Origin of the sequence: Streptomyces sp. NPDC057697 (genome assembly GCF_042799335.1) — a bacterium.
Taxonomy (GTDB): domain Bacteria; phylum Actinomycetota; class Actinomycetes; order Streptomycetales; family Streptomycetaceae; genus Streptomyces.
Genome location: NZ_JBHVJA010000009.1, coordinates 1 through 226,472, shown reverse-complemented (window position 1 = coordinate 226,472; position 226,472 = coordinate 1). Strand labels below are relative to the sequence as shown.

The following is a 226,472-nucleotide window of genomic DNA, read 5'->3' as shown; positions in this document are numbered from 1 at the left end:
CAGGGTGCTCGGGACGATCCCGTTGCCGTCCACCTCGAAGCTGACGCCCTTGGCGTAGTACCGGATCGCCTTGGTGACGACCGGGGCGATGTCGACGTTCTTGACCAGGGCGGCGTCGGCCGCGGCCCACAGGGCGCATCCCTCGGCGCCGGGCTTCGCCGAGGCCCGAGCGGCGAGCCGGTGGTACTCGGGGTTGGCGACGGAGCCGAAGTTGTTGCCCTTCGGCGGGGGCGGGCCGTCGTAGAACTGGGTCAGCTGGTCGGGGAGCGTGACGCCGATGGGCGCCCACGCGATGTCCCAGTCGCCCCCGGCGAGGGTGCTGACGATGGAGCCGGAGCCGCGGGGCTTCGCCGTCGCCTTCACTCCGAAGGAGGTCCACTGCTGGACGGCCAGTTCGACCGCCGAGCCGACCTGCGGGCCCTGGTTGGTGGCGTAGTCGAGCTGTACGGCGAGCGGCTTGCCGTCCTTGGTCCAGGTGCCCTTGCTCTTCGTCCAGCCGGCCCCGGTGAGTGCGGCGGCCGCCTTCGCCGTGTCGTGGGCGGGGAGGTTGCCCGTCACCGTGTCCTCGGAGCAGGGGGTGGGGGCGTTCTCGCCGATGCCGGTCGGGGCCCTGCCCTTCCCGCCGGTGGCGACGCTCCCGAGCTGCTTCAGATCCAGTACGTGGACCAGGGCCTTGCGCACCGCGAGTTCGGCGGTCGGACGGCCGGCGGCCTGGTTGAACAGGAGCTGGCCGAACAGCGCCTCCGTGCTCCGGTTCTTGACCCGGGCGGCGTCCAGCCGGTCCTGGTCGGCGCCGTTGACCAGGGCGACGTCGACCTGACCGGCCATCAGGAGGTTGGCCGCGGTCGACTCGTTGGAGACCACCTTGACGACCACCTTGGCGGGGAGGCCCGCGCCGGTGGACCCGCGCGGCCCCCAGGTGTACCCGTCCCTTCGGGCGTAGGTGTAGTGGTCGCCCGGGACCGCCTCGGTCAGCCGGTACGGTCCGCTGGCGTTGGTGGTCCTGGCCAGGGCGGCCGGCTTCGCCAGGCTCTTCTCGCACAGCAGCGGCAGCAGCCGGGCCATCTGCACGATGAAGGGGGCGGGCTTCGTCGTGGTGACGGTGACCGTACGGGCCGCCCGGTCGGCCTTCGCCACCGCGGTGACGGGGACGGAGAGGCCGAGCATCGGCGACTGGTTCTTCGGATCCGCGAGGTGGTTGTACTCGGCGGCCACGTCCTCGGCGGTGAGCGCCGAGCCGTCCTCGCAGGTGACTCCGGGGCGGATGGTGAACGTCGCCGAGGTGGTCGTGGCGGACCACTTCTCGGCCACTCCGGGAACCAGCGAGCCGTCGGCGGCGATGTGCACGAGGGTGTCGTACGCGAAGGAGTTCATCGCCAGTGCGGTGCTGACCAGCGAGGTGGTGGGGCTGAGGCTGCCGGGGTCGCCGGAGACGGCGACCACCACCGTCGAACCGCCGGGACCGCCCGCGGACGTGTCGCCGCCGCACGCGGTGGCGGTGCCGACCAGGCCGAGCGCCGTGACCACCGCGGCCGCCGCCCGCGTCCTGCGGGCCGTTCTGTTGCTGCTCTCCGTGCCTGCGGTGCTGGCCATGGTCACCTCCGAGGGAGCGGCACGCCGCCGCCGAGTGAGGGAACATTAGGCAGCGTCGGATCGGCTCCGAGTGGTGCCGCCGCACGAAAAACCGGCCTCGCGATGGTGCGCCGCACCGAAGACGGGAGGACGGACGAGGTGGTTCCGGTACCGCGGGTGACGTCCGGGGAAAATGCGGTCGCTCCACGGCCCGGCGGATGGAAGCCTCCGGTCCATGACCGCGCAGCACCACGTACGGGCCGACTACGACGACCGGACGATCGTCGTCTATCAGGCGCAGGCGTACGCACCGGCGGTCGCCGGTCCGGCCTTGCGCGCGAACCGGTTCGTACCGCCCTTCTCGTTCCGCTGGCTCACGCACCGCAGCAACCGGGCACGGAAGCCGGGTCGGGAGCGGATTCTCGCGGTGCGGATCACCCGGGCCGGCTGGGAGGCGGCGCTTGCCTCGGCCGTGCCGACGACGGCCGGGCCGGCCGCTGTCGCAAAGGCTCCGGTACAGGTCCAGTGGGATCCCGAACGCTCGCTACGGGGCGCCGCGCTCAACCACTACAGCATCCAGGTCGGAGTGGGGCGCACGTTCGCCGAGGAGTGGGTCGTCGGCCTCAGCGACCTGACGCCCAGGGTCCAGCGGATCGCGGCGCTCCGGCAGGACGGCCGCTCCGCGCAGGCCCAGCGGCTGCTTCCGCCGGAGCGGATCCATCCGGTGCCCCCGGCCTCAGACGTCGATGCCGAGCGCCTCGGCATCGACGTCTGAGGCCGCTCCTACAGCGGCGGCTCGGCCGCGAGTTCCAGCAGCCCGAGCGCACCGGCGGCGCCCTGCGAGCCGATGGACGCCCCCGGGAAGAGCCGCCCCCAGGAGCGGGCCCGGCCGATCGCGCCGAGCCGCCAGGCCACGCTCAGCGCCCGTCGCAGCTCGGCCGTGGTGCGCCCGTGGCCGGTCCACTGCTCCAGGTAGGCGTCCCGCAGCCGGGGCAGCACCTCGGGGCCGAACCGCTCACGCGCCGCGTGGGCGGGGACGAGGAAGCTGCAGAACGGATGGGTGACGGACGCGTCCCCCCAGTCGAAGAACGTGAAGCGGCCCCGCTCCGGAGCGAAGAGCTGCCCGTCGTGCAGGTCGGCGTGGTCGAGCGTGTCGGCGATGCCCAGGGCCGCGAGCTCCTCGCACCATCCGACGAGCCGGGGCCGCAAGGCGTGCAGTGCCGCGCGGTCGGCGGGCGCCGACACGGTGTTCCCGGCGACGGCCCGGTCGAAGACCTCCGGAAGCGTGACCGTGCGCGCACCGGGGACGCCCAGCCGCTCCATCGCGTCGGCGTACGGCACGAGGGCCCGTTGCACCCCGGCGTACTGCCGCAGCGGCTCCTCCCAGGCCCGCGGGTCGACGGCGGTACGGGCCGCCGTGTCGAGCGCGTCGCGGAAGAGCGTGCCCCCGTCCGGGAGCAGCGACCAGCCCCGGTCCGCGTCGACGGCGAGCGGTGTCAGTACGTATCCGGGCACCCAGCGGGCCAGTGCCGCGGTCAGTCCCGGCTCGAAGGCGGAGGCGGGCGGGTTGGCCTTGAACCACACGGTGTCGCCGCCCTCGACGGAGAACCGCACCAGCACGGACCACGGCCGCAGCCGGACCTGCCGCACCCCGGCCGCGCGCAGCCCGTGGGCGGCGAGACCACGCGCCGCCCATCCGAGGGCGTCCTCCCGCCAGTCCGCCCGTTCCCAGGGCGTCACCACGTCCGGGTACCGCCCCCGGTCCACTGTTGTCCGTATGTCGTCCCGCATCGCGCCATCCCATCACCGTCCCGCTCGGGCCGTCATCCGCTTTTCGGGCGCGGGGCGGACCTTCCGGGCCGTGCCGGGGGCGGCCCGCCGGTGGAAGAGCGGGAGCCCGGCCGGGCTCCGGGCTACCGGCGTTCCAGCAGGCCCCGGACGAAGGCGGCCTGTCCGGCGTGCTGCAAGTCGTCCGAGATGACGCTGATCAGACGCACCCCGAGGCTGACCGGCGGCGACCACGCCTCGTCGACGATGCGGTCCAGGGCGTCGTCGTCGAGTCCGCGCACGAACCGGAGGGTCTGCTCGTGGACCGCGTCGTGGTAGCCGAGCAGCAGGTCCGAGCCCACCCGCACGGAGGCGACGTCCGCGCTGCTCTGTCCGTATCCGGTGGCCTCCTTCGAGAAGGGCAGATCGAAACGGGTGGCCCAGTCCCCGGCGAACCAGACCTGCTCGGCACCGGCCGCGTCCGAGACGTGGTCGTCCTGGACCCGGGTGAGGTGCCAGACGAGCCAGCCGATCGTGTTGGCGTCCTCGTCGGGACGGGCGTGGAGGTCGGCGCGGGAGAGTCCCTCGACCGCCGAGTGCACCGTCTCCCGGACGCGGGTGAACGCGTCGGTCAAAAGGTCAGCACTGTTCATGCCTTCACCATCGCCGCTGCCGGGCTCGTCCCGGGCCATCGACACGCGCCGCGTGCCGCGCACCCCGCCGCGTCCGCCCGCCACGGCCCACGACGGTGCCCCGGCGTCCGCGTAGGGTGGCGGCATGGCTGTCGACGTCCCCGCCGCGTTCGCCGCGGCCTACGGCACGAACGGGGGTGCGTCGGGCCGGGCCTGGCTCGCCGCGCTGCCGGAACTGGCCGCGGACCTCCTGGACCGCTGGTCCCTCCGGCCGGACGGCCCCGCGGCGCACGGCATGGCCTCGCTCGTGCTGCCGGTGGTCCGCGCGGACGGGATGCCGGCGGTGCTGAAGCTCCAGCAGGTCACCGAGGACAACATCGGGGCCGCGCCCGGTCTGCGGCTGTGGGACGGCGACGGGGTGGTGCGGCTGCTCGACCACGATCCGGACACCGGCACCATGCTGCTCGAACGGCTGGACGCGGCGCGGCCGCTGTCGACGGTGTCCGACGACACCGCCGCCGTGCAGATCCTCGCCGAGCTGCTGGCCCGTCTGGTCGCGGTGGCCGCGCCGCCGGGCTTCCGGCGGCTGGCCGACATCGCCGCGGCCATGCTCGACGAGGCGCCGCGCGCCGTACCGCTGTTGCGCGAGCCCGCCGAACGGCGGCTGGTGGACATCTGCGCCGCCGCGGTGGCCGAGCTGCTCGACGAGCCGGGCGACCGCCTGCTGCACTGGGACCTGCACTACGACAACGTCCTCGCCGGGCAGCGTGAACCGTGGCTGGCCATCGACCCCGAACCCCTGGCGGGCGACCCCGGGTTCGAGCTGCTGCCCGCGCTGGACAACCGCTGGGCCGAGGTGGTGGCGAGCGGCGACGTGACACGGACGGTGCTCCGCCGTTTCGACCAGCTGACCGAGGTGCTGGGCCTGGACCGGCGACGGGCGGTGGGCTGGACCCTGGGGCGGGTCCTTCAGAACGCGCTGTGGGACGTCGAGGACGGCAAGTCCGCTCTGGAACCGGCCCAGGTCGCCATCGCCACCGCGCTGCTGAGCCGGCGGGGACGTCACTCCTGACCGCGGCCGGGCCCTCGCGGGAGCGCGCCGGAGGTGTCGCGCCGCGGGGTCAGCCGCGCGACGCGGGCCAGTCGGCGCATCGAGTCGACCAGGGCCGTGCGGTCGTACGTGCTGGTCGTGACGAGCACCTCGTCGGCGCCGGTCAGCGCGATGACCGTTTCGAGTTCCGTGGCGACGTCGTCCTCCGTGCCGTGGAGGTGGCCGTGCAGCCCGTTCTCGTAGAGGCGGCGCTCCTTCTCGGTCATGGTCCGCGCCTCGATCCGTTCGGCGGGGGCGAGCGGCGGGAAGACGCCGTGGGTCCGGGAGTGGGCCAGGGACCACGCTTCCGGCATCAGGATCCTGCGGGCCTCCTCCGCGCTCCCGGCGAGCGCGACGGTGCCCGCCACGACCACGTAGGGCTCCGCCGCCCAGGAGGAGGGGCGGAATGCGCGGCGGTAGCGCTCGACGGCGCTCAGCAGCTTCTCCCGGCCCCGGAGGTCGCCGACCACGAGCGGCAGGCCCGCCGCGGCCGCGATGTCCGCGCCCTCGCCGGTGGCCAGCAGGAACGGGGGTGTCCGCAGCCCCTCGGCGGGCAGGGCGTGGACCCCCGGGTGGGCCCGTTGTGTGCCGTCCAGCCAGCCGAGCAGTTCGCCGAGCTGCCCGGCGAAGTCCTCGACGGCCGACTTGTCCCGGCCGAGCGCACCGCGGATGCCGTCGGTGAAGCCCACCGAGCGGCCGAGACCCATGTCGATGCGGCCGGGGAACAGCGACTCCAGCACACCGAACTGCTCGGCGACCACCAGAGGGCGGTGATTGGGCAGCATCACACCGCCGGTGCCGACCCTGATGGTGGACGTGGCGGCCGCGACGGCCGCGGCCAGCACGGTCGGGGCCGAACCCGCGACGCCCGGCACACCGTGGTGCTCGGACACCCAGAACCGGTGGTAGCCGAGCGCCTCGGCCTCCTCGGCGAGGCGTACGGAGTCGCGCAGCGCCTCGGGGCCGTCGTGACCCTCACGGATGCGGGAACGGTCGAGGACGGAGAACCGGGTGGACGCGATCACTGAACTCACACCGTTGTTCAACGTCCGGGCCCCGACCGCATTCCCCGGCTCCCGGACCGGTACGTGCCGGTCCGGGAGCCGGGGGCGGGAACGGGTCCCGGCGGTCTCACCTCATGGGGTAGATGTCACCGCTCGCCATACCGCTGACCTGCTCGCTCTCCGACTCGATCCGGCGGGCCTTCTCCTTCAGGCGCCGGCGTTCGTCGGGGTCGGCGGCGCGCTCGGCCTCGTCGTTCAGGTCTTTCGCCTTGGCCCGCATCTGCTGTACGCGGCTGCGGAGTTCGTCGGACTCGCTCATGATCCCTCCTCGGGTGTGCGGGAACCGCCCGCCACGGGAACGGGTGGCGTTCCGCCCGGTCCCCGGCCGATGTGTTCAGCGCCGGCACCGGTGCCACGGGCACCTGGAGGCGCCCGCGCGGGCCCGGCGGGCCCCGGAAGCCAGGAAGCCGAGACCGATGCCCAGCATCCAGAAGTCCTTGGCCAGCGGGATGCCGCTCTGGGTGGGCCGGAGGCTTCCGGGTTCCCGCATCCCGGGAACCCGGAGATACAGACCGACCAGACCCGCGGAGAAGCCGGTCAGCGCCAGCCCGGCCGGCCGGGTCGGCACGAAGGGCGCGAGCAGAATTCCGCCGACCGCGATCTCGGACCAGGCGAGCAGCCGGGTGAACCGCTCGGGCTCGATCTTCCTCAGGAACGGGTAGGCGACACAGGCCATGCCGTGCAGGCCCTCGGCCGTCTCCGCGTCGGCTCTCAGCTTGCCCAAGCCGGAGTTCAGGATGAACGCGCCGGTGGCGAGGCGAGGGGGCACATCACGCGGTTCGATCGTCGTCATGGGAGCCTCCGTCCTGTACTGGGCCCCTCGTCGAGCTTAGCCAGTGGGCGCCGATGGCGCTTCACAGGAAGATCCTCCCGGCAGCGGGCCCGGGGCTCGGGCCACCGGGACCACCCCGGACCGGCCCGCTCGGGGCCGGTCCGGGGACCGGACGCGTACGGGTTCCGGCGGGGTCCGCTCAGTCCGTCGTGGGTGAGGCCGCCGGGGCCGCGTCGCCCACCACCGTGACCTGCTGCCCCCGTCCCGTGGTCTGCGAGGTGGTGCTCAGACAGCTCCCGGAGGAGGGATCGGTGACCGTGGGAAGGCTGCCGGTATGGGCCGTGCCGGCCTCGGTGCCGACCGGTTCGCCGTAGGTGACGGTTATCCGCTGGCCGCAGCCCGCCGAGAGGTAGGGCTCGATGAATCCCTGGTCGGCGTTCTTGAACCGGCCGGATGTGGCCGGGAGCCCGAAACTGCCGATGTGCGCCACGGGAGCCCCGGTCGCCGTCTCGACGACGTCGCCGGTCATCAGCTGGGTCGACCCGCTCACCGAGGCCCGTTCGAGCACCAGGGAGTACATGGTCCCCGGTGTGTAGGGGAAACGGACCGCACAGCTCACTCCGGCTCCGCCGTCGGCCCCGTAGGCGCAGTGGTCGTCGGTCGTCGTGGCGTCGGCGTTGAAGGAGCTGAAGACGGCCTGGAGCACGCGGGTCCCGTCGGCGTCGACGGGCTTCGGCTGGAAGCCCGCGTAGGGGCGCGTGCCGCTCTCCAGGGTGGTGTAGTAGGCGAAGTAGATGCCGGAGGCGTCCGGGGCGGAGTCCACGGCCATGGGCAGCGTCAGCGTGGTCACGGGCGTGGGCGCGCCCGTCGTCCAGCGGAGGATCGGCGTCGAGGCCCATGACTGCCCCGCCGCGCCGAGTGCCAGCAGTGCGGTGGCGGCGAGGACCGTGCCCGACCGCGTCAGGCGGCGCAGCCGCCCTCGGCCGGGGGTTCCGGAAGGGGTGCTTGCTGTGCGCATGTCATCTCCTGGTGGGTGGCCCGCCGCGACGGGGGTCACGGACGGTGGTGCGATCAGGAGCTCCCTCCGAACGCACGTGCGGTGCGTTCCGGAAGGGTGCGGACGGGCCCGGATGTTCGGACAGGACCCGTCCGGCAACTCCCGGGGGATCAGCGGAACCGGAGTGCTGCGGGACTGCGCGCCAGCATGTAAGCGATTGCCATGAGCCGCAAGGGGACTTCACATGTTTCTGTCTTTTACTATGGCCAGAACGGTCGATCGCGACAGTAACCGCTAACATCCGTTGGCATTTCGGACGGAGTGGGCGATGCCGGTCGCAACGGCACCGGCTGACCGGGCGTCAGCCCCCGGACCGCAACGGGTCCGTACCGGCGATGTCGACTTCTGTCGACCACGGAGCAACCTGGGACGCGTGAGCGTCGTCTTGATCCACAACAAGGCGGCCCGCCCCAAGCGACAGGCCGCGCCCGACCCCCACGAGCACCCGGGTCCGTCCAGCAGGCAACTATGCACCTCGTGTAGACATGGAGTGCATAGTGGTGGCTTCCCACTCGATCCGGCCGCGCACGAAAGGCCCCCATGCACAGCAAGGCACTGGCGCCCGAGTACCAGGGCGCCCTCACCAAGATGTCGGTGAACTCCTCCCTGACCGACGTACTGGCGGAAGGCGTACGCCACTTGAGGGAGGCCGAACGCTCCGGCACACCGCAGGAAGTGGCCCGGTGCGGGCTCGCCGTCGCCGAGGCACACCGCAGGCTCGGCAACGTGGCGGAGGCCGACCGGGCCTGGAAGGCCAGTTACCGGTCCGCCCGCTCGGCCGATGACCTCGGAGCGATGGCCTGGGCGCTCTGGAGCGGTGGGACGCTGGCCCGGCAGCGCGGCGAACTCAGGCTCGCCTTCCGGCTGCTGGGGCTCGCGGCCGACATGGGCAAGCGCGGCGGGGACGTCGTCGCCCGCGGCTACTCCCTCGCCGGCCTCGCCGAGACCGGGCGAATACAGGGCGACTACCGGACCGTCGCCGCGCTGCACGAGCAGCTGCTCGCCGAGGCACGGGCGCGCGGCGAGGCGCGTCACACCGTGTGGGCCCTGGAGGGAATCGCGCAGATCCACCGCAACACGGGGTCGCTCGACACGGCCCTGGCCATGTTCGAGGAGGCGGCCGAGCTGGCCGGCAACGCTGACGACCGGCGGGGCCGCGCGTGGGCGCTGCGCGGCATGGCCGACATCATCTCCCTGCGGGACGACCCGGAGCGGGCCCTCGCCCTCCTCTCCGAGGCCGAACTCACGTGCCGTGAGATGAAGTTGTCCAGTGCGCTCGCCTACAACCACAAGATGCGCGCCAACGTCCTCTTCCGCGCCCGCCGTTACGAGGAGGCACGCGACGGGTACGAGGGCGCGCTCGCGGAGTTCCGCGCCATGGCCGAACCCCGGGGCGAGGCCCTGGCCCGGCTCGGACTCGTGAAGTCGCTCGCCCGGCTCGGCCGCGACCGGGCGGAGACCGCGGCGGATCTCGACGAGTTGCGCCGCACCCTCGACCGGATCGGTCTGCTCAACGCCCGGGAGATGGTGGAGAAGGCCTACGCCGAACTCGATGTGGCGCCGGTCGACGGCGACACGGCCGAGGAGAGCGGACGCCGATGACACCACCGCCCACGACCCGGCGGGCCGAGGCGCCCGAGGTGCTCGCCCGCTGCCGCGAGCTGGTGCGCCCGGCACTGGCACAGGCCGTGCACCGCCTGCATCCGTGGCACGCGGAGATGGCCGCCTACTCCTTCGGGTGGGGTGCGGCGGACGGCAGCCCCGCCCCGGGCTCCCAGGGCAAGGGCGTCCGCCAGGCCCTCACCCTGCTCGGCGCCGAGGCCGCCGGGGCACCGGCCGAGGACGCGGTGGTCGGCGCGGTCGCCGTGGAGCTGGTCCATGTCTTCTCCCTCCTGCACGACGACATCATGGACGGCGACGAGACCCGCAGACAGCGCGCCACCGTGTGGAAGGCGTACGGGACGGGCCCGGCGATCCTCGCGGGTGACGCGCTCTACGCGCTGGCCGTGCAGACCCTGGCCGAGGCGCCCGCGGGGCACGCCGCCACGGCGGTCCGGCAACTCGCCGGGACGCTCGCCGACCTGGTCCGCGGTCAGGCCGACGACCTGCTCTTCGAGTCCCGGCCGTGGGCGGGGCCCGAGGCGGTCCAGCCGCGCGAGTACCGGTGGATGGCCGAGCACAAGACGGGTGCACTGCTCGGCTGTGCGGCGGGGCTGGGGGCGGTGCTCGCGGGCGCCCCCGCCCCGACCGTCGACGCGCTGGGCCGGGCGGGCCGGCATCTCGGGGTGGCGTTCCAGGCGGTGGACGATCTCCTCGGGATCTGGGGCGATCCCGAGGCCACGGGCAAGCCCGTGCACAGCGATCTGCGCCGCCTGAAGAAGACGTATCCCGTGCTCTCGGCCCTGGCCACGGACCACCCGGCCGCCCGTCGCCTCGCCGCGCTGCTCTGCTCGGGGGATCCGCTGGACGACCGCGGGGCCCGGCTGGCGGCCGACCTCGTCGAGGAGGCGGGTGGGCGCGCCGCCACCCTGGCCGAGGCCCACCGGCAACTGGACAGCGCCCGGCGGAGCCTGGAGAGCGTTCCGCTCGCACCGGCCGCGCTCGGCGAGATCCTCGCCCTGCTGCCCTTCCTCATCGACCGCACCGGCTGACCCGGTTCCGGGCGCCCGCCCGTCCGGGCGCCCGCCCGCCCGTCGGGCCGCCGCGTCGGGGTCCGTCCGTGAACCGCCGGTCGGTGAGCCCGGCGACGGACTCCCGCGCGGCGGCTGGATGGGTTCCGGGGGCAACACTCCGGTGCGGAGGGCCGGACGGGGAGGGCGGAGGGCCGGACGCCTTCCGTGGCCGTCGGAGCGGCGGCCGAGGGAGACGGCGCCTGCTCGCCGGGCGGCCGGGGCTGCCGCCCGGCATACGAAGGGTCCGCTCCGACGAGGGCCCCGAACGGCACCGTCCGGGGCCGGGGAAACCCGTCCGACGGCCCTGACCGCCCACCTGCCCGCGTGCGTGCGCGCTCCCCGACACGTACGCCTCGGGCCCCCTCGCGCCGCCCCCCTCGTACAGCTCGGCCCTCTCCCGTACCGGCGCGCAGAACCCGCCGTGGTACCTCCCGCGCCAGGTCCTGCCGGACGTGCGACGGTGGAGGGACGACCGTGCGCTCCGACAGGCGAGGTGGCGATGCCCGCACAGCCGCTCGACGAGACGACCCTGAAGGCGCTGGTCGCCGACGCGATCGCCGCGCCGTCGATGCACAACGCCCAGCCCTGGCGGTTCCGGTACCGGAGCGCCGACCGCAGCCTCGCGCTCCGGGCGGAGTTCGACCGTGAGATGCCCGAGGCCGATCCCTCCACCCGGGGCCTGCACGTGGGGTGCGGCGCGGCGCTGCTGAATCTGCGGGTGTCCGCGTGTCACCGGGGCCTCGACGCGGTGACCACACTGCTTCCGGTCCCCGCCGATCCCTCCCTCGTGGCGACGGTGCGCCTGGACGAGTGCCGCGGCCGGTCCGCGCCGTCGGCGGATGCGTCCCTGGCCGCGCTCTACCCCGCGATCCGGCGCCGTCACACCAGTCGCTATCCGTTCGACGACCGGGTGATCCCCGACGACGTCCGCGCACTCCTCCACGAGGCGGCCGGCCGCGAGGGCGTCGCATTCGGCTTTCTGCCGCCGGACCGTCTGGAGCGCGTGCTCGCGCTGATCCGGGACGCGGAAGGGCTCGATCTGCGCGACCCGGCGAGGGAGGCGGAGCAGCGCTACTGGACCCGGGACACCAGGGCGGAGGCGCCGGTCGACGGCGTCCCCGACTACGCCTTCGGCCCCACCGACGCGTCGGGCAGGGCGATGAACCGGGATTTCGCGAGCGGGGACGACGTCCCGGGCCGGGGGCACGCCCTGTTCGAGGACCGGCCGCAGCTCGCCCTGCTCCGTACCGTGCGCGACCGCCCGGCGGACTGGCTGTGTGCCGGTCAGGCCCTGGAACGCGTCCTGCTCACCGCCGTGCTGCACGGGCTCGTCTCCTCGTTCGCGACCCAGCCCCTCGAATGGCCGGAGCTCCGGCACCTCATGCGTGGCCCCGCCCTCGGCAAGGGCCACCCGCAGATGATCGTGCGCCTCGGCTACGGGCCCGAGGGGCCGCTGACGCCGCGCCGCCCGGTGACCGAGGTGCTGACGATCGAGCCCTGACGGGCGGACGCGGTGTGGCGACGGCACGACGGCGCGCCGCGTGAAGCCGTGGTCCGGTGACCCTGTCGGAGGGCCGGTCCCCCGGCCCGCCGCCAGGGTCACTTCACCGTGACCGCGTCACCCGTCGAGACCGCCTTCATGGTCGTGTTGGTGCCGAGGAACGCCCGGCGCCAACGGCCCGAAGCGGTGGCCCTTGCCGTCCGTGGTCGCCGTCTTCACCGTGGTGTACCTGCGCCCGGCTTCTGTACCGAAGCTCCACCGCCTGCCAGGTGAACGCGTGGTACTTCAGGTCCGTCCAGTGGGCCCGCGACAGCTTTCCGGTGACGGTGAGCGTGCCGCCCCTGCGTACCGGCTCGGGCGAGGCGTCGGCGGTCAGGGTCACGGCTCGCGCTTCACCCTGGACGAGGCGATGCCGTCCGAGATCCGGTGGTCCCCGTCATGGGCCGCGACAGCGGCGTCGACCGTCCGGTTGAACGCGAACACATCATCGGCCCTCTTCACCCCCGAGTCGTCCCTGATCGTGATGTCGATCCCGAATCGCTCGGCGGCGGGACGGAACAGGGTGACGACCGCAGCGCGGCACGAGGTCGGACGCGGGTGAGCAGATCGGCGATCCGGGCGATCATCCGGCTCTCCTCGCCGTCGCGGGCGGCGGTCGGGTGGTACGCGAGCACGAAGCGGCGCCGCTGGTCACGGGTGGAGAACGCGGCGTTCTTGTAGCCGTACGTCTCGCCGGTCTTGCCCCAGAGGGTCACCCCGTTGACGGTGGCCTGCTGCAGCCCGGAGCTGTACCGGGCCGGGGATCCGTCCAGCATCCGCACGTCGTCCGGGGGCAGGGTGAACAGCAGCCCCGACAGCTCCGGCGGGAGCAGTTCGCCGGAGAACAGCGCGGCAAGCATGCTGTCGAGGTCTTCCGGGGTGGAGATGATGTCGCCCTCGCCACGGGCGGCGGACTGGTCACGGACGGTGATGTCCCGCAGGCCGCCGTCGGCCGTCGCCAGGTATCCGTGCACATGAGGGCCGTGGATGCGCGGGTCGTCGCCGGGCACCACCGTGTGCGCCAGACCCAGCGGGCGCAGTATGCGCGCCTCGACGGCCTCGCCGTACGGGCGACCGGTGACCCCTTCGATGATCAGGGCGGCCAGTACGTAGTTGATGCCCCGGTACTCCTGGCGGGTGCCGGGGGCGAACTTGAGGGGTCCGGAGGTCGCGGTCGCCACCCATTCCCGCGGGGTCCAGTGGTCGAAGCGGTGGCGGAACACCTCCTCCGCGGTGGCCGGTTCGGGGATGCCTACGTGGTCCGGGAAGCCGCTGGTGTGATTCAGCAGGTGCGCCACGGTGACGGGGGTGAAGCGGTCCGGCAGCAGCCCCGGGAGGGCGCGCCGCACCGGTGTGTCCAGCCCGACCCGGCCCTCGGCCACCAGTTGCAGCACCACCGTGGCGACGAAGACCTTGGTGATGCTGCCGAGCCGGACCCTGTCCCGCGCGGTCACCGGCCGCCTCGTCCTGAGGTCGGCCACGCCGGAGGCGCCGTACCAGCGGCCGGCCGTGCCGCCGACCCGTAACCGTGCCGCGGTCGACGGCGGGTGTTCCAGGTCCTCGACCGCCGCCCGCAGGGCCGTGGGATCGAGCGGTGGGAGGTCCGAGGAGGAGGCGGCGGCACGGGATGCGGGCAGCACCGCGGCGGCCGCCGCCGCGGCCGTCCCCGTCAGGGCGAGGCCCGTGAAGGCCCTTCGTGTCATACGCGTCGAGGTCATGCCCCGCACACTGCCGGGCAACAGTCGGCCACGTATCCGGGGCGGACCCGGAGAGATCCCCCGTCGCACCCCGGCCCGTCCCGCACACCGGCACTCCTCCGGCGCCGCCCCGGTGGGCAGCCGCGTTACGGCCGGGGCACCCCTCCGAAGGCGTCCGGACGCGCCCGCCGCCGCGCACTCCGTCCGGCCTCCGCCCGGGGTGCGCGGCGCACCCCGGCTCCACTCCCCGCCTCTACTAATTCGCATTAGTACCTTGACTTCCGCCATCGGCGGGTCCGAAGCTGAGCGCCACCCACCGTGAGCCCGCATGAGTGAGGACGCCATGAGTGAGATCACCCGCAGAGGGTTCGGCCGCATGGCCGGACTGGCAGTGCTGACCGCAGGATTCACCGCCGGTACGGGAGCCGTGGGCGAAGCCGCCGCCGTCGCCGCCACGGCCCAGGAACCGTTCGAACCGCGTCACCTCAGCTCGTTCGACCAGCGGCGCTACTTCACCTATCCCACTCACAACGGTTTCGTCGACGCCGACCACATCGTCCTCGGCCAGCGGGAGACCGGAGCCACGAGCCTGTGGGAGGTGGATCTGCGTTCCGGCGCGGAGCGGTTCCTGGCCCGGTTCGCCACCCCGGCGGACGACCGGAATCCGTTCGTCTGGTGGAACATCCACTCCGGACGCCTCGTCACCTGCGCGGAGAACGCGATATGGCTGATCGACCTGGCCGCGCCCGCGCACGCGCCCGTCAAGCTCTACTCACCGCCGCCGGGCCGCGCGCTCAGTGTCGTGGTCAATCTGCATCCGGCGGGCGACCGGGTTCTGTGCAGCCACTATCCGGCACCGATCACCGCCGGCCCGACCACGGCGGTGGAGATCGAGCTGACGGGCGGCCGGGTCCGGGAGGTCTTCTCCGGGAGCGTGTTCGCCACCCATTTCCAGTACAGCGCCCACGATCCCGACTGGATCGGCTACGCGCTCGGCGGCAACGTCCGCACCTGGGCACTGCACCCGGTCCACGCACCGCACGGCAGGATGATCTGGGACCAGGCCGCTTCGGGCGTGCCGGTCGGGACCCACGACGTGTGGAAGTCCGGCGCCGACACCGGCTGTCTCGTCGTGGCCATCGGCGGCAGCGCGTCGGGGCTGTGGATGGTCCACCCGGACGACCGGCCGGACCGGCTGCTGGCACCGGGCCCCTCGGGCACGAACGGCGCGTACAACCACTGCGACATCTCCGCCGACGGCCGCTGGGCCGTGACCGACACCAACGGCCGCAACGGCTCGGGGCGCGGCCAGGTGGGTTCGGTGGCCCTGGTGGACCTGACGGGTGTCCACCCGCCGCGCACACTCGGTCCGGCGGGCTGGGGATCCGCCCACCCCGGCCACCCGCACCCCGCCTTCTCGCCCGATGGCCGCATGGTCGCCTACACCGACACGGAGGCCGCCACCGACCGCACCCGCGTGGTGCTCTGCGAATCGGGCGGCAGTTGGACGCCACGGCCCCTGGACTGGTTCGCGGAGGCGGAACAGCTCACGTCCACCGCGTCGGGCGGCCGCGCCGAGATCTTCGACGACGCCCAATGCGGCGCCGGACGCGGCCTGTTGTTCACTCCGGGCGCCACGGGCGATGCGCTGACCGTCGAGTTCCCGCAGCCGGGGCCCGGTCTGCGCACCCTGCGGTTGAGGGTGAAGCGGCACTACTCCCGGGGCATCTACCGGCTGTCGGTCAACGGCACCACGGTCGGCGAACCGCTCGACCTCTACAGCCCGTTGGCGACCTACACCGAGCCGGAGTTCTCCCAGGTGCCGCTGCGAGCGGGGACCAACACGCTCCGCCTGACCCACCTCGGTCAACGCGCCGAAAGCACCGCCGTCCCGGGGACGTGTGCCGTCGACCGCATCGGCGTGCGGCGCCCCGACTAGCCACCGCCCGGCGGCGGCGGAGCGCCTGCCGTTTCTCGTGGGCATTCCGGGCTCCTCTGCCTCCAGCCGCCGCCCGGAGATCCGGACGAACCTGCTGCCGAAAGTGAGGAATGCCACACCCGTACATGGCCCTTTGCATCCGCTAGGGTCGGCTCAGACCCGCCCTGAGCTGGGATTTTGCGTCGGCCACAGCAATGTGGTCGGCGCGGGTCTGGCCTTTCCTGGAGATTGCATGACCGATCCAGCATTTCGCTCCGCAGGTCAGCTCGCTGCCGCAGTCGCGGCGAAGGAAGTGTCGAGCGTCGAGTTGCTCGACCACTACCTCGCCCGGGTGGAACGGCTCGATCCGAAGGTGAACGCCATCGTCGCCCGGGACGAGGAGGGCGCGAGAGCCGCGGCAGTGGCGGCCGACCGCGCGGTCTCCCGTGGCGAGCCGCTCGGCCGCCTGCACGGCGTCCCGATGACGATCAAGGACAGCCTTGAGGTCGCGGGCATGCGGACCACCGGGGGCTCGGCCCGCTGGGGGGAACATGTCTCGACGAGCGACGCCGAGTCGGTCGCGCGGCTCAAGAACGCGGGGGCGGTCGTCTTCGGCAAGTCCAACATGCCGCCCGACGCCCGGGACTGGCAGACCCACAACGAGGTCTACGGGACCACGAACAATCCGTGGGACCCGACCCGCGGACCCGGCGGTTCGTCCGGCGGGTCCGCCGCGGCGGTCGCCGCGGGGCTGACCGGTCTGGAACTCGGCGGCGACACGGCCGGATCGATCCGGGTGCCCGCCCACTTCTGCGGGGTCTACGGGCTGCGCCCGTCGTTCGGGATCGTGCCGAGGTACGGGAGCGTCTCGGGACATGCTCCCGGGACGCTGGCGGATTTCGACATGGCGGTCCTCGGCCCGCTCGGCAGGCACGCCGACGACCTCGACCTGGGTCTCGACGTCCTCGCGGGGGCGGACCACGACCGCGCCGCCGGGTGGCGGTTGGAGCTGCCCGCCGCCAGGCCGAGCGCCCTGCGGGACTTTCGCGTCGCGGCCTGGGTCGACGACCCGTTCTGCCCGGTCGACGGCGAACTGGCCGCGATCATGCGGGCGACGCTGGAGGCGGTGCGGGCCGAGGGCGCCGTCGTGGTCGAGGGCCGGGGTCCTGTCGGTCTCGAAGAGACGATGGCCCTCTATCAGCCGTTGCTGATGGCACAGAGCGGGCTGGTCGAGCCGGACGAGTCGTATGCCGCGCTCGTGGAGCTCGCCACGGCGGAAGGGGCCGCCGGCGGGTTCGCGTCGGATCTGACGCTCCGGTTCCGTGACTGGCACGACCTGGACGAACGTCGGCAACACTCCCGCCGGCGCTGGGCCGCGTTCTTCCGCGAAGTCGACGTGCTCATCTGCCCGGTGAGCCCCACGGCCGCCTTCCCCCACGACCACCGGCCCGACCCCGGCTGGTCGGTCCGGACCCTGCGGGTCGACGGCGCCGACCGGCCGTACCACGAGATGCTCACGTGGATGGCGCCGTCGTCGGTCAACCATCTGCCCGCGGCGGTGGCACCTGTCGGGGCGACCCGGGACGGGCTTCCGGTCGGCATCCAGGTGATCGCGCCCTACCTGCACGACCGCACCGCGGTCCGGTTCGTGCGGTGCCTCGCGGAGGTGATCGGTGGGTTCCGCCGTCCGCCGGGATTCTGAGAGCCGCCCCCGCGCTGCCGGTCCGTGGCGTGGCGGCGGGCGCCTCGGCCGCCGCCTTCTCGCCGTGCGCGGAGCGCTTCCCTGGCCGAGGGTGCCTGTGGGCAGGCCGAGTTGGCCATGGCCGACCCCGTCACGGGGTGGCGGGGTCGCGGGGTCGCGGGATGCCCCGCCAGTCCCGTCGACGGGGGAAACGCGGTCCGCGGTCCGTGAGGGGACGGCCCGAGCTGCTGCCCCTCGCACCGGGGCCCGCGCCACCCCCGGGACGCTGTTGGCCTGTTCGGTCCCGCGCGTGACGTCGGCCTTCAAGACCTGGTCGTGGTCTTGAAGGCCGACAACGGGGAGAGCGACGGCACCTCCGATGTCGGCGCGAGGTCCGCATCACCGACAAGCAGGGTCCGCGTCACCGACAAGCACAGGTGTACCCGCGACGATGCGGGAGGCGCGGGGGCTCGGGCATCAGGGGGAACGCCGCGTCCCTCCTCCCGTCACAGGCCCATGTCGCGGTGGGTGGTGCGGCCGTCGACCACGGTGAGCAGGACGGGCAGGCCCGCCAGGTCGGTCGCGGGCGTGGTGAGCGGGTTCTCCGCGAACACGGTGAGGTCCGCGCGGTGGCCGATGGCCAGGCGTCCCGCCTGCTGCTCCTCGCCCGCCGCGAACGCGGGGTTGAGGGTCATGGCCTGGAGCGCCTCACGTGCGGTGAGCGCCTGGCCGGGGCCGTGCGGGGGCTGGGTGAGGTCGCGGGTGGGGCGGCGGTGACGGGCTCCGGCCATCACCGTGAGCGGAGGGTAGGGGGCGACCGGCCAGTCGGAACCGAGGACGACGGTGGCGCCCGAGTCCCACAGGTCGCGACAGCGCCAGGCGCGCGCGGCGCGCTCCTCGCCGAGCCGCCGGGACCAGTTGTCGGTGTGGTCGGCGCGGGTGAAGTCGCAGCAGTGCGTGGGCTGCATGGACGCGATGACACCGAGTTCGCCGAAGCGGCGCAGGGTGTCGTCGGGGACGGTTTCGATGTGCTCGACCCGGTGGCGGACTCCTCGGTGCCCCGCACGCGTCGCCTTCTCCACGGCGTCGAGTACATGGCGTACGGCGGCGTCGCCGATGGCGTGGGTGGCCGTGGGGACTCCGGCACGGTGGAGCTCGGCGACGACCCCGGTGAAGGACGCGGGGTCGGGCCAGAAGGCGTGGGTGGATTCGCCGTGGCAGTCCGGCCGTTCCAGCCAGGCGGTGCCGTTGTCGATGGTGCCGTCCATGAAGAGCTTGACGCCTGCCACCTGCCAGAGCCGGCCGCCGGTGCCCTGCTGTTGGATGAGCTCGGCCACGGCCGCGCCGTCCGCGCCGGGCCGGCACCAGGGAGCGACCCTCAGGCGCAGCGGCAGGTCGCCCGCCTCGTCGAGCTCGGCGTACAGCGACAGGCTCTCGCCGTTGGCGTCCATGGCATGACCGCCGGTCAGCCCGGCGGCGGCCAGCTCGCGCAGCGCCGAGACGAGACCGGCGCGGCGCTCGGCGGGGTCGATCCGCGGGGCCGCCCGAGCGACCAGTTCGCAGGCGGCGTCCTCCAGCAGGAGGCCGGTGGGGCGGCCCGCGGCGTCGCAGACGATCTCGGCGTGCTCCTCGAACCGGCGGGGCCCGTCGACACCGGCGAGCTCCAGCGCACGGGGACTGGCGAGCATGGAGTGGGCGTCGAAGAGCAGCAGGAGGGCGGGGACGTCGTCCAGGACCGGTCCGAGGGCGGCGGACGTGACGGGTCCGTCGCCGAAGACGTTCGGGTCCAGGCCCCAGCCGTGCAGCCAGGCGCCGGGGGCGAGGGACCGGGCCTCCCGCGCCAGGGCGTGGCGCACCTCGTCGAGGGTGGTGCACCCGGACAGGTCCAGCCCCCGGGCGAGCTCGGCGCCCATGACGGGGTGGATGTGGCCGTCGACGAGCCCCGGGGTCACCACGGCGCCCTTCAGGTCGATCACCGTGGTCGCGGGACCGGCGAGGGCGCGGATGCGCCGGTCGTCGTCGAGTGCGGAGATCCGTCCCCCGGACACGGCCAGGGCGGTCTGCGGGAGCAGCTCCCCGGTGACGACGTCGAGGAGACGGGCGGAGAGCAGGACGAGGCCGGGGTGCACGGGCGTACTCCTTGGGACGGGTCGGTGGGTGATACGGAGCGCGGCGGTCCGGCCAGGTACGGCCGAGGTGCGGAGGCCGCCGCCCGCGGGGTCACGGTTCGACCGGCGCGGCCGCTCCTGCCATCGGCCGGTCCGGTGGCGGTCCGGCCACGCGGGACGGGCTCCCGCCGGCTCAGCTGCCGGGCGTCGGCCGATGCCCGGCAGCGGGCGTCTTGAGGCGTGACCGTTGAACCTTTGACGTCATGAAAGGGATATTATTGAGTGTGCGACCAATAGGCAAGGGGGGAAAGCCCCGACACGGGACCGTACCCGGCTTCCACCGCCCCGGTCCCCCGGACGGCCCGGCCCCCCGGACGGCCCGGCCCGTCGGCCGTACGGAAGCGATACGCTCGACGTGTAGGCGCATCCCGACCACGGAGGCGGCCATGAGGGAGAACATCGAGTACTCGACTCCGTCGCAGGCCGAGGGCGAGAGGCTGGACGAGGACAGGGATCCGGCCGAGGAGCGGCACCCCGCCACCCGGCGCAGCCAGCCGTCCCAGGCCGAGGGCGAACGCCGCGCGGAGGACGAGGAAGGCTGACCACGGGGGCAACCGCACCAAGACCCCGGAGCACCCCCGGCCGGTGACCGCGCCGCTCGCGTCACGGCCGGCCGCCCATACCGCGCTTCCCGTCGCGCACCCCTCCCCCGCTCAGGCGTCCCCGGCGCGCGGGTCCCGGCTCTCGTCGGGCAGGCGCGGCACCTGCCCCGCGAGGGCCAGGTCGACGAGCTGGCGGACGGTGTCCTGGTGCACGGGCGCGGGGCGGAAGGAACGCCGGTAGACGAAGTACCCGTTCCACAGGTCGAGCAGTGCGTCGGCGTCGATGTCGGCGGGCAGGTCCCTCCGGGCGATGCCGCGCTGCACGACGGCTCGGGCCTGGTCCCGGCGTCGTTGCACGACGTCGAGGAAGGACTGCATGACACCCGCCTCCTCGGCTGCGGCCTCGACGAGGCACAGCCGGGTGAAGGTGTCGCGGGCGCGGGTGAGTTCGTCGATGTACCCGAAGAGCACGAGCAGTTCGGCGCGGGTGTCGCCGAGGTCGGGGATGGTGCGCACCTCGGCACGGGCGACGAGCACTTCCGCGGTCACCGCGGCCTTGTGCGGCCACCACCGGTAGAGCGTCTTCTTGGAGACCTTCGCGCGCACCGCGATCTCGTCCATGGTCATGCCGAGGTAGCCGCTCTCGGCGAGCAGTTCCTCGGCCGCGCCGACGACCCGGTCCCGGACGTCCTCGCTGCGGGGCCGGCCGACCGGCCGTTGGGTGCTCTTCGCCATGACCTCCTATTTCGGGGCACGCGGCGCCCCGCGTCAATGGGAAACGGGAAGTTTCTGACTGAAGCGGGCCGCCCGCGATGCCACCGGGCGCCGAGGGGTGCGCCGTAGCCCTGGACACCTCCGCCCATGAGCGAGTAGACAGGGGGGCGACTTAGGAAACGAATAGTTTCCATTTTGGTCTGCCCGCTTCGAGTGGAGGATCCCCATGCCCGCAGCCGACCCGTCGCTGCGCGACCGCGTCGCCGCCCGTCTCGACACGTACAAGGACAGGCTTCTGGAGCTCAGCCACCAGCTGCACGACGATCCTGAGCTGTCGTTCGACGAGACCCGGGCCGCCGAGCGGCTCGCGGTGCTGCTGGAGGACGCCGGGTTCGCCGTGCGTCGCGCGGCGTGCGACCTGCCGACCGCGCTGACCGCCGAGTACGGCAGCGGTGACCTGACGGTGGGGGTGTGCGCGGAGTACGACGCGCTGCCGGAGATCGGCCACGCCTGCGGGCACAACATCATCTGCGCCGCCGGCGCGGGCGCGGCGATAGCCCTGGCCTCGGTCGCGGACGAGCTCGGCTTCCGGGTGAAACTGCTGGGCACACCGGCCGAGGAGGAGGGCGGCGGGAAGGTGCTGATGCTGGAACGCGGCGCCTTCGACGATGTGACGGTGGCGATGATGGTGCACCCCGCCCCCGTCGACATCACGGATCCGCGCGGCTCCAGCAACGCGGTCGCCCGCTTGGGGATCACCTTCACCGGCCGGGCCTCCCATGCCGCCGCGGCCCCCGAGCACGGGCTCAACGCCGCCGACGCCGCGGTGGTCGCCCAGGTCGCGGTGGGGCAGCTCCGCCAGCAGCTGCCGGACGGGTACCGGGTGGCCGGGATCGTCCGGCTGGGCGGGGAGCGCACCAACATCATCCCCGAGCGTTCGGCGCTCGAATACGAGGTGCGCACCCCCACCGGCGAGGAACTCGGCGAGCTGCGGGAACGGGTGCTCAACTGCTTCCGGGGCGCCGCGCTGGCCACCGGTACGACGATGGAGGTGCGGCCGCTCCAGCCCGACTACCTCGATCTGCGGCAGGACGCGGCGCTGATGGCCGCGTACGCCCGTAATCTGCGCGCGACCGGCCGGGAGGTGTCCGAGCCGGGCCCGGTGCCCCAGGGCACGGGGGGTTCCACCGACATGGGCAACGTCACCCGCGCCATGCCCGCCATCCACCCCGGTCTCGGGGTGCTGGGCGCCCTGGGGATGCCGCACACACGGCGGTTCGCCGAGGAAGCCGCGAGCCCGGCGGGGGACGACGCGGTGCTCGACGGCGCGCTCGCGATGGCCTGGACCGGCCTCGACCTCGCGTCCGACGCGTCATGGCGGGCCCGCTGCGTGACCGCGCGACACGGCTGACGTACACGGCGCGCAGGCGGCGCGTACGGTGCGGGTCCGGCGCGGGCGGCGCCCCGGCAGCTCCGGACCGGGGCTGTGGCGTCCGCGGTGCGAAGGACCGCAGTCCGTACGACGCGGTGCTCCTGACGGACCGGCCGGCCCTCTCGGCGTTCCGACGTCGCGGCCCCCGGCGGCGACGGAACTCTGTCGACGACGGGCCCGCACACCTCGTGGAAAACGAACCGGTCACGGAATGAGGGAGACCTCGGAGCCGGTCCGGAGGCGGCTGCGCGCGCGTCGCCCGCCCGTGTGCCGGACGACCCGTCTATGGAAGCCGGCCCGTACGGTCGACGGCGGCCCGGACGAGGACCGCCGAGGTGCCGACGACGGTGCCCGCCGGTCCGGCGTCACCCGCCTCGGCGAGGACCGTGCGTTCACCGAGGAAGGCGTACGTGGTCCGGTCGAAGATCCACTGCGTCTGCCGCCCGTGCGCGGTGCGGGCGACGGCGACTCCTTCGCGGCCCGCGGCGTCCTCGGCCGCGCGTACCACCGTGACGCCGGGGATCTTCGCGGCGGCGCGGTAGAGCGCGGCGCCGACCCGTGGCGGGGCCCAGGTCTCGGCCAGCAGGTCACCGATGGCGGTGAACGCCCGCTGGTCCGGGTCCTGGCCCTGCCCCCGGGTCTCGTCCCGGATCAGCCCCAGCAGGGCGTCGGGGTCGGTGGGCAGCGCCGCGACATAGGCATGGGTGGGGCTGCCGACCGACGGCCCCGAGGTGTTCGGGCGACCGGGCCGAGGGGTCGCCCCGGGCCCGTCGAGGGTGTCGGCCGGAGCATCCGCGGCGAGCCGTGAGTCGGGCGAGCCCGCCTCGCGCAGCAGGCCGGGGCGGCTGCCGTCGGCGGACAGCCACACCTGCCGCACGTGGGCGGGCGGCATCGTCACGGGGCCTCCCCCGGCGCTCTGCGCCGCGTAGGCGACCCGGCTCTCGACGTACACGAACTGGTCGGCCCGGACCGTCTGCCGCCGTTCCCCGGCGGCGGCGAGGGCGATGCGGTCGAGCAGCCGTGCGGCTTCGGGCGCGCGGGGGGCGCCGCCCCCGGCGACGGCGGGGGCCCCGGGACCCGGCGCGTCCATGGGGTGCACCAGGACGACACCGCCGACGGCCAGGGCGCAGGCGACCGCCGGTGCCAGGAACCGGACCACGGGCCGACGGACGCGCGCGCCGGACGGTCCGGTGGCGGCGGCCTCGGCCAGCAGCGCCCGCTTCAGCAGCAGCGCGCGGTCGGGAGCCAGGCCGGGGACAGGCGGCGGGGGCAGCGGCCCGCCGGGGCCTTCGCCCGTCTCGGCCGACTGGTCCGTGGGGTGCCGCGGGCTGGTGTTCATCCGTGCTTCTCCTGGCGGGACGGGCGGACCGCGGGAACGCGGACCGGTGCGGGCTCGACGGGGGTGACGCAGAGGTCCCGGCCCTCCGGCGCGGCCGGGCGGACGCCCCGGGGCCACCCGGGGCGCGGACGGGCGGCGCGGCGGGCCTCGGCGTCGGCGAGTGCGCGCAGGCGGGTGCGGGCGCGGGAGAGCCGCGAACGGATGGTGCCGACCGGTACGCCGAGCGCCTCGGCCGCGGCCGCGTAGTCCAGGCCCTCCCAGACCACGAGGGTGAAGACCTCCCGGTCCCGGCGGCGCAGCCGGGCGAGTGCGGCGTGCGCCGCCCGCAACTGCTCGGCGTCCGCGAGGTGGGTGACGAGGTCGTCGACGAAGTCCGGGACGGAACCGCGTTCCGGGACGCGGGCGAGCGCGATGTCACGGCGGCGGCGGGCGCGGGCGTCACGGCGCATGACGTTGGTGGCGATGCCCAGCAGCCACGGGCGCAGCCCGTCGCCTTCGGGGTGCACCTTCTCCCGGCTGCGCCACGCCTCCAGGAAGGTCGCCGAGACGACGTCCTCCGCCTCCGCCCAGTCACCGGTGACGCGGAGGGCGTACCGGTACAGCACCTGGGAGTGCTCGTCGTACAGCTCCCCCAGAGCTCCGCGGTCCCCGCGGCGGAAGCGATTCCTCATGAGTGATTCCACACTCTGCTCTGCCACGTCCGTTGCGCCGGTTCCCGTGACGTGTGCCACACGCGCGGTCCGGGCCGCGTTTCCACGGGCGGTGTGACGTGGCTCACCGGAACTCCGGCGCCCGTCGGCGCAGTGCAGGTCATGACTCCTTCCTCCGTACCCCGCCGCAACGTCCTGCGGACCATGGCCGTGGCCGCCGCGGTGGCCGGTGGCGCGACAACCGCCTGGAACACCCCGGCCCTCGCCGCGACCGCGCCGACGTACACCCTCACGATCAAGCACCTCGACCGCACCGGCGGGCCCACCGGCTCGTACGAGACGACCGTCACCGGGATCTCCGGTGCGGGCGCCGACGAGGTGGTCCGGCCGCACGACCCCTCCGGTACCGTCACCGTGCGGCTGCCCGCGGGCCGTTATCTGCTGGACAGTTCCCTGGTCTCCGCTGACGGGGCGGGCGGCACGGACTGGATCGTGCAGCCGCGCCTCGACCTGGACCGCGACACCACCGTCGTCGTCGACGCGCGGACCGCGGCCCCCGTCGACGTGCGGCCGCCCGACCGCTCGGCGCGCTTCCTGCACAGCGCCACGGTCGTCGAGGTGCGGCACCGGGACGCCGTACGGCTCGTCAACCTGATCTCCTCCTCGGCGCGGCTGCGCGTCGCCCATCTGGGCCCGGACGCCGAGGCCGGATCCGTGAAGCAGTGGTTCGACGGGTACTGGACCACTCCGGACGCCGACTACGCGCTCGGCTACGTCCTCACCGGAGCGCGCGCCCTGACCGGGCTCACCCGGCACCCCGCCGCGAAGGACCTGGCCACCCTGGAAATCCGTGGCGCCGCCCTGCCGGGCACCGCGGGCACCGGCTCCGTCGACCTGCAACCGAGCTCCGGACTGACCGTCGGGCTCTCCCGGGCCCTGCCGACGCCCGGCACCGCCATCTGTCTCGTGACACCCGAACGCGGCACCTGGGACATCACCTACCTGGCTCCCCGCACGCCCGGCGGCCCCTCGAACCGCTATGCCGCCGACGGTGTCGCCGTGCGCGCCGGGCGCACCACCACGCACACCTTCGACAACGCCGTCTTCGGTCCCGGTCTCACCGGCGGCTCCGGCGTCGTGCGCGACGGCGACGCCCTCACCGTCGACGTCCCGCTGCTCATGGACGGCGGTGGCCATGTGCCGTCGTCGCCGTCGTACGCCAGTGCCTCGACCGCGCTGCACCGTGACGGTGTGCTCGTCGGGACGCGGACCGGCGCGCCCGGACAGGCCCGGTTCACCGTGCCGCCGGGGCGTGCGACGTACCGGATCACCAGCACGGTGCGGCGCTCCGGCGCGCCCGGCACCGCCACCCGGGTGACCGCGGTGTGGACCTTCACCTCGGACACGACGGCCGCTCCGGCCCAAGTGCCCGTGAGCGCCGTGCGGTTCTCCCCCGTGCTCGGCTCCACCGGCACCGCCGTGGCGGACACGACGCTGCGGGTCCCCGTCACGGTGCAGGGCGCCGCGGCCAACGGGAAGCTGCGCTCGCTGGCCGTGTCCGTTTCGGTGGACGGCGGCGCCTCCTGGAAGCGGGTGCCGGTCGAGCGCGGCGCCGTCACGGTCCACAACCCGGGCCCGGACACCGGCGTCTCGCTGCGCGCCGAACTGACCGACGCCGGCGGCCGGACGCTCACCCAGACCCTCCTCGACGCCTACCGCACCCGGTGATCCGGCCGAACGGGCGGCGGTGACCGGGGCGTTGCCCCGGACGCGGGGCGTCGGCGTGGTCCCACGGCATTCCCGGCCGTGCACGCCCGCCGGCGCTCTGCGGGGAACCCGGCCGACTCCGGGCCCGGTTGACGAACACCATCGGAAACACGCCATCGATAGACGAACAGTTCAAGCCATGGTCATCTGCGGTATCCCGACGGGCCATCCTGGGCGGCGACACTCGCCGCGTCCCACACACACGGGGGCGCACCGACGAAGGAAGTACCGATGGATCGCAGATCGTTCATGGCCACCACAGGCAGCGCGTCGCTGGTGGGCGGCGCACTCGCCGTCGGCGCGGGGCTCGCGGCGCCCGCGGCCGAGGCCGCTCCGCACCGGCCCGACAGGGGCCGCACGGTCCGGTTCAACATCATCAGTGACATCCAGGGCGACCTCACCGACTTCGGCAAGGCCCTCGACGATCTGCACCGCATCAACCCCGACAGCGCCGGCCTCGGCATAGCCGGTGACATCACCCCGCGCGGCTACGACTTCGAGTACGCGGCGGTCCGCCAGACGCTCAAGCGGCACCCGCGTCCCAAGAACATCGCGTGGGCCATCGGCAACCACGAGTTCTACGTGCCGAAGTACAGCGACCCCAACACGCTGGCCCAGGACACCTGGCCCAACGGCACCACCGAGGACTCGCTCTTCCGCAGCTTCTACAACTTCGCGGGGCGCAACAAGGTCTACTCGGAGACCTCCTTCGGCGGCGTCCCGGTGCTCAGCCTGGGCACCGAGCGCTACTCCCACTACCACGACGCGAAGCTGTGGGACGAGGTGTGGATCAGCGACGCGCAGTTCGCCTGGCTGGAGGACCGGCTCGCGTACTGGGCGCGCCGCCGCAAGCCCGTCATGGTGCTGACCCACCACCCGCTCCCCAACACGGTGTCGGGCACACACAACAAGCTCTACCTCAACGACTACCTCCAGCCCGACCGGCTGCTGTCGATCCTGGGCCGCCACAAGGACGTGTTCCTCTTCTCCGGGCACACCCACTGGGATCTCAACCTGTCGGACTGGGTGGTGCGCCGCGTCGTTCCCGGCACCGGCAACCTCGAAGGGTTCACCGTGGTGAACACCTCGGCCGTCCAGGTCGGCTGGATGGACGACGGCAAGGGCGGTGAGGTCTCCCTCGGAAACGCCTTCAACCAGGGGCTCCAGGTCGAGGTCGGTCCGCGTTCCGTCGTCATCAAGGCCCGCGACTTCACCACCGGCACCTGGCTCAAGCAGCTGACCGTCCCGCTGCACACCACGTCCTGACCCCCGAGGGGCGGATGCCGCGTGCCGGCGCGGCATCCGTCCCGGGGTCCGTTCTCCACGGGCACGGCGACAGCACCGGCGAGCCGGTGCCCGGTCCGGTGCGTGCCCCGCGCTTCAGCGGTGCGGTGCGGTCCTCGGCCGCGTCGGATCAGCCGAGGTCCGGCCGGGCCTCCCCCTGCTGTCCGAGCGGGCGGGGGTCCGCCTCGGCGAGCCAGGCGTCGGCGATGATCCGGTGGCCGAGGGGGCTCGGGTGGACTCCGTCCCGGGCCAGCTCCGCGGCCTCCTTCGTCCGCGCGGCGCGGGCCAGCGCGAGGTCCGCGCGGACCACCTGGGCCCCGTTGGCCGCCGCGGCGCGCAGGACGGCCTCGGTACGGGGCGTCAGGTCCTCGAACCACTCCTTCTGCTCCGGGGCGACCGGGAGCAGGAACGGGGTGATGACGACGAGTCGCGCGGAGAGCGTGCGCGTGGTCTCCGCGAGGAGGCCGTCGAGGCACGCCTCGAACTCGTCGACCGGGCTGGGCAGCCCGCTGTCGTAGCGGCGCCAGGTGTCGTTGATGCCGATCTTGACCGTGACCACGGTGGGCCGGTGGTCGATGACGTCGGTGGTCCAGCGGGCGGCGAGGTCATACACCCGGTTGCCGTTGACGCCCTTGTTGATGACCGTGGGGACGGCGGCGCCGTCGGTGCCCTCGTGCAGGGTGCGCGCGATCTCGTGGACGTACCCGCTGCCGAGGGACGTGGCGTCGGCCCGGTCGCGGCCCGCGTCGGTGATGGAGTCACCGATGAACAGGAGGGTGTCCGTTCCCGTGATGTGCATGTGTGCCGTCCTGGGGTGGGGAGGGTGGGGTGTGGGTGCCGCGCTCATCGGCGAGCCGCGACGCGCCGCAGCGTATCGGCCTCGCGCGGCAGTACGGCGGGGTCGTCGCCGGGCACGAACTCCAGGAGCGCGTCCAGCGGGACGCGTCGCGCGTTCAGCAGTGCGAAGACCTCGGCCCAGAGGCCCGCTCGGTCGGCCAGCGGCAGTCGGTGGTTGCCCGGCCACCACGAGAAGACATGCACGGCGTCGACCCGGTCGACGAGGGCGCGGAGCCCCGCCAGCGCCTCCTCGTCGGGGGTGTTCTGCGGGGGCTGCCAGTAGGTCCGGAGGTTGTCCGCGCCCACCTCGTCCAACAGGCGGACGGTGGAGCCGACGGTGTCGGTGAGGGTTCCGCCGTGGAACTCCAGCGCCAGATCCAGCCCGTGGTCCGCGGCGATCCGGGCCGCCTCCCGCAGCTCCGCGGCGGTCCCGCTCCGCTCCCGGGGTGTGGCATCACCCGATCCGGCTCCGCCCGCCCACACCCGTACCCGGGGCGCTCCGAGGAGTGCGGCGGCGCGGGCGATCCCGGGGAATCCGGCCGCTTCGCCCGGCGCGGCGCGGAAGTACGAGCCGTACGAGCAGCAGGTGAGTCCGTACCGGAGGGAGGCGTCGCGGGCCGCGCGGACGGTGTCGGGGTCCTCCGGAGGCGCGTGCACGTCCGCTCCCCACTCGACCGCCGCCAGGCCCGCGTCCGCGGCGAGGCGGGCGACCTCTGCGGCGGGCAGCCGCCGGAAGGTGACCGAGCAGATGCCCGGCCTGGCCACGGGAGCCGGTGCGGCCTGCGGGCTGTCCGGGGTGCGGTCCGCCGCGCCGCGCCCCGCGCGGTCGGGGCTCTCCCTGCCTGTCACAGCGTTCCTCTCCTGCGGCCGCCGTCCGGCGGCGCGTTCCTCGTTCTTCTCCGGGTCTTCGCCGGCCGGTACGGGGCTTCTCCGGCCGGTACGGGGCTTCTCCGGCCGGTACGGGGCTTCTCCGGCCGGTACGGGAGGGCCCGCCCCTTGCGGGGAAGGGCCCTCCCGGCGGTGGTGTCTCACGCCGCGTTGGGGCCCACGTCCGCTGTCGTGAGGGGGTGCCGGAGCGCGGCAGCGGTCGCGTACTCGTCGGCGCCGATGTCGCGGGCGCTGCCCCGCGGGTCGCCGTCGATGTCGTCGCTCACGCCCGGGTCGGCCAGTGTGGCCGCGCCGATCGCCGGGCTGCCGGCGGAGAGCCGGGCCACGCCGTCCGTCCCGGTCACCAGCTTCGGGTCGGCCCGGGTGTAGCCACCGGACGGGATGTTCCCGTCGGAGGCCGCGCCCCACAGCAGGTTGCTCTGCCAGGTGAAGTCGGTGGTCGTCCCCATCGCGACCAGGCTCCCGGAGTCGCCGACGAGCAGGTTGTCGGCGATGACCACGTCCCGGGGCTCGTACGCCCGGCTCTCGCCCGAGAGCGCGCCGGCGTTGCCGAACAGGGTGTTGTGCACGATCACCGCGCGGTCGCAGGCGTCGTTGCCCCGCCGCTCGTCCTGTGTCTCGCCGGAGTTGTGGTCGCGGGTGGTGCCGCTGCCGACGACCAGGGCCCGCTTCGAGAGTCCGGCGAGGTAGTTGTTGACGATCAGGTGGTCGTTGCCGTAGAGCCGCACCCCCTCCTCGCCGCCGATCAGGTAATTGCTCTCCACCCGGGAGCGGTTGCCGTGGCGCAGCACGATGCCGCCCCGGCTGTTGCGGATGGTGTTGTACCGGATGATGTTGTCGGAGGACTTCACCGAGATGGCCTCGGGGTCGCCGTTGGCGCGCTCGAACAGGTTGTACTCCACGACCGCGTTCGCGGCGGACAGCGCCCGCCCGCTGACGCCGAGGCGGATGCACTCGCCGCCGTTGTCCCCGGCGAAGCTGTGGTCGGAGAAGTAGTTCCGCAGGATGTGGGTGTTCTGGGCCATGTCGGTGGAGCCCGGACCGTCGACGATCAGGAAGATGCCCGTGGTCGTCTTGTTGTGGAAGTGGTTCCGGTCGATCTTCGTGCTGTTCGCCCGTACGACGACCCAGTACGGGTCGCCGTCGTCCGCGTGCTGGAAGTCGTTGCGGGTCAGGCGGATCGACGAGCAGTTCACCGGGATCTCCAGCGTGGTGCTCTGCCGGAAGGCGAAGCCGCTGACGGTGATGTTGCTCGAATCGGCGAAGACGAAGCCGCGTTCGCCCTTGAGCACCACGCCACCGCGGGACTTGGCCACGATGGTGATCGGCGCGGCGCTGGTGCCGTTCTTGCCGGAGACGTTGATCGCACCCCCCGACGGGACGGTGTACGTGCCGTCGGCCACGACGATCCGGTCGCCGGGTGCGGCGCCGTTGATCGCGCTCTGGAGTGCGGCCAGGCTGCTGACGGGGATGTCGGCCGCCGAAGCGTCGACCGACATCGAGGTGCTGAGGGGCACGGCGGCGAGCGCTGCCACCGCGGTGCCCCTGAGGAACGTGCGTCGTTGCATGATGCCTCCTGTGGCGACAAGTACATGACGGGCCGGTCCGTACAGCCCCCGCGCTGGACGGACCGGCGTGCGACGGCGGGACGGCCGGGGCGGGCCCGGCCGTCCCTCCCGGGTGGGGTGCTCAGCGGGCGTGCGGACCGACGTCGGCCGGGGTCAGCGGCCGGATCCTCGGGGCCCGCTTCGCGTACTCGTCCGCGCCCACGTCCTGGGTCCGGCCGCGCGGGTCCCCGTCGATGTCATGGGTGACCGGTGACGGCCTGAGGGTGCCGGCGCCGATCGCCGGGCTGCCGGCGGAAAGCCGGGCCACGCCGTCCGGGCCGGTGACCAGCTTCGGGTCGACCCGGGTGTAGCCGCCGGACGGGATGTTGCCGTCGCCCGCGGCGCCCCACAGGATGTTGCCGGACCAGGTGAACCGTACGGTGTCGGCCATCGCGACCAGTTCGCCGGAGTCGGCGACGAACAGGTTGTCCGCGACGGTCACATCGCGCGGCTCGTGGGGGCGCCGGCTCTCGCCGGAGAGCGTGCCGTTGTTGTTCACCAGGGTGTTGTACGCGATGAGGACCCGGTCCGGAGCGTCGTTGCCGCGGCGCGTGTCGGGCGACTCGCCGGGCGTGTGGTCGCGCTCCGAGCCGCTGCCGATCACCATGGCCCGCCCGGCCAGACCGGCGAGGTGGTTGTTGACGATCACATGGTCGTTGCCGTAGATCCGCACGCCCTCCGTACCGGCGAGGAGGTGGTTGCCCTCGACCCGGTTGCGGTTGCCGTGCCGCAGGACGATGCCGCCGAAGCTGTCGCGGATGGTGTTGTGCCGGATGACGTTGTCCGAGCTCTTCACGGAGATGGCCTCCGGGTCGCCGTCGGCGCGCTCGAACAGGTTGTACTCCACGACCGCGTGGGCGCTGGACAGGGCGCGGGGGCTGACACCGAGCCGGATCGGCTCTCCGCCGTTGTCCCCGGGGAAGGTGTGGTCGGAGAAGTAGTTCCGGTGGATGTGGACGCGCTGCGCCATCTCTTCCGTGCCCGCGCCCTCGATGCCGAGGTAGATGCCGAGTGTGGACTTGCCGTGGAAGTGGTTGTGGTCGATCTCGCTGTCGTCCGCGCGCACCATCAGCCAGTGCACGCCCTCGATGTCGGCGAGCTGGAAGTCGTTGCGGGTCAGCCTGATGTGCGAGCAGCTCGGCGGAATGTCCAGGGTGGTGTTCTGGCGGAAGGAGAAGCCGCTGAGGGTGATGTGGCTGGAGTTGTCGAGGACGAAGCTCTGTTCGCCGTCGAGGACGACGCCGCCGAGGGTCCGGGCGACGACGGTGATGGGCGCGCGGCGGGTGCCCCGCTTGTTCCGGATGGTGAGGGGCCGGTCCGACGGGACGGTGTACGTGCCGTCGGCCACGACGATGCGGTCGCCCGGCCGGGCCCGGTCGATGGCGGCCTGGAGTTCGTCCAGCGAACCGACGGCGGCCGGTGCCGCCGTGGCGCTCGCGGTCAGGAGGCCGCCGGTGGGGGCGACGGCCAGCGCCGCGCCTGCTGCGGTGCCCATGAGGAACGTGCGGCGTTGCATGATGCCTCCGTGAGTGTGGTGGTGGGTCGAGGGGGCCGGACCCGTATCAGGCGTCGGCCGGGGCGTCCAGGAAGAGCTCGATGACGGGCACGGGGGTGTCGGGGCGCTGGACGGGGATTTCGAGCGTGAGCGTCCCGGCGGGCTGCCCGCCCATCTCGGTGTTCTGCGCGGGCCGGTCCGGGTCGATGTGGACCTGGAGGATCTCCGAGGCGTCGTTCAGCAACTGGGCGTAGCGCACCCGGCCGGCGAGTCCGGGCAGGTGCAGATGGCGCAGCGGCCAGGCCAACAGGTGGACGTAGAGCCGGTCGCCGCGCTGGGTGTACCGGCATTCGGCGGGGGCGGTGTACGGGGCCGGGCCGCAGCCGCGGACCGACCGCTCGTTCAGGTCCATCCACCGGCCGATCTCGCCGAGGACGGCGACGGCGCGTGGTTCGAGGTCGCCGCGGCCGGTCGGGCCGACGTTGAGCAGCAGGTTGCCGCCCTTGGACACCCCGTCGACGAGCATGCGGATCAGCAGGTCGGCGCTCTTGTGGTCCAGGTTGTCGCGGTCGTAGCCCCAGCTCCCGTTGAGCGTCTGGCACGCCTCCCACAGCACGGGCCGCCCGTCCTTGGTCATGGGACCGGAGGGCTGGTACTGCTCGGGTGTGATGAAGTCGCCGGGAAGGCCGGTCCGGTCGTTGACGAGCACATGCGGCTGGAGTTCGCGGACCGTCTCCAGCAGCTTCGGGGAATCCCAGTCGTCCGGGCCCTTGCCGCCCCACCAGGTGCGGCCCGCGTACGAGAAGTCGAAGAAGAGGTAGTCGATCCGCCCGAAGGAGGTGAGCAGTTCGCGGACCTGGCCGTGCAGATAGCGCTGGTAGTCGCGGATGTCGCGGTCGGCGGCCGCGGCCTTGAACTCCTCGTCGTCGCGCTGGGGGTGGGTGCCGTCCACGGGGAAGGACGGGTGGTGCCAGTCGATGAGGGAGTAGTAGAGACCGACCTTGAGCCCTTCGGCGCGGCACGCCTCGACGAACGGCCCGACGAGGTCGCGGCCGTGCGGGGTGTTGGTGACCTTGTACTCGGTGAGGGCGCTGTCCCACAGGCAGAAGCCGTCGTGGTGCTTGGTGGTCAGGACGACGTACCGCATGCCCGCCGCCCTGGCCGCCCTGGCCCACTGGACCGGGTCGTAACGGTCGGGGTCGAAGTGGTCGAAGTAGACCTGGTACTGCTCGTCGGTCAGCTTCTCCCGGTTCTTGACCCACTCGTGCCGTGCGGCGAGCGAGTACAGGCCCCAGTGGACGAACATGCCGAACCGGTCGTCGGTGAACCAGGTGGTGTCCGGGGCGGGCGCGGCGGGCGCTGACGGGGTCTCGGCGCTCGGGGTCATGGGGCATCGTTCCTTGTCGTCGGCGTCCGGTGGCGTGCCCGGTGCGCTGTCAAAGGGCTGGTCGTACGGGGGTCGGGGGGCGGGGGCGGCCTGCCGGGTCAGCCCTTCAGGGCGCCGGACGCCAGGCCGTGCACGAAGGAACGCTGGAAGAACAGGAAGACGATCACGGAGGGGAGCAGGGCCAGCAGCGAGGCGGCCATCACCACTCCGGGCGTCACGGCGGGGTCGATCCGCAGGGTTCGCAGCGCCAGCGGGAGCGTGTACGAGGAGGAGTCGGTGGAGACCAGGAGGGGCAGCAGGTACTGGTCCCAGATCATGGTGAAGCCGAAGACTCCGATGACGCCGAGCGCGGGCTTGCACATCGGCAGGATGATCTGGGCGAAGATGCGCAGGTCGCCGGCGCCGTCGATCCGGGCGGCCTCTTCGAGTTCCCGGGGCACGTCCTTCATGAACTCGGTCATCACGAGGATGGAGAATCCCCAGGCGCCCAGCGGGACGATCATTCCGGCCAGGGTGCCGATGAGGTTGAAGTGGACGACCGGCAGGTCGGAGAGGATCACGGAGAGCGGGAGGGCCAGGATCTCCTCGGGCAGCATCAGCGTCGCCAGGATGGCGACGAGCACCACCGTCATCCCCGGGAAGACCTTCCTGGCCAGGGCGTACCCGGCGAGGACGGAGACGGCCACCTGGAGCAGCAGCCCGAAGCCGACCACGAAGAACGAGTTCAGCAGGTACGCGAGGACGCCCTGATCGAAGGCGATCTTGAAGTTGTCCAGCGTGGCGCCCGAGGGGACGATGCTCAGCTGGGTCGGGTCCTTGACGTGTCCGAAGGCGCTGACCAGCAGGGCCAGCAGCGGCCCGGCGAAGACGATCAGGACCAGCAGGTAGGTGACGGCCTTCAGGATCCGCCCGCCCGGACTCCTGCTCTCCGTCAGGCCCAGCGCGGTCTCGGTCGGCGCGTTCATTTGCTCTCTCTCCGTCGCAGCAGGTGGACGACGACTGTCAGGACCAGCGTCGCGAGGAACAGCAGGACGGCTCCCGCCGCTCCGACACCGAGTCGGTTCTGTTCGAGACCGAGCTTGTAGATCAGGGTCATCACGACCTCGGTGGAGCCGTCGGGTCCGCCGTTGGTGAGCAGGAACACCTCGGTGAACACCCGCAGTCCGCGGATCGCGGCGAGGATGAACAGGATCGAGAACACCGACCGCAGTCCGGGCACGGTCACGTGCCAGACCCGCTGGATCCTGGAGGCGCCGTCGACCTTCGCCGCCTCGTACAGGCCGCGGTCCACGCTGGTGAGGCCGGCGAGGAAGATCATCATGTCGTAGGGGGCGCCCCGCCAGATGCCGGTGAGCATGATGGAGGCCATCGACGAGTCGGGGTCGTTGATGAATCCCGAGGGTCCGAATCCCACCAGGCCGAGCACGGAGTTGAGCATGCCGTCGGCGGTCGGGTGGTACATGATCCGCCAGAGTTCGGCGACGACGGCGATCGGCACCACCACCGGCAGGAACGCCGCGGAGCGCACGAAGCCCAGCCGGCGGCCCTGGCCCTCCATCAGCAGGGCGAGCACCAGGCCGAGGAGCATCGAGCCGGCCGTCTGCCCGGCGGCGAGGACGACGGTGTGCCAGGCGGCTTCGCGGAAGCCGTCGGACTGGAGCACCGTGGCGTAGTTCTCGGTGCCGACCCACTTGTTGCCGAGGTAGGGCTGGACGTCCTGGAAGGACATGGTCAGCGCGCTGACCATCGGGATGAACTTGAAGTACAGGAAGAGGAGCAGTGCCGGGGCCAGGAAGAGCCACGGCGTCCACCAGCGGCCCGCGCGGCGGTCGTGCCCGCGGCGGCCGGCGCCGCCGCCGGCCGTGCGGCCCGTTTTCCGGGTGGCGGGCCCGGCCGCCGGGAGGGCGGCCGGATCCGCCTGGTCAAGACTCATGACGCGGCGATTCCCTGTTCCTTGAGGATGTCGGCGAGCTGCTTGTCGAGCTCCTTCAGCTTGGTCCCGGTGTCCAGGCCGCAGTCGGCCATCAGCGCGTTGACGGCGTCGGCGGTCGTCTGCCGCACCGGGGTCCAGTTCGGGATGGACGGCGCGTACCGGCCGGAGCTCTGGTAGATCTCCGCGTAGGTCTTCCAGCGGGGGTCGGGACGGACCTGGGAGATGTCGACCGTCTTGTTGACGGGCAGCTGCACGGTGAAGCCGGTCTCCCCCTCCATGCCGGTCTTCTGGCCCTCGGCGGAGAGCGCGAAGTCGGCGAAGGCGTCCTGGCCCGCCATGTTCTCGGAGCCGGCCATCAGATAGACGGACCCGCCCTCGGCGAGCACGGTGGCGTCCTTGGGCCCCTTGGGCATCGGCACGACCTCGTACTTGTCCTTGCCGAGGGTCTCGTCGAAGCGGGGCAGCAGATACGGTCCGACGACGAACATGCCGGTCCGGCCGGCCTCGAAGGTCTCGTTCGTGGGCGGGGTCTCCATGGTCACGGCGCCCGGCTGGATGGCCTTGGCCTTGCAGCCGAGGTCGCGGAACCACTGCACGGCCTGGACCGATTCCTTCGTGGTCATCGCGGGCTTGTACTTTCCGTCACCGGTTTCGGTGATGAAGTCCCCGCCCGCCGCCCAGAGGAAGTTGGAGAAGTACCAGGAGGCGTATCCGCGCTTGGTGGACAGCGGGGCGGCGAGACCGTACGTGTTGTTCTTGCCGTCGCCGTCGGGGTCCTTGGTGGTGAAGGCCTCGGCCATCGCGGCGAAGTCGTCCCAGCTCCGCGGGGCCTGGAGCTTCAGCTTCTCGCGCCAGTCCTTGCGGATGAGCAGCGCGGACGCCTGGGCCGAGTACGGCAGGCCGTACTGCTTGCCGTCCACGCTCTTGCCGGAGTCCAGCCCCTGGCCGACGACCTGCTTGCTGTTCTTGATCTTGTCCAGGTCGATCTCCCGGAGGAGGCCCTGGCTGTGCATGGCGCCGAGCTGTGTGACGTCGTTCAGGACGATGTCGGGCAGATTCTTCTGCGCGGCCCGCTGCTGGAGCTTGGTCTCGAAGTCGTCGAAGATCGCCGTGACCTCGACCTTGAAGCCCGTGGCCTTCTCGAAGGCGGCGGCGAGCTTGAGGGTCCCCTTCTCCCCCGGTCCGCCCGGTGTCGTCCGGGTCCACAGTTCGAGCGGTGCCTTCGAGTTCTGCTTGGCATCCACTCCCGCAGGCCCTGATGTACAGCTGGTGAGGACCAGTGCGGAAGCGAGAACACCCGCACCGATCCACCGCGATCTCTGCATGACAACTCCTGTTTTCGCCGCATCACAGCTGGCCTGGAAAGCGCTTGCTGGGACGCTAACGGGGTCCGAATCCGTGGTCAATAGTCCGATGAATGCAAAAGTTCTCCGAGGCTCCACCGCGAGTCCGCCGGACACACCCCGTACGCACCCCTCACCCCCCGCAGCCCCCTCAGGCGGATCACCCCACGCGCGAAAGCGCCTGTCGAGCCCATAAATTGACTGCCCCAGGCAACGATCGACCGAACACACACCCACCGCCCCCGCACAACACGACCGCTGGGGCGGCAGGCATCGGATGACCGATCCTCGCCCGGGGGCCATTTCAATCATCCGATGTATCGTGCTGCAAGCACGTCGGCCAAGGCAACGAACAAGCCACGCCAATCTTCAACATCCGGTCAGACATTTCCCCACGCACCCGATCAGGCTCCGCGGTTCCCGCCGCTGACGGCCTGTCGGCGGGGAGCTGAGGAGCGCAACGCCATGAACGAGCCGGACCGCAGACCGACCGCCCTGTTGGTCATGGAGGAAGAACGCAGGGCGGACGTCTACCCCCGCGAGGTCCTAGCCGAAATCGAAGGTCTTGTACGCATGCAGGGCCCGCCCCTCACACGGCAGCGGCTCGCCGAGGATCCCGAGGTGCTGCGCGACGTCGACGTGCTGCTCACGGGCTGGGGCGCGCCCGTTCTCGATGCCGCCTTCCTGTCCCACGCCCCCCGGTTGCGGGCGGTCTTCGTCGCCGCGGGCTCCGTACGGCATCTGACCACACCCGAGTTCTGGGCGCGCGGCGTGCCGATCGTCTCCGCGGCCGCGGCCAACGCCGTACCGGTGGCGGAGTTCACCCTCGCCCAGGTCCTCCTCGGGCTGAAGCAGGTGCACCGGATCACCCGGGAGGTGGCGAGCAGCCGCCGCTTCCCCCACAACCCCCAGGTGCCGGGCGCCTACCGGTCACGCGTGGGCCTGTTGGGGCTCGGGCACATCGGCCGTCTCGTCGCCTCCCACCTCGGTCGTTTCGACATCGAGATCCTCGCCACCGACCCCCTCGCCTCCACGGAATCCGCCCGGCGGGCGGGCGTCCGGCTCGTGGGCATCGAGGAGCTCTTCGCCACCAGCCATGTCGTCAGCCTGCACGCCCCCCTCCTGCCCGAGACCCGGGGCACGATCGGGTCCCGGCTGCTGAACTCCCTGGGGCCGGGCGCCACACTGATCAACACCGCCCGGGGCGCGCTCGTCGACGAGACCGCCGCGGCGGAGGTGCTGCGCGCCAGACCCGACCTCACCGCCGTACTCGATGTCACACACCCGGAGCCTCCCGCCCATGACTCGCCACTCTTCACCCTTCCCAACGTGGTCCTGACACCCCATCTCGGCGGTGCTCTCGGGGCCGAACGGCACCGTCTCGGAGCGCTGGTGCTCGACGAACTCCGACGCTTTATACATGACTTGCCTCTTCAGCACGCCATCGACCCCGACCGTGCCACCACCCTGGCCTGAGGCCGCGGAAGCCGGCGTCACGCATGCGCCCCGGCACGACGGGGCCGCATGCGTGACGTCAGCGAAACGTCAGGGAAACGTGCGCGGAACGTCAGTGCGGGGCGGGAGAGTTCGGGGCCAGTCGGGCCGTCGGCTCCGACTCGTGACGGTGTACCCGGGTCCGTACGCCGGTGGGTCCGAACGCCGGTGACCGCGTGACGGGTGTGCGCGTGCCGCTACGAGTCGCCGCCGTCGCAACGCCGAAGGAGCCGGTCATCAACCCGCGGAGCACCAGGACCACCGACATCCCGGCCTCGTCCGGGACGTCCGCTCCGCCGCCGTCCCGGGGCGGGCGCGCCCGCGCCGGGGCCACCGCACCGGGAACCGGCCGGCGATCGCGCCACGAGCGCGCCCGGGACACTCGGCCGCACCGCGTGGACGCGACGCACCGGCTCACCCGCCCGGCGCGGTGCCCCGCCCGCCCCGCGCCCGTGCGCCGCGGGGCGGTTCTCAGTGCAGCCTCCAGGTGAGTTTCCCGCCGCCCACCCACCGCACCACATCGGGGTCGTCGAGGTCATGGATCTTGATTCCCGCGGCCGAGGCGGCGGCGATCACGTCCAGCATCGACGTCGCCTCCAGGACGACCTCCCCGTCGATCTCCACGAGGCGGAAGGGCGGATCGCCGGGCTGCACGCCCAGCACGGTGATGCGAGGCATCGCGATATGAGGACTGTTGCTTTCGGTCATGCGTAGATCGCTTCCACGCCGCGGGCGACACTATGCCCGGGGACAAAACGGGTGACGCCCCTCCGCCCGGCGGTACGTCCGTCCGGGGCGGCGCCGCCGGGCCCGCCGCACACCCCCCGTACGGCCGAACCACCGCACCGGTCCCCCGCCGCGGCCTCCACCGGACACGCCGACGGGCCCCGGCCGCGGGTGCGGCCGGGGCCCGTGTCGACGACCGTCAGTCCTCGCCCTCCAGGTTGCCCTCCGTCTCCAGGTACGCCTGGCGCAGCGCTTCGAGGACGGCCGGGTCGGGCTTGGCCCACATGCCGCGGGACTCCGCCTCCAGGAGGCGTTCCGCGATGCCGTGCAGGGCCCAGGGATTGGCCTGCTGGAGGAACTCGCGGTTGGTCGGGTCCAGGACGTACGTCTCGGTGAGCTTGTCGTACATCCAGTCGGCGACCACGCCCGTGGTGGCGTCGTAGCCGAAGAGGTAGTCGACGGTGGCGGCGAGCTCGAAGGCCCCCTTGTAGCCGTGCCGCCGCATCGCCTCGATCCACTTGGGGTTCACCACCCGGGCGCGGAAGACCCGCGAGGTCTCCTCCACCAGGGTGCGGGTGCGGACCGTCTCGGGACGGGTGGAGTCTCCGATGTACGCCTCCGGCGCGGTGCCGCGCAGGGCGCGGACGGTGGCCACCATCCCGCCGTGGTACTGGAAGTAGTCGTCCGAGTCGGCGATGTCGTGCTCGCGGGTGTCGGTGTTCTTCGCCGCGACCGCGATCCGCTTGTACGCCGTCTCCATCTCCTCGCGGGCCGGCCGCCCGTCGAGCTCGCGCCCGTAGGCGTAGCCGCCCCACACCGTGTAGACCTCGGCGAGGTCCGCGTCGGTGCGCCAGTCGCGGGAGTCGATGAGCTGGAGCAGACCGGCGCCGTACGTACCCGGGCGGGAGCCGAAGATACGGGTGGTGGCGCGGCGTTCGTCACCGTGGGCGGCCAGGTCGGCCTGGGTGTGGGCGCGCACGTGGTTCTGCTCGGCGGGTTCGTCCAGGGAGGCGGCGAGGCGGACCGCGTCGTCGAGGAGGCCGATGGTGTGCGGGAAGGCGTCGCGGAAGAAGCCGCTGATGCGCAGGGTGACGTCGATGCGGGGGCGGCCGAGCTCGGCGGGCGGGATCGCCTCCAGCCCGGTGACACGGCGTGAGGCGTCGTCCCAGACGGGGCGGACGCCGAGCAGGGCGAAGGCCTCGGCGACGTCGTCACCGGCGGTGCGCATCGCGCTGGTGCCCCACAGGGAGAGGCCGACCGAGGTGGGCCAGTCGCCGTTGTCGGTGCGGTAGCGCTCCAGCAGTGAGTCGGCCAGGGCCTGGCCGGTCTCCCAGGCCAGGCGCGAGGGCACGGCCTTGGGGTCGACCGAGTAGAAGTTGCGGCCGGTCGGCAGGACGTTGACCAGACCGCGGAGCGGGGAGCCGGAAGGACCGGCGGGGACGAAGCCGCCGTCCAGCGCGTGCAGGGTGTGGTCGAGTTCGTCGGTGGTGGCGGCCAGCCGCGGAACCACCTCGCGGGCCGCGAAGGCGAGGATGTCGGCGACCGCACTCGGGTGCCCCGCGGCCACGCCGTCGACGGCCTCCGGCGACCAGTCCGCGTCCTCCATCGCCTGCACCAGGGCGCGGGCCCGCTCCTCGGCCTCGTCGGCGGTGACCCGGGTCGCGGCGGACTCGTCGAGCCCCAGGGCCTCGCGCAGCCCCGGCAGCGAGGCCGTGCCACCCCAGATCTGACGGGCGCGCAGGATCGCGAGGACGAGGTTGACCCGGTCGGCACCGGCCGGGGCACCGCCCAGGACATGCAGGCCGTCACGGATCTGGGCGTCCTTGATCTCGCAGAGCCAGCCGTCGAGATGCATGATGAACTCGTCGAAGCCCTCGTCCTCGGGGCGGTCCTCCAGCCCCAGGTCGTGGTCGAGCTTGGCGGCCTGGATCAGGGTCCAGATCTGTGCGCGGATCGCCGGGAGCTTCGCCGGGTCCATCGCCGCGATCTGGGCGTGCTCGTCCAGGAGTTGTTCGAGCCGGGCGATGTCCCCGTAGCTGTCGGCACGTGCCATCGGCGGGACCAGGTGGTCCACCAGGGTGGCGTGGACGCGCCGCTTGGCCTGGGTCCCCTCGCCCGGGTCGTTGACCAGGAACGGGTAGATCAGCGGGAGGTCGCCGAGGGCGGCGTCGGGTCCGCAGGCGGCGGAGAGGCCGGCGTTCTTTCCGGGCAGCCACTCCAGGTTGCCGTGCTTGCCGAGGTGGATCATCGCGTCGGCGCCGAAGCCGTTGTCGTCGGCCGGGGCGGCGATCCAGCGGTAGGCGGCCAAGTAGTGGTGCGAGGGCGGCAGATCGGGGTCGTGGTAGATCGCGATCGGGTTCTCGCCGAAGCCGCGCGGCGGCTGGATGAGGACGAGCAGGTTGCCGTGGCGCAGGGCGGCGAGCACGATGTCGCCCTCCGGGTTGCGGGACCGGTCCACGAACATCTCGCCCGGGGCGGGACCCCAGTGCTCCTCGACGGCCTCGCGGAGCTCGGCCGGGAGGGTCGCGTACCAGCGGCGGTAGTCGGCGGCCGGGATGCGGACCGGGTTGCGGGCCAGCTGTTCCTCGGTCAGCCACTCCTGGTCGTGGCCGCCCGCCTCGATCAGCGCGCGGATCAGCTCGTCGCCGTCTCCGGACACCAGGCCGGGGACCTCCTCGGTGCCGAAGTCGTACCCCTCGGCGCGGAGTCGGCGCAGCAGGGCGACGGCGCTGGCGGGGGTGTCGAGGCCGACGGCGTTCCCGATCCGGGAGTGCTTGGTCGGGTACGCGGACAGCACGAGCGCGATCCGCTTCTCGGCGGCCGGGATGTGGCGCAGCCGGGCGTGGCGCACGGCGATCCCGGCGACGCGGGCGGCGCGCTCGGTGTCGGCGACGTACGCGGGCAGGCCGTCCTCGTCGATCTCCTTGAACGAGAAGGGGACGGTGATCAGGCGGCCGTCGAACTCGGGGACCGCGATCTGGCTGGCGGCGTCGAGCGGGGAGACGCCCTCGTCGTTGCCCTCCCAGTCGGTGCGTGAACCGGTGAGGCAGAGGGCCTGGAGGATGGGGACGTCGAGGCCGCTGAGGACGCCCGCGTCCCAGGACTCGTCGTCACCGCCGGCGGATGCCTCGGCGGGCCGGGTGCCGCCCGCGGCGAGGACGGTGGTCACGATCACGTCGGCGGCGCGCAGCGCCTCGATGAGTTCGGGCTCCGGGGTGCGCAGCGAGGCGACGTACAGCGGCAGCGCGCGGGCGCCCGCGTCCTCGACGGCACGGCAGAGGGCCTCGATGAACGCGGTGTTGCCGCTCATGTGGTGGGCGCGGTAGTAGAGCACGGCGACGACCGGGCCGTCGGTGCGGCCGGGGGTGCGCTCCAGCGGGCCCCAGGAGGGTGCGGGGGCGGGCGGTGCGAAACCGTGGCCGGTGAGCAGGACGGTGTCGGAGAGGAAGCGGGCCAGCTGGTCGAGGTTGGCGGGGCCGCCGTGGGCCAGATAGGCGTGGGCCTCGGCGGCGATGCCGATGGGCACCGTCGAGGCGGCCATCAGCTGGGCGTCGGGGGCCTGTTCGCCGGTGAGGACCACGACGGGACGTCCGGTGGCGAGCACCTGGTCGAGGCCGTCCTGCCAGGCACGTACGCCACCGAGGAGGCGCACGACGACCAGATCGGCGCCGTCCAGGAGCTCGGGCAGGTCCTGGAGCGGGAGCCGGGAGGGGTTGGCGAAGCGGTAGGAGACCGGGCCGTCCGAGGCGCGGGCGCTGAGCAGGTCGGTGTCGGACGTCGACAGGAGCAGGATCATGCGGCGTCGGGCCTTCCTCGGGGTGTCCACGCCCCGGGCGGTGTCGGAATGGAGTTCCCCTGCTCGAACGGGGTCGAGGGCCGGGGAAGGGAGTTCCTGACTCGCCCGGCCGTGGCCGGACTCACAGTGGCGGGACCGTGCCGGGCTCGCACCGGACTTCCTCCCCTGTCGCCGTCTGTGGCGACGACGGGCCGGCTGGCCCGTCACTAGGCATAGTAAGGGCCGGTCAGACGGTGGGGACATAGGGATCTGGTGAGATGGTCGGTATGCTCGCCGCCATGCCCCGACCAGCCACTTCGCCCTCACCGCCGGGAGACTCCTCTCCCCGGGACCGCGGTGACGCCTGTCCCGGCACGCTGCGGCTGCACCGGGCGGACGACGGCTCGCTGGCCCGTGTCCGGGTGCCGGGCGGTCTGCTGACGGCGGCGCGGGCGAAGGCTCTGGGAGCGGCGGCGGAGAGCCTGGGTGACGGTGAGTTGCATCTCACTTCGCGTGGCAACGTCCAACTGCGCGGACTGCGTCCGGACTGCGGCGGCGAACTGGCCGGGCGGCTGGGCGAGGCGGGGCTGCTGCCCTCCGCGCGCCATGAGCGGATACGCAACATCGTGGCGTCGCCGCTCTCCGGTCTCGACGGCCGGGGCGCGCGGGACGTCGGGCCCTGGCTGCGGGAGCTGGACGCGCTGCTGTGCGCGAGCGGGAGGACGGCGGGCCTGTCGGGCAGGTTCCTGTTCGTGCTCGACGACGGCCGGGGCGATGTGGACGCGCTGGGCGGCGATGTGACGCTGCTGGCGCGGGACGACGCGACGGCGCTGCTGCGGATCGGCACCGCCGCGGCCACGGTGCGGATTCCCGGCGCGCGGGCGCCGCGGGCCGCCCTGGTGGCGGCCGAGGCCTTCCTCGACCGGGCGGCGGGCACCGGCGCCTGGCGGGTGCCGGATCTGCCCGGCGGCGCGGACGCCCTGCGCGAGGAAGTCGTCCGACGGCTGCGGGAGACGGTCCCGGGCGGCCTCGCCGTCGAGGACCACGCCTGCCCGAGCGGCTCCGGGGGCCCCGCCCCCGGCGTCGTGACCGGCCCGGACGGCACGGCCGCGCTCTGCGTCGGGATCCCGCTGGGCCGCGTCGGCCCGGAGCAGTGGCGGGTGCTGACGGACACGGCCCGGCGCCGGGGCCGCGGCGAGCTGCGGCTGACACCGTGGCGCGGCGTGGTCGTGCCCGGGGTCCGGGCTTCGGAGTCGGCGGGGCTGCTGGACGAACTGGCCGCCACCGGCCTCGTCGTCGGACCCGACTCCCCCTGGTCCGGAGTGGGTGCCTGCATCGGCCGGCCCGGCTGCGCCAGGTCGCTGGCCGATGTGCGGGGCCAGGCGGCGGCCGTGGTGGGTCCCGTGGGCCCGCTGCCGGTGTACTGGTCGGGGTGCGAACGCCGGTGCGGTCATCCGCGCGGTGAGTGGGTCGATGTCGTCGCCACCCCCGACGGGCACCGGATCACCCTCGTGCGGGGCGAGGTGCGGGACGCCCCCGTGAGCGTTCCCGACGGCTCCGGCGGGCTCGCCGCCGCGGTGGCCGCGGCCCGCCGCGCGCACGGCTGACCCCGTACGCACCCACCCCTTGTACCCGACCCCCGCACGCCCGAGGAAGAGAGCGAAAGCACTGTGCACCAGTACGAGAAGGACGGACCGGCGATCTATCGCCAGTCCTTCGCCACGATCCGCGCGGAGGCGGATCTGGCCGGTCTGCCCGCCGATGTGAGCCAGGTCGCGGTCCGCATGATCCACGCCTGCGGGATGGTCGACCTCGTCCGCGATCTCGCTTTCACGCCGGACGCGGTCGCCCGTGCCCGTGCCGCTCTGCGGGCCGGTGCGCCCATCCTGTGCGATGTGGCCATGGTCGCCAGCGGTGTCACCCGCAAGCGGCTGCCCGCGGACAACGAGGTGGTGTGCACCCTGTCCGACCCGTCGGTGCCGGAACTCGCGAAGCGGATGGGCACCACCCGCAGCGCCGCCGCGCTGGAGCTGTGGCGGGACCGGCTGGAGGGCGCGGTGGTCGCCGTCGGCAACGCGCCGACCGCGCTGTTCCGGCTGCTGGAGATGGTCGAGGAGGGCGCGCCGCGCCCCGCCGCCGTCATCGGTGTGCCGGTCGGTTTCATCGGTGCCGCCGAGTCGAAGGACGCCCTGGCCGCGCACCCGTCCGGTCTTGAGCACCTGATAGTCCGGGGCCGTCGCGGCGGCAGCGCCATCGCGGCCGCCGCCCTCAACGCGATCGCCAGCGAGGAAGAGTAGACGTGAGCGAGCAGCAGACGGGCCGCCTGTACGGGGTCGGGCTCGGTCCCGGCGATCCGGCCCTGATGACCGTACGCGCGGTGGAGGTCATCGCCGAGGCCGATGTCATCGCCTATCACAGCGCCCGGCACGGGCGGTCCATCGCCCGGTCCATCGCGGCGAAGCACATCCGCGCCGACCATGTGGAGGAGCCGCTGGTCTACCCCGTCACGACGGAGACCACGGACCACCCGGGCGGCTACCGGGGGGCGATGGAGGAGTTCTACGCCGAGGCGGCGGCCCGCCTGGCGGTGCACCTGGACGCCGGGCGCACGGTCGCCGTGCTCGCCGAGGGCGACCCGCTGTTCTACGGCTCGTACATGCACATGCACAAGCGTCTCGCGGACCGCTACCCGACCGAGGTGATCCCGGGGGTCACCTCGGTCAGCGCGGCGGCCGCGCGGCTCGGTACCCCGCTCGTCGAGGGCGAGGAGGTGCTGACCATCCTGCCCGGCACGCTGCCGGAGGAGGAGCTGACCGCCCGGCTCGCGGCGACCGACGCGGCCGTGGTCATGAAGCTGGGCCGGACGTTTCCCGCGGTGCGCCGCGCGTTCGAGGCGTCCGGGCGGCTGCCCGAGGCGCGGTACGCCGAGCGCGCCACGATGTCCGGGGAGCGCGTGGGCGACCTGGCCGAGGTCGACGCGGGTTCGGTGCCGTACTTCGCGGTCGCGGTGCTGCCCAGCCGGATCGGGGCGCGGAGTCCCGAACGCGGCCCGGAGGGCGGCGGGGTGACCGTGGTGGGTACCGGCCCGGCCGGGCCGCTGTGGCTGACGCCCGAGACGCGCGGCGCGCTGGCCGCCGCCGACGACCTGGTCGGCTACACCACGTATCTGGACCGGGTGCCGGTGCGTCCGGGGCAGGTGCGCCACGGCTCGGACAACAAGGTCGAGTCGGAACGTGCCGAGTTCGCCCTCGATCTGGCCCGGCGGGGGCGGCGGGTGGCCGTGGTGTCCGGCGGTGACCCCGGGGTCTTCGCCATGGCGACGGCCGTCCTGGAGGTGGCCTCCCAGGACGCGTACGCGCAGGTGCCGGTGCGGGTGCTGCCGGGGGTGACGGCGGCCAACGCCGCGGCCGCCCGCGCGGGTGCGCCGCTGGGCCACGACTATGCCGCGCTGTCGCTCTCCGACCGGCTCAAGCCGTGGGAGGTGATCGCGGAGCGGCTGCGGGCGGCCGCCTCGGCGGATCTGGTGCTCGCGCTGTACAACCCCGGTTCGCGGAGCCGGACGTGGCAGGTGGGCAAGGCACGCGATCTGCTGCTCGAACACCGCTCGCCGGACACTCCGGTGGTCCTCGGCCGGGACGTGGGCGGCCCGGCCGAGAGCGTGCGGACGGTCCGTCTGGGCGATCTCGATCCCGCCGAGGTCGACATGCGCACGATCCTGCTGGTCGGCTCCTCGCAGACCCGCTGGGTCCGGCGTGCCGGCGGGGAGCAGATCGTCTGGACGCCCCGCCGCTATCCGGAGGGCTGAGTACGGGCGGCCGTCGGCCGCGGGCCGTGGGGGAGGTGTGCGCGCAGCCACTCCACGGCGGTTTCCGGGCCGTCGACGACCGGGACGCCCGGGGGTGCGGGGGGCCGCCGCACCACCACCACCGGGATTCCCGCCTCGCGGGCCGCGGTGAGTTTGGGGGCGGTGGCGGCTCCCCCGCTGTCCTTCGTGACGACGACGTCGATGCGGTGGCGGCGGATCAGCTCGCGTTCCCCGTCCAGGGTGAACGGGCCCCGGTCGAGCAGGACCTCCATGCGGGCGGGGTGCGGCTGCTCCGGGGCGTCCACCGAGCGCATCAGGAACCACAGCTCGTCCAGATCCGCGAAGGCGGCGAGCCCCGTGCGCCCGGTCGTGAGGAACACCCGCCGCCCCAGCGCGGGCAGGGCCGCCGCGGCCTCGGCGAGGGAACCGGCCGGGTGCCAGTCGTCGCCGTCGCCCGGCACCCAGCCGGGCCTGCGCAGTGCCAGCAGGGGAACATGGGCGGCAGCGGCGGCCGCTGCCGCGTTGAAACTGATCGTCCCGGCGAAAGGATGGGTGGCGTCGATGAGCACGTCCACCTGGTGCGTACGCAGCCATGCGGCGAGTCCGTCGGCTCCGCCGAAGCCGCCGATGCGGACCTCGCCCGGCGGGAGCCTCGGGCCCAGGACGCGTCCGGCGAGCGAACTCGTCAGCCGGGCACCGGCCGGGAGCAGTTCCACCAGCGACTCGGCGAGCCGGCGGGCCTCCGTCGTGCCGCCGAGTACGAGTACGTGCATCGGATCCATCCATGGGTGAGAGCGGGGGCGGACGCGACGCCCAGCTGAAACACACCGGTCTGCGGCCCGGCTGGACCACGGGCGCCTGTGCGACCGCGGCGGCCACCGCCGCGTACACGGCCCTGTTGTCGGGTGACTTCCCCGACCCGGTGACGATCACCCTACCCAAGGGGCAGACGCCCGCTTTCGCGCTCGCGGTGGAGGAGCTGGCCGGGGGCCGGGCCACGGCCGGGGTGGTCAAGGACGCGGGCGACGATCCCGACGTGACGCACGGCGCCCTCGTCCGGGTGACCGTGCGCAAGCTGCCGCCGGGCTCGGGGGTGGTGTTCCGGGCCGGGCCCGGTGTGGGCACGGTCACCCTTCCCGGGCTGCCGCTCGACGTCGGGGAGCCGGCGATCAATCCCGTGCCGCGGCGGATGATCCAGGACCACATCGCGCGGGTGGCGGCGGAGCACCGGGGCTCGGGGGACGTCGAGGTCACCGTGTCGGTGGACGACGGCGAGGAGATCGCCCGTTCCACCTGGAATCCGCGCCTGGGCATCCTGGGCGGTCTCTCCATCCTCGGTACGACCGGTGTCGTGGTGCCGTACTCCTGCTCGGCGTGGATCGACTCGATCCGGCGCGGTGTGGACGTGGCCCGTGCGGCGGGTCACACCCATGTGGCGGGGTGCACGGGTTCCACCTCGGAGAAAACGGTGGTGTCCGAGTACGGGCTGCCGGAGATCGCGCTGCTCGACATGGGGGACTTCGCGGGCGCGGTGCTGAAGTACGTACGGCGTCATCCGGTGGACCGGCTGACGGTCTGCGGCGGGTTCGCGAAGCTGTCGAAGCTGGCCGCCGGCCATCTGGACCTGCACTCGGGCCGGTCCCAGGTCGACAAGCCCTTCCTGGCCCGACTGGCCCGGCGGGGAGGTGCCGACGAGGCGCTGGCGGCCGAGGTGGCGGTCGCGAACACGGGTCTCGCGGCGCTCCAGCTGTGTCTCGCGCGGGGTGTGCCGCTCGGGGACCTGGTGGCCGTGGCGGCGCGGGACGAGGCGCTGTCGGTGCTGCGGGGCTCGCCGGTCGCCGTGGACGTCATCTGCATCGACCGGGCGGGCACGGTCGTCGGGCGCAGCAGCGTGCGCTGACCGGCCGCCCGGCCGATGCGGCGGCTCAGCAGCTGTGGCGGTCGCGGGCGGGCGAGTAGAGGTGGCTGTCGCGGAACTGCTCGGCGCCCAGGGTGCGGCCGACCATGATGACGGCGGTGCGGAGCACGCCCGCCGCCTTCACCTGCCCGGCGATGTCGTCGAGGGTTCCGCGCAGGACGAGTTCGTCCGGGCGTGAGGCCAGTGCCACGACGGCGGCCGGGCAGTCGGCCCCGTAGTGCGGCAGCAGCTCCTCGACGACGCGGTCCACGTACCGGGCGGCGAGGTGCAGCACGATCAGGGCGCCGCTGCGGCCCAGCGTGGCCAGGTCCTCGCCCGGTGGCATCGCGGTCGCGCGGTGGGCGACGCGGGTGAGGATGACGGTCTGGCCGACGGTCGGCACGGTCAGTTCGCGCTTGAGCGCGGCGGCGGCCGCCGCGAACGCGGGCACGCCGGGCACCACCTCGTACGGGACACCGGCCTCGTCGAGCCGCCGCATCTGCTCGTTGACCGCGCTGAACACCGAGGGGTCGCCCGAGTGCAGCCGGGCCACGTCGTGGCCGGCCCGGTGCGCGGCCGTCAGCTCGGCGGTGATCTGGTCGATGTCGAGCTGCGCGGTGTCCACCAGACGGGCGTTGGGTGGGCATTCGGCGAGCAGTTCCGCGGGCACCAGGCTGCCCGCGTACAGGCAGACCCCGCAGGCGGCGAGCGTGCGGGCGCCGCGCACGGTGATCAGGTCGGCCGCCCCCGGGCCCGCGCCGATGAAATAGACGGTCATGCGTTGTCTCCTGGGTCTTGCGCGGGCTCCTGTGCTGAGCTGTCCGCTTCGGTACGGGTCGAGGGTTTGTGCACGGACCACTGGGTGACCGGCATGGCCTGCCGCCAGCCGGTGAAGCCGCCGACCGGCACGGCGTGGGCGACCGCGAGCCGGACCAGGTCGCCGCCGTGGCGGCGGTGCGCCTGGGCGAGCAGCGCCTCGGACTCCAGGGTGACGGTGTTGGCGACCAGTCGGCCGCCGGGTGCCAGCGCGTCCCAGCAGGCGTCGAGCAGGCCGGGCGCGGTCAGCCCGCCGCCGATGAACACGGCGTCGGGAGCGGGGAGGCCGGACAGCTCGTCCGGGGCCCTTCCGGGGACCACCCGCAGGGCCGGCACGCCGAGGCGGTCGGCGTTGCGCACGATGCGCGCGGCCCGTGCGGGGTCGCGTTCCACGGTGATCGCCCGGCAGGTCGGGTGGCTCCGCATCCATTCGACCGCGATGGATCCCGAGCCTCCGCCGATGTCCCAGAGGAGTTCGCCGGGGGCGGGCGCGAGCACACCGAGGGTCGCGGCCCGGATGTGCCGCTTGGTGAGCTGCCCGTCGTGCTCGTACGCCTCGTCGGGCAGGCCGGGGACGGCGCCGAGGCGCGGTGCGCCGGGGGCACGGAGGCATTCGACGGCGATGACGTTCAGCGGGTCGCCCGGGGGGTGCGGCCAGTGGTCCGCGGTGCCCTCCAGGCATGCCTCGTCCGCCCCGCCGAGCTGTTCGAGCACGCGCATCCGGCTCGGGCCGAAGCCCTGTTCCCGCAGCAGTCCGGCGACCGCGGCCGGGGTGTCGGCGTCCGCGCTGAGGACGAGCACCCGCCGTCCGTCGTGCAGTGCGGCGGCGAGCCGTGCGGCGGGGCGGCCGACCAGGGTGACGGTCTCGGTGTCCTCGACCGGCCAGCCGATCCGGGCGCAGGCGTAGGACACGGACGACGGGTGGGGCAGGATCCTCGGCACACCGGGGCCGAGCACCTCGGTGAGGGCCCGGCCGATGCCGTAGAACATCGGGTCGCCGCTGGCCAGGACGGCGATCCGCGCCCCGGCGTGCGCGGCGAGCAGGCCGGGCACGGCGGGCCGCAGCGGCGAGGGCCACGGCACCCGCCGCCCCCGGCAGGACGGCGGGAGCAGCCCGAGTTGACGGGCGCCGCCGATGAGCACCTGGGCTTCGGCCAGCGCCGCGCGCGCCGCGTCGGTCAGTCCCGCCCATCCGTCGGCGCCGATTCCCACGACGGTCACCGCAGGTGGGGCGGGTGGGGCGGGTGGAGCGAGAGTCACGGCCGGTACCTCGGTGTTCAGGGGATGACGCAGCCGAACTCTACTGTCCGGCCGTGCGCGGGCCGTGGCCAGGTGGCCGCCCCCGTACCCTTATTGCACAGGGTTCGCAACTAATCATGAAGTGCAGGAGTGTGCTGTGGGGTCTCCGGTGGTGCTCGGAATCGAGTCGTCGTGCGACGAGACCGGCGCGGGTCTCGTCCGCGACGGGCAACTGCTCGGGCAGGCGGTGGCGTCGAGCATGGACGAGCACGCGCGGTTCGGCGGGGTCGTTCCGGAGATCGCGGCCCGTGCGCATGTCTCGTCGCTGACCCCGGTGGTGTCCCGGGCCCTGGCCGAAGCGGGGCTGCGCATGAAGGACATCGACGCGGTCGCCGTCACCACGGGCCCCGGCCTGTCGGGGGCGCTCCAGGTCGGCCTGGCCGGTGCGAAGGGGCTCGCGTACGCGCTGGGCGTACCGCTCCACGGGGTGCACCACCTGGCCGGGCATGTGGCCGCCGACACCCTGGAGCACGGCCCGCTGCCCGATCCGTGCGTGGTCCTGATCGTGTCCGGCGGCCACACGTCCCTGCTGCTCGTGCGCGATCTGGCCCGCGATCCGATCCTGCACCTCGGGGACACCCTCGACGACGCGGCCGGCGAGTGCTTCGACAAGGTCGCCCGCGCGTTCGGCCTGCCCTATCCGGGCGGTCCGGCCATCGACCGGGCGGCGCGGACGGGCGACCCGGGCGCGGTGGCGTTCCCGCGTCCGCTCACCGGGCCGGGCGACGCGCCCTACGCGTTCTCCTTCTCCGGGCTGAAGACCGCCGCGGCCCGCTGGGCGGAGCAGCACCGGATCCGCGGGGCCCGGCTCCCGCTGGCCGACGGGGCCGCCGCGCTCCAGGAGTCCGTCGCGGATGTGCTGACCCGCAAGGCCGTGGCCGCCTGCGGCGCGTACGGCGTGGGCACGCTGGTCGTGGTGGGCGGCGTGGCCGCCAACTCCCGCGTGCGCGCCCTGGCCGGGGAGCGGTGCCGGGCCGCCGGGATCACCCTGCGCGTGCCGCCGCTGCGGCTGTGCACCGACAACGGCGCGATGATCGCCGCGGTCGGGGACCTGCTGGTCCGCGCGGGCGCACGACCGGCGCCGCTGGACGTGTCCGTCGACCCGTCGGCGCCCCTGGAGTACGCCGCACTGCATCCGGTCGCCCGCGACACCACGGGGACCGCCGGTCACCCGGACCCGGTGGCCGGGAGCGCGCGGCGGTGAGCCGCGACGGAGACCCGCACCTCATCGGCATCCATGACCGGGACACTACGGAGACGGCCCGGCATCGGAACATCGGCCGGTGACCGCTCCGGGGCCCGGCCCCGGAGCGGTACGCGAACGGGAGGACCGGCCCGGTCAGGCGTTCTGGGCGCCGTTCCAGACGTCGTGCGCGGCGTTTCCGTACGCGGACGTGGCCGCAGCCGCTCCGTAACTGCCGGAGTAGGCGCCGGTCTGTATGGCGTTGCCGTCGGACTGGTAGTTCTCGATCCAGGCGCCGCCGCTCGCCCCGCCGGACAGGCCGTTGCAGTTGTCCATCAGGCGCTGTCCGCCGGGGCCCGAGTACCCCTGCCCCTCGCACCACACCGCGTAGTCCTTGTCGGCCGGCAGACCGATGATGTGCGCGTAGTTGCTGGACCAGTTGAAGCCGAGCCCGGTGGAGCCGACGACGTCCTGCACATGGCGGCCGTCCGGGGTGTCCAGGACGAGGAAGGCGTTGTCGTTCTCCTGGCCGCCTCCGGTGACCCAGCCCGCGCTGCGCCAGCCCCACCAGCCGTAGGGGGCGTTGCCCTTGTTGTAGTTGGGTGCGAAGCGGTAGTTGGTGCCGCCTTCACCGAAGCCGCAGTGCCGCGCGGTCGCCACCACCGAACGGTTGTTGCTCGTGACAACGTTGCCAGAGCAGATGTAGTCGCCCTTGCCGGGGATCGTGAAGTAGAGGCGCCCCACCGTCCCCCACACACTGGCCCGGGTCCGGACCCCCGAGTCCGTCCGGGGTCTCGTCGCGGGTACGTGCACCGGGTCGCCGCCCCGTGCAACGGTCGCGCCGCTCGGAGGCCGTGCCTCGGAGCCGGCCTCGGGCACGGGCATCGGCCGGGCCGCGCGGATCCGCGCCGGGGTCCAGTAGGCGTCGAGCCGGGCGCGCGAGTCGGTGTTGACGACCCGGGCGGTCCCGGAACCGGCCGGGGAACCGGTCGGCCGCTCCTGTGCGGCGGCCGTGACCGGCATCAGCGCCGCGCACAGACTCGCTGCCGCGGCGCACGCGGTGAGGGTGGTGCGGGTGAATCGACGTAAGCGCATGGGTACCTCTCTGGTTCGGGAGATGGAACCGGCACCCCACACTGTGTCAGCCCGGACCGGAGAAGGACCGGAAATCGGTCAACTCCGTCGGCATCAGCGGATGTTGGCATGACGGCGCGGCGTCGGAGGCGCGACCGGCGCACCTGTCGCCCGCCCGGGAGCCAATGGCTCGGCCGGCGCCCGCACGGGAACCTGTCGCCCGGACACCAGCGGCTTCGGGCGCCGGGCCGGGGCCGTCGCTGCCCGCCGCCTCCCGGGGGGGACGGCGCACTGCCGCGCGGGGAGGGACCGGCCGGAGTCCGCAGGGCCCGCGGGCCGGAAGGACAGCGGGCCGGCACTCCGGGTCCGTCGTGCCGCTCAGCCCTGCTGCCGGCGCCGGGCGGCCGCCGCGTTGCGGCCCGTCACCAGGTGCTTGCCGGCCAGCTGCTCGACGCCCACCGCGTCGCGCTCCGCGATCGCCCGGTACAGGCCCTCGTGTTCCCGCGCGACGCCTTCGAGGTCGTCGTGCTGTCCGAGCAGCCAGCGCATCCTGCTGCGCAGGGTGCTCTGGAGCTCGTTCAGGAGCTCGTTGTCGGCCAGGGCCGTCACCGTCTCGTGGAAGTCGGCGGCGGCCCGGCGGGCCCGTACGGCGTCTCCCTTGCCGGCCGCCTTCAGCTCGGCGTCGAGATCCGCGCGGAGCTTCTCCAGCCCCGCCCGGGTGCGCCGTTGGGCGGCGAGCCGGAAGGTGAGGGCCTCCAGGGCCGCGCGCACCTCGTCGAGGTCTTCGACGTCCGCCTCGGTGAACTCCCTCACGACGGCCCAGGTCCGCGGCCTGGGCGTCACCAGCCCCTCGGTGACCAGGGCCTTGAGAGCCTCCCGTACGGGCAGCCTGCTCACCCCCAGCTCCGCGGCGAGTTCGCGCTCGACGAGTTTGCTGCCCGGCTCCCGCACACCGTCGATGATCTCGTCACGCAGCTGGCGCGTGACCCGTTCCGACTCGGGCTCGAAGTCCCCAGACCCTGTCATGTGCTCGATTCTCTCATCACTCGGTGTGCGCATCCGGTACGCCGTCCGCGGCACGGGCTTGCCGGGCCGGTGCGTAACCGCGGGCACGGACCAGGTCGCGCGCGAGCCGGGTGAAGGCGCGGGCGGCGGCGCTCTCGTAGGCGCTCTCCCGGTGCAGCAGGGTGGCGACGCGGGTGGGCAGCGGGGGGTCGATGGGGATGGGGGCGAGATGGGGGTGGTCGTCCGTGATCGCGTCGGGCAGCACGGTGGCCAGCGTGCCGGCGCGCCGGACGATTTCCGTGAGGGCCTGGATGGTGTTGGCCTCCACGGCGATCGGCGGGCTGACGCGGTGCCCGGCGAAGTAGCCCTCGATATGGCTCCGGGTGGCGAAGTCGCTGCTGAGCAGCGCGAGTCGCTGGTCGGCCAGGTCCCGTACCGGCAGTGGCCGGTCGCCCCGGGCCTCGGCTCGGGACGTGGCGACGACGAGGCTGAGGGTCTCGGTGAACAGCGCGGTCGGGGTGACGCCCGGCGGATGGGGCCCCTCGAAGGCGATCCCCAGGTCGAGGTCGTCGGCCAGCAGACCCGCCTCGATACGGTCCTGCGTCATCTCCCGCAGCTCCAGCGTGATGCCGGGGTGGCGGGTATGCAGCGCCTCCACGAGCGGGCCGACGAGGTAGGCGGTGAAGGTCGGCGTCACCGCCAGGCGCAGATGTCCCCGGGAGAGGTCCGCGACGTCGAGGACGGCGCGGTCGGCGGCCGCCAGTTCCCGCAGCGCGCGTCGGGCGTAGTGCACATAGGCCTCGCCCGCGTCGGTGGGGCGGACACCGCGGCCGCCGCGGTCGAGCAGCTGGACGCCGACGACCCGCTCCAGCTGCTTGATCTGCTGCGACAGCGTCGGCTGCGAGATGCGCAGCTCTTCGGCGGCACGCGTGAAGTTGCCGTGCTCGGCCACCGCGATCAGATAGCGGAGATGACGCAGTTCCGGACCCATGCACGAAGTATAGAGAGGATCAATCGATACGCCGGAGCGGGCACCCTGCCACCTATGACCCCCTTCCCTCCATGACATGACTCGTGGGACGTCCGGAGCGGAGCCACCAAGCCCCGAGGTATTGATGCAATCTATAAAGATGATGGATAACAAGACTTGGACACTATAGGCACAGGTCATGCATGGTGGATCTCGTCAGCCCCTCGGGCCGACACCCCACCGAAAGGAGTGACCGATGCAGGACTTCACGGACGGCCTCGCGCGTTTCCACCGCGACGTCTTTCCGGCCAAGGCGGGGCTCTTCGCCCACCTGGCCACGACGCACCGGCCGAAAACCCTGTTCATCGGCTGCTCGGACGCCCGCGTGGTCCCCGAGCTGATCACCCAGAGCGATCCCGGTGAGCTGTTCGTGATCCGCACCGCGGGCAATCTCGTTCCCGCCCACGCGGCCGGTTCGGACGGCATCGCGGCGAGCATCGAGTACGCCGTCGCCGTACTGCACGTGACCGACATCGTCATCTGCGGCCACTCCTCCTGCGGTGCGATGACCGCCCTGGCCGAGGAGCACGATCTCAGTGCCGCGCCGGTCGTCGCCGGCTGGCTGCGGCACGCGGACGCCGCTCGGGCCCGGACCGCCGCCGCTCCAACCGCGTCGGGACCGGCCAGGGTGGCCGCCCTGGTCCGGGCGAACGTGGCCGCGCAACTGCGGAACCTCACCACCCACCCCTCCGTCACCCGCGCCCTGGCGGAACGGACGCTCACGCTGCACGGCTGGGTGTTCGACATCGCCACCGGAACCGTCGAGCCGGTAGACGCCGACCCGGTCGCGGCCTGACCACCCCCTCACCCCCAAGACCGCCCGGCCGCACATCGAGGCCGGCGCCCCGAAAGGAATCCCCGCCATGGCACACGCCCAGTTCGACCCCACCGCCCGCCAGGCCCTCTCCGTCGCCGCCGTCGAGGCGAAGACCCGCAAGGACCTGACCTGGCAGCAGATCGCCGACGCCGCAGGTCTGTCGGTCGCCTTCGTCACCGCCGCCGTGCTCGGTCAGCACGCTCTTCCGGAGCACTCCGCCGAGGCCGTCGCCGAACTCCTCGGCCTCGACGAGGACGCGGCGATGCTCCTGCAGACCATCCCGACCCGCGGATCGATCCCCGGCGGCATTCCCACCGACCCGACCATCTACCGCTTCTACGAGATGCTCCAGGTCTACGGCACCACCCTCAAGGCCCTGGTCCACGAGGAGTTCGGCGACGGCATCATCTCCGCGATCAACTTCAGGCTCGACGTGAAGAAGGTCGCCGACCCCGAGGGCGGCGAGCGCGCCGTCATCACCCTCGACGGCAAGTACCTCCCCACCAAGCCGTTCTGACCCCGGCCGGCACACCGTCCCGGGCGGGCCGGACCCACCGCACCGTGTGAGTCCGGCCCGCCCCGGCTCCCCGCCCCGCACCACCAACCGCTCCCCCAAGGACCTCCTGTGGACTTCGCCCAGCGCACCATCGACATCGCCCGCAAGAACGTGGAGGAGGGCGGACGCCCCTTCGCCACCGTCATCGTCAAGGACGGCGAGATCCTCGCCGAAAGCCCCAACAGGGTCGCCCAGACCAACGACCCCACCGCCCACGCCGAGATCCTCGCCATCCGGGACGCCTGCCGGAAGCTCGGCACCGAGCACCTGGTCGGCGCGACCATCTACGTGCTCGCCCACCCCTGCCCGATGTGCCTGGGGTCGCTGTACTACTGCTCCCCCGACGAGGTCGTCTTCCTCACCACCCGTGACACCTACAAGCAGCACTACGTGGACGACCGCAAGTACTTCGAACTCGAAACCTTCTACGGCGAGTTCGCCAAGGACTACACCGAACGGCGGCTCCCCATGCGCCACGAGCCGCATGACGGTGCCGTCGACGTGTACCGGCTCTGGCAGCAGCACAACGGCGGCGACCGCCACGTCCCGGGGGCGCCGACGGCCGCCTAGGCAGTGTCCGGCGGATCACGCAACTGTCGGATCGCTGGGTCGTTGTGTCTGGCATGGGGCGGGGTGATCTGACGAATGCCGAGTGGGTGCGGCTGGAGCCGCACTCACCGGCGGCGGGACCGCGTAGGGGACGGTGGAACGACCACCGCAGGGTGATCGACGGAATCTTGTTCCGGGTCCGGACGGGCATACCGTGGCGGGACCTGCCCGAGCGTTTCGGCAGCTGGAAGACCGTTTATGAACGGCACCGGCACTGATCGGCGGACGGCACGTGGGACCGGATCCTGTGTACCGTCCGGGCCGACGCCGGCCTCGCGGGCCGGATCGAGGAGCGTGGTCGGCGTCGACTCGACGTCCTGCCGTACCCAATCGATGTCTCCCGTGTCGTCCTCGACTCCGCCCACGTGAGGGCTGAAAAAGGGGCGCACAAACAGGTCCGAGCCCCGTGGACCGAGGCAAGCCGGGTTCCGGGATGCACGTCCTGTCGGACGCGAACGGACTGCCCTGGTTGTCGGCGTCTCAGCGGCCGACGTCCACGACAGCGAAGGACTGAAGCCGATGGTGACCGGTCACCGAACGAGACACGATCCCCATCGCAGCCGCTGCTTCAAGCCCCACGACTCCACGGCGACAAGGCCCACGACATCCCTCACCAGCGTAAATGGTTACGCGACAAGCGCATTGGCGTGCGCATCGCCCGCAAAGGCATCGAGTCCAGCAGGCGGTTGGGCCGTCGCAGGTGGGTGATCGAGCGCACGATGTCGTGGCTGTCCGGCTACCGTCGACTCGGCCCACGCTACGAACGAAATCCTCGCAACTACCCGGCCTTCCTTGGCCTCGCTGCTCTCTGCTGCTACAAACGGCTCGCCCGCCCCACCACGCAAGACACTTCTCAGGAACCCCCGCTGCCGCCCCCACCTGCTGGAAGAGGCTCGCTCAAATCATTCGGGACACGGTCCTGTTGACTCATCGCGGTGACGAGGGTGGAGGAGATGTGGGCCAGGGCGGGGTCGGCGGCGATGAAGAACGTTTCGACTCCCGCCAGCTCGTGGTTCATGCGGGCCATCGGCATTTCGTAGTCCAGGTCGGAAACACCGCGGACTCCGCGGATGACGACGTCGATTCCGGCTCGGCGGCAGTAGTCGACCAGCAGGCCGCCGGTGTGGGAGTCGACCGTGACGTTGCTCAAGTCGGTTGCTGCCGCGCGGAGCCGGTCCAGCCGTTCCGTGATGGGCAAGCGGCCGGTCTTGTTCGAATTGAACATCACGCACACGACGACCTCGTCGAACAGGAGGGCAGCACGCCGGAGTACGTCCTGGTGCCCTTGAGTGACCGGGTCGAAGGATCCTGGGAAGAGGGCTCGCATGAGCGGAAAGAGTAACAAGCGACCGCCCCTGGTAGTGAAGTGCCGGGGCAGCCACATCACCAAGATCGAGCGTGACAGGGAGAACATCCAGCGGGACGGGACAACCGCAACGTCACACGTAGATCACGCGCCACGTGGGACTACGCCTTACTGATCGTTTCAGAATGAGTTGAGCTACGGGTCTTGTGCTCGACGATCTTGATCGGCACCGTGTTCCGGACCGAGCGGCCTTCGCGGGTGTCATGTACGTCTTGCGCACCGGTGTCGCCTGGCGTGATGTCCCGGCCGAGACCGTGGGCTGCTCCGGCGTAACGGCCTGGCGCCGGCTGCGGGACTGGACCGAAGCTGGCGTCCGGCCACGTCCGCACGCCGCCCTGCTGACCGAACTGCGCCGCGCCGACCTGCTGGACCTGGATGACTGTGCCGTGGACGGTTCGCACGTCCGGGCCCTCAAAGGGGGATCACGTCGGCCCCTCTCCCGTCGACCGTGCCCGTCCCGGCTCCACGCACCATCTGGTCGTCGACCGCCATGGCACCCCGCTCGTCGTCACGCTCACCGGTGGCAACCGCCATGACGTCACCCAGCTCCGGCCACTGCCGGACGCAATCCCAGCGATTAGGGGTCTGCGAGGCCGTCCCCGCCGCAGCCCCCGGCGTCGGTATGCCGATCGGGGCTACGACTTCGACAAGTTTCGACAAGTACCGTCGTCTGCTGTGGAAGCGCGGCATCAAGCCGATGATCGCCCGGCGCGGCGTGGCGCACGGCTCCGGGCTGGGCAAGGTGCGTGGGTGGTCGAGCGTGCCTTCGCCTGGCTGCACCAGTTCAAGCGGCTCCGCATCCGCTACGAACGACGTGCGGATCTTCACCAGGGCCTGCTCGAACTGGCTTGCAGCTTCATATGCCTTCGCCGCCTCCGAACTTCATTCTCCAACGATCAGTGAGGGGTGCTCGCCAGCTGGGTAGCGGTGTCGTCGCCTCGCTCAGGGCCTCAGCGAGGCCGAACGTCAATGCCGGGCCGGTCCGTGGGACTTCGCTCTGCTTGTGGCCGGCGTGATCCTGCTCGCTACCTTCGTGTGGGGGCATAACCACGCGGCTGGCCGCCCCTGGGCGGCACCGACGAACAGATGCTCCAGCTCCTGGAGCCATATGCCGTGGGCAGCCCGGCTCATCCTGTCGTCGCCTGCCCCACCGCGGGGCACTCCGGGCGCCGCACAGTCGCCTCGCTCATCTCCGACACGGCCGGGAGGAGGGTTAGGCGTTGGCGGTGTCGATCGGCTGTCTCCAGACGAGCACGGCGACGGTGCCCGCGAGGATGACCGCGGTGAGTGCGAAGGGGACGGGGGTCAGGGGGTCGATCAGGATCAGGAGGCCGGCCAGGGGCAGGATGGTGTTGACGACGCGGTCGGCGTGCGGCCTGATCGCCAGGGCCCAGATGCCGAGGACGAACACTGCCAGAGGGATCGTGTAGGAGAGCGATGCCCAGGGCTGGTGGAGGTCGCTGTGCCCGGTGAGCACGTCGATCTCGACCTCGATGCCCGCGGAGAACGCACCGGCGGCGGCGAAGATGAAGAAGTGGCCGTACCCGTAGGCCAGGGAGCTGGAAAAGCTTGAGATGGCGTGATGGTGCGGCGGCCAGAAGTAGATCCACCACAGGGCGGCGGTGGCAACCAGCGTCAGTGCGGCGACGCCGATCAGAGGCGTGAGGTGGTCGGCCTCGTGGAGAGCCTCGATGATCGCGTTGGCCGACGCGAGCAGGCTCTCACCGAGCAGGATGAGAGTGAACAGGCCGTAGCGCTCGGTGATGTGGTGCGGGTGCCACGGGGTGGAGCCGGTGCGCTCGGCGACGATCGGCACGGCAAGTTCGGCGCCCACCAGGACGACGAGGGCGACGAAGAACGTCGATTCCGGCAGCAGCAGGGAGGCCAGCCACAGTAGTTGGACGCCGGTGATGCCGCCGGCGTAGATGAGCGTGGCGCGCCGCGCCTGTCCGGCGGAGCGGGAGGCGCGCAGCCACTGGGCGACCAGGGCCAGGCGCATGACGACGTAGGCGAGGATCAGCACCGAGTAGTCGTGGTCCTCGAAGGCCGGTTTGATCCCGGACGCGAGGACGAGCACGCCGCCCATCTGCACGATGGTGAGCACTCGGTAGAGCCAGTCGTCGGTGTCGAAGGAGGTGGCGAACCAGGTGAAGTTCATCCAGGCCCACCAGATCCCGAAGAACACGATCCCGTAGTTGAGGATCCCTTCGAGGACGTGCCCGTCCGTAAGGGCGTGGTGGAGCGACACTGCGGCGATGCTGACGGCGACGACGAAGACGAGGTCGAAGAACAGTTCGAGGGTGGAGGCGGTGCGGCCCTCCTCGTCGGGGTCGCGCGGCCGCATCGGGACGAGCCGGAATCGGGATTCGACGGTCATGACGGGGATGCCTCCGTGTCCTGGTCATGGGAGGTCCGCGACCAGGGATGGGGTGCCCGGTCCCGGACGCTTGCCGTAGAGGGTGGGACGACGGGGATGACTTGACCGTTCGCACCGGCAGACCGGGCTGGTGATGGCGGGCGGAACAGGTCGTGCGGTCCGGGGCGTCACCCGCCCCGGACCGCTGCACGCATCCGGGGCTTCACTCCTCGGGGACCACCTCTAGGGTGTTGCGGCGTACGGGCTCGGTCGACATCGTCACCGAGTACTCGCTGTCGGCGTACTTCTCCAGGTAGGAGGCGTCGACGGCCTGGTTGGTCTTCTCGTCGTCGGGGTCGACGGGCACGAAGCGCACCGGCTTGTCGACCCCGCCGGCCGAGATCCGGCCCCGGCCGGTCTTCAGGGCCGGCCCGTACCACTTCCCCTGCGTGCCGTTGTAGGAGCGGATGAAGATCCGGTCCCCGACGGGCACGGACCAGATGTCCACGGTCTTCGGGGTGGTGCCATCCGGCAGGGTCGCCCCGACGGTGAAGTAGGTCTCGGCGTTGATGCGCTCGATCTCATCCGGGGTCCAAACGGCCATGGCCGGTCTTCCTTTCGCGTCTGCGGTCATGCTGCCCGGCATGATCGGTGCGGGGCAGCGACGACTGCCCGGGTCAGAGCTTGTCGGCGAAGAAGGGGCCGAGCTTGCTGACGGCCTCGGCGACCTCCTTCTCGCCGTCGTAGAGCTCCATGTGGTTCGATCCCTCGACGACGTGGAAGGACTTGTCCTTGCTCGCGGCGCGCGCGAACAGGTCATCGCTCATCCACTTCGATCCGGCCTCGCTGCCCGCGACGACCAGCAGCGGCTGCGTGAGGAACGCCTCGGCCTTGTGGAAGGCGTCGTAGGTGATGATCTGGCTCAGGCTGCGCGCGGTCATGAAGCCCGGCGCGTTGGGGTGCTCGCAACGCGGCGTGTGGTAGTACTCCCACGCCTGACGCAGCTCCTCGTTCGGCGCGTCTTCCTCGCGCATCGGGGCCAGCGGGAAGGGGTTGTCCTTGCCCTGGACATCGGTTGTGCGGGCTTCCGCGCCCATCGCGAGCAGGGGGGCCGCGTCGGCGTCGGCGACGTCGCCCGTCCAGCCGTTGCGGAACATCTGGCCGATGTTGACGAGGCTCACGGTGCCCACGGCCTTGATGCGGGGGTCGTTGATCGCGGCGTTCGCGGTGTAGCCGGCCCCGGCACAGATGCCCATCGCGCCGATGCGGCTGCTGTCCACGTAATCGAGCGTGGTCAGGTAGTCGACCACGGCGCTGACGTCCTCGGTGCGGATGTGCGGGTTCTCCAGCTGTCGCGGCTCCCCGGTGCTCGCGCCCTGGAACGAGGCGTCGTAGGCGACGGTCACGAAGCCCTGCTCGGCGAGCTTGCCCGCGTACAGGCCCGCGGCCTGCTCCTTCACCCCGCCGCCCGGGTGGGAAACGACGATCGCCGGGTAGGTCTTCGACGCGTCGAAGCCTTCCGGGAAGTTGATCACCGCGGCGAGGGTGGTGCCGTAGCCGTTGAGGGTCTCGATGCTGATGTTCTCGCTCATGACTTTCCTCGGGTTGATGTCCGAATGGGTGTTTCCGGGTGGGCCGGGCTCACAGGTGGGTGCCGAAGAACTCCGTCGCGGCCTCGATGGCCTGGCGCGTCGGCTCCGGCCGGTCGTAGAGGTCGTAGTGCGAGGTGTCCTCCACGACGAGGAGCCGCTTGTCCTTCGAGGCGGCGCGGCCGTAGATCTCCTGGCCGTCGCGGTAGGCGCCGAACCCGCCGGGCTTGTCGCCGATCACGACCAGCAGCGGCTGGGTGAGCAGCCGCTCGGCGCCGAAGAACGCGTCCCAGCCGATCGCCGCCGCGCGACGCGACAGCACCGCGCTCGTGGCACCGCCCGCGCTCTGTCCCCGGCCGGTCTTGTAGTAGTCCGTGGCCTCCAGCACGTCGATGTCCCTCAGCCCCGCCTCCCGTCCGGCCTCGACCGAGGCGGGCAGGAGATCGTCGACCCGCGGATCCGCGCCGCGGGCCTCGGCGGTGCGCTGCGCCGCCATCTGCTCCAGAGCGCCGATCGGGTCGTAGCCGCCGAATGACTCGCGGCTGAGGCGCCCGAAGTTCACGCCGGTGATGCTGGTGACGGCCTTGATCCGGCGGTCGGTCATGGTCGCGTTGATGACGTAGCCGCCACCCCCGCAGACCCCGATCCCGCCGATGCGGTCCGCATCGACGTACGGCAGGGTCACGAGGTGGTCGACCGCGACGCGGACGTCCTCCACGCGCTGCGCGGGATCCTCGATCAGGCGCGGTTGCCCGCCGCTCTCACCCTGGTAACTGGCGTCGAAGACCAGCACCACGTAGCCGGCCTCCGCCAGCGCCTTCGCGTACACGTTGCCGGCGGTCTGTTCCTTGCAGCTGCCGATCGGGTGAACGCTCACGATCGCCGGATAGGAGCCGTTCTCGTCGAAATCAGCAGGGAGGTGCAGGATTCCCGCCAAATCCCAGGCCATCCCCGGAGAACGGAAGCTCACACGCTCGGTCCGTTCAGTCATGATTCCTCCTGGATATCCCGCTCATCGTCGCCCCGGCCGCGGGCCGGCGCCCGTCGGCTCTTACGACATCAACTGTGGTTGCCCCCGATCGAGGGTGGAAGGCTGCGATAGAACCCCCCTCAGAGGGGGGTCTGGCGGAACCTGGCCCCTGGCCTCGATCGCCCATAGCGTGAGGTCATGGCACCGAAGGACGAGCGCGTACGGGACTTCCTGGCCACCCGCCGCGCGAAGATCACCCCCGACATGGCCGGCATCCCGAAGGGCGGCGGAGCGCGCCGCGTCCCCGGCCTGCGCCGGGAGGAGGTCGCGATGCTCTCCGGCGTCTCGGTCGACTACTACACCCGGATCGAGAAAGGCGACCTGACAGGGGTCTCCGACGAGGTCCTCGACGCCCTTGCCCGTGCCTTGCAGCTGACCGAGGACGAGAGCGCCTACCTCTACGACCTCGCGCGCACTGCGCGCCGCCCCTCGCGGGCGAGGAGACAGCCGAAGGCCGCGGCGGGCGTGCCCCAGCAGGTACAGCTGCTCATCGACGCGATGAGCGCCACTCCCGTCATCGCCCTGAGCAGGAGGCTCGATGTCCTCGCGTCGAACGCTCTCGGCCGGGCCCTGTTCGACATGGCCTTCACCAGCCCGACCCGGCGCTCATCGGCCTCCCCGCCTAACCTGGCCTCCGTCGTCTTCCTCGACCCCGCCGCGGCCAGGTTCTACGACGACCTCGACGACGCGGCAGCCGCGTGCGTGCGCATCCTCCGTGCCCAGGCCGGCGCGACACCGCACGACAAGCAGCTGATACAGCTCGTCGGCGAGCTGTCCACGCGAAGCACCGACTTCAGAACCCGCTGGGCCGCTCACGATGTCGGCGTCCACCGCGCGGGCAGGAAGACCCTCCACCACCACCAGGTCGGAGAGCTCATCCTGGGCTTCGAGGAACTGACCCTCGACTCCTCTCCCTCCATCACCCTGTCCGCGTACATCGCCGAGCCCTCCTCCCCCACTGCCGAGCGCCTGCAACTGCTGGCCACCTGGGCAGCGACGACCGCGGCGGCGCACCCGTGAATCAGGCTGAGCCGCCCGCCGACGCGGGTCGTCTCGATGCCGCCGGTCTTACGCAGCACGGTCTCGGGCATGCCCGAGACCGTGAACCGTTCTTCGGCGCGGAACAGCTCGGTCAGCAGGGCGGCGTCCAGGCGTGGCCAGACGCCGGCCCCCGTCCAACCCCGCAGCCGGCTCCAGGCCGTCACATCGAACCGCCGATGCCGACCGATCCGGTCCCCGCGGCCGGTGACGGGCCGACCACCGCCGAACCGTGGAAGCCGTCGCGTGGAAGTACCGCACGTACGCGCCTCGGCGAGACCTGCCGGACGAGCTCGGCTCGTTCCGGACTGCTCACATACGCCTGATCAGCTGGGCCGTGGACGGCAGTTGGGAACACATCCTTGCCTCACGTTCTGGCGGCAGCCGGCGCTGATGGAGACATCGGCTGCACCGTCCCGGTGGTCCCCACCGTCTGCCGAGCCCGCCGGCACACTGCCGGTATCAGGAAAAAAAGGGGGTGGCGGGCCGGGGCGAACCCGATGGCCATGAACCCCTCGGACTCGCGATCTCCCGGCGCCCGTGGACTTTCAGGGAGAAGGACCCCGGTTCTTTCGTCTCGATCGGGCCGGATCGGCAAGTGGCCCGCCCCGGCGCCCATGAGGTGGCACCGCCTGGGCAGTCTCGGAGCAGCGGGTCCGCGTCGAGACAGCAGGAGGAACGGATGCCCGAGCAGGAATTCCCGCCCACGCGGGTGGCGGGCAGGGGTCGCGGCTGGTACCGGGGCGACTGCCATGTGCATTCGGTGCACTCGGACGGCACGCTGACGCCGGACCGGCTCGCGTCCGCCGCCCGCGCGGCGGGGCTGGACTTCCTGGCCACCACCGAACACAACACGGCCGGGGCGCACAGCGCCTGGACCCCCTGCGCGGGCGACGACCTGCTGGTGATCCTCGGCGAGGAGGTCACCACCCGCACCGGCCACTGGCTCGCGCTGGGCATCCGCCCCGGACAGCTGGTCGACTGGCGGTACGGGCTGCGCGACGAGCGGATCGACCGCCATCTGGACGAGGTGCACCGGGCCGGTGGGCTGTGCGTGGCCGCCCATCCGCACGCACCGTACGCCTCGGGCACGTTCATGTACCCGTACGAGGGCTTCGACGCGGTGGAGGTGTGGAACGGGCGGTGGAGTTCGGACCTGCCGTGGAACGCCGACAACGAGGCGGCCCTGGCCGAGTGGGGACGCGGACTGGCCGCGGACGTCCACCGGGGGCGATGGCGTCCGGCGATGGGCAACAGCGACGCCCATCTGGAGGGCCAGATCGGCGTCCCGCACACCGTTGTGCTCGCCGACGGACTGAGCACCGGAGCGGTCCTCGCCGCGATCCGGGCCGGCCGGAGCTGGATCGCCGGATCGGCCGCCGTCGAACTGTCCTTCACCGCCTCGGCCGGTGGGGCGAGCGCCGGAGTCGGCGAGCGGCTGGAGGCTCGGGGCGCTCCGGTCGAGGTACGGGTCGGTGTACGCGGGGTTCCCTCGGGCACGGTCGGCTTCCACACCGAGCGGGGAAGGGCGCACCACGCGTCGCTGCCCGGATCGGGAGCGGGCACCGTCGTCTGGCGCACCGACCCGGCCGAGTCCTCGTTCGTCCGGGTCGAGGTGCGCCACCCCGACGGGCGGATGGCGGCGCTCGCCAACCCGGTCGTCCTGGGCTGAGCGCGCGACGCCGTCCGGTCAGTCCCGCTCTCGGGCGAGGTGGCGCCACAGGAAGGTGTGCGCCAGGGCCTCGATGTGGGCGGTCTGTTCGTTGTCACCGGCGCCCGCGTGGCCGCCGCCGGTGTTCTCGTGGAGGAGGACCGGCTGCCCCAGCTCGCGCAGCCGGGCGGCGGCCTTGCGGGCGTGGCCGGGGTGGACGCGGTCGTCACGGGTCGAGGTGGTCAGCAGGACCGGCGGGTAGGCCCGGTCCGCGGTGAGCCGGTGGTACGGGGAGAGCTCCTGGAGGTGGGGCCGGTCGGCCTCGGAGTCCGGGTCGCCGAACTCGGCGGTCCAGGAGGCGCCCGCGAGGAGCTTGTGGAAGCGGAGCATGTCCAGCAGCGGCACCTGTACGACGAGGGCGCCGAACAGGTGGGGGAAGCGGGTGAGCATCGCGCCCATGAGGAGGCCGCCGTTGCTCGCTCCCATGGCGCCCAGCATGGCCGGGGTGGTGATGCCCCGTGCGACGAGGTCCCCGGCGACGGCGGCGAAGTCCTCGTAGGCTCGGGGCCGTTGCGCGCCGAGCGCGGCCCGGTGCCAGTCCGGCCCGTACTCGCCGCCGCCCCGGATGTTCGCGACCACGTAGGTGCCGCCGCGCTCCAGCCACGCCCGGCCCGTCACCGCGTCGTAGGAGGGGGTGAGCGAGACCTCGAACCCGCCGTAGCCGTACAGCAGCGCGGGGCCGGGGCCGTCGGGGGCGCCGGCGGGGCCGATCACGAAGTACGGCACCCGGGTGCCGTCCGGGGAGGTCGCGAAGAACTGCTCGGCCGCAAGCCCCTCCGTGCCGAAGCGGGCCGGGGCCTGCTTGAGGATCTCCGAGTCCGCGTCGACCCGGCCGTGGTGGAGGGTGGACGGCTGCAGGAAGCCCGACACGTCGAGGAAGTACTCGTCGGAGACGTCCGGATCCGTGTCCGCGACCGCGACGCAGGACAGCGCGGGGACGTCGGCGAGCGCACGGCGCGTCCAGCCGCCCCCGGAGGCGGGGGTGAGCACCTCGATGCGGGTGCTGACGTCCCGCATCGTCTCCAGGAGCAGATGGTGGCGGGTCCAGGAGTGCCCCGCGAGGGCCGTCCGCTCGTCCGGGGTGAAAAGCACCTGCGCGGTGCGGTCCCCCGCCAGGAAGGCGTCGAAGTCGAACGCCAGCAGGGAACCGGCCGGCTGTCCGAGCCAGGCGGACTTCGGGGCGACGATCAGGTATCCGCGATGGGCGTAGGCGGTGGCGTCGTCCGGAACGTCGATCCTGGTGAGCGTGGCGTCCGGGGTCAGCAGGAACATCTCGCTGCGGAAGAAGTCCAGCCACCGGGCGACGAAGTCCCGTTCGAATCCGGGCGTGGTGTCGTGCCAGGCCCAGGCGGCCACGTCTCCCGTGTCGGCCTCGAAGACCTGGGCGGCGTCCTCCAGCGGCGTGCCGCGCCGCCATCTGCGGACCGTGCGCGGATACCCGGCGTCGGTCAGGGAGCCCGGACCGAAGTCCGTGCCGACGAAGACGGTGTCGGCGTCGATCCACCCGATCCGTGTCTTCGCCTCCGCCACCCGGAAGCCGTCCTCGACGAAGGCGCGGGCGGCGAGGTCGTACTCCCGGACCACGACGGCGTCACCGCCGTCCCGCGACAGGCACACCAGGGCCCGGCCGTGGTCGGGGTGGCGCAGCTGCGCCCCCGCCCAGATCCACTTCTCGTCCTCCGCCTCGGCGAGCGCGTCGACGTCGAGCAGGATCTCCCACTCGGGGTCGTCCTTGCGGTACTGCTCCAGGGTCGTGCGCCGCCACACTCCACGCGCGTTCCGGGCGTCCCGCCAGAAGTTGTAGAGGTACGAGCCGTGCCGGACCGTGCGGGGAATGCGGTCCGAGGCGTCCAGCACCTCCCGCAGGCGCTCCTTGAGGCCGGTGAACCCGGCGTCGGCGGCCAGTGCCGCGTCCGTCTCGGCGTTCCGCTCGGCCACCCATCGGAGCGCGGCCTCGCCGTCGATGTCTTCCAGCCACAGGTACGGATCTTCATCACTCACACACCGCATTGTGCAGGCACCGGCCGCCGGCCGTGACCACATCCACGCTCCGCCGTCCGGGGACGGGGGGTCACAGCCAGCCGCGGCGGGCCGCGATCACCCCGGCCTGGAAGCGGTTGGCGGCGCCGAGGAGGTCGTGCAGACGGCTGATGCGGCGGCGCATGGTGCGGACGGACCAGCCGAGCTGACGGGCTATCGCCTCGTCCTTGAGACCGCTGACCAGGAGGGTCAGTACGAGCCGGTCCTCCTCGCCGAGGGGGTCCTCGGCGGGCGCGTTGAGGGGTACGGCCTGCTTCCAGCACATCTCCCAGTAGCCGGTGAGGGCGTCGAGCAGGGTGGACGGGCGGATCACCGCGGCCCGCACGTCGTCGAGATCGAGGGAGAGCGGCATCAGGGCGAGCTTCCGGTCGGCGATGGCGAGCTTGATGCCCAGGCCGGGCAGGACGCGGGCCTGTTCGCCGTGCCGGACCAGCTCGCGGATGTCGTCGAGGACGCCCGGCCATTCCAGCGCCTCGGGGGCGTAGACCGCGCGGTAGCGCACGCCGCGGCCGAGCGCCGTCGCCTCCACGGGGTTGGAGGTGGTGAGGGCGTACGGGGGCCGGTCCAGGGTCATCACGTCCTCATGGGCCTCCTGCTGGAGGCGGACGAACCAGCGGCCGAGGGCCTCGCTTCCGGTGGTGATCTCCACCTCGTCCTCGTCGGTCGCGCCGGTGCGCGCGGCGGCGAACAGCCGGGACAGTTCACCGGCCGCCGTACGGACCCGGTCCAGCTCATTGGTCCTGGCCCGCACCAGGGCCTCGACGGCGGCTCCCGGCTCGATCGCGGCGTACCGGCGGCGGGCGCCGGCGAGTCTGCCGACCAGTCCGTGGTCGCGGAGCCGGTCCAGCGCCCTGGCGACACGCTCGGCCGAACATCCGAGGTCTGCGGTGAGTTCGGCGGGGGCCGCCGTACGCCGGGTCAGGACGGCGCGGTAGACGCTCTCGTCGAACGGATCGATGCCTGCCGCGGTGAGCTGAGAAGTCTCGGGGGTCATGGACGGATCGTGGCCCAGTGGTGCCAGCGGCAGCAATGGGCCACGAAGATCAGTTGTGCGGCAAGTGCGCTCACCAGTAGGACCTTTACGCATGGCAATGAAGTCACGAAGATCGAGTCAGGCCGCTCTCGCCGCCGTTGTCCTCGCCGGTCTGCTGGCGGCGTCCCCGGTCGCCGCCGGCGCGTCCGCGCCCGGACCCGCGCAACGCGTCCTCGTCGAACTGTCCGGGAGCCCCGCGGTCACCGCCGCACCCGGTGGATCGCTGCTGTCCGCCGAGGCGGTCCGCGGTGTCGGGGAAGCCCGCCGGGCGCTCGACGCGCGGCAGGAGACGTTCCTCGGTTCGGCGAGGCGCGCCGGGCTGCACCCCTCCGCCACCCGAAAGCTGGGCCTGCTCATCGACGCCGTGGCGATGACGGTGCCCGCGTCCGAGGTGGCGCGGCTCTCCTCGCTGCCGGGCGTCACCGCCGTCCGCCCCGACACCCGGGTGCTGACGAAGACGGACGCGAGTGTGCCGCTGATCGGCGCGCCCGCCGTACACGAGCGCAAGGACCCCGCCGGACACCGCGTCACCGGCAGGGGCACCACCGTCGCGATCCTGGACAGCGGGGTGGACTACACCCACCCGGACCTCGGTGGCGGGCTCGGCAAGGGCCACAAGGTCGTCGGCGGGCACGACTTCGTGAACGACGACGAGGACCCGATGGACGACAACGGCCACGGCACCCACGTCGCGGGCATCGTCGCGGGAAAGGCCGCCGCCAAGGGCGGCATCACCGGAGTGGCGCCCGGCGCGGAGCTGCTGGCGTACAAGGTCATGGACGCCGACGGCTCCGGCTACACCTCGGACATCATCGCGGGGATCGAGGCGGCCTCCGACCCCGCCAATCCGCACCGCGCCGATGTCATCAACATGAGCCTCGGCGGCCCCGGTGACGGCACCGATCCGCTGGGCCGCGCCGCGACCGCGGCCGTACGGGCGGGTGTGGTCGTGGTGGCCGCGGCCGGCAACGACGGACCCGGCGCGGGCACGGTCAGCACGCCCGGCACGGCCGACGGCGTGCTCTCGGTCGGCGCGTCGACCAGCAACCTGCGGCTGCCGAGCGCCTATCTGGCGGGCAGGAAGCCCGAGTTGATCCAGAGCTACCGCGGCATCCTGTCCGCGAACCCGCCGGAGCACCCCGTCACCGCGCCCCTCGTCGACGTCGGCGAGGGCACCGCCGAGGACTGGAAGCGGGCCGGTGACGTACGCGGAAAGATCGTGCGGGCCCGCATGCTCGTCGCCTCCGACGTCCAGTACCTGACGGCGAGCGCCGTGGAGTGGGCGCGGGAGGCGGAGAAGCGCGGCGCGATCGCGGTGCTCGCAGGTCTGCCGTCCGCCGACGGCCCGGTGTTCGCCGCCGGAGCGGGAGAGGTACGGCCACCGGAGGTGAACCCCGAGCCGGGGGTGGTGCAGGTGCCGTCCTCGCCCGCGCGGACCGATGCCTCCGGCGACTCGCTGCGCATGGACCGGCTGGTCGTCATGGGCATCGACTCGACCCAGTACACGGAACTGAGCTCCCGGCTCGCCGCCGGGAAGGTGTCGGTGACCCTGCGCTCCACCGACACCACCGACAGGATCGCCTCGTTCTCCTCGCGCGGTCCCGCGCCGGACTTCGGCCTGAAGCCCGATCTGGTCGCGCCGGGCGTGGAGATCCGCTCGACCGTGCCCAAGTCGCTGTACGGGCCCGGCCAGTACCGCATGTCGGGTACGTCGATGGCGGCCCCGCACGTCGCCGGAGCCGCGGCGCTGCTGCGCCAGCTGCACCCGGGGCGGACGCCCGCCGAGATCAAGGCGGAGCTGATCGGCACCGCGAAGCCGCTCGCCTCCCCCGGGCCCACGGCACGGGGCTCGGGCCGGCTCGATGTGGCCGCGGCCGCCTCGGCCACCCTGAGCGCCGCACCGCCGTCGGTGTCGTTCGGGCTCGCCGATCTGTCCCGGAGCCGGGTCGGTGGCACCGCGAAGGTGACCCTGCGCAACCCCGGCAGGCGTCCGGTCAGGGCCTCGCTGCGGACCGACGGCGCGGCCACGGTCTGGCCGAGGATCGTCACCGTACCGGCCGGGCGGACCGCCACCGTCACCGTCTCCCTGCGCGTCGCCCGTCCGGCCGCCGACACCGAGATCGGCGGCCGTCTCACGGCGACGCCCGACCGGGGACCGGTGATCGCGGTGCCCTACCTGCTCGCCGTCCGGCACCTCGCCGTCCAGGCCGCACCCGACCCGAGCGACGGTCGTTCGACCGTGCACATCGCGCCGCCGACCCGGCTGGCCGCACCGCCCGTCGTCACCGTCACCCCGCCGCACGGCAGGGCCGTCCGGTACGCCTCCACCCTCGACCCCGCCACCGGCTACTACCGCGCCCCGGTGACGGGCGGCACGGCCGGTACCTACCGGGTCTCGGTGCGCGGCACCGCCGGTACCGGGCAACTGCTCACCGGCACCAGCGCGTTCGAGGTCACCCCGGCCGACAGCCGCGACGACCGCTGGAAGCCGGTCGGACCCAACAGCGAGGCCGGTGCCGTCGCGCTCGCGCCGGGGCGGCCGAAGCAGGCCGTACTCACCCAGTTCCAGAAGGCCGCCCCCTGGCTGACCACCGACAGCGGCGCCTCCTGGCGCCAGTTGGGCCGGCTCCCGGTCGCGGACGGCACGGGGCCGCTCGTTATCGACGCGGGCAACCCCGACCGCTGGTGGTACGCGGTGAACAGCGTCCACGACGGCAGTCGCCGGGGCGCCGTGCTGCGCACCGACGACAACGGGCGCACCTGGCGCACGCTCGACTTCCCGGACACCCGCGTCGCGGCGCTCGCCGCCGACGAGCGGACCCGCACCCTGGTCGCGGTCACCTCGGACGCGCTGCTGGTCAGCACGGACGCGGGCGACCACTGGACGACGTATCCGACCGGTGTCACCGGTGCCGTCACCGACGCCGCCATCACGGGCGACACCCTGTACCTGACGACGTATCACGGTGTCTGGGCCCGCTCCGCCATCGGTTCGGGCAACCCCGGCGACGCGCGGCCGCTCTTCGAATCGTCCGACGGGGGCGTCGGCGGGCTGGCCGTCGACGCCTCCGTCGTGGCGGTGTACGTCCCGGGCCGCGGAGTGGTCGGTTCCCACGACGGCGGGGACACCTGGAGCACCCTGCTGCCCCTGACGGAGGGCGGCCTGCGTCTGACCGCCTCCGGCGGCGACCTGTATCTGAGCACCACGTCCGGCGCCGGCCGGCTCAGCCGCGACCACGGACGGACGTGGGCCGAGGCGCCGGCGCCCTCGCGCGCGGCGCTGCCGGTGGACTACGACCGGTGGGCCGACGGCTCCGTCACCGTCTCCAGCGAGCAGGACGGCCTCTACCGCGGCGCCGCGGACGGTTCCGGGTACCGGAGGATCGGCGTCCAGGGGCTGACCGTCAACGACCTCGTGGTCAGTGACGGGCGGCTGCTCGCGGCCACCGACAGCGCGGTCTACCGCACCGCCCTGCCCGTCACGAACCCGGAATGGGGCAAGTCGGGCGGCGAAGGCGGACGGGGCGTGGGCGTCCCGCAGCTCGCCGTGTCGGCCAAGGACCCGAAGGTGGTCTGGAAGGTCCGCCGCACCGGGTTCGGCGCGTTCACCGTCGAGCGCAGCCGTGACGGCGGTGCCACCTGGCAGACGCGGGGCACGTCGGCGGAGGTGCCGACGGCGCTGCTGGTCCACCCCGCCGATCCGAACCGGGTGATGGTCGGTTTCCGGAGCCTTCAGGGCGAGGGGCTGTTCGCCACCAGCGACGGCGGCGCGACGTGGAAGAACCTGTACCACGACCGCTTCTTCGGCACCCTCGTGGGCGATCCCGCCGATCCGCGGCGCCTGTGGCTCGGCAACACCTCCGGTCTCTACCGGTCGGACGACGGCGGGGTGACCGTCACCAAGGTCGCCGACGGCCCGGTCTCGGCGATCGCCCTCGACGGACGGCGTCTGGTCGTCGGCGGCGACAGCGTACGCGTCAGCGGCGACGGCGGCCGGACCTTCCGCGCCGCGGACACCGGCACCCTCGCCGTCCATGTCTCCGACCTGCTGCGGGTGAAGGACACCTGGTACGCGGCGACCACCGGCTCCCGGGCCAGCGGCCTCCCGCAGGGCGGCCGCGGCGTGCTGCGCAGCACCGACGGCGGCCGGAGCTGGCAGAACATCTCCACCGGACTGCAGAACACCGACGTCACCGCACTGGCCGCGGGCCCCGACGGCCGCGCGCTCTACGTCGGCACCGTAGACGGCGGCGTGCACCGTCTCGACCTGCGCCGCTGATCACCACACCCGTGGGGCACCCGGACGGAGGTTCCGTCCGGGTGCCCCACGGGCGTTCCGGCGGCGTCCCCGCTACCGGTTCGGGCGGCGGAGGAGCATCGTGGAAGACAGACCTCAGGAGGCAGGCATGTCCGGTTTCCCCCTGCGGGACGGAGCGGCCCTGGCCGCCGCCCTGCTCGGCCCGGCCGCCGTGGCCGGGCTCCTGGTGCCCTTCCGTACGGATCTCACGACCACGAACTCGGCGCTGATCCTCGTCGTGGTCGTCGTGGCGGTGGCCGCGATCGGCAACCGGGTGGCCGGTGCGCTCGCCGCGCTCTCGGCCGCGGCCTGGTTCGACTTCTTCCTCACCGCGCCGTACGAGCGCTTCACCATCGGCGGCGGCGACGACGTCCAGACGGCCGTGCTGCTCCTGGTCGTGGGGCTGGCCGTCTCGCAGCTCGCGGCACGCGCCCGACGGCTCCGGGTGGTCGCCATCACCGACGCCGGCCATCTGGCCGCCATCCACGACACCGCGCAGCTGGCCGGGTCGACGACCTCCCCCGACGCGGTGGTCGACCACGTCCGGGGCGAACTGACCCGGCTGCTGGGGCTGAAGGGCTGCCGGTTCGAGTACGGGACCCTGCTGGGGCATCCGCCGAGGCTGGAGCAGGACGGTGACGTGGTGGTCGGGCGGCGGACCTGGGACGTGGAGCGCAGGGGCTGGCCGCAGGAGGAGATCGAGCTCCGTGCGACCGGCAACGGGCACTACTACGGCAGGTTCATGCTCGCGCCGGCGCCCGGCGCGGAGCCCGCCCCGTTGCAGGTGCGGCTGGTGGCGGTGACCCTGGCCGACCAGGCGGGCGAGGCCATGGCGGCGACCGGCCCGAAGGGACAGCGCTGACCGGGTGCGGCCCTCCGGTACGGGCGCGCGGGGCGCGGGCGCGCGGGGCGCGGGGGTTCACGGACCGATGTCGCGGCCGCCGATGTCGGCGAGGGATTCGCGTCGGACCAGCAGCCGTGCCCGGCCGTCCGCGACGGCGACCACCGGCGGGCGGCCGACCGCGTTGTAGCTGGACGCCATGGAGAGGTGGTAGGCGCCCGCGACCGGGACGGCCACCAGGTCGCCGGGGCGGATGTCACCGGGCAGGGCCGCATCGGCGGCGAGCACGTCGCCCGCCTCGCAGTGCCGGCCGACGACGGTCGTCGTGCGGGGCGCGGCCGTCGAGCGGCGGCCGACGAGCCGGGGTGCGTACCGTACGCCGTAGAGCGCCGGCCGGGGGTTGTCGCTCATCCCGCCGTCCACGGCCACGAAGGTCCGTTCGCCGGTCCTCTTCACCGCGAGCACCCGGTAGAGCGCCACGCCCGCGGGCCCGACCAGGGCGCGGCCGGGCTCGATCGTGAGCCGGGGCACGGGGAGCCCGGCCGCGGCGCAGCTCGTGGCCAGTTCCCGGCGGACGCGGGCACCGAGGGACGGTATGTCGAGCGCGGTCTCCCCCGGCCGGTAGGCGACCGCGTGTCCGCCGCCGAGGTCCAGCTCCGGCAGGACGATGCCGTGCTGGTGGCGGATCTGGGCGAGCAGGCCGACGACCCGCCGCAGCGCGGTCAGATACGGCTTGGCCGTGCTGATCTGGGAGCCGATGTGGCAGTGCAGCCCGACGAGTTCCAGCCGTGGCTGGTCGAGGATCCGGGCGACGGCGTGCTGAGCGCTTCCGTCGGTGATCGACAGGCCGAACTTCTGGTCGTCGGTGCCGGTGCGGACCGCGGCGTGCCCGCCCGCGTGCACGCCCGGGACGACACGCACCAGGACCTTCTGGCGGGTGCCGTGGGGGACCAGCGCGGCGAGCCGGGCGATCTCCCACGCGCTGTCGATCACGATGCGCCCGACGCCCAGGCGCAGTGCGGCCTCCAGGTCGTCGGGGCTCTTGGCGTTGCCGTGCAGCACGATGCGTCCGGGCGGGAAGCCGGTGGTCACGGCGAACTCCAGCTCGCCCGCCGAGCAGACGTCCAGCCCGAGGCCCTCCTCCCGCACCCAGCGCAGGAGGGCGCGGCAGAGGAACGCCTTCGCCGCGTAGACGACTTCGGTGTCCGGGAAGGAGCGCAGATAGGTACGGCAGCGCTCCCGGACCTCGCGCTCGTCGAGAAGGTAGACCGGGGTGCCGAACCGCTCGGCGGCCTCGACGAGGGAGACACCGCCGACCGCGATGTCGCCACGGGAGGCGAGCCGCGCCGAGGCGGGCCAGACGGAGAGACTCGCGGCGGTGCCGGAGGCCGGGGGGTCGGCGCCGGGCACGGCCGGTTCCGGCGTCGCACGCGAGAGGGCCGCATCGGGCACGGCCGGTTCCGATGCTGCGGGCGAGACGGCGGCATCACACACCGACGACGACGGCGTGGCGGGTGCGGGGGCGGCATCGCGCACCGTCGATGACGGCGTCGCGGGCAGGGGCGTGGTCATGGTGTTTTCCCCGCCCGTCAGGAGGCCGACGTGGCGGACAGCGACGGGGATCCGGGCGCGCGTACCGCCTCGGCCGGCCGTGGCCTGCGGACCGCCCGGCGTGCGCGCTGCGGCGCGGGGACCGGACGGTGGGCGCGCCGGCCGCCGGGGGCGGTGCCGGGGCCCGGGACGGCGAGCCGGGGGTCGACGACGAGTTCGACGACTCCCAGGGGCGCGACGAGGGCGCGTACCGCGGGCTCGGCGAGCCGGACCCAGGCCTGGCGCCGTCCGAGCGTGCGGATCAGCTGCCGCTCGTCGGTGAAGGCGACGGCGGTACGCACGCCGAGCGGCGTACGGAAGAGGCGGGCGCAGCAGCCCGCCGGCCCCGGCCTGACCGGAACGAACAGGGCGCCGGCCCGGTCCGGTTGAAGCGGATCGGGGTCCTCCTGGAGGGGGGCGGGGTCCTCGGTACGCCGGTTGTCGTTCATGGCACTCCTCGTGGGATCGGGACGGCTGGCGCATCGCCACGTCCATGGCACGGCACGACGCTATGCCGCTCCCGCCGGGCCGGACGTCCTCGTTAGCGGCCCCTTGATCCCGCACGTACGCCCTTTGACGCGCGATTTACGGCGGCGCCGCCGTCCGACACCGCCGGGGCGCGTGACGGCGGGCCGATCCACTGGTGTGACTTTGTGTGTCCAGTTGGGTACTTTGAGTCAATGATCGGTGCGGCGTCGTTCCCCCCGGCACATCGCCGCAGGTGGGACAGTGGCGTGCTCCTCGTGCTGCTCTGGGTGGCCTTCCACCTCCTGGGCTGCGCGCACAGCCACGGCCCGGCGTTCGGCGCCCATCACGATCCGATGACCGCGATGTCGGCGGCCGCGGTGTCGGCGGCCGCCCCCTCCGTTCCGGCGACGACCTCTGCTCCCGATCCGGCGACGACCTCGACTCCCGATCCGGCGCCGTGCTGTCCCGAGCCGGACCACGCGGCGGACTGGATCCGCGTCGACGCCCCGCCGCCGCCCGCCCCGGGCGGGGCGCTCCCGGCAGAGGTCCGGCCCCCGGCCCCCGCCTGCGCCCTGCCGGGCGGCCGGACGGCTCGGGCGCCCGGTCGTGGCCTTCTCGGCGGGCGGTGCATCCTCACGGCCCTGTGCGTGGCGCGGACCTGACAGGACCGGCACGGCCGCCCGCCCCGGGCGGGGCGCTCCCGCCCCCTCCCCGCCGCCCCGGCCCTCGCCGGGCCGGGCCGGATCCGGGCCGCCGTGTGTCCGCCCCCTTGATCCCCCGATGCCCCGACGGCCGTTTCCGGTCCGGGGCGAGGAGCCGTGACACCCTCATGAACGTTCCCCCGTACGCCCCTGCCCCGACGTCCGCCCGCAGGCCCTCCGAGTTGGTGGGCCGCACGCCGGTGCTCTGGATCGGCGAGCCCTTCGCCGACGCGGGGCGTGGCTTCTGGGCCAAGCTCGAAGGCGCCAACCCCGGCGGCATCAAGGACCGCCCCGGGCTGCACATGGTGGCCCGCGCCCGGGAGCGCGGCGACCTGGCCCCGGGCGCCCCCGTCGTCGAGTCCTCCAGCGGCACCCTGGGGCTGGGCCTGGCGCTGGCCGGGATCACCTTCGGGCACCCGGTCACCGTGGTCACCGACCCCGGACTCGAACCGGGGATCCGCCGGGCCCTGACCGCTTACGGCGCGCGCGTCGAGACCGTCACCGCCCCGCACCCGTCCGGGGGCTGGCAGCAGGCCCGGCGGGATCGGGTGGCCGAGTTGCTCGCCGCCCTGCCCGGGGCGTGGTGCCCCGATCAGTACAACAACCCGGACAATGTGGCCGCCTACGCCCCGCTGGCCGCCGAACTCGTCGCCCAATTGGGCCGCGTCGACCTCCTGGTCGCCTCCGTCGGGACCGGTGGTCACTCCGCGGGAATCTCCGCCGCACTGCGCCGGACCTTTCCCGACCTGGCCCTGATCGGCGTGGACTCGACCGGTTCGACGATCTTCGGGCAGCCGGCCGCACCGCGTCTGATGCGCGGGCTGGGCTCCAGCATCCACCCCGGCAACGTCGCCCATCCGGCGTTCAGCGAGGTCCACTGGGTGGCCCCCGCCGAGGCGGTCCGCTCCTGCCGGACGCTGGCCCGCCACCACTACGCCTCGGGGGGCTGGAGCGTCGGCGCGGTCGCCATGGTCGCCGGATGGGCCGCCCGTACCCACCCCGCCGGAACGAGGATCGCCGCGATCTTCCCCGACGGCCCCCACCGCTATCTCGACACCGTCTACAACGACGGCTGGTGCCACGGCCACCACCTCCTCGACACCGCGGTGCCGCTGCCGGACGAACCCGACGAGATCAGCGATCCGGGCGAGCGCGCCGTGACGTCCTGGACCCGCTGCCGTACGGTCACCGGCCCGGCCGTCGCCCCGGCGGCGCTGGCGGGTGCCCGGTGAGGCGGCTGCGCGCCCAGGTGCGCTCCTTCGAGCCCGGCCTCCAGCTGCTGATGGTCAATCAGTTCGGCATCAATCTGGGCTTCTACATGCTCATGCCCTACCTCGCCGACCACCTCGCCCACGGCCTCGGCCTGGCGGCATGGGCGGTCGGACTCGTCCTGGGCGTACGCAACCTCTCCCAGCAGGGCATGTTCTGGCTGGGCGGGACGCTGGCCGACCGGATCGGCTACAAGCCCATGATCCTGGCCGGCTGCGCGCTGCGGACCGGAGCGTTCGCCCTGCTGGCCCTGGCCGACAGCGTGCCCGCGCTGGTCGTCGCCTCCGCCGCGACCGGGTTCGCCGGGGCCCTGTTCAACCCCGCCGTCCGCGCCTATGTCGCCCAGGGGGCCGGGGAGCGCCGGGTGGAGGCGTTCGCCGCCTTCAACGTCTTCTACCAGGCGGGCATCCTGCTGGGCCCGCTCGCCGGACTCGCCCTGCTCGCCCTCGACTTCCGGCTGGTGTGCGCCGCGTCGGCGGCCGTGTTCGGGGTCCTGGCGCTCGTCCAGGCCCGTGCCCTCCCGGCCCGGCGTCCGGCACCGGACCCGGAGCGTACGAGCGGATGGCGGGGCGTCGGCGCGGACTGGCGGACGATCCTGCGCAACCGGCCGTTCGTCCTGTTCTCCTTCGCGATGGCCGGCTCCTACCTGCTGGCCTTCCAGACGTACCTCGCCCTGCCCCTCCGGGCCCGGACCCTGCTGGACGAGGACAGCGGTACCGCCATGGGCGTGGTCTTCGCCGTCTCCGCCCTGGTCGCGGTCGCCGGTCAGGTCCGGCTGACGGACTGGGCCAGGGAGCGGCTGGACCCGCCGAAGGCGATCGCGCTCGGCCTGGCCGTGATGGGCGCCGCCTTCCTGCCCCTGCTGCCCGGCCCGCACCACCGCGTCCATGGGCCGGGTGCCGTGCTCGGGCTCGGGGAGCTGGTGGCATGCGCGGCGTTGTTGGCCGCGGGGGCGGCGCTGCTGTACCCGTTCGAGATGGACACCCTGGTCCGTCTTTCGGGACAGCGCCTGGTCGGCACCTGTTACGGGGCCTACAGCACCGTGGCGGGCGTCGCCGTCGCGGCGGGGAACCTCGCCGTGGGCGGCTTGTTCGACCTGGCCGACCGCGCCGGGGCGCCCTGGTTGCCCTGGACCGCGCTGTCCGCGCTCGGCCTGGCCTGCGCCGCCGCCCTGACCGGCCTGCACCGCGCCGGACACCTGCGTCTCACTCCCGGTCCCGCGCCGGCGCGGACGCCGAGCACGGCGTGAAGTCCTGGGCCGTGTCCGGGTGTTCCCGCAGGGCGCGGGCGATCAGGTCGTGGACCAGGAACTCACCCGGCAGGCGGTTGTGCTTCAGGCGGGCGAGGTCGCCGGGGCCGAACCAGCCGTAGGCGGAGTGCTTGGACCACTCCAGGGCCGGGTGGTCCAGGTCTCCGTCGACCTCGACGAGGTAGTCGGCCTCGTGGCGGAGCCCCGCGCCGTCGTCGCCGGTCCAGTCGCTGGTGCCGAGGAACCGCCGCACATGGCGCAGGCGCCAGGCGGTCTCCTCCTCGATCTCCCGGGCGAGGGCGTCCAGCAGGGACTCACCGGCCTCGACGTGACCGCCCACGACGTCCCAGGTGTCGGGGAAGAGACGGCGGTCCGGGCTCCGCTTCTGCGCGAATGCCCTGCCGTCCCGGCCGAGGACGACCGCGCCGACGGCCCACACCTCCCCGGGCGCGGGAACGGGGACCTCGACACCCTCGCCCACGGTGAACAACCGTCCGCCCATGGGACACGTCACCTCTCCTCGTCGCCGTTCCTGACGGCCAGTCGGTCGGACCACGGCGCGAGCACCGTCGTACGGGCCTCGGGATGTTCCCGCAGCCACGCCAGGAGCGGAAGCAGGTCGGAGGACGGGGCGTACAGGCGGAGCGAGGTCTCGTTGTCCTCGCTCCGCTCCCGTCCGGTGATCCGGTAGCTGCTCGCCGGACGGGCGAGGTCGAGGCGCGGCCCCTCGGCCACCCGGGTGCCCACGACCTCGTCCCACGGCACCTCGACGGCACCGTACATATGGGACCGCACCGCCGTCGGGGTGAGCTCGACCGTGGGCATCCTGGGTCTGCGCAGGATGCGCGCACCGATCACGGCCAGTGAGGCGGACACGAGCAGCAGCAGGCCGAGCCCCAGCACCACGATCGGGCGGGACCGTTCGGGCTCGCCGTACCGATGGGGCATCTCCATGTACGTGTCGCCCCAGTGCGCCACCGCGGTGCCGCACATGGCGACCGCGGCGACCGCCATCAGGCACGCCAGCACGATGAGCAGCGTGGCTCTGTTCCGTGCCCGCCGGAGCTCGGCCGGTCGCTGCGGGGCGTAGGCGACACCCGACTCCGTCGACCGCCAGAGTCCGCCGAGCCGGGGAGGCTTAGCGGCGGAAAACATGTACGGAACCCTACAACGCGGGCCGTACGCCCCGGAATCAGCGCACCCGCCCCCGCGGTTTGAGGGCGACGGGCGGCAGTTCGGGAGCGGTCAGCCGGTCGCCGTCGTAGCCCTTCACCTCGCCGAAGCGGGAGCCCTCCATCCAGCCCCGCCTGGCCTCCTCGATCTCCTCCTGGGACCGTCCGATGAAGTTCCACCACATGACGATCTCCTCCTCGAACGGCTCGCCGCCCAGGAGCATCAGGCCCGCGTCGGTGTCCGCGCGCAGGGGGAGGCCGGTGCGGCCGCAGCCGAGATAGAGCATCGATCCGGGAAGCACGGGCACGCCGTCGACCTCGGCCCGGCCGGACATGGAGAGCACCGCGTACTCGAAGTCGGGTTCGAGCGGCAGCCGGGCCTCGGCGCCGGCGGTCAGCGCGATGTCGGCGCCGACGATCGGGGTGTACGCGGTGCCGGGCGAGGCGGCGCCGTCGAGCTCGCCCAGGATCAGGGTGGCGGTGAGGCCGGGCGCCGTGACCGTCGGCAGGTCGGTGTGGTGCTGGAAGTGTGGTTCGACATGACGGTGGGCGTCCGGCAGGGCGACCCAGAGCTGGGCGCCGTGCAGCAGCCTCGGGTGGGCCCTCGGGCTCTCCTCGGAGTGACTGATGGCCCGGCCGGAGGTCATCAGCCCCAGTTCGCGCGGGCGGATCGTGCGCAGGCTGCCGAGGCTGTCCCGGTGCAGGACCTCGCCGTCGTGGAGCCAGCTCACCGTCTGCAGACCCATGTGGGGGTGGGGCGGCACCTGCATCCCGGGTTCGCCCGCGATGTCGTCGGGGCCGTAGTGATCGACGAAGGCCCAGGCGCCGATCATCCGGCGGCCCAGGTTGGGCAGCAGTCTGCGGACCTCGGTGGACTCGCCCAGTCGGACCCGGCGGGGAGTGAGGAGTTCACGCACGGGCTCGGCGACGACGAAGCCACGTCCTCCGCAGACGGAGAGTGCGGCCTGGCGATCGAGATTGCTCATGGCGCTCAACCTATGCGCGGGCCGGGCCGGGGCACCGGTACCCACGCCGACAATTTAGTGGAATATTCAACCACTGGGCCCTGTTGCGGAGGGTGCAGGAGGGCCTGGCGGAAGCCGGGCCGTAAGCGGGACCGAGCCGGGCGCACCCCGGGCGGCCCACCCAGGAGGAGGCCGAGTGAGCGACACCTACTTCGAGTTCGGTACGTCTGCCGACCGCTGGGACCGTGCGCAGATGTTCTTCGGGGCGAAGGAGTACATGACGGCGGCCCGGATCCTGGAGGGGCTGGTCGCGGAGGTCCCGGAGCAGGTGTCCCCCCGCCTGCTGCTGGCCCGGACCTACTACCACTCGGCGCGGCTCGGCAAGGCGGAGGCGGAACTGCGCGCGGTGCTGGAGCTCGATCCGGTGGAGCACTACGCGCGGCTGATGCTGGGCCGCACGCTCGAACGCCAGGGGCGCGGCGCCGAGGCGGCCGGGCATCTGCGGATGGCGGCGGCCCTCTCCGGCGACTTCGACGCCGACCCCGGCCGGACGGACCCGCGGGGGCCCGCCGCCGGGTGAGCCCGGAAGTCCTCGACGCCCGGGGAGATCCCGCTGACGGGTTCCCTCAGCCCGTGCCCGGGGCGTTCGACAGGCGGTCCAACCATTCCGTCAGGAGAGCGCCCTCGGCCGGGCTGAGCGACGGGGCGGGCGTCCGCCGCAGCAGCGCGTTCAGCCGGACCGCGGCGGACGGGACGGACGGTCCGGGCCCGGCGGACGGCACGGGCCGCCGCGGCTCGGGCCCGGTGGCCGCCACGGACGGTCCGGACTCCGCGGGCCCGGGGCCGCGGGGACCGTCCGCCGCCGCCTCCCCCGGGGACGCGCCGAACGCCTCCGGGGTGAGGACCGCGGCGTGCACGGCGTCGCGCACCCGGTGCGACATTCCGTCGTCGGAGAAGGTCGCGGGGCGGGCGACGAGCATCAGCGCCACGCCCACATTGGCCGACATCACCATCCGGGCCGCCGGCCCGGGGGCCAGACGCAGCTTGCCGGCGGCCGCGGCACGCTCCAGGTCCCCGGTGAGGATCCGGTGGGATTCCAGGGCCGAGGCGGGCGGGGTGCGCATGGCGGGAGAGTTCATCAGCCGGTACAGATTCGGGTTCCGCAAGGCGAATTCCACATGGCCGTCCCAGCCCCGGCGCAGGTCCTCGACCGGGTCCGCGCTCCCGCCGCGTTCCCGCTTCGTCGCGAGGTACGCGTCGAAGCCGTGGTCCACCACCGCCGACAGCAGTCCCTCCTTGTCGCCGAAGTGACGGTAGAGGGCCGGGGCGCCCACCTGCGCGGCCTCGCACACGGCCCGGGTGGAGATGTCCCCGTCCGGCGACTCCGCGACCAGCCGCGCCGCCACATCGAGGATGCGTGCTCGTGTGCTCATCGCACGGACGCTATCAAGCGCGCCCCGACGGGCCCCGGGCACGGGCGGGACGGCGGGGCGGTTCAGACGATGCCGCCGTTGGCGCGCAGCACCTGGCCGTTGACCCAGCGGGCCGGACCGGCGAGGAAGGAGACCACCTCGGCGATGTCCTGCGGCGTGCCCAGCCGCTCCAGCGGCGCCTGGGCGGCCATCCTCGCGACGGTCTCCTCGTCCTTGCCGTCCAGGAACAGGTCGGTCGCCGTGGGACCGGGTGCCACGGCGTTGACCGTGATGTCACGTCCGCGCAGCTCCCGGGCCAGGACCAGCGTCATGGCCTCGACGGCGCCCTTGGTCGCCGCGTAGGCGCTGTAGCCGGGCAGGGCGAGCGACAGTACGGAGCTGGAGAAGTTGATGATCGCTCCGCCCCTGCGCAGGCGGCGGGCCGCCTGCTGGTCGACGACGAACGTCCCGCGGACATTGGTGCGGTGCATCCGGTCCAGCGCGTCCAGATCGGTGTCGACCAGGGGCGCCAGGGTCATCACACCGGCCGCGTGCACCACCACGTCGACGCCGCCGAAGGTCTGCTCCGCCAGATCGAAGAGGGCCGGGACGGCGAACTCGTCGGCCACGTCGGCGCGGAAGGCGACAGCCTGCCCGCCCGCTCCGGTGATCGCCGCCACCGCCGACTCGGCCTCGGCGTGGTTGCCCGCGTAGTTGATGACCACGGCGAATCCGTCGGCCGCGAGCCGCCGGGCGCTCTCGCGGCCGATGCCCCGTGACCCTCCGGTGACGATCGCCACGCGACGCTCGCGCTCGGTGACGGGCTGCTGCTCACCCATGACGGTGCTCCCTTCTCGGGCGGCCGGCAGGGAAACCAGCCGGACGTTATCAACGCTAACATCGCTACGTTAGCGCCGTTAACACCAATTCGGATGCGACCGGGCTCCCCCGCGCGATAGTCCACTCGCTCATGACGGACCTGGAAACCCCGCGCCTCCTCCTCCACCCGACGAACGCCTCCGACGCACTGCGCGTCGTGGCGGGCGCACCCGAGGAGGGGGCGCGTTGGGCGCCGGGCTACCCCTCCGCCAGCGAGCGGGCCGCGGCCGAGCGCTTCCTCGACACCTGCGCGCGCAGCGGCGATCCGAGCCCCTTCGGTTCGTACGAGATACGCCGCCGCGAGGACGGGCTGGTGATCGGCGGGATGGGGTTCCACGGCCCGCCGGACGCCACGGGAGCCGTCACGATCGGTTGCGGCCTCGTCCCCTCGGTCCGGGGGGCGGGTTACGCCTCCGAGGCGCTGCGCGCGCTGCTGCGGTTCGCCCGCGATCAGGGCGTGCGCCGGGTGCACGGGGACGCCGACCTGGACAACATCGCGTCCCGGCGCGTCATGGAGGCCGTCGGCATGCGCCTGGTGCGGGAGGACGAGAAGCTGGCGTACTACCGGATCGATCTGGACCCGCGTACCGAGGAGTGAGCCGGCGCGCCACCGGCCTTGCGGCGAGGCGTCCGGTGGAACGCCGGAACCCCGCCGGGGCGTCCCGGCGGGGTTCCGATCACCAGCCCGTCGGCGGGCGTCGAGCCGGTCAGCCGGCCGCGGTGGCCGCCCGGTCCGCGGCGCCGTTCCCGGTGGCGACGGTGCCGGTCCCCGGCACGAGCAGCCGTTCCGTCAGGGCGCCGAAGACGAGCCCGAACGTCGCCCAGAGGGTGGCCTGCACGGCGAGGGTGCTCAGCCGGAACTCCCACAGCAGCGCCGCCGGGAAGTCCTTTCCGACCTCGTTGTACGAGGGCAGGAACACATAGGAGATCCCGATCACCACAACGTAGGCGGCGGCCGCCACGACCGTCGCGTTCCAGTTGCCCAGACGGGGGGCCAGGCGCCTGCCGAGGATGACCGCGGCGACGGCCAGCAGCACGCTGAGGGCGACCATCAGGAAGAACAGGGCGGTACGCCTGCCGATGGTGTCGGGGTTGCCGACGGCCGGCGGGTTGGCCGGGTACTTCAGGAACGGCACGACGTACACCGCCAGCAGGGCCGCGCCCGCGATCAGCGCGGCCGTGGCCCGGGGCCCGAACCTGCCGATCCGACCGAGGGCGTAACAGAAGACGAGGGCGGCGATGCCGCCGACCGCCACGCCGAAGACGAGTACCCCGGTGGCGAGACCGGCGGTGGACTGCATGGCGCGGCTGACCAGTTCCTCGCCGCCGTCGTGGTGGTGGCTGTGCGCCTCCTCCAGGGCGATGGCCGCGTCCACGCGCGACTCACCGAGGAAATAGGCGACGAGCAGGGCCGGCACGCCCGCGGCGAGACCGGCCAGCATGCCGCGGACGAGGAGGGCTCTGACAGATATGGAGTTCATGGGGCTTCCCCTGGATCGGACGGTACGTCAGTGGCAGGGGAAACCGAGGAGGTGACGGCCGTCGTGGACCCACTCGTGGACACCTTCGCCGGAGATGACCGCGGTGGCCCCCTGCTCGGCGCCGACGAAGTAGAGCAGGACCAGCATGAGGATGCCGAAGAAGACGGCCCAGGGGGCGATGGCCTTCAGGGAGATGGGGGTGATGGCCGGTACGGCGGTGGCCGGGGCAGCACTCTGTGCCATGGCAGAACCTCCTGTGGGAACACGCGTCCCGATCGTGGTGCCTGAGACGTGGGTGCTGGGTCTGACTTCCCGCACAGGTACGGGTTCACAGTGGCGCGACCGTGCCGGATTCTCACCGGACTTCCGTCACACCTACGTCATGTTCGCCGTGACCATACCGCTCGCCGGGTAGTGCCGCCATGGTGCCGACGGCGGTCCGTACCGCCCGGATGCCATGGTGGGCACAGCCGAGGGGCCAGACTTCAGGGAGTTGACCGGTTCATGACGGTGCACGTGATGTTGATCTCACCGGCGCTCAACGCCGCACTGCGCGAGGCGCGTTTCGACGGCGACGCGCCGCTGGACGCGGCCGGGGCCGGCCGCGCCCGGTCCGCCGCCCCGGCGGTGCCCCCCGCCGACCGGCAGCTGCGCGGGCCGTCCGAGCGGTGCGCCGGGACCGCCGACGCGCTGGGCCTGCACGCCGCTCCGGAACCGGCCCTCGGCGGCTGGGACATGGGCCGGTGGAGCGGCCGACGGCTGGAAGAGGTGAGCGCGGCCGAACCGGCGGCGGTGTCGGAGTGGCTCACCGACCCTTCGGCGGCCCCCCACGGCGGCGAGTCCCTCCTGGAGCTCTGCTCCCGGGCCCGGCGCTGGCTGGAGACGCCGGCCCCGGCCGGGGAGCGCGGGGACCACCGCGTGCTGGCGGTCGTCGAGCCCGCGGTGGTGCGGGCGCTGATCGTCGGAGCACTCGCCCTGCCGCCGGAGGCGTTCTGGCGGCTGGACGTCCCCCCGCTCACCCTGACCGGGCTCAGCGGCAGGTCCGGCCGGTGGAACCTGCGGTGCGGACAGCCGCTCGCGCCGGCGCCGGGCGGCTGACCCTGCCCGGCGGCGACGCCCTGGCATCGTCACGGCCGCCCGACGACACGGCGCCCGACGGCCGGGAAGGCCGCGGCACGACCCGTTCCACGGACGGGTGAATGCAAGAAGTGTGGTCTGTACCAAGGTCTTGACACGGTGTTGGTTCACTTCTTCAATCGCATACGGAACCAAAACCTCTCCCTGCTCCCCCACAACGGGCGCGTGTCGTACGCATGGCACGGCCCGGCCTTCAGTTCCGCACGGGAAGGACCCCCCATGACCTCTCCCCGCCCCCGTCTCCCCCGCCGCCTCCTGCTCTCCGCGTTCTGCGCGCTGTCCGCGCTCGCCCTCGTCCCGGCCTCCTCCGGTCTCGCGGCCGGAGTGCCCGGACCACGGGTCGCGGCCGCGACGTTCACCGATGACTTCGACGGCCCCGCGGGCGCCGCCGTGGACGGTGCCAAGTGGCAGATCGAGACCGGCGACAACGTCAACAACCATGAACGGCAGTACTACACGGCCGGCAACAGCAACGCGGCGCTCGACGGCCAGGGCCATCTGGTCATCACCGCGCGCCGCGAGAACCCGAACAACTACCAGTGCTGGTACGGGACGTGCGAGTACACCTCCGCGCGGCTGAACACCTCCGGCAAATTCACCCAGACGTACGGGCACGTCGAGGCCAGGATGAAGGTGCCGCGGGGTCAGGGCATGTGGCCGGCGTTCTGGATGCTGGGCGACGACATCGGCCAGGTCGGCTGGCCGAACTCGGGCGAGATCGACGTCATGGAGAACGTCGGCTTCGAACCGTCCACGGTCCACGGCACGTTGCATGGCCCGGGCTACTCCGGCTCCGGCGGCATCGGCGCCGCCTACACCCTGCCCAACGGCCAGGCGTTCGCCGACGACTTCCACACCTTCGCCGTCGACTGGGCGCCCGGCTCGGTGACCTGGTCGGTGGACGGCAACGTCTACCAGCGCCGTACGCCCGCCGATCTCGGCGGCAACACCTGGGTGTTCGACAAGCCCTTCTTCCTGATCCTCAACCTCGCGGTCGGCGGCTACTGGCCGGGCGACCCGGACGGCGGCACCTCCTTCCCGCAACAGCTCGTCGTCGACCATGTGCGGGTCACCACCAGCGATCTCCGGCCTCCCGCCTGACCGTACGGCCGGACCCGGTCCATCTCCCCGCGCCGACCGTCGAGTTCGGCGACCGGTGCGGGGAGATGGCACACGCACCGGTCGAACGAGTGGCGGCCGGGGACGGTACACGCCCGGTGGGTGTCCGCCGCCGTCCCGAGCGGCGCCGGGGCCTTCCTGACCGCCCCCGGTCCGGTCCGGACGATGGGGGGCCTACGCGTCCCGGTACGCCTCCAGCAACCGCAGCCAGGCCTCGCTGATCGTCGGGTACGAGGGGACGGCGTGCCACAGCCGCTCGACGGGGACCTCGCCCGCGACCGCGATCGTCGCGGAGTGCAGCAGCTCGCCGATGCCGGGCCCGACGAAGGTGACGCCGAGCAGGATCTCCCGGTCGAGGTCCACGACCATGCGGGCACGGCCCCGGTAACCGTCCGCGTACAGGCCGGAGCCGGCGACCGCGGCGAGGTCCTGGTCGACGGCGCGTACCCGGTGCCCGGCCCGCTCGGCCTCGGCGAGGGTGAGGCCCACCGAGGCGGCCTCCGGGTCGGTGAAGACGACCTGGGGGACGGCCGCGTGATCGGCGGTGGCCGCGTGGGCGCCCCAGCGGCCGGTCTCCAGCGGAGGCGTGCCGGCGGCGCGGGCGGCGATCGCGGCGCCCGCGATGCGCGCCTGGTACTTGCCCTGGTGGGTGAGGAGCGCCCGGTGGTTGACGTCACCGACCGCGTAGAGCCAGTCGGTGCCCTCGACGCGGCAGCTGTCGTCGACGCCGAGCCAGGAGCCGGGCGTCAGGCCCACCGTCTCCAGTCCGATGTCGTCGGTGCGCGGGGCCCGTCCGGTGGCGAAGAGGACCTCGTCGGCCTCGATGTGTCCACCGCCCGCCAACTCCACGGTGACCGGGCCGTCGGGGACCGGGCGCCGTACGGCTGCGACCGAGACTCCGGTGCGGATGTCGGCGCCCGCCTCGGTGAGGGCCTGCCCGACCAGTTCACCGGCGAAGGGCTCCATCTTCGGCAGGAGCCCGTCGCCGCGGATCAGCATCGTCACCCGGGCGCCGAGAGCCTGCCAGACGGTGGCCATCTCCACCCCGACCACCCCGCCGCCGACGATCACGAGCCGGCCCGGCACCTTCTTGGCGCTGGTCGCCTCCCGGCTGGTCCAGGGGCGGGCCCCCTCGACGCCGGGGAGGCCGGGCACGACGGCGCGACTGCCGGTGCAGACGGCGACGGCGTGCCGGGCGGTGAGCCGGTGCTCGGTGCCGTCGGGAGCGGTGACGGACACCGCCTTCTCGCCGGTGAGCCTGCCCCGGCCGCGATAGAGGTCCGCGCCGATGTCCTCCAGCCAGGCGACCTGGCCGTCGTCCTTCCAGTGCGATGCGTAGGCGTCGCGGTGGGCGAGGACCGCGGCGGTGTCCAGCGGCCCCTGCACGGCGTCGGCGAGGCCCGGGACGCGGCGGGCGTCGGCGCGGGCGACCACCGGGCGCAGCAGGGCCTTGCTGGGCATGCAGGCCCAGTAGGAGCATTCGCCGCCGACGAGCTCCACCTCCACCACCGCGGCGCTCAGCCCGGCGGCCCGCGCCCGGTCGGCGACGTTCTCGCCCACCGGGCCCGCTCCGATCACCACGACGTCGTACTCGGCGTTCTGGGAAGCATCTGTCATGGGGCCAGTCTCGTCGCGGGTGTGCGCCGCGGCCACATGGGCAGGCGGAATAGGGCAGGTGCAGGCACCGTTGTTCGGACAGGTCCGAGCGGGCACAGGAAGAGGTAGCAGACAATGAGCACCGTTGAGCTCACCAAGGAAAACTTCGATCAGGTCGTCAGTGGGAACGATTTCGTCCTGATCGACTTCTGGGCTTCCTGGTGCGGCCCGTGCCGGCAGTTCGCGCCGGTCTACGACGCGGCTTCGGAGCGCCATGACGACCTGGTCTTCGCCAAGGTCGACACGGAGGCGCAGCAGGAGCTCGCGGCGGCCTTCGAGATCCAGTCCATTCCCACGCTGATGATCGTCCGGGAGAACGTGGCGGTGTTCGCGCAGCCCGGGGCGCTGCCGGAGGCGGCGCTGGAGGACGTGATCGGGCAGGCGCGGAAGCTGGACATGGACGAGGTGCGCAAGTCCATCGAGCAGGAGCAGAAGGGGCAGGACTAGGGGCGTGTTCGGAAAGTAGCGTCGTCTGCCCGGGGGGCAGGCCCGGGCGGCGGGTGCGTGCGATCCCGACAACGCGGTGAGCGTGCGTGCCGGACACCCCCGGGCAGGCGGGGCTTCCGAAACACGACCCGGGGCGCGTACGTCCCGATCGCCTCGTGCGGCGAGGTGAGGGCCCGACCGGCTGCGGCCGGTCGGGCCCTCACCCTTGTGCCGGGGCGCGGCCTCAGCTGTCGGCGCCGGTCCCGGTGTCCCGCTCCCGGACCCGGGCCGAGAGGCCGTAGGACAGCTCGGCCCCGTCGACCAGCAGGGCCTCGACCGAGCGCGTCGCGGGGTCGATGTCCGCGACGATGCCTTCGCCGGAGTACCGGGGGTAGCCGGATGCCCCCGTCTCGCCGGTGGCCGACACCACCGCCGAGCGGATGACGCCGCCGGGTCCGGGGGCGTCGGTGGTGTCCTCGGCGAATCCGGGGACCAGCAGGATCTCGTAGCTCTGCGGATGGCTCATGGTCATGACGCTAGGCATGCGGCACGCGGTCCGCACGTTGCCGCGCTGCCGCACGGTGCGGTCCGGCCGTCGCGGCCGGGCCCGGCGCCTCAGGCGGACTCGCGCCGGACGGCGCTGACCCGGAGCAGGTCGTGGTGTTCCGGGGTGCCACCGGGATCCCGTACCAGCCGGTCCACCAGGTCCGCCAGTGGCTGCGCCGTGGCCAGCTCCATGCGAACGGTGCTGAGCCTGGGGCGCAGCAGCCTGCCCAGCATCAGGTCGTCGGCACCGATCACGGCCGTCTCGCGCGGCACGTCGATGCCCGCGTCCTGGAGGGCCCGCATCAGGAGCATCGCGTAGTCGTCGTTGTAGGCGAACACACCGTCCAGGTCCAGGGTGCGCCAGCGGGCGGCCAGCCCGGCCGCCGACTCCTCGTCGTACCGCAGCGGCAGGGGTTCCACCCGGGCCCCGTGGGGAAGGGCGGCCTGCCGGGCACCGGTCAGCCGGGGTTCGGCGAACAGGCCGGGCCCCCGGTCCTCGGGCATGACCACACCGATGCGGCGCCGCCCGGCCTCCAGCAGGTGTCCCACCGCGCAGGCGCCGACCTCCCGCTGGTCCATGACCAGCGCGTGGGCGCCCGGCACCGGCCGGGGCCCGAGGGTGATCACGGCCTTGGCCCCGGACCGGCGGAGCACGGATATGCCGTGCGGGGTCAGGTCGATCGTGCCGGGGGCGATGACGGCGACCGGGCGGAGCTCGGCCCAGGCCCGGGGTGCGTCGTCGGGGTCCAGACCGGTGCTGCCGTACTGGACGACGGTGTATTCGAGCCGGCGCAGCCCCGATTCCAGCTCGTGGAAGAAGCGGTGGTGGAGCGGGGAGGCCGGGAGGTTCACGGTGGGCAGCAGCACCATGCGGGTGTGCCCGGCGCGCAGGCTCCGGGCCGCGGCGTGCGGCACGTAGCCCAGTTCGGTGGCGGCCTCCCTGACCCGGCGGCGGGTGGTGTCGCTGATCCGTACGGAGGCGTTGTTGTTCAGCACGTACGAGACGGTGGCCCTGGAGACCCCGGCGCGCCGTGCGACGTCGGCGCTGGTGGGGACGGGGCGTTCGGTGGGCTGGTTCGGTAACTGGCTCATGGCGTCCGGCAGTCTTCCAGACCCGTGGTGCGTGGGTACGCTCCGGGGCCTGGGGCTGGCCCGGCAGTTGCTGGCGACGATGAGCCGGGGCGGTCCGGAGGAGCCCGCGCCCAAGGTGAACGGGGTGGCACCGGCCGCCCCGGCGCCGCCGTGCGAGCGGATCGCGGTGACGGGGGCTCAGGAGGGCGGCCCGGCCTCCTGATCGGCCCGGGGGCGGCCGGTGCGCGCCCCCGTCCAGGGCGGCACCGGCCCCGCTCCACGGAATCGGGCGGACAGGTCCTACGGTGTGGGGATGACCATCCAGCACCGTGAACAGAGCATCGACAACTCGGCGGACTTCCCGGGCCGATCCGGCCCGACCGCCACCGCGGAGGCCGACCCGCGCGACGTGGGGCCGGTCCGCACCTCGTACGCCCCCGACCGGGACGGCGACCCGGACCCCGGGGAGATCGTCTGGACGTGGGTGCCGTTCGAGGAGAACGACGGGCGCGGCAAGGACCGGCCGGTCCTGGTGGTGGCCCGCGAGGCGGCGGGGACCCTGCTCGCCGTGCAGCTCTCCAGCAAGCAGCACGACCAGGACCGTGAGTGGGTGGCGCTCGGGGCCGGGCCCTGGGACAGCTCCGGCCGTCCGTCGTGGGTCGATCTGGACCGGGTCCTGCGGCTGCACGAGGACGGGATGCGGCGTGAGGCGTGCGCGCTGGACCGGGACAGGTTCGAGCTGGTCGCCGGGCGGCTGCGGGAGCGCTACGACTGGAGGTAGCGGCCCGGCCCGGCCGGGTCCTGCGCCCCCTCGCCACCGAACACCTGGTCGAAGGCGGCGCGGGTGACGGGCCTGGTGCCCCGGTCGAGGATGCCGAACACGATCTGCTCGAAGTGCCCGGCGAACCTGCCGCCGTCCAGCAGCAGCTCCCGGAACACCGCGGCCACCAGAGCCGGATCGTTGCGGAACACACCGCAGCCCCAGGCGCCCAGCACCAGCCTGCGGTACCCGCGCACCGCCGCGACCTCCAGCACCCGCTCCGCCCGGGACGCGAGCGCGGCGGGGATGCGGTGGGCCTCCTCGGGGGTGCGGTCGCGGATGACACCGGCGTTGGGCGCCGGGGAGGTCAGGAAGCCCACGGTGCAGGGGGTGTCGAGCAGCCGTCCCCGGTCGTCGCGGAACACCGGCACTCCGGGTGAGTGGATCACCCGGTCGGTGTAGAAGGCGCTGCGTTCGGCGCGGTGGTGGGCGTAGTAGTCCGGGACGCGCAGCAGGGTGGCGTACAGGGCCGATCCCCGGCACAGCGCCTCCTCCTGGGCCTGGGCGCCGTTGAGGTATCCGCCGCCGGGATTGCGGGCGGAGGCGTAGCTCAGCACGGCGACCTTGCCGGGGCCCTCGCCGGTCATCCGGCGTGCCGCCGTCAGGCTGCTCTCCCCGGTGACCTCGACGCGCGTGGTCCGGTCGCAGTCCAGTGCGGCGACCGGCACCGGCTCCGGTCCGTACAGCCTGGTTCCCGAGAGTGCGGCGGTCAGCGCGCGCCCGATGCTCACCTCGCGCCCGTCCGGCGTGCGGTAGCGGCCCGCCGCGACGATGGCCTCGGTCTCACGCGCGATGCCACGCAGTCGTGCGCTCATCGGTACTCCCCCGTGTGGTGCATACGGGGCATGCTCGACGCTGCCGTTCCACCGGCGCAACCGGATTTCCGCGCCCGGGGGGCGCTCTTGTGCGATCCATCCGTACGGGTTTGGGTGGTGGGGAGGCACCGAGAGAAGGAGGCCCGGCATGTCGTGCGACACCCCCGGGGACCACGGTCCGCCCGGCCAGCCCCCGCCCCTGGGCGAGGCCGAGGCCGAGGATTTACTGCGCTGCATCTGCTTCAAGACGGGGCCGCCCCGCAAGGTGGGTGTGGAACTCGAATGGCTCATCCACGACCGGGATCATCCCCGCGTCCCCGTACCGCACCACCGTCTCGAAGCCGCCGCCGGCCTTCTGCGGGCCCTGCCCCTGAGCGCGGCGCTCACCTTCGAACCCGGCGGCCAGCTGGAGCTCAGCTCGCGCCCCGCCGACTCCCTGATGGCGTGCGTGGAGGCCACCGCCGCCGATCTCACCGCCGTACGCGACGCCCTGGACCGGGTGGCGCTCGCACCGGTCGGTCTCGGCGTCGACCCGTGGCACCCGCCGCGCCGTCTGCTGCGCGAGCCGCGCTACGACGCCATGGAGACCGCGTTCGACCGGTCCGGGCCGGCCGGCCGCGCCATGATGTGCACCACCGCGTCCGTCCAGGTCTGCCTGGACGCCGGAGAGGAGGAACCCGGTCCGCTCGGCTACGGGCGGCGCTGGCAGCTCTGCCATCTGCTGGGCGCGGTCCTGGTGGCGGCGTTCGCCAACTCGCCGCTCCGGCTGGGCCGCCCGACGCCCTGGCGGTCGGCGCGGCAGTCGCTGTGGGCCGAACTCGACCCGTGGCGGCCGCTGGCACCGCCGGGCCGTCTGCCGCCGCGCGACGACTGGACCGCACATGTGCTGGACACCCCGGTGATGTGCATCCGGAACGACGTGGGCCCGTGGGCCGTGCCCCGGGGGCTGACGTTTCGCGACTGGATCCGCACCGGAGCGCCCAGGCCACCGGTGCGCGCCGATCTCGACTACCACATCAGCACGCTCTTCCCGCCCGTACGCCCGCGCGGTCATCTGGAGCTGCGCATGATCGACGCCCAGCACGGTGCGGACGGGTGGCTGGTGCCGCTCGCCGTCACCACTGCCCTGTTCGACGACCCGGAGGCCGCAGAGACCGTGTACCGCACAGTGAAACCACTGGCCGAGACGGCCGGGGCGGATCCGGCGCCGCGCAATCCGCTCTGGGTCCGTGCCGCCCGTGACGGCCTGACCGATCCCGAGCTGGGGGCGGCGGCCGCCGTCTGCTTCGAGGCCGCCCTGACGGCGCTGCCCCGGCTGGGGGCCTCGGACGCCGTACAGGACGCCGTGGCCGGATTCACCGACCGCTTCGTCGCCCGGGGCCGATGTCCGGCCGACGACCTTCCCGGGCTGCTCGCTCCGGCTCCGCCCGGTGGTCCGGGCCATCACTCCGAGGAGGCCCGCTCATGACCGGCTCCCCCGCTCCCGTCGGATCCTCGCCCCCCGGGGCGGCCGTCGAGGCGCTGCGGCAGCGCGCCCTCGCCGCCCTGCTCACCGCCCGGGAACGCACCGCGCTGCTCACCGACAGCGTGGACGACGACGAACTGACGGCCCAGCACTCGCCGTTGATGTCCCCGCTGGTCTGGGACCTCGCGCACATCGGCAACCAGGAGGAGCTGTGGCTGTTGCGCGGGGTGGCCGGGCGGGAGGCGATGCGCCCGGAGATCGACGGGCTGTACGACGCCTTCGAGCACCCCCGGGCGGCCCGTCCCTCGCTCCCCCTGCTGCCGCCCGCCGAGGCGCGGGCGTACGCCGCGGAGGTGCGCGGCCGGGCCCTGGACGTCCTGGACGGCGCCGCGCTGGAGGGCGGCCGCCCCCTGGTGCGGTCCGGGTTCGCCTTCGGCATGATCGCCCAGCACGAACAGCAGCACGACGAAACCATGCTGATCACCCATCAGCTCCGGACGGGACCGGCCGTGCTGACCGCGCCCGTGCCGCCCGCCGCCGTCGACGCGGCGGCCCTTCCGGACGACGTCCTGGTCCCCGGCGGCCCGTTCACCATGGGGACGTCCACCGAGCCCTGGGCCCTGGACAACGAACGCCCGGCCCACGTGCGCGACGTCCCGGACTTCCGCATCGACACGACGCCGGTCACCTGCGGCGCGTACCAGGAGTTCATCGAGGACGGCGGCTACACCGAGCGGCGCTGGTGGGCGCCCGAGGGGTGGGCGACGGTCCGGGAGCGGGAACTGACCGCTCCCCTGTTCTGGCACCGGGACGCCGGTCAGTGGCTGCGCCGCCGGTTCGGTATCACCGAGGTGGTGCCGGCCGGTGAACCGGTGCTCCATGTCAGCTGGTACGAGGCGGACGCGTTCGCCCGCTGGGCGGGGCGCCGGCTGCCCACGGAGGCGGAGTGGGAGAAGGCGGCGCGCCACGACCCGGTCTCGGGACGTTCCCGGCGCTACCCCTGGGGCGACGCGGACCCGTCGCCCGAGCTGGCCAACCTGGGCCAGCGCCATCTGCGCCCCGCCCCCGCGGGAGCGTACGCGCAGGGCGCGTCCCCTTGTGGCGCACGGCAGTTGATCGGCGACGTGTGGGAGTGGACGTCGAGCGACTTCCTTCCCTATCCCGGCTTCTCGGCGTTCCCGTACCGCGAGTACTCCGAGGTGTTCTTCGGCCCGGCCCACAAGGTGCTGCGCGGCGGCTCGTTCGCCGTGGACCCGGTGGCCTGCCGGGGGACGTTCCGCAACTGGGACCTGCCGGTGCGGCGCCAGATCTTCTCCGGGTTCCGCACCGCGAGGGATGCCTGATGTGCCGTCATATCGCTTATCTGGGGCCGTCGGTGGCGCTCGGCGAGCTGCTGACACAGCCGCCGCACTCCCTGGTGCGCCAGTCCTGGGCACCCCGGCACCAGCGGTACGGGACCGTCAACGCGGACGGTTTCGGCGTCGGCTGGTATGCGCGGGGCGACCGGGTGCCCGGACGCTACCGGCGCCGCGGCCCGGTCTGGGGCGACGAGACGTTCGCCGACCTGGCCAGGGTGGTGCGCAGCACGGCGCTGCTCGCCGCCGTCCGGGACGCCACCGAGGCGGGCGCCGACGGGGAGGCGGCGGCCGCGCCGTTCGCCGCCGGGCCGCTGCTGTTCAGCCACAACGGGGCGGTGAGGGGCTGGCCGCACTCGGTGGCGCCGCTCGCGGCGGCGCTGCCGGCGGCCGAGTTGCTCGGTCTCACGGCGCGCTGCGACTCGGCGCTCCTCTGGGCCCTCGTACGGCACCGGCTGGCCGACGGCGACGCGCTCCCGCAGGCCGTCGCCGACACCGTGCTCGATGTGGCGGCCGCGGCGCCGGGGTCCCGGCTGAACCTGCTGCTGACCGACGGCTCGACGATCACCGCGACGGCCTGGGGCGACACCCTGTCCTTCCTGGCCGAACCGGGCGTGCGCACGGTCGTGGCCTCGGAGCCGTACGACGACGATCCGCGCTGGCGCACGGTCCCCGACCGCACTTTGCTGACGGCGACCCGCGCCGACGTTCTGCTGACCCCGCTCAAGGAGCCCGCCGAGTGAGTCCCTTCCTGCTGACCCGTACCCTGCCGGAGGACGCGACGGACGCGGCGCTGCGCGCCGATGTCCTGCACGGTCTGACCCGGCATCCGAAGACGCTGCCGCCCAAGTGGTTCTACGACGCGCGCGGCAGCGAGCTGTTCGAGGAGATCACCCGGCTGCCCGAGTACTACCCGACCCGTGCCGAGCGGGAGATCCTGATCGACCGCGCGGACGAGATCGCCCGGGTGTCCGGGGCCCGGACCCTGATCGAGCTGGGCTCCGGTTCGTCCGAGAAGACCCGGCACCTGCTGGACGCGCTGCCCGCGCTGCACAGCTATGTCCCGGTCGATGTGAGCGAGAGCGCGTTGCGCGGTGCGGCTCAGGCTCTGCTCGCGCAGCGGCCCGAGCTCTCCGTACACGCCCTGATCGCCGATTTCACGGGCGGGCTGGCGCTGCCGGGCACGCCGGGGCCCCGGCTGATCGCGTTCCTGGGCGGCACGATCGGCAATCTGCTGCCCGAGGGGCGGGCGGCGTTCCTGAAGTCCGTACGGTCGCTGCTCTCGCCGGGCGACGCGCTGCTGCTCGGCACCGATCTGGTGAAGGAGGAGGGGGTGCTGGTCGCCGCGTACGACGACGCGGCGGGGGTGACCGCCGAGTTCAACCGGAACGTGCTGAGGGTCGTGAACCGGGAGCTGGGCGCGGACTTCGAACCGGCCGCCTTCGACCACGTCGCGCTCTGGGACCCGGAGCGCGCATGGATCGAGATGCGGCTGCGGGCCCGCCGGGCGCACACCGTGAAGGTCCCGGCCCTGGATCTGCTGGTGGGTTTCGAGGCCGGTGAGGAGATGCGCACGGAGGTGTCGGCCAAGTTCCGCCAGGAGGGGGTCCGGGCGGAACTGGACGCGGCCGGTCTGCGGCTGGATCAGTGGTGGACGGATTCCGGCGGCCGGTTCGCGCTGTCGTTGGCGACGGCGGTCTGAGCGCGGCGGGCCAGGGCGCGGCGGTCCGGCGGGCCGTCCGCCGGGATCGGGGGCAGGACGCGGATCTCGGCGGTCAGGCCCGCCGCCGTCACCACCCGCCACAGCGAGGCGATGAGCGGGTCGTCGCCGACGAACGCGGCCGCCCCGGCCGGGGCGGCGTGCTCCGCCGGGGCGGCGCGGTAGGTGATGCGTACCGGGACGACCGGGGCGTGCGCGTCGATCGCGGCCTGGAAGGCGGCGGGGCCGAACCGGCCGCCGGGGCCGCGTCCGCACCAGGTGGTGCCCTCCGGGAAGACCACCACGCGTGAGCCGCCGCGCAGCGCCGCCGCGACGGTCCGTACGGTCGCGGGCAGCGCGCGCAGGCGGTCGCGCTCGACGAAGAGCGTGCCGCCCCGTGCGGCGAGCGGGCCGAGCAGCGGCCAGCGGCGGATCTCGCTCTTGGCCAGCATCCGGCCGGGAAGGACGGCCGCGACGAGCGGGACGTCGAGCCAGGAGATGTGGTTGGCGACGACGAGCGGGCCGGGCGACCCGGGGGCCTTGTCCGGCACGCCGGACGTGCCGACGATCCGTACCCGCACCCCGAAGGCGCGCACGACGCCGCGGGCCCAGCGCCGGATCAGCCGCTCCCGCCGGGCCGCGCCGAGCAGCGCCAGGAACGGAGCACCGAGCGCACCGGCCAGGACGCAGGCGCACCCCGCGAGCAGCAGGGCCGCGGCGGCCGGCCGGCCGCGCACCCGGCCCTCGTGGCCGGCGCAGGTGCGCGGGGTGCAGGGCGCGGTGGGCAGCCAGGGGTTCATCGCAGCGGGGCCAGGGAGAGGAAGTGGCGCAGGTAGCGCGGGTCGGTGCGGCGCAGCGACAGCAGTACGTACAGGTCGGCGACGTTGAAGTCGGGGTCGTGGGCGGGCGCCCCGCAGACCCGGGCGCCGAGGCGCAGATAGCCCCGGAGCAGCGGGGGAAGCGTGGAGAGGCCGGTGGGCACCGGGGTCCCTGCCCCGGTGTGCTGCCAGAGGCGGTGGGGGGTGACCCACTGCTCCTCGGGGGCCAGGTACTTGGTCCGTACGGTCTCCCATGCCCCGGCCGCGGCGGTGCCTCCGTCGCCGAGGGGGATCGAGCAGCAGCCGGCCAGCCAGTTGTGACCGGTGCGTTCCATGTAGCGGGCGAGTCCGGCCCAGATCAGCGCGATGACGGCGCCGTCCCGGTGGGCGGGGTGGACGCAGGAGCGGCCGACCTCGACCAGGTCGTCACGGATCGGGCCGAGCCGACGGAGGTCGAACTCGCTCTCCGCGTAGAGGCGCCCGGCGACGCGGGCCCGGTCGGGGGGCAGCAACCGGTAGGTGGCGACGATGTCACCGGTGGTCTCCTCCCGGACCAGCAGATGGTCGCAGTACGCGTCGAACGCATCGCTGTCCAGGCCGGGTTCGGGGCCCTCCATACGGGCGCCGAACTCACCGGCGAAGACCAGATGGCGCAGCCGCTGGGCGGCACGGACCTCGTCCTGGTCGGCGGCGAGGGACACCCGGTAGCGCGGGGCGGCGGGGGTGGCGGGGACGACGGGCTGCGCGGGGACGACGGGGGCGGCGGGGAGAGGAGCAGTGGGCAGCGCGTTCATGACAATCTCCGGGGACGGATCGGCAAGGGCGGCCGCCGGGCCCCGCACCGTGTGCGAAGGCCCGGCCCCTTACTTCTTCCGCGACCGGCTGGATTCGACATGACCGCCCGGGAGCGCCGACATGTGCGAAGGCTGAATCCCGGGGGTGGCCGGCGAGAGCCCCCGTCCGGCGGCCGGACGGGGCTCGTGCGGATCAGCCGCCGGCGAGCTTGGAGGTGATCTTCTCCGAGGCGGACTTCGCCTCGGCGACCGGGTCACCGCCTTCGAGCACCGCCGTCATGTACGGCTTGATCGGGTTGTCGGCCTCGACGTCCGCCCACTGCGGCGAGTTGGGCGTGGCCCGGCCCTGCGTGGCACCACGGGCCATCGCCGCGGTGCCCTCCTGGCCCACGATGACCTTGGCGAGGCCGGGCTTGTTGGGCACGTAGCTCATGGTCCTGGCCAGCTCCTCCTGCCACTTCCGCCCCGCGAGCGCCTTGACCACCTCGATGCCGTCGGCACGCCGGTCCGCCCCGGCCGGAACGATCAGGTCGGAGCCTCCGGTGAAGACGGCCCCGGGCTCCTTCGCCGTCTTGCCGGGGATCGGGAAGTAGCCCAGTTTTCCCTTGAGTTCGGGATTCTTCTTCTCGATCTGCGCGACGCTGCCGGGCACCGAGATGATCTGTGCGACATTCCCCTCGGCGAACACATCGGCCTGCGGGGGCTTTTCCTCGTCCGCGTTCTTGGGGCCGTCCCCGAGTCCCTGGAGTTGCTTGTAGAAGTCCATCCCCCGGATCGCGGCGGGGCTGTCCAGGGCGCCTTCCCACTCGCCGCCCTTCTCCTCGGCCAGTTCCCCGCCCTCGTCCCAGATGAATCCGGCGAGGACGTACCAGTTCTGGCCCGCGAGATAGATGCCCTGATTGCCGTTCCGGTTCAGGAGTTGGCTGTCGGCGATCCACTCGTCCCGGGTCTTCGGCGGATTCTTGATGCCCGCCCGCGCGAAGAGCTCCTTGTTGTAGATCACCACTCGATTGGCCGCGTACCAGGGAATGCCGTACTGCATGCCGTCGATGCTGCCCGGGTCGGCGAGGCCCGGCAGCCATTCCTCGCTGCCGAGGTCACGCACGGACTCCAGGGTGAGATCCCGCAGGCCGCCGCTCTCCGCGTACTGCGCGACCTGGGTGTTGCCGACCTCGATGACATCGGGGGTGTCCTTGCCCTTGAGGGCGCCGATGACCTTCGGGCCGATTCCGCTCCAGCTCTGGAACTTGAACTCCAGCTCGATGGAGGGGTGCTCGTCCTGATAAGCCTTGGTGAACCGCTTCAGGAAATCGGCGGAGACGCTGTCCTTCATCAGCCAGATCGTGACCTTCTTGCTGCTCGCTGCATCCGAGCCCGACCCCATTCCGCATCCGCCCAGCGCAAAAGCGGAAACGAGCGCGACGGCTCCGACGAGTACGCGGTTCTTCACCAGGTTCACCTTCTGCGAAACGGCACGAGTGTATTCAGGGACCCGGTGTGGGGGACTGCGGGCGGCGCTCGCACGGGCGTGGCTGGATTTTGGTATGGACCAATGATTTGGTCAAGGTCCGTTCACCGCACATTCTGCACGCCGACCTCTCGCGGACTCGGGCCGGGTGGGGCACCGTGGTAGGGACGAGAGGAGACATAAGATGTCAAATCACACCTATAGGGTCACCGAAATCGTCGGAACCTCCCACGAAGGGGTCGACGACGCCATCCGCAGGGGCGTCGCAAGAGCTTCGGAAACGTTGCACAATCTCGACTGGTTCGAGATTGTCCAGGTACGTGGCGAGATCAAGGACGGCCGGATCGAGCACTACCAGGTGGGCCTGAAGGTGGGGTTCCGGCTCGACGAGACCGGCTGATCCGGCCGGGTCTCAGGTGCGGCCCTCGCGCTCCTGCGCGTCCCGCAGCGCCTGCGAAGCCTTCGCCCAACGGGCCCGCACCACGGCGAAACCCGCCTGCTCGGCCGCGTCGCAGACAAGTTCGTCGTCGTCGACCAGCATCCGTACCTCGCGCTCACGGCCCAGCCTCCGCAGGATCTCCAGCTTGGTGTGCCGGGCCGGCCTGCGGTCGTCGTCGCGGCGCATGTACACCCGCCCCTCGGGCAGTCCGTGTTCCGCGAGCCAGGCGACGGTGTCCCGGCGGCACCGTTCGGGCCGTCCGGTGAGATACCTGACCTCGCACTGCTCGGCGCTGCTCAGCGCCAGCCGCACGCCCTCGGGGAGCGGCGGGTCGTCGACGGCCGCGGCGAAGAACGCGTTCCAGTCGCGCCGCCCCTCCAGGTGATGCTGCCGGTGGCCGCTGTCCGCCAGCGTGCCGTCCAAGTCGAATACGGCCAGGGGCCGGTGGTCGCTCTTCACTCCCCCATCACATCAGACCAGCGCGGCCACCAGAAGCAGCAGTACGACCACTGCGGCCACCACCGCGGCGGCCCGCAGCGACCGGCGCCTCGACCAGACGGGAAGCACCTCCAGTCCGCCGGAGCCGGGGAAGACGTAGAAGACGTGGTCGGGGTCGTCCGTCATCGCGACCGACACCAGGGGCAGCCAGCCGATGTCGACTTGTCTGGCCACCTCGCCGGGCCGGGATTCCAGCGCCGACGCGACGGCCTTCACATGCGCGGGGTCCAGGGCGTCGGGGAGCGGTTCCCCGGCGCGGGTCAGCGTGGCCCGCTGCCACGCGCCGGTGCGTCCGGCCTGCTGCCGGACCCGCAGCGGCGGCGCCGGGTCGGGAAGTCTGGTGGTGCTGCGCTCCGGGGCGTGGCCCACCGATCCGGCCGTCCACCGGGTGATCAGACCCGTTCCGTCGCACGGGGCGTGCTTCGTGGACCGCTCGCCCGCGCAGACCGGGCAGACCCTGAAACCGGTGTCCTCGCACCGCCGGCACTGCTCGGTGCCCCGGCCCCGGCACTGCGGACAGGCGGTACGCGCTCTGCGGCACTTCAGACAGGTGGTCCGCCCGGAGGGCCCCTTCTCCCCGGCCGGTCCGGACGTCGCACGGTCCTTGCGGCGTTCGCCCGTGCCGTCGCACCAGGTGCACGGTTCCACACCTTTGCAGACGGGACACGACGGGCCGATGTCGCAGTCCAGTGTCCCCCTGGCCCGGCAGCGCGCACACGGCTGCCGCCCCTCGTCGCACCCGCAGTCCACCGTCCGCGCCGAGCCGCTGAGCACCAGCTCCAGCCGCCCCGACCGGGCCGGGTTCCTGGGCGGCTCGACCGGATGGTCGCGCAGCTTCCCCTCGAAGGTCGGCAGTCCCGAGATGTCGTACCGGCCGGGCCTGGTCTCCGCGCGGGTGGTGCGGGTCTCCACGCTGCGGACGACGCGCAGGTCGAGCATCGGCAGCCGGGTGATGTCGGCGCCGGTCCGGCGCAGCCGCGGCCCCTGCCCCGGGCGGCCGATGTGCCGGGCGACCGCTTCGAGGACCTCGTCCTGCGACAGTGACTCGGCCATGACGGTGCTTCCACCTCCCCGGTCGGCGCGCCCGCGCGCCCGAGGCAGCGTACGGGCCGGGCCGTACGGCGTTCAAGGGCGCATACGGGGGCGGTCGCGGGGCACGCGCCCGGCACCCGTTGACTACCGCGCGCACGCCCGGCCGCGCGCGCGGAGGGGTGATCGGATGCTTGCGTTCCGCGAAGATCGCAAAAGGTTGTACAGGATGTGCATGGAATCCAAAGCGTTCGCAAAGCTATATTCAGGTTTGTGGCATCCAACGTTAACCATGTGAAGCGAATACTCCTGCGTTCAGGCAAGAGCCCCTACGACGTCGTCCCTGTCGAGCGGGCCCTCCACGAAGACGTGTTCGCCACCAACTCGGGCAACCTGATCTTCAGCGACGCCGCTCACAAGATCCTTGAGACGCCACGTTCTCAGGTGGTGTCCAACGGCATCACCACCAAGGTCGCCGACGCGGACCGCATCAACAGCGAGTACGACGTCTTCGTCATCCCGCTCGCCAACGCCTTCCGGCCGTCCTTCGAGCCGCAGTTGAAGCGGCTGACCCAGCTCATCTCGAAGCTGAAGATCCCGGTGGTCGTCCCCGGCGTCGGCGCCCAGACCGGCGTCAACTACTCCGCGGACCGGCTGAAGCCGATGCAGCCCTCGGTCTACGCCTTCGTCTCCGCCGTGCTCGACCGCAGCGCCTCCATCGGGGTGCGCGGGGAGTTCACCGAGCGGTACCTCCGGGACATGGGGTTCCGGGACGTGGAGGTCATCGGCTGCCCCTCGATGTTCCTGCACGGCAGCAGACTCGTCATCAGGGAGGACGGCCGGACGCTCGGCCCCTCGTCGCGCATCGCCGTCAACGGATCGCACGACGCGGTGCGCAAGCACAAGCTCGGGCAGATCATCGACCGCACCCACGCGCGCTACCCGCACCTCCGCTTCATCGGCCAGAACCTCTCCGACGCCCGTCAGCTGCACTGGCGCGACCTGTCGCACCAGAACGCCGCGGTGACCGACATCCCCACCCACCCCGACCACCCCATGTACGGGGAGGACAAGGTCCGGGTCTACATCGACCCGGTCACCTGGATGGCCGACCTGCGGGGCTTCGACTTCTCCTTCGGCTCCCGGATCCACGGCAACATCGCGGCGCTGCTGGCCGGGACCCCGGCCACCGTGCTCTGCGGCGACTCCCGGACGCTGGAGCTGTGCCGTTACTTCGACATCCCCCACCGGATGCTCACCAAGGTCCCGGCCGACCTCGACCCCGCCGATCTCTACGCCTCGGCGGACTTCGGGCCGCTGATGCGCGGTCACCAGGAGCGGTTCGACCGGTTCATGAACTTCCTCGACAAGAACGGCCTGGAGAACACCTTCGCCCACGGAGACGGCGGCGCGGCCTTCGAGACCCGGATGAGCAAGCTGGCCTTCCCTCCGGGCGTCCGCCCCTGGGTCGGCGCCGACGCCGCCGCGATGGCCCCGCGGCTCAACTGGCTCCAGACCCGGCTGGCCGAGCTCACCACCGAGAACGCCCAGCTCAGGCGGAAGCTCCTCAAGAGCGCCTCGCTGCCCGCCCAGCGTTCCACGTACCAGCGTGCCCGCAGTGTCGTGGGACGGCCCATCAAGCGGGCGCTGCGCCCCTCCCGGTGACCCCGCGCCCGCGCTGAGCCGACAAGGGCCGGTCCGCCGGGACCGGCCTCCGGCCGTCGTGGACCGGGCGCTGTGCGCCGTACCCGTGCCTAGAATCGGAGTGTTTGTCCCCGGCCGACGGCCTGCCCCGATCCGTACGGAGTCCCGCCCGCATGTCCACCCCCCACGATCCGTACGTCCGGGTGCGCGGCGCCCGTGAGCACAACCTCCAGGACGTCTCGGTCGACATCCCGCGCGACACCCTGACCGTCTTCACCGGCGTCTCCGGCTCCGGGAAGTCCTCCCTGGCGTTCGGGACGATCTACGCCGAGGCCCAGCGCCGCTACTTCGAGTCCGTCGCCCCCTACGCCCGCAGACTGATCCACCAGGTCGGCGCGCCCGAGGTCGGCGAGGTCACCGGGCTGCCGCCCGCCGTCTCCCTGGAGCAGCGCCGCTCGGCGCCCGGCGCCCGCTCCTCCGTCGGGACGGTCACCACCCTCTCCAACTTCCTGCGGATGCTGTTCTCGCGGGCCGGTGAGTATCCGGCCGGTGCGCAGCGGCTGGACTCCGACGCCTTCTCGCCGAACACCGCCGCCGGGGCGTGCCCGCGGTGCCACGGGCTCGGCCTCGTCCACCGCACCACCGAGGAGCTGCTGGTCCCCGACCCCTCGCTGTCGATCCGGGACGGGGCGATCGCCGCCTGGCCGGGGGCCTGGCAGGGCAAGAACCTGCGCGATGTGCTGGACGCGCTGGGTCACGACATCGACCGGCCCTGGCGCGAACTGGGCGCCGAGGAGCGGCAGTGGATCCTGTTCACCGACGAGCAGCCGGTGGTGACGGTCCATCCGGTGCGGGAGGCGGGGCGCATCCAACGCCCCTACCAGGGCACGTACATGAGCGCCCGCCGCTATGTGATGCACACCTTCGCGGATTCCAGGAGCCGCACCCTTCGGGCGAAGGCCGAACGGTTCCTCACCAGCTCCCCGTGCCCGGCCTGCCACGGCAGCCGGCTGCGCCCGGAGGCGCTGGCCGTCACCTTCGCCGGCCACACCGTCGCGGAGCTGGCCGCGCTTCCGCTGACCTCGCTGGCCCAGCTGCTGCGCACGGCGGGCGGCGGCGAGACGGCGCGGGTGCTGACGGCGGATCTGCTCGCCAGGATCGAGACGGTCACCGAGCTGGGGCTCGGCTATCTCAGCCTCGACCGCACGGCTCCGACGCTCTCCTCCGGCGAATTGCAGCGGCTGCGTCTCGCCACCCAGCTGCGCTCGGGCCTCTTCGGGGTGGTCTATGTGCTGGACGAGCCGTCGGCCGGTCTCCATCCGGCGGACACCGAGTCGCTGCTGGGAGTGCTGGGGCGGCTGAAGGAGGCGGGGAACTCGGTCTTCGTCGTGGAGCACCAGATGGATGTGGTGCGCCGGGCGGACTGGCTGGTGGACGTGGGGCCGCTGGCCGGTGAACACGGGGGCCGGGTGCTGCACAGCGGGCCCCCGGCCGGGCTCGCGGGCGTGACGGAGTCGGCCACCCGGCGCTTCCTCTTCGACGAGGGGCCCGCGCCGGTGCGCGAGGTGCGGACGCCGTCCGGGTGGCTGCGGCTGGACGGGGTCGACCGGCACAATGTGCGGGGCGTGGACGCCGCCTTCCCGCTCGGGGTGTTCACGGCCGTCACCGGGGTCTCGGGGTCGGGGAAGTCGACGCTGGCCGGTCAGGTGCTGGCCGGTGTGCTCGCCGACCGGCGGGCCGCCCCCGCGGACCCGGCCGCCGAGCCGTCGGCCGCCTGGTGCGCGTCGGCGCGGGGGCTGGCGGCGGTGGACCGTCTCGTGCAGGTCGACCAGCGCCCGATCGGCCGCACCCCCCGGTCCAACCTCGCCACCTACACCGGACTCTTCGACGTCGTACGGAAGCTGTTCGCCGCCACGGAGACGGCCAGGGAGCGCGGGTACAAGGCCGGGCGGTTCTCCTTCAACGTGGCGGGCGGGCGGTGCGAGACCTGCCAGGGCGAGGGGTTCGTCTCCGTGGAGCTGCTCTTCCTGCCCAGTACGTACGCCCCCTGCCCGGACTGCCACGGCGCGCGGTACAACCCGCGGACGCTCGAAGTCACGCTGCGCGGCCTGGACATCGCGCAGGTGCTGGATCTGACGGTGGAGTCGGCGGCCGGATTCTTCGCGGACACCCCGGCCGCCGAACGCAGCCTGCGGACCCTGCTCGACGTCGGGCTGGGCTATCTGAGGCTCGGACAGCCCGCGACGGAGCTCTCGGGCGGCGAGGCCCAGCGGATCAAGCTGGCCGCCGAACTCCAGCGCACCCGCCGGGGCCACACCCTGTATCTGCTGGACGAACCGACGACGGGGCTGCACCCCGCCGATGTCGAGGTGCTGATGCGGCAGTTGCACGGCCTCGTCGACACGGGCAGCACGGTGGTGGTCGTGGAGCACGACATGGCGGTGGTGGCGGGCGCCGACTGGGTGATCGACCTCGGGCCCGGCGGCGGTGACCGGGGCGGCCGGATCATGGCGACGGGAACACCCGCCGAGGTGGCCCGCGCGGCGGGCAGCCGTACGGCGCCGTACCTCGCCGCGGCCCTGCACCGGTCCTGACGGTCCTGCCTGCCCAACTCTCCGGGAAACAGCGCGAGTTGCCGTATCTGGCAAGCAATGGGGAATGAAACGGCAAAGAGCATTGACCACAGGCTGGTCCAGACCAATTATGGGCATGCCTCACGGCCGCTCCACACCGTGCGGCGTGTGACCCCCGGCCGGGTTTCACAGGAACGGGCCGCGCCCCCGAGCGGGCGCGGCCGAGCCGTGCGATCCGCCCGTTGTCTCACCCGCTGGGAGCACCCCCATGAGATGTCCACGAGCACTCGGCACCGTCCTGAGCGCCCTGGCCACGACCATCGCGTCCGCCGGCCTGGTCCTCGGATCAGGCGCCGGGGCACAGGCCTCCGCCACCGCCGCCACTCCCCTGCCCGCCCATGTCTTCGCCCCGTACTTCGAGGCGTGGAACGGCGACAGCCCGGCCGCCCTCTCCCAGGCGTCCGGCGCCAAGTACCTGACCATGGCCTTCATCCAGACGGAGGCCCGCGGTTCCTGCACCCCGTACTGGAACGGCGATTCGAGCACCCCCATCGCCCAGTCCGAGTTCGGCGCAGACTTCGCCACCATGCGCTCGCGCGGCGGCGACGTGATCCCCTCGTTCGGCGGGTACACGGCCGACAACGGCGGTACCGAGATCGCCGACAGCTGTACGAACGTCGACTCCATCGCGGCGGCCTACGAGAAGGTCATCACGACCTACGACGTGTCCCGCCTCGACATGGACATCGAGGACAACTCGCTGGAGAACAGCGCCGGGATCGACCGCCGCAACAAGGCGATCAAGAAGGTCCAGGACTGGGCCGCCGCCAACGGGCGCTCGGTGCAGTTCTCGTACACCCTGCCGACCACGACCAGCGGTCTCGCCGACAGCGGTCTCGCGGTGCTGGAGAACGCCGTGTCCAACGGCGCCGCGGTCGACGTCGTGAACCTGATGACGTTCGACTACTACGACGGCGCCTCGCACAACATGGCGCAGGACACCAAGACGGCGATCACCGGCCTCAAGGGCCAGCTCGCCGACCTGTATCCGTCGAAGACCGACGCCCAGCTGTGGGGCATGACCGGGGTCATCGAGATGCCGGGCATCGACGACTACGGCCCGGCCGAGACCTTCACCACGGCCGATGCCACCTCGGTCTACGACTGGGCCGTCTCCAAGGGGCTCAGCACCCTGTCGTTCTGGGCGCTCCAGCGCGACAACGGGGGCTGCCCCGGTACCGGCGGCAGTGACACCTGCTCCGGCATCGTGCAGGACACCTGGTACTTCAGCCACACCTTCGCCCCGTTCACGGGCGGCGGCACCGGCCCGGTGACCGACGACTACTCGGTGGCCGTCGCCCCGGGTTCGGCGACGGTCTCCCCCGGCGGCACCGCCACGGCGACGGTGAGCACCGCGGTCACCTCGGGCAGCGCGAAGACCGTGGCGCTGACCACGAGCGGGGCGCCCGCCGGGGTGACGGCGACGCTCAGCCACAGCTCGGTCACCGCGGGCGAGGCGTCGAAGCTGACGGTCGTCACCTCGGCGTCCACGGCTCCGGGCACGTACAAGATCAGTGTGACCGGCGCCTCGGGCTCCCTCAGCCATGCGGCGGTCTTCACCCTGACGGTGTCGGGGCCGGGCGGCGGCACCGGCGTCCTGGTGAACGGGGACTTCGAGACCGGTTCGCTCGGCCCCTGGACGTGCGACGCCGGCGGCGCGGTGGTCTCCTCCCCGGTCCACGGCGGTTCGCACGCGCTCGCGGCGGCGGCCACCGCGTCGCAGACCGGCGAGTGCGCGCAGACCGTCACCCTGTCCCCCAACACCAAGTACACGCTGAGCGGCTGGGTGCAGGGCAACTACGGGTACCTCGGGGTGCGCGGCGGCGCGACGGCGAGCGTCTGGGGTTCGTCGAGCGGCTACGCGAAGCAGTCGGTGTCGTTCACCACCGGTTCGACGGGGACGGTGACCGTCTATCTGCACGGCTGGTACGGACAGGGCACGGTCTACGGCGACGACATCTCCGTGACCTCCTGATCCACCGCGACGGATGAGACTTCCTGGTCCCGGGGGTGGGCGGCCCCCGGGACCAGGAACTCGCCCGTGGCTCAGCGGCGGACCTTGCGGACGGCCCGCAGCCACTCCTTGTTCATGGCCGAGATCGACGGCAGCGGGATGCCCTTGGGGCAGGCGGTGGCGCACTCGCCGGTGAGCGTGCAGCCGCCGAAGCCCTCGCTGTCCATCTGGCCGACCATGTCGAGGACCCGGGTCTCGCGTTCCGGGGCGCCCTGCGGCAGGACGTTGAGATGGTTGACCTTCGCCGAGGTGAAGAGCATCGCCGAGCCGTTGGGGCAGGCGGCCACACAGGCGCCGCAGCCGATGCACTCGGCGTGCTCGAAAGCGAAGTCGGCGTCCGGCTTGGGCACCGCGGTGGCGTGCGCCTCGGGGGCGGTGCCGGTCGGGGCGGAGATGTAGCCGCCCGCCTGGATGATCCGGTCGAAGGCGGAGCGGTCCACCACCAGGTCCTTGACGACCGGGAAGGCCGAGGCGCGCCACGGTTCGATGTCGATGGTGTCGCCGTCCTCGAAGGACCGCATGTGGAGCTGGCAGGTGGTGGTGCGCTCGGGGCCGTGGGCGTCGCCGTTGATGACGAGGCTGCAGGCTCCGCAGATGCCCTCGCGGCAGTCGTGGTCGAAGGCGACGGGGTCGTCGCCTTCGAGGATGAGTTCCTCGTTGAGGGTGTCGAGCATCTCCAGGAACGACATGTCCCGTGAGATGCCGTCCACCTCGTAGGTGGACATGGCGCCGGGTGCGTCGGCGTTCTTCTGGCGCCAGACGCGCAGGGTGAGCTTCATGCGTAGCTCCGCTGGGTGGGGTGGACGTACTCGAAGACCAGGTCTTCCTTGTGCAGGACGGGGGCCTCGCCGGTGCCGGAGAACTCCCAGGCGGCGGCGTAGGAGAACTCCTCGTCCCGGCGGGCGGCCTCGCCGTCCGGGGTCTGCGACTCCTCGCGGAAGTGCCCTCCGCAGGATTCGGCGCGGTGCAGTGCGTCGAGGCACATGAGCTCGGCGAGCTCCAGGTAGTCGACGATGCGGTTGGCCTTCTCCAGCGACTGGTTGAACTCCTCGCCGGTGCCGGGCACCTTGATGCGCCGCCAGAACTCCTCGCGGATGCGCGGGATGCGGTCGAGCGCCTCGCGCAGCCCCGCCTCCGTGCGGGCCATGCCGCAGTGCTCCCACATGAGTTCGCCGATCTCTCGGTGGAAGGAGTCGGGGGTGCGGTCGCCGTCGACGGCGAGCAGCAGGTTCAGCCGGTCCTCGGTGTCGGCGACGGCCTCCTCGACCGCGGGGTGCGAGGCGTCCACCTCGTCGTGGTGCGGGTTGCGGGCCAGGTAGTCGTTGATCGTCGACGGGAGGACGAAGTAGCCGTCGGCGAGGCCCTGCATCAGCGCGGACGCCCCGAGCCGGTTGGCCCCGTGGTCGGAGAAGTTGGCCTCGCCGATGGCGAAGAGGCCCGGCACGGTGGTCTGGAGGTCGTAGTCGACCCAGAGTCCGCCCATCGTGTAGTGCACGGCCGGGTAGATCCGCATCGGGGTCTCGTACGGGTTCTCCGCCGTGATCCGCGCGTACATGTCGAAGAGGTTGCCGTACTTCTCCTCGACCTTGTCCCGGCCCATCCGCGCGATGGCCTCCGCGAAGTCCAGGTAGACGCCCTGGCCGCCGGGGCCGACGCCGCGTCCCTCGTCGCAGACGTTCTTCGCGGCGCGGGAGGCGATGTCCCGGGGCACGAGGTTGCCGAAGGCCGGGTAGACGCGTTCCAGGTAGTAGTCGCGCTCGCCCTCGGGGATCTCGTTCGCGGGCCGGTCGTCGCCCTTGGCCTTCGGGACCCAGATCCGGCCGTCGTTGCGCAGCGACTCGCTCATCAGCGTCAGCTTGGACTGGTGGTCGCCGGTGCGCGGGATGCAGGTGGGATGGATCTGGGTGAAGCAGGGGTTGGCGAAGTACGCGCCGCGCCGGTGGGCGCGCCAGACGGCGGTGGCGTTGGAGTTCATGGCGTTCGTCGACAGGTAGAAGACGTTGCCGTAGCCGCCGCTGGCCAGGACGACCGCGTCGGCGAAGTAGGTGTCGATCTTCCCGGTGACGAGGTCGCGGGCCACGATTCCTCGGGCCTTGCCGTCGACGACGATCAGGTCGAGCATCTCGGTACGGGCGTGCAGTTCGACGTTGCCCGCGGCGATCTGCCGGGAGAGCGCCTGGTAGGCCCCGAGCAGGAGCTGTTGTCCGGTCTGGCCCCGGGCGTAGAAGGTGCGGGAGACCTGGACGCCGCCGAAGGAGCGGTTGTCGAGGAGGCCGCCGTACTCGCGGGCGAAGGGGACGCCCTGGGCCACGCACTGGTCGATGATCTCGACGGAGATCTGGGCGAGCCGGTGGACGTTGGACTCGCGGGCGCGGAAGTCGCCGCCCTTGACGGTGTCGTAGAACAGCCGGTGGATCGAGTCGCCGTCGTTGCGGTAGTTCTTCGCGGCGTTGATGCCGCCCTGGGCGGCGACCGAGTGGGCGCGCCGGGGCGAGTCCTGGAAGCAGAACTGGACGACGTGGTAGCCCTGTTCGGCGAGGGTGGCGCCGGCCGACCCGCCGGCGAGGCCGGTGCCGACGACGATGACGGTGTGCTTGCGGCGGTTGGCCGGGTTGACCAGCTTGGCCTGGAACCGGCGGGTGTCCCAGCGTTCGGCGACGGGTCCCTCGGGGGCCTTGGTGTCGACGACGGGCGCTGCGGTCCGGTACTGCGCGTAGTGCGGGTGGTCGGTCATGTCAGCTCACGACTCCGGTCATGACGGCGACGGGCACGGAGATGAAGCCCAGCGTCAGCACCAGGGCGAGGGCGTTGGCGATGGCCTTGAAGGCGCGGTCACGGCTCGCGCGGCCCGCGCCGAGGGTCTGGGCGGCGCTCCAGAAGCCGTGCCGGACGTGGAGTCCGAGGGCGAGCACGGCGACGATGTAGACCGTGTTGCCGTACCAGGTGGAGAAGGTGTCGATGACGTTCTGGTACGGGTGTCCGGGCTGGAATCCGCCGGGGTGCGCGGTGCCCGTCGTCAGGTCGAGGATGTGCCAGACGATGAACAGGGCGAGGATGATCCCGCCCCAGCGCATGGTGCGGGTGGCGTAACTGGCGCGCGGCCTGCGGTGTACGTAGGCGGTGGGGCGCGCGCGGATGTCGCGGCGGCTGAGCTGGTACGCGGAGACGGCATGCAGCACCACGGCGGCGACGAGGACGACGCGCACGATCCACAGGGCCCACTCGTAGTGGAGGAAGGGCTCGCCCATGGTGCGCAGCCAGTGCGCGTAGTGGTTGAACTCGCCGGACCCGAAGAAGATCTTCAGGTTGCCGATCATGTGGACGGCCAAGTAGAGCAGCATGATCAGTCCGCTCACGGCCATGACCGTCTTCTTGCCGACGGACGAGTCCCAGAGCGTGCGCGTCGTGGACGGCCGTCGGTCCGTCCGGGTTGCCAATGCCATGGACACGACGCTAGGACCGATCCACCTCATCAGTCCAAGACATGGAACAGCTCATGTCCATAGGCTGAGGCTATCGAGCGGGCTAGAGTGGGTTCATGCAGTTCCAGCAGCTGACATATTTCGTGGCCGTGGCCGAGGCCCGTCACTTCACCCGCGCCGCCGAGGAGGTGCACGTCTCCCAGCCCTCGCTCTCCCAGCAGATCAGGGCGCTGGAGAGCGAGCTGGGGGCGGAGCTGTTCAGCCGGGCGCGCGGGAACATCACGCTCACCGACGCGGGCGAGGCCCTGCTGCCGCTGGCCCGCCGCATCCTGGCGGACGCGGACACCGCACGCCACGAGGTGCAGGAGCTGGCGCAGCTGCGCCGGGGCCGGGTCCGGCTCGGCGCGACGCCCAGTCTCTGCACCGGTCTCCTCCCCGACGTGCTGCGCGCCTTCCACGACCGGCATCCCGGCATCCAGCTGCTGCTGGAGGAGGGCGGCTCGCTCGACCTGGTCCGGGAGCTGGCACGCGGCGCGCTCGACCTGGCCCTGGTGGTGCTGCCGCTGCCCGCCGCGTCCCCCGCGCTCACCACGGTCGAGCTGCTCCAGGAGGATCTGGTGGTGGTGTCCTCTGCCGGGGCGCCGCGGCCCGGCCGGGGCGGGAGCGTCCGCATCGCCGACCTCCAGGGCGCGCCCCTGGTGATGTTCCGGCACGGCTACGACCTGCGGGAGCTGACGGTCGCCGCCTGCCGGGCGGAGGGTTTCGAGCCGTCGTTCACCGTGGAGGGCGGGGAGATGGACGCGGTGCTCGGTTTCGTCCGGGCCGGGCTCGGGATCGCGGTGGTGCCCAGCATGGTCGCCGTCCGCTCCGGCCACGGTCTGCGGACCACCCCGCTGGCCCGGCCGGGCCTGCGGCGCACCATCGCCCTGGCGCACCGCAGCGACGTGGCCCCGCCGCGTGCGGCGCGGGAGCTGCAGAGGGTGCTGCTCGCCGCCGGACGGGCCTGAGGCAGCCCGGCGGCGGGGTACGGGGGCCCGGTCCCGTACCCCGCCCCCTCAGACCGCGTCGGCCAGCAGCAGCGAGTGGATCCGGTCCGGGGCGCCGGGCCGGGCGTAGTACCAGCCCTGGGCCGTGTCGCAGCCCAGCTTCCGCAGCTGCTCCGCCTGCGCCCCGGTCTCCACGCCCTCCACGGTGACCGCGAGGTCCAGGCTGTGCGCCAGCGAGACGATGCCCTCGACGATCTTCAGATCGACCGGATCCGCCGGGTGCTGCTGCATGCCCATCGTGAAGGAGCGGTCCAGCTTGAGCACGCTCACCGGCAGTCTGCGCAGATTCGCCAGGTTCGAGTACCCGGTGCCGAAGTCGTCGAGGGCTATGTCGACGCCCATCTCCGCCAGCTGCCGCAGCGGCTTGAGCAGGTCGTCGTCGGCGCCGATGAGCGCGGACTCGGTGACCTCCAGGCAGAGCGCCCCGGGGTCGAGCCCCGAACGCTCCAGCACGTCGACCGTCTCGGCGACCAGCCGGGGATGGTGCAGCTGGGTCGGCGAGAGGTTGACGTTGATCCGCAGCGGACCGCCGTCGGTGTGCCGCTTCTGCCAGTAGTTGGCCTGCCGTACGGACTCCTCCAGCACCCAGCGGCCCAGCGGCACGATCAGCCCGGTGTGTTCGGCGAGCGGGATGAACCGGTCCGGTCCGAGCACCCCGTGTTGCGGGTGGCACCACCGCACCAGCGCCTCCGCACCGTGCACCGTGCCGTCGTCCAGGTGCACGAGCGGCTGGTACTCGATGAAGAACTCCCCGCGCTCCAGGGCGGCGGGCAGCGCGGTGGTCAGCCCGTGGCGCGTGATGGCACGGGCGTCCGCCTCGTCGTCGGCGAACTCGAACCGGTTGCCGCCCGCCGACTTGGCGCGGTACATCGTGATGTCGGCACTGCGCAGCACCTCGGCGGCGTTGCGTTCGCGGGCGGGGCCTTCGACGACCCCGATGGATCCGCGTACGGTCAGCTCACGGCCGTCCAGGCGGATCGGGGTGGTGAGCACACCGAGGATGCGGCAGGCCAGCTCGACCACCTCCGTCTCGGTGCCGGGGCCGGTGGTCAGGGCCACGAACTCGTCGCCGCCGAGCCGGGCAACCATCTCGCCGGGCGCGGTCGCACAGCTCTGCAACCGGTCGGCCACCTCGACCAGCAGCCGGTCCCCCGACGCGTGGCCGAGGCTGTCGTTGATCGCCTTGAAGCCGTCCAGGTCGAGGTAGCAGAGGCCGAAGCGGCTGCCGTCCGCGGCGGTCAGCGCCTTCTCCAGGCGTTCGAAGAACAGCGTCCGGTTGGGCAGGCCGGTGAGTGCGTCGTGGGTGGCCTCGTACCGCAGCCGCAGGTTGAGCAGCCGGCGTTCGGTGGTGTCCTCCAGCAGCGCCAGCTGGTACTGCGGCTCGCCCTCGGCGTCGCGCAGCAGCGACACCGTCAGATTGGTCCACAGGACGGTGCCGTCGTTGCGGTAGTACGGCTTCTCGACGCGGTAGTGCTCGCGTTCGCCGCGTACCAGCTCGTCGTAGTACTTCCACACGTGCGGCGAATCCTCGGGGTGGACCCACTCGTTGAGCTTGTGGCCGCGCACATGGTGGTCGAGTCCGCCGAACATCCGGGTGAGGGTGTCGTTGACCTCCAGCACGTTGCCGTCCAGATCGGCGATGCCGATGCCGATGGCCGCGTCCTTGAAGACGGCGCGGAACCGCGCCTCGGTCGCGTGCAGCGCGCGTTCCGCGTCGGAGCGGGCGGTGAGTGCCGAGCGTGCGATGGCCTCCTGCTCGCTGAGGGTGCGTTCGCGCAGGGCCTGGGTGAAGCCGCCCGCGAGGGCGTGCTGCATCCGGGCGCAGCGGGCCCTGCCGTCCTCGGTCGACAGTGCCGACTCACCGTTGCTCCCGCAGTAGAGCACCAGATACGAGTCGACGACGCCGAGCGTGCTGCTCAGCGCGTCGGGATCGGTGCAGTGCGCGGCGACGAGGGCGGCGCCCACCTCGCTCGCGGGCGCGGCGTCGAAGGGCCGTGCGTGCAGGATGTCGCTGAGCCCGCGGGCCAGCGGCAGCAGATGCTGTTCGAACTCGGTGCGGGTCAGGGAGGTGGCCGTCGAGGGGAAGATGGCACGGCTCCAGATGGTGGCGAATCTCCGGAGCCGGCCCTCGGGGCCGTCGGGTTCCGTGTCCGGTGTGCCGGACGACTGGGCGGGAATGCTCACGCCTTGCGTCCCACTCCCGCGAAGCCCGAGAACGCGAAGGGGTCCTCGTGCTCGGCCACCACCGGTGCGTCCGGGCGCCAGTGCGGCATGGACACGAGTCCGGGTTCGACCATCTCGTACCCCTCGAAGAAGCCCGCGATCTCGTCACGGGACCGCATGACCAGCGGGTTGCGGATGCTCTTGTAGACCTCGACCGTGCCGCCCGCCACTTCCCGGGTGAGCGGAATGCCCTCGTACGAGGCGTGGGTGAGGACGATGAGGCTGCCGGGGGCGAGTGCCTCCCGCAGTTCGGCGACCGCGGACTGCGGGTCGTCGGACTCCTCGATGAAGTGGAGGACCGCGACGAGCATCAGGGCCACCGGGCGGTCCAGGTCGAGCAGTCGGGAGATCTCCGGGCTCTTCACGATCTCCCGCGGGCGGCGCAGATCCGCGGCGGCGATCATCGCCCGGTCGTTTCCTTCGAGTACGGCCCGGCTGTGCGCGACGGCCACCGGGTCGTGATCGACGTACGCCACGCGGGCCTCCGGGTCCGCGGCCTGGGCGACTTCGTGGACATTGCCGAAGGTCGGTATTCCGGAGCCGATGTCCAGGAACTGGGTGATGCCCTCACTCACCGCGTAACGCACGGCCCTGCGCATAAAGGCGCGATTCGCCTGCATGATCTTGGGGAGCCCCGGCATGAACTCCATGGCCTTGCGTGCGGCTTCCCGGTCCACCTCGAAATTGTGCGATCCGCCCAGATAGAAGTCGTACATGCGGGACACGCTCGGCACCGAAATGTCTGTGCCGCGCGGTGCCCAGGCGGGACGCTCCATCAATGTCTCCAACAAGTCGCCACGGCGATCCGGCCATGTTCATGGTCAGTGTTGACCAGAGGCTACTGATCGACTGCCAAGAGAGCGAGCGGAAACGGAAATTAGCCGTCCGTTATTGGTCACACACCAGTGGCATGTGCAACCGGCCCGTCGCTGGGCGTGACATTCGACATCGGACACGCGCGGTGGAGACCCGGACACGCCATGCGGCGGCCGTCCCTTGTCCGTTGATGTATCCGGTGAGACGCCCGGTTTCACATCGCGGAATACAGGCCAGGACCGGACGGCGGGCGATCTCCCGCCAGTTGAGTCCGCCGGACCGATTCCCGGTGACAAATGCCTTGGCCGTCACACCATTGGCAGCATTCTTTACCAATGAGGCAATGCCTGGCGAATCAAGACGGGCGGCGGTGTGCGCCCGCGCCACCGGCCGGGCGATGTGTTTCCCGAACCGATGCCCCGTCATGCCGCGTCCGCCCACGACGGCCCTCCGCGCCCCGGTCCGGCGCGGACCGGCAGGTCGGGCGGGGCGGTGGCGCGCGCGAGGCGGTGGGGCGGGCGCGGCGACCGCCCGCCCTGGCACGATCGCCCGCCCGCCCCCGGCTCGACCGACCGCCGGGGCACGGGCGAGGACCACGATCCGGAATCCGCGTCAACTGGCGTACGGAGCACCGCCGTTGCCGAATGCCGCAGCCACCACGGCGGCCGCCGCGCGGTCTGCCGCCCCCACCTCTTTCACCTGGGCCGCACGGTGTTCCCCGGCGCCAAACACCCGCCACCCCCGATACCTACCATCAGGCGAATCCGGCCCGCCCTCCGCGTGTCCCGCGACCGGCCGGTCCATGCTCCCGGTCGTGTACGGATCACTCATAGGACGGCTCACGGCAGCCGTCACCCTTCTCTGGCTGTTGAGCACCCCGGCGCCCGCGGCGGCGGACGCCTGTGCGTACGCCACCGTCGGTGAGAGCGGCGGCAGTTCATGGACCGCCGTCTCGGGCGACGGCTCCTGCCACGCGAGCCCGACGCCCGAGCCGACGCCCTCGCCCACCCCGCGCCCCACCCCACCGCCCCCTCCGCCGTCTCCTGCCCCATCGCGTCCTGTGTCGTCCCACGCGCCGGCGCCCACCCCGTCGCGGGCGAAGCCGCGACCGGTGCCTCCGCCGCCCGCGCCGGCGCCCCGCCCCACACCGACGCCGACGCCGACGCCGACGCCCACCCCCACACGGTCCGTACGCCCCACCCCCTCCGCGCCCCGGCCCGTGGCCCTGCCCGCCTACCGCAAGCCGCCGCACAAGGTCGTGCGGCACGGCACCTCCGTGGTCACCCTCACCCTGCTGATCACGGCGCCCGCGGTCTTCGCGGTCGCCGTCCTGCGTCCCCGCTCCCGCTGACCTCCGGAGGAACACATGTCGGAATGGCTTGTTCTCACCCTGGCCATGGTCGCGGCCAGCGCCGTCGTCCTGACCGTCGCCGTGCTCACCAACCGCCGGGTCGCGGAGGACGACGACCCCTCGGAGACCCCGGACGTCATCGAGTACATGACGATGATGATCGGGGTGGTCTACGCCATCGTGCTGGGCCTCGCCATCGCGGGCGTCTGGGAGGGCCGCGGCGCCGCCCAGGAGTACGTGCGCCAGGAGGCCCAGGCCCTGCACGAGGTGCAGGTCCGCTCGGCGGTCTACCCCGCCGAGGTGCGCTCCCGCATCCGCGCCGACGTCGACGCCTATGTCCACCACGTCGTCCACGACGAATGGCGGTCGATGAGCGAGCACGGCGCCCTCACCGACGAGGGGGCGCGTCTGCTGGGCCGGGTACGTGACGACGTCACCCGGTACGAGCCGAAGAACGACCACGAGGGGCAGGCTTATCAGCCACTGGTCGACGAGGTGGCCGCGGTCGACGACGCGCGCAGCGCGCGGGGCCAGAGCGCCGGTGCGACCATGCCGGGCGTGGTCTGGTTCGGGCTGATCACCGGAGCCCTGGTGACGGTCGGACTGCTGTTCACGCTGCAGATCCGCAGGACCTTCCGCGAACTTCTGCTGGCGGGCCTCTTCAGTGTTCTGATCGCGTTTCTGCTCTTCCTGATCTGGGACTTCGACTCCCCGTTCGGCCGGGAGATCTCGGCCACCGCGGCTCCGTTCCTCGATCTCTTCCCGCGCGCCGCGGGCGGGTAGCGGACCGTCAGGAAGCGGCCGGAGTCCGCCGCACGGGCTAAGCCCGTGCCCCGGGCGGCGCACTCCGATCGCGAGCAAAATGCGCGGCTCCTAGCGTGTGGCGCGTCGAGGTGCATTTCTGACGCTCTGTGGAAACTCGTTCCGCAGGTGCTCCTCGGGGACCCGGAGGACTCACCCATGCGTGCGATACGTGTCGCACCCGTCGCCCTGCTCGGCGGCGCCGCTCTCGTACCGACCGCTCCGGCCGCAAGCGCGTGCGCCGGGGCGCCGGGGGGCGCGCCACCCGCGACCGGAATCACCGTCACTCCGTCGGTGATCACGCCGGGCAGCCAGGTCGTCCTGGCCGCCCGGGGGTGCCCTACCACAGCAATCGCCGGCTCGGGCGTCCTCGACACCGTCACCGTTCCCCGCGGTGGCTCCGTCGCGGCCACGGTCGACCAGGACGCGAGAGCCGGCGTCTCCCACGAAGTGACGTTCGGCCGCGGCACGTCGCCGGGCTCCGTGGTGCAGGCCGGTCTCGCGGTCGCCGCCGCCCCGAACGCGTCCGCCGCCGGTCCCGCCACGGCTCCGGCCGGTGTGCGCGGCGAGGCCGGCGGCACGGCGGGCACCACGGAGATCGCCGCCTGGACGGCACCGGCGGTGGTCGCTGCCACCGCCGTCCACCTGGCACGTCGTCACAGGGAGAGCCGTTCGCACTGAGAGCAGGGCCGGTGCCGACCGGACGAGCAGCCGCCCCGGGTCCCGTCATGGGACCCGGGGCGACGCGTGTGCCGGGCCTCAGCGGCGCCGCGGCACCGTGATCCGGTAGCCGTCGTCGAGCAGCTCGGGCAGATAGCGGCGCAGCGCGGCCACGCTCTGCGAACGGTCGCCGCCCGCGTCGTGCGAGAGCACCACGACGCCCGGCGCGGCCCCCTCCCGGATCCTGCGCACGATCGTGCCGGTCCCGGGCCGGGTCCAGTCCAGGCTGTCCACCGTCCAGGCCATCGGTTCCATCCCCAGGTCGGCGCCGACCTCGAAGGAGTTGCGGTTCCACGCCCCGTACGGCGCCCGGTACCAGCGCGGCGGGGTTCCGGTGATCCGCTCGATGACCTCGCTGGTGGCGCCGAGCTCGTCGCGGACACCGGCCCGGGAGAGCCTGGTGACCAGCGGGTGGTTCCAGGAGTGGTTCCCGATGGTGTGGCCGTCCTCGGCGATGGCCCGCACCACGTCCTGGTGGTCGTGGGCCATCTCGCCGCAGAGGAAGAACATCGCGCGGACGTCGTGGGCGCGCAGGACCGCGAGGATCTGCGGGGTGTGGAGCGGGTCGGGCCCGTCGTCGAAGGTCAGCACCATGGCGTGCCCGATCTCCGGCAGTGCCTCGAAGGGCCTGGTGCGGACCGGTGGCGCCGCGGGGCGGGCGCGGGGCGGCGCGCCCGCGGTCATGGGCCGGAGCCGGTAGCCGGCCGGCTCGGGCCGTCCGGACGGCCGGAGGCCGGGCGCCCCGGCCGGGGGCGGGGCGGCGGCCCGGACCGCTTCTCCGGCCGGGTCCGCGGCGATCACGCGCACGGCGGCGGCCGCCCCGAGTCCGGCGGCCAGTCTCAGCAGTGTCCGGCGGCCCGGCGGCCTCTGGTCGTTCTTCATGGCCCACTGCTCGCACGTGGGTGCCCGGCGCCCCGTCACCGACACCAGCGGCGACGGGATGTGCACCCCATGGAGGGACCCCCGGCGCGGCATCCGGCAGCTTCGGGCGTGACCGTACCGCAGCCCGCTCCAGGGGTGGGCCGGGCAGCGGATAGCCTCACTGCCGTGACAGAACCGCAGCCTCATAAGTTCGAACGTGGCACAGACGGTCCGAAAGTGATCGTCGCAGGCCTTGATGGGTCCGATTCCTCCATGCGAGCCGCGGCCTACGCTGCGGGGCTGGCCCGCCGCCAGGGCGCCATGCTCGCCCTCGTCTACGTCCAGCCGGTGCTGCCCGCCGGGGCCGCTCTCGGGGCGCCGGTGTCCGACGCGACCGAGGAGGTCGCGGAGGGGCTGGTGAGCGAGATCCGGGAGGCGACCCGGCGGATGAAGGACATATGGGATGTGCGCTGGGAGTTCCACACCTTCCGGGGCGACCCGTACAACGGCCTCGTCACCGCGGCGGACGAGCTGAAGGCGGACGCCGTGGTGGTGGGCGCGTCGGAGTCGGCCGGGCACCGGTTCATCGGCTCGGTCGCGATCCGGCTGGTGAAGGCGGGCCGTTGGCCCGTCACGGTGGTCCCGTGAGCGAAGCGGAATCCTCCACTCCACTGGACGGCACGCCGTCTTCCGCACCGGCTCCGCCTGGGCCATCATGAGCGCCCGTCAGGACAGCCGTCAGCGGAGAGGTGACTCATGGCAAGGCTCCGAGTGGGCGAGGGTGTACTGCGCCGCAAGCCGATCGAGCAGATCGACGAGAAAGGGCCGGCGGGCGGAGCCGTCAGCCAGCTCACCAGATCGCTCGGGCTGTGGCAGCTCACGGCCATCGGCGTCGGCGGCATCATCGGCGCGGGCATCTTCACCCTCGCCGGCACGGTGGCGAACGGCACCGCCGGGCCCGCGGTCCTGCTGTCGTTCCTGATCGCGGGCGTGGCGAGTGCGGCGGCCGCGTTCAGCTACGCGGAGTTCGCGGGGCTCATCCCGAAGGCCGGTTCCGCGTACACCTACGGATACGCGGTGCTCGGCGAGCTGGTGGGCTGGTTCATCGGCTGGGACCTGCTGCTGGAGTACACGGCGATCGTGGCGGTGGTCGCGATCGGCATCTCCGGCTACTTCAGCTTCCTGCTCGGCGAGATGGGACTCGACGTACCGAAGTGGATGCTGGGCGCACCCGGCACCGGCGACGGCCACAGGGTGGACCTGTTCGCCGCGCTGCTCTGTCTGCTCGTCGCGTATCTGCTGACCCTCGGCATCAAGAACGCGGCCCGCTTCGAGACGGTCGTGGTCGTCCTCAAGGTCCTGGTCGTCCTGCTGGTCGTCGGCGTCGGCGTGTTCCACATCAACACGGCCAACTACCGCCCGTTCTTCCCGTTCGGGGTGAGCGGGGCCTTCACCGGTGCGGCAACGGTGTTCTTCGCGGTGTTCGGGTACGACGCGATGTCCACGGCCGCCGAGGAGTCCAAGGACGCCCAGCGCCACATGCCGAAGGCGATCCTCTACTCCCTCGCCATCTCCATGGTGCTCTACGTGGCGGCGTGCCTGGTCCTGACCGGGATGCAGAGCTACAAGGACATCGACCCGGAGTCCGGTTTCTCCACCGCCTTCAAGTCGGTGGGGCTCAGCGGGCTCGCCGATGTGATCGCGGTGGGGGCGATCATCGGCATCCTCACGGTGATGTTCACCTTCATGCTCGGCGTGACCCGGGTGTGGTTCTCGATGAGCCGTGACGGGCTGCTGCCGAAGTGGTTCGCCAAGACCCATCCGACCCGGCACGTGCCGACCCGGGTGACCTGGATCGTCGGTGCGGCCTCGGCCGTGATCGCCGGGTTCCTGCCGATCGGCGAGGCCGCCGAGCTGACGAACATCGGCATCCTGCTGGCCTTCGTCGTGGTGTGCATCGCGGTGATCGTGCTGCGCTACAAGCAGCCGGACCTGCCGCGCACCTTCCGCACCCCCGGCATGCCGTTCGTCCCGGCCCTCGGTGTGGTGTTCTCGATCTGGCTGATCACCTTCCTCCAGTGGCAGACCTGGGTGCGGTTCGTGGTGTGGTTCCTGGTCGGCCTCGTCATCTACTTCGGCTACTCGTACCGGAAGTCGGAGATGGCCGGGGCCCCGGGCACCGGGCAGGACACGGGTACGGGAACGGGCTGAGCGGGTCGCGGGGCGGGCCGGGCACCTCGTGCCGCGGTCGCCCGGCTCCCCCGCTCCGGTGCCGCCCGACCGTTCACCGCACCATTCGCCGCACTGTGCGACCGCTCGTCGCACGGAGCCGCCCGTCGCCTGTTCCTCGGCGCCCCGATGGGTTCGTATACGCCAGTCGGCAGTGAAGCGGACGGGACTTCGGCGGAGAGGGCGTTCTCGATGACCACCACGACGACCGATGAGCGGGCCCTCGCGGAGCTCCAGCGGGAGCACGGGCCCGCCCTCCTCCACTTCCTGCTCGGTCTGACCTTCGGCGACCGGCAGCGGGCCGAGGACCTGCTCCAGGAGACGCTGGTGCGGGCCTGGCAGCATCCGGAGGCCTTCTACGCGCCGTACGACTCGATGCGGCCCTGGCTCTTCACGGTCGCGCGGCGGCTCGCGATCGACGCCCGCCGGTCCAGGCAGGCCCGGCCCACCGAGGTCGGCGACGCCGTGCTGGCGACGACGGCGGCCGGGGAGGACACCGCCGAGGCCACGGTCTCGGCCCTGGACGTGCGCGAGGCGGTGCGCACCCTCGGCCCGGAGCACCGCGCGGTCCTCGTCCAGATGTACTTCCGCGGGCTCACCGTGGACGAGACGGCCCGGGTCCTCGGCATCCCCCCGGGCACCGTCAAGTCCCGCTCCTACTACGCGCTGCGGCAGCTCTCCCGCAATCTGCCCGGCTACTCCGGCAGATCCTCCGCGCGCAGCAGGGCGAGCAGCGAGACGGCCTCCGCCACCTCCACGTAGGCGGCGGCGCAGCGGTCGCAGGACTGCAGATGGCGGGAGACCGTACGGGCCTCGCCGGCCGTGAGCGCGTCGAGCACGTAGGCGCCGAGCGCGTGCCGCACATGCGGGCCCTCCCCGGGGTCGGCGGTCATCGCATCCTCGTGTCGTGTACGGATCCTGTCCTTCTGGCCACGCGGGGCGCGCTCCCCCGGTTCAATGCTCCGTGAAGCGCGGCACCGAAGAGAGAAAGAGGCGAGACGGGATGCGCCCCGAGCGTCAGGATGGAACCGGTGGGGGCGGGCTGCTGGTCCCGATGGCCTGGATGTACGCGGAGTACATAGCCGATGGGATGCTGCGGACCGGCGATCTGATGGAGCCGTCCACGCTGGAGTACCGCGCGGGGCGGGACGCCCTCGCGCTCACCGTCTTCCTCTCCGGCGGCGCGGTGCCCGACGCGCTGCCCGCGGCCCGGCTGGACGAACTGCGGCTGCTGACGGCGTACGGGGCCCAGTGGTGCGGCTGGGTCGGTGCACGGCTGGACGCGCTCGGCCCGGACCCGGCGTCCGGGACGGCCGGCGCGGATCCCGATCTGGTGCTGGCCCGTGCGGCCTGGCGGTGGCTGGTGGAGACCGAACTGCTGGCGGCCGACCTCGATGCGATCGGCGCGCCGCCGCGGGAGGCGGAGGACGACGGGCCGGAGGCGGAGGAGGCGGCGCGGGTCTGGACACCGGCCTGGCAGCTGGGGCTGCCGCTCGGGCATCTGGCGATCCATCTCCACTGAACGCGGCCGGTCAGGAACCGTGCACCCCGGCACGGTACTTCGGCAGCCGCACCGTGATCTTCATCCCGGCGCCGACACCGGTCTCGATGACCAGCCCGTAGTCGTCCCCGTAGACCTGTCGCAGCCGTTCGTCGACGTTGAGCAGTCCGATCCCGGTGGAGCGGCCGCCCTCCCCGCGCAGGATCTGGCGCAGGCGTTCCGGGTCCATGCCGGTGCCGTCGTCCTCGATGACGACCTCGGCCTCGGAGCCCGCGTCGAAGGCGCTGATGGTGATGCGGGTCGGGGTCTTCCGTGCCCGTCCTGAGCCGGGGTCCCGGGGCGCGGGCACGGCGCCTTCGAGCCCGTGCTTGACGGCGTTCTCGACCAGGGGCTGGAGGCAGAGGAACGGCAGGGCGACGGGCAGGACCTCGGGCGCGATCTGGAGGGTGACCGCGAGCCGTTCGCCGAAACGGGCCCGGACGAGCGCCAGGTACTGGTCGATGGAGTGCAGTTCGTCGGCGAGGGTGGTGAAGTCGCCGTGGCTGCGGAACGAGTAGCGGGTGAAGTCGGCGAATTCCAGGAGGAGTTCGCGGGCCCGCTCGGGATCGGTACGGACGAACGAGGCGATGGCGGCCAGTGAGTTGAAGATGAAGTGCGGGGAGATCTGGGCCCGCAGCGCCCTGATCTCGGCTTCGATGAGCTGGGTGCGGGAACGGTCGAGTTCGGCCAGTTCCAGCTGTACGCAGGCCCAGCGGGCCACCTCCCCGGCGGCTCGCGCCAGCACCGCGGACTCGCGCGGGGCGTAGGCGACCAGGGTGCCCAGCACCCGGTTGTCGACGGTGAGGGGCACGGCGACGGCCCAGCGCAGCGGGCAGTCCAGGTCGTCGCAGTCGATGCGGAAGGCGGTGTCCCGGCCGCTGCCGAGGAGGCCGCGCACCTGGTCCATGACCTGGCGGCCGTGGTGCTCGCCCTCGCCGTCCCAGACGAGCACCCGGTCGCGGTCGGTGAGGCAGAGCGCGTCGGTGCCGAGCAGGGAGCGCAGTCGCCGGGCGGATCTGCGGGCGCTCTCCTCGGTGAGCCCGGCGCGCAGCGGGGGCGCGGCGAGCGAGGCGGTGTGCAGGGTCTCGAAGGTGGCGTGCTCGACGGGCGTACCGACGTCGCTGGTGCGGACGGGGCGGGCGGTGCGGCGGCCGAGCAGGAATCCCGCGCCGAGCAGCAGGAGGGCGAGCACGACCGGTGCGGCGTATCCGGCTCCGGTCATCGGTGTCTCCCCGCGGTCAGCGCCTCCGGCAGATGGAAGCGGGTCATCGCGGCATTGGTGCCGGGGGGTATGCGGCCGGGCGTGGCGAGGGAGACCAGGACCATCGCGAGGAAGCCGACCGGCACCGACCAGACGGCGGGCCAGGCCAGCAGGGCGTGCGGCCAGCCCGGCGGGCGTACCGCGCCGCTGACGGTGATGGCGACGGACAGGAACGCCGAGCCGCCGCCCAGCATCAGTCCGGCGACGGCCCCGGGCGGGGTGAGCCGCCGCCACCAGATGCCGAGGACCAGCAGCGGGCAGAAGGAGGACGCGGAGACGGCGAACGCCATGCCCACGGAGTCGGCCACCGGTACCCGGCTGACCACCATCGAACCGGCCAGCGGCACGGACATGGCGAGGACGGTGGCCAGCCGGAAGTGGCGCACGCCGCGCGAGGGGAGCACGTCCTGGGTGATGACTCCGGCGACGGCCATGGTGAGCCCGGAGGCGGTCGACAGGAACGCGGCGAACGCACCGCCCGCGACGAGGGCGCCGAGCAGGTCCCCGCCGAGCCCGCCGATGACGCGGCCGGGCAGCAGCAGCACGGCGGCGTCCGCGTCCCCGCCGTGGATCAGCTCGGGGGCGTACAGCCTGCCCAGCGCCCCGTAGACCGGCGGCAGCAGGTAGAACGCGCCGATGAGGGCGAGGACGGCGACCGTCGTGCGGCGGGCGTCGCGGCCGTTGGGGCTGGTGTAGAAGCGGACGACGACGTGCGGCAGGCCCATGGTGCCGAGGAAGGTGGCGACGATGAGCCCGTAGGTGGCGTACAGCGGGTGGTCGGCGCGGAACACGGAGAGCTGCTCGTCGAAGGTGACCCGGGGGCTTCCGTCGCCCCGCCAGGCGAGCACCAGGAAGATCGCGGGGACCAGCAGCGCGGTCAGCTTCAGCCAGTACTGGAAGACCTGGACGAAGGTGATGGACCGCATGCCGCCCGCGGCGACGGCGATGACGACGGCGGACGCCACCAGCACGTCGCCGAGCCGGCCGGGCGCCCCGGTGAGGATCTTGAGCGTGAGTCCCGCGCCCTGGAGCTGCGGTACGAGGTAGAGCCAGCCCGCCGCCACCACGAAGACGCTGACCAACCTGCGCACCTGCCGCGATTCCAGCCGCCCCTCGGCGAAGTCGGGCAGTGTGTACGCCCCCGAGCGGCGCAGCGGCGCGGCCACGAAGACCAGCAGCACCAGATAGCCCGCGGTGTAGCCGACCGGGTACCAGAGCATGTCGGGGCCGTGCACCAGGACCAGCCCGGCGATGCCGAGGAAGGAGGCGGCGGAGAGGTACTCGCCGCTGATGGCCGCGGCGTTGAGCCGGGGCCGCACGGTGCGTGAGGCGACGTAGAAGTCGGAGGTGGTGCGGGAGATGCGCAGTCCGAAACCGCCGACGAGGACGGTCGCGAGGAAGACGACGGCGACCGCCGCCACCGCGTACGTACGGCTCACGGTCCGGGGCGGCCTTCCACGAGCCGGGCGAAGTCGCGTTCGTTGCGCTCGGCCCGGCGCACGTACCACCAGGCGACCAGGGTGAGCGGCGGGTAGGCGGCGAATCCGAGGACCGCCCAGACGAGCGCGGCGCTGTTCAGGGCCTCGAAGACCAGCGGCAGTGTTCCGGCGACCACCGCGAGGACCACGAACGCGGTGAGTCCGGCCCGCAGTTGGCCGCGCATCAGCGAACGGACGTACGCGCCGCCGAGGGCGGTCTGCTCGTCGATCTCCGACTGGGTGCGGTAGCGCGGCAGCGGGCGCACCCGCCGGGGCTCCCCCGTCACCACTTCGCGCCGGGGCGCTGGCTCTGCGGACATGGGCCCGGAGTGTATGCGGCACCGGACCGCCGTGGGAAGGCCGGAGGCAGGTAGGCGCTGGTCAGCGGCCGGTCTGACGCATCAGCAGATCGCGCAGCGCCCGGGTGTGGCGGCGGCTCACGGCGAGCTCCGCGGTGCCGATGCGGACGCTCATGCTGCCCGCGTCGAGGCGGAGTTCGTCGATCCGGCCCAGGGCGACGAGATGGCGCCGGTGGATGCGCACGAAGCCCCGGGTGCGCCAGCGCTCCTCCAGGGTGGTCAGGGGGACGCGGACGAGGTGGCTGCCGGTGGCGGTGTGCAGCCGGGCGTAGTCGCCCTGGGCCTCGGCGTAGGCGATGTCGTCGATCGGGACGAACCGGATGACGCCGCCGAGCTCCACCGGGATCTGGTCGCCCGCGGTGTCGACCACGGGTGCGGAGCGGTCGCCGACCTGTTCGGCGACGCGGCGCACCGCTTCGGCCAGGCGCTCTCGGCGTACGGGTTTGAGCACGTAGTCGACGGCCTTCAGGTCGAAGGCCTGCACGGCGAAGCCCTCGTGCGCGGTGACGAAGACGATGAGCGGCGGTGCGGCGAAGCCTGCCAGCAACTGGGCGACGTCGAGACCGGTGAGGCCCGCCATGTGGATGTCCAGGAACACGACGTCGATGGCGGCCGGGTCGTCCGGGCCCGCGTCGACGGCGCCGCCGATGCGGCGCAGCGCCTCGGTGGCGCCGGTGGCCCCTTCGGCGCTGCGGATCCGGGGATCGGCGCGCAGGAGGTAGAGGAGTTCCTCCAGGGCGGGTTCTTCGTCGTCGACGGCGAGTACGCGCAGCATGGGCGGGAGTGTAGAGCGCGCACGGGGTGCGGGGCCGGGAGATGCGCCGCTTCTTCGCGTACCGTCCGGCCCTCGTACCCCGGCGGGTCATTTGAGCAGCCTGGACAGACGGCGGTCGGCCAGCGGCCTGCCGCCGGTCTGGCAGGTCGGGCAGTACTGGAGCGAGGAGTCGCTGAACGACACCTCGCGGATGGTGTCCCCGCAGACGGGGCACGCCTGGCCGGTGCGTCCGTGGACCCGCATCCCGCTCTTCTTCTCGGCCTTGAGCTTTCCGGCCGCGAGGCCGCTGGAGCGGGCGACCGCGTCCTGGAGGGTGGTGCGCATCGCCGTGTGGAGCCGGGTGATCTGGTCGTCGGTGAGGTGCGCGGTGAGCAGGTACGGCGACATCTTCGCGACGTGCAGGATCTCGTCGCTGTAGGCGTTGCCGATGCCGGCGATCAGGGACTGGTCGCGCAGGGCGCCCTTGATCCGGCGGCGCTCCCCGGCGAGCAGCGCGGCGAAGGCGTCGCGGTCGAAGGAGTCGTCGAGGGGGTCGGGGCCCAGCCGGGCGATGCCCGGCACCTCGGCCGGGTCGTGCACCAGGTACACGGCGAGGCGTTTGGTGGTGCCCGCCTCCGTGAGGTCGAAGCCGCCACCGCCGGTGAGCACGGTGCGCAGCGCCAGGGGTCCCTTGCCGGGGCGTGGCGGTGCGGCGGGGAACTCGTCCTTCCAGCGCAGCCAGCCGGCCCGTGCGAGATGGGTGATCAGGTGCAGCGGCCCGGCCTCGATGTCCAGGAACTTGCCGTGCCGGGCGATGCCGGTGACCGTGGCGCCGTGCAGGGCGGTGGGCGGCGGGTCGTACGTCTTGAGGACGCTGACGTTGAGCGGCAGGACGCGGTCGATCTCCCTGCCGACCAGGTGGTCGTCGAGGAAGACCCGCAGGGCTTCGACTTCCGGCAGTTCGGGCATGGTCCCAGACTGCCAAAGGGCCCGGCGGGGCGCCTGTCAGAGGCCGTAGACCCGCTCGGCCGTGGTGGCGAGGACCCGGCCCCGTTCGTCCTCGGTGAGGGAGTCGGTGAGGGCGCGTGCCGCGTCGACGACCTCCCCGTACGTCGCCGCGAGCCGGCACACCGGCCAGTCCGAGCCGAACACCAGCCGGTCGGGGCCGAAGGCGTCGAGGACGGTGTCGGCGTACGGGCGCAGGCCGCTCACCGTCCAGGAGCGCGGATCGGCCTCGGTGACCAGGCCGGAAAGCTTGCAGACGGTGTTGGGGCGGGCGGCCAGCGCCCGGACGTCGTCGGCCCAGGGGTGCAGTTCGCCGGCTGCGACGGGGGGTTTGCCCGCGTGGTCGAGGACGAAGGTCAGCTCGGGGAGCAGGGCCGCGGCCTGGACCACGGCGGGCAGCTGGTGGGCCCGGACCACGAGGTCGTAGACGAGTCCGGCGTCGGCGACGGCCCGCAGTCCGCGCCGGACGTCGGGGCGCAGCAGCCAGGCGGGGTCGGGTTCGCCCTGGACCTGGTGGCGGATACCGACGAGCCGGTCGCCGCCGGGGAGTTCGCGCAGCTCGGACAGTGTGTCGGCGACACCGGGCGCCGTGAGGTCGCACCAGCCGACGACGCCCGCGACGAGGTCGCTCTCCCGGGCGAGGGCCAGGAACTCGGGGGTCTCCTGGGCGACGGTGACGGTCTGCACGAGGACGGTGGCCCGCACCCCGGCGGCGCGCGCCTCCGGCTCCAGGTCGGCCAGGGTGAAGTCGCGTCGCAGCGGGGCGAGTTCGTCGCCGGTGATCCAGTCCTGGTCGCGCACCGAGAGGTCCCACACATGGTGGTGGGCGTCGACGATCCGTTCCTGACCGGTCATGTCACAGCTCCCAGGCAACCGGGAGACCGGCTCCGGCGCCGTCGGCCGAGTAGTCGTGCGCCACGTCGAGCAGTTCGTCCATCCTGGCCTGCCAGGCCACGTTGACGGGGAGCTGCTCCAGTTCGGCGAGGAGTGCGGCGTAGTTTTCGCACTCGATGACGTGGAAGAGGTCGGTGCCGCTGCGCCAGATCGTCCAGGAGGTGGCGCCCGCGGCGCGGATCGCGGCGGTGAGCTCCGCCGGGACCTCGCGGTGCGCGGCCTCGTACTCCTCGACGCGGTCGGCGCGGACCTTGGTGTGCAGGGCGATTCTCATGTCAGTGTCCGTTCTCGGTCAGCAGGCCCTCGGCGCGCAGCTCGTCCCAGAGCTCGTCGGGGATCTCGCGGCGGAGCAGTGCGGCGGCGTCGCGCACCTCGTCGGGGGAGCGGGTGCCCACCAGCACTCCGGCGACGGCGGGGTGGGCGAGCGGGTAGTGGAGGGCGGCGGCCCGCAGCGGTACGCCGTGGCCCTCGGTGACGGCCTTGATGCGCAGGGCCCGGTCCAGGAGGCTGAGGGGGGCCGCCGTGTAGTCGTAGGTGGCGCCGGGGCGCGGGTCGGCGAGCAGTCCGGAGTTGAAGACGCCTCCGACGACCACGCTGCGGCCCCGGGCGGCGGCCTCGGGCAGCAGATCGGTCAGGGCGGACTGGTCGAGGAGGGTGTGGCGTCCGGCGCAGAGCACCACGTCGACATCGGTGTCGCGCACGAACCGGGTCAGCATCGCGGTCTGGTTCATCCCGGCGCCGATGGCTCCGACGACGCCCTGGGCCCGCAGCTTCTCCAGCTCCGGGTACGCCTCGTGGAAGGCGGCCTCGGCGTGGTCGTCCGGGTCGTGCAGATAGACGATGTCGATGCGGTCGAGGCCGAGCCGTTCGAGGCTGTCCTCGATGCTGCGGCGTACGCCCTCGGCGCTGAAGTCCCAGCGCCGGCGGTGGGTGGCGGGGACGGCGAAGCCCTCGGAGAGCCCGTCGCCGCTCTGGGCGGTGGTGGCGGGCAGCGGGTCGAGCATGCGGCCCACCTTGGTGGAGAGCACGTACGCGTCGCGGGGGCGCTCGCGCAGGGCCTCGCCCAGCCGCCGTTCGGAGAGGCCGAGGCCGTAGTGCGGCGCGGTGTCGAAGTAGCGGACGCCCTCGTCCCAGGCGGCGGCGACCGCGGCGGCCGCCCGCTCCGGTTCCACGGCGGTGAAGAGGTTGCCGATGGCGGCCGCCCCGAAGGACAGCTCGGTGACCTCGACCGCGCTGTTTCCCAGTCTGTTGCGCCGCATGCTCCGGCCGCCCTCCCCGATGATCGCTTTCTGTACACAGCGAATATTCATCGGATCACTTGGGCGCGTCAACACCTCCAGCGCCACAGAGCGTGACACTTTCCGGGAAACCTGTCCGATCTATGACCGGGCCGGAAGCCGATCGGGACACCGGCCGCCGGGGCTCACGGGGCCGGCGGCGTGGCGAGCAGTTCCGCCACCTCCTCCTCGGCGCAGCGCGCCAGCCGCTCCAGGTCGGGCACCGCCTTGCCGTCGGCCACCAGTCCCACCCGCACCCGGCCTCCGTAGGCGGACAGCGCGACGGCGAGGGCCTGGCCGCGGGCCAGCGGCGCCATCGGATAGACGGCCCGCAGCGGGCAGCCGCCGAGGGAGAGCGCCGAGCGCGGCAGGGGGACGCTGGTGACCAGGACGTCGAAGAGCATCCTGGCCGCGTTCCCGGCGAGCGGCGCGCCGAACCGGTGGGCCAGCGAGGGGAGCTGGTCGGCGAGCACGGCGACCGCTCCGGCGCCGCGCAGGGGGCCCGCGGCCTTGTTGCGGTCCATGGCCGTACGGACGGCGCCGAGCCGCTTCCACGGATCGGGCTCGCCGACCGGGAGCCCGAGCAGATAGGCCGAGAGCCTGTTCCCGGTCGCCGCGGCCTGGCCCGGTCTGCGGCGGGAGACGGGGACCAGGGCGCGCGGGTCCTCGGCGGGCAGCGGTTCGCCGCGCTCGCACATCCAGCGGCGCAGCGCCCCGGCGACGACGGCGAGCAGGACGTCGTTGGTCGTGCCGCCCGCGGCGCGGCGGATCCGCTGGACGGCTTCGAGGTCCAGGTCGGCGGTGGCGAGGCGCCGGGTGCCGCTGGAGCGCGCGGTGAGCGCGGGCGCGCCGCGCGGGTCGAGACGGCTGGCGCGGACCATGGAGGCACCGACACCGAAGGCCCGTCCGAGATCCTCGATCCGGCCGAGCGCGAGGCCCGCCACCTGCCGGGGGCCCGGCATCCACGAGCGGGGCGGGACGGCACGCGTCCGGCGGGCGGCGGCGCCGCCGGTCCGGCCCGCGGCGGCGATCTCGTCGAAGATCCCGGCGCCGATGGCGACCGCGCGCATCCCGTCGGCCAGTGCGTGGTGCAGCTTGACGAGCACTGCGAAGGGGCCGCCGTCGGCTCCGCCGATGACATACATCTGCCAGGGCGGCAGCCCCCGTTCCAGGGGCCGTTCCATCAGTTCACCGGCGAGCCGGGTGGCGCCCGCCATGAATCCGCCGTCCCCGTCCGGCGAGGGCGCCCCGCTCAGCCGCACCTGCCGGATGTGCCGGTGGACGTCGAAGTCCTTGTCCACGAACCAGGCGGCTCCGCCGACCGGCAGCAGTACGTCCCTGACCCGCATCCGCAGCCGGGGGATGGCGGCGGCCCGGGTGCCGAGCAGGTCGAGCACGGTCTCCGCGTCGGCGCCGGGCAGCGGGCCGGGGGCCGGGGAGAAGACGGCGAGCGCGCCGAGGTGCATCGGATGGGCATCCGTTTCGAGGTGCCAGAAGGCGAGATCGAGGGGTGCCAGCAGCTCAGTTCCCAACGGGTCCTCATGTCGTCGAAGACAAAGACTGACGGAGTCGTAAACGAACTGACGGAGTCGTAAACGACCGGATCGAAGTCAATCGCTCGCGGTCGGTTACGGTCAAGTACAGACATGTTACGTTCTGTTACTGTCGGGTAGGAAAGCGCGCTTCGGGCAGGGAAGCGTGCTTCCGTCACTCATGTGCCGGGATGACGAATTCGCACCACACGCACTTGCCGCTGCCCCGGGACTCCACGCCCCACAGGTCGGCCAGCCGGTCCACCAGCATCAGGCCCCGCCCGGACACCCCCGCCTCCCCCGCGTCCCGGCGTCTGGGCAGCGCGCTGGAGCGGTCCTCGACGTCGACCCGGAGCCGCCGCTCGGGGCCGGTGAGCACCCGGATGGTGACGATGGCCCCGCCGTCCGTGTGCATGAGCGCGTTGGTGATCAGCTCGTCGGCGGCCAGTTCGACCTCGTCCGCGCGGGGCTTGGCACCCCAGGCCCGGACCGCGGCCCGGATCATGTGCCGCGCCGAGCTGAGCGCCTCCGGGTCGCTCTGCGCGACGTGCTGCTGGAGCCGGCCGCCCGGCTGCGGCGCGTGGGCGGCCTTGCGGCGCAGCAGCAGGACCGCGACATCGTCCTCGCCGCCGCGCTCGTCGACCTCCTCGCAGAGCCGGTCGGCCAGTCGCTGGAGGTCCTGCGGGCCGTTGCGCACCATGGCCGTCAGCAGCTGGATGCCCTCGTCGAGATCGGCGCCCGGCAGCTCCACGAGCCCGTCGGTGAAGAGCACCAGGGTCTGTCCCGGGTCCAGCTCGACGGTGCTGACCGGATACTCCAGCCGCCCGAACTCGGCCGAGAGCCCCAGCGGGAGCCCGCCCTCGGCGGGGAGTCTGCGGCAGCCGCCGTCGCCCTCGCGCACCAGTGGGTCGACATGGCCGGCCCGGACCAGCTGGACCACCCCGGTCGTCAGGTCGACCTCGGCGTAGGTGCAGGTCGCGAAGCGCTCCGTGTCCAGCTCGTGCAGGAAGACGGAGGCCCGCGCCATCACCGTGGCGGGGCTGTGCCCCTCCGCCGCGTAGGCCCGCAGCACGATGCGCAGCTGCCCCATGACGGCCGCCGCGTGGGTGTCGTGGCCCTGGACATCGCCGATGACGGCGCCGACCCGGCCGCCGGGCAGCGGGATGACGTCGTACCAGTCGCCCCCGATGTCCCGGCCCAGCCGGGCCGAGCGGTATCTGACGGCGATCTGCGCCCCCGGCACGTCCGGGATCCTGCGCGGCAGCATGGCCTGCTGGAGGCCCTCGGCGAGGTCGTGCTCCTGCTCGTACAGCATGGCCCGTTGCAGGCTCTGCGCGATGGAGCTGCCGAGCGCGAGCAGCAGATTGCGTTCGTCCCCGGTGAAGCCGTCCTTGTCGCTGTAGAGCAGGCCGAGCGCGCCGATCGGCCTGGCCTGGGCGATCAGCGGCAGATAGGCGGCCGAGGTGATGCCCAGGTGGCTGATGTGGGGCCACAGGATCGGGTACGAGGTGGCGAAGTCGGTGGCGGACTCGATGAAGCGCGGCGCGAGCGTGCGCACGACCTCGCTCATCGGGTACTGCTCGTCCGTCCGGGTGTACCGGGTGCCGGGCACGAAGGAGTCCTCCGGGCCGTCGGCCACCAGATGGATGCGCCCGGCCTCTATCAGCCCCATGACCAGGCTGGTCGCCCCGAGGTGCGCCAGGCCCTGGGAGTTCTTCAGCACCTCGATGACGTCCCCGACGGTACGGGCGTGGGCCAGCGCGGCCGTGGTGCCGTCGACCAGGCTGGTGCGCCGGCGCCGCTGCTGGTCCAGCTCGTGGCGGGCGGTGGAGTCGGCCAGTTCCTGGGTGGCGTCGCGGACGATGCCGATGATGCGGTGCGGTCGGCCGGTGCCGTCCCGCCGGATGAAGCCCTGGGTGTGGGTCCAGCGCAGGGTGCCGTCGCGCCGCTTGATCCTGAAGTACGCCCCGTAGCTGCTCCGGCCGCTCTTGAGCGCCTGCGCGACCATGCCGTCGAGCCGGACGCCCTCGTCCGCGGGCACCCGGTGTCCGAGCGACTCCGGCCGGTCGTCGTACTCCTCCGCCCGCAGGTCGAACACGTCGAGCGCGGGCCGGTCCATGTGCATGAGGCCGCTGTCGAGGTCCCAGTCGAAGCTGCCCATACGGTTCAGGGCGAGACTGAGATCCGGGTGGGCGGGCCAGTCGTCCGGGAGTGACAGGGCACCCGCTGCCCGATCATCCATGCGTGTCACTCTGCCATCATTTGTCCGATTCTTCGAGCGAACCCCGCGCGGGCGGGCGAATCGCGCCCGCGCCACCCGAGTGGCACGGACCGCCGTTCCGGGCTCCGCACCGCGGGACCGGACGTCTCGTAGGGCGAACCGCCCCGAGGCCGCGGACGGGCAACGGTTACGGTGTCCCGTGGGGCACGGTAAGCCCAGCCTTACCTTTACCCTGAGCTGCACTGACCGCATCAGCCCGTTCTAAGGACCAGTACCTGATGACCCGCCCCGTCCGCGTCGCCATAGTCGGAGCCGGCCCCGCCGGCATCTACGCGGCGGACGCGCTGCTGAAATCCGAGGCCGCCCAGGACCCGGGGGTTTCGATCGACCTGTTCGAGCGGATGCCCGCCCCCTTCGGTCTGATCCGCTACGGAGTGGCCCCGGACCACCCCCGGATCAAGGGCATCGTCCAGGCGCTGCACCAGGTTCTCGACAAGCCGCAGCTGCGGCTGTTCGGCAACGTCGACTACCCGAACGACATCGGCCTGGACGATCTGCGCTCCTTCTACGACGCCGTGATCTTCTCCACCGGCGCCGACGCGGACCGCGCGCTCGACATCCCCGGCAGCGAGCTGGACGGCTCCCACGGCGCCGCCGACTTCGTCTCCTGGTACGACGGCCACCCCGACGTGGCCCGCACCTGGCCCCTGGAGGCCGAGAAGGTCGCCGTGCTCGGCGTGGGCAACGTGGCCCTGGACGTGGCCCGCATCCTCGCCAAGACGGCGGACGAGCTGCTGCCGACCGAGATCCCCGCCAACGTCTACGAGGGCCTCAAGGCCAACAAGGCCATGGAGGTGCACGTCTTCGGGCGGCGCGGTCCCGCGCAGGCCAAGTTCAGCCCGATGGAGCTCCGGGAGCTGGACCACTCGCCGAACATCGAGGTCATCGTCAACCCCGAGGACATCGAGTACGACGCGGGTTCGATCGAGACCCGGCGCGGCAACAAGCAGGCCAACATGGTCGCCTCCACGCTGGAGAACTGGGCCATCCGCGACGCCGGTGACCGGCCGCACAAGCTGTTCCTGCACTTCTTCGAGTCCCCGGTGGAGATCCTCGGCGAGGACGGCCGGGTCGTCGGCCTGCGCACCGAGCGCACCGAGCTGGACGGCACCGGCAACGTCAAGGGCACCGGCAACTACACCGACTGGGACGTGCAGAGCGTCTACCGCGCGGTCGGCTACTACTCGCGCGAGCTCCCGAAGCTCCCGTTCGACGTGGCCTCCGGCACGGTCCCGCACGAGGCGGGGCGCGTCGTCGACGGCGGGGAGCACATGCCCTCGGTGTACGTCACGGGCTGGATCAAGCGCGGTCCGGTCGGCCTGATCGGCCACACCAAGGGCGATGCCAACGAGACCGTGGCCTGCCTGCTGGAGGACCGGGCCGAGGGCCGGCTGCCCGCGCCGGTCCGCCCCGAGCCGGAGGCCGTCACCGCCTTCCTGGAGGAGCGCGGCGTCCGCTACACCACCCGCGAGGGCTGGTACCGCCTGGACGCGCACGAGCGCGCCCTCGGCGCGGAGCAGGACCGCGAGCGGATCAAGGTCGTGGAGCGCGAGGCCATGCTGGACGCCTCCGAACCGCGTTCCTGACCAACGGACGCCCCGGCCGGCCGCCGCCCCGGCCGGCCGGAAGGGCGGCTCCGTCCACCTCGGCGGAGCCGCCCGGTCCCCGGACGCCTCAGCGGCCCTGCAGCGCCTTGACGTTGTCCCCGAAGGTCCAGCCCTTCGAGCCGTCCCAGTTGAGGGACCAGGTCATCAGGCCCTTGAGCCCGTTGCCGTAGTGGTTCCAGGCCTGCGCGACCTGACCGGTCGACAGATGACCGCCCCCGGCGCCCGGCTGGGCCGGGAGCCCCGGGACCTGCTTGTCGTACGGGACCTTGATCGTGGTGCCCTGGACGACGAGCCCCTTGTTCAGACAGTCCGTCTGGGCGGTGAATCCCTCGACCGTGCCCGCGGAGTACGAGTCCCCGGCGCAGCCGTACATGCTGCCGTTGTAGTACTGCATGTTCAGCCACCACAGGCGCCCGTTGTCCGCGTACTTCTTCACGATGGGCAGGTACGCGCCCCAGATCGAGCCGTAGGTGATGCTCCCGCCGGTGACATAGGCCGTCTCCGGCGCCATCGTCAGTCCGAAGTTGGACGGCATCTGCGCGAGCACGCCGTCGATGATGCGGATGAGGTTGGACTGCGAGGCCGACAGCTGGTTGATGTTGCCGCTGCCGGTGAGGCCGGTCTCGATGTCGATGTCGATGCCGTCGAAGTTGTACTTCTTGAGGATCGGCACCACCGTCTCGACGAACCGGTCGGCGACCGCGCTGGAGCTGAGGTCGATTCCGGCGGCGGCGCCCCCGATGGACATCAGCGTGGTGAGCCCGGACGCCTTCGCCTGGCACATCTCGGCCGGGGTCGGGACCTTCACGGTCGAGTCCATCCCGTCCTCCCACAGCACGGTGCCGTCCGAGAGGATGACCGGGAAGGCCGCGTTGATCACGTTGTAGCCGTGCTGCGCGATGCGGCCGTCGGTGACCGGGATCCAGCCCAGCGGAGGGTGCACCCCGTTGGACGCGCCGTCCCAGTTCTCCCAGTACCCCTGGAGCACCTTTCCGGCAGGCTTCGACTTGACCGCGCAGGTGTCGTCCTGGGCGGCGCTGGGCGTCGCCGCCACCAGCATCTGCACGACACATGCCGCCGCGAGGCCTGCCCCCAGCAGGCGCGCTGTCCGACCGAACATGGGCACTTCCCTTCCTGTCGCGGCCGGGTGCCACCGGGGCGGTGCGGGTGCCCGAGGCGGCCCGGCGCGGGGCGAGTTGGCACGTGAATGGCATGCCCCTGACAATCCAGGCGGAATGCGTTCTCGCATTTCACGGCTTGCCACACGCTAGGGAGACCCGGAGCGTCCGTCAATAGGTCTGGACCAAAGCCGCCGCCGGACCCCGGCCCCGGCGGCGCCACCGAACGGCGGCGGACCGGGCCCCGAAAGCGTTCACCGAGGGGGCCGGTTACCCGCCACACAGAGGCTTAGCTTAGGCTTGCCTAACTCCCCGCGCTCTGCACCGGGCCGCCCGTCGTATGTCCGTACGGTCATTCCTCCGGCGTGCCCGCACGCGGTCGCGGGGAGCCGCTCCATCCGTCAAGCATGAGGAACATCCATGTCCCGGTTCACCCGCGCACGTCGCCGGACGCTCGCCGCAACTGCCGCCGCCGCAGCCCTTGTCCTCGCCCTCGGCGGCTGCTCGTCGAGCGACGACGGCAAGGAGACCTCCGGCGCGTCCGGGAAGGGCGGCGGAGCGTTCCCCGTCTCCATCAAGAGCGCGCTCGGCACCGCCGAGATCAAGAAGAAGCCCGAACGGATCGTCACCCTCGGCCAGGGCTCGGCCGAGACCGCCATCGCGCTCGGCCACACCCCGGTGGGCATCGAGAAGTACGAGTGGGGAAGCGACAAGACGGGCTATCTGCCCTGGATCCACGAGGCGGTGAAGAAGTCCGGCGACAAGCTGCCCACCCAGATCACGGGCGGCGAGGACATCGACTTCGAGGCCATCACCGAGCTGGAACCGGACGTCATCCTCGCGCCGTGGTCCGGGATCACGCAGAAGGACTACGACATCCTCAAGGACATCGCCCCCACCGTCGCCTATCCCGGTCTGGCCTGGAGCACGAAGTGGGACCAGCAGATCGACATCATCGGCAAGGCGCTCGGGCAGACGGGCGAGGCCGAGGGCCTCGTCTCGAAGATCGAGAAGCAGCTGTCCGACGCGGCGGCGACCCGCCCCGCGTACAAGAAGCACACCTTCTCCTACATCTACAACACCGGCCCCGGCACCCTCGGTGTGTTCAAGCCCGAGGAGCAGCGCGTCAAGATGCTCACCTCGCTCGGACTCACCGTGGACCCGGTGGTGAACTCCTTCAAGGAGACCAAGGGCACCGAATCGGCGCTCATCGGCCTGGAGAACGCCGAGAAGCTGAAGAACAGCGATCTGCTCTTCACCTTCTACATGGACGACAAGGCACGCAAGGAGATCGAGGCCCAGCCGCTGTACGCGGCGATGCCCGCCGTCAAGAGCGGCGCCATGGTGTACAGCGACGACAACTCCTTCGTCACCGCCTCCTCCATCATCAACCCGCTCACCGTGCCGTGGGTGATCGACCGTTACCTGCCGCTGATCGACAAGGCCGTCAAGGCCTCCGACAACGCCTGAGGACGGCCACCACCCCCATGGCCACCACCACACTCGCACCGCCCGGCGGGCGTTCCTCCTCGTCGGCGCGGTCGCCGTCCTGGTCCTCGCCGTGTTCGCGAGCATCATGTTCGGCAGCCGGACCACCTCGTTCGGCGATGTGCTGCACGTGCTGTCCGGGACCGCGGACCCGAATGTCACCACCATCGTCGAGAGCCGCTACCCGCGGACCGCGCTGGGCCTGCTCGCCGGTCTCGGCCTGGCCGTCGCGGGCACGCTCATGCAGGGCGTGACCCGCAATCCGCTGGCCGATCCGGGCCTCCTCGGGATCAACGCGGGCGCCTCGGCGAGCATCGTCGCCGCGACGGCGTTCCTCGGGGCGACGGGCAGCACGGAGACCATGTGGTGGGCGCTGCCCGGTGCGCTGGTCGCCGGTCTGCTCGTCCACGCGATCGGCTCGGCGGGTTCGGGCAGCGGTCTGGTACGGCTGGTGCTCGCCGGCGCGGTGCTCTCGGCCGTACTCATGGCGTTCATCCAGGCGGTGACCCTGAGCCGTCCCAAGGTGTTCGACAGCTACCGCTACTGGGTCGTCGGCGCGCTCGGCGGGCGGGACTTCGACGTCCTCTGGTCGGTCCTGCCGTTCGCCGCGGCCGGTCTGGCGCTGGCCGCGGTGCTCGGTCCCGGGCTCAACACGCTCGCCCTCGGGGACTCGACCGCGGCGTCCCTGGGCGCCCGTCCGGCGCTGGTGCGGGCGGGCGGGCTGCTCTCGGCCACGCTGCTGAGCGCGGCGGCCACGGCGGCGGTCGGCCCGATCGCCTTCGTCGGACTGGCCGTTCCGCATGTGGTGCGGGCGCTGGTCGGGGTCGACTTCCGGATGCAGATCCTCTTCTCGGCGCTGGTCGGGCCGTCGCTGCTGCTCCTCGCGGATGTGGTGGGGCGGGTGGTGATGCGTCCGCAGGAACTGATGGTCGGTGTCGTGACCGCGTTCATCGGGGCGCCCGCACTGCTCGTCGCCGTACGCAGGATGAGGGGCAACTCATGACATCGCAGCGGAGCGCGGTCCGTACCGCGTCGCCGAGGAAGGTCGTCACGGTCGGCGGCCGGGTGGCCCTGCCGGTCCGGCGGGTGTCCGTGCTGACGGCGCTCGTCCTGCTCGTGCTGCTCGTGGCGGGCGCCGTCGCCACGCTGTCGCTCGGGCGGCTGGGCATTCCGCTCTCCGAACTCGCGGGGGCGGTGACCGGCGGGGCCGAGGGCAAGAACGCGTTCGTCATCGAGCGGCTGCGCGGGCCGCGCCTGGTGGTCGCCGTGGGCACCGGTGGCGCGCTCGGGCTCTCCGGGGCGCTGTTCCAGTCCGTCACCCGCAATCCGCTCGGCAGCCCCGATGTGATCGGGCTGGCGTCCGGCGCCGGGGCGGGCGCCGCGATCAGCGCGCTGCTGTTCCCGGACACCGTGCCGGTGGCGCTCGGGGCGCTGCTCGGCGCCCTGCTCGCCATGGGGCTCGTCCATGTGTCGACCGGGACCGGATTCCGCAACCCGGCCCGGCTCGTCGTCGCGGGCATCGGGGTCGCCGCGATCGGCACCGCGATCACCCAGTACGTCGTCTACGCCATGGAGCGCGACCGGGCCGCCGTGCTCACCGCCTACGTCAACGGCAGCCTGTCGGCACGGTCCTGGGAGGACGCGACCACGATCTGGCTGGTGCTCCTGGCCGTCGCCCCGCTCACCGCGCTGCTCGCTCGGCGGCTGGACATAGGGGAGATGGGCGACGACATCGCGGCCGCGCTCGGATCGGAGCCCCGGACCACGAAGACGTGCGCGGTGGTCCTCGCGATCGTGCTCTCCGCCGGTGCCGTCGCGGTCGCCGGGCCGATCGCGTTCCTCTCGCTCACGGCTCCGCAGATCGCCAAGCGGATCACCCGGGTGTCGGGCCCGCACCTGGTGCTGTCCGCGCTGAGCGGCGCGTTGCTGCTGGTGCTCGCGGATCTCTGCGCCCAGCAGCTGCCCCTCTTCGACAATCTGCCCGTCGGCATCTACACGATGGCCATCGGCGGCGTGTACCTCGGCTGTCTGCTGGTACGGGAGTGGCGCCGGGGAGCCTTGTGAGACGCCCCGCTCCGGACGCCGCCCGCCGCTGACGCGGTCACGGCACCATCCGACCCACGGCCCTTCTTGAACACGTTCAAGAAGGGCCGTAGAGTCTCCCCCGAGCACACTTGAACATGTTCAAGTCGAGGGGGCCATGATGTCGGTGCTGGTCGGTACGGTCGTGATGCTGGGCATGCTGGTGGTGGTTCCGGTGGGACTGCGGCTGGTGGGCGCGGACGAGCTGGACCGGATGCGCCGCTGGTGGCCGCTGTTCGCCGTGCCCGGCGCCGTCTCTCTCTGGCTGCCGCGCGGCGCCCCGGCCACCGCCCTGGCGGCCTGCTACGCGCTCGGCGCCGTACTGCTCGCCCTGCACGCACCACTGCGGCTGCTCCAAAGCCGCCGGACGTCCGGGAGACTCCCGGTCGCTCCCGCCGAGATCGCCCTGCTGACGGCGCTGATCACCCCCTCCGTCGCCGCCACGGCCCTGGTCGCCGAACGCTCGGGGCACCGGCTCCTCGGTTTCGGGCTCGGCATCCTCGCGCTGACCGTGCCGCACTTCCACTTCGCGGGTTTCGCCGCCGCGCTGGTCTCGGGGCTCGTCTGCCGGATCGCCGACAGCCCGGCGGGGCGGTTCGCCGCGCTGAGCGTGCCGCTGGGCACCCTGCTCGTCCTGATCGGCTACTTCATCGGCGACTGGGCGGAGCTGGCCGGCGCGGTCGTACTGACCGCGGGCATGTGGACGGTCGCCCTGCTCACCTGGCGCACGGTCCGCGCCGGGCAGCGGGACCGGGTCACCCGGGCCCTGCTCGCCGCCTCGTCCACCGTGCTCGCGGTCACCATGGTGCTCGCGCTGAGCTGGGCGCTCGGCGAGGCGACCGGGCTCCCCCACCCCACCCTGACCTGGATGGCCGCCACCCACGGCCTCGGCAACGCGCTGGGCTTCGCACTCTGCTCGGTGCTCGCCTGGCGCAGACTCCAGAACCGCGACGACCACGAAGGCAGGACCGCATGACCGCGCTCACCTACCCGGAGGCCGGAGCCACCCGCCTCGGCCCGCTGCCCGACGGATACCACCACCTCCACCACCGGACCCGGGTCGGCCGCGGCCGGGCCGACTTCGAGGCGGCGGGCGCCGCCGTCACCGGCTGGCACATGCACCGCGCCTCGGGGGCCGGGGTCCGGGCGTCGGCGGAGCGCGCCGAGGCCGGGGTCCTGGTCCGGGTGTCGCTGGGCGCCGGACCGCTCCGGTTCACCGCTCCCTGCCGTGTGGTCTGGGCGGAGTACGGGGCGCACCGCACCGGGTTCGCGTACGGCACGCTGGCCCGGCACCCCGAGCGCGGCGAGGAGTGCTTCGTGACGGAGCTGGACGACGACGGGACGGTGTGGTTCACCGTGATGGCCTTCAGCCGGCCGGCCGCCTGGTACACCCGGCTCGCCGGGCCGCTCGTACCGGTGCTCCAGCGGTGGTACGCCCGGCGGCTGGGCAGCACGCTCCGTCGCATCGTGGACGAGGAGCGCGGCGGACGGGGCTGAATCGCCGATACTGGAAGCGATGGAGTGGTTCACCGCAGACGGTTACTGGCTCAGCCGGCTGGTCTTCCAGCGGGCTCTCGCCGCTGTCTATCTGGTCGCCTTTCTCACCGCCGCGCTCCAGTTCCGGGCGCTGATCGGCGAACGCGGCATGCTGCCCGTACCCGATTTCCTGCGGCGTACGGACTGGCGCGACGGCCCCGGGCTCTTCCGCCTCCACTACTCCGACCGCTTCTTCACCCTCGTCGCCTGGACCGGCTGCGCGATCGCCGTCGCTCTGCTCGCAGGCGCGGACTCGTACCTTCCGCTCTGGGCGGCGATGGTGCTCTGGGCGCTGCCCTGGGCGCTCTATCTGTCGATCGTCCAGGTCGGCCAGACCTGGTACGGCTTCGGCTGGGAGTCACTGCTGCTGGAGACCGGGTTCCTCGCCGTCTTCCTCGGCAACGGGCACACGGCTCCGCCGGTGCTGGTGCTCTGGCTGCTGCGCTGGGTGCTGTTCCGGGTCGAGTTCGGCGCCGGGCTGATCAAGATCCGCGGCGACGAGTGCTGGCGCAGGCTGACGTGTCTGGACTTCCACCACGAGACCCAGCCGATGCCGGGGCCGCTGAGCTGGTTCTTCCACCGGCTGCCCCGGCCCGTCCACCGGGCCGAGGCGGCGGCCAACCATGTCACCCAGCTCCTGGTGCCGGTGCTCCTGTTCACACCGCAGCCGGTGGCGAGCGCGGCCGCCGGGCTGATGATCGTCACCCAGCTGTGGCTGGTCCTGTCGGGGAACTTCGCCTGGCTGAACTGGCTGACGATCACCCTGGCGCTGTCCGCCGTCGACTGGTCGCTGTTCACCGCGCCGCCCGCGCAGTCCGCGCCGCCCCTCTGGTACGAGATCGTCGTCCTGGCGGTGACCGCGCTGGTCGTGTTCCTCAGCTACCGGCCGGCCCGCAATCTGGTCTCCCGCCGCCAGGTGATGAACCGCTCGTTCGACCCGCTGCACCTGGTCAACACCTATGGCGCGTTCGGCAGCGTCAGCCGGGTCCGGCTGGAGGTGGTGGTGGAGGGCACGGACGAGCGGGTGCTCCACGACGGCACCGTGTGGCGGGAGTACGGCTTCCGGGGCAAGCCGGGTGACCCGCGCCGGATGCCCCGGCAGTTCGCTCCGTACCATCTGCGGCTGGACTGGCTGATGTGGTTCGCGGCGCTGTCCCCCGCGTACGCCCGTCCCTGGTTCGGCCCGTTCGTGGAGCGGCTGCTGGAGAACGACCGGGACACCCTGCGGCTGCTGCGTCACAACCCGTTCCCCCACTCGCCGCCCGCCCACGTCCGCGCCGTGGTGTACCGCTACCGGTACACCACCTGGCGCGAACTGCGGGCCACCGGGCGCTGGTGGCACCGCACCCGGATGCGGGACTTCATGCGCCCCGTCTCGCTGGGCTCCTCCCCGCTCAGTCCGACCAGGCGATCTTGAACACCCAGGCGTGCTTCCCGGTCCTGCGGGCCGCCGCCGGCACGTCGATCACCAGCGAACCGCCCCGGACCCGCCAGTTGAGCGGCCGGTCGTGTCCGAGCAGGGTGATCCGGTCGCCGCCGCGGACGGGCACCGGTGCCTCGACGGTGAGGCTCGCGCCGGGCCGTGCCAGGGAGTGGATGTAGAACGCCCGGTCCGGCCGCAGGGTGAACCGCAGGTCCTCGCCGAGCTGGGGCATCCGCGACCAGTACGTGGTGTCGTAGATCGCCTCCCCGTTGGTCCGCAGCCACTCCCCCGTCTCGCGCAGCCTGCGCTGCATGATGCCGGGGATCGTGCCGTCGGCCCTGGGCCCGATGTCCAGCAGGAAGTTGCCGTTCTTGGAGACGATGTCGACCAGCGAGTGCACGATCTCCTCGGCCGTCATGTACTTCTCGTCCGGCGTCTGGGCGTTGTAGCCGTAGCTGAAGGGGTCGAGGCCGCGGCTGGACTCCCACTTGGCGGTGACGATCTGGTCGTAGGTCGTGTACTCGGGCGTGGTGAAGTCGTACGGGCCGATCCCGGAGCGGTTGTTGACGGTGACCTCGACCGGGCGGGCCCGGTTCTTCGCGTGGTTGAAGTACTCGGCCAGCACCCGGTGGCTGTCGTTGTCGCCGCCGATGTCGCACCAGAGGATCTCCGGGCCGTACCGGTGGACCAGCTCCAGCATCTGCGGGGCCTGCAACCCGGTGACGTAGTCCTTGCCCGCCGTGTGACCGGTGTACGGGACCGGCTCCAGGGTGTAGGGGTTGCGCGGGGCGTGGCCCATCCACGGGTGGTCGGGGTTGAACCATTCGGGCATCGAGAAGTACAGCCCCGGGTGGAGTTCGGGGGTGTAGCGGCGCGAGGCGTCGAAGAGTTCCTTGACCAGGTCGCGGCGGGGGCCCATCTTCACCGCGTTGCGGTCCGAGAGCTTGGTGTCCCAGAGCGCGAAGCCCTCGTGGTGCTTGGAGGTGAGGACGTGGTACTGGGCACCGGCGTCCCGGAACAGTTCCACCCAGGAGCGCGGGTCGAAGCGCTCGGCACGGAACCGCGGGATGAAGTCGTCGTAGGCGAAGGACTCCCCGTAGGTGGCGCGGTGATGGGCGTAGGTGGGGTTCGCGGGGTCCTGCATCTGGTTCCAGTACCACTCCGCGTACTGCGTGCCGACCGGCGCCCAGGCCGGGACCGAGTAGACGCCCCAGTGGATGAAGATCCCGAACTTCGCCTGCTGGAACCAGTACGGCGCCTGATGGGTGGAGAGCGAGGCGTCGGTCGGCGTGTAGTCGGGGACGCCGAGGGTGAGCGAGCGTCGGACCGTGGCCGCCCGCGCGCCGCGGCCGCGCGCGACGACATCGCCTTCCCGCACCGTGCCGGGAGCGGTGCCGGGTCTGCTGCGGATGCCGATCCGGACGCGGGCCTGCTCGCCGGGGGCGAGGCGGGCCACGCGGGCCGGCGCGACGGTCCGGGCCCCCGGTACGTCCACGGCGAGGGTGAGGCCGTCCGAGGCGAGGATGCCGACCGTGCCTGCGTTGACGACGGTGGCCTCCACGCTCTGGGCGCCGGAGTCCAGCAGCGAGGTGGTGGAGTGGGCGTCGCGCAGCGCCAACGCCCGCCCCTCGGCTGCCGGTTGGAGCGAGAGCGCGAAGATGTGCAGGGACGATTTGTTCGCCTCGGCGGGCTGGGTGGTGGGCAGTGTGAGCGCGACCGCCTCCCGGGCCGGGTCGAGCGCGATCTCACTGACCGCGATGGACACCTGGTGCGGGTCCTCGGCCCCGTCGGCGGTGTAGCGGTACGCGGCGGTGAGGGCGCCGCTGCCGCCGTACCAGTCGGGGCCGCCGAGCACCGGGGTCGTCGTGGTGCCGTCGGCGTAGTGGACCGTGGCCCGGCCGGACGCGGCGCCGTAGCTGGAGGCGGTGAGGAAGAGCGCGGAGAGGTAGCGGCCGGGCGGCAGGCCGATGCGCTGGCCGAGGGCGACGACATTGTTCCTGGCGCCCGCGGCGGAGCCGGGGAAGAGGAAGGTGGTGCCGCCGATCTCCCGTTCCCCGGCGGGGAGTTCCTCGCCCGGGAAGGTGTAGCCGGAGCCGTCGAAGTCACCGCCGCGGGCCTCGGCGGAGTCGATGCCGTCGTTGTCGAACCACTCATCGAGGGGGACGGGCACAGCGGCGGGAACGGTGCCCCACCCGCCGTGCCCGGTACCGGATCCGGTGCGCGGCGCGGCCGGGGGGTGCGGGGCCGCATCGGCGGTGGCGGGGGTGAGCAGGGCGGCGCCGACTGCCGCCCCTGCCGTCATTCCGAGTACATGGCGCCTGGGAAGTTCGGTCATGACATCCGATGATTGGAGCACGACGCGAACCTGTCAATGCAATCTTCCAGACAGAACGAAACACCTGCCCCGCACTCATCCGATGACTCAAGGGCCCGTCAGCGGCCGGCTCGGCAAGGGGCGCGGGAGCGCTCCAACGGCTCGGCGGAGAAGGGCCGCGCCGGACGGGGAACGGGCGGGGCACGCGGTGGCCTGTCGCCATCCACGCATATGCCGGACGACTCTTCTCGCGGTGCGGTGTTCCGCTGCTCCGTTGGAGTCCCAAAGAGCGCCGTCGCGCGTGCTGCGCCCCGGTGCGCGGATCCGCTCGCCAGGTTCGCCGGATGTCCCCAAGAATGCGACTGCACCCATCAGACCCACCCCGCTCACCACCCCGGGACGCAGCCCGCGGTCGCGGCGGTCGTCGCGATCGGCGGTGGTGCCGGGGCCGCGGTCCAGGACGGTGCCCGATGACCGACTGGCTGCTGGTGCTCGCGGGCGCGCTGGTGGGTGCCCCGGTGCGTCATCTGCCGGGTGTGGACGCCAAGTTCCGCCTCCACACCGCTTTTCCATGGGGCACCTTCGCGGCCGACGCGGGGGCGGCGCTGCTTCTCGGCTTCCTTTCCGAGGCGGCGACCGACGGGGATCCGGGGCACCGGCTCCAGCTGCTGCTCGCCGCCGGTTTCCACGGCGCCCTGTCGACCTGGTCGACGTTCTCGTACGAGCTGCTGACGTGTGCCTCGGCGCGGCGGGTGGCCCTGGCGGCCGGATATCCGGCGCTCACCGCGGGCGCGGGCGTGGGGCTGTCGTTCGCGGGTGCGGCCGTGGCGCGGGCGGCGCTGTGACCGGCGGGTGCCCGGAACGCCCGTACTCCGGCCCGCGCGATGCGGACCGGAGTACGAAGGGTGTGAAGCGTGGTCAGTCGATGCCGGGCAGGATGTGCGGCTCGGCGAGGTCGTCCTCGTAGCCGGCCAGCCGGATCGGTGCGGACCTGGCCCAGACCTCGATGTTCCGGAGCTTCTCGGGCCTGCGGGCCCGCTCTCCGTGCCGATCGGCGGGCCGCTTCTCGTGCTTCGTCATTTCCGGTGTCGTCACCGCGCACTCCTTTGTGTCGCGTAGCCCCGGGCGTCGCCGATGCGCCGGACTCATTGCCGGGATCGAGCGCCCGTGCGGGCAGGGGCAAGAACAGTTCGGTCGCGGTGGCGCCGGGTACGGGGCGGGACGGAGACCTGGTTGACAAGTCTGTCCCGGGACGGTCGAGGAAGGTTTGTGGACTCCTCGATGACGTCCGTTCACACCAGAGTAACCAAATGAGCGCTTCCGCGCTCGATGGAACGTGTGCTCTAGGTCACTTTCAGCCACCGCAGACGCAAAGAACCCGGCCGGGAGCGATTCCCGGCCGGGTCCCGGCGGCTCTGCCCGGCGCATCGCCCGGACGACTACCAGTTGGCCGGCGCGTAGTCCTTGAGGAAGCAGCCGTACAGGTCCTCGCCGCCCTCGCCGCGCACGATCGGGTCGTAGACGCGGGCGGCGCCGTCGACCAGGTCGAGCGGGGCGTGGAAACCCTCCTCGGCCAGCCGGATCTTGTCGGGGTGCGGGCGCTCGTCGGTGATCCAGCCGGTGTCGACGGCGGTCATCAGGATGCCGTCCTTCTCGAACATCTCCTGGGCGCTGGTGCGGGTGAGCATGTTCAGGGCGGCCTTGGCCATGTTCGTGTGCGGGTGCCCCGCGCCCTTGTAGCCGCGGCTGAACACGCCCTCCATCGCGGAGACGTTCACCACGTACGCCCGCTCGGCGGCGGTCGCCGCCATGGCCGGGCGGAGCCTGCTGATCAGGATGAACGGGGCGGTGGAGTTGCAGAGCTGGACTTCCAGCAGCTCGATCGGCTCGACCTCCTCGACCGTCTGGATCCAGCTGTTGGTGTCGTGCAGGTCGGGCACCAGCCCGCCCGCGTCGATCGCCGTCCCGGCGGCGATCCGCTCCAGCGAGGCGGAGCCGGTGACCAGGGCGAGCTCGGTGACGTCCTGCGCGCTCAGCCCCTCCTTGCGGGCGGCCGGCAGGGCCGCGACCCGGTCGACGGTACCGCTGCCGAAGGTGCCGATGACCTCGGCGGCGGGCAGCTCGCCCGCGGGCAGGGGCGCGGATTCGGCGTTGACCAGTTCGCTGTACGCGTTCGGGGAACGGCGCACCGTCTGCGCCGCGTTGTTGATCAGGATGTCCAACGGGCCCTCGGCCGCGACCGAGTCGGCGAGGGCGACGACCTGGGCGGGGTCGCGCAGGTCGATGCCGACGATCTTCAGCCGGTGGATCCACTCGTCGCTGTCCGGCATCGCCTTGAAGCGGCGGATCGCGTCGTTGGGGAAGCGGGTGGTGATGGTGGTGTGCGCGCCGTCGCGCAGCAGCCGCAGCGCGATGTACATGCCGATCTTCGCCCGGCCACCGGTCAGCAGGGCACGGCGCCCGGTGAGGTCGGTGCGCGCGTCGCGGCGCGCCCGGTTCTCCGCCGCGCACGGCCGGCAGAGCTGGTGGTAGAAGGCGTCCACCTCCACGTACCTGGTCTTGCAGATGTAGCAGGACCGGGGCCTCTGGAGGACGCCCGCGATCTCGGCCCGGGCGGACGACGACGGCAGGACGCCCTGGGTCTCGTCGTCGATGCGGTCGGCCGAGCCGGTCGCGGTGGCCTCGGTGACCGCCTTGTCGTGCGCGGTCTTGGCGGCGCGGCGCTCCTGGCGGCGGCGCTGCTTCACGGTGCGGTAGATCCCGGCCGTGGCACGGCGCACGGTGACGGCGTCGGGGTGGTCGATCTCGATGGTGTCGAGTTCGTCGAGCACGCTCAGGCAGACGGCCAGCCGCTCGGGGTCGATACCGGGACCGAACTCCTCAGTACCGGGAGCGAACTCCGGGATGTCCTTGGTCACCGTCATTGCCGTTCCTCTGTCATCCGTCTCTCGTGGCGCCGACCGCCGGGCCTGTTCCTGCCGGGCCGAACGCCCCGATCAAGTCTGCCATGCACCGGATGCTGCTCCGTTCGCGTGATGCCGCGGCCGTTCCGCGGCCCCCGGAGTGCGGGCCGGACGAGCGCCGCGGCCCGCGCCCCGGGGCCTCCTCCACGGGCCGGTCACATATGCTTCGCTGCCATACGGGCGGGGACGGGCCGTGCCGTGCGCACACGAGGGGGATGCACAGTGGCCGGACTCCCCGCGGGCGGCTCTCCGGCGAAACCCGTCGTTCCCGTGCAGCAGAGCGCTCCCCCGGCCGGCCAGGGTTCGGTGTGGGACGTCGACGCCGTGATCCTGCTCGTCGAGGACGACGCCGGGGACGCGCTCCTGGTCGAGGAGATGCTCGCCGACAGCGAGCTGGACTCGGCGCTGACCTGGTGCAAGACCCTGACGGAGGCACGCGGGTTCCTGGCCGGAAGCCGGACGCCGTGCTGTGTGCTGCTCGATCTGCATCTGCCCGACGTGTTCGGGCTCGACGCCGTCACCCAGATCGTCGAATCGGCGCCGGACGCGGCCATCGTGGTGCTGACCGGCCGGGCCGAGGCCGACACGGGCCTGTCGGCCGTGGCGACCGGTGCCCAGGACTACCTCGTCAAGGGGCGGCTCGATCCGGAGGCGCTGGGCCGCTCGGTCCGGTACGCCCTCCAGCGCAAGCAGGTCGAGCGGGCGGCGGCGGCGCTGCGCGCCAACCGGCTGATGGCCCAGGAGAACGCCCGTCTCGAACGCGGTCTGCTGCCCGTGCCCCTGCTGCTCGACGAGTCCTTCGAAGCGGTGGCGCGGTACGAACCGGGCCGGGCACATGCCCTGCTCAGCGGGGACTTCTACGACGTGGTGCAGACGTCCGACGGCACGGTGCACGCGGTGATCGGCGACGTGTCGGGGCACGGGGCGGCGGAGGCGGCGCTCGGGGTCTGTCTGCGGGTGGCGTGGCGCACGGCGGTGCTGTGCGCGACCGGCCAGCTCGAACAGGTCCGGCTGCTGGAGGAGATCCTGGTCGCCGAGCGGTCCGACCCGCACGTCTTCGCCACCGTCACCACGCTGGCCTTCACCCCGGACCGGCGCCGGGTGCGGGTGGTGCGGGCCGGGCACCCCGGGCTGCTGCTGCGCGGCGGGGCCCGGGTGAGCTGGGAGGAGCCCGAGCCCGGGATGGCCCTGGGGCTGGTGCCGGGGACCGGGACGGAGCGGTGGAGCGCCTCGGAGCTGGCGCTTCCCGGGGACGGCCGGATCGTCCTGTTCACGGACGGACTCTTCGAAGGGCGCTCGGGCCCGGGTACCCGGCTGGGCGAGGAGGGGCTGCTGGCCCTGGCCCGTCGGCACGGTGCGCTGGCGGCCCGCGATTTCGTCGACACCCTGGTCGACGAGGCGGCGGGGGCGGCGTCCCCGTACGGCGGTCTCGCGGACGACGTGGCCGTGCTGCACCTGGGCTGGGGACGGGGCGACCCGCGGTGAGCGGGTGCGACGCGGCGCCGGAGGCCCGGCGCCGCCCGGCCTCGCGCCTGTCGGTCCAGCACTGGGTCCATCTGATCCTCGCCGTCTTCGTCCTGGTCGTCTGCGCCGGATCGGTCGTGGGCGGTCTGGTGCTGTACCGGATATCCGACCGCACCACCGAGCTGGTGGACCGTATCCAGCCCGCCCGTTCGTCGTCCTTCCAGCTGCAGAACGCCCTGCTGGACCAGGAGACCGGGGTCCGCGGTTTCGCGCTCACCGGCGACACCTCCTTCCTGCGCCCCTACAAGCAGGGCATGCGCGACGAGCGCCTCCGGCTGGCCCGGGTGCGGGCGCTCGTCGGGGACGAGCAGCCCTTCGCCGACGATCTCGACCGGATCGCCGAGGCCGCGCGGGAGTGGCGCGGCCGGCACGCCGAGCCGCTGATCGCCGAGGTCCGCCGGGACGGCCCGGCGTCCGAGACCTCGTCCCCGATCCGGCGGAGCAAGGACGAATTCGACACGCTGCGGCGGCTGTACACGGCCCAGCAGGCGCACCTCGACGTGGCGCGCGACCGGGCCCGTGCCGATCTGGGCGCCGCCCGCACCACCCGGGACCAGGTGTTCGTCGCGCTGGTGGCGGGTTTCCTGCTGGCCGTGGTCTCGCTGAGCCTGCTGCTGCACCGGATGGTGGGGCGGCCCCTGAACCGGCTGACCGCCGCCTCCGACACGGTCCGCTCGGGGGCGTTCCGCAACCGGATCGAGGTGGACGGGCCGTCGGACGTGCGCGCGGTGGCGGCGGCCGTCGAGGACATGCGGCGCCGGATCGTCGGGGAGCTCGCCGATTCCCAGGAACGCGAGAAGCTGCTGGCGGAGCAGGCCCAGGAGCTGCGCCGGTCCAACGCGGAGCTGGAGCAGTTCGCCTATGTCGCCTCGCACGATCTGCAGGAGCCGCTGCGCAAGGTGGCCTCGTTCTGCCGGCTCCTGGAGAAGCGGGCGGCGGACTCGCTCGACGACCGGGCCCGGCAGTACATCGACTACGCGGTGGACGGCGCGACCCGGATGCAGGTGCTGATCGACGATCTGCTCACCTTCTCCCGCGTGGGGCGGATGCACGACACATGGAAGCCGGTCGCCCTCGACCGGGCCCTCGACCGGGCCCTGGCCGATCTGGCACTGGTCGTCGAGGAGTCCGGCGCCGTGGTCGTCCGGGAGGGGCCGCTGCCCGAGGTGACCGGGGACGCCACGGCACTCTCCATGGTGTGGCAGAACCTGATCGGCAACGCGGTGAAGTTCCGCAGGCCGGACGTACCGTGCCGGATCACCGTCGGCTGTGTGCGGGAGGGCGGGGAATGGCACTTCCTGGTGGCGGACAACGGCATCGGCATCGCGCCGGAGTCCGCGCGGAAGGTGTTCGTCATCTTCCAGCGTCTGCACGGCAGGGACGAGTACGAGGGAACCGGCATCGGACTGGCCCTGTGCCGGAAGATCGTGGAGGTCCACGGTGGCCGGATCTGGCTGGAAGAGGAGGTTTCCGAAGGGACCCGGATCCGTTTCACGCTGCCGGTCGCCCCCGACGCTCCGGCGCGCGCCGGGGCGGAACCGCCCGTTGCGGAGACCGCGGCCGGGGGGTCCTGCCATGGTTGAGATCCATCGGGTCCTGCCCGGAGTGGGACCGTTCGTCGCGGGTAGGCGGACACCGAGAAGCCGCTGTCACCGAACACCCCTGCGTCGCCCTGGCTGGAGCACATGAACGAACAGGTCACCTCGCGACCGGCCGGCCGCCCCTGCCCGGACCGGTCCACCGAGGTTCTGCACAGCGCGGAGGTGTTCGACGGGGAGCCCGGCTGCATCGCGCAGGCACGGGCGCTGGCCGACCGCTTCCTGGTCCGGCTGGCCGCCGAATGGCTCGCGGTCTTCGGCGAGCACACCCGCAGCGATCTGCTGCTGGCGGTGAGCGAGCTGGTGACCAATGCCGACCGCTACAGCCAGGGCCCGTACCTGCTGGAGCTGGAGGGCACCGCGGAGCGCGTCAGCGTCACGGTGTACGACTCCAGCACCGCCCTGCCGCTGTTCTACTCCCCCGACCCGACGCGCCCCGGCGGCCACGGCATGGAGATCGTGGTGGCGCTGTGCGACAAGCTGACGGCCGAGCGCGTGCCGGTGGGCAAGCGCATCCGGGCCGAGTTCGAACTGAGCAGCTGAGCTGTGGGGCGGGCGGGACGCCGCCCGCCCCACGACCATGGTCGGCCCGGTGCGGCGGCGCGTCCGCGGCGGCCGTGCCCAGGTCGTCGCCGGTCGTCCCGGTGCGTCGAGGGTGCCGACGGGGCCCCGCGGCCCGGCCCGGTGGACGGGCCGGGCCGCGGGATCCCTCGTGGGTCAGGTGGTGGGGCACCCGGCCACGACCGGTTGGGACGCGTCCCGTACGAGTGCCTCCTGCGCCGCCCGGATCCGTTCGACGTCGGGCTTCACGATCCGGCGGTCGTAGGTCAGGAGCCCGTTCAACTCGCCCTCCACGTCCGAGATCTGGGTGTAGACGGCGCCGTTGCTCCCCCGGCAGGCCAGCTTGCGCACCTCGGCGAGCCTGGCCAGATAGTCGTCGGTGTAGGTGGCCGGGTCGACCGCGATGTACGACTGCTGCACGGCCCAGGCGTGCCCGGGTACGGCCAGGCCGAGCCCCCCGTACTCGCCGCTGACCAGGGCCCGCCGCCCGTCCGGCGCCGGCAGCGCGGGGCTGGGGTAGCCGTGTGCGTCGGCGATGTCGCCGTTGCCGCCGTCCACCGCGCCGCAGCAGTTGAGCCCGCTCATGTTGTTCACCAGCCGGGTCGGGTCCCAGGACTTGGCCTGGTCGGCGATGCGGGCCTGGTCGTACTGGCCCCAGCCCTCGTTGAAGGTGACCCACATGACGACGGAGGGGTGGCTGGAGTGTTCGTCGATCATCTCCTTCATCTCGCGCTCGTACTCGGCGCGGGCGGCGGCGGACGGGTCGACGGTGTTCATCGCGGGCATGTCCTGCCAGACCAGCAGACCGAGCCGGTCCGCCCAGTAGAACCAGCGGTCGGGCTCCACCTTGATGTGTTTGCGGACGGAGTTGAAGCCCATCGCCTTGTGCATCCTGAGGTCGTACGCGAGGGCCTCGTCGGTGGGTGCGGTGTGCAGCCCGTCCGGCCAGAATCCCTGGTCGAGGGTGGCCATCAGGAAGACCGGCTCGCCGTTGAGGACCGTGCGCGGGGTGCCGTCCACCTTCTCGACGGCGATCGAGCGCATCCCGAAGTAGCTGCCGACCCGGTCCGAGCCGACGCGGACCTCCAGCCGGTAGAGATGCGGGTCGGCGGCGGACCACAGGTGCGGCTCGGGCACGGGCAGGTCCAGCGCGGCGCCGGTGCGTCCGGCGACGGTCGCGACCCTGCGCTTCCCGTCGTACGCGGTCACCGTGACGGGCACCCCGTCCCGCACGCCGCGCACCTCGACGGCCACCTTCTCGCCGGGTACGTCGGGGGTGATCTTCAGCGAGTCGGCGTGGTCGGCGGCGACCGGCTCCATCCACACCGTCTGCCAGATGCCCGACGACGGGGTGTACCAGATGCCGCTCGGGTCGAGGCGCTGCTTGCCCATCGGCGGGTTCTCGCCGTCCGCGGCGTCGGTCGGGTCATGGACGCCGACGATCAGCTCCTGGGTGCGGCCGGGCTTCAGCGCGTCGGTGATGTCGGCGCCGAACTTGTCGTACCCGCCCTTGTGTTCGGCGACCTCGTGGCCGTTGACGTAGACCTCGGCCTGCCAGTCGACGGCACCGAAGTTCAGCCGGAGGCGCTTGCCCGAGCCGACCTTCCACTTCTTCGGGACGGTGAAGGTGCGGCGGTACCACATGCGGTCCTCGTGCCGTTCGATCCCGGAGAGCTGGGACTCGACCGGGTAGGGGACGAGGATCCTCTCCCCGAGCTTCTTGCCCACCGGGGGCCGCTGACCCGCCTCGGCCGCGGCGAACTCCCACGTGCCGTTGAGGTTTTGCCAGTCGTCCCGGGTGAGCTGGGGGCGCGGGTACTCGGGGAGGGCGTTGTCCGGCCCCACCTCGTCGGCCCATTCCGTGGTGAGCTCGTGCCTGGAGCGGTTCGGCCCGCTGGACCAGAAGGCGCCGACCTTCCTGCCGTCCGCACCGGCCAGCGCGCCCTCGCCGTCGTAACGGACGTCGGCGAGGCCGGTGGCGTTCCCGGCCTTGTTGCCGACGACCGGTTCCTTGAGTGCGACGGTGAGGCTGCGCGCGTCCTTCGGGTCGGCCTCGACCCTCCCGAGCGGCCACTCGGCCCCGCCGATCACCGCGTCGAGGTGGTTGACCAGCCCGGCCGGCGGCCTGCCGAGCTTCTGCGCGAAGTCCAGTTTGAGGGTGCGGCCGTCGGCGAGCACGGTGGCGGCGATGGCCCCGTCGTACGCGAAGCCGTCGGGCAGCCGGAAGGCGGATTGCGGCACCGGGACCGCGGTACCGCCGGGCTCGGTCCACTTCAGGTGCAGATTGGACCCTCCCTCGTGCTCGAAGAACTCCACCTTGAGGTCGTAGGCCCTCCCCGCGGTCAACTCGACGGGACGCGAGGTCTGTTCCTTCTCCCAGTCGTCGACCCAGTGGTCGATGACCGGCTTCCCGTCGATCCAGAGCCGGAAGCCGTTGTCCCCGATCATCGAGAAGACATGGGCGCCGGTCTTCTCCGGCACGATCTTTCCGGTCCAGCGGACGCTGACGTCGTCGCTCTGCCCGGTGGCCGCGGCCAGCCGCGGTTCCAGCGTCGGGAAGTCGATGGCCGGGTCGAATCCGGTCGCCCGGAGCTGTCCGAAGTCGAAGGCGCCGGGGGCGGTCTGGGTGTAGTACTCGCCCTTCAGGCCGTGCACCTCGACGGCGCCCGCGGGGTCGGGTGCGGCCGACGCGGTGGGCACGGCGGCCAGACCGGCGGCGCCGAGAGCTGCGGCGAGAAGCAGTACCAGGTTCTTTCTGATGCGCACGGATCCTCCTAGCTGAGGAAGGGTGGCGGCTCGTTGCAACAGGATGTACAACGTTGGAAGGAACGGCAGTTGGCATGACAGCACGACACCCGAGCCGCTGTCCAGGTACATGACAAAGCAAGGGGGAAGTGCGGCTTCCGTCCGGCGAGGCGGCGCCGGGTCGGGCCCTTTCGCCGGGTCAGGCCCTTTCGCCGGGTCAGGCCCTTTCGAAGACGCAGTCACCGCACAGGCCGCCGCCCGGTGTGCGGTAGTACAGGCAGCAGCTGCGGCGGCGGAAGGCCACGTCGTGCGGGGCGCCGGTGTTCCGCAGGTCCGGGTGGTCGAAGAGTTCGGCGGTCAGTGCGCGGGCCCGCGCGGCCACGTCGGGGCGGCGGTGGGCGCGCGCCCAGACGACGAGCCGGTTCAGGGCTCCGGCCAGGGCGGACCCGGCGTTGCCCCACAGCAGCCGGTCGGCCAGCGGGCCGTCCCGGTGGACGGCCTCGGCAAGGGGCACCAGGTGGCCGTACTGGACGGCTTCCCGGATCCGGCAGGCGGTGCCGGGCAGCGGCTCGGCGCCGTCCAGCCACAGGTCGTCGGGGGCGGGCTGCTCCGGGTCCCAGCACAGGGCACCGGGCGGGAGCGCGGGGAAGCTTCCGGTCAGGGCCGCCGGTCCGAGCGCCACCGACCAGAGCCGGGAGGCCAGCCCCAGGTGCGCGACGGAGGCGGCCACTCTGCGCTCGGCGGTGCCCAGCCGGGCGGCGACCGTGTCGATGCGGGCCGTGAGCGGGGCCGTGTCCCCCGCGTACAGCCGTGCCAGCGGCCGGTGCGTCCCGTCGGGCGGTGCGGTGGTCCGCAGCACGAAGAATCCGCCCACCGAGGCCGCCGCGGACCCGTCCATCGCATGTGCTCCTTCCCGCCGTTCCGGGCGCCGGACCCGGCCGCGGGTGCTCCCCGCGGGCCACGGTCCGCCGCTCACCGTAACCCCGCGGGCGAGGGGTCCCGGTCCGCCGGAGGGATGACTACCCACCGGAGGAGGACACTGGGAACACGGCCGTACTACCAAAGCAGTACGCCCGATCGCCGTCTCAAGGACGACGACGCGGCCGCGTCGAAGGGACATCGTGGTGTACATGAGTTCCCTTGCGCTTTCCGTGCTGCTGTCACTGGTCTCCGCGGTCGCGTACGCGGCCGGGGCGATCGTCCAGGAGCGCGTGGCGACCACCGGCGGCGGCAGCTCGCTCGCACCGCTGCGCGACCGCGTCTGGTGGGCCGCCGTGGCGCTGAACGGCGGGGGCGCGGTGCTCCATGTGGTGGCGCTGGCCTACGGCCCGCTCAGCCTGGTCCAGCCGCTCGGCGCGCTGACCATCGTCTTCGCCCTGCCGATGGCGGCGCTCTTCGTGCGCCGCCGGGCCGGGGCCACCGCCTGGCGGGGCGCGATCATGGCGACCGTCGGACTGGCGGGGCTGCTGGCGCTCACGGGGAACGCCGAGTCGCACTCCCTGGACGGCGCGGACCGGCTGCTGGTCGCCGGGGCGGCGCTCGGCGCGATCGCGCTGCTCCTCCTGGCCTCGGCCGGCGTGCGCCGGCCGGTGGTGCGCAGCGTGGTCCTGGCCGGGGCGGCGGGCATCGCGTTCGGTATCGCCTCGGTGTTCGTGAAGACGGTGGCCGTGGGGTGGGTCTCCGGCGCGCTGGCGGCGCAGCTGCCGGCGCTGCTGGCCATCGCCGGTTTCGCGGCCGCCGGGCTGCTGCTCTCCCAGGCCGCGTACCGGGGTGCCGGGCTGACGGCGCCGCTGGCGACGGTGACCGTGGTGAACCCGGTGGTGGCCGCGATCGTCGGCATCATGATGTTCGGGGAGCAGTTCCGGCACGGTACCGCCGGGGCCGTGCTCGCGACGGCCTGCGCCGTGGTCGCCGCGGGCGGCCTGGTCCTGCTCACGTCGGAGCGGCTGGGCGCGGAGCAGCGCGCCGCCCGTGCGGCGGACGGCGGGCTTCAGGACGCCCCGGGGTACGGGACGGACGTGGGGGCTCCGGGCGAGGGCGCCGGGACCGGGAGGCCCGCCGCGGGCCCGGTCCCCGGGGCGTCCGGCACAGCGCGTCCGCTGCCCGCGCTGATGCCGCTGGACTGCCTGGGCCGGGTGGCGTTCGCGCCGGAGCCGTCGCCGTACGACCCTTCGGAGCGGCGGGGCCGCCCGGCTGCGGGGTCCGTGGTGCCCGAGGACCCGGACGGGCCCCCGGGGGGCGTTCAGACGCTGACGCCGCCCGCCCTCAGGTAGGCCAGCGGGTCGATGTCCGATCCGTAGCCGGGTCCGGTGCGGACCTCGAAGTGCAGATGCGGGCCGGTGACGTTCCCGGTGGAGCCGGAGCGGGCGATCCGCTGGCCCGCCGAGACGTGCCGGCCCTCGCGCACGTGCAGCGCGGACAGATGCGCGTACTGGCTGTACTTGCCGTCGGCGTGCCGGATGACGACCTGGTAGCCGTAGGCCCCGCCCCAGCCCGCCGAGACGACCGTGCCGGAGGCCACCGCCCTGATCGACGTGCCGGTCGGCACGGGGAAGTCGACCCCGGTGTGGTAGCCGCTGGCCCACGAGCCCGCCTGGTGGTACGGGGTGCCGGTGGCGGCCGCCACGGGTGCGACGAGGCCGGTGTGCCGCTCCGTGTGCTCCTTCGGCCGGTGGCTCGCGGTCTTCTTCGGCTGCGGCTTCGGCTTCGCCTTCTGCTGCGCGGTGTCGTGCTGCGCCTTGGCCGCGCGGGGCTGCGCGGCGGCTGCCCGCTGCTCCGGTACGGCGGCCTTCCGGGGCTTCGGCCCGGCCTTCGGCTTCGCCGGTGCCGAGGTGCCCGGCCGGGCGGTGTCCAGGCTCAGGCGCTGCCCGGGGAGGATGAGGTCGGGGTCGTCGCCGACGACCTCGCGGTTCTGCGCGTAGAGGTGCTGCCAGCCGCCCCGCAGACGCTCGCTCTGCGCGATGGCGGAGAGCGAGTCGCCGCGCGCCACGGTGTACGACTCGCGCTTGCCGGGCACGGTGGTCGGCGTGGCGGGGGCGGTGGTCCGCTTCGTCGCCGCCTTTCCGGAGGCGGACGTGCCGGGGGCGGTCTTCCCGGGGGCGGTCCTGGGGGAGGCGGTCTGCTTCGAAGCGGGCGTGCCCGGGGTCCGTACCTGACCGGTCCGCTGCGACTGCGGGCTGATGTCGGCGCTCTGCCCGTCGCGGGCCAGGCCCGCCTTCGTCGAGCAGGTCGGCCAGGCGCCCGGTCCCTGCGCGTCGAGCACCTTCTCGGCGATGGCGATCTGCTGGTCCTTGGTGGCCAGGTCGGCGCGCGGGGCGTAGAGCGCGCCTCCGTAGGCGGCCCACGTCGACCGGGTGAACTGCAGGCCGCCGAAGTGGCCGTTGCCGTTGTTGATGTGCCAGTCGCCGGTGGACTCGCAGGCGGCGACCTTCTCCCACACGTCCGCCGACGCGGCGCCCGCCGAGGTCGCGGCGATGAGCGGGAGCGCGAGGCCCGCACCGCCCGCGGTGACCGTGAGCGAGGCACGGTTGATCCGGCTGGGCTGATATCTGCGGTGCCGTCCGTTCGCGGCCATGACTTGGCTCCCCCACTGGCAGTAGGACACGTCGCAAGCGCCCAACTTATGTGCAGGCAAAGGCCGATGACAAGAGAGCGACGGGCCGCCGGGCGGGTCCGGCGGCCCCGCCGTACTACCGTGCGGCGGTCACGGCACGGGCACCTCGTCCGTGGTGGCGGCGCGGTGCCGGGCCGCCGCTTCCACGAGCGCGGCCATCACCCGGGTGTCCTCGCCCATCTCGGGGTGCCACTGGACCCCCAGCACCAGGCTGTCGTGGCCGCCGAGTTCCACCGCCTCCACGGTGCCGTCGGGCGCGTGGGCGCTCGCCGTGAGGCCGGATCCCAGCCGGTCCACGGCCTGGTGGTGGTAGGTGGGCACCACGGCCGGCTCCGGGGCCACGGCCGCGTAGACCGTGCCCCGGACGGGGGTGACGGTGTGTTCGGCGAAGACCCCGGTGCCGCCGGTGTGCCCGTCCAGGTGCTGGTGCAGAGTGCCGCCGAGAGCGACGTTGAGCAGTTGCATGCCCCGGCAGATGCCCAGCAGCGGGACGCGCAGATCGATCGCCGCCCCGATCAGCGCGAGTTCCCACGCGTCGCGCGCGCGGGCGGGCGGGCCGGTGCGCGGGTCGGGCGACCGGCCGTAGCGGGCCGGTTCGACGTCCGCGCCGCCCGCGATCACCACACCGTCCAGTGCCGCCACGGTCTCCCGGGCCGCGTCGGCGGCGTCGTCGGGCGGCAGCAGCACCGCCAGGCCGCCGACCGCCCGCACCAGGCGCGGGTAGGTGGCGGGCAGCAGGACGGCGGGCATCTCCCACACGCCCCAGCGGGCCGGTTCCTGGTAGGTGCTGATGCCGATGACGGGCCGGGCCATGGAGCCCTCCTCCGGTTCGTTCACCGCCGCGCACGGGCACGGCAGGGGCTGGCGTACGGTCGACTTCTCGGTGTCACGGCCGTGTTCGCTCCCGCGACAGTTCGGCCTCGGCCGCCGCCAGGGCGGCGAACTCCTCCTCCGGGGCGCCCGCGACGAGGTGGTGGCGGCTGTGGAGGGCGAAGTAGGCCAGCGCCACCACGTACACCCCGAGCGCGATGAACGCCGCGTCCCGGTCCACCAGGAAGGTCGCCACCAGCGCCGAGCACGCCAGGACAAGGGCCACGGACGAGGTGAGCGCGCCGCCGGGCGTGCGGTAGGGCCGGTGGAGCCCCGGTTCGCGGCGGCGCAGCACGATGTGGGAGAGCGCCATCAGGGCGTAGCTGATGGTGGCGCCGAAGACGGCGACGTTCAGCATCCGGCCGCCGTTGCCGATCCAGGCGGCCAGCGTGAAGCCGATCGCGCCGGGGATCAGCAGGCCGAGGTAGGGGGACTTGCGGCGGTTGGTCAGCGAGAGGAAGCGCGGCAGATAGCCGGCCCGGGAGAGTGCGAACAGCTGGCGGGAGCCGGCGAAGATCAGCGAGAAGAACGAGGCCACCAGGCCCGCCAGGCCCGCGTAGTTGACGAAGCGGCTCAGGCCGGTGGGACCGCCGTCGCCCTCCAGCGCGACCACCAGGGGGTTGCCCGCCTCCTGGATGGCCCTGGCGCCCTGGGCCCCGGTGGCGGAGAGGAAGGTGAGGACCGCCAGCCCGACCAGCACGGTCAGCGAGATGGCCAGCGCCCTGGGCATCGACCTGACCGGGTCCTTGGCCTCCTCGGCGGCGAGCGGCACGCCTTCGACGCCCAGGAAGAACCACATGCCGAAGGGGAAGGCGGCCCAGATGCCGAGCAGTCCGAAGGGCAGCCAGGACGAGGAGCCGAACGTGCCGGTGTCCACCGGGATGTCGTCGAGACGGCCCGGGTCGAAGTCGGTGAACGCGCCGATGGCGAAGACCAGCAGCGCGACCACCGCGATGGCGGTCACGACGAGGCTGAACCGCAGCGCCTCGCCGACGCCCCAGAGGTGGATGCCGATGAAGACCGCGAAGCAGGCGAGATGGACGGGCCAGCCGGAGGTGAGGCCGAACAGGCCGAGCGATTCGACGTAGTCACCGATGAAGAGCGAGATGGCGGCGGGCGCGAGGATGTACTCGATGAGGATGGCCGTGCCGGTCAGGAAGCCGCCCCAGGGGCCCAGGGCGCGGCGCGCGAAGCCGTAGCCGCCGCCGGCGGTGGGCAGGATGGCGGAGAGTTCGGCCAGCGAGAAGACCAGGCAGGCGTACATCAGGCCCATCAGCACGGTGGCCGCGGCGAGCCCTCCGAAACCGCCCTTGGACAGGCCGATGTTCCAGCCGGAGTAGTCGCCGGAGACGACATAGGCGACGCCGAGTCCGGTCAGCAGGAGCCAGCCGGCGCTCCCCCGGCGCAGGGTGCGACGGTGCAGGTACGCGTCCGTGCCGGACCCGGCGTCGGCCTTGCCGCCGGGCGGGCTGGTGGAGGTGTCGGTTCCCTGGGCCATGGGGCGCTCCAGACGTGTGTCGACGGCGCTGCGTCGAGGCGGTGAAGGCTGATCAAAGGTTCACCGGCACACCTTTATGGAACGCCAGGGGGAAACACAAGAGGCGCGCGTCAAACAGTGGTTACGGGTGTGGGCCATGCTGGTGACGGGTGCTCGGGGTGGAGCCGCCGAGTCAGTGCGGCTTCACGGCCGGGCCCTTCCCAAGCAATGGTCCCCTGTCATACCTTATGGATCCCGGTGGCACCCAAGGAGGAATCCCGTGGCAGACCGCACACCCCCGCTCGCCGTCGAGGAGCTGCGCGCCCTCGTCGCGAGCGGATCCGTCGACACCGTCGTGCTGGCCTTTCCCGACATGCAGGGCCGCCTCCAGGGAAAGCGGTTCGCCGCCGGGTTCTTCCTCGACGAGGTCCTGGAGCACGGTACCGAGGGCTGCAACTACCTATTGGCCGTGGACACCGACATGAACACCGTCGACGGCTACGCGATGTCCTCCTGGGAGCGCGGCTACGGCGACTTCGCCATGCTCCCGGACCTGGCCACCCTGCGCCTGCTGCCCTGGCACGAGGGCACCGCGCTGCTCCTCGCGGACCTCGCCTGGAACGACGGCAGCCCGGTCGTCGCCGCGCCGCGCCAGGTCCTGCGCCGCCAGCTGGACCGGCTGGCCGCCCTCGGCCATCGGGCCCAGGTGGGCACGGAGCTGGAGTTCATCGTCTTCAAGGACAGCTACGAAGAGGCCTGGGACCGCGGCTACCACGGCCTGACCCCGGCCAACCAGTACAACATCGACTACTCCATCCTCGGCACCGGCCGGGTCGAACCGCTGCTGCGCCGCATCCGCAACGAGATGCAGGCGGCCGGGCTGACCGTGGAGTCCGCCAAGGGTGAGTGCAATCTCGGCCAGCACGAGATCGCCTTCCGCTACGACGAGGCGCTGGTCACCTGCGACCAGCACGCGATCTACAAGACCGGTGCCAAGGAGATCGCCGCGCAGGAGGGCGTCTCGCTCACCTTCATGGCCAAGTACGACGAGCGCGAGGGCAACTCCTGTCACATCCACCTCTCGCTGACGGACGGCGACGGCGAGAACGTGATGGCGGGCGACGGCCCGGACGGCATGTCGCGGCTGATGCGGCACTTCCTCGCCGGGCAACTCGCCGCCCTGCGCGACTTCTCCCTGCTGTACGCGCCGAACATCAACTCCTACAAGCGGTTCCAGCCCGGCTCCTTCGCACCGACCGCCGTCGCCTGGGGCCACGACAACCGCACCTGCTCGCTGCGCGTGGTCGGCCACGGCCGCTCCCGGCGCTTCGAGAACCGGCTGCCCGGCGGCGACGTCAACCCGTACCTCGCCACCGCGGGGCTGGTCGCCGCGGGGCTGTACGGCGTGGAGCACGAACTGACGCTGCCGGAGGTCTGCACGGGCAACGCCTACACCGCCGAGTACGAACAGGTGCCGACCACCCTGCGCGAGGCCGCCGACCTGTGGGAGGCCAGCCCCATCGCCAAGGAGGCGTTCGGCGAGGAGGTCGTCGCGCACTACCTGAACATGGCGCGTGTCGAACTCGCCGCCTACGACGCCGCCGTGACCGACTGGGAGCTGCGCCGCTCCTTCGAACGCCTGTGACCTCCCACCCGTTCCCCACTCCCGATCGAGGCCCGTACGTGTCCCCACAGTCCGCACCGCACAGCCTGGACGTCCTGAACCCGGCCACCGGCGAGGTCGCCGCCACCGTCCCGGCCGCCACCGCCACCGACGTCGACACGGCCGTCGCGCGCGCCGCCGCCGCCCAGCGTGCCTGGGCCGCGGCGACCCCGGCCGACCGCGCCCGGCTGCTCCGCCGGTTCGCCGCCGTCGTCGACGCGCACATCGAGGAACTGGCCCTGCTGGAGGTCCGCGAGGCCGGTCACACCATCGGCAACTCCCGCTGGGAGGCGGGCAATGTGCGCGACCTCCTGGACTACTGCGCGGGTGGCGTCGAGCGCCTGCTCGGCCGGCAGATCCCGGTCGCCGGAGGCATCGACTTCACCCTCCTGGAGCCGCTCGGCGTCGTGGGTGTGATCGCCCCCTGGAACTTCCCGATGCCGATCGCCGCCTGGGGCGCCGCCCCGGCGCTCGCCGCCGGGAACGCCGTGCTGCTCAAACCCGCCGAGACCACGCCGCTGACCGCGCTGCGCCTGGCGGAACTGGCCCTGGAGGCGGGGCTGCCCGGCGGGCTCCTCCAGGTGCTGCCGGGCGAGGGACCGGTGGCCGGGGCCGCCCTGGTGGACCACCCCGGCGTGGCCAAGATCGTCTTCACCGGTTCCACCAGTACCGGAAAGCACATCATGACCCGCTGCGCCGCCCACGTGAAGCGCCTCACCCTGGAACTCGGCGGCAAGAGCCCGAACGTCGTCTTCGCGGACGCCGACCTGGAGGCCGCGGCGGCCGCCGCCCCGATGTCCTTCCTGGACAACGCCGGGCAGGACTGCTGCGCCCGGACCCGCATCCTGGTCGAGCGCACGGTCCACGACCGCTTCCTCGAACTGCTGGCACCGGCCCTCGCCGCCGTGGTGGTCGGCGACCCCTCGGACGAGCGGACCGCGATGGGCCCGCTGATCTCGGCCGCCCAGCGGGACCGCGTACGGGGCTTCGTGGACGGCGTCGCCGGGGGCGGCCTGCCGGACGGCGTACGGACGATCCTCGGCTCGGCCCCCGACGGGCCGGGGTTCTGGTACCCGCCGACCGTCCTCGCCGGGGTGTCGCCCGAGGCCCCGGTGGCCGTCGACGAGGTCTTCGGCCCGGTCGCCGTGGTGCTGCCCTTCGACGACGAGGCGGACGCCGTACGGCTGGCCAACGCGACGGAGTACGGGCTGGCCGGGTCGGTCTGGACGCGCGACGTGGCCCGTGCCCTGCGGGTCGGCCAGGGCCTGCGGGCCGGGAACCTCTCGGTCAACTCGCACTCCAGCGTCCGCTACGCCACTCCCTTCGGCGGCTACAAGCAGTCCGGTCTGGGCCGCGAGCTCGGTCCCGACGCACTCACCGCGTTCACCGAAACCAAGAACGTCTTCATCAGCACGGAGGCCTGAGCACCATGACCGACACCACCGCCGTCTGCCGCCGCCTGGTCGGCCGCACCGCCGTAGTCACCGGAGCCGGGAGCGGCATCGGGCTGGCGACCGTCCGGCGCCTTGCCGCCGAGGGCGCGCACCTCGTCTGCGCCGATGTCGACGAGGAGAGCGGCAAGGCCGCCGCCGAGGAGGTGAACGGCCTCTTCGTACGGACCGACGTCACCGACGCCGAGCAGGTGGAGGCGCTGTTCAAGGCCGCGTTCGACACCTACGGCTCGGTCGACATCGCCTTCAACAACGCGGGGATCTCGCCGCCGGAGGACGACTCCATCCTGGAGACCGGCCTCGACGCCTGGCGCCGGGTGCAGGAGGTCAACCTCACCTCCGTCTATCTGTGCTGCAAGGCCGCCATCCCCTACATGCGCCGCCAGGGCAAGGGCTCCATCATCAACACGGCCTCGTTCGTGGCCCGGATGGGCGCCGCCACCTCACAGATCTCCTACACCGCCTCCAAGGGCGGCGTGCTGGCCATGTCACGCGAACTGGGGGTGCAGTTCGCGCGCGAGGGCATCCGGGTCAACGCGCTGTGCCCCGGGCCGGTCAACACCCCGCTGCTCCAGGAGCTGTTCGCCAAGGACCCGGAGCGGGCCGCGCGCAGGCTGGTGCACATCCCGGCCGGCCGGTTCGCCGAGCCCACCGAGATGGCCGCCGCCGTGGCCTTCCTGGCCAGTGACGACTCCTCCTTCGTCAACGCCACCGACTTCCTGGTGGACGGCGGCCTCACCGGCGCCTACGTGACCCCGCTCTAGACCGCACGCGTGCGGGGGGCGGGACGCCCGGCGCCCCGTCCCCCGCACGCCCTGCCCCACCACAGGAGTGAGCTCAGCGTGTCCGTACTCCGTTCCGCACCCCGGTCCGCCCGGCGGACCGTCACCGCGCTCGCGCTGGCCGCCGCGCTGGCCGGCGTCACCGCGCCCGCCCAGGCCCACGACCGCCCGGCCCCCGGCCGCTCCTGCCCGCGGCTGACCGTTTCCACCGGCTGGTACGGGGCCAACCAGGCCCGGATCCAGCGGATCATCGACCGGTACGGGAGCTGCGCGCCGCACCACCGCGACGGCCGCGCCGCGCCGGTGGCCGTCTTCGACTGGGACAACACCGTCGTCAAGAACGACATCGGCGACGCCACCATGTTCTGGCTGCTGCGCAACTCCCGCATCCGGCCGCCCGAGCACGGCGACTGGCGCACCACCAGCCGCTATCTCACCGATGCGGCGGCCAGGTCGCTGCGCGCCGCCTGCCCCGGGGGCACCGGCCGCGACCGCACTCTCCCGACCGCGACCGACACGGCCTGCGCCGACGAGATCCTCTCGGTCTACAGCGATGCCGCCACCACCTCGGGGCAGGACGCCTTCGCCGGGTACGACCGGCGCACGATGGAACCCTCGTACGCCTGGCTGGCGCAGCTGACCCACGGCTGGACGGCCGCCCAGGTGCGTGCCTTCGCCGCCGCGGCCCGCGCCGAGAACCTGGCCGCTCCGGTGGGCGCCACCCAGCGGGTCGGCAGCACCCCGGACGCCACCGGCTACGTCCGCTACTACGACCAGCAGCGCGACCTGATCCGCACCCTGCGCCGGGCCGGGTTCGACGTGTGGATCGTCTCCGCGTCGCCGCAGCCCGTCGTCGACGTCTGGGCCGGGGGCGTCGACGTGGCGCCCGGGAACGTGATCGGCATCCGGTCCACCACCGAACGGGGCCGCTACACCTCGCATCTGCGCTCCTGCGGCACCGAGCGCCCTGGGCAGGACGCGCAGATCACCTATATCGACGGCAAGCGCTGCTGGATCAACAAGGAGATCTTCGGGGTGCGCGGCGCGGCCGCCTCCCGGGTGCAGGTCCCGGCGAAGCGGCCGGTGTTCGCGGCCGGGGACTCCGACACGGACGTGTCGATGCTCCGGGACGCGACCGGACTGCGGCTGGTCCTCAACCGGAACAAGACGGAGCTGATGTGCCGTTCCTACGACGACGCGGACGGCAGATGGGTGGTCAACCCCATGTTCATCGGGCCGAAGGGCCGGATGGACGGCGTCTATCCGTGTGCCACCACCGGATACACCGCCTCGGACGGGTCGTCGCGGCCCGTGCGCCGCGGTGACGGCGGTGTGATCCCCGATCAGCGGGACACCGTCTTCGCGGGCTGACCCACCGGCGCGCGGGTGCGGGGCCAGGCCGGCCCGCCACCCGCGCGCCGTGGCGTTCAGCCGCTGACGCTCGGTTCGCCGGTCTCGATGTGCCCGGTGTACCGCCGCGACCAGGAGGTGTCGCCGCCGATCGTCACCGTGAAGTCGTACCAGCCGTGGGCCAGCGCCACCGCGTTGAAGTAGTCCTGTTCGCTGCCGCCGGCCGCGACGGTGTACGTCCACGGCCCGTCGCCGCGGTACTGGCCGGAGGTCACGGTGAACGTGACGGCGGCCGCCGAGGTGTTGGTGAAGGTGAACCAGAGTGCGGGCCTGCCGGTGTCCGGTGCGTCGGCGTAGCGGGCCGCGACCTCGCAGGACCTGCCCGCGGCCTTGGCGTCGCCGGTGAATCTGCGCAGGAATCTGTTGGGTCCGGTCATGGTCAGGTCGTACTTGCCGTCCCCGCTGCCCGTGCCGATGCTGAAGAAGTCCGTGGCGGTGCCGCCCGCGTCCACGGTGTACTGCCACGGCACCGTCGCGCGGTAGGCGTTGGGGTGTACGGAGAAGTGCGCGGCACGGGTCGCCGGTGCGCCCTTGTTGGTCATGGTCAGCCAGATCTTGACCGCTCCCGCGGCACCGGACTCCAGCCGGTCCACATCGCCGCCGGGCTGGTACGGCAGCGCGCGGGCGGGCCGGGTGCCGGGTTCCTGCGCGGGCAGCGCGTTGTCCTGCGGGACGGGGTTGGGCAGCGGGCCGCAGGTGCTCAGCCCGATCACCGAGGTGCCCGGCAGGCCGGACGGCACACCCTTCACCGGGTGGGCGAAGTCGAAGACGCCCGTGAGGTCGCCGCTGACCCTGCGCCGCCAGGCGCTGATGTGGGGACAGACGGCCGGCTTCCCGAGGGCCGCGGTCCAGGTCTCCAGGAAGCGCAGTACGGAGGTGTGGTCGAAGACCTCGGAGGAGACCCAGCCGCCGCGCGTCCAGGGCGACATGACGATCATCGGGACCCGGAAGCCGAGGCCGATGGGCACTCCGCCGAGGAACTCGCCCTCGGTCCCGGCCGGCGGCGAGGGCGGCGGCACGTGGTCGAAGTAGCCGTCGTTCTCGTCGTAGTTGAGGAAGAGCACCGTGGAGTCGAAGACGTCCTCGTCGGCGGCGAGCGCCCGGTACACCAGGTCGACGAAGTGCGCCCCGTCGCCGGGCGGGGCGTAGGGATGCTCGGAGAACGCCTGGCTGGCGACGACCCAGGACACCTGCGGCAGGGTCCCGGCCAGCACGTCCGCCCTGATGGCGGCGGCGATGTCGTCGGGGGTGGAGCCGGTCACCTTCTTCACCGACCCCATCCCGAGGTCGTGCAGAGGGTCGCCGGGCGGGGCGTCCGTGAACTTCCGGAAGTAGGCGAGGCCGTTGTCGCCGTAGTTGTCGTCGGCGTTCTGGTACACGCGCCACGACACACCGGCCCGCTGGAGCGCCTCGGCGTACGCCTCCCAGGTGAGCCCGGACTCGTCACCGCCGTCCTTGCTGGACGCGTCCACCTTGCCGCTCCACAGGAAGGTGCGGTTCGGTCCGGTCGCGCTGAGCGCCGAGCTGAAGTAGGCGTCGCACACCGTGTAGTGGTCGGCGAGCGCGTAGTGGAAGGGGATGTCGGAGCGGTCGAGGTAGCCGAGTGCGCGCACATTGCCCACGCCCGCCACCCAGTTGTCCATCCGGCCCTGGTTCCAGGCCGAGTGCTGCGAGGTCCAGCTGTGCGGCAGGTCTCCGCTGCACTGGGCGAGCGTCTCGGGGTCGGCGCCGCCCGCCGCCGGTGTGGCGCTGAGCTTCCAGGGGTGCTGGCGCCCCGTGCCGTGCGGCTGGTCGAAGACGGTGCGGCCACCGGCGAGGGTGATCCCGGACCGGTCGGAGAAGCCGCGTACGCCCTTGAGCCTGCCGAAGTAGTGGTCGAAGCTGCGGTTCTCCTGCATCAGCACCACCACGTGCCGCACGTCCTTGATGGTGCCGGTGGCCGCCTTCGCGGTCGCCGTCCTCGTCCGGGCCGCCGCCACGCCCGCGCCGAGCGCCACAAAACCCCTTCGGGTGATCGGTGTCATCTGCCTGCCTTCGCCGGGTTCGAATGCGTCGTCATGACTTCGAAGCCAGCGTGCCGCGCCAGATGGTTCAGCACCAGACCTTTGACAGGGCGTTGTGTCTGCGGCTTTCCAGCAGTCCCTCACGAGCACGGACCCAAAGGTGTGATACGGGATGTTTACGGGCCGCGGGGCGGCGACGAGAAGCGTGCGTCACCGCTCCGGGCCGGGCACCGGCGCCGAGGACGGCGACCGGCCCGGCGTCGGCGCCCGGTCAGCCGTCGTCCCGCTCGCCTCGCCCTGCGCGGACGGCCAGCGCTCCAGCAGGAAGTGCAGGGCCTCCACGGACCGCTCCCAGGACGCCTGAACATCGCGGGGCGCGCCGAAGCCCCCGCTCGCCTCCAGGGCGCAGTAGCCGTGGAAGGTGCTGCGCAACAGCCGTACCGCGTCCGTGAGATCGGGCTCGGCCAGACCGTAGGCGCGCAGCATGGCGCCCGTGGTCTCTATGGTGCGGTGGTACGCGGACGACCGCGCGACGATCTCGGGGGCGACCCGCATCTGCGTCGCCTCGTACCGTCCGGGCCGCTCCAGCGCGAAGGCCCGGTAGGCGTCGGCGAACGCGACCAGGGCGTCCTTCCCGGCGCGGCCCGCCACCGCGGCACCGATCCGGTCGATGAACTCCCCGGCCGCCAGCAGCGCCACCCGGGTCCGCAGGTCGTGCAGATTCCTGACGTGCGAATAGAGGCTAGCGTCCTTGACCCCGAAGCCGCGGGCCAGGGCGGAGATCGTGACCTTGTCGAAGCCGATGGAATCCGCCAGATCGGCCGCCGCCCCCACCACGCGGTCGGTCGTGAGACCCGCGCGCGCCATCCGCCACCTCCGTCGAACATGCCTAGGATCTCTAGGCAGTTTCCTAATATACACAGGAGCGCCCATCCGGACGACGCCTGACGGGCCGTTCCCGCACCCCGTATCCATACTGAAGATTCCGGCATTGCTGAAGGTGCAGGCATCCCCGAGACAGATTGCGGAGCACACACATGAGCGGCACCGCGCAGATCGGCGTCACAGGGCTCGCGGTCATGGGCCGCAACCTGGCGCGCAACTTCGCCCGGCACGGATTCACGGTCGCGGTGCACAACCGGACCGTGGCCAGGACCGATTCCCTGGTGAAGGAGTACGGCGACGAGGGCTCCTTCGTGCCCGCGCGTACGCCGGAGGAGTGCGTCGCGGCGCTGGAACGCCCGCGCAGGCTCGTCATCATGGTGAAGGCGGGCGACCCGACCGATGCCGTGATCCACGAGTTCGCCCCGCTCCTCGACGAGGGCGACGTCATCATCGACGGCGGCAACGCGCATTTCGAGGACACCCGCAGGCGCGAGAAGGAGCTGCGCGAGCGCGGGATCCACTTCGTCGGCGCCGGCATCTCGGGCGGCGAGGAGGGCGCGCTGAACGGCCCGAGCATCATGCCGGGCGGTTCGGCCGAGTCCTACGCGTCGCTGGGGCCGCTGCTGGAGAGGATCGCCGCGAAGGCCGAGGACGGCACCCCGTGCACCACGCACATCGGCCCCGACGGCGCCGGGCACTTCGTGAAGATGGTCCACAACGGCATCGAGTACGCCGACATGCAGCTGATCGCGGAGGCGTACGACCTGCTGCGCCAGGTGGCGGGCTACTCCCCCGCGAAGATCGCCGAGACCTTCCGCGGCTGGAACACCGGCCGCCTGGACTCGTATCTGATCGAGATCACGGCGGAGGTCCTCGCCCACACCGACGCGGCGACCGGCAAGCCCTTCGTCGACATCGTGCAGGACCGGGCCGAGCAGAAGGGCACGGGCCGCTGGACGGTGCAGACCGCCCTGGACCTGGGGGTGCCCGTCTCGGGCATCGCCGAGGCCGTCTTCGCCCGTTCGCTCTCCGGGCACGCGGATCTGCGCGAGGCCGCGCGGGAGCTGCCGGGTCCGTCGGCCACCCCGCTCGGCGAGGAGGCGGCCGCGGCCTTCGCCGACCGGGTGGAACAGGCGCTGTACGCGTCCAAGATCGTCTCGTACACACAGGGGTTCCACCAGATCCGGGCGGGCAGCCTGACATACGACTGGGACATCGACCTCGGGGCGGTGGCGGCGATCTGGCGGGCCGGCTGCATCATCCGGGCGGCGTTCCTGGACCGGATCCGGGCGGCCTACGAAGCCCGGCCCGACCTGCTGAGCCTGCTCTCGGACCGGCGGTTCGCCGAGGAGATCGGGGCGGCCCAGGACGACTGGCGCACGGTGGTCGCCGAAGCGGCGCGGCAGGGCGTGCCGACGCCGGGGTTCGCCGCCGCGCTGGCGTACTACGACGGGCTGCGCGCCGACCGGCTGCCCGCGGCGCTCACCCAGGGGCAGCGCGACTTCTTCGGCGCCCACACCTATCGCCGTACGGACCGCGAGGGCGTCTTCCACACGCTCTGGGGCGGCGACCGCTCCGAGGTGTCCGCGGGCTGACGCCCCGGGCGCGCGGCGGGCCCGCCGGGAGTTCCGGTCGCTCGCCCGGCCCGGCCCGCCGGGCGCGGTACGGTCGTCGTGGTCGCCCGGCCGGGTGGCCCGGGGTGCGGCGGCCTCCCGTCTGTGCATAAGTAGCAGCAGGCCCCTGCTCGTCGCCCCCGTCGCGAGCCCGTTGCCCTTGCCCGCCCTCGCCGCACCAGGGAGCCCACGCATGCCCGACGCCACTCCGGAGACCGCACCGGAACCGGCCGCGCCCCAGCCCGTCGTCGCACCGCTGACCAGCGCGGCGCTGATCCTGGTCGCCACCATCGAGCCCGGTGGCGAGACCGCCGTGCGCGAGGTGCTGCCGGATCTCGCGGCGTACGCCCGCTCCATCGGCTTCCGGTACCCCGAGTCCGGCCTGGCCTGTGTGACCGGTTTCGGGTCCGGGGCCTGGGACCGGCTGTTCGCCGGGCCGAGGCCGGACAAGCTCCACCCGTTCCAGGAGTTGCACGGCGCCCGGCACCACGCCCCCGCCACCCCGGGCGATCTGCTGTTCCACATCCGGGCCGAGCGGATGGACGTGTGCTTCGCCTGGGCCGGCCGGCTGCTCGACCGGCTCGGCGCGGCGGTCACGGTCGTCGACGAGACGCAGGGGTTCCGCTACTTCGACCACCGGGATCTGCTCGGCTTCGTCGACGGCACGGAGAACCCGGTGGGGGCGGACGCGGAGGCGGCGGCCCTGGTCGGCACCGAGGACCCCCCGTTCGCGGGCGGCAGTTACGTGGTCGTGCAGAAGTATCTGCACGACCTCACCGCCTGGAACGCGCTGAGCACCGAGGAGCAGGAGCGGGTCATCGGCCGCACCAAGCTGGACGACATCGAGTTCGCCGACGACGTCAAGCCCGCCGACTCGCACATCGCCCTCAACACGATCACCGACCCGGACGGCACGGAGCACGACATCCTGCGTGCCAACATGCCGTTCGGCAGCTTCGGGCAGGGCGAGTTCGGCACGTACTTCATCGGATACGCCGCCGATCCCGGGGTGACCGAGCAGATGCTCCGCAACATGTTCCTCGGCAGTCCGCCCGCCACGCACGACCGCATCCTCGACTTCTCGACCGCGGTCACCGGCACGCTCTTCTACACCCCCAGCGCCGACTTCCTCGACGCCCCGCCGCCCTCGCCCTCGTCGGCCGGGTCCGGGGCCCTGCCCGAGCCCGCCTCCGCGCCGGCGACGGCAAAGGCCCCGGACCCGGCCCGCCCGGCCGACGGCTCGCTGCACATCGGCAGCCTGCAAGAAAGCGCCCCGTGATGAACAATCTCCACCGCGAACTCGCCCCCGTCACCGAAGCCGCCTGGGACCAGATCGAAGAAGAGGCCCGGCGCACCTTCAGCCGCCATGTGGCGGGCCGCCGGGTCGTCGACGTCACCGACCCGGACGGCCCCGGACTGGCGGCCATCGGCGACGGCCATCTGCGCGACATCGACCCGCCCGCCCCGGACGTCATCGCCCGCGCCCGCACCTCGGTGCCGGTCATCGAGTGGCGGGTGCCGTTCACGGTGACCCGGTCGGCCGTGGACGATGTCGAGCGCGGCTCGGACGACAGCGACTGGCAGCCCGTCAAGGACGCGGCCCGCACCTGCGCGTTCGCCGAGGACATGGCGGTCATCGACGGCTACGCCTCGGCGGGGATCACCGGGCTCCGGGACGGCTCCTCGCACGCGCCGCTGACGCTGCCCGCGGACGCCCGCGACTACCCGACCACCGTCAGCCAGGCGCTGACCCGGCTACGGCTGGCCGGTGTCGACGGACCGTACCGGCTGCTGCTCGGCGCCGACGCCTTCACCGAGGCCACCGAGACCTCCGACCACGGCTACCCGGTGGCCACCCATCTGGCCCGGCTGCTCGACGACCAGATCCTGTGGGCGCCCGCCGTCACGGGCGGTGTGCTGCTGTCCACCCGCGGCGGCGACTTCGAGCTGTGCCTCGGCCAGGACCTCTCCATCGGCTACCAGGACCACGACGCGACGGGCATCCGGCTCTACTTCCATCAGGCGTTCACCTTCCGGATGCTGACGCCCGAGGCCGTGGTCCCGATCATCGCCTGAGGAGCTACCTCCGGTGCCCGCTCGCCCTGACGGTCCAGGTCAGGGTGTCGGTGGCCAGGGCGCGCACGGCGGGGTCGCGGATGGCGTCCGTACGGTCCACGGCCTCGGCGGTCACCTCATGGGCGCGGCCGTCCGGCCGCACGCCCAGCGATGCGGGGGTGACGGAGGTGCGTCCCCGGGCGAAGACCCTCTCGACGCCGTCCACGTACCAGCGCAGATCGGTCCTGGCCAGTCCGGTGGCGGCGCCGGGCCGGTGGGGGCGGGGCCCGGCGGTCCCCAGACGCGCGGGCGTCACGGCGATGCGCCGGCCCGGTCCGACCGCCGTGCCGGTGTCGACGGCGCTGCTCAGCGCGTTGCCCGCACGGTAGAACCCGGCGATCATCGCCTCCCTGCCCGGCAGGTTGAACTCGGTGTTGCTCAGCTCCCGCATGATCGACGATCCGGTGGGGCGGTAGAGCCCGAACGGGTAGTAGGCGCTGCCCTCGTACGCGCCGACCGTGCCGCCCGCCGGGTCGGCCTGCCCCAGCCAGCGGTACCACTTGGCGCGTTTCTCGGCGAGCCGCGCGGCCGTGTAGGTGGTGGAGTTGATCCCGCCCGGCTCGCCGCCGGTCCAGGTCCCGTACGCGTCGTAGGTGTACTCGTCGTCCAGCAGGCCCACCGAATGCCCTATCTCGTGGGCGGCTATCAGGCTGGACGAGGGGTGGTCGGAGGAGAGGGTGGAGACGCCGTTGAAGGGGTGGCCCTCCGCCTGGAGCCCGGAGTAGCCCGCGCCCCCGTACTTGGTGGAGTTGGCGATGACGACCACCAGGTCGGCGGCGGGCGCCTTCGCCGCGTACGCGGCCACCTTGTCGATGTCGGTGCAGATCAGCCGCTCGATGTCGGAGCACCAGAAGTAGCTGCCGAGCGCGGTGTCCTTGACGGTGCCCGCGCCGGGGTCGCCGCTGATGCCGGAGTCCCGGGAGACGGCGTCGACGGTCCATACGTTGAACAGGCCCTGGTAGCTCTTGTAGGGCTCCAGTGCGGTGATGTCGGCCCATTTGGCGGTGGCGTCCGCGTGGAAGTCGTCCTGCTGGTCCGCCGTGTAGCCGTCGCCGATGATCACGACGTCCAGGCGGTCGTCGGAGGGCCCGGTCACCGCCTGTTCGCCCACCGTGCCGTCGGCGGCGGCCTCGGCCGCGCTCGGCGCGGCGGCCGCGCGCTTCGGGGCGGGGGCGGTGGCCGGTACCTCGACGGTCCGGCCCGGGCCGCCCGGATCGGGGAAGTACTCGGCCGCGAGGCGACGGCCCGGGTCGGTTCCCCCGGGGGCGGCCGACGCCGGTGCGGTGGTGGCGGTCGCCGCCAGGAGTCCGGCGAGGGCGAGCCCCGCCGCCACTCCTGCCGTTCGGCGCGTGCGCGGGCGTATGCGCATGGACAACTCCTCGGGGTGCGGGGTGACTTCCAGGGCACGGCCAGTGCGTAACCCATGGGTTAACTCGACTTAAGGCGATGCTTAACCTAGAGGTGCGCGGACTGCCGGACAAGGCCCGGGATCCGGGCGGCCGAGGCCCGTATCCGGGCATTTACGATGCAGGGACCGCATTTCGAGGCGGTGCGAGGCGAAAGGGCGGCGCGATGGACGCGAGACGCACGGCGGGACGGGGCCCCGGACCGGACGAGGAGCCCGGATCCGTCGGCCGCCGCGTGCAACAGCTGCGCACGAAAAAGGGCATGACGCAGCGTCAATTGGCCGAGCCCGTCTACACCCCGGCCTATGTCTCCACCCTGGAGGCCGGCCGGGTGCGCCCCTCGGAGGCGGCCGTACGCCATCTCGCGGACCGGCTCGGCGTCACGTACGAGGAGCTGGCGACGGGACGTCCGGCCCATCTCGCGACGGGCCTGCGGCTGGGACTCGTCGAGGCCCAGCGGACGCTGGCCACGGGAGCCGCCGAGGACGCGGCCGCCTCCTACGCCCGGCTGCTCGGCGAGGCGGAGCTGCACGGGCTCGACGACGAACGCGCCTCGGCCCTGCTGGGCCTGGGGCACTGCGCCCTGGAGACGGGTGATCTGCCCGCGGCCCGCGAGCACTTCGAGGCCGCGGAGAGGCTGCTCGCCGACGCCCCGCTCCCCCGGCGCGCCCCGGCCGTCCGGGGCAGGGCGGTAGCCCATCTGCTGGCCGGTGAACTCCGGTACGCCTGCTACCTGCTGGAGAGCGCGATCGACGCGCTCAACACCTCCGGTCTCCAGGACCCCGGCGCGCTCCTACTGCTGTACACGGCCGCGATCGCCCCGTACATGGACATGGGCGCGCACGCCCGCGCCGCCCAGGCGGCCGAGCTGGCGCTGGCCCTCGCGCCGCAGGTCTCCGATCCGGAGCTGGTCGCCGGACTGCACCGCAGCGTCGCCCGGACCCTGCTGGCGGCGGGCCGCACCGCGGAGGCGGACGCCTCGCTCTCCCGGGCGGCCGAGATCTACCAGCAGCTCCAGATCCGCACGGAACTCGCGCACTGCCACTGGATGCGGGGCTATGTGCGCGCGCAGGACGGCGATCTGCCGGGCGCGGAGAGCGAACTGCGCGCCGCCCGCGACATGCTGGCGTCGAAGCGGGCCTCCCTCTACACGGCTCAGGTCGAGGTGGAACTGGCCGATGTGCTGCGCCGCCGCGGCAAGGCCGCCCAGGCCAGGGAACTGCTGCACAGGCTCCTCGGCGAACTGCACCCGGACCGGGGCGCGGTCCACGCGGGCGGCGCCCATCGCCTGCTCGGCCTGATCCACGAGGAACAGGGGGAGCCGGAGTGCGCCGAGGAGCACTACGTCAGCGCGCTGGCCCTGCTGGAACGGGCGGGGGCCGCCGGCGACCTCGCGGACATCTGCCGCCTCCTGGGCGACCTGCTGCGCCGTACGGGCCGGACCGAGGCCGCCATGGACGCGTACCGCACCGGCCTCGGCCACCGCGCCTCCCCCGGCACCACCACACTGGGCCCGTCCCCGGCCCGCCCGCCCACGGCCTGACCCGGGCCCGCCGCGGGGCTCACGGGCCGTCCGGGCCTTCCACGGTCACCGGGGCCGCTGGGGCGAGGGCTGCGGTTCCGGGGCGGGGTCGGGAGGTGCCGGGGGCGGCTGCGGGATCGGGTCCGGGGAGGGACCGGGAGGGACGGGGCCGGGCGGCCGGGGCGGCGGCTCCGGCACGGGGGGCGGCGGTCCGGGCGGCGGCCCGGGGGTGGGGCCCGGCGGCACCGGGTCGGGATACGGATTCGTCATCGGGGGCCTCCGAAGGAGTTGTGCGATCTCCTTCCACGGTCTCCCGGGGCGGACGCCCGCGCCTGGTGGGGCCCCGCGCGGAAGTTCCGTTCGCTCCGCCGGGCCCGCAAGCCGTGCCGAGGTCAGCGTGCTGCGGCGGCCGCGGCGGCGAGGCCCGTCCGGGGGCTGGAGAGCACCGGAACGCGGGTGCCCGTCCGGGTGACCGCACCGGCCATGGACGCCTGCGCCAGCACGATCGCGTCGCACTCCGTCACCGCGTCGGCAGCGGCCGCGACGAGGTCCAGGAAGCCCTCCCGGTCGCCTGCCCCGAAGCGCGCCCAGGCACCCTCCACCACGACCGCACGCACCTCGACGGGACGGTCCCCCGCCTCTTCCGCGAGAAGCGCGAGGGTCGGCTCCAGCGTGCTGGTGAGCGCCGCCAGCACCACCACGCGGTCCCGTGCCACGGCGGCCGCCGCCATCGGCCGGTCGACGCGCAGCACGGGCACGCCGAGCGCCGCCGACTGCGACTCGGCGACGGCGCCGATCGTCGAGCAGGTGCAGAGCACGGCGCGGGCACCGTCCGCGACGGCGCCCGCGAGCAGGCCCCGGACATCGTCCGCCACCGCCTCGGGACCGGCTTCCCGGGCCCGGTCGAGCAGTCCCTCGTGCACGAGGTGGCGCAGGGCGAGTCCGGGGTGGTCGGCGTCCCGGAGCGCGTCGAAGACCGGTACATGGACCGGGGATGTGTGCAGCAGGGCGAGCGTCATCGCCCGAACGGTACAGCCCCGGCCGCACCGCCGGAGCGGGAGGACGGGCACGCCCTCGCGTCCCGCCGTGGCGCGGAAGCCCTGGGCGAGGGCGCCCCCGATGCCCTCGCGCTCATGACTGGTCCGCCACGGCGGTGCCCCCCTCGGCGGCCGGACCCGGTCAGCGCGGCGCGGGCACGGCGTGCGGGCTCCGCTCGGTGGCAGTGCCGGGGGCGGGCTCGGACGCATCGGCTCCGAGCGCGACGATGCGGTTGTCGGCGTCGACGTGCACGACGCGCGGGACCAGATCACGCGCCTCCGCGTCGTCGACCTGGGCGTAACTGATGAGGATGACCAGGTCACCGGGGTGGACCAGGTGGGCGGCGGCGCCGTTGATGCCGATGACACCGGAGCCGCGTTCGCCCTCGATGACGTACGTCTCCAGGCGGGCGCCGTTGTCGATGTCGACGATGTGCACCAGCTCGCCGGGCAGCAGGTCCGCTGCCTCCATCAACGCGGCGTCGATGGTGACGGAACCGACATAGTGCAGGTCGGCGTGGGTCACGGTGGCGCGGTGGATCTTGGACTTGAACATGGTACGCAACATCGGAACACTCCCACGAGTAGGCTCCCTGCCTGCGTTTTTACAGGTCAAGGGCTATTGCGACACGCTACAACGAGTCGCGTCCCCGGGCGGCCGCCACCAGGTTCTTCGGCACTCGCGTTCTTCGGGACCCGCGTTTTTCAGGACCCGCACCGACCACCCGCCGACCGATATGTCCACCCGGACTCCGAAGGTGCTGACCATCGAAGGTGCTGACCATCGAGGCCGTACGAGCGTCCCGACGTGGTGATCACCATGGGCCGCGGCGGCACCTGCCTCCTCTCCCCCGGCAAGAAGCACCTCGGCTGAGCGCTCGTGACGGCTGATCGCCTCCGGGTCGACTGGGGATCGCAACGCCCAGGACGTCAGCACCCTCATCGGTCCCCACCGGGGTGGTGGACGGGCATGCTGTTCGACCTCGTCGGCGTCCGACCGGTCGGACGTTCGTTCGTTCGGTCGGAGAAGCCTGCTGAGGGTCCGTCATGGGACCGGACTCTCGCACGATGTGAGTCTCAGAACGGGATGCGTCCCGATTTTGAGTGAGAACCGATCCTGAGAACGAATCCGGGTTCGGCGACGATCCGGCGCCCCGTGATTGGTCTTGGTCGCGCAAAGGACCGCTTCCGAGAGGGGGGCCTGGTGCCGTCCGAGACCGGAGCGGCAAGGGCCGGGAGCCGCGACCTGGGTGTGCTGTCCCGTCTCTCGCGATGTTGCCGGTGTCTCACCTGACCTTGTTGGATTCGCCCCTGGTCCCGGGGGACGTTGCCGCTCCTACGCCGGGGGACGTGAACGGTCTCAGGTGATGTTGTCGGCCAGGCCGATCCGTCTCAAGCGACGTTGTCGCCCAGGTGAAGTTGCATTGTCCGAGATCACGGCTGAGCTGCACCCGATGCCTGTGGCATGCTCGTCCGCATGATCGATGTCCCGGCCGAAGGCTGGTCGTTCGCAACAGCGCGGGAGCCGGCCCGGTTCGGTGCCTGCGAGGTGAACGGCGTTCCCGGTGTCGAGCACGCGGTGGGCGCGCGCGGAACCCTGTGCGGGATATCCGAGCGGCACACCACGCGGTATTCGCACCTGTTCGATCCTGGCGCCCTGCAGTCGTGTCGGCGGTGCCGCCAGCAGGCTGAGGCCGCACCGACAGAGCCATGCGGACAGGAACGTCTTCACGACAAGGTCCAGGGCGCCGCTCAGGGGCAAGCCCGCGATGACCTGCTCGCCGCGCTTCGCCGAGGCGCAAAGGTCGCCTTGTGGATCAGCGGTCCATCCGCATCTCTGGCGAAACACTACGCGAAGGTTGATGAGTTGACCGACGGCGCTGGGCCCGCCGCTGAGGCGTTCGCCGCGGCTACGACTATCGGCTTGGCCCGCGTTGAGGATGGCCCTTGGCGGTTCATCGTTGTCCTGCCGGAGGACGGCGGCTCCCCGCTCGTTGCACGCGGACCACGCGATCTTCCCTGATAGGCCGGGTTCTCGTGATGACGGGCTGTCTCAGGTCCGGTTACCTCTCTCGGGCGGTTTGAGCCTGTTTTCTGTGGTTGTGCCCGTCGTTTGTGGCTTCCCCGGGACCCTGGTCAACGTGCCCGTCGGTATCGCCGTGGTCGTCCTGGGACGCAGGTTCATCCCCGAGTCGACCGTGAAGAAGGCCGACCGGCTCGACCTCACCGGCATGCTGCTGTCCGCACTGGCCATCGTCCTGATCATCTTTCCCCTCTCCGAGGGCCATCTCCACCACTGGCCGCTGTGGTGCTTCGCCATGCTCGCCGCCGGTCTCCTCGTCCAGGGCGTCTTCCTGCGCCACCAACGGCGCAAGCAGGACAGCGCACCCCCCTCGTGCCCCTGTCCCTCTTCCACGGGCGGCAGTTCTCCGGCGGCATGGCCGCACAGCTGATGCACGGCCTCCTCTGCGGGCTGTTCTTCATGACCTGGACCCTCTACCTCCAGCAAGGTCTGGGCATGAGCCCCGTCCACGCGGCCATCGCCTTCGTCCTGCTCTCCGTCGGAGAGCTGGCCGGCGCGACGATCGCGGCGAAGAGCGCCGGGCGCTTCGCCCGCCGCCTGCCCCGGACCGGAGCCCTCATCACGATCGCCGCGATGGCCGGCTACGGACTGCAGACCGCCGCAGGGCAGGCGGATGTGAACCTGCTGGGCACGGCCGCTCCGGTGGTCCTGATCGGTTTCGGTCTCGGCATGGTCGGCGGCCCGCTCGCCGACCTGTCGCTCGCCAAGGTCCTGCACGAGAACGCGGGGTCCGCCTCGGGCCTGTTCAACACCGCGATGCACCTGGGCATCGCACTGGGGACCGCGCTGACCGCCCTGGTGTTCTTCGCCACCACCGACGGCTCACCCGACGCCGCACTCAACCGCGACGCGTTCCTCACCGTGCCGTGGTGGGTCGGCAGTCTCCTCGCCGTGATGTGGGCCCTCATGTTCTGCCTGCCGAGGCAGGCCACCACTCCGGCCGACTGAGCCGCTCCCGCGGCCCCTCCCAGTAAGCCGGCCCATTCCTCGGCCGGCACCTTCACCTGCCGGCCACGTACGACACCGCGGGCACCTGGATCCCCCGACATCCTCCGGAAAGCGGGCCTCCACCTCGAAGAACTTCAGCAACAGCGCGAAGGAGGGAAACGGCCCTGCCCGGGATGTGAGAGCAGGGCCTGGCTGTACACGGGGAAAATCCGGCGGAGCCGACGGCCGCGCGCTGCTACGGTCGGGCGCCATGAGCTGGCTTCCCGACGATTTCGTCCACCCCGTCCTGGTGTCGCTGCCGGGCGGCGGTCATCATCTGCGGCCGATCCGGGAGGTGGACACCCCGCTCGACTATCCGGCTGTGATGGGTTCGCGCGAGCGGCTGTGGACCATCTTCGGCCCGGCCTGGGGCTGGCCCGCGGCCACCATGACCTACGAGTCCGACCAGGCCGACCTGTTGCGGCACGAGAAGGAGATCGCCGCGCACCAGTCCTTCAACTACGCGCTGTTCGACGCAGCGGAGACAGCTCTGCTCGGCTGTGTCTACATCGACCCGCCGGAGCGGGCGGGCGCGGACGGCGAGATCTCCTGGTGGGTGGTGGACGAACTGGTGGGCAGCGAGGTCGAGCAGGCCCTCGATGCGCTGGTGCCGCAGTGGATCGCCGCCGACTGGCCGTTCGACCGGCCGCGCTTCCTCGGCCGCGAGATCTCCTGGTCGCACTGGCTCGCGCTGCCACAGCATCCCGACGCGTAGGCGGTAGCTGCTCGTACCGATCCCGAAGGCTGTCGGTCGAACGGGAGTCTTGACCGGGCGACGCGGCCGCCCGATCCGTGCGAACCGGGCGGCCGAGGAGCCGTCGCCCGGGGACAGGTCCGCACGCCCGTCCCGGCCCCGTGCCGATGGGACGATGCACCACCGCGCCTGATGGGGCATCAGGCAACTACGGGCGGGCACGGGTGTCGGTCGGTCCGGGGGTCGTCACCGGCCGGGAACTGGGCCCTCGACGTGCCGAACGCCGCCGCACGTCGTCGGCCGACGCTCCCGCGCCACCGCTGTCGCCGCCGCTCAGGTCCTCCCGTGCCGCTGTCGGGCCGGACGCCGGGCGGGCGGTGGGGAAGCGGGCCCGATCGGCTCGTGCCCGCCTACGGCGTGAGAGGCGCGATCCACGCGTCCGGTTCCCCGGGCGGCTGACCGCCCGTCGTCGTCCCGCGTACGCCTGAGAGTATGGGGAGCCACCGCTGTCCCAGCCCCTGGAGTACGACATGCCCCGTCGCGACCCCCTGCTGCCGGTCCCGCGCGCACCGGCCGGGGCGGAGCCGGGAGAGCCGTGCGCCGGGGGCCCTGACGCGCCGGTGGCGGTCGCCGTCCCGTTCGCCCGGCCGGCACGGCTTCCGCGGCCGACCGGGCCGGACGCGCCGACGCACCGGACAGGCCCGTGCCCGGACCACTGACCCGGTGCCGGACGACGCACGGCACGCAGGCCGTCGCGCACGCGGGCGTCCGCTCGCCGGACCCTCCCCCGCCCCGGTCGCCGAAACCCTGACAACCGGCCACTCCCCACGATCCCGGAGACACCGCATGCCACGCGTCCTCCTCATCGAAGACGACCCCTCCGTGCGCGAGGGCGTCGAGATCGGGCTGTGCCAGCGCGGGCACGAGGTCCACGCCGCCGTGGACGGCGAAGCGGGTCTTGAGGCGCTGGGGTCCTTCCGCCCCGACATCCTGCTGCTCGACCTGATGCTCCCCGCGATGAGCGGCGTACAGGTGTGCTCCCGGGTACGCGGGACCAGCCAGTTACCGATCATCATGCTGACCGCGCGCGGCGACGACGTGGACATCGTCTTCGGCCTGGAGGCGGGCGCGGACGACTACATCGTCAAACCCGCCCGCACCGAGGTCATCGAGGCCCGCATACGTGCCGTGCTGCGCCGCGCCGAGAGTCCGGTCGGCGCGCGGCCGGCCGTCGAGCACCACGGTGAACTCCGCATCGACCGTGCCGGTCACACCGTCCACAGGTCGGGCGAACCGGTCGCCCTCGCGCCCTCCGAACTGAAGCTGTTGCTGCATCTGTCCGCCGTACCGGCACATGCCTTCAGCCGGCAGAGCCTCCTGAAGGAGGTCTGGGACCACAGTTTCCACAGCGACATCCGCCTGGTGGACGCATGTGTGCGCCGGCTGCGCGCCAAGATCGAGGATCCGTCCGGCGACCCTCGGTACATCCAGACCCTGCGGGGCTACGGCTACCGCTTCGGTCCGCTGTGAGGATGCCCGGCGCGGCCGCCGCCTTCGGGCTGCGCACCCGGCTGGTGATCGCGTTCCTGCTGGTGGCCGCCGTCAGCGCCGTCACGACCGCCGCGTTGACCTATCGGCAGGCGCGCAACGCGGTTCTCGTGCGTGCGCAGGACACGGCCGTCACCTCCTTCCGCGAGGAGGCCGAGCAGTTCGTCCCCCGCCTGCCCCTGGACCCGGAAACGCTGCGGTGGGATCTGTACGACATCGCGGCGCGCGCCAAACCGCATCCGTGGATCGTCTTCGCCGAGTACGGTTCGTTGCGCGCCTCCTCGGGCGACCGGCGCGTCTCCGGTGTTCTCACCCCGGAACTGCGCCGCACCGCCCTCACCTCGGCACACGGCAGCTTCGAGCGGGTCGTCAAGGACGGCGACGCGTATCTGGCCATCGGGATGCCGGTGATGACCCGGGTCGTCGCCGGTGGCGCCGCGGTGCCGAGCGGCCTGGTTCTCTTCGCCGTGATGCCCATGACGAGCGAGGACGTGGACATCGACTCCCTGGTGACCGCCGCCCGCGACGGCGCCCTGCCGGGGCTGGCCGTGGCCCTGGTGCCCGCGCTGCTCGCGGCGCGCAGCGTGCTGCGCCCCGTCCGTGAACTGCGGCGTGCCGCACACTCCATGGGGGGCGGGCAGCTCGGCACACGTATCACCGTACGCGGCCGGGACGAGATGGCCGGTCTGGCCAGGACGTTCAACGAGTCGGCCGCCCGCCTCGAACGTTCCGTGGAGGAGCTGCGGGAGGCCGGGGCGCGGGCCCGGCGCTTCGCCTCGGACGTCTCGCACGAGTTGCGCACCCCGCTCGCCGGTATGCTCGCCGTCACGGACGTGGTGGACGAGGAGGCCGGGCGGCTCGCCCCGAACACCGCTCGGGCGGTGCGCCTGATCAGCGCCGAGACCGGCAAACTCGCCGTGCTGGTGGAGGATCTGATGGAGATCTCCCGTTTCGACGCCCGCGCGGCGGAACTCAACACCGATGAGGTGGACGCGGCGGAGGCCGTGCGCAACACCCTGTCCGGCAGGCAGTGGTCCGGCCGGGTCGGCGCCGAGCTCCCGGACGGCCTGCGTATCCGCCTCGACACGCGCCGCTTCGACGTCATCGTGGCCAACCTGGTCGGCAATGCCCTGCGTCATGGCGCCGAACCGGTCACCGTGCGGCTGTCGGCACGCGGGAACGTGCTGGTCACCGAGGTGCACGACAGTGGCCCCGGGATCCCACCGGACGCTCTGCCGCATATCTTCGACCGCTTCTACAAGGCGGACGCCGCGCGTTCCCGCTCGTCGGGCAGTGGCCTCGGGCTCGCGATCGCCCAGGAGAACGCGCACCTGCACGGCGGCACGATCCACGCGCGGAACGCGCCCGGCGGCGGCGCCCTGTTCACCGTGGAGCTGCCCTTCGACGGGCCCGTGGCCGGGAGCGGCGAGCCGGACGGCCCGTCCCGCGCGCACGGTGGCACGGGGTCGGCGGAGAACCCCCGCCGGTCGGAGAGCACCGCGTGAGGAATTCGCCGTTCCGAGGGCGTCGGGCGGCCCGGCTCGCGGCGTCGCTGCTGCTCGCCGGGGGCCCGCTCGTGGGCTGCGGCATCCAGGAGACCGGGGTGATCGAGGCCGGCGGGCCGGTGGTGGCCGATCTGCTTCCCCCGCGTGAGGAACGGATGCTGTTGTTCTTCCTCTCCCCCGAAGGCGCACTGCTGCCCGTGCCACGGACCGTCGAAGCGCCGTGGCAGAACGGAACCGCGGGCTCCGCCGGGTCTGACGACGTGTCGTCCCGTACAGGCGGGCGGCCCGTACGGGACGCCCTCGGCGGCTCGCCCCCGCCGGGCGCGGGGATGGACGAGGTTCCCTCGCCGCTCGCGGCCGTCACCGCCCTGCTCGCCGGACCGGACAAGGCCGAACGGCGGGCCGGGTTCCACAGTGCCGCTCCGCTGTCCCGTGCCGCGTCCGCCGCGCAAAGGGCCGTCGTGCGGGACCGCACCGTCGAGGTCGTGCTGCGTCTGCGGGTGAGCGGGCTGACCGCCGCCGCCCGTGGCCAGATCGTCTGCACGGCCGCGTTCGCCGCGCACGCGCGGGGTGCGGTGCCCGTGACCCTGGTGGGGCAGGACGGGCGCCTCGCCCCGGCCCGCTGCCCCGTTCGACCGGTCAGGGTGCCGACGCGCTGAGTCGTGGCGGGCGGGGCAGGGCCGGCCCGCCACCGGCCGGAGGGCCGGGCTCCGTGGCGCGCGGACGCGTCGACGCCGTTCCGCGCGCCGGACCCGGGTGGTGGCGGCACGGGAAGGAGCGGCCCACCGGAACCGATGTTCCGGTGGGCCGCTCCTTCCGGCTCACTCCGGGCCGCGCTCCGCCCGACGGACTCTCATCCGGTGGCGCGGCGCCCCTGGCTGTCGGTCCGGTCCCGCCTCACCTGCCGAGGAAGGCGTTGTGGATGGTGACCGTCGACTCGTTGCCGTTCTTGTCGGTGACGACGGCCTTCAGCGAGATCGCCTTGTTCTTCGCCGGGGCCTTCACCGTGACCTTGTGCGCGGTCACCGGGACGGGCAGCCACGTCGTGTCGTCGTACGACACCAGGACCCGCAGGGTCTTCAGGCCGGCGCCGGCCGCCGCACCCTGCACCTCGACGGGGACGGTCTGCTTGCTCCCTGCCGGGGCGGTGGAGTCCAGCGCGAGGCTCGGCAGGAAGCGGACCATGGAGACCGGCAGCAGGGTCGGGCTGTCGGTACGGGCCGAGCGGAAGGTCCACGAGGCGTCGATCCGGGTCCCGGTCCGGTTGAGCTCCGGATCCCGCTGGATCGTGGTCGACACCCTGTACGTGGCGGGTTCCGACGGCAGCTCGAAGGGCTCCTGGTCGATGGCGACGTCCTTCTTCACGAGCAGCTCACCGTTGCGGTGGACGGTGGTGCTCGCGCCCGAGTACCGGGCGATCCCGAAATGGCCCGCCCCGTCACTGACCAGCGGCAGCGCGCCGAAAATGGTGTCGCCGTCGCGCACGATCCCCTCGTTCGCGTTCATCCGCGGCCCCGGCGCACCGACGTTGTAGGTCTCGGTGTAGGTCTTCCCCGCCTCGTACCGCCGCGGCTCGTCGGAACCGTAGAGCGCGTCGAAGTTCCGCAGGCCCGAGGAGTCCGCCCTGCCCAGTACGCCCGCGACGACGTTCCACGCGGCCCCGTCGGCCGTGGACAGATACACGTTGCGCGTTCCCGGCGCCGGCTGCACGGTGTAGGGGGCGTCGACGCCCCCGCCGTAGTCCAGGACGCCGTGCGCCGCGAGGGCGCCGTCGAGGCCGGGTACGGACGATCCGACCTTCGCCTTCACCAGGGCCATGTCCGCGGGCTCGTAGGTCTTGCTGTAACCGGTGGCCAGCTCCTTGACCGGGCCGCCGGTGAGGACGTTGTACTCGTTGCTGCCCCGCTGCCAGTGCGCGGACCACTGCTGGGCGAGGACGCCGTCGTCCATCTCGGGTCCCTGGTACGCGGTGCGCAGGTGCTCGAAGCTGCCGAACTCGCCCCCCTCGATGATGAAGGTCTCGGGCGTGCTCACGGTGTACATCATTCCGGCGCGCGTGTAGCGCGCGGCGGCGTCCGGCACCTTGAAGTCGACGGGCCGGGTGGTCCGGGCGTCGAGGGTGACCGTGGTGGGACCGGTGACCGAGAACCGCGGGTTGTTGATCAGGTCGATGCCCTTGTCCGGGGCGTCGGGGTCGACCAGCATGTCGGCGGCGAGACTGTAGGTACCCCGCGGCAGCCGGACCGTGGTGGAGCCCGACGACAGGTCCGGGAAGAACCGGAGACCCGTGGCGGACCCCTCGTAACCCTTCAGGTCGGCCTGCCAGTTGGTGCTGGCCGCACCGTCCCGTCCGACGGTCTTGAACGTGACGTCGTACGACTCGGCCTCACGCTCCACCGCTGCCGCGGTGCGCACGCTCCGGCCGCTTCCGGACGCGACGACGGTGACCGCGTACGAGCCGTCGACCGTACCGCCGAGCCGGGTGTCGGCCGTCAGGTCCACGGCGGCGGTACCGCCCGCCGGGACCGTGATCCGCTCGGCCCCGAGGGTGAAGAACCCGGTCGGGGCGGGCTTCTCGTCCCCGCCGGTGGGAGCCTCCAGCGACAGGTCGAGCGTCACGTCGGTGGTGCCGCTGTTCCGGTACCTCACCTGCTTGGCGAGGGGTGTGTCGTCGTCGTGGGGCCACTGCTGGGTGCCCAGGACGACCGAGGCCGGTTCGGAGACGACCGTCTGGTCGATCGCCCGGTCGACGGCGAGCCGGCCCGCCCCCTGCTGGAAGACCGAGTGGGAGCCGCTCTTGGCCGAGCCCGTCAGGGCCGCCTTGATCTGTGCGCCCGTCCAGGTGGGGTTCTTCTGCTTGAGGATCGCCGCGGCGCCCGCGACGTGCGGGGTCGCCATCGACGTGCCGCTCTTGCTGACGTATCCGGGCGGGTTCTGGTCCGGGGTGCCGCTCGCAGCCGCCGCCGTGATGTCCACGCCCGGTGCGGTGATGTCGGGTTTGACGGCGCCGTCCCCGATGCGGGGCCCGACGCTGGAGAAGTCGGCCATCAGATCGTCGTCGTCGACGGCGCCGACCGTCAGCGCCGCGTCGGCGCTGCCGGGTGACGCGACCGTGCCCCGGCCCGGTCCGCTGTTGCCCGCGGCCACCGCGAACAGCACGCCCTTCTCGGCGGAAACCTTGTCGACCTGGGCTTCCAGCGGGTCGATCCCCGGGGTGTCGGCGCTGCCCAGACTCATGTTGATGACGTCGGCCCCCTGGGCGACGGCCCAGTCGACCCCCGCCAGGATGCTGGAGTCCTCGCCGTTGCCCTGGTCGTCCAGCACCTTGGCGTTGATCAGCCGGGCCCCGGGCGCCACACCCTTGAACCGGGCGTCCTTGGCGCCCGTACCGGCGGCGATGGAGGCCACGTGGGTGCCGTGTCCGACCCGGTCCCGGGCGTCCGGGGAGCCGCTGAAGTTCCGTTCCGCCACCACCCGGCCCGCCAGGTCCGGGTGGGTGGCGTCGATTCCGGTGTCCACGACGGCGATCTTCACTCCGGTGCCGTCGAAGGAGCGGGCCCAGGCCGCCGGAGCGCCGATCCGGCCGGTGCTGCGGTCCAGCGACGCCTTCCGTACACCGTCCAGCCAGATGTGCGCGATGCCGGAGGCCGTGGCCGCCGATCCGTCGCCCCGCCGACGGGTCAGCGCGTCCCACAGGGAACCCGCGCTGTCGGTGGCGCTGGTCACGGCGTCGGCGTCGAGCGCCTGGAGGGACCGGCGGACGGTGGTGCCGTCGGAGGAACGCACCCCGGCTCGGGCGGATCCGGCCGACGGGCCCCGGTAGCCGACGATCACCTTGAGACCGGCCCGGTCGGCCTTGAGGCTCTCCGGTGCGGTGAGTCCGGTGATGTCGAACAACCGCTGGTCCAGCGTGCCATCGGCGATCAGCCGCCGGGCATCACGCGGCATCACATAGGTACGGCCCTCGTAGGTCCGGGTGAAGAAGGGAATGTCCTCCCTGCCCTTCGCCCGCTGGATACCGCCGACCCTGCCGCGGGAGTCCACGAGGACCCGGTCGCCGGTGATCAGGGTGACGGTGCGCACGGCCTTGCCGGCCGTCCCCGTGTCCTTGGCGGCAACCGGGAATGCCGGGTCCGGGCCGCCGGTCCTCGCCGATGCCGGGCCGGTCATGCCCGCCGTCAGGACGACGGCGGCCGCGGCCATGACGGCATGCGCCTGTTTCGATCGTTTACGCAAGATTGCCCCTGCTCAGGAGTGAATCGGGCGGGCGAGGGCCCGGCCCGTACGGGGCGGGCTCGCCTGCTCGTCCGGCCCCGGCGAACTGAAGTATTCCGGGGGCGCTCGGAGGCACTCAATGATCGTTGTGTAACAACGCTCCGCCCCGTGGGGCCGGCCGGACCGCGCGGGGTGACGCATCGTCAGTTCGGGTGCGGGATGGCGTTCCCGATGCGGTGCGGTGGCCGCGCGACGCGTGGTCCGGGAGGCCGACGGATCGCTGGAGCGGGTCGGTGTGCGAATGCGCCGGGGCCCGGCCGGGAGGCCGCAACGGAGGCGTGTCACCCGGATACGGCGGGGCCACGGATCCCCCGGGACGCGTGGGTGCCGCGCGAGAAGGGCCGAGGTCGTAGGGCTTCCGGCCGGGCCACGGCCGCCCGGACGCGACCACGGCGGACTTCCGGACGGTGAAGCGCGGGGCCCCGAAGCGGTCCGCGGGCGGCGGACGCGGAGCCACCGGCGCGTTCCGCCCGCACGAGTCCCCGGCGACGCCGGGGCCGCCGGGGAGCGGGACGGCCCCGCGTTCCCGGTGGCCCCGGACGCCGCTACGGCCCGCGCCTCAGTCGGCGGCCTGCCCTGGGCCGGTGGGGGACGGCCGGACCAGCTCCTTCAGGAACGGTTCGACCTCGGACGCCGCGGACGGGCCGTAGGCGTCCTCGATCCGGCGCAGGAGAACCTCCGGGTCGAACTCGTACTCCTGGGTGCCGACCGATTCCAGGACCGAGGTGGCCAGCCCGCAGCCGAGTCGGGCGGCACTCTCCAGCGGGAGCCGCCGGGCCGCACCGGCCAGGAATCCGGCCCGGAAGGCGTCGCCGACCCCGGTGGGGTCGAGGGCCGCCGTGGTCGGGACCGCGCCGACGCGCAGTTCCGGCCGGTTCTCCCGCAGGACCGTCACGCCCTCGGCGCCCCGGGTGGTGATCCAGGTGCCGCAGCGCGCGAGGACCTGGGAATCGGTCCAGCCCGTCCGTTCCCGCAGCAGGGCCGCCTCGTACGCGTTGGTGAACAGGAACTCGGCGCCCTCCACCAGGCTGCGGGTCTCCTCCCGGTCGAGCCGGGCCAGTTGCTGGGAGGGGTCGGCGGCGAACGGCAGGCCGGTCTCCCGGCATTCAGCGGTGTGCCGCAGCATGGCCTCGGGGTCGTTGGGGGCGATCACGACCAGTTCGGGCGGGCCCGCGTGCTCGTCGAGCGAGGCGATGGTGATGTGTCTGGCCTCGGCCATCGCGCCGGCGTAGAAGGTGGCGATCTGATTGTGGTCGGCGTCGGTGGTGCACATGAAACGGGCGGTGTGCAGGGTCCGGCTGATCCGTACGGCCCGTGAGTCCACGCCGTTCTTCCGCAGCCAGGCGTCGTAGTCGTCGAAGTCCTTGCCCGCCGCGCCGACGAGGAGCGGGCGCAGGCCCAGCCGGGCGAGGCCGACCGCGATGTTGGCCGCCACTCCCCCGCGCCGCACCTCCAGGGTGTCGGCGAGGAACGACAGGGAGACGTGGTCGAGTTGTCCCGCGATCAGCTGGTCGGCGAATCGTCCGGGGAAGACCGTCAGATGGTCGGTGGCGATCGAACCGGTGACGGCGATGTGCACGGCGGGTCTCCTCATGAGGCGGGGCGGGAACGTGTCGGTGCCCGGTGGCGCTCCGCGTCGTTCACCGGCCGGTCCGCTGCCGGAGGTGGACGGGCAGGGACCGGTAGTCGTTGTCGATGAAGGAGGCCTTCGGCTCCAGTTGCGTCACCTCGGCGGCGAGGGAGAGGCCGGGGAAGCGGGCGAAGAGGGCGGGGAGGGCGATCCTGGCCTCCAGCCTGGTCAGCGGGGCGCCGATGCAGTAGTGGACGCCGTGGCCGAAGGCGAGGTGTGCCTTGTCCTCCCGGTCGATCGCGAAGCTGTCGGGCGCCTCGTGGACGCCGGGGTCCCGGCCGTGCGCGGCGAAGCTGATGACGATGAGTTCGCCCTTGCCCACGACGACGCCCTCGCCGAGGTCGATGTCGGCGGTGGCGTACCGCAGCGGCAGGTGCATGATCGGTGCGTGCAGGCGCAGGGTCTCCTCGACCACGTCGTCCCAGCGGTGCGGCTCTTCGATCGCTGCGGCCAACTGGTCGGGGTGGCTGAGCAGTTCGCACACCGCGTGGTCGATGACGGCCGCGGTGGTCTGGGAGCCCGCCCCGACCATGTTGATCAGCGTGGAGATCAGTTCCTCCTCGCTGAGGTGGTCCCCGTCCTCCTCGTGGGTGGCGAGCAGCACGCTGGTCATGTCGTCGCCCGGGACGCGGCGCTTGTGGTCGATGAGCGCGTGCATCGCGGCGGACAGGCCGTCACGGGTCGCCGCCGCCTCCTGCGGCGTGACGTCCGTCTCCAGCGATGCCTCCAGGGCGCTCAGCATCGCGGGGCGCTGGCCGTCCGGGACGCCGAAGAGGTCGCAGATGACCCGGGTCGGGAGCAGGAGTGCGAAGGCGGCACGCAGGTCGGTCGGCGTGCCGGGCGGTTCGGCGTCCAGGGCGTCGAGGAGTTCGACGACGGTGGCCTCGATCGCCGGGCGGAGGTCGTCTATGCGGCGCGGGGTGAAGGCCTTGCCCACCAGTTTGCGCAGCCTCTGGTGGTCCGCGCCGTCGGAGGTGAGCATGGAGACGATGTCGACCCAGGGGTTGAGCCAGGCTATGGCGCCCGGTTCGTGGTCGGGCCAGGACCTGCGGGCGTCCTTGGAGACGTCGGGATGGGTGAGCAGGAACTTCGCCACCTCGCCCCGGGTGACGGACCAGGCGGTGACGCCCTCGGGCATCCCCACGCGCACGGCGGGTCCGGCGGCGCGCAGCCGGTCGGTCTGCTCATGGACCTCCCGTCCTCCTCTGCTGGTGAGTTCCACGATGTCGGTGGAGCTGATCACGCTGAGCCTCCTGTCGGTGTGGCGAAGCAGCGGTGCGGGCGGAAGTGCGGCGGTGCGGGGTGGGAAGGGGCGGCACGGACCGGGGAGGGGGCCGGTCCGTGCCCGGCGCGGCGGGCGCCGGTCAGGCGTCCGCCGCGCGGTCGAGTTCGACGACGGTGCGCACGGCGGACTCCAGCGCGAACGTCATCGATCCGCCGTTGGGTTCGAAGGCGGCGTGCTCACCGGCGAAGTGGATCCGCCCCTCGGGCTTGCGAATGGCCGGCATGAGGGCGTCATGGCCGGTCTCGGGGAGGATGTACGCGCCCTCGGCATGGGGCCGCTTGTCCCAGACGACGGAGGTACCGGTCTCGAAGTGCTCCCGGGCGCCGGGCAGCGGCCCCTCGATCTGGTCGAGGACGAACCGCAGCCGTTCCTCGTCGCCCATCGCGCCGACCGCCTTGGCGCGCCAGCCGGTGATCAGGCACTCGACGATCCTGCGCGGTCCTTCCACGTGGGGGGTCGCGTCGCGGACCCATCGCACCGGTAGGTCGGTGGAGTAGCTGGCGTTGGCGTCCTTCCAGAACTTGCGCCGCATCTGGAGGTACACCCGCACGATCGAGGAGTACGTGAGCCTGCGTATCGCGTCGTGCTTGGCGTCGCTGAACCGGGCGTCGGAGAAGTCGATGTGCCGGGCGACGCTGAACGGCACGGTGAGGACGACCCGGTCGGCCTCCATCGTCTGGAGCCGGCCCCGGTCCGTGAAGGTCACCCGGGCCGCGGTGCCGTCCTGCTCCACCCGCACCACCGCCCTGCGGTAGTGGATGCGGTCCTTGAGCCGCTCGGCGAAGGCGCGCGGGAACCGGTCGGTGCCGCCCTTGATCTTCGACCATCTGGGGTCCGCCCTGACCAGGGAGTGCGGGCTCGCCTCGTGCCTCAGCCAGGCCAGGGCGGAGGCGGATTTGAGGTCTCCGCCGCGCATTTCGAGGAAGTAGGGCTCCATGAGGTCGATCGCCGCGTCGGACGCGCCCCGTTCGCGCAGGACCTGGTGGACCGAGCGGAGGTCGTACGGGGCCGTGCGCTCGGTCACCCGCCATTCGGGGGCGCCGATCTCCGGCTGGAGTTCCCGGCAGACGGCCTGCACGTAGTGGTCGACCATCTGGTCGGCGCTCATCCGCCGTTCCTCGTCGTTCAGCGGCAGTCCGAGGCGGCTCAGCGAGGCGGGGTCGGTACCGGCGAACCGTCCGCCGACGAAGTAGGAGAAGTCCGTGTCGACCAGGTCCGACTTCTCCAGCTCGACGCCCAACTCCCGTATGTAGTGCATCGCGTAGTGGCAGTAGGGGGTCACGGTCATCGCACCGGCCTCGGCGTACAGGCCGTCCGCGAAGGGGTCGCGCAGGGTGTGGGCGCGACCGCCGGGGCGGTCGCTCGCCTCCAGCACGGTGACGTCGCTGCCGTGCCGGGTGAGCTCATGGGCGATCGCGAGGCCCGAGAGACCGGCTCCGACGACGATCACCTTCCGGGGCGTCCTCAGGCCCTCCAGGCCGTTGTCCAGGGCCTCGCGGACCTCGGTCTGTGTGGGTTCTGCCATCGAGCCGTCTCTCCTCGGTCGGGTGCGGTGCGGTGGGCGGGTCAGTGCCGTGCGGTGACCTGCGCGAGGTCCTTTCTGAGGTACTCGGCGGTGAACGAGCCCCGGGCGGTGCTGAGTTGTTCCGGCGTACCTTCGAAGACGACGCGGCCGCCGTGCCGCCCGGCGCCGGGGCCGAGGTCGATGACCCAGTCGGCGTGCTTGATCACGTCCAGGTCGTGCTCGATCACGACGACGGTGTTGCCGCCGTCGACGAGCCGGTCGAGAAGGGCGAGCAGTGTGTCGACATCGGCCATGTGCAGACCGGTGGTCGGCTCGTCGAAGATGTGGAGGCCGCCCGCGTCGCGCAGCCGGCCGGCGAGCTTGAGGCGTTGCCGTTCGCCGCCGGACAGGGTGGACAGCGGCTGCCCGAGGGTGAGGTAGGCGAGTCCGACCTCGCGCAGCGGCGCCAGTCTGCTCAGCACCGTGCGTTCGGTGAAGTGGCCGAGCGCCTCCTCGACGGTGAGGTTCAGGGTCTCGACGATGTCGCGGCCGTGCAGGCGGTGGCCGAGGACCTCTTCCCGGTAGCGCCGGCCCTGGCAGACCTCGCAGGTCGTGGTGACCGGGTCCAGGAAGGCGAGGTCGTTCTCGATGACGCCGCTGCCCTTGCACTCGGGGCAGCCTCCGGTGGAGTTGAAGCTGAACAACCCCGCGTCGACCCCGTTGGCACGGGCGAACAGCCTGCGGATGGTGTCCATGACGTGCACATGGGTGGCCGGTGTCGAGCGCGGCGAGATGCCGATCGCCGACTGGTCCACGACGACCGCGTCGGGGTGGCGGGCGGCGAGGACGCCGGAGACCAGGGTGCTCTTGCCCGAGCCCGCGACGCCGGTGACCGCGGTGAGGACACCGGTCGGGATGTCGACGGTGATGTTCTTGAGGTTGTGCAGGGCGGCCCCGGTGACGGTGAAGGCTCCGGTGGGAGTGCGCGGTGTCCGGTCGAGCCCGGACACGGTGCCCAGGCGCCGCCCGGTGAGGGAGCCGGAGGAGCGCAGTTCCTCGGCCGTGCCCTCGAAGACGATCTGTCCGCCGTGGGTCCCGGCTCCCGGCCCCATGTCGACGACATGGTCGGCGGCGGCGATCACCTGCCGGTCGTGCTCGACGACCAGGACGGTGTTGCCCTTGTCCCGCAGTTCCATGAGCAGTTCGTTGAGCCGGTGCACGTCCCGGGGGTGCAGCCCGACGCTGGGCTCGTCGAAGATGTACGTCACGTCGGAGAGGCTGCTGCCGAGGTGGCGCACGATCTTCAGCCGCCGCCCCTCCCCGCCCGACACGGTGGACGTCTCGCGGTCCAGGCTGAGGTAGCCGAGGCCCACGGCCTCGATGCGGCGCAGTACGGCGAGGGCCTCGCTCGCCACTCGCTTGGCGACGGGCCCGTCGAGGGCGGCGAGCACCCCGACGAGTTCGCCGATCTCCATGGCCGCGTAGTCGGCGATGTTGTGCGCGCCGATCCTGGAGCCCCGGGCCGCGGCGCCGACCCGGGCTCCTCCGCACTCCGGGCAGGGGCCCTCGGTGACGACCCGGGCCACGGCCTCCCGGTCACGGTCGCTCAGGGTGTGCCCGTCCCGTTTGAGGTAGCGGCGGGTGAAGCGGGTGACCACTCCCTCGTACTCGTTCTTGTAGACGCTGTGCCTGCTGCGGCGGTCGACCCGGAACCCACCGCCGTACAGGAGGAGTTCGCGCTCCTGCTCCGTGAAGCGGGCCAGTGGTCTGTCGGGGTCGAAGAGGCCGGATTCCGCGTACAGCTGCCATGCGGCGGTGCCGACCGCGAACGAGGGGAAGGCGATGGCTCCCTCGTTGAGCGTCCGGTCGCCGTCGAGCAGCCGGTCCAGGTCCACCGTCGTGACGCGGCCCAGCCCTTCGCACTTCTCGCACATGCCGTGCGGGTCGTTGAAGGAGTAGAGGTTCGACGGGCCGGCGGAGGGTTCTCCGCACCGTGAGAACAGCACCCGCAGAATGGGGTGCACCTCGGTCATGGTGCCGACGGTCGAGCGCGAATTCCCGCCGATGGGCTTCTGGTCGACGACGATGGCGGTGGACAGGTTCTCCATCACCTCGGCGCGCGGGCGCTCGTACCGGGTGAGCCGGTTGCGCACGTACCAGGGGAATGTCTCGTTGAGCTGGCGCTGGGACTCGACGGCGATCGTGGAGAAGACGACCGAGGACTTCCCGGAGCCGGATACACCGGTGAATACGGTGAGTTTTCCCTTGGGGATGGTCAGCGAGACGTTCTTGAGGTTGTTCTCCCGGACTCCGCCGAGAACGATGTCGCCGCCGAATCGCGCGTTCGTCCCGCCCGTCATTGGTTCGCCACCTCCGCCCGCCGCACCGGATCCGCTCCCGCCACAGTACACCTGGTGATTTCCCGATGGCAATCATAGGCTAGCGTGACTTCGCCCTTGATCACCGATCCGACCCCTGGAGGCCGTTCCCCGTGTGGACGTACGAGCACAGCATCGAGACCGCCCTGCCGCAGGCCGCCGTCTGGGACTGCTACGCCGATCCGGCCCTGTGGCCCGCATGGGACAAGGAGGTGCGCGAACTGACCCTGGACGGGCCGCTGACCTCCGGCGTACGCGGCACACTGGACCTGCACGGGCTGCCGCCGACGGACCTCACCATCCCCAGCGTGGTGCCCGGCACCGCCCTGACCACCGAGGTGCGCATCCCGGACGGGACGCTGCTGCGGTTCACCTACCAGCTGTCCGGGAGCCCCGGGGGCACCCGCGTGACCCACCGGGCGGAGCTCGACGGCCCCTCGGCCGGCCAGGAGTTCGGCGCCACGGTCACGGCCCCGGTGCCGGACACGATGCGCGCCCTGATCCGCTTCGCCGCGTCCCGCACCCGCTGACACGGCCGGCCGGGGCAGGGCGGACATGTTCGGGCGCCCGCCGCTGCCCAGTCGCGGGCCCTCGCTATATGGTTTCCCTCGATCAATCTTCTCGGTATGCATGGACCGCCTCCCAGCCCCCCTTCCCATCGAAGCAGGAGCCATGAACCAGGACCAGTGGACAGCGATCGACTCGTACACCAACGGCCTGCTGATATCGCACGATCCGGCTCTGGAGAAAGCCTCCGGAATGAGCCGGGAAGCGGGCCTCCCCGACGTCGAGGTCGCACCCAACCAGGGAATGCTGCTCCATCTGCTGGCCCGGATCGGCGGTGCCCGGTCCATTCTGGAGATCGGGACCTTCGGCGGCTACAGCACCATCTGGCTGGCGCGGGCGCTGCCGGAGGGTGGAAAGCTGATCACGATCGAATCGGGAATCCTCTTCGCCAGGGCCGCCCGGGACAACATCGAGCGCGCCGGGCTCGGCGACGTCGTCGATCTGCGGGTGGGAAGGGCGCTCGACATCCTGCCGGAGATCGAGGCCGAGGAAGCCGGTCCTTTCGATCTCTTCTTCATCGATGCCGACAAGGCGGGAATTCCCGAGTACTTCGCCTGGGCGCTGAAGCTGTCCCGTCCGGGCAGTGTCGTCGTCGTCGACAACGTGGTGCTCGGAGGCGCCCTCGTCGACCCGGCGAGCACGGACCCGGCGGTCGCCGGTTCCCGCGGCTTCCACGAACTGCTCGCCGGGGAGCCGCGGGTCACCGCGACCACGGTGCAGACCGTCGGCGCCAAGGGGTACGACGGGTTCACCCTCGCCGTGGTCAACGGCTGACCGCCCGGCCCACGCGCAGCGGCCGTGCGGGCCCCTCCCCCGGGAGGAAGGGGCCCGCACGGCCGGACAGGGCGCGGTCAGTGGTTCAGCGGCGGGGTCCGTCCGGCGTCGCCCCCGGTCACCGGTGCCACCGCGGCGGTGTCGAGTGGACGGGCGCGACGGGTGGCCGCGTAGGCGGGCGCCACCGAGAGCAGACCGATGAACGCCATGCAGGCACCGATCCACAGCGCGGCGACCAGCCCCGCCCCGGCGCTGATGGCGACGCCGCCCGCCCAAGGCCCCAGGACCACACCGATGTTGATCGCCGAGGCGTTGACCGTACTGACCAGCGGGCCGTCATTGGCCACCCGCATCACCCGGGCGCCCATGGCGGGGTTGAGCGGCAGCCCGATCAGGCCGAGCACGACGAGGACGACGACGGTGGCCACGCGGTTCTGGGCGACCATCGCGAACACCGCCAGGCAGAGCGTCACCCCGATGAGGCCGTAGAAGATCAGCGGCATCATGTAGCGGTCGACGAACCGGCCGATGATCGCGTTGCCGACGACCGTGCCGATGCCGAAGACCGCGAAGAGCCAGGGCACGGCGGCGGGCGAGAAGCCACCGACGTCGACGAAGATCGGCGAGAAGTAACTGGTCCCGGCCACGATGGAACCGATGACCATGGCGTTGGTGCAGTAGACCGCCCAGAGCCGGGGGTTGCGCAGGGCGGCGACCTCACCGCGTACGTCGATCCGTTCCGGCAGCGGGGTGACCGGGACGAGCCACGCCACCGCGACGGCGCTCAGCGCGGCCACCGCGCCCACGGCCCAGAAGCTCGCCCGCCAGCCGAAGTGCTGGTCGATCAGGGAGGCGGCGGGCAGCCCGACCACCTGGGCGATCATGACGCCGCCGAGCAGGATCGACAGCGCGCGCCCGCGCAGCTCCGGCCCGACCAGCTGGGCGGAGACCGCGACGGCGATGCCGAAGAAGGCGGAGGCGGCGAGCGCGGTGACGACCCGAGCGATCACGAGCACCCAGAACTCCGGTGCCACCGCGCCCAGCGCCTGGCCGAGCACGAACACGAGGAGCAGGCAGATCAGGGCCTTCTTGCGCGGGACCCGCAGCAGCGCGACCGTCAGCAGGGGGCCGCCGATCACCATGCCCAGCGCGAAGACGGAGATGAGGTATCCGACCGTGGACACCGACACGTCGAACTCGGCCGACAAGCTGGGCAGGAGTCCGGAGACCATGATCTCGGTCGTGTTGAGGCAGAAGACGCCGATCCCGAGTGTGAAGATGGCGATGGGCATGTGACTCCATTTCAGCGCAGCCGTCCGAGCGGCCGGGAGCCCGTGCTCCCCGGCCGCGTGGGTCCGGACGGTCTGTTTCGTGTCTCGCCGGCGTCAGGGCCGGCTGGGGTTGATCAGATCCGGGGCACGCCATCCGTCGAGGTCGTACTCCGCCATGCACTCCTCGGCGAAGCCCTTGTACGCGTCGACGAGTCCGGAGCTCTGCTGGGCCAGCAGGAGTTCGATCCGGACGTTCTCGTGGTTGCCCGAGTAGTTGCGCTCGTACAGTTCGTGCCGGCCGCCGAACTCGGTGCCTATGGAGTCCCAGATGAGCTTCATCAGCTTGACGCGCTCGACGGCGTCGTAGCCGTTCGAGCCGCGCACGTACTTGTCGAGCAGGGGCCGCAGTTCGGGCCGTTGGAAGTCCCTGGCGTGGGAGTTGACGTAGATCAGCGCACTGCCGAGGTCCTGCTGGAGGATCTCGCGTATGCGCGGGTAGCCGATGGTCATGAACCACCGGTACGCCATGCCGTAGTCGAGGTTGGGCAGCAGCGCCCCGTCGTGCCAGGGGTCGGGGTTCTGCGCCATGGCGTCGCCGAGGCCCCAGAACATGTTGCGCCAGGCGAGAACCTCGCCGATGCGGGTCTGGATGCCGCGGAAGTCCTTGGTGCCGGTGGCCTCGACGCCCTTGAGCAACAGGCCCGCGAGGAAGTCGAGTTTGACGCCGAGGCGGGTGATGCCGTGGAAGGTGAGCCGGTGGGTGAAGCCGGAGGCGTTCAGGAAGGTGCCGGCCTTGGCGGTGTCGCCGTAGATGAAGACGTTCTCCCACGGGACCTTCACCCGGTCGAGGATGAAGATGGTGTCGTTCTCGTCCATCCGGCTCGACAGCGGGTAGTCGAACGGGCTGCCCATGGAGTTGGCCATCGCCCCGTACGAGGGACGGCAGATCAGCTTCACCCCGGGGGAATCCATCGGAAGGGTGCACACCAGCGCGTACTCGCGCTTCTGCACCGGCAGCCCGTAGTGGGCGATGAAGTTGTAGTGGGTGATCGCCGAGCCCGTCGCCACGACCTTGGCGCCGCTGACGATCAGCCCGTCGTCCCGCTCCTCCTCCACATGGACGAAGACGTCGTTGCTGTCCGCGGGGCGGTGCCGGTCCACGGGCGGGTTGATGACCGCGTGGTTCCAGTAGAGGACCTTCTCCTGCGCCTCGCGGTACCAGCGGCGGGCGTTGTCCGCGTACTCCCCGTAGTAGTCGGGGTCGACGCCCAGGCTGACCAGGAAGCTGGCCTTGTAGTCCGGGCTGCGGCCCAGCCACCCGTAGCTCATGCGCGCCCACTCGGCGATCGCCCCGCGGTCCGCGACCAGGTCCTCGGCCGTGCGCGGGATGCGGAAGAACTTGTGGGTGTAGCCCTGGCTCCCGGTGTCCGTCGGCGCCGTGAGGATCTCCTTGCGCTCCGGGTCGTGCAGCGAGTCGTAGAGCCGGGCCGTCATGCGGGCGGTGTTGCGGAAGGCCGGGTGCTTGGTGACGTCGTCGACCCGCTCGCCGTACGCCCAGATCTCCCGGCCGTCGCGGAGGCTCTCCAGGTACTCGTCCCCGGTGAGCGGCCGGGTGACGGCCGGGGTGCCGGGGGCTCTGTCGTGGTGCTGCGCTGTCATGCGTGGCCTTCCCTGGTCGGCTGGTGGAAAGCGGCGATCGGTTGGGGGGTGGCGGGGTCGTCGAGCGAACCGGACCAGGAAGCGCCGGTGTCCTGGGCGGCCAGTTCCGGGAACGCGCCCCGGAAGAAGGCCAGCGGTCGCCCGCCGTGCGCCTCGAAGCCCGTCACCGCGCCGACGAGCAGCAGGTGGTCTCCGCCGTCGTAGTGGCGCCAGGGGCGGCACACCAGGTGCCCGAGGGTGCCGGCGAGGAGCGGGGTCCCGTCCGCGTCGGTCGTCCAGCGGACGGGGCCGGGCATCGGACGGCCCGCGAAGTGCAGGGCGAGTTCGCGCTGCTGCTCGGTGAGGAAGTTGATGGCGTAGGGGCCCGAGGCCAGGTGTCCGGCGGCCCGGCTCCTCCTGTCGAGACCGACCAGGACGAGGGGCGGGTCCAGGGAGACGGAGGTGAAGGAGTTCACCGTGATGCCGTGGACCTCGGGTCCGCGCCGGCAGGTGACCACCGTGACACCGGTGAGGAAGTTCCCCAGGCACGCGCGCAGTCGGCGCGTGTCGTCCGGTGTCCGGGGCGGTGCGGTGCTCTGCGTCGTGGTCATCGCGTCACTGCCCGTCCGCGCGGGGGCGTCCGGGTCAGTGGACGCCCGCGCGTATCTCCTCGATGTGGCGGGCCAGCTTCTCGACGTTGCCGCAGCGGAAGACGTCCTCGACGCCGATGTCGACGGCGAGCACCTTCTTCAGGTGGGAGGCGAGCTGGACGAAGTGCAGGGAGTTGCCGCCGTTGCCGAGGAAGGCGTCGGTGGCCGAGCAGTCCTCGACGCCGATGATGTCCTTCCAGATCTGCAGCACTGCCGCTTCGAGCGGGCTGTTCATGCGGGCACCTCTTTCTAGTCGCTGGTCCACGGCGTCCGGAGCCCTGAGCGCGCTCCGGTCGGTCTTTCCGTTCACGTTGACGGGGAAGGCGTCCAGCCGGTGGAAGTCCGACGGGATCATGTAGTCCTGGAGCAGTTCCCCCAGGTGTGCGACGAGTTCGGCGTGCGAGGGGCACCGATCGCCCCGGGTGGTGAAGAACGCGACGAGGGTCTTCTGGGTGACCTCGTCGCCGAATGCCTTGACGACGGCCTGGTCGATGGCGTCGTGGGCCTTGAGGGCGAGTTCCACCGCGGTCGGCTCGACCCGGTAGCCGCGGATCTTGACCATGCTGTCCGCACGGCCCGCCAGCACGATGTCGCCCTCCGGCGTGGTACGGGCCAGGTCGCCGGTCCGGTAGAGGAGGCCGTCGCCGGGACGGGGGCCGGGAACGAACTTCCGTGCCGTCAGCTCCTCGTCGCCGACGTATCCGCGGGCCACACCGGCGCCGCCGATGCACAGCTCGCCCGTCTCGCCGGGGGCGCACGGCTCCAGCCGCTCGTCGAGGACGGCCATGGTCATCAGCGGCATGGGGCGGCCGACGGGGACGGCCTTCGTCCGCGCGAGGGAGTCGGTGGCGGTCACCGGGTGGACGGCCACCAGGGAGGAGCCCTCGGTACAGCCGTAGCAGTTGTAGATCCGGGCGCCGGTCTCGCGGGCGGCCCTCGCGAGGTGGCGGGGCGAGGGGAAGTCGCCGCTGATCGTGATCACCCGCAGGCGGCGCAGGCTCTCGATCTCGTGGTCGACCAGCAGGTTGAACAGGCCGCACGGCAGGCTGAGGAAGGTCACCCCGTGTTCCTCGATGACGTCCCGCAACTCCGGCAGGGTCGGCAGTCCCGGCGGCAGGACGACGAGCTTGGCGCCGTGCAGCAGGCTCTGCCAGATCTCGATGGTCGAGGCCGCGAACGAGAAGGCGGCCTGCTGCACGAAGCAGTCCTGCTCGTCGATGCGCAGTTCCTCGCTGGGAACGGCGAGACGGGCCAGGCCGCGGTGCGGGATCCCGACGCCCTTGGGCCTGCCGGTGGAGCCGGAGGTGAACATGATGAACGCCGTGCTCTCCGCGTCCCCCGCGGTCTCCGGGTCGCCGTCGGCCAGGGATTCGGCCCGCTCCATGACCTCGGCGGCGCGCAGCCCGGGGATGTGGTCGCCGAAGACGGCCGGGTCCCACTCCCCCTGGTGGACGACCAGGCGCACCGAGGCGGTGTCGAGGACGTCCTTGATCACGCGCTCGGGGTGGGCGGGGTTCAGCGGGACGACGCACCCCCCGGCCTTCAGGACGGCGAGCATCATCACGTAGAGCTCGACCGAGCGGTTCAGGTGGAGGCCGACCGGGGTGCCCTGGCCCACTTCCCCCTGCCGCAGCGATCGGGCAGCCTTGTTGGCGAGGGAATTGAGCTCGGCGTACGAAATGTGTTCCCCGCGGTGCACCAGCGCGGTGCGCGCGCCGAACCTCGCCGCCGTCTTCTCGAAGAGCCGGGGAAGAGTGAGGTCGGCCGGTAAGCCGGGGGATGTGAGGCTGGACATGCCTCGTGTTCCTTTCCGCGCAGCCCTGGACGCTCCTGGAGAACGCAGGGGAGAAGGCAGTGAATTCGGCCGCCCGAAGGTTCGCTCCGGTATCCGGCACGACCAAACTGATTTCCTATCGGAAACCACTATCGGATGAGCGAACCGCCGCTGTCAAGTCTTCATAGGACAACCGGCCACCGCGCGTGAGCAGCTCGAACGCGAACTGCGACGCCTCCCGCCCCATGGCCAGGCCGATGTCCTCGAACCATTCCAGGCTGGCCTGCGCGGCCCGCTGCACCGCCGCGACGGCGGGTCCGCGCCGCCGCTCGTACGCGACGAGCGCGGCCTTCGGCGAACCGCCGCCGGGCCCGAGGCAGCCGTGGTCCCGGAGCAGGCCCGCCAGCACCCGGGCGTCCTCCATGGCGAGGCCGGTGCCCGAGCCTATGGAGAAGTGCGTCGTGTGGGCGGCGTCCCCGAGCAGCACCAGATTCCCCTGGTGCCAGCGGCGGTTGCGGACCACCGTGAACGTCCGCCACCGGGACCGGTTGCCGGTGAGCCGGTGCCCGTCCAGGGCGTCGGCGAAGATCTCCTCCAGCCGCTCGACGGCGAACCGGTCGCTTCCGTCGGGGGTCAGGCCGGCGGTCGGCGCGTCGAGCCCCGCGGCCCGCCAGGCATGCTCGTCGGCCTCCACGATGAAGGTGCTCAGCTCCGCACTGAAGGGATAGGCGTGGCCGTGCAGGGCCCCGGGGCCGCTCTCGGCGACGAGGAAGGTCAGCGCGTCGAAGGGCTTGTCGACGGCGAGCCAGATGTAGCGGGAGGCGCGGGTGTCGAGCGAGGTCCCGAAGGCGTCGGAACGGGCGGCCCGGACGGCCGAGTTGGCCCCGTCCGCCGCGACGACCAGGTCGTACTCGGCCAGCAGCCGCTCCACCGGAGGGGCCTGCTCGCCGAAGCGGAGCGCGACACCCGCCCCTGCGCAGCGTTGGTACAGCAGCCGCAGCAGCTCCTTGCGGCCGATGGCCGTGAACCCGTGCCCCGTGCTGCGCACCACCTCGCCCCGGTGGCGCACGGCGATGTCCGACCAGCGCGCGGCCCGCGCCGCCATCGCCTCGTACAGGGCGGGATCGGCCTCCTTGATGCCGAGAAGCGTCCCGTCCGAGAACACCACGCCGAATCCGAAGGTGTCACCCACACGGTTGCGCTCCCAGACGACCACCTCGCCCGCCGGGTCGAACTGCTTGGCCCATGCCGCGAGGTAGAGGCCGCCGGGCCCCCCTCCGACCACCGCGATCCGCACGATTCCTCCCTGGGTCGTTGTGAGCCGGCGATCCGGACCGGCGCGGGGGCCGCATGGCGCGCCCACCCCTCGCCGTAGGCCCGGACGCGTCCGGACCCGAACGGGACCGCATGGTCACCGGCACGCTCCGACGCTAGCATGTAATTTCCATTCGGAAACCATAAAGCTTCGGATGACATGTCTGGAACACGATGCTCTTTCGAGGAGAATCCGCGCATGGCCCGAACCCAACCGTCCACCGGACCGGCCGGCTCCCCCACCGCCGCAGAAATCGTCGGCCAATTGCTCGACGCCCCCGAGACCCCCGCTTTCGCACTGCTGCGGCGCACCGATCCGGAAACCGGGAAACCCGGCCCGGTCGAATTGCTGCTCGGCCGGATGACCCGGGCCGACCGGATATCCGGCATTCCGCTGCCCGGCAAGGACGTCACCGGCCCCGGCACCCTGGCGCTCGTCCCCTTCCGGCAGATCCGCGAACGCGGCCTCGCGTGCCACGACGACGCGACCCCCCTCCAGGTGCTGGAGGCCGAGCGGGTGCACCGGTTCGGCACGGAGGAGTTGCTGGCCGCGCTGCCGGACGCGCCGGTCACCCTGGCCGGCGCCGGGTTCGATCTCGACGACGACGCGTACGCGGCCGTCGTCGACCGCGTCGTGCGCGAGGAGATCGCCCGCGGCACCGGCGCCAACTTCGTGATCCGCCGGGACTTCACCGGTCGGCTGGACGGCTACGGGCCGCAGGTGGCGCTCACGCTGTTCCGCAGACTTCTCACCGGGGAGTCCGGCGCCTACTGGACCTTCTGCGTCCACACCGGCGCCGGGGAAGGGGCCGGCGCGGGACGCACCCTCGTGGGCGCGAGCCCCGAGGCCCATGTGCGGGTCCGGGGCGACGAGGCGGTGCTGAACCCGATCAGCGGCACCTACCGCTATCCGGCGACCGGCCCGGAACCGGACGGACTGCTCGCGTTCCTGGAGGACGCCAAGGAGACCGACGAGTTGTACATGGTGGTCGACGAGGAACTGAAGATGCTCTGCGCGGTCGCGGACCGGGACGTCCGGGTGCGCGGCCCCTTCCTCCGCGAGATGGCCCATCTGGCGCACACCGAGTTCGAGATCGGCGGACGCGGGGTGCGGGACGCGCGGGAGGCGCTGTCGCGCACCATGTTCGCCGCGACCGTCACCGGCAGCCCGCTGGAAAGTGCCTGCCGGGTGATCCGTCGCTACGAGCCGAGCGGCCGCGGCTACTACGCCGGGGCGCTCGCGCTCTTCGGGAACGACGCCGACGGCTCCCCCTGGCTGGACTCCCCCATCCTGATCCGCACCATGGACATCGCCTCCGACGGGGCGCTGCGGATGTCCGTGGGCGCGACGCTGGTGCGCGACTCCGATCCGTACGCCGAGGCCGCCGAGACCCGGGCCAAGCTCGCCGCCGTACTGGGCGCGCTGGGCGGCCCGGACCGGCGCGCGGCGGCGGCCGGGCCCCGGGTGCCGTTGTCGTCGCCGCGCGCGCTCAAGTGCCTGGCCGCCCGGCGCGAAAACCTCGCCCCCTTCTGGCTGGAGCCCGGGGACGGAACACGGCCGGACCCGTCGGGGGACATCCCGGGGGACGGCGTCCTGGTGGTCGACGCCGAGGACGACTTCACCGCCATGCTGGCCCACCTGCTGCGCAACTCCGGGCTGCCGACCGCCGTGCACCGCTACGACGGCCCCGGCCTGGAACGCGCGCTCGCCGCACACCGCGGACCCGTGGTGCTGGGCCCCGGGCCCGGGGACCCCGGCGACACCGGCGACCGCCGCGTGGCACGGCTCCGCGGCCTGTCCCGAAGGCTGCTGGCCGACGCGCGCACCGGCGGGAACCCGGTCCTCGGTATCTGTCTCGGCTTCCAACTGATCTCCTCCTGCCTGGGGTTGACCGTCGCCCGCGGCGAGCGGCCCCGGCAGGGGACACAACGCACGGTCGATGTGTTCGGCAGCCCGGCGACCGTCGGCTTCTACAACTCCTTCCGCGTGCACGCCCGGGGCGGCCCGGCCGAGGTCCTGCGCCGGGCCGGGGTCGAGCTCTGCCGGGAGCCGGGCACGGACGAGGTGATCGCGCTGCGCGGCCCCGGCATCGCGGGGGTGCAGTTCCATCCGGAGTCCGTCCTCAGCCGCTCCGGGGCCGGGCTGTTCCTGGGCCTGATGCGGGACGCGTCCCGCGAGCGGACGGTGTAGACCACCGCGCGGCACCGCGGGGGCCGCCCCTGACCGGGGCGGCCCCCGCACCCATGAGCGAGCCGGTTATGCTTGCATCATTTCCATCCGGAAACCAAGTAGGGGTGCATCGGACATCACAGCGGCCCCGGCCCACCGCGCCCGCCTCAGAAGGAGCTCACCGATGACGGACACAGACGCCGTCCACGCACCGCTCGGCCCGCCCTCCGAGCTGGAGGACGCGCTGTCCCATCTGCAGTGCGTCCTGGTCGCCCGGCGCACCGCGACCAACCCCGAGGGCATCAACTGGCAGCAGTACGACGTCCTGGAGATGCTCCGCATCCGCGGTGCGATGAACCCCTCGCGGCTCAGCGAGTCCCTGGGGGTGTCGCGGCAGACCGCGTCCAAGGCGCTGCGCGTCCTGAAGGACCTGGAGCTGATCCAGCAGGCCGCACTCGGTGAGGACAAGCGGGAGCACACGACGTCGCTCACGCCGAAGGGGCACGCCTTTCTCGCCAGTGCGGCGCGCAGCCGGCACGAGAACGTCCGGGCCGCCATGGAGGTGCTCTCGCCCGGCGAGCAAGCCATGTTCACCGAGATGTGCCAGAAGGTCGCCGACTCGATCGACACCCTGCTGCACTGAGCGCCGCCCTCCCGTGGGCGCCGGTGGGCCGGGGTGCGTCAGGGGCGACGGTGCGGCCGCCCGCCGTTGGGCGTGCCGTTCGCGTCCGGCTGCGGACGGCGTCTCCCCGCGGACGGTCGTCATGAGGGCGCGGACGGCCGTCATGAGGGCGTGGCCGTCCTCTCGCCCTGCCGGACGGCGCGCTGCTGCCAGTGCGCGGCGACGGCCACCGCCTGCATCAGATTGAGCCGGGGGTCGCACAGGGTCCGGTACCGCGGGCCGCGCACCGGAGTGATTCCGGCACCCGCGCATTCGGCGATGTCCAGGGGCGACGCCTCCACGTGCAGTCCGGCGCACCTGCCGCCGTGATCGGAGACGATCGACAGGAACCAGCGGATCTCGTCCATGACGGCATCGAGGTGACGGACTTTCAGGCCGGTCCGGTCCTGGACGGTGTTGCCGTGCATCGGGTCGCACATCCACAGCACGGGATGGCCGGCCCCCCGCACTGCGCGGACCAGGGCGCCCAGCCCTTCGATCTGCGTCGCGCCGAAGCGGGCGATGAGGGTCAGCCTGCCGGGGCTGCGCTCCGGGTCGAGGAGCGCGCACAGCCGCAGCACCTCGGGGACGGTCGTGCGCGGGCCCACCTTGCACGCCACGGGGTTCTCCAGGCGCGCCAGCAGCCGTACGTGCGCGCCGTCGGCCTGCCGGGTGCGTTCGCCGATCCAGGGCCAGTGCGTGGAGGCGAGGTAGCGTCCCCCGCCGCCGGTCGGCCGCACCAGCGGCGCCTCGTAGTCGAGGAGCAGGGCCTCGTGGCCGGTCCACACCCGCTCCAGGGGTGCGGCGCCGGTGCCCCGGCCGATGGTGTCGAGCGAGCGGAGGACCTCGCGCGCGGCCCGGTAGCCGCCGATCATCCGGCCGGGGTCGGCGCGCCGTGCCCGGTGGGTCGGCTCCGGCCCGTTGACCATGGGGCCCCGGTAGACCGGCACGCTGCCGCCGACGACGCATTCGTACGCCTGCGACCTGGGCTTGGCGAACTGTCCCGCCAGCCGGCCGGCCTTCACCACCGGCCGTCCCGCGCCCACTCTCATGATGTCGCCGAGGACGTCCAGCATCCCGGCCTTGGGCGCGACGTCGGCGACCGAGCACTCGGCGGGGTCCTCGGCGCAGTCGCCGGCCATCAACACGCACAGCTCGCCCTCGGCCGCCCGCGCCAGCAGGCCGCCGAGTTGCCGCACGTCGTCCCACCGCACCAGCGGTGCGCTTCCGGCCAGGGTCGCCCGGACCGCCTTCACCCGTGCCGGGTCCGGCCAGTCGGGCTGTTGGGCCGCCGGCAGGCCCCGGATCGGAGCCAGATCGATGTCCCCCACGTCGGGGCCGGCCACTGACGTACCGTCGTTCACTGGTCATCTCCCGGGATGCCCCGGCTCTCGGGCCGGGGAGCAGCGGATTCTCGGATCGGGGCCGCGGTGCGGCCGACGGTGCTTCGGGCGCGCTGTACGGGGGCGCGGGACGCGGGGCCGGGCGCCGTCCGCGGGGCACGTCGCGTCGCGGGCGTTCGCCCGCCCGGCCCCGGGGCAAGCGCAGCGGCCGGGGCCGCCTCCGGCGGGGGCGAGGTCGCACGGGAACAGGGGGCCGCCGGGCCCGGTCGCCGACCGGTGGAAGCGGTCCCGGGGGGGGCCGATCGGCGGATGCGGGACGGGTCAGTCGAGCTCGCCCGTCTCCCGGAAGTACTCGATCATCCGGGTCACGGCCGCGACGTCGATGGCCGGGAACTCCATGCCCAGGCTTCGCAGCGACCGTGCGGTCGCCTCGTTCGCATAGGTGTTCTCGCCGAGTTCCAGCGCGCCTTCCTGGAACAGCGGGACGGCCGCGGCGAGCGCGTTCGTGGCGCCGGACGCCGCCGCCCGTTCCAGTGCGGCGAACCACGCGTCGCCCGGAACCGCCTCCAGCGGGTACCCGGCCTTCCTGATCGCCTCGTGCACGACGTGGAAGTCCGCGCCCTCGGGGTGGAACAGGTGGTACGTGGGGTGGTCCTCCTGCCGGGAGAGCAGCACCAGCGCGCGGCTGACGAAGTCCACCGGCAGCAGGTCGGTGCGCAGTTCGTGGGCGGGCGGTGCCGAGCCCAGTTGCACGAAGCTCTTGATCTGCCGCCACAGGAAGTCGTCCGGCTGGCAGGCGCCGGTGGTGCTGTCCCCGGCGATCCGGCCCATCCGGTAGACGGTGACCGGGAGTCCGAGGCGCCGGGCCGCGTGGGCCTGCTGCTCGGCGACCCATTTGCTCTGGGTGTAGCCGATGCCGAGGTGTTCGGCGTCCTGGGGGACGCTGGTCTCGGAGATCACGCCCTGGTTCTCCGCGCGGGAGAACACCGCGATGGTGGAGGCGTAGTGCAGGGGCTTGGGCGTGCCGTCGGCGCAGAAGGCCAGCATCTCGGCCATGCCGTCGACGTTGGTCGCGCGCACCGACGCGTAGGGCGCCATGAAGTTGATGTGCGCGGCCGCGTGGTAGACCGCTCCGACCGTGCCGGAGAGGGCGGCGTACGCCGGTGTGTCCAGGCCCATGCCCCGCCGGGCGAGATCGCCGCAGACGGGCACCACCCGGGGGTCGTCGACCGCGTGGGTCAGGCGGTAGCGGCGGGCGGTGTCCGCCAGTCGTCGCCGGGCCCGCTCGGGGTTCTCCGCCCTGACCAGGCAGTGCACCCGGGCCCGGGTGTGCGCCAGCAGGTCGCGCAGCAGGTAGGCGCCGAGGAAGCCGGTGGCGCCGGTCAGCAGGACGTCGTGGGCGCCCGCCGTGGTGCGGGGCCCGTACCCCCGGTCCGTGGTCCGTGTCCCGCGGGTGGTGAGGTTGTCCGGCAGCCGTACGTCGGCGCGCAGGTCGGGGGCCGTGGCCTCGGGGCGGGGCCCGCCCGTCGGGGCGGTGAGGGCGTCGACGCGGGCCGCCATGCCCGCGACGGTGGGGTTGTCGAGCAGGGCGCGCAGCTCGATGTCCACCGCGAATTCCGTCCTCAGCCGTACCGCCAGCCGGACGGCCAGGATGGAGTGGCCGCCCAGGGCGAAGAAGTCGTCGTGCGCGCCGATCGTGCCGGTTGCGAGGAGTTCGCGCCAGTGGCGTGCGATCTCGCGTTCGGTCGGGGTGCTGAGCGGTGTGGTGTCCGCCGCCTCGGCGGTGTCGGGCCGGAAGAGGGCCGGCAGGGCCTTGCGGTCGATCTTTCCGCTGGGGGCGGTGGGGATCCGGTCCAGCAGGACGTAGTGCGAGGGAACCATGTAGTCGGGGAGCAACGGGCGCAGCAGGCGCCGCAGTTCGCCGCTGTCGATCCGTTCGCGCACGGCGAGGAAGGCGACGAGCCGCTTGTCGCCGTCGTCGAACCGGACGGCGACGACGGCCGAGGCGTCCACCGGGTCGAGGCCGTTGAGCGCGGCTTCGACCTCGGACGGTTCGATGCGGTAGCCCCGGACCTTCAGCTGGGCGTCGGTCCGGCCCAGGTATTCGAAGTCCCCGTCGGTGTTGATCCGCACCAGGTCGCCCGTCCGGTACAGCACTCCCTTGCGGTTCGGGACCGCCGAGGCGAGGGGATGGGCGAGGAAGCGCCGCGCGGTCTCCTCGGGAAGGTTGTTGTAGCCCGGGGAGATCAGGCCGCCGAGGTGCAGTTCGCCGGGGATGCCGGGAGGTACCAGGTGTCCGTTCGCGTCCAGGACCAACATGCTGAAGCCGGGTACGGGCCGACCGATGGCGGCCGTCTCCCCCCAGCGCGCCGGGTCGCGGTCCAGCCGGTGCACGGACACCACATGGCTCTCGGACGGGCCGTACATGTTCCACAGCCGTGCCCGGGGGTGGGCCGTGAAGAACTCCCTGATCTGCGGGGAGACCACGAGCTGTTCGCCGGTGGAGACGACTTCCTCCAGCGCCTCCAGCCGGGTTCCGGTGGCGATCGCCACGGCGGCGAGCTGCTGGAGCGCGATGTAGGGGAAGTAGGCGCGGGCGATGTCCTCACGGGCCATGAACGCGCAGAGCCGGTGCAGGTCCTTCTGGAGCTCCTCCGGTATGAGGGCGAGGGTGCCCCCGGCGCAGAGCGTGCCGAGGATCTCCTGCGCCGACACGTCGAAGGAGAGGCTCATGTACTGGAGGGTGCGTGCCCCGGCCCCCACCGCGGTGATGGCCATCTGGTGCTCGACGAGGTTGGAGATCGTGGCGTCGTCGAGGACGACCCCCTTGGGGGCGCCGGTGGAGCCGGAGGTGTAGATGACGTAGATCTCGTCGTGGGGTTCCTTGACGGGGCCCGGGTCGGTCGCGGGGAAGGCGGCGACGCTCTCGCGTTCCCGGTCCACGACCAGCAGTTCGTGGGTGCCGGGGAGCCGGTCGCGCAGCGCCGCCTCGGTGAGGACCAGTTCGGCGCCGGAGTCCCGGAGCGCGTACGCGATGCGGTCCGGCGGGTAGGAGGGGTCGATCGGTACGTAGGCGGCGCCGGACTTGAGCGTTCCGAGCAGCGCGACGATCATGTCCGTCGACCGTCCGAGGAAGATGCCGACGCGGCTTTTGGCCGCGATGCCCCGGGATCTGAGGCAGTGGGCGAGCCGGTTGGCGCGCTGCTCCAGCTCCCGGTAGGTCAGCGACTCGCCGTCCCGGACGACCGCCTCGGCGTCGGGGGTCCGTTCCGCCTGGCGGCGGAAGTGGTCCATGACGGGGCACGGCCCGTCTCCCTCCCGGCGGCGCGAGAACGCCTCCACCGTCGCCCGCTCCTGCTCCGGGGAGAGCAGCCGGATGTCCGCGAGCCGCGCTCCGGGGGTGTGGACGAACTGGTCGAGGATGTGCAGGAAGCGCCGTCCCATCGCCTCGGCGGTGGCGCGTTCGAAGAGGCTCGTGTCGTACTCGAAGGTGCCGCTGAGCCCTCCGGAGCCGTTGCGGTCCGCCTCGATGATCAGGGAGAGGTCGTACTTGGCACTGCGGCTTCCGTACAGTTCCGTCTGCATGTCGAGGCCGAGGCGCGTGAAGATCTCCGGGTCGCTCTGCGGCATGACGAACATCGTCTGGAAGACGGGCGGGTGGACGGTGCTGCGTCCCGGCTGCACGCGTTCGATGATCTTTCCCACGGGTACGTGCTTGTACTGGAGGGAGTCGATGACCTCGTCCCTGACCGCCGCGTGGAGTTCGCCCAGCGTCATCCGGTCGTCGAGCGCGTGGCGGAACACGATCACGTTGACGAGGTAGCCGATCACCCCCTGCGCCTCGGCGGTGTCGCGCAGCGACGCCGGGCTGCCGATGAGGATGTCCTGCTGGCGGGCGTACTTGTACAGGAAGACCGCGTAGGCCGAGAGCAGCAGCATGAAGAGGGTCACGCCCTCCTCGGCGGTGCGCTTGAGCAGGGCGTCGGCCAGGGGCGCCGGCACGTGGAACCGTGCGACGTCGCCCTCCTGGGTCCGCGGCGTGGTGCGGGGCTTGTCCAGGGGAAGGTCCAGCAGGGAGAGCGGGGAGGCGAGTTTGCCCTCCCAGTACCCCAGCATCCGTTCGAGCGATTCCGGATCCAGCCGCTCCCGCTGGCGGCGGGAGAAGTCCTGGTACTGCGCCGGCGGGGGGCCGGCGGTGATCTCGCGGCCGTCCCGCAGGTTCACGTAGTCGGTGAACCACTCGTCCAGGAGGATGCCGGCGGACGTGGCGTCGAAGACGATGTGGTGCACGTTGCACAGGACGCGGGTGCGCCCGGTCCCGTCGGTCACGCACACCACCCTGAGCAGCGGTCCGGACGCCAGGTCGAAGGGCGGGTCCATGACGTCACGCAGGACGCGTTCGTACTCCTGCTCGTCCGCGGTCTCCCTGACCCCGAACGCGAACCGCGGCTCCGGCGAGATCTTCTGCACGAGCTCGCCGTCGACCATGAGGAACGTGGTGCGCAGGGCCTCGTGCCGTGCCACGGTGTTGCGGAGGCTCCGCTCCAGGAGCGGGGGTTCGACGGCGAACCCCGCCTCCAGCACGATCGGCGCGTTGTAGATCGACGGGTTCGGGGAGGACTGGTCGATGTACCAGAATCCGGCCTGCCCGAAGGAGGCCGGCGGTGGTCTCATCAGCGTTTCGCCGACCACCCTCGTCACGGTGGTGGTCGAGGAGCCGTCGCGCCGTTGCCGCAGGTCCTCGACCCATCGGGCGAGACCGGCGACGGTCCGGTGCTCGACGATCGTCTCCGGCGCGATGCCGATGCCCAGGACGTCACGGATGGCCGAGGCGAATTCGGCGAGGTGACCGGTGTGGCCGTCCGGCGTCATGAGGAGTGCCGTTGCGGAGTGGTTCCTGAGTCCGGTGACGCTCTCCCACGTCTGCACCAGGACCGATTCCAAAGGGCTCTGCATGCTCACCGCTTTCCGCACCATCGCGTGGCGCAGCAACGCCAACTGGTTTCCCTATGACAATCAGATTGGTTGGTGCGTCCTCGCGCTGTCAAGAAAAACAGACCACGCACGCTGTTCCCGGAGGGCGCCCTCGCGCAGCCCGGACGGCGCCCTCCGCGCGGGCGTTCGCACGGGGGCGTGACGGGGCGGAACGGGGGGGCTGCGCGTACGGCCGGGTTACTCGCACGCTTCCCGGGACCGCCGCACCTCCTGCGCGAAGAGCAGCCACTCCTGGGAACACTGCTGGGCCACCTGGGCCACCACGTCGCTGCAGTGCAGGGGGACGGATCCCGCCAGCCGCCGCCAGGTCTCGTCGTCGATGGCGTGCGTGCTCAGCAACTGCAGCAGGGAACGGCCCAGTTCGGACTGGCGGAGCGCGGGATCCTTGCGCAGGCTGACCAGCGCGGACAGCTTGTCGGCGCCGCGGGCCGGCGTCCCCGGGCCCACGCGCCGCGCGTCCGTCGCGACGGGCCCCTCCGCGGCTCCCCCGACCCGTACCGCGATCGTTCGCGTGCCCGTCCCCTGTGCCGGTGGCCTGTTCCGCAGCCGCTGCGGAACGGGGTCGCGCCCTTCGCGTATCCGGTCCCGCACGTCCTTGGCCGTGGAGAGGGCGATCCCGGCCTGAGCGGCGATGTCGCGCAGCGAGGCGTGCGGCTGCTCGGCGATGACCCGTACGGCGGCTTCGCGGCCGGCGGCGGCGTCGAGCGGGCGCACCCGCCCGTCCGCCCCCGTCCGGGCGTTCGACTGTCCACTCTGCCCGGTCGAACGGCGTCGCAGGGCGGCGACGGTACCCGGAGCGACACCGGTCACGCCCGCGATCCTGCGGTCCGACCAGCGGGAGTGGCTCTCGACGATGCGGGCGGCCGCGGCCGTCCGGTCGTCCCCCGAGAGCGGCAGCCCGTGCCGGGAGTTGAGCTGCACGGCCAGGACGAAGACGTCCTGGGGGGTGCCCTCGACGAACCGGGCCGCTATCCTCCGCTGCCCCCTCAGCACCGCGGCGCGCAGCCGGTGGACGCCGTCGACCACGTGCATCGTGGGCCGGTGCACCACGATGGGAGGCAGGGCCGCCCCCGACTCGGCCAGCGCGCGGGCGTGCCCGATGTCCTCGCCGGCCACCCGGGGCGACTGACCGAGCACCAGGTCCTCCACGGACACCAGCTCGACGCGAAGGCCTTCGATCTCGCCTGTCTGCACAGGGCATGCCGCTCTGTCGGCCAGCACATCGGACATGGGAGGAGTGCCTCTCTGCGTTCGGCGGACACGAGGGGACACGGTCCGGGGCGGCACCGCCCCCGTCGTTCCCGGCGTCCGCGAGCCACCTGTGTGCAGACCGGCGGACAAAACGCAGCAACACGGCCGCTGACACGCATGGTCGACGATGGGCCTGCCGCCGACAAGGGCCCCCGGGCGACTTTCAGCCATACACCCGCCCGTGCCGGGTACGAAATCGCGCCAACCCGGAACCCGCCCCACGACGCCCTCCGCCGTACGAGCGCCCTGGCCACGGGCACATGCCGGAGTTCACCGCCCGCGTGTCGCGCCGACGCCTGCCTTCGGCCACCTCGCGGCCGGGGCGGCGCGTCGCCGCGCACCGGTCGGTGTGCGCCCGGCGCACACCGGCTCGTACCAACCGGGTCAGCGCCCACGCCGGGGCGTTCGCCCTCCTACCTGCACCACCACGTCGGCGCCGGCACCCCCGCGTCCCGTCCTCCCCGGCGTACGCGGCGGCCTCCGGGCCACGCGGCGGGGCGGCCGCGGCCGGTGGTGCGCGGGGCCGGGCCCGCCGCCGGTGGCCGGTGTGGCGCAGAAGAGCTGTCCGACCCCGTCGCGGTCGGCGGATATCGGCCGTGGAGCGCGACGGCCGGTCGCCCCGGAGCCGGTCCGGCCCAGGGGTCTACACCACGTCCGGCACCGGAGGGGGTGCGGTGTCCCGCTCCGGGCGGCCGATGAGCACGGCGCCCCGGAAGCGGTCCGGCGAGATCACCGACATGGCGTCGAGCGAGAGATCCGGTACGGGCAGCAGGTGGGCGTCGACCCAGGTGTCCCCCGCGGCGGTGTGGGTCCACGGGTCCTCGATCACCAGGGCGCCCGGTACCGCGCCGTGGCACAGCACCCAGTGGGGTACGTCGAACCCCTGCATGGCGGCGAGCGAGACCAGGAGCAGCACGTGTTCCCGGCGCTCCAGCGCGCCGCGGACCATGGCCATGGACAGGGGGCGCGGGTCGACCGGGACACCGGTCCGTCCGGCCTCCGCGCGGGAAGCCCGCTGGAGCACCGCGCGCCACTCCTGCTCGTCCTCCGGATACTGGTCGAGCAGGACGGGTCGTTCCGTGTCGAGGTGGACGGTGACCGGGGACGACGGCCGGGCCCGGCGCACGGCCACGCCCAGTCCGACGGGTTCGCACGCGGGGAAGTTCGTCGCGTCGCGCCACAGCGTCAACTCCGCCTGCCGGTCGAACGATTCCAGCGGCAGTTCCCCCGCGTGCGCCTGCGCGACCAGGGCGGTGACGGCGCCGCAGGTGAAGTGTGTCGTCTGTCCGTAGTACGGGGGCTCGCTCACGCCGTCTCCGTGCAGCCAGCGCACATGGCCGGTGCCGGGCCCGCTCTCCCGCGTCGTCGGGGTGAGCGGAGCGCCCAGCGGGGCGAAGCCGAGGGCGGCGGCGTCCTCGGGACGCACCGTCCACCCTTCCCACTTGACCTGTGCGAGCCCCTGGCGGCGTGCGTGGGAGACCACGGCCCCGACGGCTGTCGGCACGTCACCGACGGCGTCGACGATCTTCAGGTAGGACGTGTGCGGGCGGGACGTGACGAGCGCGGCGGCGGCCCAGTCACCGCCGTCGCCCGTGACGGCCACGAGGTGCGGGGCATGGGCGGAGCGATCGGCCGCTCGCCAGCGTTCGAGCACCTCGTGGGGGGCGAGCCGGTTCAGCGGGGCGGGCGGCGCGGCGGGGTCGAACGGTACGACGGTGTTCATCACGGACGTGTCCTGGTGGGGTGGCATTCCGGCGTTCCTCGGCGGGTCGGAAGGGGGCGGGGGCTTGGGGAGCACCGGAGCGGCGTCCCCACGAGGGAGCGGGGACGCCGTGTCCGGTGTCAGGCGCGGGACTTCCGGAGCACCCAGATGAAGTACGGGGCCCCGACCAGGGAGACCATCAGGCCCGCGGGCATCTGGGCGGGCGCGACGAGTGTGCGCCCGAGGGTGTCGGCCACGCAGACCAGCACCGCGCCGAACAGCATGGCGACCGGGATCACCCGGCCGTGCCGGGCGCCCACCAGCGACCGGGCGAGGTGCGGGGCGACGAGGCCCACGAAACCGACGACGCCCACGGCGATCACGCTGAGCGCGGCGAGCACCGCGGCGATCCCCAGGGCGGCGAAGCGGGTGCGTTCCGGGCTGACGCCGACCACGCGCGGGGTGTCCTCGTCGACGGCGAGCAGGTCGAGCCTGCGCCGCATCGCGAGCAGCACGGGGAGCGCGAGCGCCAGCGCCACCGCGACCGGGACGACGTCGGACAGTACGCGCCCGTAGGTCGTACCGGAGAGCCAGGTGAAGATCCGGGGGGTGTCCCACGGGTCGGCGCGCAGCAGGAGGAAGGTGGTGATGGAGCTGAGGCCGTACCCGCAGCCGATGCCGATCAGCACGAACCGGTCGGGCAGGAAGCCGCCCCGCCAGGCCAGCAGGGCGATCAGGGCGAACGTGGCGAGACCCGTCGCCACGGCGGCGGCGACGAGCAACGGCTGTCCGCCCGACAGGCCCGATGTGGCGATGCTCGCTGCTCCCAGCCCGGCTCCCGCGGTGATACCGAGGACGCCCGGCTCGGCCAACGGGTTGCGGACCGCGCCCTGGACGACGCATCCGGACAGTCCGAGCGCCGCGCCGGCGAGCACCGCCGCGACCACGCGCGGGACCCGGTCGTCGAGCGCCTGGCCGATCAGATCGGGGGCGGCTCCCCGCGCCCAGAGCGCGAGGTCCCCCGTCCGCAGCCAGAGGCTGCCCGCGAGGGTCGCCACGAGGACCGCCGCGACCAGGAGCACCACCGCGCCGAGCAGGACGAGGAGGAACGACCGGCGCGACCGGGTGGCGATCCGAGCGCGCGGCGGCTGCCGGAGCCCGCCCGTGTCACGGAGGCGGAGGGCGAGGACCACGATCACGACGGCGCCGAGCAGCGCGGTCGGTACGCCCGTGGGGATGGCGGCGGCCTCCCCGGCCCCCTGCACCGCGCGCAGCGACGCGTCCGCGAGCAGGATGAGCAGCGCGCCGAGCAACCCGGACGCCGGCACCATCAGCAGATGCCTGCGCAGCGCCCGGACCCGTCCCGCCAGCAGACGGGCCAGGACCGGGGCGCCGAGTCCGACGAAGGCGATCGGCCCCGCGAGCGTCACCGACGTACTGGTCAGGACGACCGCGCAGAGCACCGCGGTCACCCGGGTGCCGCGGATCGGTACGCCGAGGGAGGACGCGGCGTCGTCCCCGAGGCCCATCACGTCGAGCTTCCGGGACAGCGCCAGGGCGACGCACAGCACCAGGGCCACGAGGGGGAAGGCGCGTACCGACGCGTCGATGTTCAGCTGCGCGAGCGAGCCGCTGCCCCAGGCGAAGAGGCCGGTCGTGTTCTTCTCGAACAGGATGAGCAGCATCGCGGTCGCCGAGTCCAGGGCCATCGCCATTGCCGATCCGGCGAGGATGAGGCGGGTGCCCGTGGTGCCCGCGGCCCGGCCCGCGAGGGCCAGTACGAGCGCCGCCGCGAGCAGTCCGCCGGCGAAGGCGACGGCGCCCGACGCCCACAGCGGGACGGTGAGGCCGAAGGCCGCGACCAGCGTGAGTGTGAAGTAGGCGCCGGCCGTGACCGCGAGGGTGTCGGGGGAGGCGAGCGCGTTGCGGGTGACGGACTGCAGCAGCGCACCGGCGGCGCCGAGGGCGAAGCCGACCGCCACGCCCGCGAGGAGGCGGGGCAGGCGCGAGCCGGTGAAGATCTCGCCGACCGGCGCCCCGGCGGTGTCGTCCCGGTCCCCGGCGGCGTACCGCACCAGGTCCCAGACGCCCACCCCGGACGTCCCCTGCGTCAGGTGCCACATGCCCACCACGGCGACCCCGACGAGGAGGAGCGCCAGGACGCCCACCCCGGCGGAGCCGCGGCCGTGCTCGGCACGCGGCTCCGCCGGGCCACCGCTCCGGCCGGTGCGCGGCTCCGCCGGTCCCGGGCCGGGGGCCGGTGTCGGCGGTGTGCTCACCTCGTGCGGTGCGCTCACTTCTTGTCGAGGACGTCGACGTACGCGTCGATCGCCTGCTCGCAGGAGCGCGGACCGCCCGCGCCCCACACCCGCGCCGGGAACGCGTGCGCGCGGCCTTCCTTCACGGCCGGGAGCGACTTCCAGATCGGGTTCTTCTCCAGCGCGGCGACGTATCCGCCCGCCCCTTCGTCGTTGGCGTAGAAGAGGTTGGCCTTCCCGACGGCGGTGAGGCCCTCGGCATCGGTCTGCGCGAGGCCGTACGAGGGGTCGACTCCCCCGTTGCCGTGGGCCTTGTTGACGTCGTCGGTCCACGCGGGGGTCATGCCGAGCTCTTCGCCTATCGCGGTGAACAGGGCGCCCTTGCCGTAGGGGCGGACGGTGAGGTTGCCGCCCTGGAGCCATCCGTCGAAGAACAGGAAGTCCTTGGTGGGCAGACCGGCGGCCGAGACCTGCTTCTTGGCCGCGGCGAGGTGCTCGTCGAACTCCCGGAGCACCTGGTCGGCCCGCTCGGTGCGTCCTGTCGCCTTGCCGATCATGCTGAACACGTTCTGCATGTTCTTGATCGGGTCGGCCGGATCCGCCCCCAGCGTGGCCAGCACCGGCACGCCCCGCTTCTCCAGCTTCTTGATGATCTCGTCGTCGGCCTTGAACGCCTCCACGACGACGAGGTCGGGCTTGGCCGCGAAGAGGGTGTCGAGGTCGGGCTCCTCACGGGTGCCGATGTCCTTCACCCCGGCCGGCAGCTTCTCCGCGCTCACCCAGGTGCTGTACCCCTTCGCGTCGGAGACCGCGACGGGGGGCAGGCAGAGGGTGAGCGCGTCCTCGATCTGCTGCCATTCCAGGACCGCGATCCGCTTCGCGGGCTTGTCGAGCTTCACCTGTCGGCCGACGCCGTCCTTGAAGGACACCGGCTTCGTCGACGTCGTCGTGGTGTCCCCGGCACAGTCCTTCGACGAGGGCGACGCGCCACCGCCGGCGGCCGTCGTCTTCTCGACACTGGTCGTGCCGCAGGCCGTTGCGGTGAGGACGACGACGAGCCCTGTGGCAGCTGCTGCCGCCAGGCGACGGGCACGGTTCATTGCAGATCCTCTTTCTGGTGGTTCGGTGGAACCTGATGGTTCGGTGGAACGGTTTCCGGCTGTGTCCGGATTTTTCGGGCCGCTGTTCCCAGCCGCGGTCACGGCTGTTCCCGGCGGTTCCCAGCGGTTTCTAGCGATGCTCAGGGGCAGCCGGCGCGCTCCGGGCGCCGTGGCGCCCGAGCGGGTCCACGCGGACGCGGCCCGTGCGGGGGTCGACCGTGACCTCGACGCGGATGTCGTAGACCTCGCCGATGTTCTCCTCGGTGAGGACGTCGGCGGGCGCGCCCGCCGCGTGCACACGGCCGGAGCGCATGAGGACCAGCGTGTCCGCGACGCGGGAGGCGTGGTCCAGGTCGTGGAGCACGATGCCCACCGCGACGCCGTGCTCCTCGACGAGGTCGCGCACGAGGTCGAGCGTCTCGATCTGATAGCGCAGGTCCAGGTGGTTCGTCGGCTCGTCGAGCAGCACGACACCGGTGTCCTGGGCCAGACAGGCGGCGAGCCAGACCCGCTGCATCTCCCCGCCGGAGAGTTCCCCCGCGGGCCGGTCGGACATGTCCCGCACCCCGGTGACGTCCATGGCGTTGTCGACCGCGCCGCGGTCCTCGGCGGACAGACCGGCGAAGCCGCGCCGGTACGGGTGGCGTCCGAACGCCACGACCTCCGAGACCGTCAGCCCCTGCGGCGCGGGCCTCGACTGGGAGAACAGGGTGACCTCGCGGGCGAACTGCCGTGCGCTGAGCAGGGCCGCCGCACGCTCGGCGGGTCCGTCGTGGGCCCCGAGCGTCACCCGGCCGCCGGCCACCGGGTGCAGCCGGGCGAGGGAGCGCAGGAGCGTGGACTTCCCGCTCCCGTTGGGTCCCACCAGAGCGGTCGCGCGACCGGGCTCCAGGGTCAGCGAGACGCCGTGGACGACGGGGGTCCTGTCGTACCGCAGCACCAGGTCGTGACCGTGCAGGGCGGTGGGCGGCGCGGCGGGGTCGACGGCATGCCGGACGGCGCGCCGGGCAGAGCTTGTGAACATCGATGGGTCCGGGTGACTGGAGGGGCAACGGCTGCGGCACCCTCCGTCCGGACGTCGCCGACCGGGCCGCGGACTCCCGGCGTCCGGAACGACCGTACGCGTCGAGCAACAACCAAGGGTTACCTAACTAAGGGAAGGCTATCCTCCGTTTGTCATGTCGACAATCAGGAGTTCTGGACACCCGATACGGCATTCCGGACACCGTCCGCGGCGGCGTCGGCCCCGTCGGCGAAGAACGCGCCCGGCGTGGTGCCCATGACCCGGCGGAACGCGGCGATGAACGTACTGGGCTGCGCGTAGCCGAGCGTCTCGGAGACGGTCTGCACATCGAGCCCCTCGGAGAGCAGCGTCAGCGCTCGGTGGGTGCGCAGCATCTGGCGCCACTGCGCGAAGGAGAGCCCGGTCGTGTGGCGGAACGCGCGGGCGATCGTGCGGTCGCTGATCCCCAGCGTGCGCGCCCACCCGTCCAGCGAACGGCAGTCGGCGGGGTCGTCGAGCAGGGCTTCGGCGATCGCGTCGATCCGGGGATCGCCGGGCAGTTGCAGGGCGAACCGGTGCTCCGAAGGCCGGAGCACGTCGAACACCACCGCCTCCGCCCGCGCCCTGGCCCCGGCGTCGAGGTCCGTGCGGGCCAGATGGGTCAGCAGGGACTCCAGCACCGGGGTCATGGTGATCGCCGTCGGCCCTTCGAAGGCGAACGGTGTGCGTTCGGGGGCGAAGAAGGCGTCATGGAACTCCACCCCCGCCGTCGTCCGGCCCCGGTGCACCACTCCGGCCGGCATCCACAGCCCGTACCCCTCGGAGACGGTGAAGACGCAGTCCGCCACCCGGGACGTCAGGGTTCCCCCGCGCACCCAGACGAGCTCGTGCAGCTGATGCGAGTGCGGCGCCCACTCCGTGGGGACGGAAGGCACCTGTGATTCGGCGAGGATGACGAAGGGGCCCGCCGCCTGCGCCGGAAGGGCCGCGGCGCGGCGCAGCACGGTGCTCGATTCGCGACGCCACATCCCGGGGCTCGCGCCATTACGGGACGATTCGGCCATACGGGGGAGTGTATCCAGCGTGACGGGCGACTCCGTACGCCCCCGGGGGCCGCCTGCGCGCCCCGGGGGTGAAGCGCCGTTCCTTACCACGTCTTGAACGCAGAGCAGTCGAGAAACTCCGGCCGGAGAGTTAGTTTGGGACAAGCAACCAAATATCTGCTCCTCCTTGTCGAGGTGCCCATGACTGCGAAGTCCGCGCCATCGCGTACGGCCCGCCGCAGGCCCCGGGCCGCGGCCGGTACCCCCGGCCCCCACTACAAGTGGATCGTGCTGTCCAACACCACGCTCGGTGTGCTGATGGCCACGATCAACGGGTCGATCATGCTGATCGCCCTGCCCGACATCTTCCGCGGCATCGGGATCGACCCGCTGGAGCCGGGGAACACGAGCCTGCTGCTGTGGCTGATCATGGGGTATCTGGTGGTCACCGCCGTGCTCGTGGTCAGCTTCGGCCGGATGGGGGACATCTACGGCCGGGTCCGTATGTACAACGCGGGCTTCGCGGTCTTCAGTGTGTTCTCGGTGCTGTTGTCGGTGACGTGGATGCACGGCACGGCCGCCGCGCTCTGGCTGATCCTGATGCGGGTGGCCCAGGGCGTCGGCGGCGCGATGCTGATGGCCAACTCCAACGCGATCATCACCGACGCGTTCCCGGCGGACCAGCGCGGACTCGCCCTGGGCCTGAACCAGGTCGCGGGGATCGCGGGCTCGTTCATGGGCCTGGTGCTCGGCGGGCTGCTCGCTCCGGTCGAGTGGCGGCTGGTGTTCCTGGTGTCGGTGCCGTTCGGGGTGTTCGGTACGTTCTGGGCGTACCGGAAGCTGCGCGACACCGGCATCCGGCGGCCCGCCCGGCTGGACTGGTGGGGCAATCTCACCTTCGCCGTCGGGCTGATCTCGGTGCTCGTGGGCATCACCTACGGCATCCAGCCCTACCGGGGGCACACCATGGGCTGGACCAATCCCGTGGTGCTGGCCGCCCTGATCGGCGGGGTGGCCGTGCTGGTGGTCTTCGGGATCGTGGAGACCAGGGTCGCCGAGCCGATGTTCCGGATGAGCCTGTTCCGTATCAGGGCGTTCACCGCCGGGAACCTCGCGAGCCTGCTGTCCGGGATGGGACGCGGCGGACTGATGTTCATCCTGATCATCTGGCTCCAGGGCATCTGGCTGCCCCGGCACGGGTACAGCTTCGAGCAGACCCCGCTGTGGGCGGGGATCTACATGCTGCCGCTCACCCTCGGCTTCCTCGTCGCCGGGCCGGTCTCGGGGTGGCTGTCCGACCGCTTCGGGGCGCGGCCGTTCGCGACCGGCGGCATGCTCGTGGCGGCGGGCAGCTTCGTGCTCCTGGCGCTCCTGCCGGTCGATTTCCACTACGGGACCTTCGCGGCGATCCTGCTGCTCAACGGGATCGGCATGGGGCTGTTCGCCTCCCCCAACCGGGCGGGGATCATGAACAGCCTGCCCGCCGACCAGCGCGGCGTCGGCGGCGGCATGAGCACCACCTTCCAGAACTCGGCGATGGTGCTGTCGATCGGGGTCTTCTTCAGCCTGATGATCCTCGGCCTGGCCTCCAGCCTGCCGCACGCCCTGTCCAGCGGTCTGACCGCCCAGGGGGTCTCCGCCGCGGACGCGGACCGGCTCGCGGCCCTGCCGCCGGTCTCGGTGCTGTTCGCCTCGCTGCTGGGCTACAACCCGCTCCAGACGCTGCTGGGCCCCGCCGCTCTGGCCCATCTGCCGGCCGGTCACGCCGCCTACCTCACCGGCCGCGGCTTCTTCCCCGCCCTGATCTCCGGCCCGTTCGCGACGGGCCTGACCACCGCGTTCGCGTTCGCCATCGTCGCCTGCCTCGTCGCGGCCGTCGCCTCCTGGCTGCGGGGCGGCAAGTACGTGCACACCGACCGGCCGGTGGTCGTCGGCGGCACCGCCCCCGCCCCCGAGGCTCCCGAGCCGTTGCCCGCCCCGGCCGGCACCGGCCGCCCGGGACCGGTCGTCATGGCCTGCGCCCCGCGACCGGCCGGGCCGGGCGACGGACGGCCCCGCCCCGCCCCGGACGCGGCGCCCGGCGCGTACACCCTGGTCGTCACCGCACCCGGCTACCGCCCGGCCGTGTACACGATGACGGCCGACGGCGACCGCCCGGACGCCGCCGCCCCGACGAACGGGCACATCACCGGGCTGGTCCACGGCCCCGGACCGGACAGCCCGCTGCCCGGAGCGGCCCTGCGGGCGGTCGGCCCCCAGGGCACGGTGCTGGCCTACGCCCTCACCGGCGACGACGGCCGGTTCCGGCTGCCCGGACTGCCGCCCGGCCTCCTGCCCGCGCACGCGGACGACGCCCCGCGGGGCGTCCAGGACCGGCCGGACGCTCCGGCCCTGCGCCTGGAACTGGACGGGACCGGGTCATGAACGCCCCGCGGCCGCAGGTGCCCGGCGGTCCGACCCGGCCGCCGGACGGCGACGAGACGGCGGCCCGGCTGCGGACGGCCGTCCTGCGCCTGGCCCACGGGCTGCGGGCGCCGGCCGAACGCCACGACCTGACCCCGAGCCGGCTGACCGCGCTGGGCGTCCTGTCCACGCACGAGCCGCTGCGGCTCGGCGACCTGGCCCGCGGCATGGGCATCAGCATGCCCACCGCCTCCCGGCTGGTCGACGTCCTGGTGACCGCCGGGCTCGTGGACCGCGGCCCCGACCCGCACGACCAGCGCGCCTGTCTGCTCGCCCTCGCCCCGGCCGGCACCGCCGTCCTGGACAGCGTGCGCCGCGAGAGCCTCCAGGGCCTGGCCGCCCAGGTGGCGGCGCTGTCCGAGGACCAGCTGGCGGTGCTCGCCGCCGCCGTGCCCCTGCTGGACTCGCTGGCGCGGCGACTGGCCCCCGGAGAGCTGCCGGGCCATGAAATCGCCGCGCGCCCCGGCGCCCGGCCGCGCCGCACCTCCCCGGCCCCGCCCCCGTCGAAGACGGCCTGAGGGCGGAGCCGGTGGGCCGTCGTCCGGACGGCGGGCGGTTCCGGCGGTCACGGTGCCGGCGTCGGCAGCACGACGACCATCCGGGTGCCGGGGTGGTTGTCCTCGACATGGGTGCTGCCGTGGTGGGCGGTGACGATGTCACGGACGATGGCGAGGCCGAGACCGCTGCCTCCGGTGTCCCGGGCCCGCGCGTCGTCCAGGCGGGTGAACCGCCCGAAGACGCGCTCGCGGTCGGCCTCGGGGATGCCGGGGCCGTCGTCGGCGACCACCAGCCGGATGGTGCGGGGCCCCGTCCGGAGGCTGATGTCGATGCGGGTCGCGGCATGGCTCAGCGCGTTGTCGAGAAGGTTGCGCACGACGCGGGCGAGGGCGTCCGCGTCGCCGTTCAGGCGTGCCGCGCCGACGGCGTGCTGGTCGATGACGAGGGGAGTGCGGCTGCGGGCCTCGCGCACCTCGGTGAAGACGATCTCGTCCAGGTCCACGGGCCGCGTCCGCAGCCGGGGCCGGGCGTCGAGCCGGGCGAGCTGGAGGAGGTCGTCGACGAGATGGTTGAGCCGCTCGGTCTCGCGGAGCAGCTCGGGAACGAGGGCCGGCCAGCGGACGGACTCCGGGTGCCGGTCGGCGACTTCGAGGCGGGTGTGCAGGGTGCTGAGCGGGCTGCGCAGTTCATGGGCGGCGTCGGCGATGAACCGCCGCTGGCGCCGGGTGGCGGCGTCCAGACGGCCGAGCAGGTCGTTGAAGGTCACGGCCAGCCTGCCGAGCGCGTCCTTGGCGGGGGGCACGTCGAGGCGGCGGCTCAGGTCGGACGCGGTGATCTCGGCGGTCTGGGCGCGCATGGCGTCCACGGGGCGCAGCGCGCGTCCGGTGAACAGCCACACCATCGCGGTGAGCAGGGCGGCCACCGCCGGTACGCCGGTGGCCAGGGCCACGGTCAGCTGGGCCAGCCCGCGGTCGACGCTCTCGGTGGGCAGGGCCACGTACACGGTCACGGGGTGGTGGGGCGTGCCCGCCGGGATGCCCACGGCGCGCCAGGTCCCGTAGTCGTGTTCGGGGATGTCGTGGACGGTGTGGACGCGCGGGGCCCCGGACCGGCTCGCCGGGAAGGTGAACGCCCGTGGCCTGCCGCGCAGATTGGCCGAGGCGGCGACCACCTTCCCGTGGCTGTCGACGATCTGCACGGCGGCCTCCGCGTGCGAGGTGGCCGGTACTTCCGCGGTGATCCTGCTGTTGTCCACGTCCGCGGCCACGACCTGGGCGCGTTGCAGGACGGTCTGGTCGAGGCCGTTGATGAGGCTGGCGTGCAGCCAGGCGACGAGCAGGAAAGCGGCTCCGGCCAGTCCGGCGGCCATCACCAGGGCCGCGGCGGCGGTCAGTCGCAGCCGCAGGGACCGGCGGGCCCACCAGGAGCGCACGTCCGCGGCCATCACTCAGCCCGCGGTGCTGTGGAGCCGGTACCCGGCACCGCGCACGGTCTCGATGGTGCGGCGGTCGAACGGGGTGTCGATCTTGCGCCGGAGATAACCGACGTACACCTCGACGATGTTGGTGTCGCCGTCGAAGTGCTCGTCCCACACATGGGTGAGGATGTCGGTCTTGCTGATCACCTCGTCGGCGTGCCTGAGCAGGTACTCCAGGAGAGCGAACTCCCTCGCCGTCAGGCTGATGTCGTGCTCTCCGCGGCGGCAGTGGTGGCCCGCGGGGTCCACGGTGAGGTCGTCGGCGGTGAGCACGGCGGGCCGGGCGGGCGCGCCCCGGCGCAGCAGCGCCCTGAGATGGGCGACGAGCACCACGTAGGAGAAGGGTTTGCTCAGATAGTCGTCGGCGCCGAGGTCGAGGGCGTCCGCCTCGTCGTACTCGCCGTCCTTCGCCGTGAGCATCAGCACCGGCGTCCAGATCCTGGCCGCCCTCAGCCGCTTGAGGACTTCGTACCCGGACAGTCCGGGCAGCATGATGTCCAGCACGATGACGTCGTAGGGCTCGTGCAGCGCCCGCCACAGACCTTCGGTCCCGTCGAGCGCGATGTCGGCGACGAAACCCTCCGCGGCGAGTCCGTCCGCGATCGCGTCGGCGAGTGCGGGCTCGTCCTCGGTGATCAGCATCCTCATGGTGACCTCTTCGTCCACCATAGCCCGCGGCGGGAATCGCCGTTTCCTGAAGGGACGCTGAGGAAGGGACCGGCTCTCAGTCTCTTCTCAGTGCCCCGGCCGCAGCCTGGAGGTGTCGATCGAAGAAGGACGGACGAGGAGAGGGACGATGAGAGACCTCGCAGACGGACGCAGGAACAGGGACGAGAACGTCCGGGAGCGCACCCGGGACGACGGCCTTCGCGACCGCCGCGACCCGCGGACGAGCGACGGACGTCGGGACGGAAGGCGCCCCGAGGGACGACGGGAGGCGGAGAGCGACGAACGGGAGCGCCTGACCCGCGCCGCGCGCGTCGCCGAGCAGCCACTTCGCTGAACGGCGGTGCGAACGGCCACTGATATCGCAGGACGCACGTCGGCCGGCCCGGCACCCGGGCCGGCCCCCGGGCGTCACCCCCCGGCGTCGAACGGCGCGGTCGGC

190 protein-coding genes, 3 pseudogenes and 1 riboswitch (1 of these 194 running past the window's edge) are annotated in these 226,472 nt (G+C 72.5%); of the genes and pseudogenes, 88 read left to right on the top strand and 105 right to left on the bottom strand.

Annotated elements, in window-relative coordinates:
• A protein-coding gene (locus ACFVFH_RS23480; protein ID WP_383771929.1) for an ABC transporter substrate-binding protein crosses the window boundary here: on the bottom strand, nt 1-1,593 show its 5' portion. 18 nt of this gene lie to the left of the window's left edge; 1,593 of the gene's 1,611 nt are visible here — the first part of the coding sequence; the start codon lies at nt 1,591-1,593; its stop codon lies beyond the left edge, outside the window.
• A gap of 214 nt (nt 1,594-1,807) precedes the next feature.
• Here ACFVFH_RS23480 and ACFVFH_RS23475 point away from each other — a divergent pair, with 214 nt between their 5' ends.
• Nucleotides 1,808-2,347: a DUF4291 family protein gene (locus tag ACFVFH_RS23475; RefSeq protein WP_383771927.1), complete on the top strand. Its 540-nt coding sequence runs from the start codon at nt 1,808-1,810 to the stop codon at nt 2,345-2,347.
• A gap of 8 nt (nt 2,348-2,355) precedes the next feature.
• Here ACFVFH_RS23475 and ACFVFH_RS23470 read toward each other — a convergent pair whose 3' ends face one another.
• On the bottom strand, nt 2,356-3,363 hold the full coding sequence (locus ACFVFH_RS23470; RefSeq protein WP_383771925.1) for an aminoglycoside phosphotransferase family protein: 1,008 nt from the start codon (nt 3,361-3,363) through the stop codon (nt 2,356-2,358).
• Between the two features lie 122 nt (nt 3,364-3,485).
• Entirely contained in the window at nt 3,486-3,992 is a 507-nt protein-coding gene (locus ACFVFH_RS23465; RefSeq protein WP_383771923.1) for a DUF664 domain-containing protein, read from the bottom strand.
• 124 nt (nt 3,993-4,116) lie between these two features.
• Between ACFVFH_RS23465 and ACFVFH_RS23460 the strand changes: the two genes are divergently transcribed.
• Entirely contained in the window at nt 4,117-5,043 is a 927-nt protein-coding gene (locus ACFVFH_RS23460) for an aminoglycoside phosphotransferase family protein (protein WP_383771921.1), read from the top strand.
• Here ACFVFH_RS23460 and ACFVFH_RS23455 read toward each other — a convergent pair.
• From ACFVFH_RS23455 to ACFVFH_RS23440, 4 genes are all read right to left on the bottom strand, one after another.
• Nucleotides 5,034-6,086, bottom strand: a complete 1,053-nt coding sequence (locus tag ACFVFH_RS23455; protein WP_383772116.1) for an MsnO8 family LLM class oxidoreductase — start codon at nt 6,084-6,086, stop codon at nt 5,034-5,036. The two genes, ACFVFH_RS23460 and ACFVFH_RS23455, sit on opposite strands and share 10 nt — an antisense overlap.
• A 106-nt stretch (nt 6,087-6,192) precedes the next feature.
• The gene (locus tag ACFVFH_RS23450) at nt 6,193-6,384 is read right to left on the bottom strand and encodes a DUF6381 family protein (protein ID WP_383771920.1); all 192 of its coding nucleotides are present in this window, start codon (nt 6,382-6,384) and stop codon (nt 6,193-6,195) included.
• Between the two features lie 75 nt (nt 6,385-6,459).
• Nucleotides 6,460-6,918, bottom strand: a complete 459-nt coding sequence (locus ACFVFH_RS23445) for a hypothetical protein (RefSeq protein ID WP_383771918.1) — start codon at nt 6,916-6,918, stop codon at nt 6,460-6,462.
• A 178-nt stretch (nt 6,919-7,096) separates the two neighbouring features.
• Entirely contained in the window at nt 7,097-7,915 is an 819-nt protein-coding gene (locus tag ACFVFH_RS23440; RefSeq protein ID WP_383771916.1) for a hypothetical protein, read from the bottom strand.
• A 579-nt stretch (nt 7,916-8,494) separates the two neighbouring features.
• On the opposite strand from ACFVFH_RS23440, the gene ACFVFH_RS23435 reads away from it, so the two are divergent.
• The 3 genes from ACFVFH_RS23435 to ACFVFH_RS23425 all read left to right on the top strand — a co-directional run bounded on the left by ACFVFH_RS23435 (nt 8,495) and on the right by ACFVFH_RS23425 (nt 12,127).
• Nucleotides 8,495-9,556, top strand: a complete 1,062-nt coding sequence (locus ACFVFH_RS23435) for a tetratricopeptide repeat protein (protein ID WP_383771914.1) — start codon at nt 8,495-8,497, stop codon at nt 9,554-9,556.
• The gene (locus ACFVFH_RS23430) at nt 9,553-10,605 is read left to right on the top strand and encodes a polyprenyl synthetase family protein (RefSeq protein ID WP_383771912.1); all 1,053 of its coding nucleotides are present in this window, start codon (nt 9,553-9,555) and stop codon (nt 10,603-10,605) included. Before ACFVFH_RS23435 ends, ACFVFH_RS23430 begins: the two co-directional genes overlap by 4 nt.
• Before the next feature lie 520 nt (nt 10,606-11,125).
• On the top strand, nt 11,126-12,127 hold the full coding sequence (locus tag ACFVFH_RS23425; protein ID WP_383771910.1) for an Acg family FMN-binding oxidoreductase: 1,002 nt from the start codon (nt 11,126-11,128) through the stop codon (nt 12,125-12,127).
• Between the two features lie 378 nt (nt 12,128-12,505).
• Here the strand turns inward: ACFVFH_RS23425 and ACFVFH_RS23420 are convergent, their stop codons facing one another.
• Nucleotides 12,506-12,628, bottom strand: coding sequence for a hypothetical protein (locus tag ACFVFH_RS23420; RefSeq protein ID WP_383771908.1), 123 nt, complete (start codon nt 12,626-12,628; stop codon nt 12,506-12,508).
• A complete protein-coding gene (locus ACFVFH_RS23415; RefSeq protein WP_383771906.1) occupies nt 12,625-13,884 on the bottom strand; it encodes a serine hydrolase domain-containing protein in 1,260 nt (419 codons plus the stop codon). Before ACFVFH_RS23415 ends, ACFVFH_RS23420 begins: the two co-directional genes overlap by 4 nt.
• Before the next feature lie 322 nt (nt 13,885-14,206).
• Between ACFVFH_RS23415 and ACFVFH_RS23410 the strand changes: the two genes are divergently transcribed.
• Together ACFVFH_RS23410 and ACFVFH_RS23405 are read left to right on the top strand one after the other, a co-directional pair.
• Nucleotides 14,207-15,802, top strand: a complete 1,596-nt coding sequence (locus tag ACFVFH_RS23410; protein WP_383771904.1) for a hypothetical protein — start codon at nt 14,207-14,209, stop codon at nt 15,800-15,802.
• 232 nt (nt 15,803-16,034) lie between these two features.
• Nucleotides 16,035-17,483, top strand: coding sequence for an amidase (locus ACFVFH_RS23405; RefSeq protein ID WP_383771902.1), 1,449 nt, complete (start codon nt 16,035-16,037; stop codon nt 17,481-17,483).
• A gap of 485 nt (nt 17,484-17,968) precedes the next feature.
• Here ACFVFH_RS23405 and ACFVFH_RS23400 read toward each other — a convergent pair whose 3' ends face one another.
• Entirely contained in the window at nt 17,969-19,591 is a 1,623-nt protein-coding gene (locus tag ACFVFH_RS23400; protein WP_383771900.1) for an amidohydrolase, read from the bottom strand.
• A gap of 425 nt (nt 19,592-20,016) precedes the next feature.
• Between ACFVFH_RS23400 and ACFVFH_RS23395 the strand changes: the two genes are divergently transcribed.
• On the top strand, nt 20,017-20,172 hold the full coding sequence (locus tag ACFVFH_RS23395; RefSeq protein WP_383771898.1) for a hypothetical protein: 156 nt from the start codon (nt 20,017-20,019) through the stop codon (nt 20,170-20,172).
• Between the two features lie 111 nt (nt 20,173-20,283).
• On the opposite strand, the gene ACFVFH_RS23390 is transcribed toward ACFVFH_RS23395, so the two are convergent.
• Nucleotides 20,284-20,907 carry a TetR/AcrR family transcriptional regulator gene (locus tag ACFVFH_RS23390; RefSeq protein ID WP_383771895.1) on the bottom strand — a complete coding sequence of 208 codons (624 nt, stop codon included), beginning with the start codon at nt 20,905-20,907 and terminating at the stop codon, nt 20,284-20,286.
• A gap of 205 nt (nt 20,908-21,112) precedes the next feature.
• Here ACFVFH_RS23390 and ACFVFH_RS23385 point away from each other — a divergent pair, with 205 nt between their 5' ends.
• A complete protein-coding gene (locus tag ACFVFH_RS23385) occupies nt 21,113-22,297 on the top strand; it encodes an amidohydrolase (RefSeq protein WP_383771893.1) in 1,185 nt (394 codons plus the stop codon).
• A gap of 304 nt (nt 22,298-22,601) precedes the next feature.
• Here the strand turns inward: ACFVFH_RS23385 and ACFVFH_RS23380 are convergent, their stop codons facing one another.
• Together ACFVFH_RS23380 and ACFVFH_RS23375 are read right to left on the bottom strand one after the other, a co-directional pair.
• Nucleotides 22,602-23,657 carry a CU044_5270 family protein gene (locus ACFVFH_RS23380; protein ID WP_383771891.1) on the bottom strand — a complete coding sequence of 352 codons (1,056 nt, stop codon included), beginning with the start codon at nt 23,655-23,657 and terminating at the stop codon, nt 22,602-22,604.
• Entirely contained in the window at nt 23,654-24,328 is a 675-nt protein-coding gene (locus ACFVFH_RS23375) for an RNA polymerase sigma factor (protein ID WP_383771889.1), read from the bottom strand. The genes ACFVFH_RS23380 and ACFVFH_RS23375 overlap by 4 nt, the downstream gene beginning before the upstream one ends.
• 141 nt (nt 24,329-24,469) lie before the next feature.
• On the opposite strand from ACFVFH_RS23375, the gene ACFVFH_RS23370 reads away from it, so the two are divergent.
• Entirely contained in the window at nt 24,470-26,035 is a 1,566-nt protein-coding gene (locus tag ACFVFH_RS23370) for a serine protease (protein ID WP_383771887.1), read from the top strand.
• A gap of 270 nt (nt 26,036-26,305) precedes the next feature.
• The gene (locus tag ACFVFH_RS23365) at nt 26,306-27,340 is read left to right on the top strand and encodes a metallophosphoesterase family protein (protein WP_383771885.1); all 1,035 of its coding nucleotides are present in this window, start codon (nt 26,306-26,308) and stop codon (nt 27,338-27,340) included.
• A gap of 148 nt (nt 27,341-27,488) precedes the next feature.
• Here the strand turns inward: ACFVFH_RS23365 and ACFVFH_RS23360 are convergent, their stop codons facing one another.
• The 8 genes from ACFVFH_RS23360 to ACFVFH_RS23325 all read right to left on the bottom strand — a co-directional run bounded on the left by ACFVFH_RS23360 (nt 27,489) and on the right by ACFVFH_RS23325 (nt 36,830).
• On the bottom strand, nt 27,489-28,157 hold the full coding sequence (locus tag ACFVFH_RS23360; protein ID WP_383771883.1) for an SGNH/GDSL hydrolase family protein: 669 nt from the start codon (nt 28,155-28,157) through the stop codon (nt 27,489-27,491).
• A gap of 44 nt (nt 28,158-28,201) precedes the next feature.
• The gene (locus ACFVFH_RS23355) at nt 28,202-29,044 is read right to left on the bottom strand and encodes a sugar phosphate isomerase/epimerase family protein (protein WP_383771881.1); all 843 of its coding nucleotides are present in this window, start codon (nt 29,042-29,044) and stop codon (nt 28,202-28,204) included.
• A 179-nt stretch (nt 29,045-29,223) separates the two neighbouring features.
• Nucleotides 29,224-30,651: a chondroitinase-B domain-containing protein gene (locus ACFVFH_RS23350; protein WP_383771879.1), complete on the bottom strand. Its 1,428-nt coding sequence runs from the start codon at nt 30,649-30,651 to the stop codon at nt 29,224-29,226.
• Between the two features lie 121 nt (nt 30,652-30,772).
• On the bottom strand, nt 30,773-32,206 hold the full coding sequence (locus ACFVFH_RS23345) for a polysaccharide lyase 6 family protein (RefSeq protein WP_383771877.1): 1,434 nt from the start codon (nt 32,204-32,206) through the stop codon (nt 30,773-30,775).
• A 46-nt stretch (nt 32,207-32,252) separates the two neighbouring features.
• A complete protein-coding gene (locus tag ACFVFH_RS23340) occupies nt 32,253-33,572 on the bottom strand; it encodes an alpha-L-fucosidase (protein ID WP_383771875.1) in 1,320 nt (439 codons plus the stop codon).
• Between the two features lie 98 nt (nt 33,573-33,670).
• Nucleotides 33,671-34,537, bottom strand: coding sequence for a carbohydrate ABC transporter permease (locus tag ACFVFH_RS23335; RefSeq protein ID WP_383771873.1), 867 nt, complete (start codon nt 34,535-34,537; stop codon nt 33,671-33,673).
• Nucleotides 34,534-35,505, bottom strand: a complete 972-nt coding sequence (locus ACFVFH_RS23330) for a carbohydrate ABC transporter permease (protein WP_383771871.1) — start codon at nt 35,503-35,505, stop codon at nt 34,534-34,536. Before ACFVFH_RS23330 ends, ACFVFH_RS23335 begins: the two co-directional genes overlap by 4 nt.
• A complete protein-coding gene (locus tag ACFVFH_RS23325) occupies nt 35,502-36,830 on the bottom strand; it encodes an extracellular solute-binding protein (RefSeq protein WP_383771870.1) in 1,329 nt (442 codons plus the stop codon). The genes ACFVFH_RS23330 and ACFVFH_RS23325 overlap by 4 nt, the downstream gene beginning before the upstream one ends.
• Nucleotides 36,831-37,313: 483 nt before the next feature.
• Between ACFVFH_RS23325 and ACFVFH_RS23320 the strand changes: the two genes are divergently transcribed.
• Nucleotides 37,314-38,324 carry a hydroxyacid dehydrogenase gene (locus tag ACFVFH_RS23320; protein ID WP_383771868.1) on the top strand — a complete coding sequence of 337 codons (1,011 nt, stop codon included), beginning with the start codon at nt 37,314-37,316 and terminating at the stop codon, nt 38,322-38,324.
• Between the two features lie 489 nt (nt 38,325-38,813).
• Here ACFVFH_RS23320 and ACFVFH_RS23315 read toward each other — a convergent pair whose 3' ends face one another.
• The gene (locus tag ACFVFH_RS23315; protein ID WP_383771866.1) at nt 38,814-39,050 is read right to left on the bottom strand and encodes a hypothetical protein; all 237 of its coding nucleotides are present in this window, start codon (nt 39,048-39,050) and stop codon (nt 38,814-38,816) included.
• A 217-nt stretch (nt 39,051-39,267) separates the two neighbouring features.
• Nucleotides 39,268-42,864 (bottom strand): cobaltochelatase subunit CobN, encoded by a 3,597-nt coding sequence (cobN, locus tag ACFVFH_RS23310; RefSeq protein ID WP_383771864.1) that lies wholly within the window; start codon nt 42,862-42,864, stop codon nt 39,268-39,270.
• A 90-nt stretch (nt 42,865-42,954) separates the two neighbouring features.
• Nucleotides 42,955-43,027, bottom strand: a riboswitch (cobalamin riboswitch).
• Nucleotides 43,028-43,130: 103 nt separating this feature from the next.
• On the opposite strand from cobN, the gene cobG reads away from it, so the two are divergent.
• The 3 genes from cobG to ACFVFH_RS23295 all read left to right on the top strand — a co-directional run bounded on the left by cobG (nt 43,131) and on the right by ACFVFH_RS23295 (nt 46,648).
• Nucleotides 43,131-44,450, top strand: coding sequence for a precorrin-3B synthase (gene cobG, locus ACFVFH_RS23305; protein ID WP_383772114.1), 1,320 nt, complete (start codon nt 43,131-43,133; stop codon nt 44,448-44,450).
• Between the two features lie 63 nt (nt 44,451-44,513).
• Nucleotides 44,514-45,140 carry a precorrin-8X methylmutase gene (locus ACFVFH_RS23300; protein WP_383771862.1) on the top strand — a complete coding sequence of 209 codons (627 nt, stop codon included), beginning with the start codon at nt 44,514-44,516 and terminating at the stop codon, nt 45,138-45,140.
• A gap of 2 nt (nt 45,141-45,142) precedes the next feature.
• The gene (locus ACFVFH_RS23295; protein ID WP_383771860.1) at nt 45,143-46,648 is read left to right on the top strand and encodes a precorrin-2 C(20)-methyltransferase; all 1,506 of its coding nucleotides are present in this window, start codon (nt 45,143-45,145) and stop codon (nt 46,646-46,648) included.
• Here ACFVFH_RS23295 and ACFVFH_RS23290 read toward each other — a convergent pair.
• Entirely contained in the window at nt 46,633-47,421 is a 789-nt protein-coding gene (locus ACFVFH_RS23290) for a cobalt-precorrin-6A reductase (protein ID WP_383771858.1), read from the bottom strand. The two genes, ACFVFH_RS23295 and ACFVFH_RS23290, sit on opposite strands and share 16 nt — an antisense overlap.
• An 11-nt stretch (nt 47,422-47,432) precedes the next feature.
• Here ACFVFH_RS23290 and ACFVFH_RS23285 point away from each other — a divergent pair, with 11 nt between their 5' ends.
• Nucleotides 47,433-48,548, top strand: coding sequence for a cobalt-precorrin-5B (C(1))-methyltransferase (locus ACFVFH_RS23285; protein WP_383771856.1), 1,116 nt, complete (start codon nt 47,433-47,435; stop codon nt 48,546-48,548).
• 25 nt (nt 48,549-48,573) lie between these two features.
• Here the strand turns inward: ACFVFH_RS23285 and cobM are convergent, their stop codons facing one another.
• Together cobM and cbiE are read right to left on the bottom strand one after the other, a co-directional pair.
• A complete protein-coding gene (cobM, locus tag ACFVFH_RS23280; protein WP_383771854.1) occupies nt 48,574-49,323 on the bottom strand; it encodes a precorrin-4 C(11)-methyltransferase in 750 nt (249 codons plus the stop codon).
• Complete coding sequence (gene cbiE / locus ACFVFH_RS23275) at nt 49,320-50,621, bottom strand: precorrin-6y C5,15-methyltransferase (decarboxylating) subunit CbiE (RefSeq protein ID WP_383771852.1); 1,302 nt, start codon at nt 50,619-50,621, stop codon at nt 49,320-49,322. The genes cobM and cbiE overlap by 4 nt, the downstream gene beginning before the upstream one ends.
• Before the next feature lie 136 nt (nt 50,622-50,757).
• On the opposite strand from cbiE, the gene tsaD reads away from it, so the two are divergent.
• Nucleotides 50,758-51,864 (top strand): tRNA (adenosine(37)-N6)-threonylcarbamoyltransferase complex transferase subunit TsaD, encoded by a 1,107-nt coding sequence (gene tsaD / locus ACFVFH_RS23270; RefSeq protein WP_383771850.1) that lies wholly within the window; start codon nt 50,758-50,760, stop codon nt 51,862-51,864.
• A 135-nt stretch (nt 51,865-51,999) separates the two neighbouring features.
• Here tsaD and ACFVFH_RS23265 read toward each other — a convergent pair whose 3' ends face one another.
• The 3 genes from ACFVFH_RS23265 to cynR all read right to left on the bottom strand — a co-directional run bounded on the left by ACFVFH_RS23265 (nt 52,000) and on the right by cynR (nt 54,913).
• Nucleotides 52,000-52,938 (bottom strand): peptidase, encoded by a 939-nt coding sequence (locus tag ACFVFH_RS23265; RefSeq protein ID WP_383771848.1) that lies wholly within the window; start codon nt 52,936-52,938, stop codon nt 52,000-52,002.
• Between the two features lie 357 nt (nt 52,939-53,295).
• On the bottom strand, nt 53,296-53,943 hold the full coding sequence (locus tag ACFVFH_RS23260; RefSeq protein WP_383771846.1) for a GntR family transcriptional regulator: 648 nt from the start codon (nt 53,941-53,943) through the stop codon (nt 53,296-53,298).
• A gap of 16 nt (nt 53,944-53,959) precedes the next feature.
• The gene (gene cynR / locus ACFVFH_RS23255; protein ID WP_383771844.1) at nt 53,960-54,913 is read right to left on the bottom strand and encodes a transcriptional regulator CynR; all 954 of its coding nucleotides are present in this window, start codon (nt 54,911-54,913) and stop codon (nt 53,960-53,962) included.
• A 235-nt stretch (nt 54,914-55,148) separates the two neighbouring features.
• Here cynR and ACFVFH_RS23250 point away from each other — a divergent pair, with 235 nt between their 5' ends.
• From ACFVFH_RS23250 to ACFVFH_RS23235, 4 genes and pseudogenes are all read left to right on the top strand, one after another.
• On the top strand, nt 55,149-55,748 hold the full coding sequence (locus tag ACFVFH_RS23250) for a carbonic anhydrase (RefSeq protein ID WP_383771842.1): 600 nt from the start codon (nt 55,149-55,151) through the stop codon (nt 55,746-55,748).
• A 67-nt stretch (nt 55,749-55,815) separates the two neighbouring features.
• A complete protein-coding gene (cynS, locus tag ACFVFH_RS23245) occupies nt 55,816-56,286 on the top strand; it encodes a cyanase (protein WP_383771840.1) in 471 nt (156 codons plus the stop codon).
• A 108-nt stretch (nt 56,287-56,394) separates the two neighbouring features.
• The gene (locus ACFVFH_RS23240) at nt 56,395-56,895 is read left to right on the top strand and encodes a nucleoside deaminase (RefSeq protein WP_383771838.1); all 501 of its coding nucleotides are present in this window, start codon (nt 56,395-56,397) and stop codon (nt 56,893-56,895) included.
• A 53-nt stretch (nt 56,896-56,948) separates the two neighbouring features.
• Nucleotides 56,949-57,259 (top strand): annotated as a pseudogene (locus tag ACFVFH_RS23235) (transposase); the annotation flags it as partial.
• A gap of 528 nt (nt 57,260-57,787) precedes the next feature.
• Here ACFVFH_RS23235 and coaD read toward each other — a convergent pair.
• Nucleotides 57,788-58,261, bottom strand: coding sequence for a pantetheine-phosphate adenylyltransferase (gene coaD / locus ACFVFH_RS23230; protein WP_383771836.1), 474 nt, complete (start codon nt 58,259-58,261; stop codon nt 57,788-57,790).
• Nucleotides 58,262-58,503: 242 nt separating this feature from the next.
• Here coaD and ACFVFH_RS23225 point away from each other — a divergent pair.
• Together ACFVFH_RS23225 and ACFVFH_RS23220 are read left to right on the top strand one after the other, a co-directional pair.
• Nucleotides 58,504-58,554, top strand: a pseudogene (locus ACFVFH_RS23225) (hypothetical protein); the annotation flags it as partial.
• 121 nt (nt 58,555-58,675) lie between these two features.
• Nucleotides 58,676-59,203 (top strand): IS5 family transposase, encoded by a 528-nt coding sequence (locus tag ACFVFH_RS23220; protein WP_383771834.1) that lies wholly within the window; start codon nt 58,676-58,678, stop codon nt 59,201-59,203.
• A 310-nt stretch (nt 59,204-59,513) separates the two neighbouring features.
• Here ACFVFH_RS23220 and ACFVFH_RS23215 read toward each other — a convergent pair whose 3' ends face one another.
• From ACFVFH_RS23215 to ACFVFH_RS23200, 4 genes are all read right to left on the bottom strand, one after another.
• Nucleotides 59,514-60,677 carry a low temperature requirement protein A gene (locus ACFVFH_RS23215; RefSeq protein ID WP_383771832.1) on the bottom strand — a complete coding sequence of 388 codons (1,164 nt, stop codon included), beginning with the start codon at nt 60,675-60,677 and terminating at the stop codon, nt 59,514-59,516.
• A 202-nt stretch (nt 60,678-60,879) separates the two neighbouring features.
• The gene (locus ACFVFH_RS23210) at nt 60,880-61,260 is read right to left on the bottom strand and encodes a DUF2255 family protein (RefSeq protein ID WP_383771830.1); all 381 of its coding nucleotides are present in this window, start codon (nt 61,258-61,260) and stop codon (nt 60,880-60,882) included.
• A gap of 73 nt (nt 61,261-61,333) precedes the next feature.
• Entirely contained in the window at nt 61,334-62,248 is a 915-nt protein-coding gene (locus ACFVFH_RS23205) for an alpha/beta hydrolase (RefSeq protein ID WP_383771828.1), read from the bottom strand.
• 49 nt (nt 62,249-62,297) lie between these two features.
• The gene (locus tag ACFVFH_RS23200) at nt 62,298-63,236 is read right to left on the bottom strand and encodes an alpha/beta hydrolase (protein WP_383771826.1); all 939 of its coding nucleotides are present in this window, start codon (nt 63,234-63,236) and stop codon (nt 62,298-62,300) included.
• A 177-nt stretch (nt 63,237-63,413) separates the two neighbouring features.
• On the opposite strand from ACFVFH_RS23200, the gene ACFVFH_RS23195 reads away from it, so the two are divergent.
• The 3 genes and pseudogenes from ACFVFH_RS23195 to ACFVFH_RS23185 all read left to right on the top strand — a co-directional run bounded on the left by ACFVFH_RS23195 (nt 63,414) and on the right by ACFVFH_RS23185 (nt 65,985).
• Nucleotides 63,414-64,295 carry a helix-turn-helix domain-containing protein gene (locus ACFVFH_RS23195; protein WP_383771824.1) on the top strand — a complete coding sequence of 294 codons (882 nt, stop codon included), beginning with the start codon at nt 63,414-63,416 and terminating at the stop codon, nt 64,293-64,295.
• Nucleotides 64,296-64,539: 244 nt separating this feature from the next.
• A pseudogene (locus tag ACFVFH_RS23190) lies at nt 64,540-64,707 on the top strand (transposase); the annotation flags it as partial.
• 288 nt (nt 64,708-64,995) lie between these two features.
• On the top strand, nt 64,996-65,985 hold the full coding sequence (locus ACFVFH_RS23185; RefSeq protein ID WP_383771822.1) for a CehA/McbA family metallohydrolase: 990 nt from the start codon (nt 64,996-64,998) through the stop codon (nt 65,983-65,985).
• Between the two features lie 18 nt (nt 65,986-66,003).
• Here the strand turns inward: ACFVFH_RS23185 and ACFVFH_RS23180 are convergent, their stop codons facing one another.
• Together ACFVFH_RS23180 and ACFVFH_RS23175 are read right to left on the bottom strand one after the other, a co-directional pair.
• Nucleotides 66,004-68,034 carry a prolyl oligopeptidase family protein gene (locus ACFVFH_RS23180; RefSeq protein ID WP_383771820.1) on the bottom strand — a complete coding sequence of 677 codons (2,031 nt, stop codon included), beginning with the start codon at nt 68,032-68,034 and terminating at the stop codon, nt 66,004-66,006.
• 61 nt (nt 68,035-68,095) lie between these two features.
• Nucleotides 68,096-69,058: a helix-turn-helix domain-containing protein gene (locus tag ACFVFH_RS23175; protein ID WP_383771818.1), complete on the bottom strand. Its 963-nt coding sequence runs from the start codon at nt 69,056-69,058 to the stop codon at nt 68,096-68,098.
• Nucleotides 69,059-69,149: 91 nt separating this feature from the next.
• On the opposite strand from ACFVFH_RS23175, the gene ACFVFH_RS23170 reads away from it, so the two are divergent.
• Together ACFVFH_RS23170 and ACFVFH_RS23165 are read left to right on the top strand one after the other, a co-directional pair.
• The gene (locus ACFVFH_RS23170) at nt 69,150-73,376 is read left to right on the top strand and encodes a S8 family serine peptidase (protein WP_383771816.1); all 4,227 of its coding nucleotides are present in this window, start codon (nt 69,150-69,152) and stop codon (nt 73,374-73,376) included.
• A gap of 127 nt (nt 73,377-73,503) precedes the next feature.
• Nucleotides 73,504-74,256: a DUF4118 domain-containing protein gene (locus ACFVFH_RS23165; RefSeq protein ID WP_383771814.1), complete on the top strand. Its 753-nt coding sequence runs from the start codon at nt 73,504-73,506 to the stop codon at nt 74,254-74,256.
• A 57-nt stretch (nt 74,257-74,313) separates the two neighbouring features.
• Here the strand turns inward: ACFVFH_RS23165 and lysA are convergent, their stop codons facing one another.
• Together lysA and ACFVFH_RS23155 are read right to left on the bottom strand one after the other, a co-directional pair.
• Complete coding sequence (lysA, locus tag ACFVFH_RS23160; RefSeq protein ID WP_383771812.1) at nt 74,314-75,807, bottom strand: diaminopimelate decarboxylase; 1,494 nt, start codon at nt 75,805-75,807, stop codon at nt 74,314-74,316.
• A 17-nt stretch (nt 75,808-75,824) separates the two neighbouring features.
• A complete protein-coding gene (locus ACFVFH_RS23155) occupies nt 75,825-76,274 on the bottom strand; it encodes an SAV_915 family protein (RefSeq protein ID WP_383771810.1) in 450 nt (149 codons plus the stop codon).
• 285 nt (nt 76,275-76,559) lie between these two features.
• Here ACFVFH_RS23155 and ACFVFH_RS23150 point away from each other — a divergent pair, with 285 nt between their 5' ends.
• The 3 genes from ACFVFH_RS23150 to ACFVFH_RS23140 all read left to right on the top strand — a co-directional run bounded on the left by ACFVFH_RS23150 (nt 76,560) and on the right by ACFVFH_RS23140 (nt 79,512).
• On the top strand, nt 76,560-76,955 hold the full coding sequence (locus ACFVFH_RS23150; RefSeq protein ID WP_383771808.1) for a hypothetical protein: 396 nt from the start codon (nt 76,560-76,562) through the stop codon (nt 76,953-76,955).
• Nucleotides 76,956-77,122: 167 nt separating this feature from the next.
• The gene (locus tag ACFVFH_RS23145; RefSeq protein WP_383771806.1) at nt 77,123-78,226 is read left to right on the top strand and encodes a PLP-dependent cysteine synthase family protein; all 1,104 of its coding nucleotides are present in this window, start codon (nt 77,123-77,125) and stop codon (nt 78,224-78,226) included.
• Nucleotides 78,223-79,512 carry an MFS transporter gene (locus ACFVFH_RS23140; RefSeq protein ID WP_383771804.1) on the top strand — a complete coding sequence of 430 codons (1,290 nt, stop codon included), beginning with the start codon at nt 78,223-78,225 and terminating at the stop codon, nt 79,510-79,512. Before ACFVFH_RS23145 ends, ACFVFH_RS23140 begins: the two co-directional genes overlap by 4 nt.
• Here the strand turns inward: ACFVFH_RS23140 and ACFVFH_RS23135 are convergent.
• The 3 genes from ACFVFH_RS23135 to ACFVFH_RS23125 are packed head-to-tail and all read right to left on the bottom strand — an operon-like array spanning nt 79,469 to nt 81,670.
• Nucleotides 79,469-80,014 carry an NUDIX hydrolase gene (locus tag ACFVFH_RS23135; protein WP_383771802.1) on the bottom strand — a complete coding sequence of 182 codons (546 nt, stop codon included), beginning with the start codon at nt 80,012-80,014 and terminating at the stop codon, nt 79,469-79,471. The two genes, ACFVFH_RS23140 and ACFVFH_RS23135, sit on opposite strands and share 44 nt — an antisense overlap.
• A gap of 8 nt (nt 80,015-80,022) precedes the next feature.
• Nucleotides 80,023-80,667: a hypothetical protein gene (locus tag ACFVFH_RS23130; protein WP_383771800.1), complete on the bottom strand. Its 645-nt coding sequence runs from the start codon at nt 80,665-80,667 to the stop codon at nt 80,023-80,025.
• A gap of 37 nt (nt 80,668-80,704) precedes the next feature.
• Nucleotides 80,705-81,670, bottom strand: coding sequence for a pirin family protein (locus tag ACFVFH_RS23125; RefSeq protein WP_383771798.1), 966 nt, complete (start codon nt 81,668-81,670; stop codon nt 80,705-80,707).
• Nucleotides 81,671-81,845: 175 nt separating this feature from the next.
• On the opposite strand from ACFVFH_RS23125, the gene ACFVFH_RS23120 reads away from it, so the two are divergent.
• Complete coding sequence (locus tag ACFVFH_RS23120; RefSeq protein ID WP_383771796.1) at nt 81,846-82,229, top strand: tetratricopeptide repeat protein; 384 nt, start codon at nt 81,846-81,848, stop codon at nt 82,227-82,229.
• Between the two features lie 46 nt (nt 82,230-82,275).
• Here the strand turns inward: ACFVFH_RS23120 and ACFVFH_RS23115 are convergent, their stop codons facing one another.
• Nucleotides 82,276-83,082 carry a TetR/AcrR family transcriptional regulator gene (locus tag ACFVFH_RS23115; RefSeq protein WP_383771794.1) on the bottom strand — a complete coding sequence of 269 codons (807 nt, stop codon included), beginning with the start codon at nt 83,080-83,082 and terminating at the stop codon, nt 82,276-82,278.
• A gap of 62 nt (nt 83,083-83,144) precedes the next feature.
• Nucleotides 83,145-83,900 (bottom strand): SDR family oxidoreductase, encoded by a 756-nt coding sequence (locus ACFVFH_RS23110; protein WP_383771792.1) that lies wholly within the window; start codon nt 83,898-83,900, stop codon nt 83,145-83,147.
• Between the two features lie 131 nt (nt 83,901-84,031).
• Here ACFVFH_RS23110 and ACFVFH_RS23105 point away from each other — a divergent pair, with 131 nt between their 5' ends.
• On the top strand, nt 84,032-84,538 hold the full coding sequence (locus ACFVFH_RS23105) for a GNAT family N-acetyltransferase (RefSeq protein ID WP_383771790.1): 507 nt from the start codon (nt 84,032-84,034) through the stop codon (nt 84,536-84,538).
• A 109-nt stretch (nt 84,539-84,647) separates the two neighbouring features.
• On the opposite strand, the gene ACFVFH_RS23100 is transcribed toward ACFVFH_RS23105, so the two are convergent.
• Together ACFVFH_RS23100 and ACFVFH_RS23095 are read right to left on the bottom strand one after the other, a co-directional pair.
• Nucleotides 84,648-85,421, bottom strand: coding sequence for a CbtA family protein (locus ACFVFH_RS23100; RefSeq protein ID WP_383771788.1), 774 nt, complete (start codon nt 85,419-85,421; stop codon nt 84,648-84,650).
• A gap of 27 nt (nt 85,422-85,448) precedes the next feature.
• Nucleotides 85,449-85,664: a CbtB-domain containing protein gene (locus ACFVFH_RS23095; RefSeq protein WP_189540289.1), complete on the bottom strand. Its 216-nt coding sequence runs from the start codon at nt 85,662-85,664 to the stop codon at nt 85,449-85,451.
• Between the two features lie 261 nt (nt 85,665-85,925).
• Between ACFVFH_RS23095 and ACFVFH_RS23090 the strand changes: the two genes are divergently transcribed.
• Entirely contained in the window at nt 85,926-86,519 is a 594-nt protein-coding gene (locus ACFVFH_RS23090; protein ID WP_383771786.1) for a histidine phosphatase family protein, read from the top strand.
• Nucleotides 86,520-86,777: 258 nt separating this feature from the next.
• Nucleotides 86,778-87,659: a family 16 glycosylhydrolase gene (locus tag ACFVFH_RS23085; protein WP_383771784.1), complete on the top strand. Its 882-nt coding sequence runs from the start codon at nt 86,778-86,780 to the stop codon at nt 87,657-87,659.
• Nucleotides 87,660-87,851: 192 nt separating this feature from the next.
• Here the strand turns inward: ACFVFH_RS23085 and ACFVFH_RS23080 are convergent, their stop codons facing one another.
• The gene (locus tag ACFVFH_RS23080; RefSeq protein WP_383771782.1) at nt 87,852-89,294 is read right to left on the bottom strand and encodes a dihydrolipoyl dehydrogenase family protein; all 1,443 of its coding nucleotides are present in this window, start codon (nt 89,292-89,294) and stop codon (nt 87,852-87,854) included.
• Nucleotides 89,295-89,408: 114 nt separating this feature from the next.
• Here ACFVFH_RS23080 and trxA point away from each other — a divergent pair, with 114 nt between their 5' ends.
• A complete protein-coding gene (trxA, locus tag ACFVFH_RS23075; protein WP_383771780.1) occupies nt 89,409-89,780 on the top strand; it encodes a thioredoxin in 372 nt (123 codons plus the stop codon).
• A 223-nt stretch (nt 89,781-90,003) separates the two neighbouring features.
• Here the strand turns inward: trxA and ACFVFH_RS23070 are convergent, their stop codons facing one another.
• Nucleotides 90,004-90,285, bottom strand: a complete 282-nt coding sequence (locus ACFVFH_RS23070) for a hypothetical protein (RefSeq protein ID WP_383771778.1) — start codon at nt 90,283-90,285, stop codon at nt 90,004-90,006.
• Between the two features lie 89 nt (nt 90,286-90,374).
• Entirely contained in the window at nt 90,375-91,397 is a 1,023-nt protein-coding gene (locus ACFVFH_RS23065; protein ID WP_383771776.1) for a LacI family DNA-binding transcriptional regulator, read from the bottom strand.
• A gap of 31 nt (nt 91,398-91,428) precedes the next feature.
• Here ACFVFH_RS23065 and ACFVFH_RS23060 point away from each other — a divergent pair, with 31 nt between their 5' ends.
• Nucleotides 91,429-91,599: a hypothetical protein gene (locus tag ACFVFH_RS23060; protein WP_383771774.1), complete on the top strand. Its 171-nt coding sequence runs from the start codon at nt 91,429-91,431 to the stop codon at nt 91,597-91,599.
• A 90-nt stretch (nt 91,600-91,689) separates the two neighbouring features.
• A complete protein-coding gene (locus tag ACFVFH_RS23055; protein WP_383771772.1) occupies nt 91,690-92,157 on the top strand; it encodes a type II toxin-antitoxin system PemK/MazF family toxin in 468 nt (155 codons plus the stop codon).
• Here ACFVFH_RS23055 and ACFVFH_RS23050 read toward each other — a convergent pair.
• On the bottom strand, nt 92,142-93,011 hold the full coding sequence (locus ACFVFH_RS23050) for a TIGR02452 family protein (RefSeq protein WP_383771770.1): 870 nt from the start codon (nt 93,009-93,011) through the stop codon (nt 92,142-92,144). The genes ACFVFH_RS23055 and ACFVFH_RS23050 overlap by 16 nt on opposite strands.
• Before the next feature lie 148 nt (nt 93,012-93,159).
• On the opposite strand from ACFVFH_RS23050, the gene egtA reads away from it, so the two are divergent.
• The 4 genes from egtA to egtD are packed head-to-tail and all read left to right on the top strand — an operon-like array spanning nt 93,160 to nt 97,533.
• Nucleotides 93,160-94,479 (top strand): ergothioneine biosynthesis glutamate--cysteine ligase EgtA, encoded by a 1,320-nt coding sequence (gene egtA, locus ACFVFH_RS23045; RefSeq protein ID WP_383771768.1) that lies wholly within the window; start codon nt 93,160-93,162, stop codon nt 94,477-94,479.
• A complete protein-coding gene (gene egtB / locus ACFVFH_RS23040) occupies nt 94,476-95,819 on the top strand; it encodes an ergothioneine biosynthesis protein EgtB (RefSeq protein WP_383771767.1) in 1,344 nt (447 codons plus the stop codon). The genes egtA and egtB overlap by 4 nt, the downstream gene beginning before the upstream one ends.
• Nucleotides 95,819-96,574: an ergothioneine biosynthesis protein EgtC gene (gene egtC / locus ACFVFH_RS23035; protein ID WP_383771765.1), complete on the top strand. Its 756-nt coding sequence runs from the start codon at nt 95,819-95,821 to the stop codon at nt 96,572-96,574. Before egtB ends, egtC begins: the two co-directional genes overlap by 1 nt.
• The gene (gene egtD / locus ACFVFH_RS23030) at nt 96,571-97,533 is read left to right on the top strand and encodes an L-histidine N(alpha)-methyltransferase (RefSeq protein ID WP_383771763.1); all 963 of its coding nucleotides are present in this window, start codon (nt 96,571-96,573) and stop codon (nt 97,531-97,533) included. The genes egtC and egtD overlap by 4 nt, the downstream gene beginning before the upstream one ends.
• Here the strand turns inward: egtD and ACFVFH_RS23025 are convergent.
• From ACFVFH_RS23025 to ACFVFH_RS23015, 3 genes are all read right to left on the bottom strand, one after another.
• Entirely contained in the window at nt 97,476-98,330 is an 855-nt protein-coding gene (locus tag ACFVFH_RS23025; protein WP_383771761.1) for a lysophospholipid acyltransferase family protein, read from the bottom strand. The genes egtD and ACFVFH_RS23025 overlap by 58 nt on opposite strands.
• On the bottom strand, nt 98,327-99,142 hold the full coding sequence (locus ACFVFH_RS23020; RefSeq protein WP_383771759.1) for a GNAT family N-acetyltransferase: 816 nt from the start codon (nt 99,140-99,142) through the stop codon (nt 98,327-98,329). Before ACFVFH_RS23020 ends, ACFVFH_RS23025 begins: the two co-directional genes overlap by 4 nt.
• Before the next feature lie 193 nt (nt 99,143-99,335).
• Entirely contained in the window at nt 99,336-100,592 is a 1,257-nt protein-coding gene (locus ACFVFH_RS23015; protein ID WP_383771757.1) for an extracellular solute-binding protein, read from the bottom strand.
• Between the two features lie 202 nt (nt 100,593-100,794).
• Here ACFVFH_RS23015 and ACFVFH_RS23010 point away from each other — a divergent pair, with 202 nt between their 5' ends.
• Complete coding sequence (locus ACFVFH_RS23010; protein WP_383771755.1) at nt 100,795-101,010, top strand: dodecin; 216 nt, start codon at nt 100,795-100,797, stop codon at nt 101,008-101,010.
• 12 nt (nt 101,011-101,022) lie between these two features.
• On the opposite strand, the gene ACFVFH_RS23005 is transcribed toward ACFVFH_RS23010, so the two are convergent.
• Nucleotides 101,023-101,508, bottom strand: a complete 486-nt coding sequence (locus tag ACFVFH_RS23005) for a hypothetical protein (RefSeq protein ID WP_383771753.1) — start codon at nt 101,506-101,508, stop codon at nt 101,023-101,025.
• Between the two features lie 12 nt (nt 101,509-101,520).
• On the bottom strand, nt 101,521-102,600 hold the full coding sequence (locus ACFVFH_RS23000; RefSeq protein WP_383771751.1) for a hypothetical protein: 1,080 nt from the start codon (nt 102,598-102,600) through the stop codon (nt 101,521-101,523).
• A 249-nt stretch (nt 102,601-102,849) separates the two neighbouring features.
• Here ACFVFH_RS23000 and ACFVFH_RS22995 point away from each other — a divergent pair, with 249 nt between their 5' ends.
• The 3 genes from ACFVFH_RS22995 to ACFVFH_RS22985 all read left to right on the top strand — a co-directional run bounded on the left by ACFVFH_RS22995 (nt 102,850) and on the right by ACFVFH_RS22985 (nt 108,828).
• Nucleotides 102,850-104,241: a polysaccharide pyruvyl transferase family protein gene (locus ACFVFH_RS22995; protein ID WP_383771749.1), complete on the top strand. Its 1,392-nt coding sequence runs from the start codon at nt 102,850-102,852 to the stop codon at nt 104,239-104,241.
• 152 nt (nt 104,242-104,393) lie between these two features.
• Nucleotides 104,394-106,814 carry an ABC transporter gene (locus ACFVFH_RS22990; protein ID WP_383771747.1) on the top strand — a complete coding sequence of 807 codons (2,421 nt, stop codon included), beginning with the start codon at nt 104,394-104,396 and terminating at the stop codon, nt 106,812-106,814.
• A 247-nt stretch (nt 106,815-107,061) separates the two neighbouring features.
• Complete coding sequence (locus ACFVFH_RS22985; protein ID WP_383771746.1) at nt 107,062-108,828, top strand: glycosyl hydrolase family 18 protein; 1,767 nt, start codon at nt 107,062-107,064, stop codon at nt 108,826-108,828.
• Nucleotides 108,829-108,899: 71 nt separating this feature from the next.
• Here the strand turns inward: ACFVFH_RS22985 and ACFVFH_RS22980 are convergent, their stop codons facing one another.
• The 3 genes from ACFVFH_RS22980 to ACFVFH_RS22970 are packed head-to-tail and all read right to left on the bottom strand — an operon-like array spanning nt 108,900 to nt 112,310.
• Entirely contained in the window at nt 108,900-109,646 is a 747-nt protein-coding gene (locus tag ACFVFH_RS22980; protein WP_383771744.1) for a succinate dehydrogenase/fumarate reductase iron-sulfur subunit, read from the bottom strand.
• The gene (locus ACFVFH_RS22975; protein WP_383771742.1) at nt 109,643-111,601 is read right to left on the bottom strand and encodes a fumarate reductase/succinate dehydrogenase flavoprotein subunit; all 1,959 of its coding nucleotides are present in this window, start codon (nt 111,599-111,601) and stop codon (nt 109,643-109,645) included. The genes ACFVFH_RS22980 and ACFVFH_RS22975 overlap by 4 nt, the downstream gene beginning before the upstream one ends.
• Nucleotide 111,602: 1 nt before the next feature.
• A complete protein-coding gene (locus tag ACFVFH_RS22970; RefSeq protein ID WP_383771740.1) occupies nt 111,603-112,310 on the bottom strand; it encodes a succinate dehydrogenase in 708 nt (235 codons plus the stop codon).
• Between the two features lie 95 nt (nt 112,311-112,405).
• Here ACFVFH_RS22970 and ACFVFH_RS22965 point away from each other — a divergent pair, with 95 nt between their 5' ends.
• The gene (locus ACFVFH_RS22965; RefSeq protein ID WP_383771738.1) at nt 112,406-113,296 is read left to right on the top strand and encodes a LysR family transcriptional regulator; all 891 of its coding nucleotides are present in this window, start codon (nt 112,406-112,408) and stop codon (nt 113,294-113,296) included.
• A gap of 48 nt (nt 113,297-113,344) precedes the next feature.
• Here the strand turns inward: ACFVFH_RS22965 and ACFVFH_RS22960 are convergent, their stop codons facing one another.
• Together ACFVFH_RS22960 and ACFVFH_RS22955 are read right to left on the bottom strand one after the other, a co-directional pair.
• Nucleotides 113,345-115,519, bottom strand: a complete 2,175-nt coding sequence (locus tag ACFVFH_RS22960) for a putative bifunctional diguanylate cyclase/phosphodiesterase (RefSeq protein ID WP_383771736.1) — start codon at nt 115,517-115,519, stop codon at nt 113,345-113,347.
• Complete coding sequence (locus tag ACFVFH_RS22955; protein WP_383771734.1) at nt 115,516-116,334, bottom strand: SAM-dependent methyltransferase; 819 nt, start codon at nt 116,332-116,334, stop codon at nt 115,516-115,518. Before ACFVFH_RS22955 ends, ACFVFH_RS22960 begins: the two co-directional genes overlap by 4 nt.
• A gap of 1,259 nt (nt 116,335-117,593) precedes the next feature.
• On the opposite strand from ACFVFH_RS22955, the gene ACFVFH_RS22950 reads away from it, so the two are divergent.
• From ACFVFH_RS22950 to ACFVFH_RS22940, 3 genes are all read left to right on the top strand, one after another.
• Nucleotides 117,594-117,725 carry a hypothetical protein gene (locus ACFVFH_RS22950; protein ID WP_383771733.1) on the top strand — a complete coding sequence of 44 codons (132 nt, stop codon included), beginning with the start codon at nt 117,594-117,596 and terminating at the stop codon, nt 117,723-117,725.
• A 15-nt stretch (nt 117,726-117,740) separates the two neighbouring features.
• On the top strand, nt 117,741-118,508 hold the full coding sequence (locus tag ACFVFH_RS22945; protein WP_383771731.1) for a hypothetical protein: 768 nt from the start codon (nt 117,741-117,743) through the stop codon (nt 118,506-118,508).
• Between the two features lie 177 nt (nt 118,509-118,685).
• A complete protein-coding gene (locus tag ACFVFH_RS22940; RefSeq protein WP_383771729.1) occupies nt 118,686-119,207 on the top strand; it encodes a hypothetical protein in 522 nt (173 codons plus the stop codon).
• Nucleotides 119,208-119,285: 78 nt separating this feature from the next.
• On the opposite strand, the gene ACFVFH_RS22935 is transcribed toward ACFVFH_RS22940, so the two are convergent.
• Nucleotides 119,286-120,128, bottom strand: coding sequence for a polysaccharide deacetylase family protein (locus tag ACFVFH_RS22935; RefSeq protein ID WP_383771727.1), 843 nt, complete (start codon nt 120,126-120,128; stop codon nt 119,286-119,288).
• Between the two features lie 165 nt (nt 120,129-120,293).
• Between ACFVFH_RS22935 and ACFVFH_RS22930 the strand changes: the two genes are divergently transcribed.
• From ACFVFH_RS22930 to ACFVFH_RS22920, 3 genes are all read left to right on the top strand, one after another.
• Nucleotides 120,294-120,755, top strand: a complete 462-nt coding sequence (locus ACFVFH_RS22930) for a universal stress protein (RefSeq protein WP_383771725.1) — start codon at nt 120,294-120,296, stop codon at nt 120,753-120,755.
• A 108-nt stretch (nt 120,756-120,863) separates the two neighbouring features.
• Entirely contained in the window at nt 120,864-122,318 is a 1,455-nt protein-coding gene (locus ACFVFH_RS22925) for an amino acid permease (RefSeq protein WP_383771723.1), read from the top strand.
• Between the two features lie 210 nt (nt 122,319-122,528).
• Nucleotides 122,529-123,098: a sigma-70 family RNA polymerase sigma factor gene (locus tag ACFVFH_RS22920; protein WP_383771721.1), complete on the top strand. Its 570-nt coding sequence runs from the start codon at nt 122,529-122,531 to the stop codon at nt 123,096-123,098.
• On the opposite strand, the gene ACFVFH_RS22915 is transcribed toward ACFVFH_RS22920, so the two are convergent.
• Nucleotides 123,032-123,229 (bottom strand): zf-HC2 domain-containing protein, encoded by a 198-nt coding sequence (locus ACFVFH_RS22915; RefSeq protein WP_383771719.1) that lies wholly within the window; start codon nt 123,227-123,229, stop codon nt 123,032-123,034. The genes ACFVFH_RS22920 and ACFVFH_RS22915 overlap by 67 nt on opposite strands.
• Nucleotides 123,230-123,339: 110 nt before the next feature.
• Here ACFVFH_RS22915 and ACFVFH_RS22910 point away from each other — a divergent pair, with 110 nt between their 5' ends.
• The gene (locus ACFVFH_RS22910) at nt 123,340-123,858 is read left to right on the top strand and encodes a hypothetical protein (protein WP_383771717.1); all 519 of its coding nucleotides are present in this window, start codon (nt 123,340-123,342) and stop codon (nt 123,856-123,858) included.
• Between the two features lie 10 nt (nt 123,859-123,868).
• On the opposite strand, the gene ACFVFH_RS22905 is transcribed toward ACFVFH_RS22910, so the two are convergent.
• The 10 genes from ACFVFH_RS22905 to ACFVFH_RS22860 form a co-directional block, all read right to left on the bottom strand.
• Complete coding sequence (locus tag ACFVFH_RS22905; RefSeq protein ID WP_383771715.1) at nt 123,869-125,098, bottom strand: sensor histidine kinase; 1,230 nt, start codon at nt 125,096-125,098, stop codon at nt 123,869-123,871.
• Nucleotides 125,095-126,576: a cation acetate symporter gene (locus ACFVFH_RS22900; protein WP_383771713.1), complete on the bottom strand. Its 1,482-nt coding sequence runs from the start codon at nt 126,574-126,576 to the stop codon at nt 125,095-125,097. The genes ACFVFH_RS22905 and ACFVFH_RS22900 overlap by 4 nt, the downstream gene beginning before the upstream one ends.
• Nucleotides 126,573-126,935: a hypothetical protein gene (locus tag ACFVFH_RS22895; RefSeq protein ID WP_383771711.1), complete on the bottom strand. Its 363-nt coding sequence runs from the start codon at nt 126,933-126,935 to the stop codon at nt 126,573-126,575. The genes ACFVFH_RS22900 and ACFVFH_RS22895 overlap by 4 nt, the downstream gene beginning before the upstream one ends.
• Nucleotides 126,936-126,996: 61 nt before the next feature.
• A complete protein-coding gene (locus ACFVFH_RS22890) occupies nt 126,997-127,749 on the bottom strand; it encodes a LytTR family DNA-binding domain-containing protein (protein ID WP_344515809.1) in 753 nt (250 codons plus the stop codon).
• Nucleotides 127,750-127,836: 87 nt separating this feature from the next.
• Nucleotides 127,837-128,697: an Fpg/Nei family DNA glycosylase gene (locus tag ACFVFH_RS22885; protein WP_383771709.1), complete on the bottom strand. Its 861-nt coding sequence runs from the start codon at nt 128,695-128,697 to the stop codon at nt 127,837-127,839.
• 36 nt (nt 128,698-128,733) lie between these two features.
• Nucleotides 128,734-129,588 carry an amidohydrolase family protein gene (locus tag ACFVFH_RS22880; RefSeq protein WP_383771707.1) on the bottom strand — a complete coding sequence of 285 codons (855 nt, stop codon included), beginning with the start codon at nt 129,586-129,588 and terminating at the stop codon, nt 128,734-128,736.
• A 1-nt stretch (nt 129,589) separates the two neighbouring features.
• Nucleotides 129,590-129,901, bottom strand: coding sequence for an L-rhamnose mutarotase (locus ACFVFH_RS22875; RefSeq protein WP_383771705.1), 312 nt, complete (start codon nt 129,899-129,901; stop codon nt 129,590-129,592).
• A gap of 1 nt (nt 129,902) precedes the next feature.
• Nucleotides 129,903-130,886, bottom strand: a complete 984-nt coding sequence (locus ACFVFH_RS22870) for an aldo/keto reductase (RefSeq protein WP_383771703.1) — start codon at nt 130,884-130,886, stop codon at nt 129,903-129,905.
• A 164-nt stretch (nt 130,887-131,050) separates the two neighbouring features.
• Nucleotides 131,051-132,436 carry a wax ester/triacylglycerol synthase family O-acyltransferase gene (locus ACFVFH_RS22865; RefSeq protein ID WP_383771701.1) on the bottom strand — a complete coding sequence of 462 codons (1,386 nt, stop codon included), beginning with the start codon at nt 132,434-132,436 and terminating at the stop codon, nt 131,051-131,053.
• A gap of 175 nt (nt 132,437-132,611) precedes the next feature.
• Entirely contained in the window at nt 132,612-134,678 is a 2,067-nt protein-coding gene (locus ACFVFH_RS22860; protein WP_383771699.1) for a SpoIIE family protein phosphatase, read from the bottom strand.
• A 257-nt stretch (nt 134,679-134,935) separates the two neighbouring features.
• Here ACFVFH_RS22860 and ACFVFH_RS22855 point away from each other — a divergent pair, with 257 nt between their 5' ends.
• Complete coding sequence (locus ACFVFH_RS22855; protein ID WP_383771697.1) at nt 134,936-136,303, top strand: FAD-dependent oxidoreductase; 1,368 nt, start codon at nt 134,936-134,938, stop codon at nt 136,301-136,303.
• Nucleotides 136,304-136,391: 88 nt separating this feature from the next.
• On the opposite strand, the gene ACFVFH_RS22850 is transcribed toward ACFVFH_RS22855, so the two are convergent.
• Nucleotides 136,392-137,444, bottom strand: a complete 1,053-nt coding sequence (locus ACFVFH_RS22850; RefSeq protein WP_383771695.1) for a chitinase — start codon at nt 137,442-137,444, stop codon at nt 136,392-136,394.
• A gap of 418 nt (nt 137,445-137,862) precedes the next feature.
• Between ACFVFH_RS22850 and ACFVFH_RS22845 the strand changes: the two genes are divergently transcribed.
• The 6 genes from ACFVFH_RS22845 to ACFVFH_RS22820 all read left to right on the top strand — a co-directional run bounded on the left by ACFVFH_RS22845 (nt 137,863) and on the right by ACFVFH_RS22820 (nt 143,965).
• Nucleotides 137,863-138,912 carry an iron-siderophore ABC transporter substrate-binding protein gene (locus ACFVFH_RS22845; RefSeq protein WP_383771693.1) on the top strand — a complete coding sequence of 350 codons (1,050 nt, stop codon included), beginning with the start codon at nt 137,863-137,865 and terminating at the stop codon, nt 138,910-138,912.
• Between the two features lie 91 nt (nt 138,913-139,003).
• Nucleotides 139,004-139,933: a FecCD family ABC transporter permease gene (locus ACFVFH_RS22840; RefSeq protein ID WP_383771691.1), complete on the top strand. Its 930-nt coding sequence runs from the start codon at nt 139,004-139,006 to the stop codon at nt 139,931-139,933.
• Nucleotides 139,930-140,994, top strand: a complete 1,065-nt coding sequence (locus tag ACFVFH_RS22835) for a FecCD family ABC transporter permease (RefSeq protein WP_383771689.1) — start codon at nt 139,930-139,932, stop codon at nt 140,992-140,994. The genes ACFVFH_RS22840 and ACFVFH_RS22835 overlap by 4 nt, the downstream gene beginning before the upstream one ends.
• A gap of 139 nt (nt 140,995-141,133) precedes the next feature.
• Complete coding sequence (locus ACFVFH_RS22830; protein ID WP_383771687.1) at nt 141,134-141,988, top strand: YndJ family protein; 855 nt, start codon at nt 141,134-141,136, stop codon at nt 141,986-141,988.
• The gene (locus tag ACFVFH_RS22825; protein WP_383771686.1) at nt 141,985-142,509 is read left to right on the top strand and encodes a DUF1990 family protein; all 525 of its coding nucleotides are present in this window, start codon (nt 141,985-141,987) and stop codon (nt 142,507-142,509) included. Before ACFVFH_RS22830 ends, ACFVFH_RS22825 begins: the two co-directional genes overlap by 4 nt.
• Before the next feature lie 19 nt (nt 142,510-142,528).
• The gene (locus ACFVFH_RS22820; RefSeq protein ID WP_383771684.1) at nt 142,529-143,965 is read left to right on the top strand and encodes a lipase maturation factor family protein; all 1,437 of its coding nucleotides are present in this window, start codon (nt 142,529-142,531) and stop codon (nt 143,963-143,965) included.
• Here the strand turns inward: ACFVFH_RS22820 and ACFVFH_RS22815 are convergent.
• The gene (locus ACFVFH_RS22815; RefSeq protein ID WP_383771682.1) at nt 143,943-146,306 is read right to left on the bottom strand and encodes an alpha-L-fucosidase; all 2,364 of its coding nucleotides are present in this window, start codon (nt 146,304-146,306) and stop codon (nt 143,943-143,945) included. The genes ACFVFH_RS22820 and ACFVFH_RS22815 overlap by 23 nt on opposite strands.
• 449 nt (nt 146,307-146,755) lie before the next feature.
• Between ACFVFH_RS22815 and ACFVFH_RS22810 the strand changes: the two genes are divergently transcribed.
• On the top strand, nt 146,756-147,130 hold the full coding sequence (locus tag ACFVFH_RS22810; protein WP_383771680.1) for a fluoride efflux transporter FluC: 375 nt from the start codon (nt 146,756-146,758) through the stop codon (nt 147,128-147,130).
• A gap of 73 nt (nt 147,131-147,203) precedes the next feature.
• Here the strand turns inward: ACFVFH_RS22810 and ACFVFH_RS22805 are convergent, their stop codons facing one another.
• Together ACFVFH_RS22805 and ACFVFH_RS22800 are read right to left on the bottom strand one after the other, a co-directional pair.
• Entirely contained in the window at nt 147,204-147,380 is a 177-nt protein-coding gene (locus tag ACFVFH_RS22805; RefSeq protein ID WP_383772132.1) for a hypothetical protein, read from the bottom strand.
• 344 nt (nt 147,381-147,724) lie between these two features.
• Nucleotides 147,725-149,209, bottom strand: a complete 1,485-nt coding sequence (locus ACFVFH_RS22800) for an SDR family NAD(P)-dependent oxidoreductase (protein WP_383771678.1) — start codon at nt 149,207-149,209, stop codon at nt 147,725-147,727.
• A 309-nt stretch (nt 149,210-149,518) separates the two neighbouring features.
• On the opposite strand from ACFVFH_RS22800, the gene ACFVFH_RS22795 reads away from it, so the two are divergent.
• The 3 genes from ACFVFH_RS22795 (at nt 149,519) to ACFVFH_RS22785 (ending at nt 152,913) form a co-directional block, all read left to right on the top strand.
• On the top strand, nt 149,519-150,733 hold the full coding sequence (locus tag ACFVFH_RS22795) for a PP2C family protein-serine/threonine phosphatase (protein ID WP_383771676.1): 1,215 nt from the start codon (nt 149,519-149,521) through the stop codon (nt 150,731-150,733).
• The gene (locus ACFVFH_RS22790) at nt 150,730-152,355 is read left to right on the top strand and encodes an ATP-binding protein (protein WP_383771674.1); all 1,626 of its coding nucleotides are present in this window, start codon (nt 150,730-150,732) and stop codon (nt 152,353-152,355) included. The genes ACFVFH_RS22795 and ACFVFH_RS22790 overlap by 4 nt, the downstream gene beginning before the upstream one ends.
• A gap of 102 nt (nt 152,356-152,457) precedes the next feature.
• Nucleotides 152,458-152,913: an ATP-binding protein gene (locus tag ACFVFH_RS22785; RefSeq protein WP_383771672.1), complete on the top strand. Its 456-nt coding sequence runs from the start codon at nt 152,458-152,460 to the stop codon at nt 152,911-152,913.
• A 174-nt stretch (nt 152,914-153,087) separates the two neighbouring features.
• Here the strand turns inward: ACFVFH_RS22785 and ACFVFH_RS22780 are convergent, their stop codons facing one another.
• Together ACFVFH_RS22780 and ACFVFH_RS22775 are read right to left on the bottom strand one after the other, a co-directional pair.
• The gene (locus ACFVFH_RS22780; RefSeq protein WP_383771670.1) at nt 153,088-155,697 is read right to left on the bottom strand and encodes a PA14 domain-containing protein; all 2,610 of its coding nucleotides are present in this window, start codon (nt 155,695-155,697) and stop codon (nt 153,088-153,090) included.
• A gap of 196 nt (nt 155,698-155,893) precedes the next feature.
• Nucleotides 155,894-156,574, bottom strand: coding sequence for a (2Fe-2S)-binding protein (locus ACFVFH_RS22775; protein WP_383771668.1), 681 nt, complete (start codon nt 156,572-156,574; stop codon nt 155,894-155,896).
• A 223-nt stretch (nt 156,575-156,797) separates the two neighbouring features.
• On the opposite strand from ACFVFH_RS22775, the gene ACFVFH_RS22770 reads away from it, so the two are divergent.
• A complete protein-coding gene (locus ACFVFH_RS22770) occupies nt 156,798-157,949 on the top strand; it encodes a DMT family transporter (protein ID WP_383771666.1) in 1,152 nt (383 codons plus the stop codon).
• Here ACFVFH_RS22770 and ACFVFH_RS22765 read toward each other — a convergent pair.
• The 3 genes from ACFVFH_RS22765 to eat all read right to left on the bottom strand — a co-directional run bounded on the left by ACFVFH_RS22765 (nt 157,919) and on the right by eat (nt 161,657).
• The gene (locus ACFVFH_RS22765; RefSeq protein WP_383771664.1) at nt 157,919-159,250 is read right to left on the bottom strand and encodes a peptidoglycan DD-metalloendopeptidase family protein; all 1,332 of its coding nucleotides are present in this window, start codon (nt 159,248-159,250) and stop codon (nt 157,919-157,921) included. The genes ACFVFH_RS22770 and ACFVFH_RS22765 overlap by 31 nt on opposite strands.
• Nucleotides 159,251-159,379: 129 nt before the next feature.
• The gene (locus tag ACFVFH_RS22760) at nt 159,380-160,102 is read right to left on the bottom strand and encodes a gamma-glutamyl-gamma-aminobutyrate hydrolase family protein (RefSeq protein WP_383771662.1); all 723 of its coding nucleotides are present in this window, start codon (nt 160,100-160,102) and stop codon (nt 159,380-159,382) included.
• A 73-nt stretch (nt 160,103-160,175) separates the two neighbouring features.
• Complete coding sequence (gene eat / locus ACFVFH_RS22755; RefSeq protein WP_383771660.1) at nt 160,176-161,657, bottom strand: ethanolamine permease; 1,482 nt, start codon at nt 161,655-161,657, stop codon at nt 160,176-160,178.
• A 259-nt stretch (nt 161,658-161,916) separates the two neighbouring features.
• Here eat and ACFVFH_RS22750 point away from each other — a divergent pair, with 259 nt between their 5' ends.
• The 4 genes from ACFVFH_RS22750 (at nt 161,917) to ACFVFH_RS22735 (ending at nt 166,903) form a co-directional block, all read left to right on the top strand.
• Nucleotides 161,917-163,281: a glutamine synthetase family protein gene (locus ACFVFH_RS22750; protein WP_383771658.1), complete on the top strand. Its 1,365-nt coding sequence runs from the start codon at nt 161,917-161,919 to the stop codon at nt 163,279-163,281.
• 38 nt (nt 163,282-163,319) lie between these two features.
• A complete protein-coding gene (locus tag ACFVFH_RS22745; protein WP_383771656.1) occupies nt 163,320-164,723 on the top strand; it encodes an aldehyde dehydrogenase family protein in 1,404 nt (467 codons plus the stop codon).
• 5 nt (nt 164,724-164,728) lie between these two features.
• The gene (locus ACFVFH_RS22740; protein ID WP_383771654.1) at nt 164,729-165,514 is read left to right on the top strand and encodes a 3-oxoacyl-ACP reductase; all 786 of its coding nucleotides are present in this window, start codon (nt 164,729-164,731) and stop codon (nt 165,512-165,514) included.
• Between the two features lie 78 nt (nt 165,515-165,592).
• Nucleotides 165,593-166,903 (top strand): haloacid dehalogenase-like hydrolase, encoded by a 1,311-nt coding sequence (locus ACFVFH_RS22735; RefSeq protein WP_383771652.1) that lies wholly within the window; start codon nt 165,593-165,595, stop codon nt 166,901-166,903.
• A gap of 56 nt (nt 166,904-166,959) precedes the next feature.
• Here the strand turns inward: ACFVFH_RS22735 and ACFVFH_RS22730 are convergent, their stop codons facing one another.
• Together ACFVFH_RS22730 and ACFVFH_RS22725 are read right to left on the bottom strand one after the other, a co-directional pair.
• Complete coding sequence (locus ACFVFH_RS22730) at nt 166,960-168,966, bottom strand: phosphocholine-specific phospholipase C (RefSeq protein ID WP_383771650.1); 2,007 nt, start codon at nt 168,964-168,966, stop codon at nt 166,960-166,962.
• 189 nt (nt 168,967-169,155) lie between these two features.
• Nucleotides 169,156-169,812, bottom strand: coding sequence for a TetR/AcrR family transcriptional regulator (locus ACFVFH_RS22725; protein WP_383771648.1), 657 nt, complete (start codon nt 169,810-169,812; stop codon nt 169,156-169,158).
• Nucleotides 169,813-169,982: 170 nt separating this feature from the next.
• Between ACFVFH_RS22725 and gndA the strand changes: the two genes are divergently transcribed.
• From gndA to ACFVFH_RS22710, 3 genes are all read left to right on the top strand, one after another.
• Nucleotides 169,983-171,425 carry an NADP-dependent phosphogluconate dehydrogenase gene (gndA, locus tag ACFVFH_RS22720; RefSeq protein ID WP_383771646.1) on the top strand — a complete coding sequence of 481 codons (1,443 nt, stop codon included), beginning with the start codon at nt 169,983-169,985 and terminating at the stop codon, nt 171,423-171,425.
• A gap of 211 nt (nt 171,426-171,636) precedes the next feature.
• Nucleotides 171,637-172,722 carry a Dyp-type peroxidase gene (locus ACFVFH_RS22715; protein ID WP_383771644.1) on the top strand — a complete coding sequence of 362 codons (1,086 nt, stop codon included), beginning with the start codon at nt 171,637-171,639 and terminating at the stop codon, nt 172,720-172,722.
• Nucleotides 172,722-173,519, top strand: a complete 798-nt coding sequence (locus ACFVFH_RS22710; RefSeq protein WP_383771642.1) for a family 1 encapsulin nanocompartment shell protein — start codon at nt 172,722-172,724, stop codon at nt 173,517-173,519. Before ACFVFH_RS22715 ends, ACFVFH_RS22710 begins: the two co-directional genes overlap by 1 nt.
• A gap of 4 nt (nt 173,520-173,523) precedes the next feature.
• Here the strand turns inward: ACFVFH_RS22710 and ACFVFH_RS22705 are convergent, their stop codons facing one another.
• Nucleotides 173,524-174,927, bottom strand: coding sequence for a M64 family metallopeptidase (locus ACFVFH_RS22705; RefSeq protein WP_383771640.1), 1,404 nt, complete (start codon nt 174,925-174,927; stop codon nt 173,524-173,526).
• 203 nt (nt 174,928-175,130) lie between these two features.
• Here ACFVFH_RS22705 and ACFVFH_RS22700 point away from each other — a divergent pair, with 203 nt between their 5' ends.
• The gene (locus ACFVFH_RS22700; RefSeq protein WP_383771638.1) at nt 175,131-176,507 is read left to right on the top strand and encodes a helix-turn-helix domain-containing protein; all 1,377 of its coding nucleotides are present in this window, start codon (nt 175,131-175,133) and stop codon (nt 176,505-176,507) included.
• A gap of 371 nt (nt 176,508-176,878) precedes the next feature.
• Here the strand turns inward: ACFVFH_RS22700 and ACFVFH_RS22695 are convergent, their stop codons facing one another.
• Nucleotides 176,879-177,505 carry an aspartate/glutamate racemase family protein gene (locus ACFVFH_RS22695; protein WP_383771636.1) on the bottom strand — a complete coding sequence of 209 codons (627 nt, stop codon included), beginning with the start codon at nt 177,503-177,505 and terminating at the stop codon, nt 176,879-176,881.
• Between the two features lie 160 nt (nt 177,506-177,665).
• Complete coding sequence (gene panD / locus ACFVFH_RS22690) at nt 177,666-178,091, bottom strand: aspartate 1-decarboxylase (RefSeq protein ID WP_383771634.1); 426 nt, start codon at nt 178,089-178,091, stop codon at nt 177,666-177,668.
• A gap of 909 nt (nt 178,092-179,000) precedes the next feature.
• Between panD and ACFVFH_RS22685 the strand changes: the two genes are divergently transcribed.
• The 7 genes from ACFVFH_RS22685 (at nt 179,001) to ACFVFH_RS22655 (ending at nt 184,999) form a co-directional block, all read left to right on the top strand.
• Nucleotides 179,001-179,546 (top strand): hypothetical protein, encoded by a 546-nt coding sequence (locus ACFVFH_RS22685; RefSeq protein WP_383771632.1) that lies wholly within the window; start codon nt 179,001-179,003, stop codon nt 179,544-179,546.
• Nucleotides 179,547-179,664: 118 nt separating this feature from the next.
• Entirely contained in the window at nt 179,665-179,976 is a 312-nt protein-coding gene (locus tag ACFVFH_RS22680; protein WP_383771630.1) for a hypothetical protein, read from the top strand.
• Complete coding sequence (locus tag ACFVFH_RS22675; RefSeq protein WP_383771628.1) at nt 179,919-180,554, top strand: MFS transporter; 636 nt, start codon at nt 179,919-179,921, stop codon at nt 180,552-180,554. Before ACFVFH_RS22680 ends, ACFVFH_RS22675 begins: the two co-directional genes overlap by 58 nt.
• Before the next feature lie 250 nt (nt 180,555-180,804).
• Entirely contained in the window at nt 180,805-181,308 is a 504-nt protein-coding gene (locus ACFVFH_RS22670) for an N-acetyltransferase (protein ID WP_383771626.1), read from the top strand.
• 825 nt (nt 181,309-182,133) lie between these two features.
• The gene (locus ACFVFH_RS22665) at nt 182,134-182,817 is read left to right on the top strand and encodes a response regulator (protein ID WP_383771624.1); all 684 of its coding nucleotides are present in this window, start codon (nt 182,134-182,136) and stop codon (nt 182,815-182,817) included.
• 2 nt (nt 182,818-182,819) lie between these two features.
• Entirely contained in the window at nt 182,820-184,340 is a 1,521-nt protein-coding gene (locus tag ACFVFH_RS22660; protein ID WP_383771622.1) for a sensor histidine kinase, read from the top strand.
• Entirely contained in the window at nt 184,337-184,999 is a 663-nt protein-coding gene (locus tag ACFVFH_RS22655; protein ID WP_383771620.1) for a hypothetical protein, read from the top strand. The genes ACFVFH_RS22660 and ACFVFH_RS22655 overlap by 4 nt, the downstream gene beginning before the upstream one ends.
• 238 nt (nt 185,000-185,237) lie before the next feature.
• On the opposite strand, the gene ACFVFH_RS22650 is transcribed toward ACFVFH_RS22655, so the two are convergent.
• From ACFVFH_RS22650 to ACFVFH_RS22630, 5 genes are all read right to left on the bottom strand, one after another.
• Nucleotides 185,238-188,576 carry a S8 family serine peptidase gene (locus tag ACFVFH_RS22650; RefSeq protein ID WP_383771618.1) on the bottom strand — a complete coding sequence of 1,113 codons (3,339 nt, stop codon included), beginning with the start codon at nt 188,574-188,576 and terminating at the stop codon, nt 185,238-185,240.
• Between the two features lie 598 nt (nt 188,577-189,174).
• On the bottom strand, nt 189,175-190,194 hold the full coding sequence (locus ACFVFH_RS22645; RefSeq protein WP_383771616.1) for a carbohydrate kinase family protein: 1,020 nt from the start codon (nt 190,192-190,194) through the stop codon (nt 189,175-189,177).
• A 61-nt stretch (nt 190,195-190,255) separates the two neighbouring features.
• Nucleotides 190,256-191,488 carry a cytochrome P450 gene (locus tag ACFVFH_RS22640; RefSeq protein ID WP_383771614.1) on the bottom strand — a complete coding sequence of 411 codons (1,233 nt, stop codon included), beginning with the start codon at nt 191,486-191,488 and terminating at the stop codon, nt 190,256-190,258.
• A gap of 121 nt (nt 191,489-191,609) precedes the next feature.
• A complete protein-coding gene (locus ACFVFH_RS22635; protein WP_383771612.1) occupies nt 191,610-193,055 on the bottom strand; it encodes a flavin monoamine oxidase family protein in 1,446 nt (481 codons plus the stop codon).
• A gap of 41 nt (nt 193,056-193,096) precedes the next feature.
• Nucleotides 193,097-195,394, bottom strand: a complete 2,298-nt coding sequence (locus ACFVFH_RS22630) for an ATP-binding cassette domain-containing protein (protein ID WP_383771610.1) — start codon at nt 195,392-195,394, stop codon at nt 193,097-193,099.
• Nucleotides 195,395-195,525: 131 nt separating this feature from the next.
• On the opposite strand from ACFVFH_RS22630, the gene ACFVFH_RS22625 reads away from it, so the two are divergent.
• A complete protein-coding gene (locus ACFVFH_RS22625; RefSeq protein ID WP_383771608.1) occupies nt 195,526-195,942 on the top strand; it encodes an SRPBCC family protein in 417 nt (138 codons plus the stop codon).
• 142 nt (nt 195,943-196,084) lie between these two features.
• On the top strand, nt 196,085-196,753 hold the full coding sequence (locus ACFVFH_RS22620) for an O-methyltransferase (protein ID WP_383771606.1): 669 nt from the start codon (nt 196,085-196,087) through the stop codon (nt 196,751-196,753).
• Nucleotides 196,754-196,830: 77 nt separating this feature from the next.
• On the opposite strand, the gene ACFVFH_RS22615 is transcribed toward ACFVFH_RS22620, so the two are convergent.
• From ACFVFH_RS22615 to ACFVFH_RS22595, 5 genes are all read right to left on the bottom strand, one after another.
• Entirely contained in the window at nt 196,831-198,045 is a 1,215-nt protein-coding gene (locus tag ACFVFH_RS22615) for an MFS transporter (RefSeq protein ID WP_383771604.1), read from the bottom strand.
• Between the two features lie 93 nt (nt 198,046-198,138).
• Nucleotides 198,139-199,683 carry a 4-hydroxyphenylacetate 3-hydroxylase family protein gene (locus ACFVFH_RS22610; protein ID WP_383771602.1) on the bottom strand — a complete coding sequence of 515 codons (1,545 nt, stop codon included), beginning with the start codon at nt 199,681-199,683 and terminating at the stop codon, nt 198,139-198,141.
• A complete protein-coding gene (locus ACFVFH_RS22605) occupies nt 199,680-200,273 on the bottom strand; it encodes a flavin reductase family protein (RefSeq protein ID WP_383771600.1) in 594 nt (197 codons plus the stop codon). Before ACFVFH_RS22605 ends, ACFVFH_RS22610 begins: the two co-directional genes overlap by 4 nt.
• A gap of 34 nt (nt 200,274-200,307) precedes the next feature.
• Nucleotides 200,308-202,107: an amino acid adenylation domain-containing protein gene (locus ACFVFH_RS22600; RefSeq protein WP_383771598.1), complete on the bottom strand. Its 1,800-nt coding sequence runs from the start codon at nt 202,105-202,107 to the stop codon at nt 200,308-200,310.
• 115 nt (nt 202,108-202,222) lie between these two features.
• A complete protein-coding gene (locus ACFVFH_RS22595; protein WP_383771596.1) occupies nt 202,223-203,383 on the bottom strand; it encodes an FAD-dependent monooxygenase in 1,161 nt (386 codons plus the stop codon).
• 216 nt (nt 203,384-203,599) lie between these two features.
• On the opposite strand from ACFVFH_RS22595, the gene ACFVFH_RS22590 reads away from it, so the two are divergent.
• On the top strand, nt 203,600-205,591 hold the full coding sequence (locus tag ACFVFH_RS22590; protein WP_383771594.1) for an anthranilate synthase family protein: 1,992 nt from the start codon (nt 203,600-203,602) through the stop codon (nt 205,589-205,591).
• Between the two features lie 163 nt (nt 205,592-205,754).
• Nucleotides 205,755-206,213 carry a MarR family winged helix-turn-helix transcriptional regulator gene (locus ACFVFH_RS22585; RefSeq protein ID WP_383771592.1) on the top strand — a complete coding sequence of 153 codons (459 nt, stop codon included), beginning with the start codon at nt 205,755-205,757 and terminating at the stop codon, nt 206,211-206,213.
• 140 nt (nt 206,214-206,353) lie between these two features.
• On the opposite strand, the gene ACFVFH_RS22580 is transcribed toward ACFVFH_RS22585, so the two are convergent.
• The 8 genes from ACFVFH_RS22580 to ACFVFH_RS22545 all read right to left on the bottom strand — a co-directional run bounded on the left by ACFVFH_RS22580 (nt 206,354) and on the right by ACFVFH_RS22545 (nt 220,911).
• Nucleotides 206,354-207,577 carry a 3-deoxy-7-phosphoheptulonate synthase gene (locus ACFVFH_RS22580; RefSeq protein WP_383771590.1) on the bottom strand — a complete coding sequence of 408 codons (1,224 nt, stop codon included), beginning with the start codon at nt 207,575-207,577 and terminating at the stop codon, nt 206,354-206,356.
• 318 nt (nt 207,578-207,895) lie between these two features.
• On the bottom strand, nt 207,896-212,530 hold the full coding sequence (locus ACFVFH_RS22575) for an amino acid adenylation domain-containing protein (protein ID WP_383772112.1): 4,635 nt from the start codon (nt 212,528-212,530) through the stop codon (nt 207,896-207,898).
• 216 nt (nt 212,531-212,746) lie between these two features.
• Nucleotides 212,747-213,763: a ParB/RepB/Spo0J family partition protein gene (locus ACFVFH_RS22570; RefSeq protein WP_383771588.1), complete on the bottom strand. Its 1,017-nt coding sequence runs from the start codon at nt 213,761-213,763 to the stop codon at nt 212,747-212,749.
• Nucleotides 213,764-214,463: 700 nt separating this feature from the next.
• Entirely contained in the window at nt 214,464-215,570 is a 1,107-nt protein-coding gene (locus ACFVFH_RS22565; RefSeq protein WP_383771586.1) for a peptidase C39 family protein, read from the bottom strand.
• Between the two features lie 92 nt (nt 215,571-215,662).
• A complete protein-coding gene (locus ACFVFH_RS22560) occupies nt 215,663-217,801 on the bottom strand; it encodes an iron ABC transporter permease (RefSeq protein ID WP_383772110.1) in 2,139 nt (712 codons plus the stop codon).
• A gap of 14 nt (nt 217,802-217,815) precedes the next feature.
• A complete protein-coding gene (locus ACFVFH_RS22555) occupies nt 217,816-218,880 on the bottom strand; it encodes an iron-siderophore ABC transporter substrate-binding protein (protein WP_383771584.1) in 1,065 nt (354 codons plus the stop codon).
• A gap of 130 nt (nt 218,881-219,010) precedes the next feature.
• Nucleotides 219,011-219,904 carry an ABC transporter ATP-binding protein gene (locus ACFVFH_RS22550; protein ID WP_383771582.1) on the bottom strand — a complete coding sequence of 298 codons (894 nt, stop codon included), beginning with the start codon at nt 219,902-219,904 and terminating at the stop codon, nt 219,011-219,013.
• Nucleotides 219,905-220,068: 164 nt separating this feature from the next.
• A complete protein-coding gene (locus ACFVFH_RS22545; RefSeq protein WP_383772108.1) occupies nt 220,069-220,911 on the bottom strand; it encodes a helix-turn-helix domain-containing protein in 843 nt (280 codons plus the stop codon).
• A 216-nt stretch (nt 220,912-221,127) separates the two neighbouring features.
• Between ACFVFH_RS22545 and ACFVFH_RS22540 the strand changes: the two genes are divergently transcribed.
• Nucleotides 221,128-223,350 carry an MFS transporter gene (locus ACFVFH_RS22540; protein ID WP_383771580.1) on the top strand — a complete coding sequence of 741 codons (2,223 nt, stop codon included), beginning with the start codon at nt 221,128-221,130 and terminating at the stop codon, nt 223,348-223,350.
• Nucleotides 223,347-223,907 carry a MarR family winged helix-turn-helix transcriptional regulator gene (locus tag ACFVFH_RS22535; protein WP_383771578.1) on the top strand — a complete coding sequence of 187 codons (561 nt, stop codon included), beginning with the start codon at nt 223,347-223,349 and terminating at the stop codon, nt 223,905-223,907. Before ACFVFH_RS22540 ends, ACFVFH_RS22535 begins: the two co-directional genes overlap by 4 nt.
• 47 nt (nt 223,908-223,954) lie before the next feature.
• Here ACFVFH_RS22535 and ACFVFH_RS22530 read toward each other — a convergent pair whose 3' ends face one another.
• Nucleotides 223,955-225,331 (bottom strand): ATP-binding protein, encoded by a 1,377-nt coding sequence (locus ACFVFH_RS22530; protein WP_383771576.1) that lies wholly within the window; start codon nt 225,329-225,331, stop codon nt 223,955-223,957.
• A 3-nt stretch (nt 225,332-225,334) separates the two neighbouring features.
• Nucleotides 225,335-226,012, bottom strand: coding sequence for a winged helix-turn-helix domain-containing protein (locus ACFVFH_RS22525; RefSeq protein ID WP_383771574.1), 678 nt, complete (start codon nt 226,010-226,012; stop codon nt 225,335-225,337).
• A 148-nt stretch (nt 226,013-226,160) separates the two neighbouring features.
• On the opposite strand from ACFVFH_RS22525, the gene ACFVFH_RS22520 reads away from it, so the two are divergent.
• Nucleotides 226,161-226,367, top strand: a complete 207-nt coding sequence (locus ACFVFH_RS22520; RefSeq protein WP_383771572.1) for a hypothetical protein — start codon at nt 226,161-226,163, stop codon at nt 226,365-226,367.
• The last annotated feature ends 105 nt before the right edge of the window (nt 226,368-226,472 follow it).

What these genes read in the sequence shown, in the direction of transcription:
- ACFVFH_RS23475 (WP_383771927.1), top strand. Translation starts at nt 1,808, where the DNA reads ATGACCGCGCAGCACCACGTACGGGCCGACTACGACGACCGGACGATC.
- ACFVFH_RS23470 (WP_383771925.1), bottom strand. Translation starts at nt 3,363, where the DNA reads ATGCGGGACGACATACGGACAACAGTGGACCGGGGGCGGTACCCGGAC.
- ACFVFH_RS23465 (WP_383771923.1), bottom strand. Translation starts at nt 3,992, where the DNA reads ATGAACAGTGCTGACCTTTTGACCGACGCGTTCACCCGCGTCCGGGAG.
- ACFVFH_RS23460 (WP_383771921.1), top strand. Translation starts at nt 4,117, where the DNA reads ATGGCTGTCGACGTCCCCGCCGCGTTCGCCGCGGCCTACGGCACGAAC.
- ACFVFH_RS23450 (WP_383771920.1), bottom strand. Translation starts at nt 6,384, where the DNA reads ATGAGCGAGTCCGACGAACTCCGCAGCCGCGTACAGCAGATGCGGGCC.
- ACFVFH_RS23445 (WP_383771918.1), bottom strand. Translation starts at nt 6,918, where the DNA reads ATGACGACGATCGAACCGCGTGATGTGCCCCCTCGCCTCGCCACCGGC.
- ACFVFH_RS23440 (WP_383771916.1), bottom strand. Translation starts at nt 7,915, where the DNA reads ATGCGCACAGCAAGCACCCCTTCCGGAACCCCCGGCCGAGGGCGGCTG.
- ACFVFH_RS23435 (WP_383771914.1), top strand. Translation starts at nt 8,495, where the DNA reads ATGCACAGCAAGGCACTGGCGCCCGAGTACCAGGGCGCCCTCACCAAG.
- ACFVFH_RS23430 (WP_383771912.1), top strand. Translation starts at nt 9,553, where the DNA reads ATGACACCACCGCCCACGACCCGGCGGGCCGAGGCGCCCGAGGTGCTC.
- ACFVFH_RS23425 (WP_383771910.1), top strand. Translation starts at nt 11,126, where the DNA reads ATGCCCGCACAGCCGCTCGACGAGACGACCCTGAAGGCGCTGGTCGCC.
- ACFVFH_RS23415 (WP_383771906.1), bottom strand. Translation starts at nt 13,884, where the DNA reads ATGACCTCGACGCGTATGACACGAAGGGCCTTCACGGGCCTCGCCCTG.
- ACFVFH_RS23410 (WP_383771904.1), top strand. Translation starts at nt 14,207, where the DNA reads ATGAGTGAGATCACCCGCAGAGGGTTCGGCCGCATGGCCGGACTGGCA.
- ACFVFH_RS23405 (WP_383771902.1), top strand. Translation starts at nt 16,035, where the DNA reads ATGACCGATCCAGCATTTCGCTCCGCAGGTCAGCTCGCTGCCGCAGTC.
- ACFVFH_RS23395 (WP_383771898.1), top strand. Translation starts at nt 20,017, where the DNA reads ATGAGGGAGAACATCGAGTACTCGACTCCGTCGCAGGCCGAGGGCGAG.
- ACFVFH_RS23390 (WP_383771895.1), bottom strand. Translation starts at nt 20,907, where the DNA reads ATGGCGAAGAGCACCCAACGGCCGGTCGGCCGGCCCCGCAGCGAGGAC.
- ACFVFH_RS23385 (WP_383771893.1), top strand. Translation starts at nt 21,113, where the DNA reads ATGCCCGCAGCCGACCCGTCGCTGCGCGACCGCGTCGCCGCCCGTCTC.
- ACFVFH_RS23380 (WP_383771891.1), bottom strand. Translation starts at nt 23,657, where the DNA reads ATGAACACCAGCCCGCGGCACCCCACGGACCAGTCGGCCGAGACGGGC.
- ACFVFH_RS23375 (WP_383771889.1), bottom strand. Translation starts at nt 24,328, where the DNA reads ATGAGGAATCGCTTCCGCCGCGGGGACCGCGGAGCTCTGGGGGAGCTG.
- ACFVFH_RS23370 (WP_383771887.1), top strand. Translation starts at nt 24,470, where the DNA reads ATGACTCCTTCCTCCGTACCCCGCCGCAACGTCCTGCGGACCATGGCC.
- ACFVFH_RS23365 (WP_383771885.1), top strand. Translation starts at nt 26,306, where the DNA reads ATGGATCGCAGATCGTTCATGGCCACCACAGGCAGCGCGTCGCTGGTG.
- ACFVFH_RS23360 (WP_383771883.1), bottom strand. Translation starts at nt 28,157, where the DNA reads ATGCACATCACGGGAACGGACACCCTCCTGTTCATCGGTGACTCCATC.
- ACFVFH_RS23350 (WP_383771879.1), bottom strand. Translation starts at nt 30,651, where the DNA reads ATGCAACGACGCACGTTCCTCAGGGGCACCGCGGTGGCAGCGCTCGCC.
- ACFVFH_RS23345 (WP_383771877.1), bottom strand. Translation starts at nt 32,206, where the DNA reads ATGCAACGCCGCACGTTCCTCATGGGCACCGCAGCAGGCGCGGCGCTG.
- ACFVFH_RS23340 (WP_383771875.1), bottom strand. Translation starts at nt 33,572, where the DNA reads ATGACCCCGAGCGCCGAGACCCCGTCAGCGCCCGCCGCGCCCGCCCCG.
- ACFVFH_RS23335 (WP_383771873.1), bottom strand. Translation starts at nt 34,537, where the DNA reads ATGAACGCGCCGACCGAGACCGCGCTGGGCCTGACGGAGAGCAGGAGT.
- ACFVFH_RS23330 (WP_383771871.1), bottom strand. Translation starts at nt 35,505, where the DNA reads ATGAGTCTTGACCAGGCGGATCCGGCCGCCCTCCCGGCGGCCGGGCCC.
- ACFVFH_RS23325 (WP_383771870.1), bottom strand. Translation starts at nt 36,830, where the DNA reads ATGCAGAGATCGCGGTGGATCGGTGCGGGTGTTCTCGCTTCCGCACTG.
- ACFVFH_RS23320 (WP_383771868.1), top strand. Translation starts at nt 37,314, where the DNA reads ATGAACGAGCCGGACCGCAGACCGACCGCCCTGTTGGTCATGGAGGAA.
- ACFVFH_RS23315 (WP_383771866.1), bottom strand. Translation starts at nt 39,050, where the DNA reads ATGACCGAAAGCAACAGTCCTCATATCGCGATGCCTCGCATCACCGTG.
- cobN (WP_383771864.1), bottom strand. Translation starts at nt 42,864, where the DNA reads ATGATCCTGCTCCTGTCGACGTCCGACACCGACCTGCTCAGCGCCCGC.
- cobG (WP_383772114.1), top strand. Translation starts at nt 43,131, where the DNA reads ATGCTCGCCGCCATGCCCCGACCAGCCACTTCGCCCTCACCGCCGGGA.
- ACFVFH_RS23290 (WP_383771858.1), bottom strand. Translation starts at nt 47,421, where the DNA reads ATGCACGTACTCGTACTCGGCGGCACGACGGAGGCCCGCCGGCTCGCC.
- ACFVFH_RS23285 (WP_383771856.1), top strand. Translation starts at nt 47,433, where the DNA reads ATGGGTGAGAGCGGGGGCGGACGCGACGCCCAGCTGAAACACACCGGT.
- cobM (WP_383771854.1), bottom strand. Translation starts at nt 49,323, where the DNA reads ATGACCGTCTATTTCATCGGCGCGGGCCCGGGGGCGGCCGACCTGATC.
- ACFVFH_RS23265 (WP_383771848.1), bottom strand. Translation starts at nt 52,938, where the DNA reads ATGCGCTTACGTCGATTCACCCGCACCACCCTCACCGCGTGCGCCGCG.
- ACFVFH_RS23260 (WP_383771846.1), bottom strand. Translation starts at nt 53,943, where the DNA reads ATGACAGGGTCTGGGGACTTCGAGCCCGAGTCGGAACGGGTCACGCGC.
- cynR (WP_383771844.1), bottom strand. Translation starts at nt 54,913, where the DNA reads ATGGGTCCGGAACTGCGTCATCTCCGCTATCTGATCGCGGTGGCCGAG.
- ACFVFH_RS23250 (WP_383771842.1), top strand. Translation starts at nt 55,149, where the DNA reads ATGCAGGACTTCACGGACGGCCTCGCGCGTTTCCACCGCGACGTCTTT.
- cynS (WP_383771840.1), top strand. Translation starts at nt 55,816, where the DNA reads ATGGCACACGCCCAGTTCGACCCCACCGCCCGCCAGGCCCTCTCCGTC.
- coaD (WP_383771836.1), bottom strand. Translation starts at nt 58,261, where the DNA reads ATGCGAGCCCTCTTCCCAGGATCCTTCGACCCGGTCACTCAAGGGCAC.
- ACFVFH_RS23220 (WP_383771834.1), top strand. Translation starts at nt 58,676, where the DNA reads ATGACTGTGCCGTGGACGGTTCGCACGTCCGGGCCCTCAAAGGGGGAT.
- ACFVFH_RS23215 (WP_383771832.1), bottom strand. Translation starts at nt 60,677, where the DNA reads ATGACCGTCGAATCCCGATTCCGGCTCGTCCCGATGCGGCCGCGCGAC.
- ACFVFH_RS23210 (WP_383771830.1), bottom strand. Translation starts at nt 61,260, where the DNA reads ATGGCCGTTTGGACCCCGGATGAGATCGAGCGCATCAACGCCGAGACC.
- ACFVFH_RS23205 (WP_383771828.1), bottom strand. Translation starts at nt 62,248, where the DNA reads ATGAGCGAGAACATCAGCATCGAGACCCTCAACGGCTACGGCACCACC.
- ACFVFH_RS23200 (WP_383771826.1), bottom strand. Translation starts at nt 63,236, where the DNA reads ATGACTGAACGGACCGAGCGTGTGAGCTTCCGTTCTCCGGGGATGGCC.
- ACFVFH_RS23195 (WP_383771824.1), top strand. Translation starts at nt 63,414, where the DNA reads ATGGCACCGAAGGACGAGCGCGTACGGGACTTCCTGGCCACCCGCCGC.
- ACFVFH_RS23185 (WP_383771822.1), top strand. Translation starts at nt 64,996, where the DNA reads ATGCCCGAGCAGGAATTCCCGCCCACGCGGGTGGCGGGCAGGGGTCGC.
- ACFVFH_RS23180 (WP_383771820.1), bottom strand. Translation starts at nt 68,034, where the DNA reads ATGCGGTGTGTGAGTGATGAAGATCCGTACCTGTGGCTGGAAGACATC.
- ACFVFH_RS23175 (WP_383771818.1), bottom strand. Translation starts at nt 69,058, where the DNA reads ATGACCCCCGAGACTTCTCAGCTCACCGCGGCAGGCATCGATCCGTTC.
- ACFVFH_RS23170 (WP_383771816.1), top strand. Translation starts at nt 69,150, where the DNA reads ATGGCAATGAAGTCACGAAGATCGAGTCAGGCCGCTCTCGCCGCCGTT.
- ACFVFH_RS23165 (WP_383771814.1), top strand. Translation starts at nt 73,504, where the DNA reads ATGTCCGGTTTCCCCCTGCGGGACGGAGCGGCCCTGGCCGCCGCCCTG.
- lysA (WP_383771812.1), bottom strand. Translation starts at nt 75,807, where the DNA reads ATGACCACGCCCCTGCCCGCGACGCCGTCATCGACGGTGCGCGATGCC.
- ACFVFH_RS23155 (WP_383771810.1), bottom strand. Translation starts at nt 76,274, where the DNA reads ATGAACGACAACCGGCGTACCGAGGACCCCGCCCCCCTCCAGGAGGAC.
- ACFVFH_RS23145 (WP_383771806.1), top strand. Translation starts at nt 77,123, where the DNA reads ATGAACGTTCCCCCGTACGCCCCTGCCCCGACGTCCGCCCGCAGGCCC.
- ACFVFH_RS23135 (WP_383771802.1), bottom strand. Translation starts at nt 80,014, where the DNA reads ATGGGCGGACGGTTGTTCACCGTGGGCGAGGGTGTCGAGGTCCCCGTT.
- ACFVFH_RS23130 (WP_383771800.1), bottom strand. Translation starts at nt 80,667, where the DNA reads ATGTTTTCCGCCGCTAAGCCTCCCCGGCTCGGCGGACTCTGGCGGTCG.
- ACFVFH_RS23125 (WP_383771798.1), bottom strand. Translation starts at nt 81,670, where the DNA reads ATGAGCAATCTCGATCGCCAGGCCGCACTCTCCGTCTGCGGAGGACGT.
- ACFVFH_RS23115 (WP_383771794.1), bottom strand. Translation starts at nt 83,082, where the DNA reads ATGAGCACACGAGCACGCATCCTCGATGTGGCGGCGCGGCTGGTCGCG.
- ACFVFH_RS23110 (WP_383771792.1), bottom strand. Translation starts at nt 83,900, where the DNA reads ATGGGTGAGCAGCAGCCCGTCACCGAGCGCGAGCGTCGCGTGGCGATC.
- ACFVFH_RS23105 (WP_383771790.1), top strand. Translation starts at nt 84,032, where the DNA reads ATGACGGACCTGGAAACCCCGCGCCTCCTCCTCCACCCGACGAACGCC.
- ACFVFH_RS23100 (WP_383771788.1), bottom strand. Translation starts at nt 85,421, where the DNA reads ATGAACTCCATATCTGTCAGAGCCCTCCTCGTCCGCGGCATGCTGGCC.
- ACFVFH_RS23095 (WP_189540289.1), bottom strand. Translation starts at nt 85,664, where the DNA reads ATGGCACAGAGTGCTGCCCCGGCCACCGCCGTACCGGCCATCACCCCC.
- ACFVFH_RS23090 (WP_383771786.1), top strand. Translation starts at nt 85,926, where the DNA reads ATGACGGTGCACGTGATGTTGATCTCACCGGCGCTCAACGCCGCACTG.
- ACFVFH_RS23085 (WP_383771784.1), top strand. Translation starts at nt 86,778, where the DNA reads ATGACCTCTCCCCGCCCCCGTCTCCCCCGCCGCCTCCTGCTCTCCGCG.
- ACFVFH_RS23080 (WP_383771782.1), bottom strand. Translation starts at nt 89,294, where the DNA reads ATGACAGATGCTTCCCAGAACGCCGAGTACGACGTCGTGGTGATCGGA.
- trxA (WP_383771780.1), top strand. Translation starts at nt 89,409, where the DNA reads ATGAGCACCGTTGAGCTCACCAAGGAAAACTTCGATCAGGTCGTCAGT.
- ACFVFH_RS23070 (WP_383771778.1), bottom strand. Translation starts at nt 90,285, where the DNA reads ATGAGCCATCCGCAGAGCTACGAGATCCTGCTGGTCCCCGGATTCGCC.
- ACFVFH_RS23065 (WP_383771776.1), bottom strand. Translation starts at nt 91,397, where the DNA reads ATGAGCCAGTTACCGAACCAGCCCACCGAACGCCCCGTCCCCACCAGC.
- ACFVFH_RS23055 (WP_383771772.1), top strand. Translation starts at nt 91,690, where the DNA reads ATGACCATCCAGCACCGTGAACAGAGCATCGACAACTCGGCGGACTTC.
- ACFVFH_RS23050 (WP_383771770.1), bottom strand. Translation starts at nt 93,011, where the DNA reads ATGAGCGCACGACTGCGTGGCATCGCGCGTGAGACCGAGGCCATCGTC.
- egtA (WP_383771768.1), top strand. Translation starts at nt 93,160, where the DNA reads ATGTCGTGCGACACCCCCGGGGACCACGGTCCGCCCGGCCAGCCCCCG.
- egtB (WP_383771767.1), top strand. Translation starts at nt 94,476, where the DNA reads ATGACCGGCTCCCCCGCTCCCGTCGGATCCTCGCCCCCCGGGGCGGCC.
- egtC (WP_383771765.1), top strand. Translation starts at nt 95,819, where the DNA reads ATGTGCCGTCATATCGCTTATCTGGGGCCGTCGGTGGCGCTCGGCGAG.
- ACFVFH_RS23025 (WP_383771761.1), bottom strand. Translation starts at nt 98,330, where the DNA reads ATGAACCCCTGGCTGCCCACCGCGCCCTGCACCCCGCGCACCTGCGCC.
- ACFVFH_RS23020 (WP_383771759.1), bottom strand. Translation starts at nt 99,142, where the DNA reads ATGAACGCGCTGCCCACTGCTCCTCTCCCCGCCGCCCCCGTCGTCCCC.
- ACFVFH_RS23010 (WP_383771755.1), top strand. Translation starts at nt 100,795, where the DNA reads ATGTCAAATCACACCTATAGGGTCACCGAAATCGTCGGAACCTCCCAC.
- ACFVFH_RS23000 (WP_383771751.1), bottom strand. Translation starts at nt 102,600, where the DNA reads ATGGCCGAGTCACTGTCGCAGGACGAGGTCCTCGAAGCGGTCGCCCGG.
- ACFVFH_RS22990 (WP_383771747.1), top strand. Translation starts at nt 104,394, where the DNA reads ATGTCCACCCCCCACGATCCGTACGTCCGGGTGCGCGGCGCCCGTGAG.
- ACFVFH_RS22985 (WP_383771746.1), top strand. Translation starts at nt 107,062, where the DNA reads ATGAGATGTCCACGAGCACTCGGCACCGTCCTGAGCGCCCTGGCCACG.
- ACFVFH_RS22980 (WP_383771744.1), bottom strand. Translation starts at nt 109,646, where the DNA reads ATGAAGCTCACCCTGCGCGTCTGGCGCCAGAAGAACGCCGACGCACCC.
- ACFVFH_RS22975 (WP_383771742.1), bottom strand. Translation starts at nt 111,601, where the DNA reads ATGACCGACCACCCGCACTACGCGCAGTACCGGACCGCAGCGCCCGTC.
- ACFVFH_RS22970 (WP_383771740.1), bottom strand. Translation starts at nt 112,310, where the DNA reads ATGGCATTGGCAACCCGGACGGACCGACGGCCGTCCACGACGCGCACG.
- ACFVFH_RS22965 (WP_383771738.1), top strand. Translation starts at nt 112,406, where the DNA reads ATGCAGTTCCAGCAGCTGACATATTTCGTGGCCGTGGCCGAGGCCCGT.
- ACFVFH_RS22955 (WP_383771734.1), bottom strand. Translation starts at nt 116,334, where the DNA reads ATGGAGCGTCCCGCCTGGGCACCGCGCGGCACAGACATTTCGGTGCCG.
- ACFVFH_RS22945 (WP_383771731.1), top strand. Translation starts at nt 117,741, where the DNA reads ATGTCGGAATGGCTTGTTCTCACCCTGGCCATGGTCGCGGCCAGCGCC.
- ACFVFH_RS22940 (WP_383771729.1), top strand. Translation starts at nt 118,686, where the DNA reads ATGCGTGCGATACGTGTCGCACCCGTCGCCCTGCTCGGCGGCGCCGCT.
- ACFVFH_RS22935 (WP_383771727.1), bottom strand. Translation starts at nt 120,128, where the DNA reads ATGAAGAACGACCAGAGGCCGCCGGGCCGCCGGACACTGCTGAGACTG.
- ACFVFH_RS22925 (WP_383771723.1), top strand. Translation starts at nt 120,864, where the DNA reads ATGGCAAGGCTCCGAGTGGGCGAGGGTGTACTGCGCCGCAAGCCGATC.
- ACFVFH_RS22920 (WP_383771721.1), top strand. Translation starts at nt 122,529, where the DNA reads ATGACCACCACGACGACCGATGAGCGGGCCCTCGCGGAGCTCCAGCGG.
- ACFVFH_RS22915 (WP_383771719.1), bottom strand. Translation starts at nt 123,229, where the DNA reads ATGACCGCCGACCCCGGGGAGGGCCCGCATGTGCGGCACGCGCTCGGC.
- ACFVFH_RS22910 (WP_383771717.1), top strand. Translation starts at nt 123,340, where the DNA reads ATGCGCCCCGAGCGTCAGGATGGAACCGGTGGGGGCGGGCTGCTGGTC.
- ACFVFH_RS22905 (WP_383771715.1), bottom strand. Translation starts at nt 125,098, where the DNA reads ATGACCGGAGCCGGATACGCCGCACCGGTCGTGCTCGCCCTCCTGCTG.
- ACFVFH_RS22895 (WP_383771711.1), bottom strand. Translation starts at nt 126,935, where the DNA reads ATGTCCGCAGAGCCAGCGCCCCGGCGCGAAGTGGTGACGGGGGAGCCC.
- ACFVFH_RS22890 (WP_344515809.1), bottom strand. Translation starts at nt 127,749, where the DNA reads ATGCTGCGCGTACTCGCCGTCGACGACGAAGAACCCGCCCTGGAGGAA.
- ACFVFH_RS22885 (WP_383771709.1), bottom strand. Translation starts at nt 128,697, where the DNA reads ATGCCCGAACTGCCGGAAGTCGAAGCCCTGCGGGTCTTCCTCGACGAC.
- ACFVFH_RS22880 (WP_383771707.1), bottom strand. Translation starts at nt 129,588, where the DNA reads ATGACCGGTCAGGAACGGATCGTCGACGCCCACCACCATGTGTGGGAC.
- ACFVFH_RS22875 (WP_383771705.1), bottom strand. Translation starts at nt 129,901, where the DNA reads ATGAGAATCGCCCTGCACACCAAGGTCCGCGCCGACCGCGTCGAGGAG.
- ACFVFH_RS22870 (WP_383771703.1), bottom strand. Translation starts at nt 130,886, where the DNA reads ATGCGGCGCAACAGACTGGGAAACAGCGCGGTCGAGGTCACCGAGCTG.
- ACFVFH_RS22860 (WP_383771699.1), bottom strand. Translation starts at nt 134,678, where the DNA reads ATGGATGATCGGGCAGCGGGTGCCCTGTCACTCCCGGACGACTGGCCC.
- ACFVFH_RS22855 (WP_383771697.1), top strand. Translation starts at nt 134,936, where the DNA reads ATGACCCGCCCCGTCCGCGTCGCCATAGTCGGAGCCGGCCCCGCCGGC.
- ACFVFH_RS22850 (WP_383771695.1), bottom strand. Translation starts at nt 137,444, where the DNA reads ATGTTCGGTCGGACAGCGCGCCTGCTGGGGGCAGGCCTCGCGGCGGCA.
- ACFVFH_RS22845 (WP_383771693.1), top strand. Translation starts at nt 137,863, where the DNA reads ATGTCCCGGTTCACCCGCGCACGTCGCCGGACGCTCGCCGCAACTGCC.
- ACFVFH_RS22835 (WP_383771689.1), top strand. Translation starts at nt 139,930, where the DNA reads ATGACATCGCAGCGGAGCGCGGTCCGTACCGCGTCGCCGAGGAAGGTC.
- ACFVFH_RS22830 (WP_383771687.1), top strand. Translation starts at nt 141,134, where the DNA reads ATGTCGGTGCTGGTCGGTACGGTCGTGATGCTGGGCATGCTGGTGGTG.
- ACFVFH_RS22825 (WP_383771686.1), top strand. Translation starts at nt 141,985, where the DNA reads ATGACCGCGCTCACCTACCCGGAGGCCGGAGCCACCCGCCTCGGCCCG.
- ACFVFH_RS22820 (WP_383771684.1), top strand. Translation starts at nt 142,529, where the DNA reads ATGGAGTGGTTCACCGCAGACGGTTACTGGCTCAGCCGGCTGGTCTTC.
- ACFVFH_RS22815 (WP_383771682.1), bottom strand. Translation starts at nt 146,306, where the DNA reads ATGACCGAACTTCCCAGGCGCCATGTACTCGGAATGACGGCAGGGGCG.
- ACFVFH_RS22810 (WP_383771680.1), top strand. Translation starts at nt 146,756, where the DNA reads ATGACCGACTGGCTGCTGGTGCTCGCGGGCGCGCTGGTGGGTGCCCCG.
- ACFVFH_RS22800 (WP_383771678.1), bottom strand. Translation starts at nt 149,209, where the DNA reads ATGACGGTGACCAAGGACATCCCGGAGTTCGCTCCCGGTACTGAGGAG.
- ACFVFH_RS22785 (WP_383771672.1), top strand. Translation starts at nt 152,458, where the DNA reads ATGAACGAACAGGTCACCTCGCGACCGGCCGGCCGCCCCTGCCCGGAC.
- ACFVFH_RS22775 (WP_383771668.1), bottom strand. Translation starts at nt 156,574, where the DNA reads ATGGACGGGTCCGCGGCGGCCTCGGTGGGCGGATTCTTCGTGCTGCGG.
- ACFVFH_RS22765 (WP_383771664.1), bottom strand. Translation starts at nt 159,250, where the DNA reads ATGGCCGCGAACGGACGGCACCGCAGATATCAGCCCAGCCGGATCAAC.
- ACFVFH_RS22760 (WP_383771662.1), bottom strand. Translation starts at nt 160,102, where the DNA reads ATGGCCCGGCCCGTCATCGGCATCAGCACCTACCAGGAACCGGCCCGC.
- eat (WP_383771660.1), bottom strand. Translation starts at nt 161,657, where the DNA reads ATGGCCCAGGGAACCGACACCTCCACCAGCCCGCCCGGCGGCAAGGCC.
- ACFVFH_RS22740 (WP_383771654.1), top strand. Translation starts at nt 164,729, where the DNA reads ATGACCGACACCACCGCCGTCTGCCGCCGCCTGGTCGGCCGCACCGCC.
- ACFVFH_RS22730 (WP_383771650.1), bottom strand. Translation starts at nt 168,966, where the DNA reads ATGACACCGATCACCCGAAGGGGTTTTGTGGCGCTCGGCGCGGGCGTG.
- ACFVFH_RS22725 (WP_383771648.1), bottom strand. Translation starts at nt 169,812, where the DNA reads ATGGCGCGCGCGGGTCTCACGACCGACCGCGTGGTGGGGGCGGCGGCC.
- gndA (WP_383771646.1), top strand. Translation starts at nt 169,983, where the DNA reads ATGAGCGGCACCGCGCAGATCGGCGTCACAGGGCTCGCGGTCATGGGC.
- ACFVFH_RS22715 (WP_383771644.1), top strand. Translation starts at nt 171,637, where the DNA reads ATGCCCGACGCCACTCCGGAGACCGCACCGGAACCGGCCGCGCCCCAG.
- ACFVFH_RS22710 (WP_383771642.1), top strand. Translation starts at nt 172,722, where the DNA reads ATGAACAATCTCCACCGCGAACTCGCCCCCGTCACCGAAGCCGCCTGG.
- ACFVFH_RS22705 (WP_383771640.1), bottom strand. Translation starts at nt 174,927, where the DNA reads ATGCGCATACGCCCGCGCACGCGCCGAACGGCAGGAGTGGCGGCGGGG.
- ACFVFH_RS22700 (WP_383771638.1), top strand. Translation starts at nt 175,131, where the DNA reads ATGGACGCGAGACGCACGGCGGGACGGGGCCCCGGACCGGACGAGGAG.
- ACFVFH_RS22695 (WP_383771636.1), bottom strand. Translation starts at nt 177,505, where the DNA reads ATGACGCTCGCCCTGCTGCACACATCCCCGGTCCATGTACCGGTCTTC.
- panD (WP_383771634.1), bottom strand. Translation starts at nt 178,091, where the DNA reads ATGTTGCGTACCATGTTCAAGTCCAAGATCCACCGCGCCACCGTGACC.
- ACFVFH_RS22685 (WP_383771632.1), top strand. Translation starts at nt 179,001, where the DNA reads ATGATCGATGTCCCGGCCGAAGGCTGGTCGTTCGCAACAGCGCGGGAG.
- ACFVFH_RS22670 (WP_383771626.1), top strand. Translation starts at nt 180,805, where the DNA reads ATGAGCTGGCTTCCCGACGATTTCGTCCACCCCGTCCTGGTGTCGCTG.
- ACFVFH_RS22665 (WP_383771624.1), top strand. Translation starts at nt 182,134, where the DNA reads ATGCCACGCGTCCTCCTCATCGAAGACGACCCCTCCGTGCGCGAGGGC.
- ACFVFH_RS22660 (WP_383771622.1), top strand. Translation starts at nt 182,820, where the DNA reads ATGCCCGGCGCGGCCGCCGCCTTCGGGCTGCGCACCCGGCTGGTGATC.
- ACFVFH_RS22635 (WP_383771612.1), bottom strand. Translation starts at nt 193,055, where the DNA reads ATGGCAGAACCCACACAGACCGAGGTCCGCGAGGCCCTGGACAACGGC.
- ACFVFH_RS22630 (WP_383771610.1), bottom strand. Translation starts at nt 195,394, where the DNA reads ATGACGGGCGGGACGAACGCGCGATTCGGCGGCGACATCGTTCTCGGC.
- ACFVFH_RS22620 (WP_383771606.1), top strand. Translation starts at nt 196,085, where the DNA reads ATGAACCAGGACCAGTGGACAGCGATCGACTCGTACACCAACGGCCTG.
- ACFVFH_RS22615 (WP_383771604.1), bottom strand. Translation starts at nt 198,045, where the DNA reads ATGCCCATCGCCATCTTCACACTCGGGATCGGCGTCTTCTGCCTCAAC.
- ACFVFH_RS22610 (WP_383771602.1), bottom strand. Translation starts at nt 199,683, where the DNA reads ATGACAGCGCAGCACCACGACAGAGCCCCCGGCACCCCGGCCGTCACC.
- ACFVFH_RS22605 (WP_383771600.1), bottom strand. Translation starts at nt 200,273, where the DNA reads ATGACCACGACGCAGAGCACCGCACCGCCCCGGACACCGGACGACACG.
- ACFVFH_RS22600 (WP_383771598.1), bottom strand. Translation starts at nt 202,107, where the DNA reads ATGTCCAGCCTCACATCCCCCGGCTTACCGGCCGACCTCACTCTTCCC.
- ACFVFH_RS22590 (WP_383771594.1), top strand. Translation starts at nt 203,600, where the DNA reads ATGGCCCGAACCCAACCGTCCACCGGACCGGCCGGCTCCCCCACCGCC.
- ACFVFH_RS22585 (WP_383771592.1), top strand. Translation starts at nt 205,755, where the DNA reads ATGACGGACACAGACGCCGTCCACGCACCGCTCGGCCCGCCCTCCGAG.
- ACFVFH_RS22575 (WP_383772112.1), bottom strand. Translation starts at nt 212,530, where the DNA reads ATGCAGAGCCCTTTGGAATCGGTCCTGGTGCAGACGTGGGAGAGCGTC.
- ACFVFH_RS22565 (WP_383771586.1), bottom strand. Translation starts at nt 215,570, where the DNA reads ATGCCACCCCACCAGGACACGTCCGTGATGAACACCGTCGTACCGTTC.
- ACFVFH_RS22555 (WP_383771584.1), bottom strand. Translation starts at nt 218,880, where the DNA reads ATGAACCGTGCCCGTCGCCTGGCGGCAGCAGCTGCCACAGGGCTCGTC.
- ACFVFH_RS22550 (WP_383771582.1), bottom strand. Translation starts at nt 219,904, where the DNA reads ATGTTCACAAGCTCTGCCCGGCGCGCCGTCCGGCATGCCGTCGACCCC.
- ACFVFH_RS22545 (WP_383772108.1), bottom strand. Translation starts at nt 220,911, where the DNA reads ATGTGGCGTCGCGAATCGAGCACCGTGCTGCGCCGCGCCGCGGCCCTT.
- ACFVFH_RS22540 (WP_383771580.1), top strand. Translation starts at nt 221,128, where the DNA reads ATGACTGCGAAGTCCGCGCCATCGCGTACGGCCCGCCGCAGGCCCCGG.
- ACFVFH_RS22535 (WP_383771578.1), top strand. Translation starts at nt 223,347, where the DNA reads ATGAACGCCCCGCGGCCGCAGGTGCCCGGCGGTCCGACCCGGCCGCCG.
- ACFVFH_RS22530 (WP_383771576.1), bottom strand. Translation starts at nt 225,331, where the DNA reads ATGGCCGCGGACGTGCGCTCCTGGTGGGCCCGCCGGTCCCTGCGGCTG.
- ACFVFH_RS22525 (WP_383771574.1), bottom strand. Translation starts at nt 226,012, where the DNA reads ATGAGGATGCTGATCACCGAGGACGAGCCCGCACTCGCCGACGCGATC.
- ACFVFH_RS22520 (WP_383771572.1), top strand. Translation starts at nt 226,161, where the DNA reads ATGAGAGACCTCGCAGACGGACGCAGGAACAGGGACGAGAACGTCCGG.